The 223,288-nt window shown below is 59.8% G+C and carries 211 protein-coding genes, 1 rRNA gene, 1 other RNA gene and 1 riboswitch (1 of these 214 running past the window's edge); of the genes, 122 read left to right on the top strand and 91 right to left on the bottom strand.

The window, feature by feature from the left end; genetic code table 11:
* Position 1 precedes the first annotated feature (1 nt).
* A 5S ribosomal RNA gene (gene rrf / locus BVU99_RS24595) occupies positions 2-117 on the top strand.
* A gap of 256 nt (positions 118-373) precedes the next feature.
* Positions 374-1,684 carry an MFS family transporter gene (locus BVU99_RS24590; protein WP_099816893.1) on the top strand — a complete coding sequence of 437 codons (1,311 nt, stop codon included), beginning with the start codon at positions 374-376 and terminating at the stop codon, positions 1,682-1,684.
* A 36-nt stretch (positions 1,685-1,720) separates the two neighbouring features.
* Here BVU99_RS24590 and pssA read toward each other — a convergent pair whose 3' ends face one another.
* From pssA to trxC, 4 genes are all read right to left on the bottom strand, one after another.
* Entirely contained in the window at positions 1,721-3,076 is a 1,356-nt protein-coding gene (gene pssA / locus BVU99_RS24585) for a CDP-diacylglycerol--serine O-phosphatidyltransferase (RefSeq protein ID WP_025304007.1), read from the bottom strand.
* Positions 3,077-3,228: 152 nt separating this feature from the next.
* The gene (locus BVU99_RS24580) at positions 3,229-5,877 is read right to left on the bottom strand and encodes a bifunctional acetate--CoA ligase family protein/GNAT family N-acetyltransferase (protein ID WP_025304006.1); all 2,649 of its coding nucleotides are present in this window, start codon (positions 5,875-5,877) and stop codon (positions 3,229-3,231) included.
* A 48-nt stretch (positions 5,878-5,925) separates the two neighbouring features.
* Positions 5,926-6,615, bottom strand: coding sequence for a tRNA-uridine aminocarboxypropyltransferase (locus BVU99_RS24575; protein WP_038629863.1), 690 nt, complete (start codon positions 6,613-6,615; stop codon positions 5,926-5,928).
* A 115-nt stretch (positions 6,616-6,730) separates the two neighbouring features.
* A complete protein-coding gene (gene trxC, locus BVU99_RS24570) occupies positions 6,731-7,150 on the bottom strand; it encodes a thioredoxin TrxC (protein ID WP_004928868.1) in 420 nt (139 codons plus the stop codon).
* 207 nt (positions 7,151-7,357) lie between these two features.
* Between trxC and BVU99_RS24565 the strand changes: the two genes are divergently transcribed.
* The gene (locus BVU99_RS24565; RefSeq protein ID WP_049296144.1) at positions 7,358-8,446 is read left to right on the top strand and encodes a tRNA/rRNA methyltransferase; all 1,089 of its coding nucleotides are present in this window, start codon (positions 7,358-7,360) and stop codon (positions 8,444-8,446) included.
* Positions 8,447-8,506: 60 nt separating this feature from the next.
* On the opposite strand, the gene emrB is transcribed toward BVU99_RS24565, so the two are convergent.
* From emrB to BVU99_RS24530, 7 genes are all read right to left on the bottom strand, one after another.
* Positions 8,507-10,045, bottom strand: coding sequence for a multidrug efflux MFS transporter permease subunit EmrB (emrB, locus tag BVU99_RS24560; RefSeq protein ID WP_043143795.1), 1,539 nt, complete (start codon positions 10,043-10,045; stop codon positions 8,507-8,509).
* A gap of 17 nt (positions 10,046-10,062) precedes the next feature.
* On the bottom strand, positions 10,063-11,235 hold the full coding sequence (gene emrA, locus BVU99_RS24555) for a multidrug efflux MFS transporter periplasmic adaptor subunit EmrA (RefSeq protein ID WP_043143796.1): 1,173 nt from the start codon (positions 11,233-11,235) through the stop codon (positions 10,063-10,065).
* A gap of 23 nt (positions 11,236-11,258) precedes the next feature.
* On the bottom strand, positions 11,259-12,710 hold the full coding sequence (locus tag BVU99_RS24550) for an efflux transporter outer membrane subunit (RefSeq protein ID WP_025304002.1): 1,452 nt from the start codon (positions 12,708-12,710) through the stop codon (positions 11,259-11,261).
* A gap of 27 nt (positions 12,711-12,737) precedes the next feature.
* Entirely contained in the window at positions 12,738-13,256 is a 519-nt protein-coding gene (gene mprA / locus BVU99_RS24545; protein ID WP_025160249.1) for a transcriptional repressor MprA, read from the bottom strand.
* Between the two features lie 161 nt (positions 13,257-13,417).
* Positions 13,418-13,765, bottom strand: a complete 348-nt coding sequence (gene ygaH, locus BVU99_RS24540; RefSeq protein ID WP_025304001.1) for an L-valine transporter subunit YgaH — start codon at positions 13,763-13,765, stop codon at positions 13,418-13,420.
* Positions 13,755-14,501: an AzlC family ABC transporter permease gene (locus tag BVU99_RS24535; protein WP_025304000.1), complete on the bottom strand. Its 747-nt coding sequence runs from the start codon at positions 14,499-14,501 to the stop codon at positions 13,755-13,757. Before BVU99_RS24535 ends, ygaH begins: the two co-directional genes overlap by 11 nt.
* 121 nt (positions 14,502-14,622) lie before the next feature.
* Positions 14,623-15,822 (bottom strand): MFS transporter, encoded by a 1,200-nt coding sequence (locus BVU99_RS24530; protein ID WP_025303999.1) that lies wholly within the window; start codon positions 15,820-15,822, stop codon positions 14,623-14,625.
* 105 nt (positions 15,823-15,927) lie between these two features.
* On the opposite strand from BVU99_RS24530, the gene BVU99_RS24525 reads away from it, so the two are divergent.
* Positions 15,928-16,806, top strand: a complete 879-nt coding sequence (locus BVU99_RS24525) for a LysR family transcriptional regulator (RefSeq protein ID WP_016929849.1) — start codon at positions 15,928-15,930, stop codon at positions 16,804-16,806.
* A gap of 30 nt (positions 16,807-16,836) precedes the next feature.
* Here BVU99_RS24525 and proX read toward each other — a convergent pair whose 3' ends face one another.
* The 3 genes from proX to proV all read right to left on the bottom strand — a co-directional run bounded on the left by proX (position 16,837) and on the right by proV (position 20,209).
* Positions 16,837-17,838, bottom strand: a complete 1,002-nt coding sequence (gene proX / locus BVU99_RS24520; RefSeq protein WP_025303998.1) for a glycine betaine/L-proline ABC transporter substrate-binding protein ProX — start codon at positions 17,836-17,838, stop codon at positions 16,837-16,839.
* A 69-nt stretch (positions 17,839-17,907) separates the two neighbouring features.
* Positions 17,908-19,014, bottom strand: a complete 1,107-nt coding sequence (gene proW / locus BVU99_RS24515) for a glycine betaine/L-proline ABC transporter permease ProW (protein ID WP_043143799.1) — start codon at positions 19,012-19,014, stop codon at positions 17,908-17,910.
* The gene (gene proV / locus BVU99_RS24510) at positions 19,007-20,209 is read right to left on the bottom strand and encodes a glycine betaine/L-proline ABC transporter ATP-binding protein ProV (protein ID WP_016929846.1); all 1,203 of its coding nucleotides are present in this window, start codon (positions 20,207-20,209) and stop codon (positions 19,007-19,009) included. Before proV ends, proW begins: the two co-directional genes overlap by 8 nt.
* A 126-nt stretch (positions 20,210-20,335) precedes the next feature.
* On the opposite strand from proV, the gene BVU99_RS25055 reads away from it, so the two are divergent.
* Positions 20,336-20,599 (top strand): hypothetical protein, encoded by a 264-nt coding sequence (locus tag BVU99_RS25055; RefSeq protein ID WP_144334734.1) that lies wholly within the window; start codon positions 20,336-20,338, stop codon positions 20,597-20,599.
* A gap of 16 nt (positions 20,600-20,615) precedes the next feature.
* On the opposite strand, the gene BVU99_RS24505 is transcribed toward BVU99_RS25055, so the two are convergent.
* Together BVU99_RS24505 and BVU99_RS24500 are read right to left on the bottom strand one after the other, a co-directional pair.
* Positions 20,616-21,302, bottom strand: a complete 687-nt coding sequence (locus tag BVU99_RS24505) for a response regulator (RefSeq protein WP_025303996.1) — start codon at positions 21,300-21,302, stop codon at positions 20,616-20,618.
* 32 nt (positions 21,303-21,334) lie between these two features.
* Positions 21,335-22,927 (bottom strand): sensor histidine kinase, encoded by a 1,593-nt coding sequence (locus tag BVU99_RS24500; protein WP_099816892.1) that lies wholly within the window; start codon positions 22,925-22,927, stop codon positions 21,335-21,337.
* A 326-nt stretch (positions 22,928-23,253) separates the two neighbouring features.
* Between BVU99_RS24500 and BVU99_RS24495 the strand changes: the two genes are divergently transcribed.
* Positions 23,254-24,609 (top strand): 2-hydroxycarboxylate transporter family protein, encoded by a 1,356-nt coding sequence (locus BVU99_RS24495; RefSeq protein ID WP_049205223.1) that lies wholly within the window; start codon positions 23,254-23,256, stop codon positions 24,607-24,609.
* Between the two features lie 98 nt (positions 24,610-24,707).
* Here the strand turns inward: BVU99_RS24495 and BVU99_RS24490 are convergent, their stop codons facing one another.
* The gene (locus tag BVU99_RS24490) at positions 24,708-25,679 is read right to left on the bottom strand and encodes a patatin-like phospholipase family protein (RefSeq protein ID WP_025303993.1); all 972 of its coding nucleotides are present in this window, start codon (positions 25,677-25,679) and stop codon (positions 24,708-24,710) included.
* Positions 25,680-25,885: 206 nt separating this feature from the next.
* Between BVU99_RS24490 and BVU99_RS24485 the strand changes: the two genes are divergently transcribed.
* The 5 genes from BVU99_RS24485 to BVU99_RS24465 all read left to right on the top strand — a co-directional run bounded on the left by BVU99_RS24485 (position 25,886) and on the right by BVU99_RS24465 (position 28,635).
* Positions 25,886-26,830 carry an MBL fold metallo-hydrolase gene (locus BVU99_RS24485; protein ID WP_025303992.1) on the top strand — a complete coding sequence of 315 codons (945 nt, stop codon included), beginning with the start codon at positions 25,886-25,888 and terminating at the stop codon, positions 26,828-26,830.
* Between the two features lie 153 nt (positions 26,831-26,983).
* A complete protein-coding gene (locus BVU99_RS24480) occupies positions 26,984-27,724 on the top strand; it encodes an SDR family oxidoreductase (protein ID WP_049205218.1) in 741 nt (246 codons plus the stop codon).
* A 64-nt stretch (positions 27,725-27,788) separates the two neighbouring features.
* Positions 27,789-27,983 carry a DUF1289 domain-containing protein gene (locus BVU99_RS24475; protein WP_049205216.1) on the top strand — a complete coding sequence of 65 codons (195 nt, stop codon included), beginning with the start codon at positions 27,789-27,791 and terminating at the stop codon, positions 27,981-27,983.
* Between the two features lie 77 nt (positions 27,984-28,060).
* The gene (locus BVU99_RS24470; RefSeq protein WP_038872812.1) at positions 28,061-28,348 is read left to right on the top strand and encodes a ribbon-helix-helix protein, CopG family; all 288 of its coding nucleotides are present in this window, start codon (positions 28,061-28,063) and stop codon (positions 28,346-28,348) included.
* Positions 28,348-28,635, top strand: coding sequence for a type II toxin-antitoxin system RelE/ParE family toxin (locus tag BVU99_RS24465; RefSeq protein WP_060434297.1), 288 nt, complete (start codon positions 28,348-28,350; stop codon positions 28,633-28,635). The genes BVU99_RS24470 and BVU99_RS24465 overlap by 1 nt, the downstream gene beginning before the upstream one ends.
* Positions 28,636-28,678: 43 nt before the next feature.
* Here the strand turns inward: BVU99_RS24465 and nrdF are convergent, their stop codons facing one another.
* From nrdF to BVU99_RS24440, 5 genes are all read right to left on the bottom strand, one after another.
* Complete coding sequence (nrdF, locus tag BVU99_RS24460; protein WP_033639549.1) at positions 28,679-29,650, bottom strand: class 1b ribonucleoside-diphosphate reductase subunit beta; 972 nt, start codon at positions 29,648-29,650, stop codon at positions 28,679-28,681.
* 8 nt (positions 29,651-29,658) lie between these two features.
* Positions 29,659-31,803: a class 1b ribonucleoside-diphosphate reductase subunit alpha gene (gene nrdE, locus BVU99_RS24455; protein ID WP_099816891.1), complete on the bottom strand. Its 2,145-nt coding sequence runs from the start codon at positions 31,801-31,803 to the stop codon at positions 29,659-29,661.
* The gene (nrdI, locus tag BVU99_RS24450; RefSeq protein ID WP_004928930.1) at positions 31,785-32,189 is read right to left on the bottom strand and encodes a class Ib ribonucleoside-diphosphate reductase assembly flavoprotein NrdI; all 405 of its coding nucleotides are present in this window, start codon (positions 32,187-32,189) and stop codon (positions 31,785-31,787) included. The genes nrdE and nrdI overlap by 19 nt, the downstream gene beginning before the upstream one ends.
* 9 nt (positions 32,190-32,198) lie before the next feature.
* Positions 32,199-32,429 (bottom strand): glutaredoxin-like protein NrdH, encoded by a 231-nt coding sequence (gene nrdH, locus BVU99_RS24445; RefSeq protein WP_004928934.1) that lies wholly within the window; start codon positions 32,427-32,429, stop codon positions 32,199-32,201.
* Between the two features lie 272 nt (positions 32,430-32,701).
* Positions 32,702-33,133 carry a carboxymuconolactone decarboxylase family protein gene (locus BVU99_RS24440; protein ID WP_099816890.1) on the bottom strand — a complete coding sequence of 144 codons (432 nt, stop codon included), beginning with the start codon at positions 33,131-33,133 and terminating at the stop codon, positions 32,702-32,704.
* A 95-nt stretch (positions 33,134-33,228) separates the two neighbouring features.
* On the opposite strand from BVU99_RS24440, the gene BVU99_RS24435 reads away from it, so the two are divergent.
* Positions 33,229-34,653, top strand: coding sequence for a PLP-dependent aminotransferase family protein (locus BVU99_RS24435; protein WP_043138379.1), 1,425 nt, complete (start codon positions 33,229-33,231; stop codon positions 34,651-34,653).
* 67 nt (positions 34,654-34,720) lie between these two features.
* Here the strand turns inward: BVU99_RS24435 and BVU99_RS24430 are convergent, their stop codons facing one another.
* Positions 34,721-35,029: a YqjD family protein gene (locus BVU99_RS24430; protein ID WP_004928950.1), complete on the bottom strand. Its 309-nt coding sequence runs from the start codon at positions 35,027-35,029 to the stop codon at positions 34,721-34,723.
* A 229-nt stretch (positions 35,030-35,258) separates the two neighbouring features.
* On the opposite strand from BVU99_RS24430, the gene asr reads away from it, so the two are divergent.
* The gene (gene asr / locus BVU99_RS24425) at positions 35,259-35,609 is read left to right on the top strand and encodes an acid resistance repetitive basic protein Asr (protein WP_004928953.1); all 351 of its coding nucleotides are present in this window, start codon (positions 35,259-35,261) and stop codon (positions 35,607-35,609) included.
* Positions 35,610-35,804: 195 nt separating this feature from the next.
* Here the strand turns inward: asr and BVU99_RS24420 are convergent, their stop codons facing one another.
* Both BVU99_RS24420 and BVU99_RS24415 read right to left on the bottom strand, forming a co-directional pair.
* Positions 35,805-36,185, bottom strand: a complete 381-nt coding sequence (locus BVU99_RS24420; RefSeq protein WP_043138374.1) for a DUF4440 domain-containing protein — start codon at positions 36,183-36,185, stop codon at positions 35,805-35,807.
* Positions 36,182-37,564: an MFS transporter gene (locus tag BVU99_RS24415; protein ID WP_099816888.1), complete on the bottom strand. Its 1,383-nt coding sequence runs from the start codon at positions 37,562-37,564 to the stop codon at positions 36,182-36,184. Before BVU99_RS24415 ends, BVU99_RS24420 begins: the two co-directional genes overlap by 4 nt.
* 105 nt (positions 37,565-37,669) lie before the next feature.
* Here BVU99_RS24415 and BVU99_RS24410 point away from each other — a divergent pair, with 105 nt between their 5' ends.
* The 3 genes from BVU99_RS24410 to BVU99_RS24400 all read left to right on the top strand — a co-directional run bounded on the left by BVU99_RS24410 (position 37,670) and on the right by BVU99_RS24400 (position 40,279).
* Positions 37,670-38,575, top strand: a complete 906-nt coding sequence (locus BVU99_RS24410; RefSeq protein WP_025303981.1) for a LysR family transcriptional regulator — start codon at positions 37,670-37,672, stop codon at positions 38,573-38,575.
* Between the two features lie 90 nt (positions 38,576-38,665).
* The gene (locus BVU99_RS24405; RefSeq protein WP_025303980.1) at positions 38,666-39,838 is read left to right on the top strand and encodes an MFS transporter; all 1,173 of its coding nucleotides are present in this window, start codon (positions 38,666-38,668) and stop codon (positions 39,836-39,838) included.
* A gap of 102 nt (positions 39,839-39,940) precedes the next feature.
* Positions 39,941-40,279: a DUF2002 family protein gene (locus BVU99_RS24400; RefSeq protein ID WP_025303979.1), complete on the top strand. Its 339-nt coding sequence runs from the start codon at positions 39,941-39,943 to the stop codon at positions 40,277-40,279.
* 26 nt (positions 40,280-40,305) lie between these two features.
* Here the strand turns inward: BVU99_RS24400 and BVU99_RS24395 are convergent, their stop codons facing one another.
* Positions 40,306-40,752 carry a DUF1198 family protein gene (locus BVU99_RS24395; RefSeq protein WP_025303978.1) on the bottom strand — a complete coding sequence of 149 codons (447 nt, stop codon included), beginning with the start codon at positions 40,750-40,752 and terminating at the stop codon, positions 40,306-40,308.
* 67 nt (positions 40,753-40,819) lie between these two features.
* Positions 40,820-41,155, bottom strand: coding sequence for an MbeD/MobD family mobilization/exclusion protein (locus tag BVU99_RS24390; RefSeq protein ID WP_004928976.1), 336 nt, complete (start codon positions 41,153-41,155; stop codon positions 40,820-40,822).
* A 184-nt stretch (positions 41,156-41,339) separates the two neighbouring features.
* On the opposite strand from BVU99_RS24390, the gene smrA reads away from it, so the two are divergent.
* Positions 41,340-41,912 (top strand): DNA endonuclease SmrA, encoded by a 573-nt coding sequence (gene smrA / locus BVU99_RS24385; RefSeq protein WP_099816887.1) that lies wholly within the window; start codon positions 41,340-41,342, stop codon positions 41,910-41,912.
* Positions 41,913-41,976: 64 nt separating this feature from the next.
* Here the strand turns inward: smrA and BVU99_RS24380 are convergent, their stop codons facing one another.
* Entirely contained in the window at positions 41,977-42,648 is a 672-nt protein-coding gene (locus BVU99_RS24380; protein WP_099816886.1) for a S24 family peptidase, read from the bottom strand.
* A gap of 172 nt (positions 42,649-42,820) precedes the next feature.
* On the opposite strand from BVU99_RS24380, the gene BVU99_RS24375 reads away from it, so the two are divergent.
* The 13 genes from BVU99_RS24375 (at position 42,821) to BVU99_RS24315 (ending at position 60,320) form a co-directional block, all read left to right on the top strand.
* A complete protein-coding gene (locus BVU99_RS24375) occupies positions 42,821-43,189 on the top strand; it encodes an antiterminator Q family protein (RefSeq protein WP_099816885.1) in 369 nt (122 codons plus the stop codon).
* Positions 43,190-43,459: 270 nt separating this feature from the next.
* Positions 43,460-43,864, top strand: a complete 405-nt coding sequence (locus tag BVU99_RS24370; RefSeq protein ID WP_168186788.1) for a phage tail terminator-like protein — start codon at positions 43,460-43,462, stop codon at positions 43,862-43,864.
* 126 nt (positions 43,865-43,990) lie between these two features.
* Positions 43,991-44,653, top strand: coding sequence for a phage tail protein (locus BVU99_RS24365; protein WP_019455562.1), 663 nt, complete (start codon positions 43,991-43,993; stop codon positions 44,651-44,653).
* Positions 44,654-44,726: 73 nt separating this feature from the next.
* Complete coding sequence (locus tag BVU99_RS24360) at positions 44,727-45,080, top strand: phage tail assembly chaperone (protein WP_099816883.1); 354 nt, start codon at positions 44,727-44,729, stop codon at positions 45,078-45,080.
* Positions 45,077-45,382, top strand: coding sequence for a DUF1799 domain-containing protein (locus BVU99_RS25375; RefSeq protein WP_099816882.1), 306 nt, complete (start codon positions 45,077-45,079; stop codon positions 45,380-45,382). The genes BVU99_RS24360 and BVU99_RS25375 overlap by 4 nt, the downstream gene beginning before the upstream one ends.
* 55 nt (positions 45,383-45,437) lie before the next feature.
* Positions 45,438-47,882 (top strand): phage tail tape measure protein, encoded by a 2,445-nt coding sequence (locus BVU99_RS24350; RefSeq protein ID WP_099816881.1) that lies wholly within the window; start codon positions 45,438-45,440, stop codon positions 47,880-47,882.
* 74 nt (positions 47,883-47,956) lie between these two features.
* Positions 47,957-48,298 carry a phage tail protein gene (locus tag BVU99_RS24345; RefSeq protein WP_099816880.1) on the top strand — a complete coding sequence of 114 codons (342 nt, stop codon included), beginning with the start codon at positions 47,957-47,959 and terminating at the stop codon, positions 48,296-48,298.
* 8 nt (positions 48,299-48,306) lie between these two features.
* On the top strand, positions 48,307-49,059 hold the full coding sequence (locus tag BVU99_RS24340; protein ID WP_099816879.1) for a phage minor tail protein L: 753 nt from the start codon (positions 48,307-48,309) through the stop codon (positions 49,057-49,059).
* A 2-nt stretch (positions 49,060-49,061) separates the two neighbouring features.
* A complete protein-coding gene (locus BVU99_RS24335) occupies positions 49,062-49,772 on the top strand; it encodes a C40 family peptidase (protein WP_099816878.1) in 711 nt (236 codons plus the stop codon).
* Positions 49,769-50,389, top strand: coding sequence for a tail assembly protein (locus BVU99_RS24330; RefSeq protein ID WP_099816877.1), 621 nt, complete (start codon positions 49,769-49,771; stop codon positions 50,387-50,389). The genes BVU99_RS24335 and BVU99_RS24330 overlap by 4 nt, the downstream gene beginning before the upstream one ends.
* Positions 50,390-50,443: 54 nt before the next feature.
* Positions 50,444-56,161, top strand: a complete 5,718-nt coding sequence (locus tag BVU99_RS24325) for a DUF1983 domain-containing protein (protein ID WP_099816876.1) — start codon at positions 50,444-50,446, stop codon at positions 56,159-56,161.
* A 57-nt stretch (positions 56,162-56,218) separates the two neighbouring features.
* Complete coding sequence (locus BVU99_RS24320) at positions 56,219-58,252, top strand: phage tail protein (RefSeq protein WP_099816875.1); 2,034 nt, start codon at positions 56,219-56,221, stop codon at positions 58,250-58,252.
* A 121-nt stretch (positions 58,253-58,373) separates the two neighbouring features.
* Positions 58,374-60,320 (top strand): hypothetical protein, encoded by a 1,947-nt coding sequence (locus BVU99_RS24315; protein WP_099816874.1) that lies wholly within the window; start codon positions 58,374-58,376, stop codon positions 60,318-60,320.
* A gap of 78 nt (positions 60,321-60,398) precedes the next feature.
* On the opposite strand, the gene BVU99_RS24310 is transcribed toward BVU99_RS24315, so the two are convergent.
* Positions 60,399-60,812 (bottom strand): DoxX family protein, encoded by a 414-nt coding sequence (locus BVU99_RS24310; RefSeq protein WP_019452262.1) that lies wholly within the window; start codon positions 60,810-60,812, stop codon positions 60,399-60,401.
* 192 nt (positions 60,813-61,004) lie between these two features.
* On the opposite strand from BVU99_RS24310, the gene BVU99_RS24305 reads away from it, so the two are divergent.
* Together BVU99_RS24305 and BVU99_RS24300 are read left to right on the top strand one after the other, a co-directional pair.
* Positions 61,005-61,235, top strand: coding sequence for a (4Fe-4S)-binding protein (locus tag BVU99_RS24305; protein ID WP_099816873.1), 231 nt, complete (start codon positions 61,005-61,007; stop codon positions 61,233-61,235).
* Between the two features lies 1 nt (position 61,236).
* Positions 61,237-61,515 (top strand): GNAT family N-acetyltransferase, encoded by a 279-nt coding sequence (locus BVU99_RS24300; RefSeq protein ID WP_025303974.1) that lies wholly within the window; start codon positions 61,237-61,239, stop codon positions 61,513-61,515.
* 32 nt (positions 61,516-61,547) lie between these two features.
* Here the strand turns inward: BVU99_RS24300 and BVU99_RS24295 are convergent, their stop codons facing one another.
* Positions 61,548-61,730: a DUF2158 domain-containing protein gene (locus tag BVU99_RS24295; RefSeq protein ID WP_025303973.1), complete on the bottom strand. Its 183-nt coding sequence runs from the start codon at positions 61,728-61,730 to the stop codon at positions 61,548-61,550.
* Positions 61,731-61,850: 120 nt separating this feature from the next.
* On the opposite strand from BVU99_RS24295, the gene BVU99_RS24290 reads away from it, so the two are divergent.
* Complete coding sequence (locus BVU99_RS24290; RefSeq protein ID WP_099816872.1) at positions 61,851-62,366, top strand: DUF1543 domain-containing protein; 516 nt, start codon at positions 61,851-61,853, stop codon at positions 62,364-62,366.
* Here BVU99_RS24290 and BVU99_RS24285 read toward each other — a convergent pair.
* Complete coding sequence (locus BVU99_RS24285; protein ID WP_168186787.1) at positions 62,361-63,278, bottom strand: LysR substrate-binding domain-containing protein; 918 nt, start codon at positions 63,276-63,278, stop codon at positions 62,361-62,363. The genes BVU99_RS24290 and BVU99_RS24285 overlap by 6 nt on opposite strands.
* Before the next feature lie 94 nt (positions 63,279-63,372).
* On the opposite strand from BVU99_RS24285, the gene BVU99_RS24280 reads away from it, so the two are divergent.
* Positions 63,373-63,870, top strand: a complete 498-nt coding sequence (locus tag BVU99_RS24280; RefSeq protein ID WP_099816870.1) for a GNAT family N-acetyltransferase — start codon at positions 63,373-63,375, stop codon at positions 63,868-63,870.
* Between the two features lie 62 nt (positions 63,871-63,932).
* On the opposite strand, the gene BVU99_RS24275 is transcribed toward BVU99_RS24280, so the two are convergent.
* Positions 63,933-64,667, bottom strand: a complete 735-nt coding sequence (locus BVU99_RS24275; protein WP_099816869.1) for a methyltransferase domain-containing protein — start codon at positions 64,665-64,667, stop codon at positions 63,933-63,935.
* 98 nt (positions 64,668-64,765) lie between these two features.
* Between BVU99_RS24275 and BVU99_RS24270 the strand changes: the two genes are divergently transcribed.
* From BVU99_RS24270 to BVU99_RS24255, 4 genes are all read left to right on the top strand, one after another.
* Positions 64,766-65,218, top strand: coding sequence for a GNAT family N-acetyltransferase (locus BVU99_RS24270; protein WP_099816894.1), 453 nt, complete (start codon positions 64,766-64,768; stop codon positions 65,216-65,218).
* A 112-nt stretch (positions 65,219-65,330) separates the two neighbouring features.
* On the top strand, positions 65,331-65,747 hold the full coding sequence (locus BVU99_RS24265; RefSeq protein WP_225735642.1) for a DUF2946 domain-containing protein: 417 nt from the start codon (positions 65,331-65,333) through the stop codon (positions 65,745-65,747).
* Positions 65,748-65,818: 71 nt separating this feature from the next.
* Positions 65,819-67,480 (top strand): DUF2534 family protein, encoded by a 1,662-nt coding sequence (locus BVU99_RS24260; RefSeq protein WP_199559776.1) that lies wholly within the window; start codon positions 65,819-65,821, stop codon positions 67,478-67,480.
* Positions 67,481-67,583: 103 nt separating this feature from the next.
* Complete coding sequence (locus BVU99_RS24255) at positions 67,584-67,931, top strand: DUF6404 family protein (protein ID WP_043138333.1); 348 nt, start codon at positions 67,584-67,586, stop codon at positions 67,929-67,931.
* A 97-nt stretch (positions 67,932-68,028) separates the two neighbouring features.
* Here the strand turns inward: BVU99_RS24255 and ssrA are convergent.
* Positions 68,029-68,392: a transfer-messenger RNA gene (gene ssrA / locus BVU99_RS24250) on the bottom strand.
* Positions 68,393-68,441: 49 nt separating this feature from the next.
* Positions 68,442-68,924, bottom strand: a complete 483-nt coding sequence (smpB, locus tag BVU99_RS24245) for an SsrA-binding protein SmpB (protein WP_016929804.1) — start codon at positions 68,922-68,924, stop codon at positions 68,442-68,444.
* A 161-nt stretch (positions 68,925-69,085) separates the two neighbouring features.
* Between smpB and BVU99_RS24240 the strand changes: the two genes are divergently transcribed.
* Positions 69,086-69,520: a type II toxin-antitoxin system RatA family toxin gene (locus tag BVU99_RS24240; RefSeq protein ID WP_197811334.1), complete on the top strand. Its 435-nt coding sequence runs from the start codon at positions 69,086-69,088 to the stop codon at positions 69,518-69,520.
* Positions 69,513-69,797 (top strand): RnfH family protein, encoded by a 285-nt coding sequence (locus BVU99_RS24235; RefSeq protein WP_039568596.1) that lies wholly within the window; start codon positions 69,513-69,515, stop codon positions 69,795-69,797. The genes BVU99_RS24240 and BVU99_RS24235 overlap by 8 nt, the downstream gene beginning before the upstream one ends.
* Before the next feature lie 117 nt (positions 69,798-69,914).
* On the opposite strand, the gene bamE is transcribed toward BVU99_RS24235, so the two are convergent.
* From bamE to nadK, 3 genes are all read right to left on the bottom strand, one after another.
* Positions 69,915-70,253: an outer membrane protein assembly factor BamE gene (gene bamE / locus BVU99_RS24230; RefSeq protein ID WP_004929101.1), complete on the bottom strand. Its 339-nt coding sequence runs from the start codon at positions 70,251-70,253 to the stop codon at positions 69,915-69,917.
* A 240-nt stretch (positions 70,254-70,493) separates the two neighbouring features.
* A complete protein-coding gene (gene recN / locus BVU99_RS24225) occupies positions 70,494-72,155 on the bottom strand; it encodes a DNA repair protein RecN (RefSeq protein WP_099816867.1) in 1,662 nt (553 codons plus the stop codon).
* A gap of 86 nt (positions 72,156-72,241) precedes the next feature.
* Entirely contained in the window at positions 72,242-73,120 is an 879-nt protein-coding gene (gene nadK, locus BVU99_RS24220) for an NAD(+) kinase (protein WP_019452304.1), read from the bottom strand.
* A gap of 125 nt (positions 73,121-73,245) precedes the next feature.
* Between nadK and grpE the strand changes: the two genes are divergently transcribed.
* Positions 73,246-73,830 (top strand): nucleotide exchange factor GrpE, encoded by a 585-nt coding sequence (gene grpE, locus BVU99_RS24215; RefSeq protein WP_025159545.1) that lies wholly within the window; start codon positions 73,246-73,248, stop codon positions 73,828-73,830.
* Between the two features lie 56 nt (positions 73,831-73,886).
* Here the strand turns inward: grpE and ung are convergent, their stop codons facing one another.
* Complete coding sequence (gene ung, locus BVU99_RS24210) at positions 73,887-74,570, bottom strand: uracil-DNA glycosylase (RefSeq protein WP_099816866.1); 684 nt, start codon at positions 74,568-74,570, stop codon at positions 73,887-73,889.
* Positions 74,571-74,916: 346 nt separating this feature from the next.
* Between ung and grcA the strand changes: the two genes are divergently transcribed.
* The 3 genes from grcA to BVU99_RS24195 all read left to right on the top strand — a co-directional run bounded on the left by grcA (position 74,917) and on the right by BVU99_RS24195 (position 77,194).
* A complete protein-coding gene (grcA, locus tag BVU99_RS24205) occupies positions 74,917-75,300 on the top strand; it encodes an autonomous glycyl radical cofactor GrcA (protein ID WP_004929114.1) in 384 nt (127 codons plus the stop codon).
* A gap of 183 nt (positions 75,301-75,483) precedes the next feature.
* Positions 75,484-76,446 carry a DUF2974 domain-containing protein gene (locus tag BVU99_RS24200; protein ID WP_025303953.1) on the top strand — a complete coding sequence of 321 codons (963 nt, stop codon included), beginning with the start codon at positions 75,484-75,486 and terminating at the stop codon, positions 76,444-76,446.
* Complete coding sequence (locus BVU99_RS24195; protein WP_049209574.1) at positions 76,439-77,194, top strand: ankyrin repeat domain-containing protein; 756 nt, start codon at positions 76,439-76,441, stop codon at positions 77,192-77,194. The genes BVU99_RS24200 and BVU99_RS24195 overlap by 8 nt, the downstream gene beginning before the upstream one ends.
* Before the next feature lie 52 nt (positions 77,195-77,246).
* Here the strand turns inward: BVU99_RS24195 and srmB are convergent, their stop codons facing one another.
* Positions 77,247-78,569, bottom strand: coding sequence for an ATP-dependent RNA helicase SrmB (srmB, locus tag BVU99_RS24190; RefSeq protein ID WP_025303951.1), 1,323 nt, complete (start codon positions 78,567-78,569; stop codon positions 77,247-77,249).
* Positions 78,570-78,668: 99 nt separating this feature from the next.
* Between srmB and BVU99_RS24185 the strand changes: the two genes are divergently transcribed.
* Entirely contained in the window at positions 78,669-79,448 is a 780-nt protein-coding gene (locus BVU99_RS24185; protein WP_025303950.1) for a methyltransferase, read from the top strand.
* A 38-nt stretch (positions 79,449-79,486) separates the two neighbouring features.
* On the opposite strand, the gene nadB is transcribed toward BVU99_RS24185, so the two are convergent.
* Complete coding sequence (gene nadB / locus BVU99_RS24180; protein ID WP_197791360.1) at positions 79,487-81,088, bottom strand: L-aspartate oxidase; 1,602 nt, start codon at positions 81,086-81,088, stop codon at positions 79,487-79,489.
* A 214-nt stretch (positions 81,089-81,302) separates the two neighbouring features.
* On the opposite strand from nadB, the gene rpoE reads away from it, so the two are divergent.
* Genes rpoE through rseC form a run of 4 tightly spaced genes read left to right on the top strand, consistent with a single transcriptional unit; the run spans position 81,303 to position 83,994 of the window.
* Positions 81,303-81,878, top strand: a complete 576-nt coding sequence (gene rpoE / locus BVU99_RS24175) for an RNA polymerase sigma factor RpoE (protein WP_004929136.1) — start codon at positions 81,303-81,305, stop codon at positions 81,876-81,878.
* A gap of 30 nt (positions 81,879-81,908) precedes the next feature.
* Positions 81,909-82,562, top strand: a complete 654-nt coding sequence (rseA, locus tag BVU99_RS24170; RefSeq protein ID WP_016929795.1) for an anti-sigma-E factor RseA — start codon at positions 81,909-81,911, stop codon at positions 82,560-82,562.
* Positions 82,562-83,518: a sigma-E factor regulatory protein RseB gene (gene rseB / locus BVU99_RS24165; protein WP_025303948.1), complete on the top strand. Its 957-nt coding sequence runs from the start codon at positions 82,562-82,564 to the stop codon at positions 83,516-83,518. Before rseA ends, rseB begins: the two co-directional genes overlap by 1 nt.
* Complete coding sequence (rseC, locus tag BVU99_RS24160; RefSeq protein ID WP_049209570.1) at positions 83,518-83,994, top strand: SoxR-reducing system protein RseC; 477 nt, start codon at positions 83,518-83,520, stop codon at positions 83,992-83,994. The genes rseB and rseC overlap by 1 nt, the downstream gene beginning before the upstream one ends.
* On the opposite strand, the gene BVU99_RS24155 is transcribed toward rseC, so the two are convergent.
* Complete coding sequence (locus tag BVU99_RS24155; protein ID WP_025303946.1) at positions 83,991-84,827, bottom strand: hypothetical protein; 837 nt, start codon at positions 84,825-84,827, stop codon at positions 83,991-83,993. The genes rseC and BVU99_RS24155 overlap by 4 nt on opposite strands.
* Positions 84,828-85,346: 519 nt before the next feature.
* Between BVU99_RS24155 and lepA the strand changes: the two genes are divergently transcribed.
* The 7 genes from lepA to acpS all read left to right on the top strand — a co-directional run bounded on the left by lepA (position 85,347) and on the right by acpS (position 91,898).
* Entirely contained in the window at positions 85,347-87,146 is a 1,800-nt protein-coding gene (gene lepA / locus BVU99_RS24150; RefSeq protein ID WP_025303945.1) for a translation elongation factor 4, read from the top strand.
* Between the two features lie 32 nt (positions 87,147-87,178).
* Positions 87,179-88,156 (top strand): signal peptidase I, encoded by a 978-nt coding sequence (gene lepB / locus BVU99_RS24145; RefSeq protein WP_015378805.1) that lies wholly within the window; start codon positions 87,179-87,181, stop codon positions 88,154-88,156.
* Between the two features lie 235 nt (positions 88,157-88,391).
* On the top strand, positions 88,392-89,072 hold the full coding sequence (rnc, locus tag BVU99_RS24140; protein WP_004929158.1) for a ribonuclease III: 681 nt from the start codon (positions 88,392-88,394) through the stop codon (positions 89,070-89,072).
* Positions 89,069-89,977, top strand: coding sequence for a GTPase Era (gene era / locus BVU99_RS24135; protein ID WP_025303944.1), 909 nt, complete (start codon positions 89,069-89,071; stop codon positions 89,975-89,977). Before rnc ends, era begins: the two co-directional genes overlap by 4 nt.
* A 6-nt stretch (positions 89,978-89,983) precedes the next feature.
* Entirely contained in the window at positions 89,984-90,715 is a 732-nt protein-coding gene (gene recO, locus BVU99_RS24130) for a DNA repair protein RecO (RefSeq protein WP_004929165.1), read from the top strand.
* A gap of 71 nt (positions 90,716-90,786) precedes the next feature.
* On the top strand, positions 90,787-91,518 hold the full coding sequence (gene pdxJ, locus BVU99_RS24125) for a pyridoxine 5'-phosphate synthase (protein ID WP_025303943.1): 732 nt from the start codon (positions 90,787-90,789) through the stop codon (positions 91,516-91,518).
* Complete coding sequence (gene acpS / locus BVU99_RS24120) at positions 91,518-91,898, top strand: holo-ACP synthase (RefSeq protein WP_004929169.1); 381 nt, start codon at positions 91,518-91,520, stop codon at positions 91,896-91,898. Before pdxJ ends, acpS begins: the two co-directional genes overlap by 1 nt.
* A gap of 44 nt (positions 91,899-91,942) precedes the next feature.
* Here acpS and BVU99_RS24115 read toward each other — a convergent pair whose 3' ends face one another.
* From BVU99_RS24115 to BVU99_RS24105, 3 genes are all read right to left on the bottom strand, one after another.
* A complete protein-coding gene (locus tag BVU99_RS24115; protein ID WP_025303942.1) occupies positions 91,943-92,203 on the bottom strand; it encodes a YfhL family 4Fe-4S dicluster ferredoxin in 261 nt (86 codons plus the stop codon).
* 91 nt (positions 92,204-92,294) lie between these two features.
* Positions 92,295-93,839 (bottom strand): phosphoethanolamine transferase, encoded by a 1,545-nt coding sequence (locus tag BVU99_RS24110; RefSeq protein WP_210403915.1) that lies wholly within the window; start codon positions 93,837-93,839, stop codon positions 92,295-92,297.
* Positions 93,840-93,982: 143 nt separating this feature from the next.
* Positions 93,983-94,831 carry a MurR/RpiR family transcriptional regulator gene (locus BVU99_RS24105; protein WP_016929788.1) on the bottom strand — a complete coding sequence of 283 codons (849 nt, stop codon included), beginning with the start codon at positions 94,829-94,831 and terminating at the stop codon, positions 93,983-93,985.
* A gap of 167 nt (positions 94,832-94,998) precedes the next feature.
* Here BVU99_RS24105 and murQ point away from each other — a divergent pair, with 167 nt between their 5' ends.
* The 3 genes from murQ to yfhb are packed head-to-tail and all read left to right on the top strand — an operon-like array spanning position 94,999 to position 97,938.
* Positions 94,999-95,892: an N-acetylmuramic acid 6-phosphate etherase gene (gene murQ / locus BVU99_RS24100; RefSeq protein ID WP_049209567.1), complete on the top strand. Its 894-nt coding sequence runs from the start codon at positions 94,999-95,001 to the stop codon at positions 95,890-95,892.
* A gap of 18 nt (positions 95,893-95,910) precedes the next feature.
* Positions 95,911-97,278: a PTS transporter subunit EIIC gene (locus BVU99_RS24095; protein ID WP_025303939.1), complete on the top strand. Its 1,368-nt coding sequence runs from the start codon at positions 95,911-95,913 to the stop codon at positions 97,276-97,278.
* A gap of 3 nt (positions 97,279-97,281) precedes the next feature.
* Positions 97,282-97,938, top strand: a complete 657-nt coding sequence (gene yfhb / locus BVU99_RS24090) for a phosphatidylglycerophosphatase C (RefSeq protein WP_043138142.1) — start codon at positions 97,282-97,284, stop codon at positions 97,936-97,938.
* Between the two features lie 45 nt (positions 97,939-97,983).
* Here yfhb and BVU99_RS24085 read toward each other — a convergent pair whose 3' ends face one another.
* Entirely contained in the window at positions 97,984-99,036 is a 1,053-nt protein-coding gene (locus BVU99_RS24085) for a DUF2157 domain-containing protein (protein WP_025303937.1), read from the bottom strand.
* 117 nt (positions 99,037-99,153) lie between these two features.
* Between BVU99_RS24085 and tadA the strand changes: the two genes are divergently transcribed.
* A complete protein-coding gene (tadA, locus tag BVU99_RS24080) occupies positions 99,154-99,660 on the top strand; it encodes a tRNA adenosine(34) deaminase TadA (RefSeq protein ID WP_033644114.1) in 507 nt (168 codons plus the stop codon).
* Here the strand turns inward: tadA and mltF are convergent, their stop codons facing one another.
* Positions 99,661-101,121, bottom strand: a complete 1,461-nt coding sequence (mltF, locus tag BVU99_RS24075) for a membrane-bound lytic murein transglycosylase MltF (protein WP_025303935.1) — start codon at positions 101,119-101,121, stop codon at positions 99,661-99,663.
* Positions 101,122-101,396: 275 nt separating this feature from the next.
* Between mltF and purL the strand changes: the two genes are divergently transcribed.
* From purL to BVU99_RS24000, 15 genes are all read left to right on the top strand, one after another.
* Positions 101,397-105,290, top strand: coding sequence for a phosphoribosylformylglycinamidine synthase (gene purL, locus BVU99_RS24070; protein WP_169541087.1), 3,894 nt, complete (start codon positions 101,397-101,399; stop codon positions 105,288-105,290).
* Between the two features lie 886 nt (positions 105,291-106,176).
* Positions 106,177-107,613: a HAMP domain-containing sensor histidine kinase gene (locus BVU99_RS24065; RefSeq protein ID WP_099816863.1), complete on the top strand. Its 1,437-nt coding sequence runs from the start codon at positions 106,177-106,179 to the stop codon at positions 107,611-107,613.
* Positions 107,614-107,616: 3 nt separating this feature from the next.
* Positions 107,617-108,489 carry a two-component system QseEF-associated lipoprotein QseG gene (gene qseG / locus BVU99_RS24060; RefSeq protein WP_053085981.1) on the top strand — a complete coding sequence of 291 codons (873 nt, stop codon included), beginning with the start codon at positions 107,617-107,619 and terminating at the stop codon, positions 108,487-108,489.
* A complete protein-coding gene (glrR, locus tag BVU99_RS24055) occupies positions 108,486-109,826 on the top strand; it encodes a two-component system response regulator GlrR (protein WP_025303931.1) in 1,341 nt (446 codons plus the stop codon). The genes qseG and glrR overlap by 4 nt, the downstream gene beginning before the upstream one ends.
* A 130-nt stretch (positions 109,827-109,956) precedes the next feature.
* A complete protein-coding gene (locus BVU99_RS24050; RefSeq protein ID WP_025303930.1) occupies positions 109,957-111,579 on the top strand; it encodes an NAD+ synthase in 1,623 nt (540 codons plus the stop codon).
* 11 nt (positions 111,580-111,590) lie between these two features.
* Positions 111,591-111,929 (top strand): nitrogen regulatory protein P-II, encoded by a 339-nt coding sequence (glnB, locus tag BVU99_RS24045; RefSeq protein ID WP_004847623.1) that lies wholly within the window; start codon positions 111,591-111,593, stop codon positions 111,927-111,929.
* A gap of 216 nt (positions 111,930-112,145) precedes the next feature.
* Positions 112,146-113,069, top strand: a complete 924-nt coding sequence (locus BVU99_RS24040; RefSeq protein ID WP_015378793.1) for a LysR substrate-binding domain-containing protein — start codon at positions 112,146-112,148, stop codon at positions 113,067-113,069.
* Positions 113,070-113,184: 115 nt separating this feature from the next.
* Positions 113,185-114,648 carry a gamma-aminobutyraldehyde dehydrogenase gene (locus tag BVU99_RS24035; RefSeq protein WP_099816862.1) on the top strand — a complete coding sequence of 488 codons (1,464 nt, stop codon included), beginning with the start codon at positions 113,185-113,187 and terminating at the stop codon, positions 114,646-114,648.
* Between the two features lie 73 nt (positions 114,649-114,721).
* Positions 114,722-115,876, top strand: a complete 1,155-nt coding sequence (ydcS, locus tag BVU99_RS24030) for a putative ABC transporter substrate-binding protein YdcS (protein WP_025303928.1) — start codon at positions 114,722-114,724, stop codon at positions 115,874-115,876.
* A 53-nt stretch (positions 115,877-115,929) separates the two neighbouring features.
* The gene (locus tag BVU99_RS24025; RefSeq protein ID WP_015378790.1) at positions 115,930-116,958 is read left to right on the top strand and encodes an ABC transporter ATP-binding protein; all 1,029 of its coding nucleotides are present in this window, start codon (positions 115,930-115,932) and stop codon (positions 116,956-116,958) included.
* Position 116,959: 1 nt separating this feature from the next.
* The gene (locus BVU99_RS24020) at positions 116,960-117,904 is read left to right on the top strand and encodes an ABC transporter permease (RefSeq protein ID WP_033644105.1); all 945 of its coding nucleotides are present in this window, start codon (positions 116,960-116,962) and stop codon (positions 117,902-117,904) included.
* Entirely contained in the window at positions 117,894-118,700 is an 807-nt protein-coding gene (locus BVU99_RS24015) for an ABC transporter permease (protein ID WP_004941378.1), read from the top strand. The genes BVU99_RS24020 and BVU99_RS24015 overlap by 11 nt, the downstream gene beginning before the upstream one ends.
* A gap of 35 nt (positions 118,701-118,735) precedes the next feature.
* Positions 118,736-120,160: an aminobutyraldehyde dehydrogenase gene (gene patD, locus BVU99_RS24010; RefSeq protein ID WP_099816861.1), complete on the top strand. Its 1,425-nt coding sequence runs from the start codon at positions 118,736-118,738 to the stop codon at positions 120,158-120,160.
* Between the two features lie 85 nt (positions 120,161-120,245).
* Complete coding sequence (locus tag BVU99_RS24005; protein ID WP_099816860.1) at positions 120,246-122,156, top strand: FAD/NAD(P)-binding protein; 1,911 nt, start codon at positions 120,246-120,248, stop codon at positions 122,154-122,156.
* A complete protein-coding gene (locus tag BVU99_RS24000) occupies positions 122,153-123,337 on the top strand; it encodes a cytochrome c (RefSeq protein WP_049209555.1) in 1,185 nt (394 codons plus the stop codon). The genes BVU99_RS24005 and BVU99_RS24000 overlap by 4 nt, the downstream gene beginning before the upstream one ends.
* A 37-nt stretch (positions 123,338-123,374) precedes the next feature.
* Here BVU99_RS24000 and hmpA read toward each other — a convergent pair whose 3' ends face one another.
* Positions 123,375-124,565 carry an NO-inducible flavohemoprotein gene (hmpA, locus tag BVU99_RS23995; RefSeq protein ID WP_043138113.1) on the bottom strand — a complete coding sequence of 397 codons (1,191 nt, stop codon included), beginning with the start codon at positions 124,563-124,565 and terminating at the stop codon, positions 123,375-123,377.
* Between the two features lie 357 nt (positions 124,566-124,922).
* Here hmpA and glyA point away from each other — a divergent pair, with 357 nt between their 5' ends.
* Both glyA and BVU99_RS23985 read left to right on the top strand, forming a co-directional pair.
* Positions 124,923-126,176, top strand: coding sequence for a serine hydroxymethyltransferase (gene glyA / locus BVU99_RS23990; RefSeq protein ID WP_025303922.1), 1,254 nt, complete (start codon positions 124,923-124,925; stop codon positions 126,174-126,176).
* Between the two features lie 156 nt (positions 126,177-126,332).
* Entirely contained in the window at positions 126,333-127,478 is a 1,146-nt protein-coding gene (locus BVU99_RS23985) for a 3-phenylpropionate MFS transporter (RefSeq protein ID WP_025303921.1), read from the top strand.
* Here BVU99_RS23985 and csiE read toward each other — a convergent pair whose 3' ends face one another.
* On the bottom strand, positions 127,479-128,744 hold the full coding sequence (gene csiE / locus BVU99_RS23980) for a stationary phase inducible protein CsiE (RefSeq protein ID WP_099816859.1): 1,266 nt from the start codon (positions 128,742-128,744) through the stop codon (positions 127,479-127,481).
* A 182-nt stretch (positions 128,745-128,926) separates the two neighbouring features.
* Between csiE and BVU99_RS23975 the strand changes: the two genes are divergently transcribed.
* Both BVU99_RS23975 and BVU99_RS23970 read left to right on the top strand, forming a co-directional pair.
* Complete coding sequence (locus BVU99_RS23975) at positions 128,927-129,562, top strand: DUF1007 family protein (RefSeq protein WP_028127507.1); 636 nt, start codon at positions 128,927-128,929, stop codon at positions 129,560-129,562.
* A complete protein-coding gene (locus BVU99_RS23970; protein WP_025303918.1) occupies positions 129,553-130,575 on the top strand; it encodes a nickel/cobalt transporter in 1,023 nt (340 codons plus the stop codon). Before BVU99_RS23975 ends, BVU99_RS23970 begins: the two co-directional genes overlap by 10 nt.
* A 56-nt stretch (positions 130,576-130,631) precedes the next feature.
* Here the strand turns inward: BVU99_RS23970 and suhB are convergent, their stop codons facing one another.
* The gene (suhB, locus tag BVU99_RS23965) at positions 130,632-131,435 is read right to left on the bottom strand and encodes an inositol-1-monophosphatase (RefSeq protein ID WP_025303917.1); all 804 of its coding nucleotides are present in this window, start codon (positions 131,433-131,435) and stop codon (positions 130,632-130,634) included.
* A 119-nt stretch (positions 131,436-131,554) separates the two neighbouring features.
* On the opposite strand from suhB, the gene trmJ reads away from it, so the two are divergent.
* The 22 genes from trmJ (at position 131,555) to BVU99_RS23850 (ending at position 151,649) form a co-directional block, all read left to right on the top strand.
* Positions 131,555-132,289 (top strand): tRNA (cytosine(32)/uridine(32)-2'-O)-methyltransferase TrmJ, encoded by a 735-nt coding sequence (trmJ, locus tag BVU99_RS23960; RefSeq protein ID WP_025303916.1) that lies wholly within the window; start codon positions 131,555-131,557, stop codon positions 132,287-132,289.
* 193 nt (positions 132,290-132,482) lie between these two features.
* Entirely contained in the window at positions 132,483-132,977 is a 495-nt protein-coding gene (iscR, locus tag BVU99_RS23955) for a Fe-S cluster assembly transcriptional regulator IscR (protein WP_004941404.1), read from the top strand.
* Positions 132,978-133,031: 54 nt separating this feature from the next.
* Complete coding sequence (gene iscS, locus BVU99_RS23950) at positions 133,032-134,246, top strand: cysteine desulfurase (protein ID WP_016929764.1); 1,215 nt, start codon at positions 133,032-133,034, stop codon at positions 134,244-134,246.
* 24 nt (positions 134,247-134,270) lie between these two features.
* Entirely contained in the window at positions 134,271-134,657 is a 387-nt protein-coding gene (iscU, locus tag BVU99_RS23945) for a Fe-S cluster assembly scaffold IscU (protein WP_004941408.1), read from the top strand.
* 54 nt (positions 134,658-134,711) lie between these two features.
* The gene (iscA, locus tag BVU99_RS23940) at positions 134,712-135,035 is read left to right on the top strand and encodes an iron-sulfur cluster assembly protein IscA (protein WP_004941410.1); all 324 of its coding nucleotides are present in this window, start codon (positions 134,712-134,714) and stop codon (positions 135,033-135,035) included.
* A 62-nt stretch (positions 135,036-135,097) separates the two neighbouring features.
* Entirely contained in the window at positions 135,098-135,619 is a 522-nt protein-coding gene (gene hscB / locus BVU99_RS23935) for a co-chaperone HscB (protein ID WP_025303915.1), read from the top strand.
* A gap of 32 nt (positions 135,620-135,651) precedes the next feature.
* On the top strand, positions 135,652-137,502 hold the full coding sequence (gene hscA, locus BVU99_RS23930) for a Fe-S protein assembly chaperone HscA (protein ID WP_025303914.1): 1,851 nt from the start codon (positions 135,652-135,654) through the stop codon (positions 137,500-137,502).
* Between the two features lie 2 nt (positions 137,503-137,504).
* Entirely contained in the window at positions 137,505-137,840 is a 336-nt protein-coding gene (gene fdx, locus BVU99_RS23925) for an ISC system 2Fe-2S type ferredoxin (RefSeq protein WP_004941417.1), read from the top strand.
* A gap of 32 nt (positions 137,841-137,872) precedes the next feature.
* Positions 137,873-138,073: a Fe-S cluster assembly protein IscX gene (gene iscX, locus BVU99_RS23920; RefSeq protein WP_006327336.1), complete on the top strand. Its 201-nt coding sequence runs from the start codon at positions 137,873-137,875 to the stop codon at positions 138,071-138,073.
* 83 nt (positions 138,074-138,156) lie between these two features.
* Positions 138,157-139,452 (top strand): aminopeptidase PepB, encoded by a 1,296-nt coding sequence (pepB, locus tag BVU99_RS23915; RefSeq protein ID WP_043138092.1) that lies wholly within the window; start codon positions 138,157-138,159, stop codon positions 139,450-139,452.
* Positions 139,453-139,540: 88 nt separating this feature from the next.
* Positions 139,541-140,371, top strand: a complete 831-nt coding sequence (sseB, locus tag BVU99_RS23910) for an enhanced serine sensitivity protein SseB (RefSeq protein ID WP_089181693.1) — start codon at positions 139,541-139,543, stop codon at positions 140,369-140,371.
* 162 nt (positions 140,372-140,533) lie between these two features.
* Positions 140,534-140,959, top strand: coding sequence for a nucleoside-diphosphate kinase (ndk, locus tag BVU99_RS23905; protein WP_004941424.1), 426 nt, complete (start codon positions 140,534-140,536; stop codon positions 140,957-140,959).
* A 236-nt stretch (positions 140,960-141,195) separates the two neighbouring features.
* Complete coding sequence (locus BVU99_RS23900; RefSeq protein ID WP_004941426.1) at positions 141,196-142,392, top strand: bifunctional tRNA (adenosine(37)-C2)-methyltransferase TrmG/ribosomal RNA large subunit methyltransferase RlmN; 1,197 nt, start codon at positions 141,196-141,198, stop codon at positions 142,390-142,392.
* A 98-nt stretch (positions 142,393-142,490) separates the two neighbouring features.
* A complete protein-coding gene (gene pilW, locus BVU99_RS23895; RefSeq protein WP_049209609.1) occupies positions 142,491-143,240 on the top strand; it encodes a type IV pilus biogenesis/stability protein PilW in 750 nt (249 codons plus the stop codon).
* The gene (rodZ, locus tag BVU99_RS23890; protein ID WP_025303910.1) at positions 143,230-144,204 is read left to right on the top strand and encodes a cytoskeleton protein RodZ; all 975 of its coding nucleotides are present in this window, start codon (positions 143,230-143,232) and stop codon (positions 144,202-144,204) included. Before pilW ends, rodZ begins: the two co-directional genes overlap by 11 nt.
* A gap of 45 nt (positions 144,205-144,249) precedes the next feature.
* Positions 144,250-145,371, top strand: coding sequence for a flavodoxin-dependent (E)-4-hydroxy-3-methylbut-2-enyl-diphosphate synthase (gene ispG / locus BVU99_RS23885; protein ID WP_016929756.1), 1,122 nt, complete (start codon positions 144,250-144,252; stop codon positions 145,369-145,371).
* 139 nt (positions 145,372-145,510) lie between these two features.
* A complete protein-coding gene (hisS, locus tag BVU99_RS23880; protein ID WP_025303909.1) occupies positions 145,511-146,785 on the top strand; it encodes a histidine--tRNA ligase in 1,275 nt (424 codons plus the stop codon).
* Between the two features lie 13 nt (positions 146,786-146,798).
* Positions 146,799-147,419: a YfgM family protein gene (locus BVU99_RS23875; RefSeq protein WP_025303908.1), complete on the top strand. Its 621-nt coding sequence runs from the start codon at positions 146,799-146,801 to the stop codon at positions 147,417-147,419.
* 11 nt (positions 147,420-147,430) lie between these two features.
* A complete protein-coding gene (gene bamB / locus BVU99_RS23870) occupies positions 147,431-148,612 on the top strand; it encodes an outer membrane protein assembly factor BamB (RefSeq protein ID WP_025303907.1) in 1,182 nt (393 codons plus the stop codon).
* A gap of 255 nt (positions 148,613-148,867) precedes the next feature.
* Positions 148,868-150,358 (top strand): ribosome biogenesis GTPase Der, encoded by a 1,491-nt coding sequence (gene der, locus BVU99_RS23860; protein ID WP_004941442.1) that lies wholly within the window; start codon positions 148,868-148,870, stop codon positions 150,356-150,358.
* Positions 150,359-150,457: 99 nt separating this feature from the next.
* Positions 150,458-151,414, top strand: coding sequence for an AEC family transporter (locus BVU99_RS23855; RefSeq protein ID WP_033648913.1), 957 nt, complete (start codon positions 150,458-150,460; stop codon positions 151,412-151,414).
* A 13-nt stretch (positions 151,415-151,427) separates the two neighbouring features.
* A complete protein-coding gene (locus tag BVU99_RS23850) occupies positions 151,428-151,649 on the top strand; it encodes a zinc ribbon domain-containing protein (protein WP_004941446.1) in 222 nt (73 codons plus the stop codon).
* A gap of 4 nt (positions 151,650-151,653) precedes the next feature.
* On the opposite strand, the gene BVU99_RS23845 is transcribed toward BVU99_RS23850, so the two are convergent.
* The 3 genes from BVU99_RS23845 to BVU99_RS23835 all read right to left on the bottom strand — a co-directional run bounded on the left by BVU99_RS23845 (position 151,654) and on the right by BVU99_RS23835 (position 154,165).
* Positions 151,654-151,995, bottom strand: coding sequence for a protealysin inhibitor emfourin (locus tag BVU99_RS23845; RefSeq protein WP_016929750.1), 342 nt, complete (start codon positions 151,993-151,995; stop codon positions 151,654-151,656).
* Entirely contained in the window at positions 151,995-153,020 is a 1,026-nt protein-coding gene (locus tag BVU99_RS23840) for a M4 family metallopeptidase (protein ID WP_033644087.1), read from the bottom strand. Before BVU99_RS23840 ends, BVU99_RS23845 begins: the two co-directional genes overlap by 1 nt.
* A gap of 62 nt (positions 153,021-153,082) precedes the next feature.
* Positions 153,083-154,165 carry a LacI family DNA-binding transcriptional regulator gene (locus BVU99_RS23835; protein WP_089181215.1) on the bottom strand — a complete coding sequence of 361 codons (1,083 nt, stop codon included), beginning with the start codon at positions 154,163-154,165 and terminating at the stop codon, positions 153,083-153,085.
* Between the two features lie 359 nt (positions 154,166-154,524).
* Between BVU99_RS23835 and BVU99_RS23830 the strand changes: the two genes are divergently transcribed.
* Complete coding sequence (locus BVU99_RS23830; protein ID WP_099816858.1) at positions 154,525-155,835, top strand: MFS transporter; 1,311 nt, start codon at positions 154,525-154,527, stop codon at positions 155,833-155,835.
* A gap of 11 nt (positions 155,836-155,846) precedes the next feature.
* The gene (locus BVU99_RS23825) at positions 155,847-158,213 is read left to right on the top strand and encodes a glycoside hydrolase family 31 protein (RefSeq protein ID WP_099816857.1); all 2,367 of its coding nucleotides are present in this window, start codon (positions 155,847-155,849) and stop codon (positions 158,211-158,213) included.
* Between the two features lie 5 nt (positions 158,214-158,218).
* Here BVU99_RS23825 and xseA read toward each other — a convergent pair whose 3' ends face one another.
* Positions 158,219-159,595 (bottom strand): exodeoxyribonuclease VII large subunit, encoded by a 1,377-nt coding sequence (gene xseA / locus BVU99_RS23820; RefSeq protein WP_055312720.1) that lies wholly within the window; start codon positions 159,593-159,595, stop codon positions 158,219-158,221.
* Between the two features lie 170 nt (positions 159,596-159,765).
* Between xseA and guaB the strand changes: the two genes are divergently transcribed.
* Positions 159,766-161,229 carry an IMP dehydrogenase gene (guaB, locus tag BVU99_RS23810; protein ID WP_038629838.1) on the top strand — a complete coding sequence of 488 codons (1,464 nt, stop codon included), beginning with the start codon at positions 159,766-159,768 and terminating at the stop codon, positions 161,227-161,229.
* 102 nt (positions 161,230-161,331) lie between these two features.
* Positions 161,332-162,909 (top strand): glutamine-hydrolyzing GMP synthase, encoded by a 1,578-nt coding sequence (guaA, locus tag BVU99_RS23805; RefSeq protein WP_025303899.1) that lies wholly within the window; start codon positions 161,332-161,334, stop codon positions 162,907-162,909.
* Positions 162,910-163,181: 272 nt separating this feature from the next.
* On the opposite strand, the gene BVU99_RS23800 is transcribed toward guaA, so the two are convergent.
* On the bottom strand, positions 163,182-163,544 hold the full coding sequence (locus BVU99_RS23800) for a helix-turn-helix domain-containing protein (RefSeq protein ID WP_089196169.1): 363 nt from the start codon (positions 163,542-163,544) through the stop codon (positions 163,182-163,184).
* A 122-nt stretch (positions 163,545-163,666) separates the two neighbouring features.
* Here BVU99_RS23800 and BVU99_RS23795 point away from each other — a divergent pair, with 122 nt between their 5' ends.
* Positions 163,667-164,500 carry an enoyl-CoA hydratase/isomerase family protein gene (locus BVU99_RS23795; RefSeq protein WP_099816856.1) on the top strand — a complete coding sequence of 278 codons (834 nt, stop codon included), beginning with the start codon at positions 163,667-163,669 and terminating at the stop codon, positions 164,498-164,500.
* 14 nt (positions 164,501-164,514) lie between these two features.
* Here BVU99_RS23795 and BVU99_RS23790 read toward each other — a convergent pair whose 3' ends face one another.
* Entirely contained in the window at positions 164,515-166,296 is a 1,782-nt protein-coding gene (locus tag BVU99_RS23790; RefSeq protein WP_025303893.1) for a hybrid sensor histidine kinase/response regulator, read from the bottom strand.
* A complete protein-coding gene (locus BVU99_RS23785; protein ID WP_049204885.1) occupies positions 166,293-166,925 on the bottom strand; it encodes a response regulator transcription factor in 633 nt (210 codons plus the stop codon). Before BVU99_RS23785 ends, BVU99_RS23790 begins: the two co-directional genes overlap by 4 nt.
* Positions 166,926-167,100: 175 nt before the next feature.
* Between BVU99_RS23785 and BVU99_RS23780 the strand changes: the two genes are divergently transcribed.
* Both BVU99_RS23780 and BVU99_RS23775 read left to right on the top strand, forming a co-directional pair.
* Complete coding sequence (locus BVU99_RS23780; RefSeq protein WP_025303891.1) at positions 167,101-167,415, top strand: hypothetical protein; 315 nt, start codon at positions 167,101-167,103, stop codon at positions 167,413-167,415.
* Positions 167,416-167,610: 195 nt separating this feature from the next.
* Positions 167,611-170,658: an autotransporter outer membrane beta-barrel domain-containing protein gene (locus BVU99_RS23775; protein ID WP_099816855.1), complete on the top strand. Its 3,048-nt coding sequence runs from the start codon at positions 167,611-167,613 to the stop codon at positions 170,656-170,658.
* A 142-nt stretch (positions 170,659-170,800) separates the two neighbouring features.
* Here the strand turns inward: BVU99_RS23775 and rluF are convergent, their stop codons facing one another.
* Entirely contained in the window at positions 170,801-171,670 is an 870-nt protein-coding gene (gene rluF / locus BVU99_RS23770; protein WP_099816854.1) for a 23S rRNA pseudouridine(2604) synthase RluF, read from the bottom strand.
* Between the two features lie 273 nt (positions 171,671-171,943).
* On the opposite strand from rluF, the gene BVU99_RS23765 reads away from it, so the two are divergent.
* The 3 genes from BVU99_RS23765 to BVU99_RS23755 are packed head-to-tail and all read left to right on the top strand — an operon-like array spanning position 171,944 to position 173,181.
* Positions 171,944-172,477 (top strand): type IV secretion protein Rhs, encoded by a 534-nt coding sequence (locus BVU99_RS23765; protein WP_072022355.1) that lies wholly within the window; start codon positions 171,944-171,946, stop codon positions 172,475-172,477.
* Between the two features lie 7 nt (positions 172,478-172,484).
* Entirely contained in the window at positions 172,485-172,865 is a 381-nt protein-coding gene (locus BVU99_RS23760) for a putative T6SS immunity periplasmic lipoprotein (RefSeq protein ID WP_033648952.1), read from the top strand.
* A gap of 55 nt (positions 172,866-172,920) precedes the next feature.
* Complete coding sequence (locus BVU99_RS23755; protein WP_060434382.1) at positions 172,921-173,181, top strand: DUF1158 family protein; 261 nt, start codon at positions 172,921-172,923, stop codon at positions 173,179-173,181.
* A gap of 6 nt (positions 173,182-173,187) precedes the next feature.
* On the opposite strand, the gene BVU99_RS23750 is transcribed toward BVU99_RS23755, so the two are convergent.
* Complete coding sequence (locus BVU99_RS23750) at positions 173,188-173,637, bottom strand: helix-turn-helix domain-containing protein (RefSeq protein WP_041038082.1); 450 nt, start codon at positions 173,635-173,637, stop codon at positions 173,188-173,190.
* Positions 173,638-173,732: 95 nt separating this feature from the next.
* Between BVU99_RS23750 and BVU99_RS23745 the strand changes: the two genes are divergently transcribed.
* On the top strand, positions 173,733-174,956 hold the full coding sequence (locus BVU99_RS23745) for an MFS transporter (protein WP_099817765.1): 1,224 nt from the start codon (positions 173,733-173,735) through the stop codon (positions 174,954-174,956).
* Here the strand turns inward: BVU99_RS23745 and BVU99_RS23740 are convergent.
* On the bottom strand, positions 174,953-175,378 hold the full coding sequence (locus tag BVU99_RS23740) for a GNAT family N-acetyltransferase (protein ID WP_099816852.1): 426 nt from the start codon (positions 175,376-175,378) through the stop codon (positions 174,953-174,955). The genes BVU99_RS23745 and BVU99_RS23740 overlap by 4 nt on opposite strands.
* A 112-nt stretch (positions 175,379-175,490) precedes the next feature.
* On the opposite strand from BVU99_RS23740, the gene BVU99_RS23735 reads away from it, so the two are divergent.
* From BVU99_RS23735 to BVU99_RS23720, 4 genes are all read left to right on the top strand, one after another.
* Positions 175,491-177,194 carry an AIPR family protein gene (locus BVU99_RS23735; RefSeq protein ID WP_099816851.1) on the top strand — a complete coding sequence of 568 codons (1,704 nt, stop codon included), beginning with the start codon at positions 175,491-175,493 and terminating at the stop codon, positions 177,192-177,194.
* Between the two features lie 57 nt (positions 177,195-177,251).
* Positions 177,252-177,348, top strand: a riboswitch (TPP riboswitch).
* A gap of 35 nt (positions 177,349-177,383) precedes the next feature.
* Complete coding sequence (gene thiM / locus BVU99_RS23730) at positions 177,384-178,175, top strand: hydroxyethylthiazole kinase (RefSeq protein ID WP_099816850.1); 792 nt, start codon at positions 177,384-177,386, stop codon at positions 178,173-178,175.
* Complete coding sequence (gene thiD / locus BVU99_RS23725) at positions 178,175-178,975, top strand: bifunctional hydroxymethylpyrimidine kinase/phosphomethylpyrimidine kinase (protein WP_099816849.1); 801 nt, start codon at positions 178,175-178,177, stop codon at positions 178,973-178,975. Before thiM ends, thiD begins: the two co-directional genes overlap by 1 nt.
* A gap of 84 nt (positions 178,976-179,059) precedes the next feature.
* Positions 179,060-179,518 (top strand): inhibitor of vertebrate lysozyme family protein, encoded by a 459-nt coding sequence (locus tag BVU99_RS23720; protein WP_060434395.1) that lies wholly within the window; start codon positions 179,060-179,062, stop codon positions 179,516-179,518.
* 39 nt (positions 179,519-179,557) lie between these two features.
* On the opposite strand, the gene gutQ is transcribed toward BVU99_RS23720, so the two are convergent.
* The 16 genes from gutQ to yegS all read right to left on the bottom strand — a co-directional run bounded on the left by gutQ (position 179,558) and on the right by yegS (position 195,228).
* Positions 179,558-180,529 (bottom strand): arabinose-5-phosphate isomerase GutQ, encoded by a 972-nt coding sequence (gene gutQ, locus BVU99_RS23715; protein WP_099816848.1) that lies wholly within the window; start codon positions 180,527-180,529, stop codon positions 179,558-179,560.
* Entirely contained in the window at positions 180,522-181,295 is a 774-nt protein-coding gene (locus BVU99_RS23710) for a DNA-binding transcriptional repressor (protein ID WP_033635559.1), read from the bottom strand. Before BVU99_RS23710 ends, gutQ begins: the two co-directional genes overlap by 8 nt.
* A gap of 83 nt (positions 181,296-181,378) precedes the next feature.
* Positions 181,379-181,735 carry a transcriptional regulator GutM gene (gene gutM / locus BVU99_RS23705; RefSeq protein WP_099816847.1) on the bottom strand — a complete coding sequence of 119 codons (357 nt, stop codon included), beginning with the start codon at positions 181,733-181,735 and terminating at the stop codon, positions 181,379-181,381.
* 46 nt (positions 181,736-181,781) lie between these two features.
* A complete protein-coding gene (gene srlD / locus BVU99_RS23700) occupies positions 181,782-182,561 on the bottom strand; it encodes a sorbitol-6-phosphate dehydrogenase (protein WP_025303876.1) in 780 nt (259 codons plus the stop codon).
* 10 nt (positions 182,562-182,571) lie between these two features.
* On the bottom strand, positions 182,572-182,934 hold the full coding sequence (srlB, locus tag BVU99_RS23695) for a PTS glucitol/sorbitol transporter subunit IIA (RefSeq protein WP_004941520.1): 363 nt from the start codon (positions 182,932-182,934) through the stop codon (positions 182,572-182,574).
* A 22-nt stretch (positions 182,935-182,956) separates the two neighbouring features.
* Positions 182,957-183,937 carry a PTS glucitol/sorbitol transporter subunit IIB gene (locus BVU99_RS23690; RefSeq protein WP_025303875.1) on the bottom strand — a complete coding sequence of 327 codons (981 nt, stop codon included), beginning with the start codon at positions 183,935-183,937 and terminating at the stop codon, positions 182,957-182,959.
* A gap of 15 nt (positions 183,938-183,952) precedes the next feature.
* The gene (locus BVU99_RS23685) at positions 183,953-184,501 is read right to left on the bottom strand and encodes a PTS glucitol/sorbitol transporter subunit IIC (RefSeq protein ID WP_099816845.1); all 549 of its coding nucleotides are present in this window, start codon (positions 184,499-184,501) and stop codon (positions 183,953-183,955) included.
* 260 nt (positions 184,502-184,761) lie between these two features.
* On the bottom strand, positions 184,762-185,289 hold the full coding sequence (locus tag BVU99_RS23680) for a hypothetical protein (RefSeq protein WP_025303874.1): 528 nt from the start codon (positions 185,287-185,289) through the stop codon (positions 184,762-184,764).
* A 336-nt stretch (positions 185,290-185,625) separates the two neighbouring features.
* A complete protein-coding gene (fbaB, locus tag BVU99_RS23675) occupies positions 185,626-186,675 on the bottom strand; it encodes a class I fructose-bisphosphate aldolase (RefSeq protein WP_025303873.1) in 1,050 nt (349 codons plus the stop codon).
* 206 nt (positions 186,676-186,881) lie between these two features.
* Positions 186,882-187,568 carry a GntR family transcriptional regulator gene (locus BVU99_RS23670; protein WP_025303872.1) on the bottom strand — a complete coding sequence of 229 codons (687 nt, stop codon included), beginning with the start codon at positions 187,566-187,568 and terminating at the stop codon, positions 186,882-186,884.
* 98 nt (positions 187,569-187,666) lie between these two features.
* Positions 187,667-188,998 carry an MFS transporter gene (locus tag BVU99_RS23665; protein WP_099816844.1) on the bottom strand — a complete coding sequence of 444 codons (1,332 nt, stop codon included), beginning with the start codon at positions 188,996-188,998 and terminating at the stop codon, positions 187,667-187,669.
* Positions 188,979-190,484 (bottom strand): mannitol dehydrogenase family protein, encoded by a 1,506-nt coding sequence (locus tag BVU99_RS23660; protein ID WP_099816843.1) that lies wholly within the window; start codon positions 190,482-190,484, stop codon positions 188,979-188,981. Before BVU99_RS23660 ends, BVU99_RS23665 begins: the two co-directional genes overlap by 20 nt.
* Before the next feature lie 52 nt (positions 190,485-190,536).
* Entirely contained in the window at positions 190,537-191,826 is a 1,290-nt protein-coding gene (locus BVU99_RS23655; RefSeq protein WP_025303869.1) for an MFS transporter, read from the bottom strand.
* 91 nt (positions 191,827-191,917) lie between these two features.
* Entirely contained in the window at positions 191,918-192,934 is a 1,017-nt protein-coding gene (locus BVU99_RS23650) for a Zn-dependent oxidoreductase (protein ID WP_161781783.1), read from the bottom strand.
* A 5-nt stretch (positions 192,935-192,939) separates the two neighbouring features.
* The gene (gene manD / locus BVU99_RS23645) at positions 192,940-194,154 is read right to left on the bottom strand and encodes a D-mannonate dehydratase ManD (protein WP_025303867.1); all 1,215 of its coding nucleotides are present in this window, start codon (positions 194,152-194,154) and stop codon (positions 192,940-192,942) included.
* A gap of 168 nt (positions 194,155-194,322) precedes the next feature.
* Positions 194,323-195,228, bottom strand: a complete 906-nt coding sequence (gene yegS, locus BVU99_RS23640; protein WP_043137977.1) for a lipid kinase YegS — start codon at positions 195,226-195,228, stop codon at positions 194,323-194,325.
* Between the two features lie 29 nt (positions 195,229-195,257).
* On the opposite strand from yegS, the gene BVU99_RS25050 reads away from it, so the two are divergent.
* Positions 195,258-195,479 (top strand): hypothetical protein, encoded by a 222-nt coding sequence (locus BVU99_RS25050; protein ID WP_141998673.1) that lies wholly within the window; start codon positions 195,258-195,260, stop codon positions 195,477-195,479.
* Positions 195,480-195,695: 216 nt separating this feature from the next.
* On the opposite strand, the gene yegQ is transcribed toward BVU99_RS25050, so the two are convergent.
* Together yegQ and BVU99_RS23630 are read right to left on the bottom strand one after the other, a co-directional pair.
* The gene (gene yegQ / locus BVU99_RS23635; protein ID WP_025303865.1) at positions 195,696-197,048 is read right to left on the bottom strand and encodes a tRNA 5-hydroxyuridine modification protein YegQ; all 1,353 of its coding nucleotides are present in this window, start codon (positions 197,046-197,048) and stop codon (positions 195,696-195,698) included.
* 178 nt (positions 197,049-197,226) lie between these two features.
* Positions 197,227-197,565, bottom strand: a complete 339-nt coding sequence (locus BVU99_RS23630; RefSeq protein WP_016926703.1) for a YegP family protein — start codon at positions 197,563-197,565, stop codon at positions 197,227-197,229.
* 337 nt (positions 197,566-197,902) lie between these two features.
* Here BVU99_RS23630 and BVU99_RS23625 point away from each other — a divergent pair, with 337 nt between their 5' ends.
* Positions 197,903-198,166, top strand: a complete 264-nt coding sequence (locus BVU99_RS23625) for an AbrB/MazE/SpoVT family DNA-binding domain-containing protein (protein WP_049204860.1) — start codon at positions 197,903-197,905, stop codon at positions 198,164-198,166.
* 3 nt (positions 198,167-198,169) lie between these two features.
* Positions 198,170-198,559, top strand: coding sequence for a type II toxin-antitoxin system VapC family toxin (locus BVU99_RS23620; protein ID WP_049204858.1), 390 nt, complete (start codon positions 198,170-198,172; stop codon positions 198,557-198,559).
* Positions 198,560-198,566: 7 nt separating this feature from the next.
* Here the strand turns inward: BVU99_RS23620 and baeR are convergent, their stop codons facing one another.
* From baeR to BVU99_RS23590, 6 genes are read right to left on the bottom strand one after another with little or no spacing between them, the layout of a single operon-like run.
* A complete protein-coding gene (gene baeR, locus BVU99_RS23615) occupies positions 198,567-199,283 on the bottom strand; it encodes a two-component system response regulator BaeR (protein ID WP_004941568.1) in 717 nt (238 codons plus the stop codon).
* Complete coding sequence (gene baeS, locus BVU99_RS23610; RefSeq protein ID WP_049204856.1) at positions 199,283-200,665, bottom strand: two-component system sensor histidine kinase BaeS; 1,383 nt, start codon at positions 200,663-200,665, stop codon at positions 199,283-199,285. The genes baeR and baeS overlap by 1 nt, the downstream gene beginning before the upstream one ends.
* On the bottom strand, positions 200,662-202,092 hold the full coding sequence (locus tag BVU99_RS23605; RefSeq protein WP_049204855.1) for an MFS transporter: 1,431 nt from the start codon (positions 202,090-202,092) through the stop codon (positions 200,662-200,664). The genes baeS and BVU99_RS23605 overlap by 4 nt, the downstream gene beginning before the upstream one ends.
* A 10-nt stretch (positions 202,093-202,102) precedes the next feature.
* Entirely contained in the window at positions 202,103-205,183 is a 3,081-nt protein-coding gene (gene mdtC, locus BVU99_RS23600; RefSeq protein WP_025303861.1) for a multidrug efflux RND transporter permease subunit MdtC, read from the bottom strand.
* Positions 205,180-208,299: an MdtB/MuxB family multidrug efflux RND transporter permease subunit gene (locus BVU99_RS23595; protein ID WP_099816842.1), complete on the bottom strand. Its 3,120-nt coding sequence runs from the start codon at positions 208,297-208,299 to the stop codon at positions 205,180-205,182. The genes mdtC and BVU99_RS23595 overlap by 4 nt, the downstream gene beginning before the upstream one ends.
* Positions 208,299-209,552 (bottom strand): MdtA/MuxA family multidrug efflux RND transporter periplasmic adaptor subunit, encoded by a 1,254-nt coding sequence (locus BVU99_RS23590; RefSeq protein ID WP_025303859.1) that lies wholly within the window; start codon positions 209,550-209,552, stop codon positions 208,299-208,301. The genes BVU99_RS23595 and BVU99_RS23590 overlap by 1 nt, the downstream gene beginning before the upstream one ends.
* Before the next feature lie 272 nt (positions 209,553-209,824).
* On the opposite strand from BVU99_RS23590, the gene BVU99_RS23585 reads away from it, so the two are divergent.
* Together BVU99_RS23585 and BVU99_RS23580 are read left to right on the top strand one after the other, a co-directional pair.
* The gene (locus tag BVU99_RS23585) at positions 209,825-210,778 is read left to right on the top strand and encodes an aldo/keto reductase (RefSeq protein WP_049204848.1); all 954 of its coding nucleotides are present in this window, start codon (positions 209,825-209,827) and stop codon (positions 210,776-210,778) included.
* Between the two features lie 68 nt (positions 210,779-210,846).
* Positions 210,847-211,464 carry a pyridoxamine 5'-phosphate oxidase family protein gene (locus BVU99_RS23580; protein ID WP_025303857.1) on the top strand — a complete coding sequence of 206 codons (618 nt, stop codon included), beginning with the start codon at positions 210,847-210,849 and terminating at the stop codon, positions 211,462-211,464.
* Here BVU99_RS23580 and BVU99_RS23575 read toward each other — a convergent pair.
* Entirely contained in the window at positions 211,461-212,027 is a 567-nt protein-coding gene (locus BVU99_RS23575; protein WP_025303856.1) for a GNAT family N-acetyltransferase, read from the bottom strand. The genes BVU99_RS23580 and BVU99_RS23575 overlap by 4 nt on opposite strands.
* 51 nt (positions 212,028-212,078) lie before the next feature.
* Positions 212,079-213,431 (bottom strand): molecular chaperone, encoded by a 1,353-nt coding sequence (yegD, locus tag BVU99_RS23570; RefSeq protein WP_025303855.1) that lies wholly within the window; start codon positions 213,429-213,431, stop codon positions 212,079-212,081.
* A 164-nt stretch (positions 213,432-213,595) separates the two neighbouring features.
* Between yegD and alkA the strand changes: the two genes are divergently transcribed.
* Positions 213,596-215,086, top strand: coding sequence for a DNA-3-methyladenine glycosylase 2 (alkA, locus tag BVU99_RS23565; protein ID WP_099816841.1), 1,491 nt, complete (start codon positions 213,596-213,598; stop codon positions 215,084-215,086).
* 6 nt (positions 215,087-215,092) lie between these two features.
* On the opposite strand, the gene BVU99_RS23560 is transcribed toward alkA, so the two are convergent.
* The 6 genes from BVU99_RS23560 to ppk1 all read right to left on the bottom strand — a co-directional run.
* On the bottom strand, positions 215,093-215,446 hold the full coding sequence (locus tag BVU99_RS23560) for a DNA-binding protein (protein WP_025303853.1): 354 nt from the start codon (positions 215,444-215,446) through the stop codon (positions 215,093-215,095).
* A gap of 194 nt (positions 215,447-215,640) precedes the next feature.
* Positions 215,641-218,970 carry a diguanylate cyclase gene (locus BVU99_RS23555; RefSeq protein ID WP_099816840.1) on the bottom strand — a complete coding sequence of 1,110 codons (3,330 nt, stop codon included), beginning with the start codon at positions 218,968-218,970 and terminating at the stop codon, positions 215,641-215,643.
* A 185-nt stretch (positions 218,971-219,155) separates the two neighbouring features.
* A complete protein-coding gene (mgtE, locus tag BVU99_RS23550; protein WP_049204844.1) occupies positions 219,156-220,589 on the bottom strand; it encodes a magnesium transporter in 1,434 nt (477 codons plus the stop codon).
* A 103-nt stretch (positions 220,590-220,692) separates the two neighbouring features.
* Positions 220,693-220,875, bottom strand: a complete 183-nt coding sequence (locus BVU99_RS23545) for a YfgG family protein (RefSeq protein ID WP_004941600.1) — start codon at positions 220,873-220,875, stop codon at positions 220,693-220,695.
* A 181-nt stretch (positions 220,876-221,056) separates the two neighbouring features.
* Positions 221,057-222,607, bottom strand: a complete 1,551-nt coding sequence (gene ppx, locus BVU99_RS23540; RefSeq protein ID WP_025303850.1) for an exopolyphosphatase — start codon at positions 222,605-222,607, stop codon at positions 221,057-221,059.
* Positions 222,608-222,617: 10 nt separating this feature from the next.
* A protein-coding gene (gene ppk1, locus BVU99_RS23535; RefSeq protein ID WP_016926720.1) for a polyphosphate kinase 1 crosses the window boundary here: on the bottom strand, positions 222,618-223,288 show its final stretch. The gene runs 1,393 nt beyond the window's last position; only the last 671 of its 2,064 coding nucleotides appear in the window; its start codon lies off the right edge, out of view — the gene reads right to left on this strand; the stop codon is at positions 222,618-222,620.

Below are 223,288 nucleotides of genomic sequence, written 5' to 3'. Positions count from 1 at the left end.
GCCTGGCGGCAATAGCGCGGTGGTCCCACCTGACCCCATGCCGAACTCAGAAGTGAAACGCCGTAGCGCCGATGGTAGTGTGGGGTCTCCCCATGCGAGAGTAGGACACTGCCAGGCATCAAATAAAGCCGAAAGCCCTGAACTGACGTTCAGGGCTTTTTGCTGTGCGTAAAATGGAAAATCCCCGTTGTAATCCGCTTCAGCTTTCATCGTACTGTTTAATATTCATCACAAAACCAACGCATTGTTTCTCTGAATATCAGATATTCTTCGTCCGCTATTAAGTTTGGCTGTTAACTTATAAATAACAATAAAGTAACACCTGGCGGCAGGACGCCGAATTTCATCATTGCTATGGCTCGGAGAAAACATCATGACAGAAACAACCTCGGCTCTTGGGGATGAGCACGGCACCGAACAGGGAGCGCTGGATAACAAGAAACGCATTTTCGCTATCGTCGGGGCTTCGTCAGGCAATCTGGTGGAGTGGTTTGATTTTTACGTCTACTCCTTCTGCTCAATCTACTTTGCTGCCTCATTTTTTCCGGCGGGCAACAGTACGACACAGCTGCTGCAAACCGCCGGGGTATTCGCCGCCGGCTTCTTCATGCGACCTATCGGCGGTTGGTTATTCGGCTACATCGCTGACAAGCATGGCCGGAAAAACTCGATGCTGATTTCGGTCTGCATGATGTGCGCCGGATCGCTGGTGATCGCCTGCCTGCCGACTTATGAATCAATCGGCAGCTGGGCGCCGGCGCTGCTGCTGATTGCCCGCCTGTTCCAGGGGTTGTCGGTAGGGGGGGAGTATGGCACCAGCGCCACCTACATGAGCGAGGTGGCAATCAAGGGGCGGCGTGGCTTCTACTCCTCGTTCCAGTACGTGACGCTGATCGGCGGGCAACTGTTGGCGCTGCTGGTTTTGGTGATCTTGCAGCAAATATTGTCCGGCGAAGAGCTGAAAGCCTGGGGATGGCGTATTCCGTTTGCCTTGGGGGCGGTGTTGGCGGTGGTGGCGCTGTACCTGCGCCGCTCGCTGAATGAAACCTCCGATGCGAAGACGCGTAACCACAAAGATGCCGGTTCGCTGACGGGGCTGTGGAAGAACCGCAAGGCGTTCCTGATGGTGCTGGGCTTTACCGCCGCCGGTTCGCTGACCTTCTACACCTTCACCACCTACATGCAAAAATACCTGGTGAACACCGCTGGTATGGACGCCAAGCTGGCCAGCGCCATCATGACCGTGGCGCTGTTCGTCTTTATGCTGCTGCAGCCGGCGGTAGGCGCGTTTTCGGACAAAATCGGCCGTCGCAGCTCGATGCTGATCTTCTCAGCCTTCGCCACGGTGTTGACGGTGCCGATCCTGTTTGCCTTGAAAGAGGTGACCAACCCCTTTATGGCGTTCGGTCTGATCGTGTTGGCGCTGTTCGTTGTCAGCTTTTACACCGCGATCAGCGGGCTGCTTAAAGCCGAGATGTTCCCGCCGGAGGTACGCGCGTTAGGGGTAGGCTTGTCTTATGCGGTGGCGAATGCCCTGTTCGGTGGTTCGGCGGAATATGTCGCGTTGTCGCTTAAATCGTTTGGCGTGGAGAACGCTTTCTTCTGGTACGTTTCCGGCATGTGCCTGCTGGCGTTGCTGGTCTCGCTCCGGTTGCATCGCAAAGGCAAGGAGATACAGCTGTAATAAAAACCCCGGCCTTGGCCGGGGTCAGAGTCCATCTTACAGGATACGGCTAATCAGCCGATCGATGCGGATACGCCGCAGACGGCGAATCAGCTTACGCACCTTGATCGGGTACTGCTGAATGCTTTGCAGCTCCTGATAGTGGCCGACCACGGTGGTGTGAGTGCGGATGCATTCCAGCTCTTTTTGCCGCTGCTCGCGCATTTCCTGCTTGGGATCGTGGATCAGAATGGCGTTTTCCAGATCCAGCCGCCAGGCGCGCGGGTTGAGGTTATTGCCGGTAATCAGCTGCCACTCTTCGTCTACCCACATGCCTTTCAGGTGATAGCTGTTATCGCCATCCTTCCACAGACGCACGATCAGCTGTCCGGTGTCGATATAACGCTGCAAGCGGCTCAGAAAGCGGCGCAGGTTGATCTCGTACAGGTAGGGCAGCGCGCCGATGATTTTGAACGGCTGGTCCTCCGGAATATAGAAGTCGTTGGCGGTCTTGTCGCCGACGATGATCTCCACCTGTTTGCCCTGGCGCAGCAGATAAATGATGTTGCGCACCAGCAGCGCCGGCAGGTTGAAATAGGGAGTACACAGCGTCAGTTTCTGGTCGGCGCACGACATCAGGTGATGAATGGTTTTATTCAGCACGCTTTGCTTGCCAAGCCCAACCAGCGGCGTCACCGCCAGCTCATCGTTGCCGGCCTTGCCGCGGAAGTGGTAACCCGCGCGGCGCAGGGCGAAACGGAACAGACGGGTCTCGTTTTTGATCTCCGGGCTTTTCGGCCGATCGCTGCGATCGAGGCGTTGTACGGCGCCGGCGGTGAGCAGATGCTGCTTGATGTAATCGATCAGGGTATCGGCCAACACCTCATTGGTGATCAGCTGGTAGCGATCGTAACGGTATTTCTCATGCTGATGCAGATAAACGTCGTTGATGCTGGCGCCGCTGTAGATCACGGTATCGTCGACCACAAAGCCCTTCAGGTGCAGAACGCCCAACGCTTCGCGGGTATTGACCGGCACGCCGTAGATCGGCACCGACTGTTCCGGATGTTGGCTGGCCATGGCGCAGTACCAGTCGGCGTTGGTATTGGCGGCGGCGGCGCCGATTCGCCCGCGCTGTGCGCGGTGCCAGTCGACCAGTACGCAGATTTCCAGCTCGGGCCGACGCTGCTTGGCTTGATACAGCGCGTTGAGGATCTCGCGCCCGGCGTCGTCATGCTCCAGATACAGGGCCACCAGATAGATGCGTTGGGTGGCGTTGGCGATGGCGCTCAGCAGCGTGGTGCGAAAATCGGACGGCGCGTACAACGTACGAACATCAGCAACCGTCTGGGGGAGTTTGGGCAGTTGTGCAAGGTGTTGTTGATGTTTGCTACGTTTAAATTTTGACAACATCACAGTGCGTTTCTTCTCTCATGATTGATGGCCGGAACGCCACAGGCATAAAAACAATAAACCGAATAATCGGGCGATAATACCATTAGTTGCCCCGATTGTGCGTATGTTTTGGCGTTAAGTGGTGGATTCGTAGCGCATTGCGACGCAGGTCACTGCGCGTCGGCGGCCTGCAGCGGCAGCGTCAGATTGACGATGCCGTCCTCAAGCTGCACCTCGATGCCAAAGCCCAGTCGCTGCGCCAGCGCGATCATGCCGCGGTTATTCGGCATGGTGATGCCGCTCAGGCGGGTCAGGCCATGCGCGCGCGCGTAGGCGATCATTTTCTCCAGCAGCTGACGGCCTAGGCCCACGCCTTTGAGATCGGAACGCACCAGTACGGCGAACTCGGCGTCGGTGTTGTCCGGATCGGACAGCGCGCGGGTCACACCGATGATCTCGTCTGCGCGCACCGCCACAAAGGCCATTTCTCGATCGTAGTCGATCTGCGTCATGTTGGCCAAATCGTCATGGGTAAACTCGTTGATCTCGCTGAAGTAGCGATAATAGAGGTCTTCCTTGGTCACCCGGTCGATGAAATGTTTCAGCGCCGGCTCGTCTTCCGGCAGGATAGGGCGGAACAGGCACTGGCTGCCGTCTTTCAACGCGATGGTCTCTTCCAGCTCATGCGGATAAGGGCGGATCGCCAGCCGCGCCTGCGGATCGCCGCTGAACGGCGCGAGCTGCATCGAAACGTCCAGCAGAGTAAATTCGCTGCCGGAGGCCAACACCGGGTGAATATCCAGCCGGGCGATCTCCGGGCAGTCGAGGATCAGGTTGGAGACCTGCACCAGCAAGCGGCTTAGTCCAGGGATATCTAAAGGCCGCAGCGCGCTGCGTCCGCGGATCTTGCCGCCTTTCACCGCCTGCAGCACCAGATAACGCGCCAGCGCCATATTCAACGGCGGCAGCGCGACCGCCACCTGATTTTCCTGGCGCCACTCCACGCCGCCTTCACCCAGCATGATCAGCGGGCCGAAAATGGCATCCTGCTCCACCGCGATGCGCAGCTCCTGGGCGCCGGCGCGGTTGGCCATGCTCTGCACCAACAGGCCATGGATGCGCGCCTGGGGGTAGGTACGCTTCACACGGTCGAGGATCGCCTCCGCCGCGCGCTGCACTTCGGTCGCGGTGCGCAGGTAGAGCATCACGCCCTGAACTTCCGATTTGTGCGGGATATCCGGCGAACGCAGCTTCAGCGCTACCGGGTAGCCGATCTGCTCGGCGATATGTACCGCTTCGGCACTGTCTTCGGCGATCCAGGTCGGCAGGGTGCTCAGGTCATAAGCCTGCAGAATGGATTGCACCTCGTGGGTATCCAACTGGGTGGCGCCTTCGGCCAGCGCCTGATGGATCAGGCGGTGAGCGTCGGCGGTATTGGCGGTCAGGCCGACCGGCAGCGCCGGGGTCTCTTTCAGCTGCTTTTGGTTGCGGCGGTATTCCACCATATGCATAAAGGCGGTGACCGCGCCTTCCGGCGTGCGGTAGGTGGGAATGGCGGCCTCGGTAAACTGCCGGCGCGCCTCTTGAGAAGAGTATTCGCCGCACCAGTTGGTCAGCAAGGTGATGCGCTTGCCGCGCGTATGGCGATGCAGCGCGTCAATCAGCCTCTGCGCCGTGGCGGTGCCCGGCGCCGCCGCACTCGGCGCATGGATCAGAAGCAGCGCGTCATAGTCGTGGCTGTCGAGCAGCGCTTCGAGAGCCGCCAGGTAGCGCTGCGGCGTGGCGTCGTCGCGCAGATCGAGCGGGTTGCCGGCGCGAATGAAATCGGGCAGCGCATCGCTCAGCTTCGCCAGGCTTTCCTCGCTCAGCGTCGCCAGTTTGCCGTTGCGGCCGAGCAGTTCGTCCAGCGCCATCGCCGCCGGCGCCGCCCCGTTGCTGACGATCATCAACCGTTCCCCCCGCAGCGGATGCATATGGCTGAGGGTTTCCACCGCGGAGAACAGCTCGTGAGTATCCTGCACGCGCAGCAGGCCGGCGCGCTGGATGGCGGCGTCATAAGCGGCGTCCAGCCCCAGCTGGCTGTTGAGCAGTAATTGCGCCTGTTGGCTGCGGCCGCTTTTGATCACCAGAATGGGCTTGTTGCGTGAGGCGCTGCGCGAGGCGGAGAGAAAGCGTCGTGCGTCGCTGATGTTTTCCAGATACAGCAGGATGGCGCTGGTCTTGCTGTCGCGCGCCAAAAAGTCGAGCAGGTCGTCGACGTCGATGTCCAGGCTGTCGCCCAGCGCGATGAAGTAGGAGAAGCCGACTTCGCGCTGCTGCGCCCAGTCGAGAATGGTGTTGGCCACGGCGGCGGACTGCGAGATAAACGCCAGCTTGCCCTTTTGGATCGGCACCGGCGAGAAGCTGGCGTTGATGCCCTGCCACGGCGCCAGCAGCCCCAGGCTGTTGGGGCCCAACAGCCGCATGGCGTGGCGCTGCGCGCAGGCCTTCAGCTCGGCGAACTGTTCCGGTGGCGAAGAGAGCACGATGGCGGTTTTGCAGCCGCGTTGGCCCAGCGCGTCGATCAGCGCCAGATTACGCTTGGCGTGGGTGCAGATGATCGCCAGATCCGGCGTCAGCGGCAGGCTGGCGACGTCGGGATAGGCCATGACGCCGCATACCGCCTTGTAGCGCGGCGTCACCGGCAAGATGGGCCCGCCGAAACCGCCGGCCAGCAGGTTGCTCATCATCAGGTTGCCGGCGCGGCCCGGCTGCTGCGAAGCGCCCAGCACGGCGATCGATTTGGGACGTAGTAGCGCTTCTAACCCTCGCTGGCTCATGCACGGCTCCTTTTGGCAACGTTACGCCTGATTTTAGGCGCTTTATGGCTACATTGCTGTGACCGGTGCCTCCGGCCGGGTCGGTTTTCCCGCCAGATACTGTTGACGGAAATAGCGGAAATGCTGATTCAATCCGTCGGCGGCCGGCAGATCGCCCGCCTGTTGCAACAGGGCGGCGGCCACTTCCGCCGTGCAGTGCTGCTCGGCGCGGCTGGCTTCGCGCAGCTGATAGTCGGATGCGGCATCGACGTTGAGTGAAAACACCGGGAATTGATTGAGATACGGGCTTTTACGGAACATTTTGCGCGCTTCTGCCCAGGTGCCGTCCAGCATGATGAACAGCGGCGGTTTACCGCCGACGGGCAGCTCATTGAACACCGGCCGTTCGGCGTCGGCGTAGGACGCGGGGAACACCACATAAGGCTGCCGCGTCGGATCGTTGATGGCCGCCAGCAGGGCGGGATCGACCTCGGTACGCGACCAGAGGAACGCCTGGGTGTCCGGCAGGATATCGGCGATCAGGCGCCCGGTGTTGCTGGGCTTGAGCGGCTCGGCGCCGAACATGATCAGGCAGAAGCGGCTGCCGGCCTGCTGCGGGCGAATGGTGTCACACAGGCAGTTTTTATGCGGCAGCAGGCAACCCTGACAACGCGCCACCCGGCAACCGCGCGCCAAAAAAGGGCGGGTGGCGCGGTCTAAACGGAATTGGCGCAGGCGAAGTACGGCGTTGTCGGTCATAACGATCCTGGGGGAAAAACCGCTATTGTAACGCAGAAAAAAGCCCGCCGGGAGGGGCGGGCTCGATCGGGGCGCGTTCGCGCGCGATGGCGGGATACGGCCTATACTTGCGGAATCACACTAACTCGTTGAGCCAGTTGTCAAACGGCGCCTTCGGCATCGCGCCGTTGAGCATGTCGACCATCTTGCCCTGACGGAACACCATGATGGTCGGGATGCTGCGGATGCGGAAACGGGCGCTCAGCTCCGGTTCGGCTTCGGTGTTCACTTTCACGAAGCGCACTTTGCCGGCGCGCTCTTCGGCCACGTCTTCAAAGATCGGCGCAAAGCTGCGGCACGGGCCGCACCACGGCGCCCAGAAATCGACCACGACCGGCAGATCGTCCTGCAGCAACTGGTCCAGCGTGGCGGCGGTGGCGTTGATCACTTCACCGTCGAAGAGCTCGTGGCCGCAGCGGCCGCATTTCGCGTTGTCCGCCAGACGTTCTTCCGGCACACGGTTGGTGGCATTGCAAGCTGCACAAACTGTATTCATGTTGACCTCGGGTACTGAGAAAGCCGGGTCCCCGCAACGCGGTTGCGGAGATGTTTCTTTAATGCTGACAATTATCGGCAAAACCCGGCGCGTGAACAATGAGGTTTGTTCAATGGATGTGATAGTTGGGAGCTTTTAGCGCAAGTTGGTGGCTTCGTGCACCAACATCAGGTAATCTTCGCGCCCTGCGCGTTGGTGGAGAAGACAATGAACGATTCATTTAGTGGCAAGAACGGTAAAGTCAAAGTGATGTACGTCCGCAATGACGACGACAATGGCGATGACCGCAACAAGAATAAACGTCCGGCTGGCAAAGGCCGTCCGGCTGACGGTGCGCGCTCGGGCCGCACTGGTCAAGACAAGGCGCGTGGCGGCAACGATCGCCGCGGCGCCGACTCCCGCCGCAGTGAAAGCGATCGTCCTCGCCGTCCGGCGCGCACTGAAGATCGCGGTGGCAACGAGTCACCGTGGAGAACCGTCTCGCGGGCACCGAATGAAGAGCCGGCGTTCGATCACGGTGGCATCAGTGGCAAAAGCTTCATCGATCCGGAACAGCTGCGCCGCCAGCGCGCGGAAGAAACCCGCGTTTACGGTGAAAACGCCTGTCAGGCGCTGTTCGCCAGCCGCCCGGAAGCGATCGTGCGCGCCTGGTTCGTGCAGTCGGTCACGCCGCGCTTCCGTGAAGCGCTGCGCTGGATGGCGGCTAACCGCAAAGCCTACCACGTGGTGGATGAGGAAGAGCTGGCCAAGGCTTCCGGCACCGAGCACCACGGCGGCGTCTGCTTCCTGATCAAAAAGCGTCAGGGCCTGGATGCGCAGACCTACCTGAAAACCGCACCGGCGACCGACTGCGTGCTGGCGCTGGAAGAAGTGGGCAACCCGCACAACCTGGGCGCCATCGTCCGTTCGTGCGCCCACTTCGGCGTCAATGGCGTGCTGCTGCAGGATCCGGCGCTGCTGGAGTCCGGCGCGGCGGTGCGTACCGCAGAAGGCGGCGCGGAGCACATCAAGGCGATCAACGCCGATGATTTCCTGTCGGTGCTGGATACCTTCCGCAAGGCGGGTTACACCATCGTCACCACCTCCAGCCACAAAGGCACCGCGCTGGCGCAGGCCAGACTGCCGGCCAAGATGGTGCTGGTGCTGGGCCAGGAGCGTGACGGCCTCAGCGACGGCGCCTGGCAACAGGGCGACATGAACGTGTCTATCGGCGGCACCGGCAAAGTGGAAAGCCTGAACGTTTCCGTGGCGACCGGCATTCTGCTGGCGGACTGGTGGCGTCAGAATCAGGCGTAATCTGTTCTACGTCGGATAAAAAAACGGGCGCCCCAGGGCGCCCGTTTCGTTTATTGAAGCTTAGTGAGCGCCGCCGCCCCCACCGCCGCCAGAGCTGAACGGCGGTTTCGCCACCCATACCAGCACCAGCAGTACCAGGAACACCCCGGCCGACAGCCAGAAGATCTCGTTGGCGGAGATGATCAGGCCCTGCGCGGTGATCTCGTTGGCGATATACGCCGACGCCTGCTGCTTGCTCATGCCGAGCTGCTCCAGTTGCCGGTACATCTCCTGCGACTGCGGGTTGTACGGGTTGACGAACTCCGTCAGCTGCGAATGGTGCTGCGATTCGCGCTGCGTCCACAGGGTGGTGGTGATCGAGGTACCGATCGAGCCCGCCAGGGTTCGCGTGAAGTTCGACAGGCTCGATGCCGCCGCCATACGCTCCGGCGGCAGGCCGGACAGCGTAATGGTGGTCAACGGCATGAAGAAGCAGGCGATGGCGAAGCCCTGGACGAACTGCGGCCAGGCGGAAGCGCCGAAGTCCATGCCCGGTTCAAACGTATAGGCGCGCCAGTAGAAGCACACGGCATACATGATGAAGCTGAAGGTCACCAGCCTGCGCATGTCGAGCCGGTTGCCGAACTTGCCGATGATCGGCGACAGCAGCACCGGGATCAGCCCGACCGGCGCCGACGCCAGCCCGGCCCAGGTGGCGGTATAGCCGTACACCTCTTGCAGCAGCTGCGGCAACAGCACGATGGCGCCGAAGTACAGCATGTACGCCAGACTGATGCACAGGCAGCCGATGGTGAAGTTGCGCGACTTGAACAGCGACAGATCCACCACCGGATGGTCATCCGTCAGCTCCCAGACCACCAGGAACAACAGCGCTACGACCGCCACGACGGTCAGGGTGATGATCTCGGTCGAGTTGAACCAGTCCAGCTCCTTGCCCTGATCGAGCATCACCTGCAGCGAACCGATGCCGACGATCAGCAGCACCAGTCCAACCGTGTCGATCGGTTTGATCTCGGTTTTGGTTTCTCGCCCCTTCAGCGTCGCCATCGCCGCCATGATAACGAAGGCGCCGATCGGGATGTTGATGAAGAAGATCCAACCCCAATGGTAGTTGTCGCTGATGTAACCGCCGAGGATCGGCCCGAAGATCGGCGCGACGATAACGGTCATCGACCAGAGCGCCAGGGCCATCGCTCGCTTGGCGGGCGGGTAGTTGTTCAGCAACAGGCTCTGCGACAGCGGGATCAGCGGCCCGGCCACCACGCCCTGGATCACGCGGAAGAAGATCAGCATGCCGAGGCTGTTGGAGATGCCGCACAGCCAGGAAGCGAGGACGAACAGCGCGGTGGACCAGAGGAACAGCCGCACTTCGCCGATGCGCTTCGCCAGCCAGCCGGTGATCGGGATCGAGATGGCGTTCGCCACGCCGAACGAGGTGATCACCCAGGTCCCCTGCGAGTTGGAAGACCCGAGGTTACCGGCAATGGTGGGGATCGCCACGTTGGCGATGGTGGAGTCCAGCACCTGCATGAAGGTCGCCATGGCGAGCGCGACCGTCATCCAGGCGAGCTGGGCGCCTTCAAGCGGTTTCTGTGGCAAGATGGCCTCCCGCGCGCTTAGCCGGCGTTCGCATGGATCACGTCAGCGATCAGCTGGTTAACCGGCGCCAGATTCAACGCCAGCGCGTCGCTCTGGTACAGCGGTTTGTCGCGCACCACGTCAGACAGCACGCGGCCGTCCAGATTGGCGGTGTCGACGGTCACCAGCGTCGAAAGACCGATGCGCAGCGGATGATCGGCCACCTGCTTGGCGTCGAGCTCAATACGCACCGGCAGACGTTGCACCACCTTGATCCAGTTGCCGGTGGCGTTCTGGGCCGGCAGCAGCGAGAAGGCGCTGCCGGTGCCCATATCGATACCGACCACTTTGCCTTGATACACCACGTCATCGCCGTAGACATCGCTGACTACCGTTGCCGGCTGGCCGATACGCATGTTGGCGATCTGGGTTTCCTTGAAGTTGGCGTCAACCCAGATGTGATCGGCCGGCACCACCGCCATCAGCGGCGAACCGGCGGCGATCTGCGCGCCGACCTGCACGCTGCGGCGCGAGACATAACCGGTAATGGGGCTGATCACTTTGGTACGCTGCAGCGCCAGCCAGGCGTCACGCATCTGCGCGGCGGCCTGTTGGATTGCCGGCTGCTGTTCCAGCGGGGTATTCAGTACCATCGCCTGGTTGGCGTTGTATTGCTGCACCGCCACTTCCAGCGCGGCCTTGGCGCTGTCGACCGCATCGCGAGCGTGTTGCAGCTCTTCGCGGCCGATGGCGTCAACGCTGCCCAGCACCACGCGGCGTTTCAGATCGTTCTCGGCCTTGCTCAGATCGGTCTTGCGCAGGGCGATGTTGGCCTGATACTGCTTGCTGTTGATGATCAGCTGGTGGGTCTGACGCACGCTGTTGGCCAGGCCGGTTTTGGCGCGTTCAAACGCCTGCTCGGCATCGGTCGGATCGAGCGTCAGCAGTACGTCACCCTGCTTGACGTAGTCGGTGTTGTCGAAATTGACGCTGTTCACGCTACCGGACACCTGGGCCATGATCTGCACCTGGTTGCCGGAGACGTAGGCGTCGTCGGTTTCCTGATGATGACGCAGCACCAGGAACCAATACACTAAGTAAGCCACCCCTATCACAATGAAAATAACCGTCAGCAACAGCAGCCAAAATTTACGCTGCTTCTTTTTGCCGCTCGGCTGCTGCGGGTTTTGGATTTCCGCGCTCGCGCTCATGGTGTTCTCCAAGCCTTATATTATTATGCTTTCGAATCCGCTGCGGCCGGGGCCTGATAGCCACCGCCCAGCGCACGGATCAGTCCTATCTTCGCCTGCAGTAAGTTGCTGCTGGCATTTAACTCCGCCTGTTGCTGCTGCAATAGCTGCGTCTGGCTGGTCAACAGATCGTCGCGCCCGATAATCCCTGCCTGGTAACGGGCGTTAGCGACCTGATACACCTGTTGCATCGACTGGGCCGCGGACGCCGCCTGCAGCTGCTGTTGCGCAGAACTCTGCTGGATGGTGATGGCGTCGGCGGTTTCCTGTACCGCATTCAGGATGGTTTGGTTATAGGATTCCACCGCTTCGTCATACAGCGCGGATTCCTCGCCCAGCTTGCTGCGCAGCGCCCCGGCGTGGAAGATCGGCAGCGAAATCGCCGGCATCACGTTCCAGGCCTGGCTGGCCGCTTCAAACAGATTCGGGCTGGTGCCACTGGTGTTGGTGGTCATCAGGCCGGCGAAGGCTGAAATGGTCAGGCTGGGGTAAAACTCCTTACGCGCGGCGCTGACGCGCTGGCTGTAAGACTCCACCAGCTGACGTTGCGCGGCGATGTCCGGGCGTTTGCCCAGCAGATCCGCCGTCAGCTCGCCCTGCGGTGCCATCAGGTTGTCTGCGGGCAACGGCACCTGACGCAGGTGCTGCATGGCGTTCGGCCCTTGGCCCGCCAGCGCGGCGAGCTGGTGTCTGAGCTGTTCGATTTGCGACTGCAACTGCAGGATCTGCTGTTTAGCGACGTCGGACTGCGCCTGGGTTTGTTGCGGCACGTCGACGCCGGTCAGCCCGGCCTGATAGCGCTGTTGGCGCAGCGCGGTCAGGCGTTCATTGTTGTTCACTTCCTGCTGCAGTAGCTTTTCGAGCGCCAGATTGCTTTGCAGCTGGTAGTAGGCGGACGCCACCGAACTGGTCAGCGTCAGCGCCGCCTGTTCCTGCTCGGCGCGTGCAGCGTTCACTTGCGCTTTGGCGGCGTTCACCTGGTTGCGGTATTTACCCCACCAGTCGAATTCGTACGCCAGGTTCAACCCCAGGGAGTTGGAGCTTGAATAGATCGGCTTATGCGGATACCCCAACCCCATATTGACGTTTTGCGGCACGCGTTGACGCTGGGTGCTGGCGTTCAGATCCAGGTTCGGCCCGTTGGCGGCGTTGGCTTCGCCCACCACGCTCTGCGCTTCGCGCACGCGGGCGGCGGCTTGACGCAGGGTCGGCGAGTTTTGCAGCGTCTGCGTCATCAGGGCATCCAACTGCGGATCCTTGAGGGCGCGCCACCACTGCGGGCTGACGGCCAGCGAACTGACTTTCGGCTGAGCCAACTGCAGGCTCTGCGGATCCATCAGCGTGGATTGCGGGGCAATATTATCGGTAGAAGCACACCCGGCCAGCAGCAATACGGCGAACAGCGGGGTGAATCTCCAGTTAAATGGGGATCGCATAATAGGTACCTGAACAGAAATTGTGAATTAGGATAACTGTTCTGTGATTTCCATTTGATCCAGACGTGCCAGCAATTTGCGCGTCAGCTGTTCCAGCTGTTTTTGCTCATCGTCGGTCAGCGTGGACCACAGGAAATGCAGACATTGGTGCTGCGGCGGCAGCAGTTGACTGAGAAATTCTTCCCCCTGCGGCGTCAGATGCAGATGCAGGCAGCGGCGATCGTTATCGCTTTCACGGCGCTCGATCCAACCGCGTTTCTCCAGCTCGTCGGCGATGCGGGTCGCATTGGTGCGCGAGGAGCCTAAGGCAGAGCTTAGCTCAGAAGGTTGGATGCTGTGGCTCTCCTGCGCATCCAGGGTAATCAGCGCCATAAACAGTGTTTCGTTAATCCCCTGCGCCTTCAGCATCTTGTTGCGATTTTCCAGCAACTTGCCTTGCATGTGCATGCACAGGCGGGTCAGCAGGATTTCCTGATACGGGAAATCTTTCTGCCGGGTGGCGCGGAAATTCAGCATTTGTTCTATGGGGGCAAACGAGCTTTCCATAATTTAGGGCCTCATTAATTTCGTTCGAGATAGTAACGACGGTGACTAATAATGTAAATGTTCAGCCGTGCGGATAATTTAGCAATTCGTGTCATTTGTCAGAGTTTGTAAAGATGTGGCGCATGAAAACGCCAAAGCGAAGCCAAACGTTCGGCGCGGCGTCAGCCTGGACCGAAAAGCATTAACAGCTTTAATGTGACGCCAAAGGCCGTCGCGCCGAGCAGCGTCGACAGAATGATGCTTTTACTGCGGTAGAAGCACAGCGCCAGCGCGGCGAACCCCGCCAACGTCGGCAGCAGCTTGTCGGGTTCGCGCATCACCACCGGCGTGCTGGAGACCACCAGCAGGGCGCAGATCGAGGCGATGCCAATGCTGTCGAGTAGCAGGGCGGCTTTACCGCGTTTGAGGCCGGGCTGGGCGCGCGCCGGCGCCAGCCGCAGCGGCAGATAACGGAACAAGTAATTGGCGCAGCCCACCACCAGGCCGATCACCAGCACATCAGTGTTCATGGCTGGCCTCCGCAGGGGCAGGTTGGAACAGAGCGGCGACGCAACCGGCGCCGATGCCGGCCAAAATGGCAACCGGGATGGAGAACAGCACCACGCCGAGCAGCGCACCGGCCAATGAGGCAGCGATGGTCAGGCTCTGCGGGCGCCGGAAAGCGGCCAGCAGGAAACTGAGAAACAGCGCCGGCAGCATGAAGGCCAGCGAGGCCTCGATCACCGGGAACTGCTCCAGCGGGCCGTTGCCGAACAGCGCGCCGAGCGCGGTGCCGGCTACCCAAGAAAGCCAGGAACAGAGCGCGATGCCCAGCATCCAGTTTTCGCTCCAGCTGCGGTTATTGCGCATCAGCTTGGCGGTGGCGGCGGCGAAGACCTCATCGGTCAGACCAAAAGCCCACATTGCCGTTTTACCGGGCGACATGCGCGAGACGATACGGTGACGCAGCGCCGGGCCGTACAGCAGGTGGCGCACGTCCATCGCCATCACCGTCAACGCGGAGACCCACAGCGACATGCCGGCGCTCAGCAGGGCGGTGATCACGAACTGGCTGGCGCCGGCGTAGATGATGCAGGAGAAGAAAAGGCTTTCCAGCGGGGAAAAGCCCAGTTTGACGGCGCTGAGGCCGAAGGCGAACGCCACCGGGACATACCCGATGACGATCGGCAAACTGTCGACGACGCCGTTGGCGAAGGTGGCGCTGACGGCGGGCGGATTGAGGCTGTCTGCAGCTTGGCTTTGCATGGTTGTGGATCGCAGGGTAGATAGGACTTCAATAGTTTATGCCCAGAACATTACCAGAGAGTAAGTAATGTTTATACCCTGCACCGCTAATAAATTTCTTTAGTGACTATTTGCACGATAATCAGATTGTCGCTGGCCCTTGCGGATCGTGGTGCTTGCCGAGCCACCAGGTCAGCAGGTTGAGCAGGCATAACACCCCGCCGGCGGCGGCCACGCCGTACCAGCCGGCATGCTGATAGGCCGAGGCGGAGAGCAGAGAACCGAGCGCGCCGCCGATAAAGTAGCTGGTCATGTAGCCGGCTGTCAGGCGGTTGCGCGCGTCCGGCATGATGCGGTACATCACGCTCTGGTTGGTGACGTGCACCGCCTGCACCGCCAGATCGAGGATCAGAATGCCGGCGATCAGCGCCCATAGCGACTGTTTGGCTAACGCGATAGGGATCCAGGACAGCAGTAACAACACCAGGCCGACGGTGGTGGTCAACCCGGCTTTACCTTTGTCCGCCAGATGCCCGGCGCGCGAAGCGGCCAGCGCCCCGGCGGCGCCCACCAGGCCGAACAGCCCGATCACCCCCTCGGAATAGTTGAACGGCGGCGCGGCGAGCAGAAAGGCCATTGAGGTCCAGAGCACGCTGAAGTTGGCGAACGACAGGGCGCCGAGGATGGCGCGGGTGCGCAGCAGCGGCGTGCGGCAGAACAGGCTGAAGATCGAGGCCAGTAGCTGTGGGTAGTTCAGCCCGGAGTGTTGCTTATAGCGCGGCAGCGCGCGCCACAGGATCAGCGCCATCAGGATCATCAGCACGCTGGCGACCCAGTAGATGGTGCGCCAGCCGCCGAACGACGCCAGCGCGCCCGCGACGGTTCGCGCCAGCAGGATGCCGAGCAGCAGGCCGCTCATGATGATGCCGACGGTCTTGCCGCGCTTTTCCGGGTGGGCCAGCGTGGCGGCCAGCGGCACCAGGATCTGCGCCACTACCGAGAACAGCCCGGTGAGCGCGGTGCCGAGGATCATCATCGGCAGCGTGGCGGAGGTGGCGGTGATCAGCATGCCCCCGGCGGCCAGCAGCGTCATGAACACGATCAGGCCGCGGCGTTCGAACATATCGCCGAGCGGCACCAGCAGCAGCAGGCCGGTGGCGTAACCGAGCTGCGCGGCGGTGACGATAAAGCCGGCCTGGTTGACCGACAGGTTGAAACTGGTGGCGATGGTTTCCAGCAGCGGTTGCGCGTAATAGTTGCTGGCGACCGCCAGGCCGGTGGCGATGGCAATCAGCACGGTCAGCGCCGGGCTGAGGCCCGGATGGGCGTTTTGTGGATTCATGATTTTTTCATCACGGGAAGAAGATAGCGCGCAGTATCCGGCAACGCGTCTGCGGAAACCAATGTATAATTTTCATTTGATTTATCTCATTTCAAGATAGATGCCATGAACCTGAAACAGATCCGCTATGCGCTGGCGGTGGCGGAAGAACAGAGTTTCACCCGGGCGGCGCAGCGCTGCCATACGGTGCAGTCGGCGCTCAGCCACCAGATCGCAAAACTGGAAGAAGAGCTGGGCTGTACGCTGTTTGAACGCACCTCGCGCCGGGTGCGGTTGACCCCCGCCGGCCAGGCTTTCATTCCGTCGGCGCAGCGCCTATTGGCGGCGCAGCAGGCGCTGGTGGAAGAGGTGACCGCCGCCGGCGATGCGGTGTCCGGCACCCTGACCATCGGCACAATTTCAACCATAAACGCGATTGATCTGACCGAAAAACTCGACAAGTTTCATCGCCACTATCCGGCGGTGAACATCCGCCTGTACGTTGGCATGAGCGAAGCCCTGCTGGAGGATGTGCGTCAGCAGAAGTGCGATATGGCGTTCGTCGGCATCTGGCCCGGCGATGTCGATTTACTGCCGATGTCGCACCGGCAGTTGACCGATGAGCCATTGGTGGCGCTGGTGGCGCCGCAGCACCCGCTGGCCAACCGCGAGCGGGTGAACCTGCAGGCGCTCGCGGAAGTGCCGCTGGTGGATTTCTACAGCGGCACCGGTGCGCGACGCCAAACCGATCGCGCCTTCCAGGCGGCGGGTATCCGCCGGCACGTCAGTTTTGAAATCGATCATATCGAATGGCTGGAAAATCTGGTGCGGCGCGGATTGGCGGCGGGTATCGTACCTGTCTCGACCGCGCAACGCTTAAGTGCGCTGGTGTCGATTCCGATTGAAGACGGGCCGCGGCGCCAGGTGTATTGCATCTGGCCGCAGCCTTTGTCGAACGCCGCCGCACGTTTTTTACAGTTCAGCGGCATCGATATGGCGGGGTAGGGGCGCGGCAAAGGCGGCGCCCCTGAACGGTTATGACTTCGCCGCTTCGGCGGCGGTTTTCACCCAGCCGTCGAAGGTCGCCTGGTGCGCCTTGATCCAGCCGTTAACGTGGTTCTGGATATCGGCTTCCGAAGCCTGGCCTTCATGCATGCGCAGGTTTTGCGCATTGATGTCGGCGATCGGCAGCTTCATGATGGCGAACAGCTTGGCGGCCGCAGGATTGGCTTCGGCCCACTGCTTGTTGGCGGCGATGCGCATGGTGTTGACCGGGAAGCCGTAGTTGGCGCCGTTAGGCAGCTTGGTGTCGACGTTCTTCTGCTCACCCGGCAGCGAAGAGAATGGCACCTGCAGCCAGACCACGTCGCGGCCCGGCACCATCACATCACTGACCCAGTACGGTGTCCAGGTGTAATACAGCACTGGTTTGCCCTCTTTGTAGCGGGTGATGGTGTCGGCGATCATCGCCGCGTAGTTGCCCTGGTTGTGCTCGACGGTGTTGCTCAGACCGTAGGCCTTGATGTGGTGGTTGATCACCGCTTCGCAGCCCCAACCCGGGGTGCAGCCGGTCAGATCGGCCTTGCCGTCGCCGTTGGTGTCGAACAGCTTGGCGATCTTGGGATCCTTGAGCTGTTCGACGTTGGTGATGTGATACTGCTCGGCGGTTTTCTTGTCGATCAGGTAACCCTGCGCGGCGCCGTTGACGTAGACGCCTTCGCGGTAGAACTTGGCGTCGCCGCCGGCGGCCTTGTACTGATCGGCGTGCAGCGGGTCCCAGTTGACCGCGATAAAGGTCGCATCGCCGGAGGCAATGGAGGTGTAGGCGACGTTGTAATCCACTTCACGCGGTTCCTTCACGTCGTAACCCAATTTCTCCAGCGCCTTGCTGACCAGCAGCGTCTGGAACGTCTCTTCGGAAATGGTGCTTTGCACCGGCTGTACCGCGATCCCCTTGCCGGGTAAGTCTGCCGCGATGGCGCTCTGTGAGCCAATCAGCGTCGTCAGGGCGAGAGCCCAGATGCCCGTGGTGCGCATAGTGTTTCCCCTCTTTCGATGTGGTGGTGTCATAGCCCGCCGGGGCCGCAGCCGCCGGCGGGAAAAGCGTCAGGCCTGTTTGATGAACGGGCGAGTCAGCAGCCCGATGGGGCCGCGGCGATACCAGCGGCCGATGCCCTTGCTGCGGCGATCGCGCCCCAGCGATTGGGTGAGGCGATCGAGAATGATCGCCAGGATCACGATGCCGACCCCGCCGACGGCGGCCAGGCCCATGTCCAGCCGGCCGATGCCGCGCAGCACCATCTGCCCCAGACCGCCGACCGCGATCATCGAGGCAATGACGACCATCGACAGCGCCAACATCAGCGTCTGGTTCACGCCGGCCATGATGGTCGGCATCGCCAGCGGCAGCTGCACCTTGAACAGCAGCTGCCGCGGGCTGGCGCCGAAGGATTCGGCGGCCTCGATCAGATCTTCCGGCACCTGCTTGATGCCCAGAATGGTCAGGCGCACGATCGGCGGCAGCGCGAAGATAATGGTGACCACCACGCCCGGCACGTTGCCGATGCCGAACAGCATGACGATCGGCACCAGGTAAACGAAGGCCGGGGTGGTTTGCATCGCGTCGAGCAGCGGCCTTATCACCTTGGCGGCGTGCTTGCTGCGCGCCAGCCAGATGCCGAGCGGCAGGCCGATAAGAATGCAGAAGAACAGCGCGGTCAGCACCAGCGCCAGCGTAACCATCGCCTGCGACCAGGCGCCGATGGCGCCGATGGCGACCAGGGAGAGCAGCGTGGCGGCGCCCATGCCGAGGCCCGAGACCTGCCAGGCGAGCAGCGAGAACACCAGAATGGCGATCGGCGCCGGCATGCCCAGCAGCAATTGCTGGAAGCCACTCAAGATCATATCCACCGGCACGCGAATGCCCTGGAACAGTGGGCGGAAGTGCAGCACCAGCCAGTCGATGCCTTGCGTGACCCAGGAGTCGAACGGCACCCAGGCCTTATGGAACGGGTCGAGCAGGCTGAAGTGTTCAGGCTGCGCCGGGGCGCTGCTGAGCCAATCTGCGCCTTGTCCGGCGGCGTCATGAGCGGCCGGCGGCGGCGCGCTGGACCAGGCGTCGCCGGCGTTGGCGGCGACATCGTGAGCGGGTGCGGCGCCGGCATCTGCCGGTGCGGTAGCCCAGGGATCTTGGGTTTGCGTGGTATCACTCATTGGTTGAGCCCTCCTTGTCCAACGCCTGCAGCAGCATGGCCTTGGAGATGATGCCGAGATAGTTATGTTCTTCGCTCACCACCGGCACCGCGCAGGGCGCCTGGGCGACCAGGGAAATAAGATCGCTGAGCGGCGTATCGGCCGGCACGGCGGCAGGGGCCTCGAGCAGGGCATCGTCCAGCGTTTGATTGGCGGACAGCGCCTTTTTCAGCGACTCTATCGACACCACGCCAATAAATTTCTTCCCGCGTTCAACAACATAACCATAATCACGGTCCTCATCGCGCAGCAGCTGCAGCGCCGATCGGGGGCCAAAGCCGGGGGTTTTGCGGATCAGCGTCACCGGGCGCCGTTGGGCGATATCCTTGGCGCTGAACACGTGACTGATGTCCACGCCGCGGAAGAAGGTGCGCACATAGTCGTTGGCCGGGTTGTTCAGGATCTCGTCCGGTGTGCCGACCTGGATCACCTCACCGCCCTGCATGATGGCGATGCGATCGCCGATACGCATCGCCTCGTCCAGATCGTGGGAAATAAACACGATGGTGCGCTGATGCTGGGCCTGTAATTTCACCAGCTCATCCTGCATTTCGGTGCGAATTAACGGATCGAGCGCCGAGAAGGCCTCGTCCATCAATAATATATCCGGGTTATTGGCCATGGCGCGGGCTAATCCTACGCGCTGGCGCATACCGCCGGATAATTCATCTGGATAAGAGAGCGCATAATTCTCCAGCCCGACCTGACGCAGGGCATCCAGCGCTTTTTCCTGACGTTCCTGCAACGGTATGCCGGCTAATTCCATACCAAAGGCAGTATTATTCAGGACATTCATGTGCGGCATCAGCGCGAATGATTGAAATACCATGCTGATCTTATTTCGCCGCACGGTGCGCAGCGCGGTGTCGGATATTTTGGCGATGTCCTCACCGTCGATCAGCACCTGGCCGCGGGTGGGTTCTATCAGACGATTGAGAAGGCGTACCAGGGTGGACTTGCCGGAACCGGAGAGCCCCATGATGACAAATATCTCGCCTTCTTCAATGGCCAGAGTGGCGTCTTTTACGCCGAGCGATAAGCCGGTTTTTTCAAACAGCCGATCTTTTGTCAGACCTTTATCCAGCAGTTTGAATGCGCGCTCCGGGTGTTCGCCAAATATCTTATACAGGTTCTTAACTTCGAGTTTAATTGCCATGCAATTTGCTGTTTCCTCTGGTTTAATTAACGCGTTATGGGCTGTCCTTAGCAAAATAAAAGAGCTTTTTACCCTAACACAGTGAATATCTGAGACAACCCTCAATGTCATTTAAATGGGATATTAGTGGTTTACATCAAGGTTTTAATTAGTTATGGTAATTTGGCCCGTGACTCAAAATTGACGGCCGTTATTCGCCATAATGGTTTGGTTTTTGGGGAAATAATACGGTGTGGTGCAGAGAAATATTTGGGCGCCGCGCCTGCCGTTCGGATAATAAAAAACCCGACCAGAGGCCGGGTAAAAGTCATCAGTATTTCATCAGTTTTAACGACAGGTGCCGATATCGAGGGGGATATCGTCGAGCGCTATGTTATCGCCGTAATATGACAGCCAGATGGCAGCCTCAGGCCTTGCGGTACAGCCGCCGCGGATGGCCGATATTGCCGTACAACATCTCTACCCGCACGAACTGGGTGGCGACGCAATATTCCAGATAACGCCGGGCGGTGGTCTTGCTGATGCCGACCTGCTCCACCACGTCTTCCACCGCATGCGCTACCGTCGGCTGGGCGATAAACAGCGCCTGCACCAGCTCAAGGGTATTGGTTTCGATGCCTTTGGCGCTCGGCTCGCTGGAGAACTGCTTCGACTGCAGGTTGTACAGCGCATCGACGTTATCCTGATCGATGATCTTGAAGGTACGCTGGGTCTGTACGAACTGCATGAAACGTTCGAGCGAATTGCGCAGCCGCTTGTAGGACACCGGCTTGATGATGTAGTCGAAGGCGCCGTTGCGGATCGCTTGGCTGCAGGTATGCATGTCGCTGGCGGCGGTGATGAAGATCACCGAACAGGCGGGGTTCTTCACCGCCGGCTCTTCCATCAGCTCGATGCCCTGACCGTCCGGCAGAAAGTTATCCAGCAGGATCAGGCGCGGCTGATGCGCGTTGGCTTTGGCTCGCGCTTCGGCCAGCGTAGCGGCGTAAGCCACCACCCGCAGGTTGAAATTTTTCTCGATGAACTCCGCGTGCAGCGTCGCCAGTTGCGGCTCGTCTTCCACGATCAGAACGTCCAGTGCTTGGTGTGACATAATCGGGTGCTCAAAAAATCGGGTTATGGGTTTTATTTAGGGATAAATATAGAGAATATCGCGCCGTGCGGCTCGTTGTCCGACACTTCTATGCTGCCATGCGCCTGCGCCACGTGGCTGGCGACCAGATGCAGGCCGATGCCGTGGTCGCTTTTATCCGCTTTGGTGGTGACGCCCTGTTCAAACAGCGTATCACGAATCTCCTCAGCGATGCCGGTACCGCGATCCGCCACCTCGATCACCAGCTCGTCGCTACCGTCGCTGATATAGAGTTCGATCGCATCGTGCGGCGCCGGGCGGTGCAGCGTCGCCTCCACCGCATTATCCAGCAGGTTGCCGACGATCGACATCAGTTCGGTCTCATTCAGCGCCGCCGGGATCTGCCGCAGCTGGCAGGCCGGATCGAAGCGCAGCTCGATGCCTTTTTCTCTGGCGCTGGAATATTTGCCCAGCAGCAGGCCGCACAGCGCCGCCGAACTGAAGCGCTGCGAGATGAAATCGAGGATCTCCTGCGCGCCCTCCGACTGGGCTTCCACATAGCGAATAGCCTCGTCGTAGCGCTGCATATGCAACAGCCCGGCCAGCGTGGCGGTCCAGTTCAGCTGCTCGTGGCGCATGATGCGCAGGTTGTCGGCATAGCGTTTCACCTGGCTGAGCTGGCTGCTCAGGGTATTGATGTCGTTCTTGTCGCGGAAGCTGATCACCCAGCCTTGCAGCTCCTGCTCCTGCATGATGCGCACCCGGCTGGCGATCACCCGCACGTGGTTGAAGCGGCACACCTCGTCGTGCGTATCCAGGCCCAGTTGCGCGGCGGCGAAGAAGTCCGGCTGCGCCTGGATCACGTCGCCGATTGGTCGGCCCAGCAAGCTGGCGGCGGGCTGGTGTAGATCCAATAGCTCGCGCGCCGCATGGTTGATGGTGATGATCCGCAATTGCGGATCGATGGCGATCACGCCCTCATAAATGGCTTCCAGCAGCGCTTTTTGCTGGCGCACCAGCAGCGCGATCTCTTTCGGTTCCAGCCAGAACATCTGGCGCTTAAGATTTTTCGACAGCAGCCAGGAAAAAACGAACAGGGCAATCAGCAGCAGCACGATAGAGCCGATAATTTGCGTCAACGTCCTGGCATTTAAATTATCGATATGCGATTTCAAATAACCGACGGAAACGATGCCGATCACCTGATTATTTTCATCCAGGATCGGCGCCTTGCTGCGTAATGATACGCCGATGCCGCCCTTGCGAATGGAAATAATGCTTTTCCCTTCCAGCACCTCTTTATTATCGCCGCCGATCATCGGTGTGCCCAGGCGGCCTTCGTATTCGGAATGATAAAGATGGCGGGCATGATTATCGCCGATGACGATATAGCTGGCGTCGCTGCTGGCGCGGATTTTTTTCATCAACGCAGCGATCCTGGCGGCGTCGTTGTTTTCCACCGCGTCCACCAGCGAAGGGATAAGGGCGATTTCCCGCGCCTGCACCTGGGCGCGGGCGCCGAGATCGCGGTGCAGTTGCGCATCCAACTGGTAATAGGTATAGGCGCCGATACAGGTCAGCAGCAGGCAGGAGAAGGCCACCAGGCACAGAAACAGTTTGATTTGAAATGAGAGTTTGAGGCGCATGGTGGAGCTTCACCGTAAAGAGATCCTGAAGCCTTACCCTATCACGATAAGCGGGGTCTGTAATATTGCGCTCGATCAACTTGTGATCCCTCACACGGGATTAGAGTGAACCGGACGAGAATTGTTCGCCTGCGATAAAATTAATAAGCTTTAAAATAAAAACGTTATTAACACCATTAAAACCGCGTTGGTTTTTACATAATCTTAATTAACCCCATAGAAACCATAACCACCATTAAAAACCCTTTTTAACTTTGAACATAATCACAGCAGATAATCCGTGCGCTTCTCTATGATGGCTGAACAAACTAATAAGAGGCCAGATTATGAGCACAACAGATGATTCTTACCTCGTAGCCAAAGACAAGACCGCTGATATTCCTCTGCGTGAGAAATGGTGGCGGATACTGGACAATTATAAAGTAGGGATTATTCCGTTACCGTTCTTTATTCTGGCCGGCGTATTGATTCTGCTCGACTGCCTGGAAGGCAAGTTGCCGAGCGATATCGTGGTGATGGTGGCCACCCTGGCGTTCTTCGGCTTCGCCTGCGGCGAATTCGGCAAGCGCCTGCCGCTGATCGGCAAAATGGGCGCGGCGGCAATCTGCGCCACCTTCATTCCTTCCGCGCTGGTGCACTATGGCCTGCTGCCGGACGTGGTGGTGGAATCGACCACCAAGTTCTACAAATCGACCAACATTCTGTACCTCTACATCTGCTGCATCATCGTCGGCAGCATCATGAGCATGAACCGCCAGGTGCTGATCCAGGGCTTCCTGCGCATCTTCATCCCCATGCTGTGCGGCGAGATCGTCGGCATGCTGGTGGGGATGGGCGTTGGCATGGCGCTGGGCCTGGAACCGTTCCAGATCTTCTTCTTCCTGATCCTGCCGATCATGGCCGGCGGCGTAGGTGAAGGGGCGATCCCGCTGTCGATGGGCTACGCGGCGATCCTACACATGGAACAGGGCGTGGCGCTGGGGCGCATTCTGCCTATCGTGATGCTCGGCAGCCTGACCGCTATCGTCATCGCCGGCCTGCTTAACCAGCTGGGCAAGCGTTATCCGCACCTGACCGGCGAAGGCAGCCTGATGCCGAGCAAGCAGGGCGACAGCGACATGAGCGCGGTGGAAAAAATCAGCGGCAAGGTGGACGTCAGCACCATCGCCTGCGGCGCGCTGTTGGCCATTCTGCTGTATATGGTGGGCATGCTGCTGCACCGTCTGATCGGCCTGCCGGCGCCGGTGGGCATGCTGTTCGCCGCCGTGGCGGTGAAGCTGGCGCACGGGGTATCGCCACGCATTCAGGAAGGCTCGCAGGTGGTGTACAAATTCTTCCGCACCGCCGTGACTTATCCGATCCTGTTCGCGGTCGGGGTGGCTATCACGCCGTGGCAGGAGCTGGTGGACGCGTTCACCGTACAGAATCTGATCGTGATCGTCACCACCGTCAGCGCGCTGGTGGCGACCGGTTTCTTCGTCGGCAAGAAAATCGGCATGCACCCTATCGACGTGGCGATTGTCTCCTGCTGCCAGAGCGGGCAGGGCGGCACCGGCGACGTCGCGATCCTCACCGCCGGCAACCGCATGTCGTTGATGCCGTTCGCCCAGATCGCAACCCGTATCGGCGGCGCTATCAACGTTTCGCTGTCGCTGCTGGTGTTGGCCAAGTTCTTCGTATAACTCCTATAAATCCTTAGCGTTACTTTGCCTTTCCCCGCCCCCGCGGGGATTTTTTTTGCCCGCGCGCCGGCCTGACGTGCGGGCGGGGATAATACCGGTTACGCTGCCTGTTTCATGGCGGCGTCATACCACGCGAAGTAGCGCTCTACGCCGCGACGGCCGGATTCGATCAGCGCGCGTTTCTTCTCCTCGCTGATGCCGAACTCCAGCGTGCCGACGTCGAGCGTATCGACATACACGGTGCGCTTCCAGTCATCGCTGTCCAGATGCACCTTGGTTTGGATGTCCAGCATCACGTTGGCCACCGCCAGGGTGAAATCAAACAGGTTGTTGACCGGCGTGCGCGGGCCGGCCTGACCGGCGGCCTGGGCGATTTCGCCGGCGGAGTCGAGGCGAAGGCCCAGGGTGCGGGTGTTGATGCGTTGGCTGGAGGCGTCGATGTAAGGCGGCGTGGCGGAGAAGTCATAGTCGAACAGTCGCACCGGGTAGTTGTCGATCATGCCGCCGTCGATGCACAGGTCGCCCAGAGTATTGTTCTTCGCCACGAAGGCGAAGGGGAACGACATCGAAATGCGCAGGCCGTCCGCCACTTTCATGCGCGGCGTGGTACGGTGAGAATAAACCTCTCGCTGGCCGCTGTTGAGGTTGGCGCCGATAAAGTAAATCGACTTGAACCCTTTCGCCGCCTTCATCGCTTCGAACTGCTCGAAGGTGATATCCGGGTTGCCGGTATACTGCTTGATAATATCGCGTGACCATTGATAGAAATAATCGCCGGGCGCGATGCCGTATTGATTAAACAGGCGATAGGCATCCTGGATCGTACCGAAAAAGCCGCCGTTATAATCGAGGAATTTTTTAAAATCCATCGCCGACAGAATCTTGGTGACGTCCGCCGAGCTGCAGCCCAGGCCGACCAGCAGCGCGGCGATGGCGCCCGCCGAGGCGCCGGAGGTTTGCTTGATCTGCGGCATGATGCCTTTGGCTTCCAGCAATTCCAGCGCGCCGCCATAGGCGATGCCTTTTACGCCGCCGCCTTCAAAGACCAGGTTTTCGAATTGGTAGTTCATGATATTTCCTCACTCGTGGTTTAGGGAGTAAGAAAAATAACGAAGTGGCGAGCGAGAAAATATTGATTGGGGTTGTGTGAGTCGGCAAACAAAATTATTCACAATAAATATATTGTTCATATATTTATCAAAGGCATTTATTAAACAGGCGCATCGGGATTTTTGCGTCAATACTTAGCGCTGTTCAATTCTCGCAAGGAGTCATCATGTTCTGGAAACGTTGTCTGCTGGGCGCGGCGCTGGCCGTTATGTCATTACAGGCCGGGGCCGCCGCGCCGCAGGCTAAAACCCCGACGCCGGGATTTTATCGCATCATGCTGGGCAGTTTTGAAGTGACCGCGTTGTCCGACGGCATCATTCGTTTGCCGGCGGACAAGCTGTTGCTAAACACCACGCCGCAGCAGATCGCCGCCGGGTTGGCCGAGCGGCATCAAAGCCTGCCGGTGGTCACCTCGGTCAATGCCTATCTGATCAATACCGGCGATAAGCTGGTGATGATCGACAGCGGCGCCGGCCAACTGCTGGGCGACGGCCTGGGCAAGCTGGTGGATAACCTGCGCGCGGCGGGTTACCAGCCGGAGCAGGTGGATGAGATCTACCTGACCCACATGCACCCGGACCATCTCGGCGGCCTGACGCACGACGGCAAGGCGGTATTCCCCAATGCGGTGGTGCGCGCCGCCAGCCAGGACGCGGACTTCTGGCTAAGCGCGGACAAACTGAAACAGGCTAGCGCGGGCAGTAAAAGCAACTTCGAACGGGCTCAGGCGGCGATCAAGCCGTATCAGGCGACCGGTCACTTTAAGCCGTTCAGCGGCGACGGTGAGCTTTCCCCGGGCATTGCCGCCTTTGCCGCCCACGGCCATACGCCGGGGCATAGCGTGTATCAGGTGACCAGCCAGGGCCAGAAGCTGTTGCTGTTGGGGGATCTTATCCACGTGGCAGCGGTGCAGTTGCCGCATCCGAAGGTGGCTATCAGCTTTGATAATGACGCCAAGGCGGCGGTCGCTCAGCGGCTGCGGATATTTGGCGACAGCGCGCGGCAGAGCGAGCTGGTGGGGGGCGCACACCTGTCGTTCCCGGGGTTGGGGTATCTGAACCGTCAGGGCGACGGTTACACCTGGGTGCCATTGAACTACGGCGCGCTGTAAGGGAGATGGCCGCCCAACGGGCGGCCATCGTAAGCGCCTTGGGGACATTGTTCGATAATTTGGGATGATGATGCCAGAGAATCGGGGCTTATTCGCCGTGATAAAGAGTGCATGATTAACGTTACCCTCGTCGTTTTCTTTAAGGATCTCCCGATGAATCAGAAAACTCCCTCCGTCGCCATCGTCACCGGCGCATCGCGCGGTATCGGCGCCGCCATCGCCGAGCGCCTGGCCGCCGATGGCTTTGCCGTCATCATCAACTATTCGGGCAACCCGGCGCCGGCCTATGAACTGGTGGGCAAGATAGAACAGCGCGGCGGCCGCGCCTTGAGCATCAAGGCCGACGTCAGCGATGCGGCTGCGGTTGCCCAGCTGTTCGACAGCGCCGAACAGGCGTTTGGCGGCGTCGACGTTCTGGTCAATAACGCCGGGGTGATCGCGCTAGCGCCGGTGGCGGACATGCATGATGAAGACGTGGATCGCCTGCTCGACATCAACCTGAAAGGCAGCTTCAATGCGATGCGCGAGGCGGCGAAGCGCCTGCGCGACAACGGCCGCATCATCAACTTCTCTTCCAGCGTGGTGGGGTTGCTGCAGCCGGGTTACGGTATGTATGCCGCCAGTAAGGCGGCGATCGAAGCGCTGACCAGCGTGCTGGCGAAAGAGCTGCGCGGCCGCAATATCACGGTGAACGCTGTCGCGCCGGGGCCGACCGCCACCGGCTTGTTCCTCGACGGTAAAACCCCGGAGCTTATCGAGCGGCTGGCGAAGATGGCGCCGCTGGAGCGTCTGGGCACGCCGGAAGATATTGCCGCGGCGGTGGCGTTCCTTGCCGGGGCTGACGGCGGCTGGATCAACGGACAAACCCTGCGCGCCAACGGCGGCATCATCTGATTGACGACGCGCCGCCGCAGGATCGGGTATCCTGTGGCGGAACTCATCACATCAAGGGCAGCGTATGGCGGGCGACAATCAGCAATTCCAGCACGGCGTGAGATCGCCCTGCGTCAGCCTGTGCCGCATCGACGACGAAACCCAGCAGTGCCGGGGATGCCGGCGCACGCGGGCGGAAATTGCCGCCTGGCCGACCGCCAGCGACGCGGAGAAACGCGCTATTTGGCGGCAGCTTGAGCTGCGTCAATCGGTGAAATAATCCTCTGCATTATTGCGCTGTCAGACTTCATGTAGCACAATTGAGCTACATGTGATTGACCGACGTTGGGAGCGATTATGTCGACGACGACCATCCGTATTCCAGATGAGCTTAAAGCCCGAGTCGCTGCCGTCGCCGAGCAGGCTGGCGTGACGTCTCACAGCTTTATTTTGCAGGCAATAGCGGAGAAAACGCAGCAAGAAGAGTTGCGCCGCGACTTTGAGAATGAAGCGGAAAAACGCTATGCCAAGATAATTGCGACGGGAGAGACGGTCTCTTGGAAAGAGATGCGCGGTTATTTGGAAAATTACGCAGCCGGTAACACTGACGCTGTTAAACCTCCGGTAAAAAAATTGGGGCGCTGATGGCAAACGTCGAGTTGGCGCCAGAGGTCAGGGATGATATCGAACGTATTCTCGCTCATTTGGTTCAGTATGGTGCCGCGGATCCAGGGCGGCGCATTCAGGAAATCATCCAGGCGATTGCGGTATTGGAACATAATCCATTGATCGGACGAGCCCTTGGCTCAGGGCTGCGTGAATTGATTATTGGGCAGCAAGTTCGCGGTTATTTGGCGCTCTACAAATATATCCCTGATATCGATACGGCGTTTGTTCTGGCGATCCGTAGTCAGAAAGAACAAGGGTATTGAATGCACGATACCGGCCTGAAAGACCGGTATCGCTGTCATGTTCTCAGAAGTCCCAGTCCTCATCCTCGGTGTTGACCGCCTTGCCGATGACGTAGGACGAACCTGACCCGGAGAAGAAGTCGTGGTTTTCGTCGGCGTTTGGCGACAGCGCCGACAGGATCGCCGGGTTGACCTCCGCCATCGCCGGTGGGAACAGCGCTTCATACCCCAGGTTCATCAGCGCCTTGTTGGCGTTGTAGTGCAGGAAGGTCTTCACGTCTTCCGTCCAGCCGACGCCGTCGTACAGCTCCTCGGTGTAGCGCACCTCGTTGTCGTACAGGTCCTGCATCAGATCGAAGGCGAAATTTTTCACCTGTTGGCGCCGTGCGGCGTCCACTTTCTCCAGCCCTTTCTGGAACTTATAGCCGATATAGTAGCCGTGCACCGCCTCGTCGCGAATGATCAGGCGGATCAGATCGGCGGTGTTGGTCAGCTTGGCGCGGCTGGACCAGTACATCGGCAGGTAAAAGCCCGAATAGAACAGGAACGACTCGAGGAACACGCTGGCGACCTTTTTCAGCAGCGGATCGTCGCTGCGGTAGTGCGCCAGAATGATGCCGGCTTTCTTCTGCAGCGCGCGGTTTTCCTCGCTCCAGCGATAGGCGTCATCCACGTCCGGCGTTTGACACAGGGTAGAGAAGATTGAGCTGTAAGAGCGGGCGTGCACCGCCTCCATAAAGCTGATGTTGGAGTACACCGCCTCTTCGTGCGGCGTCAGCGCATCGGCGATCAGGGCCGGCGCGCCGACGGTGTTCTGGATGGTGTCCAGCAGCGTCAGCCCGGTAAACACCCGAATGGTTAGCTGCTGCTCCTTCGGCGTCAGCGTGGCCCAGGACGGGATATCGTTGGACAGCGGCACCTTCTCCGGCAGCCAGAAGTTGGAGGTCAGGCGGTTCCACACCTCCAGATCCTTGTCGTCTTCGATAATGTTCCAGTTGATGGCGCGCACCAGCGGCGCCGATGTTACGGTCGTCATAAGTTGCCTCACAGCGCGCAGGACACGCAGCCCTGCACCTCGGTGCCTTCCAGCGCCATCTGGCGCAGGCGGATGTAGTAAATGGTCTTGATGCCTTTGCGCCAGGCGTAGATCTGCGCGCGGTTGATGTCGCGGGTGGTGGCGGTATCGCGGAAGAACAACGTCAGCGACAGCCCCTGATCGACGTGTTGCGTTGCGGCGGCATAGGTATCGATGATTTTTTGCGGGCCAATCTCGTAGGCATCCTGGTAATACGCCAGGTTGTCGTTGGTCATGTACGGCGCCGGGTAGTAAACGCGGCCGATCTTGCCTTCCTTGCGGATCTCGATACGCGAGACGATCGGATGGATGCTGGAGGTGGCGTTGTTGATGTACGAGATGGAACCGGTCGGCGGCACCGCCTGTAGGTTCTGATTGTACAGCCCGTGCATCATCACCGACTGGCGCAGCGCGCGCCACTCGTCGCGGCCCGGAATGGCGATGCCGGCGGCGGCGAACAGCTCGCGCACCCGCTCAGTCTGCGGCAGCCAGTCGCGCTCGGTGTACTTGTCGAAGTACTCGCCGCTGGCATAGCGCGAGTGCTCAAAGCCGTCGAACGCGCCGCCGCGTTCGATCGCCAGCCGGTTCGAGGCGCGGATGGCGTGATAGGCCACGGTATAGAAATAGAGGTTGGTGAAGTCGATGCCTTCTTCCGAGCCGTAGAAAATGCGCTCGCGCGCCAGGTAACCGTGCAGATTCATCTGGCCCAGGCCGATGGCGCGGGCGCTGCGGTTGCCCTCGGCGATCGACGGCACCGAGCGGATATCGCTCATGTCGGCCACCGCGGTCAGCGCGCGGATCGCGGTCTCGATCGCCTTGCCGAAGTCCGGCGCGTCCATGGTTTTGGCGATGTTCAGCGAGCCGAGGTTGCAGGAGATGTCCTTGCCGATGCGATCGTAGCTCAGATCTTCGTGATACGTACTGGCGCGGTTGACCTGCAGGATCTCCGAACACAGGTTGCTCATGTTGATGCGCCCGGCGATCGGGTTCTCCCGGTTGACCGTGTCCTCGAACATCACGTAGGGGTAACCGGATTCGAACTGGATCTCCGCCAGCACCTGGAAGAACTCGCGCGCGTTGATGCGCGACTTGCGGATACGCTTGTCGTCCACCATCTCGCGGTATTTTTCACTGACGCTGATTTCAGACAGCGGCGTGCCATACACCCGTTCGACGTCGTAGGGCGAGAACAGGTACATCTCTTCGTTGTTCTTCGCCAGCTCGAAGGTAATATCCGGGATCACTACCCCCAGCGACAGCGTCTTGATGCGGATCTTCTCGTCGGCGTTTTCCCGCTTGGTGTCGAGAAAACGCAGGATATCCGGGTGGTGGGCGTTGAGATACACCGCGCCGGCCCCCTGGCGCGCGCCGAGCTGGTTGGCGTAGGAGAAGGCGTCTTCGAGCATTTTCATGATCGGAATGACGCCGGAGGACTGGTTCTCGATGCGTTTGATCGGCGCGCCCACTTCGCGAATATTGCTCAGCATGAAGGCCACGCCGCCGCCGCGTTTCGACAGCTGCAGCGCGGAGTTCACCGCCCGGCCGATCGATTCCATATTGTCTTCGATGCGCAGCAGGAAGCAGGAGACCAGCTCACCGCGCTGGCGTTTGCCGCAGTTGAGGAAAGTCGGCGTGGCCGGCTGGAAGCGGCCCGAAATCATCTCCTCCACCAGATCCTGCGCCAGGGCGGTGTCGCCCGCCGCCAGCGTCAGCGCCACCATGCACACCCGGTCTTCGTAGCGTTCCAGATAGCGCTTGCCGTCGAAGGTTTTGAGTGTATAGCTGGTGTAGTACTTGAAGGCGCCGAGGAAGGTCTCGAAGCGGAATTTCTTGGCGTAGGCCTGCTGGAACAGCTGCTTGATAAACGGGAATTCATACTGCGCCAGCACCTGCGGCTCGTAGTAGCCTTCCTCCACCAGATAGCGCAGCTTTTCCTCCAGGTTATGGAAGAACACGGTGTTTTGGTTGACGTGCTGCAGGAAGTAGTGCCGCGCTGCCAGCCGATCTTTATCGAACTGGATCCGGCCTTCCGTATCGTAAAGATTGAGCATCGCGTTGAGCGAATGGTAATCCAGCGCGCCCGTCTCGGGCCTGGTCAGTTCTGTCGTTGCCAAAATGCGGTTACTCCCTGTCTAACGTTTTCAACGTCTTGCGTCGTGCCGAGCAGCTCGAAGCGGTACAAAAAAGGCACCTGGCATTTTTTGGCGATGATGTCGCCGGCGATGCCGTACGCTGCGCCGAAGTTGGTGTTCCCAGCGGCGATGACGCCGCGCAGGTATGAACGGTTTTGCGGAACGTTGAGAAAGCGGATCACCTGGATCGGCACCGCGCCGACGGCGCTGCCGCCGCCATAGCTGGGTACGATCAAGATATAGGGTTGTTCCATCAGCAATTTGCTGCGGGCGCCGGCGATCGGAATGCGGATCGCCGGCAGGCCCAGTTTCTCAACGAACCGATGGGTGTTCTCCGAACTGCTGGAGAAATAGACCAGCGGATTCATCGTCGAGCCTCAGCAGGTGAGCGCCAGCGCGCCGATTTTGTCCGGCCGGAAACCGGACCAGTGGTCGTCACCGGCGATAATCACCGGAACCTGCTGATAACCTAAGGATTTAACGTGGTTCAGCGCCTGCTGATCCTGGGTGAGGTCGATCACCTGATAATCAATCCCCTGTTTATCAAATGCGCGATAAGTGGCGTTGCACTGGACACAGTCCGGCTTACTGTAAATAATAATGCTCATGATTCGCATTTACCTTTAGGCTGAAGGAAAGGCGGGCAAGTCAGATAACGGAGCATCGTTCCTGGCGTTTCTGACGGCGTTATCAACCGAACGACATTCCCTGCGGCTGACTCATAAAATACTATATGTAGATATTTGTTTTATCAACCACGCTATATATGGTGTTTTGTGGGGTTGGGTGCGCAGGCCGCGCTGGGGCTGGAAAAGGCGAGGGAAAAATTTTTTGCGGGTGAGAAATTCCCCCTCTCAGTGAAGAGGGGGAGTCGAGCGCATTACTGACGCATGCTGACGGCCAGACGATTAAAGGCGTTCATGATGCTGATGGCGAAAGTCAGATCGGCGATCTCGGTATCGCTGAAGTGCGCTTTCAGCGCCTCGAAAGCGCTGTCCGGCGCGCCGGTGGCGGCGATCAGCGTCACTGACTCGGCCCATTCCAGCGCGACGCGCTCGCGCTCGCTGAATTCATGGCTGACGCGCCAGCCCGCCAGCGTATCCAGCTTGGCATGGCTGAAGCCGCTTTCACGCAGCGCTTTGCCGTGCATGTCCAGGCAGTAGGCGCAGCCGTTGATCTGCGAAACGCGCATAAACATCAACTCGATGGTCGCCTTGTCCAGGGCGCCTTTCTCCAGCGCCATCAGCGCGCCCACCATATTTTTGTACGGGGTGGGCGCCAGCTCGGCATAGTTCAAACGTTGCTTAATCATGGTCAACCTCAATCGGTAGTAACGAAATCATGGCGCTACTTTAGCGGCCTTATGGTCTATGCTATAGGGCCATAAAATGATTATTTAACCGGGCCATAATGCCAACTTTCCTGACCTCGCTGCGGCTGGACAGCCGGCTCGCCGAGCCGCTGTACCGGCAGATTTACCAGCGGATTAAAGACGCCATTACCCAGGGCAGCCTGGCGGCAGGCGGCCGGTTGCCCTCAGTGCGCGGGTTGGCGAGCGATCTGGGCGTGGCGCGCGCTACGGTGGAAAGCGCCTACGCGCAACTTATTGCCGAAGGTTTCTTGCAGAGCCGCGGGCAGGCGGGCACCTATGTCTCGCCGCAGCTGCCACACATGCCGCCGGGCGCGGTCCCCGCTGCGCCACCGCTGGCGGCAATGGCGCCCGATCCGCTGCAGCCGCAAGGCATGCTGCAGCCTTTCCAGCTGGGGGTACCGGCGCTGGACGCGTTTCCACGGGCGCTGTGGCAGCGCATTGTCGCCCGCCAGCTGCGCGGTTCCACGGTGGCTTCTCTGGCGCTGCCGCCGGCCGGCGGCCTGCCTGAACTGCGTGAGGCGATCGCCCATTACCTGCATTTGTCGCGCGGCATCAGCTGTCGGCCGGAGCAAATTTTCCTCTGTGCCGGTTATCCGGCGTTGTTGGACTGGGTGGCGGAGACGCTGTTACATGCCGGCGACGCGGTATGGATCGAAGATCCCGGCTATCCGGTCACGCGTCCGCTGCTGCAGGCCGCCGGCGTCAGGCCGGTCGCCGTGCCGGTGGATGAACAGGGCATGGACGTGGCCGCCGGTATTCTGACGGCGCCTGAGGCGCGGCTGGCGGTGGTGACGCCGACCCATCAAAGCCCGCTCGGCATCTCGCTCAGCCTGGCGCGGCGCATGGCGCTGCTCGACTGGGCGCAGCAGCGCGGGGCCTGGATCCTCGAGGATGACTACGACAGCGAGTTTCGCTATCACGGGCGGCCGCTGCCGCCGCTGAAAAGCCTCGATGTTCAGGGTCGGGTGCTGTACGCCGGCACCTTCAGCAAAACGCTGTTCCCGGCGCTGCGCATGGCTTATCTGGTGGTGCCCGTCGGTCTGACGGAAACATTCGCGCGCAGCAGCCGGCTGCGTGGCTGCGGTTGCCCGCCGCTGCTGCAGGCCGGCGTGGCGGATTTTATCCGGCAAGGGCATTTCTATCGCCACCTGAAACGCATGCGGCCGTTGTACCGCCAGCGGCGCGAGTGGCTGACGCAGGCGTTGGAGCGGCAGCTGGGGGCGTGGCTGACGACGGTGCCGCAACAGGGCGGCATTCAGCTGTTGGCCCGGCTGCGCGACGGCTTGGCGGATGCGCCGTTGGCGGCGCAAGCCTGGCAGCAGGGGCTGGCGGTGCAGGCGTTGTCGGACTGGCGAATCGACCATCCGGTGGGGCAAGGGTTACTGCTGGGGTTCGCCAATTTCAGCCGGCGAGAGGAGGCGGAGCGGGCGGTACAGGGGCTGGCGCAGCTGTTTCGCTAAAATTAAACGGCCCGCGATTTCCGCGGGCCAGACGCACATCTGTTTTATCTTTATGACTGCAGGGGTGTTAACGCCGGGCCAGCAGCACGCCGAGCACGATGCCGACGGCGGCACCGATCCCTACGCCCTGCCAAGGTTTGTCACGCACATAGCTGTCGGCTTGATCGACGGCGTCGCGCGCATGCTGTGTCAGACTGGTGGAGCCGTTGAATCGCGCCCGAGCGTCGCGCAGCACGCCTTTCGCCTTGCTGTGCAGCTCTTTCAGTTCCTCTTTGGTCTTGTCACCGGACTCGCGCAACACTTCATCCAGCGTATCGGCCAACAGAGTGACGTCCTGATCGATATCGCGTTCTGTTCTTTCCGCTTTCTTAAACATTCAGCTCTCCATTTCGACACATGTCTTTTAAGTGTAGACCATGCCGAGATTTGTGTGGCCGATCACGGAAAAAAACCGCCGTCACGCAGGTGTTTGCCGGCGCTTGGGCTTTGTACATTTGGTTACTCGGCGAAACCAATCACTCACGGAAACGGCGGTTTGATTCCACTAGTATCTGTTTCAACGGCTCCACCGGGGCTTACCGAAACAACACTCTGAGGATTTAAAGATGAAAAAAGTATTAGCGCTGATCGTTGCTGCCACTATGGGTCTGTCTTCTGTTGCTTTCGCTGCTGATACCGCAGCTACTGCTCCGGCTACCACCACCGCGCCAGCTGCGACCACCACTACCGCTGCGCCAGCGGCTGCTGCTGAAAAAGCGCCAGCTAAAGCAACGCATCACAAGAAAGCTAAGCACCACAAAAAAGCGCCAGCCCAGAAAGCTCAGGCCGCTAAAAAGCACCACAAAAAAGCACCAGCTCAGAAAGCCCAGGCTGCTAAAAAACACCACAAAAAAGCGCCAGTGCAGAAAGCTCAGGCCGCTAAAAAACACCACAAAAAAGCCGGTAAAAAAGCTTAATTAAGTGATGGTTGCGGAACCGGAAGGTTCCGCACTCTCCAGCCCGTATTCCAGACACCCGGTTCTTCCGGGTGTCTTCTTTTGAGGCGACGAACGATGATCCATCGCTATCTGTTTGAAGTCATTTTCAGCGCGGTAACCCTGTGTGGGGTGATCGTCGGTTGGGAATTGTTTTTGGCCGGCAGCTTCCTGTGATCATTGCGCTGCGGCAGTTTCGTGCAAATGCCGCCAGCCGAGCGCGTCGGGCAGGCGTTCAAACACCACCGTGGAGTAGCGCAGCGTGGCGCTTTGTCCCGGCAGACTCTGTTTTTCCCGGTAGCTGACTACCGCGCCCGTCGGCCATTCGGCCACCAGCTTCATCTCTTCTATCTCGATTTCCAATCCCGGTTTGGCGGCGCGATGCGCGCGGAAAAAAGCGCACAGCGCGGTGAAATCCAGCGGCGCGCCGTTCAGCGCGATCATGCTGAATTCCGGCGTAAAGCGCGCCAGCAGCGCTTGCTCTTCTCCGGCGCCTTTGCCCAGCCAGCGTTCAATGGCGATGTGGGCGTCGATCACTTCGGTAAAATACGGGTTCATAAAGCATCCTGTTGAGCGTTGAGTTGGCGCACGATGGCGCGGTTGGCGAGGCGCAGGCACAGCAACAGCGGGATAAATACGCTGGCGCCCGCCAGAATGAAGCAGGTTCGGTAGGCCGCCGCGGGCGGCAACACGGCCAGCAGCAGATTCAGCAGCAGGCTGAGCAGCGCCACGCCGAGGCAAAAACTGAGCTGGCGGTTGATGTTCCACAGCGCGCTGGCGTCCGCCAATTGGCCGTCGGGGATCTGCAGGAACGCGCTGCTCTGTGCGGTGCTGCTGCACAGGCTGCCGCCAAACCCCATCAGGGCGAAGGCGGCAATCTGCAACGCGTGCTGCCCGGCCAGGTCGATCTGCGCCAGCGTCAGCATGCCGGCGCCTTGCAACAGACAGCCGGCGATCAGCAGCGGCCGCGGGCCGAGGCGGTTAAAGCTTTTGCCGGTCAGCGTGATGGCCAGGAACGACGCCAGCGCCCAGGGCAGCATCAGGCCGCCGACCTGTGCGGCGGGCATCCCCAGCTGGTTTTGCAAATACAGCATCGCCACCAGGCTGACGCCGATGAACAGGCCGGGAATGCACAAATAAACCGCCATGGCGTTGCGCAGCAGCGGATCGGCGACCAGCCGCAGGTTCAGCAGCGGCTGCGGGGTACGCAGGCTATGGCGCAGATAATAGGCCAGCACCAGCAGACCGGTGGCCAGCAGCGCCGCGCCGGAAACCTGATGGCCGGCTTCGCTCAGCCGGGTCAGGCCGAGCAGCAGCAGCGTCAGCGCCGCGCAGGCGCTCAGTAATCCTGTCGCGTCGAGCGGTTTGCGCGCCGCCGTCGGCGTTTCCGCACGCAGCCACAGCGCCGCCAGCGCCAGTGCCAGGGCCGCCAGCGGCAGGTTGGCGAAAAACACCCAGCGCCAGTCCAGGCTATCGACGAGCCAGCCGCCCAGCGCCGGTGACAGCGCCGGCGCCAGCAGCCCCACCAACATGATGGCGGCCGACAGCCCGGCGCGTTCATGGCTGCGGTACAGCTGATAGGTCAGCGTTTGGCCGATGGGGATCAGCAAGCCGCCGCCCATGCCCTGCAGGGTGCGCCAGCCGATCAGCGCGCCGATGCTGTCGGCGTTGCCCGCGCCGAGGGTGGCCAGCATGAACAACGCCAGCGACAGCAGAAACACCCGCCGTCCGCCGATGCGCTGCGCCAGCCAGGCGCTGAGCGGGATCACCAGCGTCAGGCCGAGAATATAGCCGTTGCTGACCCACGCCAGTTGGCTGACCGACGCCCGCATCGCCTGGCCGATGGCGGGGTAGGCGACGTTGGCGATAAACATATTGATCAGATCGACGAAAAAGCCGAGCAGATAGACGATTGCCACTTTGCTGCGATAAGACATGGTGCCTCCGGTTGAAGGCGAGCAGTGTATCGGGGGGAAAAGTGCGGATAAATCGGCGGCGGGCGATTACACTGTCAAAATTATTTTGACAATAAGGGCGACGAAATGCTGAATTTGCAGCGTCTGGCGATCTTTGCGGCAGTGGTGGAAGCGGGCAGCTTTACCGCGGCGGCGGCGGCGCTGGGGCAAACCAAGGCGGTGGTGAGCTTTAACGTCAAGCAGCTGGAGAACGAGCTGGGGGTGTCACTGCTGGCGCGCAGCACCCGGCGGCTGTCGCTGACCGATGCCGGCGAACGCTTCTACCAGCGCAGCCTGCAGCTGCTGCAGGAGGCGGAAAATGTGCTGGACGACGTGCGTCGCGATCATCACGGGCTGAGTGGCGTGCTGCGTATCACCAGCACGCCGGAGTACGGCGCCCAGGTGGTGGTGCCGGCGCTGGCGGCATTTTCACGACAGCATCCGCGGCTGCGCATCCAGCATGTCTCTTCTTCTTATCATGCCGATCTGATCTCTGAGCGCTTCGACGTGGCGATCCGTCTGGGCCAACTGGCGGATTCCAGCCACCGCGCGGCGCTGATCGACAGCTTTGCCATTTTTCCGGTGGCGTCGCCGGGTTATCTGGCCGACCGGCCGATTCATTCGCTGACGGATCTGGCGCAGGCGCAGTGGATCGCCCACAGCCGGCTCAGTTCGCCGCTCAGCTGGCAGGTGGTCACGCCGCAGCGCGAAGCGGTGCTGTTCAAGGTTGCGGACGCCGCCACGCTTACCGGCGACAGCGCTGCGGCATTGTTGGCGTTCGCCCTGCATGGCGCCGGGGTGGCGCTGCTGCCGGCGTGGCTGGCGCAGCCCGACATCGATGCCGGCAGGCTGCAGCGGTTACTGCCGGATCACCGTTTCCCTGAGCAGAGCATCTATGCGCTCTACCCGAATACCCGTCACGTGCCGGAGAAGGTGCGGGCGTTTATCGATTTTCTGCGCGCGCGGGTGGCGGCAAAATCGTTAGCGAAATAATAATTCGTTATAACTCTCTCATTTATCATCAAATCTCATCGGGGTATGCTGGAGGGCTTCGTCTACCCCGTCCGATGCGAGCCACCTTCGATGACCGCAGAAAATAACCTCCAGCTGAACCGACGTATTTTGTCCGTGGTGATGTTCACCTTCGTCTGCTACCTGACCATCGGCCTGCCGCTGGCGGTGTTGCCGGGATTTGTGCATGACCACCTGGGCTACAACTCGGTGTTGGCGGGCCTTATCATCAGCGCGCAATACTTCGCCACGCTGTTCAGCCGCCCGCACGCCGGGCGTTACGCCGATCAGCTGGGGCCGAAGAAGGTGGTGCTGTTCGGCCTGGCCTGCTGCGGTGCCAGCGGCCTGTTTTACGCGCTGGCGTTCGGCGTTGACGGTTACCCGTGGCTCAGCCTGCTGTTGCTGTGCGTGGGGCGGGTGTTTCTCGGCGTCGGCGAAAGCTTCGCCAGCACCGGTTCCACGCTATGGGGCATCGGCCGGGTCGGGGCGATGCACACCGCGCGGGTGATTTCCTGGAACGGCGTTGCCACCTACGGGGCGATGGCGGCCGGGGCGCCGCTTGGCGTGTACCTGAATCAGCAGTGGGGATTGGCCGGGGTGGCGGCGCTGATCGTGCTGGCGGTTGCGGTGGCGCTGCTGTTGGCGAGCGGCAAGCCGGACGTCTCGATCGCCGCCGGGCAGCGCATCGCCTTTAGCGCGGTGTTCGGCCGCATCTGGGCCTATGGTCTCGGTCTGGCGATGGGCACCGTCGGTTTCGGCGTGATCGCCACGTTCATCACACTTTACTATGCCGACAAAGGCTGGAGCGGCGCGGCGTTTTCGCTGACGCTGTTCAGCTGCGCCTTCGTCGGTATTCGCCTGATCTTCAGCAACGTCATTAACCGCCACGGCGGGTTGAAGGTGACGCTGGCGTCGTTTCTGGTTGAGATCGTCGGGCTGCTGTTGATCTGGCAGGCTGGTGAGCCCTGGATGGTGCAAACCGGCGCGTTGCTGGCCGGCGCCGGTTTCTCGCTGGTGTTCCCGGCGCTGGGCGTCGAGGCGGTGAAACAGGTGCCGCCGCAGAACCAGGGCACGGCGCTCGGCACCTATTCGGCGTTCCTCGACCTGGCGCTGGGCATCACCGGCCCGCTGGCCGGGCTACTGATCGGGCAGATGGGCGTGCCGTCGATCTATCTGGCGGCGGCGCTGCTGGTGGCGCTCGGGGTGTTGCTCACCCTGCGCCTGCTGCAGCGCAGCCGGGCCTGATTCAGGAATAGTCCGAAACCCGGATTCCTTCCCAGAAAATCATTGTTTCGGTGAATGATTACGGTAAGGTCGCTCAGCGGTCCAGAATGAGAGGAGGAATCGATGTATTTACGGCCGGATGAAGTGGCTAAAGTGTTGGAGAATACCGGCTTTGAGCGTGATTATGTCACCGATCAGGCCTATGGTTACCGCAAGGGCGCACACTACGTGTATGTGAATCGCGAAGCGCGGATGGGCAGAACCGCGTTGGTGATCCACCCGGCGCTGAAAGAGAGAAGCGTGCATTTCGCCACGCCGACCTCCCCGGTGCGCTTCAGCGAGCAGTATCTGGAGTTTCCCCTGGATTTAAGCAGCGACACCCCGAACCAGCGCTACGGCATCGCACACGGCTTCAGCTCGCGCGAAGCGCTTTCGCGCTACCTTTACAGCATGTTCCTGTAATCGGTCCCCCGACCCGGGGGACGCTATCAGCCGTGGGCCAACGCTTCGCGGTTGAAACGCTCGTTGTAGGCGCGGCGGAATTGCGCCAGTTCAAACGCATCAATATCCAGCTCGGCGAAGTAAAACAGCGCCGCTTCGGTGTGCTCGGCGTGTAGCTCCGGTGACAGCCCGGCGCGCAGCAGCACGTCACGCCACAGGGCAATCTGCTCGTCGTCCGCCTGTTTGATAAACGTCAGGTAGATGAACAGCAGATAAGCCGCCTGGTGCATCTCTTCGGTGTAGCCGTTGTTCAGCATGCGGATAAAGGTCTGGCTTTGGCGGCCGCCCATTTCCTGGATCATCGATTCGATCAGCATCGGCTTGACCCTCAGCAGATGGGCCAGCGAATCGATGGCTTTGCGGGTGTCGGACGTCAAGATGCGGTAACCGATAATGAATACGACGATCAGGGCGGCGAGGATGATCCAGGTCATTTAGGCTTTATTACACTCTCAATACGCCAGAAGAGGGGCGGGAGGCGCTGTGCGACAGCGCCCGCTATCAATGCTGTTCGCCGCTGAAATTACCGACCGCGCTCTGTTGGCGCAGGTGGTGATTGAAGGTGGCCGCGTCTTTGGCCAGCGCGTCCAGATGGGCGCCGAGCATTTTGATCTGCTTGACCAGCGCATGCTGTTCCGGCACCGAACTGGCGGTGCTCAGTTTGCGCGCCAGTTGTTCATTCTGCGCCCGCAGCGCGGCTTCGCGCTGTTTGGCTTCTTCCAGCAGTTGCTGCAGCGCCTGGTAGCTCTGCTGCCATTCGCGGTGTTGCCGTTCGAAGCTGCTCTGCAACTCATTCATCGCATTTTGAAACTGGATTTCCAGCTCGCGCATTGTCATGGGCTCGATCCTTTGCGGCACTCAATGATGGCTTAGCAGTATAGCGAAAACTGTTCGCAAGCTCACCCGTTGACGACAAATGAGACAAATGCCGCTGACAATTCCCGGCTTGCAACCGCGCCAAGGCGTCTTACAATCGTCCCCATTCCCAGCCGTAAAGGCTGCCGTTCAAGAGAGGTGGAACATGAGCGAGCAGGAAAAAGACTTTTTTGAACAGGCGATGGCGGACGTGGTGCCGCTGGAGAGCGGACGGCAGACGCTGTACCTCAAGCCGCAGGCGGCGGTGGACAAAAGCGCGCGGCGCGAAGCGCAGCGGCTGCGGCAGGAAAACTTCCTCAGCACCGATTTTCTCGAGGTGATCCCCTGTGAACAGCCGCTGGAGTTCAAAGGGGAAGGCATTCAGCAGGGCGTGCTGGACAAACTGCGCAACGGGCGTTACCCGCCGCAGGCGTCGCTGAACCTGCTGCGTCAGCCGGTTGAAACCAGCCGGCAGGCGCTGTTTCGCTTCATTATGCAGGCGGAGGCGCAAAACCTGCGTTCGCTGCTGATCGTGCACGGCCGCGGGCGGCAGAACGAAAGCCATCCGAATATCGTGCGCAGTTACGTCGCCAAGTGGCTGGCACAGTTTGAACAGGTACAGGCATTTTGCCGCGCCTTACCGCGCGACGGCGGCGAGGGCGCTTGTTATGTCACGTTGCGTAAATCGGCGCAGGCCAAGGCAGAAAACTTTGAGCGCCACGCCAAGCGCAGTCGTTGAGTGAGAAAACCGCTATCCCTCAGGAGAATGATTGCGGCGTAACATGAGACATGAGACAGCGGATTTATCGATGGCGACGAGATTTACCCGAAAAGATAACAGTACCGATGATATGGCAGTTGCTGTTGATTGGGATGTAACGTTCCGGCCAATCAGGATTGAGCGCTTTTAGCATCCGCTCTGAGCCCTCTTCAATAAAACGTTTAAATGTGGTTTCGCCGAAGTCGCTCATTAAAGCGATCACGTCATCGCCATTCCAGGGAGTAACATCAGGATCGACAAAAATCAGATCGCCAGGGGAGTATTCCGGGCTCATTGAATCGCCGACCACACGCAAAATGTAGGTCCTTTCCCCACAGGCGACAGGGCAGGGATAGTGTTCTGTTTGAATCAAATCAACCTCTGAAAACGCGATTTCCGTCCAGGCTCCTGCCTGAACCCAGGATATCACCGGAACCAATTTTATCTTTTTATCGTTGCCGTACGATGTTTCCTGAATGTTGGTGTGGCCGGCGGCGGCGTCATGGGTTTTATCCAGCCATCCGGTAGCAAGAGAAAAACAAATCTCCATATGGCGAGCGAGATCGTCGCCAATTTTTTTTGTGGGGTTTTTGCCGATAACTCGGCTGATTTGCGTCGCTTCGCGATCCAACATGGCAGCGAAGTTTGAGTTGCCGCCCACGCCGTCGCGCAATTTTCTGGCGTTTTCCCGCCGGATTTCTTCGATCGTTTTCATATCATTATTACAGCATATGTACCAAAAAGGTACAAGTTACTTGTATAACTATTTTTTATATGCATAATGTATCCAATGGGTACATTTATTGGTGGTTAAAGTCAGGTTTAATGTACCTTTAGTTCGTTTTTTGAGGGGAAGTGAATTCATAAGGTACATTCTAGGGAGGGGCATGAGAGACATACAGCAGATATTGATGCGGTGGGGAGGATGGGCACGGGAACATCCTTCGATGGGATACTCTCATATCGCTGCGGGCTTTAAGGGATTGTTACCACATACGGCAAAGAATCGCCTTTCTTGTTGTGATGAAGACGGGTTGGCTGTCGATCGTGCCGTCGCTCGATTGCAGGCTATACGCCAACCAGAAGAGTTGGAATTGATTCTGCGTCACTATGTGTATGGCGAATCAAAATCGGCTATCGCACGTGGTTGGAAATGCTCTGAAGGGAGAGTTCGTCAGCAAATGCAAATTGCAGAAGGCTTTATAGATGGATGTTTATCTCATGAGGAAATAAAATTGCAGATGGAAAGTTATTAGCGCATTCATAATAAACATTGAGATTTCTTACATTTTTATATAGCCCCGTTTATCGGGGCGTTTTTGTTTGTTTTATTTTTTTAATTTAAAAAATAATAAAATAATTCTTTTCGCTTCGAATTTTATCATGTAGCTTGATAACATCTGAAGTTGATATGCATGAGGCATTAATTCTAAATTTCATTATCGTTTAGAAAAACACCGTGTAGGGTTGTGTCAATTCCTGATGCGCATGAGAGGATTTATGGATTAAATTATTTGGAGGTTGTGTTGAGTACCTTAAAGATAAAGGATTTGTTTGAGTCGGTACTGTTGCAATGGGCGGAAAAAAACAATATCGACTACACGTTGGCAAATTTCCCTTTTGAGGGAAGTGCGGTATTGCATCTTGAGCCATTTATTGTTCCTGCAGTCAATCAGGGGATTGGTGTTTCTCAGGATGTGACTGTATACAGCGGGAATTATCAGATCAATATTGTGATCAAAAAAGGCGAGGGGAGCCATGAAGGCTATCTGTTAGCGGAGCGGGTGTTGTCACTTTTTCCCAATGGTGCCGAGCTTTCCGATGATTATTTGAGCTGCAGTGTTAATGCTCCAGCCAGTATTTTACCTGCTATTCAGAAAGAAGATAGCTATATCATTCCTGTTAGTATCAGTTATTGGTCTCAGTCATAAGGTTTCTAATGCACTGAGACGTAACCGATTTTAAATGCAATGAAGAAGTACATCAAAATGATGTTTTTCTTTTTATCTGTTACCGCCTCCTGGCGGTTTTTTTATATCTAAAAATGGAGAATTACCATGAGTTTTGCATTACCTAATGGCGCAACTGTATTTGCCGGTATCCCTGCTACTTCGACGGTAGCAACGACGGCGGTGAGCAACGCTAATGGCGCGGTATTTACTCTGGCCACAGGCCATGGTTTGAAAATTGGGGACATTGTCATTGTCAATTCAGGCTGGGGGCTGATTGATGACTTGGTCGCCAAGATCACTGCCTCAACCGATACCAGCGTTACTATTGGCGCGATCAATACTTCGGATGTGAAGTTTTTCCCTGCCGGTATCGGTAAAGGTGCGCTGACTAAAGTCGCCAACTGGACCCAAATTCCGCAAATTACCGAAGTGGCTCAGTCGGGCGGCGATCAACAATATGCTCAGGTTCAGTTTCTAGAGGATGATCGTCAACGTAACCTGGCAACATTCAAGGCGGCGAAAACGCAGACCTTTACCTTCGCTCACGATTCGACACAGCCAATTTATAGCGTGTTGCAGAATGCGGATCGTAATGGCGATGTTTTGGCATTTTATATGTACGTCCCTAAAGCCAACGAGCTGCGCTATTGGTCAGCAATTCCATCTTTTGACCCTCAACCAACAACGGCTGTCAACCAGGTGGAAACTGTGGCCGTATCGCTGGCAATTCAGTCCAGCGACATGACTTTCTATAAAACTACCCTTTAATCGTTAAGGCAAACAGGTCTTATCTCGGTAAGGCCTGTTTTTCAACGACACTATTTTTTCTTGGAGCTTTTTCATGATGACTGAATTTACCCTTAACCCAACCCCAACCTTTAGCATTGACGTCGTTATTCCACGTGCGGGAAGCGAGGATGGAATATTGACATTTTCGTTCAAACATAAAAAACGCAGCCAATTGGAAACGCTGGAAAAATCGCTGCGCGAAGCAACCGAACAGCAATTGGAGGCGGGTAGCTACAACAATGAACCTATGGCCGATTTCTTGCACGAAATTTGTGATGGATGGGCATTGCCCGACATGTTGAATAGAGAAAGCATTATCACATTGCTTGATAACTATCCGCGCGCGTTTGATGCAATTGCCACTGCGTATACCAAAGAGTTGATGGTGGTACGGGAAAAAAACTGACGGCGCTTGCCGAGGCTTTCTACACGTCTGAACCCCCTCCCGAAGAGCTTGCCGCATTTGGATTAACGAGAGATGACTACGAAACGGTCACTCTGGAAATCTGGCCGGATATGGTATCAGCTGTCACTATTTTCCAGATGATGGCGACGCAGTGGCGTATCGGAATGAATGGTGTCACCGGGTTGGATTATAACTGTCTGGCTTGGTTAATGAAGGTTTATGCGGTAGATGACGAGGCGAGCACATTAAATGATATCCGTATTATGGAAAACGCAGCGCTAAGAATCATTCACCGAAAATGATCGCCTGCGAGGGTGCCAGCCCCGTGCTGGCTTTTGTTGTGGTGAGGAGCCAGACATGGCAGATATTGCAACCATGACGCTGCGTATTCATACCGATGATTTGCAGCGTGCGAATAAAGAATTGAAAGACTTGCAACGTAACGCTTCGGCAACCGTCGGTAAAGTCGATGTGCTGAATCGCGCTTTTCGCAGTGGGGCACAGGATCTCCGCCGCTATAGCGATAGTTTACATCAGATGTGGACTCGGCTGAGTCCGTTAAATAATGAATTGGACAAGTTGATTCGGCAGCAACGTCAAACCCAGAGTTCAGTTTCCCGCAGCGCCTTCGATGAGCAAGGTTTAAGGCGCCATGGGGCGGCGCTGCAGCAACTAAGAAGGCAAATGGGTCAGCAAGCTGCTGATATGCATGCTGGTAATAATAATGCCAAAGCCTATAAGGAAACATTAAACACTCTATCAGCCAATATGTTGGGTTTGGTGTCGTCATTGGCGTCGGGGGAGCCTGTTTGGAAAGTTGCGCTAAATCATGGGGCACAACTGGTCACTTCCTTTGGTGGCGTAAGCAATACGCTGCAAGCATTACGCCCATTGTTGGCGACCACCAGCGCCGCTTTGGGTGGGGTTATCGGCGGTGTCGCAACGTTGGCCAGTTGGGGCTATAACGTCCGTGAATCATTCGATAATATGCGGACCTCCATCATTATGACCAACGGCCAGGCCTTCAACTCGATTGGCCAAATGGAGTCTCTGGCAGTTTCTATCGGTTCAATGACGAACAGCAGCATCAGTTCGAATGAATCATTGCTCGCTTCTTTGAACCGTTTGGGACGTTATTCCGCGCCGCAGATAGGCATTATTGCCAAAGCTACGCAGGATCTTGGTGCGGTGACCGAGGTGACCGCTGAAGAGGTTGAAGCCAACTTCCGTAAAATAGCGGACGATCCCGTTAGAGGATTGGCGGAGTTGGGTAAGCAATATGGTTTTGTCAACGTTGAGATGTTGGAGCATGTCTCTCGTTTGGTTGATGCGGGAAAAAGCACCGAAGCGACTACGTTGGCGATGCAGCTCTATGGTGATGAGACCGGCAGGCAGTCTGCGGCTATCATGGAAAGCATGTCTCCGCTGTCGCTGATGTGGATTGACGTGAAAAAATGGGCTTCTGATGCCGCACATGGCGTTGGCGTGGATATGTTGGCCATGGCCAGGCTCGTGAAGGACATCGTGGGCACGCTTATCGATGAAGTCAGGCTGTTAATCACAAAAGGCGATGGGTTGATTTCCGGCTTTATCGTTGATTCTTTGGGGCCTATCGCCAAGATGGCCCACGTTGATTTTCTTAACGGTTTTATTGAGACGAATAAAAAAATTGTTGAGGACAGCCAGAAGACCTCCACTAAGTTAGAAGAGAGCATCTTTCAGGGGCACGCAAGAATCAGTGCCGGTCTTTCAGGGTATCGTGAGGCCATGACGGCGGAACAACCGCCTGTTCACAAGGGGGACAGCCGTGAGCAAATAGACACGTGGCTGGGTAAGCGCAATAAGCGCTCCGGATTTTATTCACCCACGGCGGTAGCGGCCCCTGTCTCATCGGCGAAAGGGCAAGAAAAGCCCGACTACGGCCATATTGCGGCGGATTACATTAATCAACAACGCTCAAAATCCCAGCAAGTACTGCAAGAAAGCGGAATGAGTGAACGTGAATTGCAACGCCGTCGTGAGCTTCAGCAGTTGAGTCGGGAGAATAAAGAAAACCCGTTTGCGGCAAATATGGTGAGTGAGCTGACAAACACATTCGCCGCTGAAGATAAGGTTCGTGGCGACTGGCTCGCCGGTGCGCGTAAAGGATGGAGCGAATATCTGGATACTGCGACCAACGTTTACGCCTCTATGGCGGATGTTGGGCGAGCCACCTTTAACGGCCTTTCCGGAATGTTGACGGATATGGTCACCACTGGAAAAACCAGTTTCCAAGAGTTTACTTCCTCTATCTTGAAAATGATCGTCCAGGTTATCAATCAGTTGCTGGTGGCATTTATGGTGCAAAAAGCCATGGGATGGATTGCCCGAGATGCTTCTTCGGGCGGTAACACTCCTGGGGCGGTGCCGATGGGGTTGAAGTCCTCCGGTGGGTATACCGGTGATGGCGGCAAGTATGATGCTGCCGGCGTTGTGCATCGCGGTGAATTTGTCATGACCAAGGAGGCGACGCAGCGTATTGGCGTAGGTCATCTTTACGCCATGATGCGCGGCTACGCTGACGGTGGTTTGGTTGGCGAGCGTGCACCGATGTTCGGACTGAAAGGCGATCGGGGAGGCGGTATTACGGTAAATAGTACTGTGGTGATGAGCCAGGATGGCAATGCGCGTAACGCCGGCGAGTCTCCTGCGGGAGGGATGGGGAAAATCGTACAGGGTATCGTCAATCAAGCGATTACCGAACGGTTGAGCAAAGAACTAAAACCGGGGGGATTAATTTGGAATGCCTCGGGAGCACACTGATTTTATCGGTGCTGAAACTACGAAATAAACGGTCACAACCCGCTACGGCGGGTTTTTTTATGTCTGGAGTAAATATGCCAATCGATACTTTCCAATGGCGCACGCAGGCGGCACCTGTCGGCAACTTTTCTCACAATGTCCGCAGCGCACAGTTTGGCGACGGATATAAGCAAATCAGCAGCAATGGGTTAAACAGCGTTACCCAATCCTGGCAGCTGGTCTATACCGGCCATCCTACGGTTACGGAGTCGCTGTTGTCTTTTTTAAATGCGCATGTGATCCGCGCCTTTTTCTGGACGCCGCCCGGCGGCAGAAAAAATCTGTTTAGAGTCAAATCTGACTCCATCACGGTATCACCGCTTTCACGCAATGTGTTTTCGGTGAGTTTTACCTTTGAACAGGCCTTCGGGGTGTAGGGGGAGCCATGTCATATCACAGCGATGTGCAAAAATTAGAGCCCGGTGAAGTTATCCAATTGATTGAAATTGATGGGACCAGTTTTGGCGCGGACATCCTGCGCTTCCATGCGCACAGCCTTCCTTGGGAGTCTGAGGAACTTGCCGCGTCTGCAGGGGAAGAGCAACGCCTGAAGCCCAGGTCAATTTGGTGGCGGGGCCAGGAATATGAAGCTTACCCGTATGAAATTACCGGCTTGGCCACGACAACCGACGGTTCACAGCCTACGCCGAAACTGCGCGTTGCTAATATCAGCAATGTGGTGACTGCGTTATGTCTGGCGTACAGCGATCTTGTCCAGGCCAAAGTCTCCGTGCATCAGACCTTTGTGAAATACCTTGATGCGCGCAACTTTCCGGCAGGCAATTCGCTGGCGGATGCCAGTCAGGAACGGGTGCAGGTATTTTATATCGATAGCAAAACTGCTGAGACTAACACCGTCGTGGAATTCCAACTGGCCACACCTTTTGATTTACAGGGGCAACAATTGCCGTCACGGCAAATCCATGGTTTGTGCACGTGGTGTATTCGCGGTTGGTATCGTACAGGAAGAGGTTGCGACTACGGCGGCATTGCCGGCTTCGACAAAGATGATCAACCGGTGGACGATCCCGCGTTGGACGTTTGTGGCGGCCGTGTTTCTTCATGCAGAAAAAGGTTTGGTGACGCCCAGCCGCTCTCCTTCGGTGGTTTCCCTGGTTCAAATCTTTTAGGGAAATGAGCATGCAAGAACATGTTATGCAGGCCATATATGAGCATGCCCGCTCGGTGTATCCGAATGAAAGCTGCGGTTTTGTGGTGCTCAGTGGCCGCAAAGTACGGTATTTGCCGTGTGACAATGTGGCTGACAGCCCGATGGAGGGGTTTGTTATTGCTCCGCAGGACTATGCTCGTGCAGAAGCATGCGGGGAAATTATTCGCATTATTCACAGCCATCCCGATGTGCCAAATGTTGTTCCTTCTGAGTTGGACCGGGTTCAGTGCGATCATTCGGGTATTGTCTGGGGCATTTTGTCTTGGCCTGAAGGGGACTATCTCGAAATTGCACCGCGTGACGATCGTCCGTTGATTGGCCGCAACTGGCTACTGGGACATGCCGATTGCTGGTCATTGATCATGGATTATTACCACCGGCAGCATGGAATCACGCTGAATAATTACTCCGTAGAGCATGAGTGGTGGAGAGATGGCAATACCCGACTCTATGACGAGCATTGGTATCGTGAAGGGTTTCGTGAATTTGCGGGAGAAATACGGCTGGGTGACATGATCATGATGCAAATTTCAGCTCCGGTGACAAACCATGCGGGGATTTATTTAGGCGATAACATGATGTTGCATCATCTCTATGGCCAGTTAAGCCAACGTTATCCCTATAACGGCTATTTCCAAGAACGGACGGTACGAGTGGTCAGGCGTAAGGAATTGTTATGAACAAGGTAGCGAGAACAATCAGATTAGGAGGCCAACTGGGCAAGCGGTTTGGCAAGATTCACCGGTTGGTGGTCGAAGATACTTGTGAAGCCTTGCGCGCGTTGTGCGTCACGGTTGAGGGGTTTGAGAAATATATGATGTGCGCTCATCGCCAAGGCATTCATTTCGCTTTTTTCAACGGCGATCAAAATATCGGGGTTGAAGAGTTCGCAACCTCGAAAGGTGATGCCGTGATCCGCATCATGCCGATCATTGCGGGCAGCAAGAACGGCGGCATGTTCCAGATAGTGCTCGGCGTTGCCGCTTTGATAGGAGCCTTTTATACGGGAGGCGGCACGTTGGCGCTTTGGAAGGCGTCCATGGCAACTTCTCTCACCGTTTCAACGCTCAGCATGATGGGTGCTTCCATGGTGATGGGCGGTGTCATCCAGATGCTGACACCGCAACCTAGCTTTGGTATGTCTGTTTCACAATCGGTGGAGAACAAGCCCTCGTATGCTTTCGGTTCCCCGGTCAATACCACTGCACAGGGCTACCCTGTGCCCATTTTGTACGGTGAGCGCGAGATCGGGGGGGCAGTGATCTCGGCGGGCATTTACGCCGAAAACCAACAATAGGACGTTTCTTTATTCATCACGGTCGCTCAGGCGGCCTTTTTTTATGGGCGCAATATGGCACAGACACTTATTCGCGGGCGCAAAGGTGGTGGTGGAGCGGCGCATACACCGGTCGAATCACCTGATGACTTGCAGTCCAATGCAAAAATTAAAATCCTCCTGGCGTTATCGGAAGGTGAGATCGCCGGCGAACTGGACGGCACGCGCATTCTGCTGGATGGCACGCCGGTACACAATGCCGACGGCAGCGAGAATTTCACCGGACTGAAATGGGAGGTGCGCAATGGTACGCAAATGCAGGATTACATTCAGGGGATGCCGGACGTTGAGTCGGAAACCTCCGTCAACGTAAAACTGACGACGACCAATGCCTGGACACGTACTTTCACTAATACCGACATCGATGCATTGCGCATTCGAATGGGATTTCCATCGCTGTTTCGTTATGAAAATAACGGTGATATGCATGGCGCAGTTGTGGAGTACAAAATTGAACTCTCCACCGACGGGGCCGCTTATCAAACGGTCGTTGACGGAAAAGTAGAGGGTAAAACCACCAGTTTGTATGAGCGTGACCATCGGGTTAACTTGCCCAAGGCAACAAACGGCTGGACGTTGCGTGTAAGTCGTCTGACGCCGGACTCCACCAGCAGCAAACTGGTAAACAATACCCAGGTTCAGACTTATACCGAGATCGTTGACGCGAAGTTTCGTTATCCCAATACGGCACTGCTGTTCATTGAGTTCGACGCAGCTCAATTCAACGCGGTCCCTAAAATTACCGTCAGGCCAAAAGGCAAGATTATACGCATTCCCGCCAACTACGATCCGTTGGCTCGCAGTTACTCCGGCGCTTGGGATGGCAGTTTCAAATGGGCTTGGAGCAACAACCCTGCCTGGGTGTTCTACGATATTGCGCTTGATAAGAACTATGGGCTGGGGAATCGGGTTTCCGCATTGGAAATGGACAAATGGGGACTCTATCGAATCGCCCAGTATTGTGATGAGCTGGTCAGTGACGGACTGGGTGGTGAGGGCAAGGAACCGCGCTTTTTGTGCGATGTGTATATTCAATCTCAGCAAGATGCTTACACCGTTTTACGCGATATTTCGGCTATTTTCCGCGGTATTACCTACTGGGGTAACGATCAGCTATTTGCCTATGCGGATATGCCGCGCGATATGGATTTTGTCTATTCGCGAGCCAACGTGATTAACGGTGAGTTTACCTATGCCTCAGGTTCTTACAAGAATCGCTATACCTCGGCGTTGGTCAAATGGGGCGATCCATCCAATCATTATGCCGAGGCCGTCGAGGCGGCCTACGATAACGATTTGGTGAAACGGTATGGTGTGAACCAGACCGAAATAACGGCTATTGGCTGTACGCGCCGGACCGAAGCTCATCGCCGCGGTCGCTGGGCTATTTTAAGCAATGCCAAAGATCGTACCGTCAGTTTTAACGTTGGACTGGACGGCAATATTCCTCTGCCTGCGCGTATTATCGGCGTCGCGGACGCGATGTTGGCCGGTAAAGCCAATGGCGGCAGGATCCGATCTGCACAGGAACGAACAGTCGTTTTGGATCGTGAGGTTGAATTTAGCGCGGGCGATCGTTTGTGCATCAATCTGCCGGATGGCACGGCCCAACGCCGCACCATTGCCAGCATTGCCGCTGACAAGAAAACCGTAACGCTCACTGCGGCTTTTCGTCAGCAACCGGAAGCGGAAGCTGTGTGGAGCATCGATTCTGACGACTTGGCCGTTCAACAGTTCCGCGTGATTTCAGTGCAATCCAACGATGACGGCACTTTCACCATCAGTGCGGTAGAGCACGATCCAAATAAATACGCGTTTATCGATAACGGTGTTCGGTTGGATTCTCCGCCGCTCACTGTCACCCCCCCAGGCACGATAGCCGCACCCGCCAATATCACTATTTCCCGGTATGACTATGTCAGCCAAGGGATCAATATCGCCACCCTGCGCGTGCAATGGGCGGTGGTGACCGGTGCGCTGAAGTATGAAGCGCAATGGCGCAAAGACAGCGGCAACTGGGTGAATATCGGTGCGACCTCTTCGCTTGGGTTTGAAGTCAACGGTATTTTCGCAGGCAATTATGATGTTCGGGTGCGTGCGGTTAATGCAGTCGACGTCTCCTCACCTTGGGGCCGTTCGGAAACCACCTATTTGGCCGGTAAAGAAGGGGCACCGCCGCGAATCGTTGGGTTGCGCGCTTCTACCGATCGGGTATTTGGTATCCAACTTTCCTGGATGTTTGGTGCAGGGGCTGAGGATGGTCTGAAAACAACGCTAGCCGTTGCTGCACGGGCGGATTTCTCTGATGAGAAACTGCTGGCAGACGTGCCTTATCCGCAAAATCACTATGACATGCAAGGGCTCAGGGCGGGGCAAACGCTGTATTTTCGCGCGGCGTTTACGGATAAAAACGGCTTACAGTCTGAATGGACGGAGTTTGTACGCGGCATTTCCTCCGATAAAGCGGATATCGTTTTGGAGCAGATTGCCAACAGTATTACCGAGACGGAGTTAGGTAAAGAACTGTTGGATAAAATCTCCAGCCTGCCGTCCGATCAAAACGTTCAGGATCTGGCGAATAAGATCGCTAAGGCGCAGCGTGACATTGAGCAGAACAAGGAGGCACTGGCCGGCGATGTAGGTGCGTTGGAGCAGGCTCTCGAGAGTGTTAAAGAACAAGTTGCCGGCACCAATACCGATCTGAACATGACCGTAGAAGGTTTACAGCGCAACCTGGAGCAAATCAGCAAGGCGGCGATTGAGAACAGCCTGACACTCGATGTGGCACGCACTGATTTGACGATGGCGAAGCAAACGTTGGCCGGAGATATTCAAGATGCCCTGCATGAGCTCAGCGGGACGCGTGCGGCTCTGCAGCGGGCAGATGCCGAGCTGCAGGCTAAAGTAGACGCATTGACCGGTGGTGACGGCACCAGCATTGCAGAGGTGATTTCTCAGGTTAGCGTCTTGCGGGAACAGGACCAAGCGCTGGCAGAGCAATTGGCTGCCGTCGTGGCCAAATCAGCGGGCAACGCGGCGCAAATTGCTCAAGAAAAGCAGGCAAGGAGTGATGCCGATGAGGCGATGTCCCAAATTATCAATTCGGTAAAAGCCGTTTCCGATAAGCAGCAGGGAACGATCGCCCAATTGGAACAAACGCAGGCAGATGCTCAAGCGGCGTTGGCCAAAGTGGAGTCGGATGTGGCCGCCAGTGCCCAAATTGTCGATAACCATCAGGCGGAGCAAGGTCGGGTTAATGCGGCCGTTACGGCAAAAACGGAAGCATTGGCTAACCAGCAGCAGGCAATAGGTGAGCAGTTGAGCGGATTGGGCGCCGAGTTTAGCGATAATCAGGCCCAGGTTACGCAGCATCTGAAGACTTTGACGGATAGCGAGTTGGCTCTGGCGCGGCAACTCAGTGCCCTGGAATCACAAGCGGGCTCCAATACGGCAGCGATAGCAGCGGAATCGCAGACTCGCGCAGAAGCTGACAGCGCGCAGGCGAAAGCGCTTAACACGTTGGGAACGACCGTTGATGGCCAGGCTTCGGCCATCAATGTACTTCAGCAGGCAGCCAGCAATGCCGAAAGTTCAATGGCGGGCATTACGCAATCGCTGGAAGCACTCAGCAAAGCGGATATCGAGAACGCATTAAATCTTGATAACAGCAAAAAAGATCAGCACGAAGTTAACGCCACTATTACCGTCCAACAGCAAGTTCAGGCCGATCAGTTGGCGTCTCAGGCACGGCAGTTGACACGTTTGCAGGCCAACTTTGGTGATGTTTCTGCAGAACTCCAGCAAGAGTTAACCGTGCGTGCAACAGAAGACAGCGCGCTGTCACGACGTTTGGACTCGCTCAATAGTCAAGTGGGCGATAGTCGTGCAACCTTGGCCCAACTGCAGCAGGTTGTCAGCGATGCCGAAAGCGCACGGGCGGGAATGACGCAGTCGCTGGAAGCCTTGAGTAAAGCGGATATTGAGAATGCGCTAAACCTTGATAACAGCAAGAAAGAACAGGTTGGGGTAAACGCCGGGCTTATTTCGAAACAGGAGGTTCATGCCGACAAGCTGGAGTCGCAGGCACGGCAGTTGCTTATGCTGCAGGCTAACTTTGGCGATGTTTCTGCCGGGCTGCGGCAGGAGCTGACCGTACGCGCGACCGAGGACAGCGCATTATCACAACGGCTGGATTCACTTAATAGCCAGGTAGGGGAGAGCCAGGCTGCAATTACGCAGCTGCAGCAAACGCAATCTGATGCCGATAGCGCCAATGCCAGTCTGTCACAATCGTTGGCAGCGACGGCGAAAGCCAATATTGAGCTGGCATTGAAGCAAAGTGGGGATGTTCAGCAACAAAACACCATTACTGCGGGGCTCCAGACTCAACAGACGGTTTTGGCCGATCAGCAACAAGCGCAGGCTAGGCAGTTGATTGGCTTGCAGGCCAATTTTGGTAGCGTTGCGGCTAAATTGGCCACAGAGTTGACGGTAAGGGCGCAGGCCGATAGCGCTTTGGCACAACAGTTGACGACGTTAAGCGGCACGGTTGATGAGAATCAAGCGAACGTTGAACAACAGCTGCAGGTTTTGGTGGATACGGGGAGCGCTCAGGCAAAACAGCTTACCGATATATCCAGTAAAACAGAGGGAAACCGCGCTGTACTTACCCAACTGGCGAAAACAGTTACCGATAACCAATCGGCCTCTTCACAACAGATTGTTCAACTTAATACTGAAGTGGGTAAGGTCAAAACCAATCTGCTGAATGAAAGCAGCGTACGTTCAAGCGCCGATAGCGCATTAGGACAACGTATTGATCACGTGACGGCGACCGCCGGTAATAACACTGCGGCGGTACAGGAGGTCAAACAGGCACAGGCTTCATTGAACGGCAAGATATCTGCATCATGGAGTTTGAAGGTACAGGCTGACAACGCAGGGCGGCAGTTTGTTGCAGGGATGGCGTTGGGCGTAGATGGCGCGGGCAACAGTCAGTTCTTGGTCCAGGCGGATCGTTTTGCGTTGCTGAATAATCCAAACGGAAGTGTCTCCTCCCCGTTTGCCGTGCAAAATGGCCAGACGTTTATTAACGCCGCGTTTATCGCCAATGCTTCGATAGACAGTGCAAAAATAGCACAGGAAATCACGTCGTCAAACTATGCTTGGCATGACGACCCCGCCTATCGGCAAGGATGGGCGATCAATAAGAATGGTTATGCCACGTTCAGTAATATGGATGTGCGCGGACGTATTTTCGCCACCTCAGGCGTATTCAACAACGTGACCATCAATGAGAACTGCGATGTCAGAGGCAAGGTTTATGCGAACAGGATAGATGGTGATATTGCCAGCATGCAGGCATTCAGTGCCCAGACACTACGCAAGCATGATGGCGTATACACCTACGTCTATGCGGGTGGAATGAACTATGCCGTGAGACTCGTCATTCCCAATATCAAGGTCGTGTATTACAGCAGCCCGCGAGGTTCGGTATGCAATATGCGAATCAAACTGAACGGGAATATCCTTCGTCAACATCGATTCAGTAGAGTGAGCGGAGGGGATGTTTATGAAGATGCTATTTCAATCGATATTCCCGCGTACGCCGGCGAGCAGCAAATTCGCATTGAGACTGACGCTATGGATGATCGAGATAGCACAATAGTTTCCTCTTTTGTCATGATGGTTTTCCCTCTTAAGAATAATAGATTCTGGTCCTGGAGAGGGTGACTGTTTTTTGGTGTTTAATTACCTTAAGTCAATATTTGGAAATATGGAGAAATAAGCATGTGGTATAAAACGGGTAAAATTAATGTTGTCGCTAATAGCGCCTCTGTTTCTGCGACCGGCACGCAATGGGGAGATGCAAAGTACGGCGTGATGCCGGGGATGATGTTGCTGGCGCCAGATAATAAACTCTATGAAATCAAGAGCGTTAACAGCAATGCTTCATTGACATTGAACAGTAATTATTCGGGTGAGACGGCCAATGGGCAACCCTATGCCATCATTACGACTTACGAGGGAGATATCAGTCAGTTCTCTGCTCGATTCAGTGCCTTGTTAACCTATTTTCAGGGAAGCCGTAGTGAGTTAATCGATGTATTGACTGGTACCGGCGACGTTAAATTAACCAAAGAAGATGGTTCGTTGATCACTGTGCCTTCGTACAGCAAATTGATGGCGGATATGCAAGACAAGGCACTTGTTTCCATCGACCGTTTACGTTTTGCGATGCCGGCGACAACAACAGCAGATGTCACTTATTTGTGGGGAACGCTGGTGAACTTCCCACAAAATGGCGCAACGGTGAGTATAGATATCGTTGGCGGGGCGGGATTTAATGGCCAAGTTTACAATAACACTGGAGCTCAGGTAATTATCAGAACGGGTACGCAGAATAACGTTGTTAATTCACGTGGGCGCATTTCAGCCAGAGTGGTTCACTCAGGTAATGAAGTTATTATTAAAGGTCTTTCTTTAGTAGAAACATCGGCAAATAATTACGATGTTTATGTGACTCTGGGCAGTTTCATGGCCTCCAACTACTATACGGTGCAAGGAGGGTCACTTTCGACCATGCTGAGCCGTTGGGTCAACAAAGGGACTCGTTTCGAGGGCGACCTTCCTGCCAGCAATATGAACGTGGGAATCTATGCGCAGTATGTCGAGAGTTTGGCAAACAAGAAAATAGATCTGCAGAAGTGCATTTGGGCTGGCGATGGTACCGGGATTGGCGGCACTTCTGTGCACAAAGATGATGCGTTTGAAATGCTCAACCGTTTTTATCGGATAAACCAAGACTCGGCTAACTATCCAGGTGGTGCGGGTAACGTAGCGGTGGTTTCCCTGCCACTGGATGGCAGCCCATCGGCGGCTTATTTGGCGGTGAGCGGGCAGCGGCATGCCTGGATAGGACAAGGAAGCAACTATGGGGAAAATAAAGGAAAAATATTCTGGCAGCGCGTGTTTACCGATCTCTATGCTCCTGCCGTTTCGGAGTTGAGAAATGGCAAGGATTACGGATTGACGGGGGCAGTTACCGCTGCCGCTCGGCTTAATTTAGATTCGCTATACCAGTCCAGTCCGTTGATGGTGATTAATGACGCTATTAATCGACCGGCGGAATTGGGGGTGGGCGCCGCGTTTATTAAAGTTGAAAGCTGGAAAGTGGATGGCGGAGCGGAACCCGGTTCGCTTCGCACGCGGCAGGTGGTTTCCGGTTATGGCAGCCTTGGTTCTGAAAGCGGCAAGGTTTTTACCCGGGTGTGGAACGGTACGAAATGGACTGGATGGATTAAGGACTGGACAGAAGCGACGACGACGGTAGATGGCAACGGCTTTATCAAGAAAGCTTCGCCGATTGCTCGCTTGTCCAGCGATCCGCAGCGCATGAACAGTGATTTTTTAGCCGGCTTTATGCTTGCCGGCGTAGCGGCGATCAATCCCGAGGCGGCGGGAGTCACTGCAGAAAAGCTCACGACTGGCGTTTATCGTCTCACCGGTGCTCGTGGCTTCGCAAAGGAGGGGTGGACGTTTGAAATACCTCAAGATGGCAACGGCAACCGTTTGTGCTTCGTAGAGACGGAGACTGACGACGATGGCGTCGTCACGGTCAGAGTCAGTAAACGGCGCTTCGATGCAGATACGGCGATGGTTATTGCCGGTGAACCCATGGATATTCCGGCGGGGCGCTGGATCGATCTACGATTGGATGTCCTTCAGAATCAGGAAGTTGATGAGAAGGAAAAACATGCGGCAGATTTTCGCGATATTGATCTTGCTGATGCAGATGATGCCAACGTTGGAGCTTTGCAGTAATTAGAATCGACTATTTATTTCTCTCTTTTGTGAGTTGCTAATTATAAATATGTCATTAACGGCAGGCATTGGCACGCCTGCCTTTTAATCATGATGCAATTGCATATCAAGGAATTTAAGCATGTGGTACAGAACGGGAAAAATTAATGTTGTCAGCAATGGGACATCCGTCGCAGGGGTGGGGACGCAATGGGCTGACGCAAAAAATGGCGTGATGCCTGGGACGATTTTGCTGGCTCCAGACAATCAACTTTATGAGATTAAATCTGTAAGTAACAACAATCTCTTTGTATTAAGTTCGCCTTATGCAGGCTCGACGGCCACTGGGCAAGATTACGCGGTTATCACTACTTATGAAGGTGATATCAGCCAGTTTTCCGCAAGATTGTCGGCTTTGCTAACTTACTTTCAAGGAAGCCGCAACGATTTGATGAATTTATTGACTTCATCAGGTGATGTCACCATAGAAAAAGACGATGGGCAACGTATTATCTTGCCGGGATATAGGAAAGTGCTCGATAGCATGGATGTCACGGTTAAAAAAGTCATTAATAACACTCGTTGGAAGATGCCTGGTACGGCAAAGAACCCAGGATGGTATTTGCTTGGTGAAATCAGCAAATTTACGCAAGGTGGAAGTACGCTAAAGATCGATGTTACCGGCGGACCAGGTTATAACGGAGCTTGGATCCATAATGCGATGGCGAGTATTGTTATACGTACCGGTGATGGGCAAGTTTCGACTGTCAACGCAGCTGGACGAGCGGGGGTGACATGTTGGAACGCACTGCAAGAGCGTGCGGCGGTCATTGACGTTTGTTTGATTGAGCGAACGGCGAATATGTATGAGGTACATGTCAATCTTGGTAGCTTTATCAATCAGTGTTTCTATGAGATTTCTAGCGTAGATATGGCTATGGTCGATAACTGGAATCATGTCGCCATCAAAGATAGCGTTATACCTGAGAGCCCTCTGGGTAAAAAAGTGATTGCGAACTTGACCGATGCAACTGTCGTTGATCGTGATTATCTCGACAGTCGGTTGATTTCAAAAGGGGAGTTTGGTCTGGGAGCAGGAGCCCAGCATAAAGATGATGCTTTTCAACGAATTTACAACATGTATCGAGTGACGCCGGCCTCTGACAATGCTCCACTTCCCAACAACATTTTTGGCTGTGTCTCGCTGCCGATCGATGGTGGCCCAACAACAGGGTATATGGCTGTGGGCTCATCGGGAGCACTCTTTACCGGTGTATCCAACTCGGTATCGGCGGGGAAAATCAACTGGGGGCGAACCTTCGGAGATACCTGTTTGCCGACGGTATCGGATATTCCCAACCTGAAAGATTGGGGATTGACCTATGGTGTAACGGCAGCGAGAAAGCTGGATTTTAATGATCGATACTTCTCGCGCAGAGGGATGGTAGGAACGGATCCTTTGGGGAATCCGTTCAAAGATGTCGGGACGTATTTTCTGGATGTGTATGGCTGGAAAGTCGGTCAAGAAGACACCAAAGAAAATTATCGCGCGGCCCAAACTTGTTACGGTTATGGGGTGTCGGGAAACCAGAGTGGGAAGATGTTTTTGCGTACCTGGAATGGTACCGAGTGGAGCCAGTGGTTCAAGGTTTGGACGGAGGCCTCCACGATCACGGACACCAATGGGTATCTCAAACCCGCCTCCCCGGTAGTCAAGCTCTTTGGTGATGGCCGCAGCGTATTCAATGAAGACGTTCTGGGGGTAAAAACGGAGAGGCTCAGCGAAGGGGTTTACCGCATGGAAGGGACGCTCGGATTCAATGCCGACCCAATTTGGGGGGGGATAAACGGTGGGATTGAAATTCCATTAGACAGTAACAAGCAAGCATTGATTTGGGTTGATTATCAGGTTGAAACCAATGGCGATATCATCATTCGCAGTTATCACCGTACTCACGACGGTGTTCCTGTTTTCGCGCGGAATATTAAAGAAGGGTATGTGGATGGTCAGCCTATCGACATTCCTGAGGGACGTCATATCGATCTGCGCGTACAAATGCCTGAATTGCCCATAGCGGCTGAGGTGTAAGCGAGACAACGTCTGATAGGTAGCGGAAAAGGGAGGAACGTCAATGGCAGCAGGAGCTGCCATTGACGTATCGATGAATTATTTATTAAATATTTTATAGTCCAGTGAATAACGGCCGGCGCCGGTTACCGCCAGCAACAGCAAGCCGCCAATGATGCTGATGTTTTTAAAGAAGTTGATTTCATTGCCCATCATTTCCATGCCGGTCATTTTCCAGAACGGATGGCCGATAAACGCGGTGCCCAACACGTACAGGGCGAAAATGACCGCGATAGGGCGAGTAAACAGGCCGAGAATAAGCGCGATGCCGAAAATAAACTCCACCACCACGGCGATAATCGCCGCCAAATAAGGCATCGGCGTGCCATAGCCTTCCATCGCCGTGACGGTTGCACCGAAGTTGACCAGTTTCATCCAGCCGAAAATGATAAACAGAACCATCAGTAGAATGCGGGACAGCAGAATTACGCCGTCTTTTGAGCTATCACCCATTTCGAACTCCTTAGCCACTGTCGGAATGATGTTGTCTTACTGAATAAATATTAGAACAATTTACGTTTTTTTCTAGCGGCGACGGGCGGTTGCGCCACTTTTTTCGTTGGGTGAGACGCGTGGTGAAGCCGACGGCATTGCCTATACTTGAGCCTGGAGCAAAAACAATAAAACAGGCAATGTGAGGCCAAGATGGATGAGGAATTGACCGCCGCCGGTTACCGCCGTTATTCCGGCGACAAGATTGACATTTATTTTAACAGCGCGATATGCCGCCATTCCGCCAACTGCGTGCGCGGCAACGCGGCTATATTCACCTTGAACCGCCGGCCGTGGATTATGCCGGACAATGCCGAGCCGGCCGAGGTGAAACGCGTTATCGACACCTGCCCCAGCGGCGCACTGAAATATAGGGAGAAATAATATGGATCATAAAATACTGGCAGACGAGAAGCGTTTTTATATCAATGATGAGCAGGGCAAGCTGATCGCCGAGATCTCTTTCGTGCCGAGCGGCGACAAGCTGACCATAATCGATCACACCTGGGTGGATGAGTCATTGAAGGGGCAGGGCGTCGGCAAAAAGCTGGTGGCGTTGGTGGTGGAGAAAATGCGCGCGGAGCAGCGTAAAATCATTCCGCTATGCCCGTTCGCCAAGCATGAGTTCGATACCACCCCAGCCTATCAGGACATTCGCGCCTGAGGCGATAACGGGGCGCGGCGCGCCCCGGTCATTCAGCAGACGCCGAAATCGCCGTCTTCGTGGTACAGCGCCACGTCGCTGGCCTGCACTTCCGTGCGCTGCTCTTTGCCCAGTTCATTCCAGCTGCAAACCAGGGTTTCGCCGTCGATCGCTACCACGGTCATCTTTGGGCCGCCGGTGGTGCGTTGAACAAAATCACCGATATTGAATGCCATGCGTTCCTCCACAACAGATTAAACCTCATCTATTGATAACACAGAATGCCGCCGCCGTTGGCAGGAGTTTCGTTATGTATTAATTTATACAGCGATTATCACCAAGGAGAGCAGACTAACATGCCGGGATTATTGATGTTTTATGTGGGCGGTACGGCGCCGGGCGCCAATATTGAGTTGCACGACGTGCAGTTCGCGGCGGCGGATCGGCCGGAAGAGGCGTATCCGCTGCTGCGTGAAAAGTGGTTCGGCGATAAGCGCAAGGTGCATGTCGACGGCTATGCGCGCATCGACTGGGCGGACGGTTACGACGTGAGTCTGGAGCCCGCGCCGTTCGCCGGTGAAGAGAGGCTGTTTTTCGTCAACGTGGGCGGCTACCGCAGCGATGAGCTGGCGGAATTGCACCAGTTCGGCCTGTTTGTGGCGCGCTCTGCCGACGAGGCGAAGGAGAAAGCCAAACGGGTGCTGCTGACGGACAGCGCGCAGCAGCACAAGGATGACCTGGCTGAGGTGGACGACTGCCTGCTGCTGCAGGCGCTGCAGGGCTACCACGTGCATCTGCGGGCCAACCCGCACGGCAAACCGGCCCGGCCGCTGTGGCAGGGGTATCTGCCGATCGGCGAACCCGCGTTATAGCGCCGCCAGCGCCTGCAGCTGTTGCCGCAACCAGCGGCAGGCCTCCGGCCGGCCGTTCTTGCGGTGCAGGTAGATTTTGATCTGATACGGCGGCACCGGAAACGGCAGGGGGTGGATAGCCAGCGCCGCCGCCTGCCGCAATTTTTGCGCGGCGTAGCGCGGCATGCTCATCACCAGTTCGCTGTCGGCGACGATGAACGGCGCTCCCAGCAGCGAAGGCGTGCGGATGGCGATATCGCGCTGCAGCCCCAGTTTGTCGAGCTGGTAGTCAATGACGCCACGCTGCTCGTTCCACGGCGTCACCACCAGATGACGCGCCTGCAGGTAGTTTTCCAGCGTCAGCTCGCCGTATTTCGCGCTGAACGCGGGCGAACAGATCGCCACATACTCATCCTCTAGCCAGCTCACCTCGTCGATCTCCGGGTAGCTTTCGCCATCGGTTTCGGTAAAGCCCAGCGCGAAGTCGATGCGCCCCGCCAGCAGATCGTTCAGCGCCACCTTGCGCTCGGAATAGCGCAGCTGAAACGATAACCCCGGCGCCAGGCGCTGCATCTGCGCCATCAGTGCGGGAAACACCGCGAAAGCGGTGTAATCGGTAATGGCGAAGGTGAAGCTCTCCCGGCTTTCGGCGGGGACGAAGCGCGGGCGCGGATGCAGCCCTTTGGCCAGCAGCGCCAGACTTTCGCTGACGGTCGGGGCCAGGCTGTCGGCATACACCGTCGGGTGCATGTCGTTGCCGACCCGGTAGAACAGCTCGTCCGCCAGCGCCTTGCGCAGCCGAATCAACGCGTGGCTCAGCGCCGACGCGCTGAGGGCCAGCTCTGCCGCTGCGCGCGTCACCGACCGCAGCCGATAGACCGCTTCGAACACCAGCAGCAGGTTGAGATCGAGGCGTTTCAAATCCAGATGCATGATATTCACTACCTGTTGATGAAAATGCAGTTCATACAGTATTGGAGGCGCGATATGCTGGCAAGCACAGTCATTAACACACTCAGGATTTGCCATGACCATTGAGATTTACCCGGCGCAGACAAGCGACGCCAAACTGATTCTGGATATGATTATCGAGCTGGCGGTGTACGAAAAGGCGCGCGAGCAGGTGCTGGCCAGCGTGGAAGATATCGAACGCAGCCTGTTTGGGCCGGGCGCCTGTTCCGAAGCGCTGATTTGTACGGTGAACGGCGAGCCGGCGGGTTATGCGGTGTTCTTTATGAGTTACTCCACCTGGCTGGGTAAAAACGGCATCTATCTGGAAGACCTGTACGTGGCGCCGAAGTATCGCGGCGCGGGCGCAGGTAAAAAGCTGCTGCGGCACATCGCCCAGCTGGCGTGCGAACGGCAGTGCGGTCGCCTGGAGTGGAGCGTGCTGGACTGGAACCAACCGGCCATCGATTTCTACCTCAGCATCGGCGCGCAGCCGCAGGGCGAGTGGGTGCGCTATCGTATGGAAGGCGAGGCGCTGACGCACTTCGCGGCGCACGGGGTGGCGTTGCCGGCATAATAGCCGTTGGGGGGAGGCGGCCTCCCCAACTGTGGTGGTGTGAACGGTTTACTGCGGATCAATCAGGCGGGTTTGCGGGCGGCGAGAATGAAGATCATCGGGCGCTCCTGCTCTTCGTCCAGCGCCGGATTAGCGGCGATTTGCTGCGCGCTGGGGCCCCATTCGTTCAAATGCTGGATGATAAACCCTTGCTGCGCCAGCGGGTTGATATAGCCGCCAAGCGTGCGGTGCTGCTTGATGACGCCTTCCGCCAGCCAGTTGGAAACGCGCTGGCCTTCTCGCTGGTAACCGTTGACCGGCCAGGATTTCTGCCCGTTACCGTCGGTCAGCCAGCCCTGCTGCGCCGGGGCGGTATAGATCGGGTGCTCGGCGGTGAAGATGAACTGCCCGCCGGGTTTCAGCGCGGCGTAAACCGTGGCGAACAGCGCGGGCAAATCCTCGAGGTAGTGCAGCGTCAGCGAGCTGTAGACCAGATCGTAACTTTCCGGCGGCAGCTGCAGCTGCGCCAAATCCTGCCGACGGTACTCGATACCCGCGTCGGCGGTCATCTCCCGCGCCTTGGCCAGCATTTTTTCCGAGACGTCCAGCCCCAGCACGCTGGCTGCGCCCTGTTCGCGCGCGCTGCGGCAAAACCAGCCGTAGCCGCAGCCGAGATCGACCATGCTTTTTCCCTGCAAATCCGGCAGGATGCGGCGGATGGCGGGCCATTCCGGCGCGCCGTCCAGGCCGTGCTGCGAGCGGCTGAGCTGCGCATAGCCGTCGAAGAAGGCCTGATTGTCATAGATGTTTTGCGTCATGATGACTCCTTAGTGAATGACGGCGGCGGAATGCCGCTGCCATACCGTGCATATTGCTGCATAATTCTACGCTGACAACATGAATAACGGGAATGACGATGGACATGATTTCGGTGCGGCAAGCGCCCGAGCTGGCGCCGCGCGCCATTGCGTATTTTCAGCGGCACTGGGCCACGGCAGAGACGCTGATGATGTATGAAGACGCCATCAACCGCAGCCTCGGCGCCGCCAACCCGCTGCCGCAGTGGTACCTGCTGATGGAAAATGTCCAGATCCTCGGCTGCGCGGGGCTCATCACCAACGACTTTATCAGCCGTGGCGAGCTGTATCCCTGGCTGTGCGCGCTCTACGTAGAGGAAGCGCAGCGCGGCCGGGGCTACGGCGCCAAACTGATTGAGCATGTGGCGGCGGAAACCCGCCGGCTGGGCTTCCCGCAGCTGCACCTGTGCACCGATCTGGAAGGGTACTACGAACGCAGCGGCTTCGTTTATAACGGGCTCGGGTATCACCCCTGGGGCGAAGCCTCGCGGGTCTATTCGCGGGTGCTGTGATCGCCGCCGTCGGGGGCGCGTAAGACAAACCTGACTTTTCTTTCACCTCATCGCGCATCGCGGGTTACACTGGCCGCTTGTTCGCCACCGACCGGGTTAATTCGCCGCCGCGATGAGAGTGCCACGTCAGCTACAGCAACGCTTTACCGCCTGCATCGCCATTATGGCGGTGCTGTTGCTGTTTGTGGCGCCGGTGGTGTCGAAATCGCTGATGCACCACCCGATGATGGGCGGCATGGCGCAACCGGACGCCGCCATGCCGCACGACATGCACGCGATGGCGATGCCCGCCGCCGAGCATGCCGGCCACCACGGCATGGATCCTGCGGAGATGATTTTCTGCGGCTATTGCGAGCTGCTGATCCACGTGCCGCTGCTGCTGTGGGCATTCGTCCCGCTGCTGTGGCTGATGGCGCGCATCGCGCGCCTGCCTTGCGCGCCGCGCATCGTTTCTCCGCCCCTTCGGCGCCTGACTCTGCGGCCGAGCCCGCGCGGGCCGCCCGGCCAACCGTTTTTCCCTATTGCTTGATCATGGGTAACGCCGTCCGTATCGCTGCGGACGGTTTGCCTGCGCGCACAGTTTGAAAAACGAGAAAGGCCATGTCTTCAATAACCAAAACTCCACCTGCCGCATCGCCGCGTGGCGCGATGCTGAACCTGATCAGACGGCTGCATTTTTATATCGGCCTGCTGGTCGCTCCTTTTATTTTTGTCGCAGCACTGACCGGCACGCTGTATGTGCTGACGCCGCAGCTTGAAGAGGCGCTGTATCGCGATGCGCTTTTCACTGAACCGCACGGGCAGGCGAGATCGCTGGCTGACCAGATCGCCGCCGCCCGCCGCGCGGCGGGTGACGAGGCACGCATTTACGCCGTGCGCCCGGCACCCGGCGTAATGGACACCACGCGCGTGCAGTTCGCGGGCGCCGATCTGGGTGCCTCCGAGTCGCGCGCGCTGTTTGTCGACCCTTACACCCTGGCGATCAAGGGCGATATGACGGTATACGGCACCTCCGGCGTGCTGCCGCTGCGCACCTGGCTGGACAAGCTGCACAGCAGCCTGCTGCTCGGCGACCTGGGGCGCAACTACAGCGAGCTGGCGGCCTCCTGGCTGTGGGTGGCCGCGCTGGGCGGCGTGGCGCTGTGGCTGGCGACGCGGCCGAAGCGCAAGCTGAAAAGGGCAAAAGGGGGCTTCGCCGCCAGCCGCCATTGGCATATCACGCTGGGCGTGGCGCTGCTGGCCGGGCTGTTGTTCTTCTCGGCTACCGGGCTGACCTGGTCGCAGTGGGCCGGCGGCAACATTGACGCGCTGCGGGCCAACCTGGGCTGGCTGACGCCGCAGGTCAACACCAGCCTGCAGGCCGATGCGCCGCAGACGCCGGCCGATCCGCACGCTGAGCACCGCGGGATGATGCCGGGCATGAAGATGGGCCCTGCCGCGCAGGCCAATGCGTTGAACGGTGATTGGGATCGGGCGCTGCACGCTGCGCGCGCCGCCGGGATCGACGCCGCCAAGGTCGAGCTGCGCCAGCCGAAAGGCGAGGGCAAAGCCTGGACGGTAACCGAAGTGGATCGCAGCTGGCCGACGCAGGTGGACGCGGTTGCCATCGCGCCGCAAAGCTTCGCCGTCATCGATCAGGTGCGGTTCGACACCTTCCCACTCATCGCCAAGCTGACCCGCTGGGGCATCGACGCCCACATGGGCATTCTGTTCGGCTTGCCGAATCAGCTGCTGCTGGCGGCGTTCGGCCTCGGGCTGTGCCTGATGATTGCGCTGGGTTACCGCATGTGGTGGAGTCGCCGCCCGGCGGCGGGTGCGCAGCATCCGGTGCATACGCTGGTTGCCGCCTGGCTGGCGCTTTCCCTGCCGGCACGCGTCGTCACGCTGCTGTTTGCAGCCGTACTGGGTTATTGCCTGCCGGTAATGGGCGTGAGCCTCGCGGCGTTGCTGCTGGTGGACGTGTGGCGCTGGCGCGGCCAGCGGCAAGGCCAGCGGGATGAAACGCCGGAAGCGGCCGCCCGCCGCGCCGAGGTGCGCAAGTTCCGCGCGGCGGTGGCGACAGTGGCGGTGGCGGTCGGCTGCGTGATGGGCCGAGCGATCCTCGGTGGCACCGTCGAACAGTTTCAGCTGCCGATCGGTGACTGGAGCGCACAGATGGTGATCATGCAGAGCCTGATGGTGCTGCTGTATACGCTGGTGTTTACCCTGCTGCTTTCCATTCCGCTGTGGTATTTCTTCCTGGGGGAAAAAGAGGGGCGGTGAGGTAGCGTCCGGCATGCCTGCGGGCATGCCGGATATTTGGTAATGGGGCTTAAGCACGTATCATCTCACCGGATAGGCAATTTCCACTGAAAGGAAGCGAACGATGACGTTTGAACAACGAAGGGACAAGGCGATAGCGCTGATGGAGGAAAAGAAGATGTGGCGGAGCAACTATGCGCCGCCAATCTTGCGCCTGCTGTGGCGAATGGATGTGAATATGCCACCGCCGCCGTTTGCGCCTTTCTGGCTGAATATGCTGTTCTTCGGCATTTGGTTTGGCCCGCTGTGGGGCGTGCTGATGTGGTTCATGGTATGGAAAAATCAGGGATATACCGGTGAAGAGGCCCTGACATTAAGCCTCGCCGCCGGCCTGTTGTTTGGCTTTTTTATGGCGCTTTTCCACTACAGGCGGAAAAAGGCGAACAGGCTGCCGGACTGGAACTCGCTTTGACACGTTGGTGACGAACAGACACAAAAAAGCCCGCAACCGAAGTTGCGGGCTTTTTCGCTATTATCGCCGGGTCTATCTGGTTCACTGGCGACGTATTTGGTGGAGCTGGGGGGATTTGAACCCCCGTCCGAAATTACTACACCGTCGGCACTACATGCTTAGTCCAATCTTTACATTCGCCGGCCAGCTGCGGATGGACACGCTACTGACAGACTAGCCTGATTGAGTTTAACGCTTCAGCCCCAGGCAGGACGTCCACGCGATCTCTTTTGGGTTTGACCTCTCTTGATCCCCGTCCTAAGAGCGGAGGCTAGGGAGAGAGGGCTCTAAGCAGGGTATTAAGCTGCTAAAGCGTAGTTTTCGTCGTTTGCGACTATTTTTTTGCGGCTTTTTACGAGGCCAACCGCCCCTCGGCATGCTCCTAGGGCTTCGCAAATCCCGTCGAATCCAGAATCAGCCCCAAGTAACTTTGTGCAGTATACCAGAAGTTTACCTCGATAAGCCAGCGGCTTAACGATTGGCGTGCTTCATGATACGGGCTTTCGCCGTCTGCCATTCGCGATCTTTGATGTCATCGCGTTTGTCGTGCTCTTTCTTGCCTTTGGCTACGCCGATCTTGATCTTGCTCCAGGCATTTTTCCAATACAGGGACAAGGCCACCACGGTGTAACCGTCGCGGTTGACGCGGCCGAGCAGGGTGTCCAGCTCGCGTCGGTTCAGCAGCAGTTTACGGGTACGCGTCGGATCGCACACCACATGCGACGAAGCCACGTTGAGCGGGGTGATGGTGGCGCCAAACAGGTAGGCTTCACCGTCACGGAACGTCACGTAGCTGTCGCTGAGGTTGGCTTTGCCTGCACGCAGCGATTTAACTTCCCACCCTTGCAGCGACAGGCCCGCCTCGAACTCTTCTTCAATGAAGTATTCGAAACGCGCGCGCTTGTTTTGGGCAATGGTGGCGGAACCGGGTTTGTGTGCTTTTTTCTTTGTCATAGTGCGTTCATTATACTGGATGCTTCAGCGAAAGAAATCCTTTCCCGTTCAGCACCTGCGCAATTTTTCGCATTTTTGGTGCCCTCATCCCTTAGCAGATTTTTTGTTTGCCGCCAGATAAATGGTATTATCTGTACGTTTTATGTCTTACAGGAAATGATATGCCCCAGATCAGTCGGTCTGCATTAGTGCCGTTCAGCGCCGAGCAGATGTATCAGTTGGTTAACGATGTTCATTCTTACCCCGATTTTCTGCCAGGCTGCACCGGCAGCCGGGTGCTTAACGCTACCTCCAACGAAATGACCGCCGCGGTGGACGTCGCCAAGGCCGGTATCAGCAAGACTTTCACCACCCGCAATACGCTGCTGGATAACCAGAGCATCAATATGCAACTGGTCGATGGCCCGTTCCGCAAGCTGATGGGCGGCTGGCACTTCACGCCGCTGAGCGAAGAGGCCTGCAAGGTGGAGCTGCACCTGGACTTCGAGTTCACCAACAAACTGATTGAGCTGGCGTTCGGCAAGGTGTTCAAAGAGCTGGCGGGCAACATGGTGCAGGCATTCACCCAGCGGGCGAAAGAGGTCTACAGTGTCTGATATCCAGGTCGAGGTGGTGTACGCCTTGCCGGAGCGTCAGTACCTGCGCAAGGTGAAGCTGGCCGAGGGTAGCAGCGTCGAGCAGGCGATCCAAGCTTCCGGCCTGCTGGAGCTGCGACAGGATATCGATCTCAAGAGCAACAAAATCGGCATCTACAGCCGCCCGGCCAAGCTGGGCGATACGCTGAACGACGGCGACCGGGTGGAGATCTACCGGCCGTTGCTCGCCGATCCAAAAGAGCTGCGCCGGCAACGGGCAGAAAAGGCAAAAAAATAAGGCGCTTATAGCGCCTTATTTTTTATCTGGAACCGATTTTCTCTTCCGCGTTGCAGCCTGCGACTGTCATGAGGAACACCATGCCCCCTCATGGGCCGGAAGAGCGGGCGGCGCCGATTACTTGGTCAGCGCCGGTTTGTTTTGGATATCGGTCAACACGCCTGCGCTGTCGAAGGTCAGCGTCAACGTCTGCTGGGTGATGTCTTCATGGCCAGGCTGCTGGCGGAACACATAGAACCACGTCTGAGTTCCGAACGGGTCTTGCAGCATTGGGGTGCCCAATGTGTAAGCGACCTGTTGTTGGGTCATCCCTTTCTGAATTTTCGCCACGTCGGTCGACGTCAGGTAGTTCCCCTGGTTGATGTCAGGACGATAAACCACCTTTTCAAAAGTAGAACAGCCTGCAGTCAGCATCACAAGAACTACAGCGGCGGCAGTCAGCGTTTTACAGCGCATAGTAATCACATTCCTTTAGGGCATAGGATGCCGATGATAATAGACCTTGCGGCAGTTGGAAACCTTTATACCCTTCATCTTTCACGTTGCGACGCGTTGGCTTTCTTTCAGCACCTCAAGCGCTTGGCCTGTTTCAGGCCGTTGAGGGGGCTTAAGATCACCGCCGCGCCGCACTTTAGATATCTTTCGGGTCAACAGCGTCACTGTCAGACCGCAGGAAAGTGAAAAAGTTGAGCTTTTTTATGCCGCCAGCAGTTCTTTGGCGTTCGCCAACGTATTGCGGGTGACTTCGCTGCCGCCGAGCAGGCGTGCCAGCTCCTGCAGCCGGGCGCGTTTATCCAGCGGCGCCATCTGGGTTTCGGTGACCGTGCCGTCGGTCTGTTTGCTGACGAACAGATGCTGATGCCCGCATCCGGCCACCTGCGGCAGGTGAGTGACGCACATCACCTGGGTGGATTCGCCGAGCTGGCGCAGCAGACGGCCGACGATGGCGGCGGTCGGGCCGCTGATGCCCACGTCCACCTCATCGAAGATCAGCGCCGGGGTTTCCATCTTGCGGGCGGTGATCACCTGAATGGCCAGCGCGATGCGCGACAGCTCACCGCCGGAGGCGACCTTCGCCAGCGGCTGCAGCGGCTGCCCCGGGTTGGTGGAGACGCAGAACTCGGTGCGGCTGGCCCCTTCGGCGCTCAGATGCTGCGGTTCGAAACGCACGTCGATGTGGAACTTGCCGTGCGGCATGGAGAGCGCCTGCATGCTGTCGGTAATGAGCGTGGTCAGCTCGGCGGCGTAGTGCAGGCGTTTCTGATGCAGCTGCTCCGCCAGCGCCAGCGCCTGCTGGTGATGCAGGGTGACCGCCTCGTTCAGATGTTCATGGTCGCTTTCCTGCTGTGAAAGCAGCTGCTGTTCATCCAGCAACTGCTGATGCAGCTGCGGCAGCTCTTCCGGCGTGACCTGATGTTTGCGCGCCAGGCTGATTTGGCGCGACAGGCGCTGTTCCAGCTCGTGCAGGCGGTTGGGATCGAGATCCATGCGATCGGCGTAGTGGCGCAGCTCGTCGCTGGCTTCGCTGATCTGGATAGAAGCCTCTTCCAGCATGTCCAGCAGGCCGCCGAGCTTGTCGTCCAGCCCGGCCAGTTCAAGCAGCAGGTGCTTGGCGCTGTAGAGCTGGCTGAGCATGTTGTTCTCGTCGCTGTCGGCGAGCAGATGCAGCGTCTGCTGGCTGAGGGTCAGCAGCTGGCCGCTGTTGGCCAGGCGCTTGTACTCGGCGTCAGTCTGCTCGAACTCGCCGGCCTGCGGCGCGAATTCGTTCAGCTCTTTCAACTGGTATTGCAGCAACTGCTTGCGCGCTTCGCGCTCGATGGACTGCTGCTGATGATGCGCCAGCTCGCGGCAGCTCTGGTGCCATCGTTGGTAGGCCTGGCTCATCGCCGCCAGCAGGGCGGGTTCGTCGGCGTAGGCGTCGAGCAGCGCTTTTTGGTGCTCCGGCTTGAGCAGCAGCTGATGGGCGTGTTGGCCGTGGATTTGGATCAGGCGTTGCCCCAGTTCGCGCAGCTGCGACAGCGGCACGGCGGTGCCGTTGATAAAGCCGCGCGAACGGCCGTCGGCGTTGATCACCCGGCGCAGCAGGCATTCGTTGCTGTCGTCCAGCTGGTTCTGTTCCAGCCACTCGCGCGCAGACGGGGTGTCCGCCAGCGAGAAGCGGGCGCAGAGGTCGGCGCGGGCGGCTCCCAGGCGCACCACGTTGCCGTCGGCGCGGTTGCCGAGGCACAGCCCCAGCGCATCGATGGCGATGGATTTGCCGGCGCCGGTTTCACCGGTGATCGCCGTCATACCCGGTTGAAAATCGATTTCCAACTCACGAACGATAGCAAAGTTGCTGATGGTTAATTGCGCCAGCATGGGAACCTTCCTGTGTATAAACACATAACTGTAATTTCATACAGTATAAACTGGTTTTATATACAGTAAAGTGGCCGGCGCAGATTTTAGAACAATTTTTTCGACCAGCCCAGCTTGGTGCTTAACGTGTTGAAATAGCTGTAGTCCTTCGGGTGAATCAAATTCAGGTGGAAATCGCTGCGGCGGATCAGCACTTCTTCGCCTTCCTGGATAGGCAGCGCGATCTGGCTGTCGCAGCTGATCTCCAGATCGCTGCCGATCTGCGAAAACTTCAGGCGGATGGTGCTGTCGCCGTTGATCACCAGCGGCCGGGCGGAAAGGGTGTGCGGGAACATCGGCACCAGCGCGATCGCCTCCAGCGACGGGGTGAGGATCGGCCCACCGGCAGAGAGCGAGTAGGCGGTGGAGCCGGTCGGCGTGGCGATGATCAGGCCGTCGGAGCGCTGCGAGAAGGCGAAGCGATCGTCGATGTACACCTCGAATTCGATCATGTGTGCCACTTTGCCAGGGTGCAGCACCACTTCGTTGATGGCGGTGCTGATGCGGCACTGCTGGTGCTCTTTATGCACGATGGTTTCCAGCAGGAAACGCTGTTCGTCGATGTATTCGCCTTCCAGCACGTCCGCCAGCTGCTGCAGGGCGTTGTCGGGATCGAGATCGGTGAGGAAGCCGAGGTTGCCGCGGTTGACCCCGATCACCTTGATGTCGTAGCGCGCCAGCACGCGCGCGGCGCCGAGCATGTTGCCGTCGCCGCCAACCACCACCGCCAGATCGGCCCGCTGGCCGATATCCGCCAGGCTGCCGGTCACGGCGTCTTTCAGCCCCAAATCATGGGCGATTTGGCGTTCGACCATCACCGAATAGCCGCGGGCCACCAGCCAGTGGAACAGCATCTCGTGGGTTGCCAGCGCTGAAGGGTGACGCGGGTGGCCAACAATGCCAATACAGGCGAATTTTTTATTCATTTGTTGTGATTTTCCTCACCGGGACCCGTTTATGCCCCACATTGTGACCGGTTGACTTGAAACCCCGGTTTTGATCCCCATAATAAGCCAAGTTGCGAGATTAATGCTAAAACGCGGAGATATTCATGAGTAGTAAAGAACAGAAGACGCCAAACGAGCAAGTCTCGGAAGAAATGGAACAACACGCTCATCACGAGGATACGCTGCCGGAAGCGGCGGAAGGCGTCGATCTGCGCGATGCGCGTATCGCCGAACTGGAAGCCCAACTGGCGGAAGCTCAGCAGCACGAGCGCGACAGCCTGCTGCGCGCCAAAGCGGAAGCGGAGAACATCCGTCGCCGCGCCGAACTGGACGTCGAGAAAGCGCACAAGTTCGCCCTGGAGAAATTCTCCGGCGATCTGCTGCCGGTGATCGACAACCTGGAGCGCGCGCTGGATCTGGCGGATAAAAACAATCCGGAACTGGCCGCGATGATCGAAGGCATCGAGCTGACGCTGAAATCGCTGCTGGACGTGGTGCGCAAGTACGGCATCGAAATCGTCGGCGACGTCAACGTGCCGTTCAACCCGGAAGTGCATCAGGCGATGAGCATGATGGAATCCGCCGATCACCAGCCGAACCACGTGATGATGGTGATGCAGAAAGGCTATACGCTGAACGGCCGCCTGCTGCGTCCGGCGATGGTCGCGGTCTCTAAAGCCAAGGCGTAATCGCCCCGGCAACGGCATAAAGAAAGGCACCCGAGGGTGCCTTTTTTGTCTTTGGACTACGTCTGCGGCAGGCGCGGCATCCAGTCGATCGGCGTGAGCCCTTGCTGCTCCAGCAGCTGATTGGCCTGCGAGAAGTGGCGGCAGCCGAGGAAACCGCGGTGCGCGGAGAGCGGTGACGGGTGCGGCGCTTTCAGCACATGGTGGCGGTTGCGGTCGATAAAGTTGCCTTTCTTCTGCGCGTGCGAGCCCCACAGCAGGAACACCACGCCTTCGCGGTTCTCGTTCAGGGCGGCAATCACCTTATCGGTAAAGGTTTCCCAGCCCAGGTTGGCGTGCGAGTGCGCGCGGCCGCCTTCCACCGTCAGCACGGTGTTGAGCAGCAGCACCCCCTGTTCGGCCCAGCTTTGCAGGTAGCCGTGATCCGGACGTTCGAAGCCGGGAATGTCGGTCGCCAGCTCTTTATACATGTTCACCAGCGACGGCGGCGCCGGCACGCCGGGGCGCACCGAGAAAGAGAGGCCGTGCGCCTGATTGGGGCCGTGATACGGATCCTGGCCGAGGATGACGACCTTGACGTCCGCCAGCTCGGTATAGCGGAAAGCGTTGAACACGTCCTTCTGCGGTGGATAAATGGTCTTACCGGCCTGGCGCTCAGCGGCAACAAAGGCGAGCGTTTCAACAAAATAGGGCTGCTCTTTCTCTTTGCCGATCACGTCATGCCAGGTGAGGGAGGTGGCCATAAACGCTCTCCTTTGTTTTCTTTAGCAATTCATGGGCTATAGCTTACCGTTTCGGCACGCGCAGCGAAACCCGCTTTTCATTTCTCACTGTCACGCGTAATGCAATTATTTTTGAAAATTTACAAAAATAATTGGTTTTTGCCGCAGTGGGAAAATTGATATAAAACATAAATTTGCCCCTTCATGCCCTGTGCCTACCCGGTAAAAATTGACTTTAATCAAGGAACTGGCCCGGTCAGGCTGGTATACAGAACAACAAGACAACAATGGTTTTACCAAATGGCCGAAACCAGAATTGGGTTTTCTCACGACGTGAATTTTTACGCCCTTGTACGGAGGCAACATAATGATTACCGGTATTCAAATTACCAAAGCGAACGACCAGGCGCTGGTGAATTCTTTCTGGCTGCTGGATGATGAAAAAGCGGAAGCTCGCTGCGTGTGCGCCAAGGCCAACTACGCGGAAGATCAGGTTGTCGCAGTGAGCGACCTGGGCCAGATCGAATACCGTGAAGTGCCGCTGGAAATGCAGCCGACCGTGCGCGTGGAAGGCGGTCAGCACCTGAACGTCAACGTGCTGCGTCGCGAAACCCTGGAAGACGCGGTCAAGCACCCGGAAAAATACCCGCAGCTGACCATCCGCGTGTCCGGTTATGCGGTACGCTTCAACTCTCTGACGCCGGAACAGCAGCGCGACGTTATCGCCCGCACCTTTACCGAAAGCCTGTAATTTGCGGCGCAGTCAATCAGGGAGCTTCGGCTCCCTTTTCTGCGTTTGGTGGCCGAAAACCGAACGCGGATCACATTCTGTACAAAGATAAGCATTTCTAATACAGAACTCATCCGACCTGCCGATAGCTAAATCAGCACCTATTCAGGTGCTCAATAAAAAGTCTATCGACAAGGAGTCGGCATGAGTATGCCTTTAAGTTTTACCTCTGCAGTATCCCCGGTGGCCGCGATCCCTACACCTCGCGCCGCTGCCGAGACGGCGACGGCGGCGCAGCCTGCGGCAGCGCCGGCAAATCCAGCGCCGGTGGCCACCCCTTCTCAGAACACGCTCAATGCGCAGAACCTGTTGAATACGCTGGTCGGCGATATCTCCGCGGCGGCCCCGACGGCGGCGGCAGCGCCGGGCGTGACACGGGGGCAACAATCGCAGGAAGGTGATTATGCGTTGGCGCTGTTGGCCAAGGACGTTTATTCACTGAACGGCCAGGGCGCTGCCGGGTTCAACCGCCTGAGCGACAGCGCGCTGCTCGGTTTTGGCATCGATCCCGCCAGCCTGCACGACGCGGGCAGCGGTTTCCAGGCCGGGGTTTACAGCAACGACAAGCAGTATGTGTTGGCGTTCGCCGGCACCAACGACTGGCGCGACTGGCTGAGCAACGTGCGGCAGGCGACGGGCTATGACGATGTGCAGTACAATCAGGCGGTTGCCGCTGCCAAAAGCGCCAAGGCGGCCTTTGGCGATGCGCTGGTGATCGCCGGTCATTCGCTTGGCGGTGGCCTGGCGGCCACGGCTGCGCTGGCGACCGGTACCGTCGCGGTCACCTTCAACGCGGCTGGGGTTTCGGATTACACCCTGAATCGCCTGGGTATCGATCCGGCGGCGGCGAAGAAAGATGCCGAAGCCGGCGGCATTCGCCGCTACAGCGAGCAATATGACATGCTGACCAGCACCCAGGAGTCGACTTCGCTGATCCCGGACGCCATCGGCCATAACATCACCTTGGCCAACAACGATACCCTGACCGGCATCGATGACTGGCGGCCGAGCAAGCATCTGGATCGCAGCCTGACGGCGCACGGCATCGACAAGGTGATAAGCTCGATGGCGGAACAAAAGCCGTGGGAGGCGAAGGCCAATGCCTGAAGGGCGTCGCTTGCGGCGGGCGCTGGCGATAGCCTTACTGGCGCTGGTCGCGGTGACCGGTTTACTGATGATGGCTAAGGAGCAACAGATGGGGCAGGAGATTTCGCCGTTTGACGGCCGCAGCAATCTGGCGCTGGCTCAGGCGGTGGCGCGTGGCGATACGCAGGGTATCCGTGCGCAGGCCACGCAGGATCGCTTGCGCGAACGGGGCGATCGGCAGGTCACGCTGTTGCAGTGGGCGGTGCTTTCGCAGCAGCCGGGTAGCGTGCAGGCGTTGCTGGCGCTCGGGGCAGACCCGGCGGCAGCGGGGCTGGACGGCAACAGCGCGTTGCACACCGCGGCGATGTTGCAAGATGCGCAGTACCTGCGGCTGTTGCTGGCCGAAGGGGCACAGGTGAACGTGCGTAATGCCGTTACCGGCGCCACGCCGCTTGCGGCGGCGGTGCTGGCCGGGCGCGAAGAGCAACTGCGGCTGTTGCTGGCGGCCGGAGCGGACACCACCTTGAGCGATCGGCTGGGGGATACTCCGCTGCATCTGGCGGCGAAGATTAACGCGCCGCACCTGGCGCTGCTGCTGTTGCAGGCCGGGGCCGATGCCCGGGCACGCAACCAGCAGGGCGTCGTGTTCCAGTTTTACTTCTCGCAAACGCCGGCGCATTTGCAGAATGACGAGCTGAAGGCGCAGTTCCGCGAACTGGATAAATGGCTGCAGGGGCACCGTCTGGCCACGCACTACGCGCAGCAGTAAACGCCCATAAAAAAACCGCCTGTACAGGCGGTTTTTTCTTAGGCAGCGGTGGTTATTCCGCGTCGCCGGCCGGTTTGGCCTTCGCCTGACGGCGTTTGCCGACGTTTTTGGCGTCGCGATGGCGCACTTTCACCTTGGCCTTTTCTTTGTTCTTCGCCTTGTCTTCCGCGCGCTTGGCCAGCACTTTCTTCGACGGTTTACCGTTGCTCTTCTCGTTCGGCACCTTGGTTTTCGGCCGCAGTTCGTCGATCACGCGCGCTTTCAGCGGCTCGTTCAGGTAACGGCCCACTTTGCCCAGCAGCAGATGGTCGTGCGCTTCCACCAGCGAAATGGCGGTGCCTTTGCGCCCGGCGCGGCCGGTACGCCCGATGCGGTGCAGGTAGGTATCCGCCGTGCGCGGCATGTCGAAGTTGAACACGTGGGTGATATCGAGGATATCCAGGCCACGTGCGGCAACGTCGGTGGCCACCAGCACGTTAACCCGGCCATCCATCATGCGTTTGACCGCCTCGTTGCGTTTGGCCTGCACCATTTCGCCTTCGAGATAGCAGGTGTTGATGCCCGCTTCGCGCAGCCAGGTGGCCAGCTCATGCACGCGCTCGCGCTTGCGCACGAAGATCACCGATTTCTGCACGTCTGGCTGCTGCAGCAGGTGGATTAGCAGCGCGGTTTTGTGCTGCACGTCATCGGCGCGGTAGTACCACTGCAGGATCTTTTTGCGTTCGCGGCGCGACGGATCGGCCTCCACTTCCACCGGCTCTTTCAGGATGCGTTCGGCGAATTCGCGGATCGCTTCGCCTTCCAGCGTGGCGGAGAACAGCAGCGTCTGGTTGCGCCAGCGGGTTTCGGCGGAGATGGTTTCGATGTCCTGCGCGAAGCCCATGTCGAGCATGCGGTCGGCTTCGTCGAGGATCAGGGTTTCCACCGCGCGGCAGTCGAAGTTCTCTTCTTTAATGTATTGCAGCAAGCGGCCGGTGGTGGCGACCACCACGTCCTGGTTTTCGCTGAACACTTCCGCGTGGTTCATGTAAGCGACGCCGCCGGTGATGGTGGCGATATCCAGCGAGGTATGAGCAGCCAATTCACGCGCCTGGTCGGCGACCTGCATCGCCAGTTCACGCGTTGGCGTCAAGATCAGCACGCGCGGCGGGCCGGATTTTTTGCGTGGAAAGTCCAGCAGGTGCTGCAAAACGGGCAGCAGGAAGGCGGCGGTTTTGCCGGTGCCGGTCGGAGCCGAACCTAAGACGTCGCGCCCGTCCATCGCCGGCGGGATCGCTGCGGCCTGAATGGCGGTGGGGCGATCGTAGCCTTTGTCGCGCAGCGCGTCGATCAGGCGATCATCGAGTTCGAGTTCGGAAAAAGTGGTTGCTGTCATGGTCTACCTCTACTTGGGGCGCCGATTATAGACGGGTTGGCCGCGATCTTCACCTATTTAAGCGGAAAGCCGCTCTTTTCCCGCCGATCAGATTGCCTTATGCTACGCCAGTTTTATAGCCAGGTGGTGAGTGTGAGCAAGCGATCGAAAGCCGATTTTACCCCGCGCCGCGGGGGTTTTACCTTTAAACAATTCTTTGTCGCCCACGATCGTTGCGCCATGAAAGTGGGCACCGACGGGGTGCTGCTCGGCGCCTGGGCACCGCTGGGGCAGGCGCGCCGGGTGCTGGACATCGGCTGCGGCAGCGGGCTGATCGCGTTGATGCTGGCGCAGCGCAGCGGCGACGAAGTGACCATCGACGCGGTGGAACTGGATGAAGCCGCCGCCGGCCAGGCGCGCGAAAACGCGGCGGAATCGCCGTGGCCACAGCGCATCCGCGTGCATGCGCAGGATATTCATCATTATGCGCAGCGGCATGCCGCTGAGTATGATCTGATCGTCAGTAATCCGCCGTATTTCGAGCCGGCGGTGGCCTGCCGCGACCAGGCGCGCCACAACGCGCGCTACACCGAAACCCTGACGCACGGCGCGCTGTTGGCCTGCGCGGCGCAGCTGCTGGCGGAACAGGGGACGTTCTGCGTGGTGCTGCCGCACGACGTTGGCGCCGAATTCGAACGCCTGGCGCTGCAAAGCGGCTGGCATACGGCGGTGAAAGTGAACGTCAGCGACCGGGCCGATACGCCGCTGCACCGGGTGTTGCTGGCGCTGACACGGCGGGAAACGCCGCTGCAGGCGCAGGCGCTGGCGATCAAACAGGCCGATGGCAGCTACACCGACGATTTCCGCCGATTGATCACCGACTTCTACCTGTTCTACTGAAAAGAAAAGGGCGCCGATAAGGCGCCCTGTCGCAGAGTTTAAGGCTGCAAAATGGTCGGCAGCGCTTCCGGCAGCAAATCCGGGTAGTCCAGCGTGTAGTGCAGGCCGCGGCTCTCTTTGCGCGCCATGGCGCTGCGCACGATAAGCTCGGCCACCTGCACCAGATTGCGCAGCTCCAGCAGGTTGTTGGAGATGCGGAAGTGCGCGTAGTACTCGTCGATTTCCGCCTGCAGCGTGTTGATGCGGCGCAGGGCGCGCTCCAGCCGCTTGGTGGTGCGCACGATGCCGACGTAATCCCACATGAACAGCCGCAGCTCGTGCCAGTTGTGCTGGATCACCACCCGTTCGTCCGCATCATCCACCCGGCTTTCATCCCAGTGCGGCACCTGTTTGGCCTGCTGGATGAATGGCAGGCGTTGCAGAATGTCTTCCGCCGCCGACCAACCGTACACCAGGCACTCCAGCAGCGAATTCGACGCCATGCGGTTGGCGCCGTGCAGGCCGGTGTAGCTGACTTCGCCGATGGCGTACAGCCCGTCGAGATCGGTGCGGCCGTGCTGATCGACCATCACGCCGCCGCAGGTGTAGTGCGCCGCCGGGACGATGGGGATCGGTTGCCGAGTCAGATCGAAGCCCAGCGTCAGCAGCTTTTCGTGGATCATTGGGAAGTGCTGGGTGATGAACTCCGCCGGCTTGTGGCTGATGTCCAGGTACATGCAGTCGGCGCCCAGGCGCTTCATTTCATGGTCGATGGCGCGGGCGACGATATCGCGCGGGGCCAGTTCGCCGCGTGGGTCGACATCCGGCATAAAGCGGCTGCCGTCCGGGCGCTTCAGGTAAGCACCTTCGCCGCGCAGCGCTTCGGTCAGCAGGAAGTTGCGCGCCTGCGGGTGGAACAGGCAGGTTGGGTGGAACTGGTTGAACTCCAGGTTGGCGACCCGGCAGCCGGCGCGCCAGGCCATGGCGATGCCGTCGCCGGAGGAGATATCGGGGTTGGTGGTGTATTGATACACCTTGGCCGCGCCGCCGGTCGCCAGCACCACCGTTTTGGCGCGGTAGGTTTCCACCCGCTCCAGCTCGCGGTTCCAGACGTAAGCGCCCACGACTCGGCGGGTGCCCGGCAGGCCGATTTTATTCGAGGTGATAAGGTCAACCGCGTTGCGGCGCTCCATCACGCAAATATTGGGGTGAGCGCTTGCTTTCCCCACCAGCGTGGTCTCTACTTCCTTACCGGTCGCGTCCGCGGCGTGCAGGATGCGGCGATGGCTGTGGCCGCCTTCGCGCGTGAGGTGATAATGCGCCTCGCCCTGCGCGTTGATCTCGGTGTCGAACAGCACGCCCTGATCGATCAGCCACTGCACGCAGTGGCGCGCGTTGCCGGCGATGAATTCGACGGCCTCTTTGTCACACAGGCCGGCACCGGCAATCAAAGTGTCATCAACGTGTGAGGCAATGCTGTCCGTCTCATCGAACACCGCGGCGATCCCGCCCTGGGCGTAAAAGGTGGCGCCCTCGCTGAGCGGCCCCTTGCTGAGAACGGTAACCTTGCAATGCTGCGCCAGGCGTAGCGCCAGTGACAGGCCCGCAGCGCCGCTGCCGACGATCAGTACATCGCTAACATGTTCAGATGATGGTTGCATAACGTATGATGTGTGCAGAAGAAGAGTGAATTTCATGTTAGCCTAACTGTCCGGGCAAAAGCCACGGATAGGGTGACATCAACAGAAAAAACAATGGCGATATGGAACTTCGTGTTCTATATGAACTCCAAGCGAGTGCTTGCTCAGGAAAATAATGTATGGCTGGCAGTACAATTTTACGCGTGGAGACGGATTTGGGGAGAGTTTACCTCGGATGAGCGAGCAGTTAACGGATCAAGTTCTGGTCGAGCGGGTCCAAAAGGGCGATCAGAAGTCGTTTAACCTACTGGTAGTGCGCTATCAGCATAAGGTGGCGAGTCTCGTTTCCCGCTATGTGCCGCAGGGCGATGTGCCCGATGTGGTGCAGGAGTCGTTTATCAAGGCCTATCGCGCACTGGAATCGTTCCGTGGCGACAGCGCTTTTTATACCTGGTTGTATCGAATCGCCGTGAACACGGCAAAGAATTATCTGGTTGCTCAGGGGCGCCGTCCGCCATCCAGTGATGTGGACGCCAACGATGCGGAAAATTACGAAAGTGCGGGCGCACTGAAAGAAATTTCGAACCCTGAGAACTTAATGTTGTCAGAAGAGCTGAGACAGATAGTTTTCCGTACCATTGAGTCTCTCCCTGAGGATCTTCGCATGGCGATTACCTTGCGGGAGTTGGATGGTCTAAGCTACGAAGAGATAGCCGCCATCATGGATTGCCCGGTCGGAACCGTACGTTCGCGTATTTTCCGCGCCCGGGAAGCTATCGATAATAAAGTTCAACCGCTGATCCAGCGTTAGCAATGGCGGGCACAGGAAGGGTACTTAGGCATGCAGAAAGAAAAGCTTTCCGCTCTGATGGATGGTGAATCGTTCGACAGCGAGCTGTTGAGTTCTCTGTCGCAAGATCGAACGCTTCAACAAAGCTGGCAGAGCTATCACCTGATACGTGACACACTGCGAGGTGATGTCGGACAAGTGATGCATCTCGACATCGCCGATCGCGTAGCCGCTGCACTTGAGAAAGAACCCGCCCGGCTGGTACCTTCCGCCGTTCAGGAATCTCAGCCGCAGCCTCACACCTGGCAGAAAATGCCGTTCTGGGACAAAGTGCGTCCTTGGGCGAGCCAGATTACGCAAATCGGTATGGCGGCCTGCGTGTCTCTGGCGGTGATCGTCGGCGTGCAGCAGTACAACCAGCCTTCTGCGCCATCGAACGCGTCTGAATCGCCGGCCTTCACCACGCTGCCGATCATGGGCCAGGCCTCGCCGGTCAGCCTGGGCGTGCCTGCCGACAGTTTCTCTACCGGCAGCGGTCAACAGCAGCAGGTGCAGGAACAGCGTAAGCGTATCAACGCCATGCTGCAGGACTATGAGCTGCAACGTCGCCTGCATTCGGATCAGCTGCAGCTTGAGCAAGGCAACCCACAACAGGCTGCCATTCAGGTTCCCGGAACTCAGTCTTTAGGAATGCAACAGCAGTAATGAAGCAAATCTGGTTCTCCGTTTGTTTATTGACGGGCAGCCTGCTCTATTCCAGCATCGCCCCGGCGCAGCCAACTGCGTCCGGGGCGTTATTGCAACAGATGAGCAGCGCCAGCCGTTCTCTCAATTACGAGCTCGCCTACATCAGCATCAGCAAGCAGGGAATCGAGTCGTTGCGCTATCGCCATGCGGTGATCGGCAACGTGCCGCTCGGCCAGCTGCTGCATATGGATGGCCCGCGTCGCGAAGTGTTGCAGCGCGGCGGCGGGATCAGCTACTTCGAACCCGGTCTGGAACCGTTCACGCTCACCGGCGATCACATCGTCGATGCGCTGCCGGCGATCGTCTATGCCGATTTCACTCGTCTGGCCAAGTATTACGACTTCATCTCCGTGGGCAGCACCCGCATCGCCGATCGGCCGTGTGAAGTGCTGCGCGTAGTGGCGCGCGACGGTTCCCGCTACAGTTACATCGTCTGGATGGACGAAGACACCAAGCTGCCGCTGCGGGTGGATTTGCTCGATCGCGACGGCGAAACGCTGGAGCAATATCGGGTGATCTCCTTCGCGGTCGGCGCCGACGTGCAGGGCGCGATGCAGGGGCTGCTCAAAGCCAACCTGCCGCCGCTGCTGTCGCTGCCGGCGGTGGAAAACGTCCAGCTGAGCTGGAGCACCGGCTGGTTGCCGGCCGGCGTGGACGAGGTGGCGCGCAATCGCCGCAAATTGCCGAATGTCGCCGTGCCGGTTGAATCCCGGCTCTACAGCGACGGCCTGTTCAGCTTCTCGGTCAACGTCAGCCCGGCGGGCAGCGGAGCCGGGCAGCAGTACTACCGTCAGGGGCGCCGCACCATTCAGACCGAAGTGCGCGCGGGCAACGAAATCACGATTGTGGGCGAATTGCCGCCGGCGACGGCCAAGCGCATCGCCGACAGCATTTCTTTCAAGGTATCGCCGTAATGATGAAAGAGTGGGCCACGGTGGTTTCGTGGCAACAGGGCGTAGCGCTGCTGCGCTGTGAACCCAAGGCCGGCTGCGGCAGCTGCACCGCGCGCTCCGGCTGTGGCGCGCGTGCGCTGAACGAGCTGGTGCCGGAAACCGAGCATCAGCTGCAGGTGCATATCGATCAGCCGCTCGAACCGGGGCAGCGCGTCGAGGTCGGCATCGCGGAAGGCAGCCTGCTGCGCTCCGCCATGCTGGTTTACCTGACGCCGCTGCTGGGCATGATGCTGGGCGGCACGTTGTTGCAATATTGTTTCGGCAGCGACGCCTCGGCGGCAGTCGGCGCCGTACTGGGCGGCGGGGCGGCCTTTATGCTGGCGCGCCGGTTGGCCCGGCATTTGGGCGAGCAGGCCGACTACCAGCCGGTGGTGCTGCAGATTGGGTTGCCGCCTACCGCGATGCGCATGCAGGCGGAAAACTCCCCGCTGATTTAAACCGACGGTCGCGTCATCGCCGGGTTGTGATAGGCGGTGATGCGGTTGTGGATCATATGCTCCAACAGCGCGATGAACAGATCGGCGCTGAGCAGCGAATCGTAGTTAATCGCGAACAGCAGATTTCCCTGGCCGTCGAGCAAGCGGATGCCGCGCTGCGGATGGTTTTCCAAGGTGCGGATCTGCTCGATCGGCACGTTTCCCCGTTCAGTCGTCAGCAAGGTGGCGCTCAGCCGCAGCGTTTCGGTCGGCGTGCCTTGTCGCTTGCCGAGCAGCAGCTGCCACAGCCAGCGCGCGTCGCCCTCAACGGTGTGAAACGACACCGTCTCCCCTTGATAGAGCGCATTCAACGCCAGCGGCCCGCGCTGTTGCAGCTGTTGGTCGACGATCACGTCCGCCAACCGCCACGAATGGGCGATATTGCTGAAAACCGTGCACCAGGGCTGATCTGCGCCGGTGCGAAACGCCGTGACGTCAAACAGCCCGCCAAAAGCCTTGCCGCCGCGAAAGCGATAGATATCACCGATCTTCTCAAACGGGATGAAACGCTCTTTGTGATGGTGGTCGTCAAAGACCCGCACGCCGTGCTCGTACAGGCGATAGGTCAGCGTCGGACGCAGATAATGCCGCAGCGCCAGCAGCGTACAGCCGAGTAAAATCGTGCCCGCGCCGGCCTGCAACAGCGTGATGACCTCGCTCTCGTCAATGCTGCTCAGCAGCGGCAGCACCAACAGCGCAGCCCCCACGCTAAACAGCAGCGCCGCCGCTGCCAGAATGCCCCAGTTGACCTTCGAAAAATCGTGCCGGCTCAGCATTTGCCCTTTATCGATCATAATGCACCTTCCAATCAACGTACGCAGATATGCTGGTGAACCCCGGTGGGCTGCCGATGTTGTGCCCTGAATAATGTTTTGTCGCGGAGTTCATGTCCTTTCTATCCGAGGCTAGGTGGTGGCGTATATGGGGTTTTTCCTAAAGGAAGTGAGGCAAAATTGAATTCTAAGAGGTTGATCCAAATATTCTTTTTAGATAATTTCAGAAGGGGTTTATTGCGCTGCGGCCGGTTATGTATTAGCACCGGGGTTTGATGGCCACGGAGCACCGGCAAGCCTCGGGTTCAGGCTGTATCGTCCGCGTTAACATCTGTTTTCACCCGCCGGGGCGACCTGTAACATTTAGCGGCGCATAATAGAATGCCTTCACTGCACCGATCGCTAGGTTTTCAGTGGTGTGGCATGTAGAATGCAGCGATTCAGGTGCAAGACGGCCTCACCCATTCACTGTCGCTTTAGGTCCATGCGGGTTTCTATAGGCGAGTAATTCAGAAATACCAAGGCAGAAAAACTTTTATAATGAAGCATATACGAAATTTCTCCATTATTGCCCATATTGACCACGGTAAGTCGACGCTGTCTGACCGCATTATCCAAATCTGCGGCGGCTTGTCCGACCGTGAAATGGCTGCGCAGGTGCTCGATTCCATGGATCTGGAGCGCGAGCGCGGCATCACCATCAAGGCGCAGAGCGTAACGCTGGATTATAAAGCGCTGGATGGGCAGACCTATCAGCTTAACTTTATCGACACCCCTGGCCACGTTGACTTCTCCTATGAAGTCTCCCGCTCGCTGGCGGCCTGCGAAGGCGCGCTGCTGGTGGTGGACGCCGGTCAGGGCGTAGAAGCCCAGACGCTGGCCAACTGCTACACCGCGATTGAAATGGATCTGGAAGTGGTGCCGGTGTTGAACAAAATCGACCTGCCGGCCGCCGATCCGGATCGCGCCGCGCAGGAAATTGAAGACATCGTCGGCATCGACGCTACCGATGCGGTGCGCTGCTCGGCCAAAACCGGCGTCGGTGTGCCTGAGGTACTGGAGCGTCTGGTGCGCGACATTCCTGCGCCGCAGGGCGATCCGGATGCGCCGCTGCAGGCGTTGATCATCGACTCCTGGTTCGATAACTACCTGGGCGTCGTGTCTCTGGTGCGCGTCAAGAACGGCACGCTGCGCAAGGGCGACAAGATCAAGGTCATGAGCACCGGCCAGGTGTATAACGCCGATCGTTTGGGTATCTTCACGCCGAAGCAGGTCGATCGCGACGTGCTGAACTGCGGCGAAGTGGGCTGGCTGGTCTGTGCGATCAAAGACATCCTCGGCGCGCCGGTGGGCGATACCCTGACGCAGGCGCGTCAGCCGGCGGATAAAGCGCTGCCGGGCTTCAAGAAAGTGAAGCCGCAGGTGTACGCCGGTCTGTTCCCAATCAGCTCCGACGACTATGAATCTTTCCGTGATGCGCTGGGCAAGCTGAGCCTTAACGACGCGTCCCTGTTCTACGAGCCGGAAAGCTCCACCGCGTTGGGCTTCGGCTTCCGCTGCGGCTTCCTCGGTCTGCTGCACATGGAGATCATTCAGGAACGTCTGGAGCGTGAATACGATCTGGATCTGATCACCACCGCGCCGACGGTAGTCTACGAAGTGGAAACCACCGGCAAAGAAGTGATCTACGTCGACAGCCCGTCCAAGCTGCCGCCGCTGAACAACATCCAGGAACTGCGCGAGCCGATCGCCGAATGTCACATGCTGATGCCGCAGGAATACCTGGGCAACGTCATCACCCTGTGCGTTGAGAAACGCGGCGTGCAGACCAACATGGTTTACCACGGCAACCAGGTGGCGTTGACCTATGAAATCCCGATGGCGGAAGTGGTGCTCGACTTCTTCGACCGCCTGAAGTCCACGTCGCGCGGTTATGCGTCGCTGGATTACAACTTCAAGCGTTTCCAGGCCTCCGACATGGTGCGCGTGGACGTGCTGATCAACAACGAGCGCGTGGATGCGCTGGCGCTGATCACCCACCGCGACAACTCGCAGTACCGCGGCCGTGAACTGGTGGAGAAGATGAAAGAGTTGATCCCGCGTCAGCAGTTCGACATTGCGATTCAGGCGGCGATCGGCACGCACATCATCGCGCGCTCCACCGTGAAGCAGCTGCGTAAAAACGTGCTGGCGAAATGCTACGGCGGTGACGTCAGCCGTAAGAAAAAGCTGCTGCAGAAACAGAAAGACGGTAAGAAGCGCATGAAGCAGGTCGGCAACGTCGAGCTGCCGCAGGAAGCGTTCCTGGCCATTCTGCACGTCGGTAAAGACGGCAAGTAACCGCGACGAGTTCGCGAAACGAGGGAGTTTGCATGGCGAATATGTTTGCCCTGATCCTGGCGTTGGCCACCCTGGTCACCGGGATCATCTGGTGCTTCGAGCGCTTTAAATGGGCGCCGGCCCGCCGCGCGAAGATTGCGGCGGTCAACGAGCAGACCGCGGGCGCAGTAGACGATAAAACGCTGGCGAAAGTGGCGAAGCAGCCAGGCTGGGTAGAGACCGGGGCATCGGTCTTCCCGGTGTTGCTGCTGGTCTTTGTGGTGCGCTCGTTTATTTACGAACCGTTCCAGATCCCGTCCGGATCAATGATGCCGACGCTGTTGATTGGCGATTTCATTCTGGTGGAGAAATATGCCTACGGCATTAAAGATCCGATTACCCAGACTACGCTCATTGAAACCGGCCATCCGAAGCGTGGCGATATTGCGGTATTTAAATATCCGCTGGATCCGAAGCTGGATTATATCAAGCGCGTGATTGGCCTGCCGGGCGACCGTATTACTTACGATCCGGTGAATAAGCGCGTCACGGTGCAGCCGTCCTGCAACAGCGGGCAGTCCTGCGATACCGCGCTGGCCGTGACCTACGCCGATGCGCAGCCGAGCGACTTCGTGCAGCTGTTCAGCCGCAGCGGCATGGGCGAGGCCAGCAACGGCTTCTATCAGATCCCGCTGAACGATAACGTGCCGTCGGGCGGTATTCGCATGCGTGAGCGCCAGGAAAGCCTCGGCAACGTCACGCATCGCATCCTGACCGTGCCGGACGCGCAGGATCGGGTGGGCGCTTACTACCAACAGCCGGGTAAACCGCTGGCGGAGTGGGTGGTGCCGGCCGGGCATTACTTCATGATGGGCGACAACCGCGATAACAGCGCGGACAGCCGTTACTGGGGCTTTGTGCCGGAGAAGAATCTGGTGGGTAAAGCCACGGCCATCTGGATGAGCTTTGAAAAACAGGAAGGTGAGTGGCCTACCGGCGTGCGTTTCAGCCGGATCGGCGGTATTCATTAATCGCTGACTGATTCCCTGTTAATTTCACGCCGCAGCCTACTGCGGCGTGAAAGATTAAGGGGATATAAACACAGCATTATGTTTCCACTCGTTGTAGAATACTTTCTCGAGCGATAAAAAGTTGGCCCCTGCTGGGAGCCACTGCAAACGAAACAGCTTTGGATCGGCTTTCGGCGAAGCAGGCCTGTTCCGTATGCTGCAAGTTTTTGACGCATTCTTGATCTATTGGTAACTCATGAACCCCATCGTAATAAACAGGCTGCAGCGGAAGCTGGGCTACACTTTTCAACAGCAGGAGCTTTTACTGCAGGCTTTGACTCACCGCAGCGCCAGCAGTAAACACAATGAACGTCTTGAGTTTCTGGGTGACTCGATTCTGAGCTTTGTCATCGCCAATGCGCTCTATCATCGCTTTCCTCGCGTAGACGAGGGCGACATGAGCCGCATGCGCGCCACGCTGGTGCGCGGCAATACGCTGGCGGAGATGGCACGCGAGTTTGACCTGGGCGAATGTCTGCGGCTTGGGCCGGGCGAATTGAAAAGTGGTGGGTTCCGCCGCGAGTCAATCCTGGCGGATACGGTGGAGGCATTGATCGGCGGCGTGTTCCTGGACAGCGACATCCAGACCGTCGAGCGCCTGATTTTGGACTGGTATCGCAGCCGGTTGGACGAAATCAGCCCCGGTGATAAGCAGAAAGACCCGAAAACCCGTTTGCAGGAATTTTTGCAGGGGCGTCATCTGCCGTTGCCTTCTTATTTGGTGGTGCAGGTTCGCGGTGAAGCGCACGACCAAGAGTTTACCATCCACTGCCAGGTGAGTGGTTTGAGCGAGCCCGTGGTGGGCACCGGCTCAAGCCGCCGTAAAGCCGAGCAGGCGGCAGCGGAACAAGCGCTGAAAAAGCTGGAGCTTGAATGAGTGAAGTAAAACAACACTGCGGTTTTATCGCCATCGTCGGCCGCCCGAACGTGGGCAAATCGACGTTGCTGAACCAACTGCTGGGGCAGAAGGTTTCCATTACGTCGCGTAAGCCGCAGACGACCCGTCACCGCATCATGGGCATCGACACCGATGGCGCCTATCAGGCGATCTACGTCGATACCCCTGGGCTGCACATCGAAGAAAAACGCGCCATCAACCGTTTGATGAACCGCGCGGCCAGCAGCTCGATCGGCGACGTCGAACTGGTGATTTTCGTGGTCGAAGGCACCAACTGGACCGCCGACGACGAAATGGTGGTCAACAAGCTGCGCAGCCTGCGCTGCCCGGTATTGCTGGCGATCAACAAGGTCGATAACGTCACTGACAAATCCAAGCTGTTGCCGCACATCGCGTTCCTCAGCCAGCAGATGAATTTCCTCGACGTAGTGCCTATCTCCGCCGAGAAAGGGATGAACGTCGACACCATCGCCGGCATCGTGCGCAAGCTGCTGCCGGAAGCGGAACACCACTTCCCGGAAGACTACATCACCGATCGCTCCCAGCGCTTTATGGCGTCCGAGATCATCCGTGAGAAGCTGATGCGTTTCCTGGGCGAAGAGCTGCCCTATTCGGTGACGGTAGAAATCGAACAGTTCGTGGCCAACGATCGCGGCGGTTACGATGTGCACGGCCTGATCCTGGTCGAGCGCGAAGGCCAGAAGAAAATGGTCATCGGCAACAAAGGCGCCAAGATCAAAACCATCGGCATCGAAGCGCGCCAGGACATGGAAAAGATGTTCGACGCCAAAGTGCATCTGGAGCTGTGGGTGAAAGTGAAATCCGGTTGGGCGGACGACGAACGTGCGCTGCGCAGCCTGGGCTATGTTGACGATCTGAAGTAACGACCCGTGGACGGCTGGGAGCGCGCTTTCGTCCTGCATGGGCGGCCGTACAGTGAAACCAGTCTGATGCTGGATCTGTTTACCGAAGGTCATGGGCGGGTGCGCTTGCTGGCGAAAGGCGCGCGCAGCCGCCGCTCCAATCTGAAGGGTTGCCTGCAGCCCTTTACCCCCCTGTTAGTGCGCTGGGGCGGACGTGGCGAAGTGAAAACGCTGCGCAACGCCGAAGCGGTCTCCCTTGGTTTACCCCTCAGCGGCATGATGCTCTACAGCGGCCTGTATGTGAACGAGCTGCTGGCGCGCGTGCTGGAGCAGGAAACCAACTACTCGGTGCTGTTCTTCGACTACCTGCAATGCCTGCAGGCGCTGGCGGCGGAAGACAGTTCGCCGGAACAGGCGCTGCGTCAGTTCGAGCTGGCCCTGTTGCACCACCTGGGTTACGGCCTCGATTTCCTGCACTGCGCCGGCAGCGGCCTGCCGGTGGATGATGCCATGACCTACCGCTACCGCGAAGAGAAGGGCTTTATCGCCAGCCTGGTGGTGGATCACTACAGCTTCACTGGGCGCGAACTGCGCGCGTTGGCGGAGCGTCAGTTTCCCGATGCCGAGACGCTGCGCGCCGCCAAGCGTTTCACCCGCATGGCGCTGAAACCCTACCTCGGCGGCAAGCCGTTGAAGAGCCGCGAACTGTTCCGCCAGTTTGTGCGCAAACAGCCGAATACGCCGGTCGACGACGCCTGACCTTTTCCCCTTTTGCCGCCCTGCGCCCGCGTGTAAACTGCTGACACTGAAAATCGTATTTAGAGGTTGTCATGGCTGATTTGCTGCTGGGCGTCAATATCGATCACATCGCCACGTTACGTAACGCGCGCGGAACCCAATACCCGGATCCGGTTCAGGCGGCATTCATTGCCGAACAGGCGGGGGCCGACGGCATTACCGTGCATCTGCGCGAAGACCGCCGCCACATCACCGACCGCGACGTGCGCTTGCTGCGCCAGACCATCCAGACGCGCATGAATCTGGAGATGGCGGTGACCGACGAGATGCTGGATATCGCCATTGAGCTGAAGCCGCATTTCTGCTGCCTGGTGCCGGAAAAACGCGAAGAAGTGACCACCGAAGGCGGCCTGGACGTCGCCGGTCAGCTGGACAAAATGAGCGTGGCGGTTGAGCGCCTGGCGCAGGCGGGCATTTTGGTCTCGCTGTTCATCGATCCCGATCATCGCCAAATCGACGCGGCGGTGGCGGTGGGCGCCCCGTATATCGAAATCCACACCGGTGCCTACGCCGAAGCGCAGGGCGAGCTGGCGGTACAGGCCGAGCTGCGCCGCATCGCGGTAGCCGCCGCCTACGCGGCCGAGAAGGGGCTGAAGGTCAACGCCGGCCACGGCCTGACCTATCACAACGTGCAGCCGATCGCCGCGCTGCCGGAAATGCACGAGCTGAACATCGGCCATGCGATTATCGGCCAGGCGGTGATGAGCGGGTTGCCGGCCGCGGTTGCCGACATGAAAGTGCTGATGCGGGAAGCGCGCCGGTAATGGCGGTGCTCGGGCTGGGTACCGACATCGTCGAGATGGCGCGTATCGAGGCGGTGGTGGAGCGCAGCGGCGATCGTCTGGCGCGCCGGGTGCTGAGCGACGCCGAGTGGGCGCTGTATCAGCAGCACCAGCAGCCGATTCGCTTTCTGGCCAAACGTTTCGCCGTGAAAGAGGCCGCTGCCAAGGCGTTCGGTACCGGCATTCGCAACGGCCTGGCGTTCAATCAGTTCGAAGTGTTCAACGATGCGCTGGGCAAGCCGAATATTCGTTTGCACGGCCGCGCCGCCGAGCTGGCGGGGGAGATGGGGGTCACCGCGATCCACGTTTCGCTGGCCGACGAGCGGCGTTATGCCTGCGCGACGGTGATCGTCGAAAGCTGAAAAGAGAAAGGGCGCCTATGGCGCCCTTGTCAGTCCTGCGGCGATTAAATGCGATCGGCGTGGTGCAACACCACGAACTTGTCCCACAGCTGTTCGTTGCTCTCGCGGTGCTGCGGATCGGTAATGATGGTGTTGTCGATCGGGCAGACCTGCTGACAGGTCGGCGTATCGTAATGGCCGACGCACTCGGTGCAGCGGTCGGTATCTATCTGATAAATTTCATCGCCCATCGAAATTGCCTGGTTCGGGCATTCCGGCTCGCACATATCGCAGTTGATGCATTTCTTGGTAATCAGCAGTGCCATTGTCAGTTATCTTTCCATCGGTGTGCTCGGGCTGGCGCGCAATCTATCATAGAATCGCCGCGCAACGGGCACTTTTTCGTCATCTTACCGCTTAGGGTAACTCAGGCGGATTGTCAGCCAACTGATCGAAATCAACCATTCTCTGCCCGTCAAACACCCAGCGTTTATCTGCATCTGCGATACGTATCGTAGGCATCACTTCGGGATGGGCAATCCGTATTCCCGCCTCTTGGGCAAACAACCCGATAAAATCGAACGCGCTTAAGGGATCATCAATGATCTGGTGCTGTTGGTCGCGATCGCTCAGCACCAGCAACGGCACCTGGTAATTCTGCCGGGTATCGCCGCTGTGGCGTAAAGAACGCCCACCGCCGATATCCTTGTGGGAAAGGCCGTGATCGGAGAAATAGAACAGTTTAAACGGTGTGCCACTCTGTTTCAGGCTGTGATAAACCTGCTCGATAAAACGGTCGGTCTTGCGGTAGGTAGAGAGATAGCAGGCCAGTTCCTTATTCGGCGACTCGACGCTCGGCGGTTCGCCGTTAAGCCGCTCGCAAAAGTCGGCGTGCGAGCCCATCAGATGCAGCACATACAGATTGCCTTGTCCCTGGCGACGCAATAATGGGTCAAATATCGGCAGCAGCGCATCGTCATCGGTATTGCGCGATTGGAAGTCGCCTTTCTTCAGGAAATAATGGCTATCGCTGAACATGGCGATTTTTGATACCGGCGTATCGAATTGTCCGAACATACCCTGATTGGACAGCCAGTGGGTTTTGAGACCGGCGGCTTTTGCCAGGGTGATGATATTATCTCCGATGGCAATGTTGTGGCCGTTGCTCAAAGCCAGCGTGCGAGGAAGCGATTCGAACGTATTTGGCGCAGTGGAAATATAATTGCTGTAAAATCGTCCATTGGCATTATCCAGAAACGGCGTAGTGGACACCGGATAACCAAATAATGACATATGATCTTTGCGCATACTTTCGCCGACGATAATGACATAGTTTTCATTCGTCGGTGCGCCTGCGGTTATTGACCAGGTACCCGGTGTTGTAGCACCGGCACTTAATTCATCAACCTGCTGCTGGTATTGTTGGTAAGCCGAGTAGAGGGATAAAAAGAAGTCAGGCAATTTAAGATTCGCCACACCGCCATTGAAGGCTCTGGCGATAATGATAACCATCAGCAGGGCTAGCAAGGGAAGTATAGTTTTTTTTGAAATGGCTTGTCGCCAAATAAATAGGCCGAGAATGGCCAGCATAACCAGAATGGCGGCGGGCAGCAGATAACAACTGGCCGGCAGAGTCTGCAAAAACTCCCTCGCTTCTATGAGGTTGGTTTGCAACAGGGCGGACATCACGGCAGCGGAAGGGGTACCGTAAATGGCCCCGACCGGCGCATACAGCGCGCACAGCAGAATAAACGGAATAATCAGGCCGTATCGGGTAAGCGAATGAATAGATAATAATAGCAAAGTAAGCGCAATAAAAAGAATATCAATACCTTTTCCACCGCTGTATCCCATCGCCTTGATTAGAATCAATGCAGTAATGATATAGAGCAAAAAGGTACGCAGAATCGGATGCGTCACGGAATGCCGTAACTTATCTAAAATAACAGTGTGTGTATTCATAATGATATCGTCAAATAATGCTGTCCATGCATGCTCAATTATTGATCGATAATTGAGCAGGTCACCGCCCGCACATTATTTTTCGAATGCAGAGAAGGGAAATAATTGAACTGGCGGCGTTTTATCGGCCGCCATTATACGCGTCAAACCAACTTTTTCATTAACTGTTCGCTGTGCTTGATGCGATCGCGGGCATGATCGAGATCGTGCTGGATCAATGCCATAAACAGCAGGTCGGTGAGGGCGAACTGGGCGGTGCTGGAGGAGATGGCCGCGCTGCGGGTATGGGGCTCTTCGGCGATGGTATAGAGACAGTGGTCCGCGCGCTGCTGCAGACCATTGGGCGAGAAGCTGGTCAGCGCCAACACCCTGGCGCCGGCCTGGCGCGCCTCTTCCGCTGCCAGATTGATTTCACGCCGTTCACCGCTGAAGGAGATCGCCAGCAGCAGATCGCGTTTGTCCAGCGCCTGCACCGCCGCCAGCTGGACGTGCATGTCCGCTTCGGCCACCGCCATCACGCCGATTTTCAGCAGCTTGAAGGAAAAATCCTTGGCCACCAGCCCGGAGGCGCCGATGCCGATCAGCATCACCCGGCGCGCTTGGCGCAGCATATCCAGCGCCTGATGCAGCCGCTCTTCGCTGTTGATGTCCAGCGTCGCGCGCAGCGCCGCCTGCTTTTCCGCCAATAGCTTTTCACCGACGGTTTTCAGCGTGTCGCTGCTGAGGATGTGGTTGTGGACGGTCACTACCGGTTCGGCCTGCGGCTGGGCCAGCGTTTCGCTCAGCGCCAGCTTCAGCGCCGGGAAACCTTTATAGCCCAGTTTTTGGGCGAACTTGACCACGCTCGACTGGCTGATGCCGGCCAACTGGGCCAGCTTTTGCGAGCTGAGATGGCGCGCCTGCTCGGCGTTATTCAGCAGAAAGTCCGCCAGCTTGCGGTCGTTTTGCGCCAGTGTCGGATACATCTGGCGAATGCGCAGAAGGGTACTCATTGTTCTTTCCCTGGAAACCAGCGGCCATTTTGCCATGCAGAGGGCGAAAACGCGCGGTGAAAATTTTTGTGAGCTCGTCGTTAAAATAGCAAATAGCGCTCGCTTTGTTGAATAAAATATTCAAATATTGATTTAATTTTGTGAATTAAAAATTCAAAGGTGAACAGATGAACTTAGGCGCACTGGTATCGGAAACCCGCAACCCGGCCACTATGGGGCTGGATGAGATGTCGACGTTGGACATGGTCCGCTGCTTTAACCAGGAAGACCGCAAGGTGCCGGAGGCGATTGAAAAGGTGCTGCCGGCGATTGCTCAGGCGGTCGATTTGGCCGCGGCGGCGTTGAAGGCCGGCGGCCGGCTGATTTATTTGGGCGCCGGCACCAGCGGCCGCCTGGGCGTATTGGATGCCTCCGAGTGCCCGCCGACCTTCGGCGTGCCGCACGGCGTGGTGGTGGGGCTGATCGCCGGCGGGCCGGGCGCGCTGCTCAAAGCGGTGGAGGGGGCGGAAGACGACGAGGCCCTGGGCGAAGCCGATCTCCGGGCGCTGAACCTCACCGCCGTCGATATGGTGGTGGGGTTGGCGGCCTCGGGGCGCACGCCTTATGTGATTGGCGCACTGCGCTATGCACGCGGGCTGGGCTGCCCGACGGCGGCCATCTCCTGCAACCCGGATTCGCCGATTGCGCACGAAGCGCAGGTGGCGATTTCGCCGGTGGTGGGGCCAGAGGCGCTGACCGGTTCGACGCGCCTGAAATCCGGCACCGCGCAGAAACTGGTGCTCAACATGCTGTCGACCGGCGCGATGGTCAAACTGGGCAAGGTTTACCAGAACCTGATGGTGGACGTGAAGGCCACCAACGTCAAACTGGTGGATCGCGCCTGCCGCATCGTGGTGGAGGCCACCGGTGCAGAACGCGCTCAGGCGGAGGCGGCGCTGGCGCAGACCGGTTTTGAGGTTAAACCGGCGATCCTGATGATCTTGGCCGGCGTCAGCGCCGAAGAGGCGCAGCAGCGGCTGCAGCGGCACGACGGTTACCTGCGCGCGGCGTTGGCGCGTTAATTCACGGTGGGGGTGGCGATGGACAAGACAACGGCATTGGCGACACAGATCTTGGCGGGTGTGGGGGGCGAGGGCAATATCCTCAAACTGGAGAACTGCATGACGCGGGTGCGCGTTGAGGTCAGCGACGAGCAGCGTCTGGACCTGGCCGCCCTCAAGCAGCTGCCCGGCGTGAAAGGCTATATCAAGCAGGGTGAGCAGCATCAGTTTATCGTCGGCCCGGGCGCCGCCGCCAAGGTGGTGGACGCCATGCGCGGGCTGTTGAGCGGCAATGCACAGCCCGCTGCCGCCGTCGGTGATGCGGCGCGCACCAAGGCGCAGGCTAAGCAAAAGTACGCTGCGCCGATGAGCGGCGCGCTGAAAAAGCTGGCCGATGTTTTTATTCCGCTGATCCCGGCGTTTATCGCCTCGGGGCTGATCACCGGCATCATCAACCTGCTGAAACGGCCCGACATCGCCGGTCAGCTGGCCGTGGACTACCCGAACGTGCTGGGGCTGCTGGCGATATTCGGCAGCGCGGTATTCGCCATCATGAACATTCTGGTTGGGGTGAACGCCGCGCGGGTGTTCGGCGGCTCACAGGCGATGGGCGGCGTGATGGCCGGGATCCTCTCCAGCCCGGCGCTGGCGCAGATCACGTTGTTCGGCGAGGCGCTGCAGCCGGGGCGCGGCGGGGTGATCGCCGTGCTGCTGGTAGTGGCGTTGATGTGCTGGGTGGAGAAACGCCTGCGTACGCTGTTGCCGGAGTCGGTCGAACTGATCCTTAACCCACTGCTGACCACGCTGGTCACCGCCTCGTTGGCGATCCTGATCCTGCAGCCGGTCGGGGGGGTTATTTCCGATGCCATCGCCCACGGCGCCAATCTGGCGATCGACAAGGGCGGGCTGCTTGTCGGGGCGCTGCTCTCGGGGCTGTTCCTGCCGCTGGTGCTCTCCGGCCTGCATCAGGGGCTGGTGCCGATCCACGTCGAGCTGGTGCAGGCGCACGGTTCCAACCCGCTGCTGCCGATCCTGGCGATGGCCGGCGTCGGTCAGGTGGGGGCGGCGCTGGCGGTGCTGTTGAAAACCCGCAATGCGCGGCTGAAGAAGGTGATCAAAGGGGCGTTGCCGGTCGGCATTCTCGGCATCGGCGAGCCGCTGATCTTCGGGGTGACGCTGCCGCTGGGGCGGCCGTTTATCGGCGCCTGCCTCGGCGGTGCGGTCGGCGGCGCGCTGATCAGCTACTGGAAGGTGGCGACGGTCATCACCTTCGGCATTTCGGGGCTGCCTTTGGCGTTGACCATCGTCTCAGGTAAGGTGATGTTGTATCTGGCGGGGATGCTGATTACGATTATCGCCGGTTTTCTCTTCACCTGGATGATGGGGTTCAACGATCCCGAGGAGTAGCGTTTGAGCGACAAGCAGCAACCATCGGCCGCAGAAGGGCGCCGCGTGGTCTTTTTCGATCTGGACGGCACTCTGCATCAGGAGGATATGTTCGGCAGTTTCTTGCGCTTCCTGCTGCGCCGTTTACCGCTGAATCTGCTGCTGGTGATACCGCTGTTGCCATTGATTGGCCTGGCGCTGTTGCTGCTGGGGCGCGCCGCGCGCTGGCCGATGAGCCTGTTGCTGTGGGCGATCACCTTCGGGCGCTCCGAAGCGACGCTGAAGGCGTTGGAGCGGCAGTTTATCGAGGTTTTCCGCCAGAAGGTGACCGCGTTTCCGGTGGTGCAAATGCGCTTGCGGCAGTATTTGGATGAGCACGATGCCGAGGTGTGGCTGATTACCGGCTCGCCGGAGCAACTGGTGGCGCAGGTCTATCGGGATTCGGCGTTTCTGCCGCGGGTGCGATTGGTCGGCAGCCGCATCGCGCGCCGCTATGGCGGCTGGGTGCTGACCTTGCGCTGTCTGGGCGTACAAAAAGTGGTGCAGCTGGAGCAACGGCTCGGTGCGCCGCTGAAGCTGTACAGCGGTTACAGCGACAGCAAGCAGGATAACCCGCTGCTGTTTTTTTGCGAACACCGCTGGCGGGTAAGCAAGCAGGGCGAGCTGCAGCAGCTGGAATAAACAAAGGGCGGAGAATTCCGCCCTTTGCTGTTATCGCTACCGCGATCAGTCGTCGGTTACGTCGTGCGGTTTGCGCCCCAGTTGCCAAATCTTCTCCGCATAATGCCCCAACGCCCACAGGCTCAGGCCGAGCAGCGCGAAGAAAATCGCCTTCGGCATGCTGTCCCAGAAAAACTCGAACAGGCGGGTATAGAGGTTGATGCCGAGGAATGTCAGCCCGAAACCGCGCAGCATGGCGTCGTCATGCTTCAACCCCAGCCAGATGGCGGCGAGGGCGGCCAGCCCGAACAGCAGGCTCCAGTGGAACAGCTCAATCTGGCGCGCGCGGTACCAGTTGTCGAGATCGCCGTAGTTGCCAAAGATGGATAGCAGCCACAGCGCGATGAACAGGTACAGCAGGCCCATCGCCAGCGACACCCGCTGCAGGCCGCGCTGCGCCAACAGCGGCCGCAGCAGCAATGCGGCGGCGATCAGCACCGCGCCGAAGGCGATAAAGCGAATCGGGTAGCTCATGCCGAGCCAGTAGGCGCCCCAGCCGGACAGGTAGCCGGTTTCGGCGCCGAAGGCATTGCCGAGCGACAGCAGGGCGAACCACCACACCAGCCCGGAGCGGCTGAACCAGCCGATCGCGCCGTACAGCAGCGCGGCGACCAGCAGCAGTACGGAAACCCGGCCGCTGCCGTTATCCAGCCAGACCCCCAACTGCCATAAGGCGCAGGCGGTGAGCAACACGGCGACAAACAGCGCCGCCTCATTGCCGTAGCGTTTTTCCGGGCGCCGTTGGCGGCGGCGCAGCGCCCAGACGTAGGCCAGCGCCGCCAGTACGCCGGCGATCGCCATGCGCACCGGCGCGTCGAAGCGGAACAGTTCGCTCAGCCATTCAAGCAGTGCGCTGTCGGCGAACAGGCTGGTGACGGCGATCAGCAACGAGGCCAGCGCGGCGAGAAACGCATAGCGCGCCAGCCGTCGCCAGTCGAAAGGTTGTACGTCCACATGCAGCAGCAACTGCTGCCGTTGCTCGGGTGTCAAGGCGCCTTCCCCAACCCAGCCGTCCAGCGCCTTGCGCACCACGACGGCGTTCTTTTTACTGAGTTTCATGTTTCTTGTCCCTGAATCACACGCTGATTCGGCCAGTATAGCCATTGGCGGGCGGCTACGACAAAGGGAGGCTAGTGTGTATAATGCCCGCCGCAAAAGCGCACGAGGAATTATGCGATGACTGAATATAACGATGAGTACTGGATGCGTCAGGCATTGCAGCTGGCCCTGCGCGCACAGGAAGAGGGCGAGGTGCCGGTGGGTGCGCTACTGGTGCTGGACAATCAGGTCATCGGCGAGGGCTGGAACCGCCCGATCGGTCGACACGATCCAACCGCGCACGCCGAGATCATGGCGCTGCGCCAGGGCGGCGCGGTGCTGCAAAACTACCGCTTGTTGAACGCCACGCTGTACGTCACGCTGGAGCCCTGCGTGATGTGCGCCGGTGCGATGGTGCACAGCCGTATCCGCCGGTTGGTGTATGGCGCCGCCGACGAGAAAACCGGCGCGGCCGGTTCGCTGGTGGACATTTTGCGCCACCCGGGCATGAACCATCAGGTGGAGATCGTCTCGGGCGTGCTGGCGGACGAATGCGCCGCCACCCTGAGCAATTTCTTCCGCCTGCGCCGCGAACAGAAAAAAGCGCTCAAGCTGGCGCAGCGGGCGGCGGATAAGCCGGAATAATCAGTAGTTGAGCGCCAGTTCCGGCATCACCGTCGGATAGCCTTTCCCCAACGCTTCCTGCTCGGCGGCCGCTTGCGCCGCCTTTCTCTCTTTTTCCTGCAGATAACCCACCAGGCTGACCTGGTAGCGGCGGATGTTCTCTACATAGTTGTAGGCTTCACGCCCGCGCGCATAGCCGTAGGTCAGCTGCGGGTAGTAGCGCTTTTGGCTGAGCATCGGCAGGCGCTGTTTGACGTCGACCCAGCTGTCCGGATTGCCTTTTTGCGTTTTGGTCAGCTTGCGTGCGTCCAGCATATGGCCCCAGCCCATGTTGTAGGCCGCCAGCGAGAACCAGATGCGCTCGTCTTCCGGCACGCTGTCCGGCACCTTGGCCATCAGTCGCTGCAGGTAGAGCGCGCCGCCCTGAATGCTCTCTTCCGGATCGAGGCGGTCGTTGACCCCCAGGCCGTCGGCGGTGGCGCGGGTCAGCATCATCAGGCCGCGCACGCCGGTGGGGGAGGTGGCCTGCGGATTCCAGTGCGATTCCTGATAGGCGATGGCCGCCAGCAGCTTCCAGTCGATCTCGTTGGCGTGCTTCTCGAACAGCGGGCGGAAGTTGGGCAGCACCGAGTCGATGGCCGACAGGAAGGTTTTGGTGTCCACATAGTCGAAGCTGCCGACGTGGCCGAGGTATTTCTCCTCCAGCCGCGCCAGGGTGCCGTCGTCCACCATTTGACTGTAGAAATCCAGCATCGCTGCGTACAGGCTGTCGTCGCCGTCACGTTTGAGATACCAGGTGACCGGCTCTTCGTCGGTGACGTCGAACGCCACCGCCAGCTGCGGATGGATGCGCTGCAGCAGCGCGATGGTCACCGAATCGCCGAGGGTGTAGTCCAGCTTGCCGTCGGCAACCCGCTCCAGCAGCTCTTTGGAGGTGAGATCGCTGGAGGACTCCCAGGTGAGATCCGGGTATTTATCCTGCTTGAGCTGTTTTAGCGTGCTGACGTGCGCGGAACCGGAGGCGACCGCCAGCTTGCCTTTGATGTCGGCGAAGCTTTTCGGCCGCGGGGTGCCCAGTCGGTACACCAGCTGTTGGGAAACAGAGTAGTAGGCCGGGCCAGTGCGTGCGCGGCTGAGGCGTTCCTGGTTGTAGATAAGGCCCGCCGCCAGCAGGTCGGCGTCGTCGTCGTCCAGATCGTCGAACAGGTCATTGATGTTCTGATGGGGGATCACCACCAGCTTCACCCCGAGGTAGTTGGCGAAGCGCTTGGCCAGTTCGTAGTCGAGCCCACCCGGCCCTTGCTTGGTGTTGAAATAGGTCAGCGGTGAATTCAGCGTGCTGATACGCAACTCGCCGCGGGAGATGATCTCCTGGAGTTGCCCGCCCTGGCCGCTGCGCCAGGTAATATTGGGCCACAGCGCGAGAGCCAGAAGCAGGGTGACAACGCCGATGAGGATGTAGTTTATTTTAAGACGTTTCAAATAGTTATCCAGTGGTGGCACAGGTACACCGGCGACGACAACCGCGACTTTTCTCATGGTTAAATCACCAGTGCGGGGGGCATTTTGCGCAACAAAACGCCAGTGTGCAACTTTATTGACACGTTATGACAATTCGTCGGTGCGGCACGCTTTTATCAATAATCCCTACGCAAACGGTTTCGTCGGCGGCGAGGATTCTCTATAATGACGCGCGTTTTCCCCTGTTGCGCCCAATGAAGCGTCTTATCCGTCGCTTCGAAGACGAGAGAACTTTGATTATGGAAATTCTGCGTGGTTCGCCCGCTTTATCGGCTTTTCGCATTACCAAACTGCTGTCCCGCTGCCAGGACGCTCACCTGCCCGTCAGTGATATCTACGCCGAGTATGTCCACTTTGCCGATGTTAGCGCACCGCTAAGTGCCGAAGAACACGCCAAGCTTCAGCGGCTGCTCAAGTACGGTCCTTCTCTCGCCGAACACGCTCCCGAAGGCCGGTTGCTGCTGGTTACGCCGCGTCCGGGCACCATTTCTCCCTGGTCTTCCAAAGCCACCGATATTGCCCACAACTGCGGTTTGCAACAGGTGCTGCGGTTGGAGCGCGGCCTGGCGTTCTACGTCAAGGCGCCCGAGCTGACGGAAACCCAGTGGCGCCAGCTCGCCGCGCTGCTGCACGATCGCATGATGGAAACCGTCTTCAGCGAGCTGCAACAGGCCGAACAGCTGTTCGCGCACCATCAGCCGGCGCCGTATCAGTCGGTCGACGTGCTGGGCGCAGGGCGCACCGCGCTGGAGCAGGCCAACGTCCGGCTCGGCCTGGCGCTGGCGCAGGACGAGATCGACTACCTGCTGAATGCCTTTACCGGTTTGGGGCGCAACCCGACGGATATCGAACTCTATATGTTCGCGCAGGCCAACTCCGAGCACTGCCGCCACAAGATTTTCAACGCCGACTGGATCATCGACGGCGAACAGCAGCCTAAATCGCTGTTCAAAATGATCAAGAACACCTATGAGCAGACGCCGGACTACGTGCTGTCGGCGTATAAAGACAACGCCGCCGTGATGGAAGGCTCGCAGGTTGGTCGCTTCTTCGCCGCGCCGGAGAACGGCACGTACGATTACCATCAGGAAGACGCGCACATCCTGATGAAGGTAGAAACCCACAACCACCCGACGGCGATCTCACCGTGGCCGGGCGCCGCGACCGGCTCCGGCGGCGAGATCCGCGACGAGGGCGCCACCGGCCGCGGCGCCAAGCCGAAGGCCGGCCTGGTGGGCTTCTCGGTGTCCAACCTGCGCATTCCCGGCTTTGAACAGCCGTGGGAGCAGGATTTCGGCAAGCCGGAACGCATCGTCACCGCGCTGGATATCATGACCGAAGGCCCGCTGGGCGGCGCGGCATTCAACAACGAATTCGGTCGTCCGGCGCTGCTGGGCTACTTCCGTACCTATGAAGAGCGCGTCAACAGCCATAACGGCGTTGAGCTGCGCGGCTATCACAAACCGATCATGCTGGCGGGCGGTATCGGCAACATCCGCGCCGATCACGTGCAGAAAGGGGAAATCACCGTCGGCGCCAAGCTGGTGGTGCTGGGCGGCCCGGCGATGAATATCGGCCTGGGCGGCGGCGCAGCCTCGTCGATGGCGTCAGGCCAGTCCGATGCCGATCTGGACTTCGCTTCGGTGCAGCGCGACAATCCAGAAATGGAGCGCCGCTGTCAGGAAGTGATTGACCGCTGCTGGCAGCTGGGCGACCAGAACCCGATCCTGTTTATCCATGACGTCGGTGCCGGCGGCCTGTCCAACGCCATGCCGGAGCTGGTGAGCGACGGCGGCCGCGGTGGCCGCTTCGAGCTGCGCGATATCCTCAACGACGAGCCGGGCATGAGTCCGCTGGAAGTGTGGTGCAACGAATCGCAGGAACGTTACGTGATGGCGATTGCCCCGGCGCAGATGGCACAGTTCGACGAGATTTGCCGCCGCGAGCGCGCACCTTATGCGGTGATCGGCGAAGCGACCGAAGAACAGCACCTGACGCTGAACGACCGCCACTTCGACAACCAGCCGATCGACATGCCGCTGGACGTGCTGCTCGGCAAGACGCCGAAAATGACCCGCGACGTTACCCGCCTGCAGGCGCATGGCGAGGCGGTGCAGCGTGAGAACATCACGCTGGCCGACGCGGTGAAACGCGTGCTGCATTTGCCGGCCGTTGCGGAGAAAACCTTCCTGATCACCATCGGCGACCGCACCGTTACCGGCATGGTGGCGCGTGACCAGATGGTCGGCCCGTGGCAGATCCCGGTGGCCGACTGTGCGGTCACCACCGCCAGCCTGGACAGCTATTACGGCGAAGCGATGTCGCTCGGCGAACGCGCGCCGGTGGCGCTGCTGGACTTCGCCGCCTCCGGCCGCCTGGCGGTCGGGGAAGCGCTGACCAACCTGGCCGCCACGGAAATCGGCAGTCTGAAGCGCGTGAAGCTGTCCGCCAACTGGATGGCCGCCGCCGGCCACCCGGGTGAAGACGCCGGCCTGTACGAAGCGGTGAAAGCGGTGGGCGAAGAGCTGTGCCCGGCGCTGGGCATCACCATTCCGGTGGGTAAAGACTCCATGTCGATGAAAACCCGCTGGCAGGAAGGCAATGAACAGCGTGAAATGACCTCGCCGCTGTCGCTGGTCATCACCGCCTTCGCTCGCGTGGAAGACGTGCGCCACACCGTGACGCCACAATTGCGCACCGATAAGGGCGACAGCGCGCTGCTGTTGATCGACCTGGGCAACGGCCATAACGCGCTGGGCGCCACCGCGCTGGCGCAGGTTTACCGCCAACTGGGCGACAAACCTGCCGACGTGCGCAACGTTGCGCAGCTTGCGGGCTTCTTCAACGCCATGCAGCAGCTGGTGGCCGATCGCGCGCTGCTGGCTTACCACGATCGCGCCGACGGCGGCCTGCTGGTGACGCTGGCGGAGATGGCCTTCGCCGGTCACTGCGGCGTAGAGGTTAACCTCGATGGCCTCGGCGACGATGCGCTGGCGGTACTGTTCAACGAAGAGCTGGGCGCGGTGATCCAGGTGAGCGCCGAACGCCTCGACGACGTGAAGCGGGCGTTCGCGCAGCACGGTCTGACCGACAACGTGCATCACATCGGCAGCGTGCAGGCCGGCGATCGTTTCGTCATCACCCAGCACGGCAAGGCGCTGTACAGCGAAAGCCGCAATACGCTGCGCACCTGGTGGGCGGAAACCACCTGGCAGATGCAGCGCCTGCGCGATAACCCAGCGTGCGCCGATCAGGAACATCAGGCCAAGCAGGATGAACAAGATCCTGGCCTGAACGTGAAACTGACCTTCGCCCCCGAGGAAGACATCGCCGCGCCGTACATCGCCAAGGGCGCTCGCCCGAAAGTAGCGGTGCTGCGCGAGCAGGGGGTGAACTCCCACGTTGAAATGGCGGCGGCGTTCCACCGCGCCGGCTTTGACGCGGTGGACGTGCACATGAGCGATCTGCTGGCCGGGCGCCGCGATCTGCAGGACTTCCACACGCTGGTGGCCTGCGGCGGCTTCTCTTACGGCGACGTACTGGGGGCCGGCGAAGGCTGGGCGAAGTCTATCCTGTTCAACGAGCGGGTGCGTGACGAGTTTGAGGCGTTCTTCCACCGTCCGCAGACGCTGGCGCTGGGCGTATGCAACGGCTGCCAGATGATGTCCAACCTGCGCGAGCTGATCCCGGGCGCCGAACACTGGCCGCGCTTCGTGCGCAACCTGTCGGATCGCTTCGAGGCGCGCTTCAGCCTGGTGGAAGTGGCGGCCAGCCCGTCGCTGTTCATGCAAGGTATGACCGGTTCGCGCATGCCGATCGCCGTTTCCCACGGTGAAGGGCACGTCGAAGTGCGCGATGCGGCGCATCTGGCGGCGCTGGAAAGCCATGGTCTGGTGGCGCTGCGTTTCGTCAACAACGCCGGTCAGGTGACGGAAGCTTACCCGGCTAACCCGAACGGTTCGCCGAACGGCATTACCGCCGTAACCAGCGCCAACGGACGTGCCACGGTGATGATGCCGCACCCGGAACGCGTGTTCCGCACGGTCAGCAACTCCTGGCACCCGGAAGAGTGGGGCGAGGACAGCCCGTGGATGCGCATGTTCCGCAACGCCCGTAAGCAGCTGGGCTAAAAACGGTACCACCGTACAGAGGGCGCAAGCAATTGCGCCCTTTTTTATGGCCGGCGTTCGCCGACTGGCGGCAGTGTCTGCATTTTGCGACAGGCGCCATTTTTCCTGTCGCTAAATGGAGACATTTAACTATTTGATTTTATTGATGGTAAGCGGGTTTGGCTTTAGTTGTCTGCATTTGGCGACAGCGCGGCGTTTTTTTCATCACTCATCGGGGCGTGATGCGCAAAGAAATTTGCTGATATAATTTTATTTTTTAATAAAATCATTGAATTATAATTTTAATTGCAAAGTTGGCACGCAACGTGCATTATTCTCGTCAGTTGCTCATTCAATTTTTTATGACGGCGTCGTCATTAGACGGCAAATCGCCTCATAAGCCTCCGAATGATGCCAAAGAAATGGTGCCTATCGTCCAACTAAACCGATAACAGACCGTGCAAGCGGCTTTATCAAGCATCGGGCGACACGTGGAGTGAGGCACCGCCTGTATCCAACTGTGATGAAGGGTTCATCAATCCTGGATACTTACGGATGCTATTCGTCCTGTTCGATGCCAGCCGCTGCGCTACATCACCCTGGGGACGAGGTTCAAGGGCATCCACACCTTCCTTGCGTTGGGGCAAGTTTCTTGCCCCGATGTCAATTCTCAACGCTGCGCTTATCCCTGTTTCGTTGCCTATGCCCTCGAACGCAGACGCTCTCCCCATACTCTCGCTTTCGCACCGGTTGATGCTGCCGGGGCCGCATGTCGTCGGCAGGCCAGGCCTATGGGCGCGGTTCACCAATCCCGCGGCTTTTTCCTTGTGCGTTCAGGATTCTCCCTTGCCGGGCTTTTTTCTTTTCGGCGAGTCAGTTAGCATCGTGACAGAGCTGAGAGAATGAGATGATTTCGTTGAAAAAATGGCGTTTATTTCCCCGTTCGCTGCGGCAATTGGTGCTGCTGGCCTTTCTGTTGGTGCTGCTGCCGCTGTTGGTGCTGGCCTATCAAGCCTACCAGAGCCTGGATCACCTCAGCGCGCAGGCGGCGGACATCAACCGCACCACGCTGGTGGACGCGCGGCGCAGTGAGGCGATGACCAGCGTGGCGCTGGAGATGGAGCGCAGCTATCGTCAGTACTGCGTGCTGGTCGATCCTACGCTGCAGAAGCTGTACCAGAACCAGCGCAAGCAATATTCGCAGATGCTGGACGCCCACGCGCCGATTCTGCCGGACGAGCACTACTACCAAACGCTGCGTCAGTTGCTGACCCAGCTGGCGGCGATCAAATGCCATAACAGCGGGCCGGACCAAGAGGCTTCGGCCTTGCTCGAATCGTTCTCCCGTTCCAACGCCGAAATGGTACAGGCCACGCGCGCGGTGGTGTTCTCGCGCGGCCAGCAGCTGCAGCAGGCCATCGCCGAGCGCGGCCAGTTCTTCGGCTGGCAGGCGCTGCTGCTGTTCCTGGTCAGCGTGCTGCTGGTGGTGCTGTTCACCCGCATGATCATCGGGCCGGTCAAGGCCGTGGAACGGATGATCAACCGCCTGGGGGAAGGGCGCGCGCTGGGCAGCACCGCGTCGTTCAAAGGGCCGCGCGAGCTGCGTTCGCTGGCGCAGCGCATCATCTGGCTGAGCGAGCGGCTGGCGTGGCTGGAATCGCAGCGCCACGAATTCTTGCGCCATATCTCGCACGAGTTGAAAACGCCGCTGGCCAGCATGCGCGAAGGCACCGAGCTGCTGGCCGACGAGGTGGCGGGGCCGCTGACTTCCGATCAGAAAGAGGTGGTGACGATCCTCGACAACAGCAGTCGCCACCTGCAGCAGCTGATTGAACAGCTGCTGGATTACAACCGCAAACTGGCCGATGGCCCGGCGGAACACGAGAACGTCGAGCTGCGCGAGATGGTCGATTTGGTGGTCGCCGCGCACAGTTTGCCGGCGCGGGCGAAGATGATTTCCACCGAAATCGTGCTGGAGGCGGAAATCTGCTGGGCAGAGCCTACGCTATTAATGCGCGTGCTGGATAATCTCTACTCCAATGCGGTGCACTACGGCAAGGAATCCGGTAACATTTGGATCCGCAGCCGTCAGGTTGGACAACGGGTGCAAATCGACGTCGCCAATACCGGCACGCCGATCCCCGAGGCTGAAAGAGCCATGATTTTCGAGCCTTTTTTCCAGGGTAGTCACCAGCGAAAAGGGGCGGTAAAAGGAAGCGGACTGGGGTTGAGCATCGCTCAGGACTGTATCCGTCGCATGCGCGGTGAGCTGCAACTGGCGACGGTCGCCGGTGCAGACGTCTGCTTCCGCATTGAACTGCCGTTAACCGCCGAGAATGAATAAATAATGTACACATGGTCTAAGCGCCTTCGTCTTTCACAGACCGAACGTTCACCGCGTGCCACGCACAGAGCGCCGCTCGGCAAACGCCCGATCAGCTGGTTGGGCGCCGTCTTCTTTATGCCGCTGTTGCTGGCGGGCTGCGTCGATCGCGCCGTCAGCGGCGGCCTGAACGCTCAGCAGCAAGAGGCGATCCCGGATACCAAGGTGATCGATTACCGCACCGCGGCTTGCGATACCCTGTGGCAGTTGGACGACAAGGATGCGCTGGATAATGCGCTCTACTGGCTGCGCGCGATGGACTGCGCCGATCGCATCGGGTCGACCCAGGCGCGCGCGCTGGCGAAAACGGTGCCGGGTGACAGCTGGTCCGGCGTTTTCAAACAGAGCATCCTGCTGGGTAGCGCACAGCCGACCTCCGGCGAACGCCGCCAGATGATCGACAGGATCAACAGCTATCGGATGGAGTTCCCCGGCTCGCTGCGTCCACTGACGCAGCTGTGGCGCCAGCAGCAGATGCTGCAGATCACGCTGTTCGATGAGAAAGCGCGCTATCAGCATCTGCAGGAGAGCAGCGACAGCCAGATCGATTCGCTGCGCCAGAGCCAGGCGCGTTTGCAATCGCAGCTGCAGGACACCTCGCGCAAGCTGGAAAACCTGACCGACATCGAGCGCCAGCTCTCTTCGCGCAAGCAGCTGCAAGGGGAAATCCCGGACAACGGCGCGGGCTCGCAAAAGGGCGAAGCCGCCGGTAAAAACGGCGCGGCCGCCAAAGGGGCTGAGCCGCAGGACGAGCCGGAAAAGGGCACCGCGCTGCCGGTTGAACCGGAAGACACCTATACGCCGCCCCCTGCCAATAAGGAGTCCCACGCGCAATGACCGCACGCAAACCGGCCAACCTGTTATTGGTTGACGACGATCCCAGCCTGCTGAAGCTGCTGGGCATGCGTCTGACCAGCGAAGGTTTTCACGTCACCACCGCCGAAAGCGGCCAGGAAGCGCTGCGCCTGCTGGCGCGCGAACAGATCGATCTGGTGATCAGCGATCTGCGTATGGACGAGATGGACGGCATGGCGCTGTTCGCCGAGATCCAAAAACATCAGCCGGGCATGCCGGTGATCATTCTCACCGCGCACGGTTCGATTCCCGATGCGGTGGCCGCCACCCAGCAAGGGGTGTTCAGCTTCCTCACCAAACCGGTGGATCGCGATGCGCTGTACAAGGCCATCGACGAGGCGCTCGCGCTGTCGGCCACCCCGGCCGGCGACGAGGCCTGGCGGGAAGACATCGTCACCCGCAGCCCGCTGATGCTGCGCCTGCTGGAGCAGGTGAAAATGGTGGCGCAGTCCGACGTCAGCGTGTTGATCAACGGCCAGAGCGGCACCGGCAAAGAGGTGGTGGCGCAGGCGATCCACGCCGCCAGCCCGCGCGCCGGCAAGGCGTTCATCGCCATCAACTGCGGCGCGCTGCCGGAGCAGCTGCTGGAGTCCGAACTGTTCGGCCACGCCAAGGGCGCCTTTACCGGCGCGGTCAGCAGCCGCGAAGGGCTGTTCCAGGCGGCGGCGGGCGGCACGCTGTTCCTCGACGAAATCGGCGATATGCCGCTGTCGCTGCAGGTGAAGTTGCTGCGTGTGCTGCAGGAGCGCAAGGTGCGGCCGCTGGGCAGCAACCGCGATCTGGACATCGACGTGCGCATCATCTCCGCCACCCACCGCGATCTGCAAAAGGCGATGGCGAAGAACGAGTTCCGCGAGGATCTCTACTACCGCCTCAACGTGGTGAACCTGAAGATCCCGGCGCTCAACGAGCGCGCCGAAGACATTCCGCTGCTGGCCAACCACCTGTTGCGCGAAGCGGCTCAGCGGCACAAGCCGTTCGTGCGCAGCTTCTCGACCGACGCCATGAAGCGGCTGATGACCGCCAGCTGGCCGGGCAACGTGCGTCAGCTGGTCAACGTCATCGAGCAGTGCGTGGCGCTGACCTCGGCGCCGGTGATCAGCGAAGCCCTGGTGGAGCAAGCGCTGGAAGGAGAAAACACCGCGCTGCCGACCTTTGCCGAAGCGCGCAACCAGTTTGAGTTGCACTACCTGCGCAAGCTGCTGCAGATCACCAAGGGCAACGTGACCCAGGCCGCACGCATGGCGGGCCGCAACCGCACCGAGTTTTACAAATTGCTGTCGCGTCACGAGCTGGACGCCAACGATTTCAAAGAATGACAGATTCCCGCCGGTGCCTGCCACGCAGGTTCTCAACAAATCCGGCGGAATGATTTACACTCCGTTCTCTTTGCCGCGGCGCGCCCCGGCGTAGAGCACCATGGAACGTATTAAGCGGGATCGTACACAAATGAGCAGATCACTTTCCATCGCCCTGGCCCAGCTGAACCTGCTGGTCGGCGACATTGAAGGCAACACCGAACGCATGTTGCAAATCGTGCAGGAGCAGCAGAAGGCGGGAGCCGATCTGGTCATGTTCAGCGAACTGGCGCTGTCCGGCTACCCGCCGGAAGACCTGCTGTATCGCAATGATTTCTACCAGCGCTGCGACGCGCAGCTGCTGCGCCTGCAGCAGGCCTCCGCCGAGACGGCGATCCTGGTCGGCCACCCGTGGCGCGAAGGCGACAAGCTGTATAACGCGCTGTCGCTGTTTGCCGAAGGCCGCCTGCTGACCCGCTACTTCAAGCAGCAGCTGCCGAACTACGGCGTGTTTGATGAGAAGCGCTATTTCCATGCCGGCAACGACACCTGCGTGGTGGAGCTGAAAGGCTACCGTCTGGGGCTGCTGATTTGCGAAGATCTGTGGTTCCCTGAGCCGATCGACGCCGCCAAGGCGGCCGGCGCGGAGATTATCCTGTCGATCAATGCCTCGCCGTATAACCGCGAAAAACCGTATATCCGTAAAACGCTGATGGCCGGCCACTGCCAGCGCACCCAGCTGCCGCTGGTGTACCTCAACCAGGTCGGCGGCCAGGATGAGCTGATCTTCGACGGCTGCTCCAAGGTATTCGACGCCGCCGGCACCATGACCCACCGTCTGGCGGCCTTCGACGAGCAGGTGACTCGTCTGGAATTCAACGAGCTGGCCGTGGTGCCGATGGCCGATCCGGCCGCTGAACTGCCGCAGCTGGCGCAGGTGTATCAGGCGCTGGTGCTGGCGGTGCGCGACTACGTGACCAAAAACGGCTTTAAAGGCGCGGTGCTGGGGCTGTCCGGCGGCATCGACTCGGCGCTGACGCTGGCGATCGCCGTGGATGCGTTGGGTAAAGACAAGGTGCAGGCGCTGATGATGCCGTTCCGCTATACCGCGGATATCAGCATCGCCGACGCCAAGGAAGAGGCGGAAATCCTTGGCGTGGAGTTCGATATCGTCTCCATCGAACCGATGTTCGACGCCTTTATGGGCCAGCTGTCGCCGATGTTCGCCGGCACCGAGCGTGACACCACCGAAGAAAACCTGCAGGCGCGTTGCCGCGGGGTGGTGCTGATGGCGCTGTCCAACAAACGCCGTAGCATCGTGCTGACCACCGGTAACAAGAGCGAAATGGCGGTGGGTTACGCCACGCTGTACGGCGATATGGCCGGCGGTTTCGACGTGTTGAAAGACGTGCCGAAAACGCTGGTGTTCAAGCTGTCCGAATACCGTAATACCGTCTCCTACGTGATCCCGCAGCGGGTGATCGATCGTCCGCCGTCCGCCGAGCTGGCGCCGGATCAGGTCGATCAGGACAGCCTGCCGCCGTACGATATCCTGGATGCGATCCTGGAAGGCTACGTTGAGCGCGACAAGTCGGTCGCCGATCTGGTGGCCGAAGGGTTCGACGAAGCGATCGTGCGCAAGGTGATCCGCCTGGTGGACATCAACGAATACAAGCGGCGTCAGGCCGCCGTCGGGCCGCGCATCACCGCCCGTAACTTCGGCAAAGACCGCCGCTACCCCATCACATCCGGTTTTGGCCGCAAAAATTGGTAAAAGGAAAGAAGATGAAAAAGATCGACGCGATTATCAAGCCGTTCAAACTGGATGACGTCCGCGAAGCGCTGGCCGAAGTGGGCATCACCGGCATGACGGTCACCGAAGTGAAAGGTTTCGGCCGCCAGAAGGGCCACACTGAGCTGTACCGCGGCGCCGAGTACATGGTCGACTTTCTGCCTAAGGTGAAGATCGAGATCGTGGTTGCCGACGACATCGTCGACACCTGCGTGGAAACCATCATGCAGACCGCGCAGACCGGCAAGATCGGCGACGGCAAGATCTTCGTCTTCGACGTGGCGCGCGTGGTGCGCATCCGTACCGGCGAGCAGGACGAAGAAGCGATCTGATCCTCCGCAGGATCATCGGCCATCAGGGCGCAGCGTGCTGCGCCCTTGTCATTTCTGTCCCCCGCACATCGCACTTCTTCGCCTCATTGTTCCCCCCATTTTTGCCTGTCGGCATTCTAAAAAAGCGAACGCTATCGCGTTTTTGATACTTTTACCGATCGCTTCACGGCCGGCGTCTACACTCAACGCAATGTTTTTGCTTGAGGAATCACCCCCATGATGACGTTACGCCAAATCCGCCACTTCATCGCCGTGGCGGAAACCGGGTCGATCTCCGCCGGCGCCCAGGCGGTGTTTGTCTCCCAGTCTTCGCTGACGCTCGCTATCCAGCAGTTGGAAACCGAGATCGGCGTGCGGCTGTTCGATCGCCACGCCAAGGGCATGACGCTGACCCATCAGGGGCACCAGTTTTTGCGCCAGTCGTATCTGATCCTGGCGACGGTGGACAACGCCAAGCGCAGCCTGCAGATCGGCACCGAAAGCCTGACCGGCAAGCTGACCATCGGCGTCACCAGCCTGGTGGCCGGCTACTTCCTGGTGGAACTGCTCACGCGCTTTAAATCGGCCTATCCCAACGTCACCGTGCAGGTGGTAGAAGACGAACGCCCGTACATCGAGCATCTGCTGGTCAGCGGCGAGATCGACATCGGCGTACTGATCTTGTCGAACATCGAGGACCGCGACGCGCTGCAGACCGAGGTGCTAATGCACTCGCCGTACCGCCTGTGGCTGCCGCCGCTGCACCCGCTGCTGGAGCACGAGAGCATCAGCCTGGCGGACGTGGCCAAACAGCCGCTGATCCAGCTCAACGCCGATGAAATGGACGTGCACGCGCGGCGCATCTGGGCGCGCGCCGGGCTGAAGCCGGAGATCGCCATGAAGACCGCCTCGACCGAGGCGGTGCGCAGTCTGGTGGCGGCGGGGATGGGGGTCTCCATCCAGCCGGACATGGCGTACCGCGCTTGGTCGCTGGAGGGCAACATGATCGAGGCGCGCAAGCTGGACGATCTGCTGGAGCCGCTGGATATCGGGTTGGCATGGCGGCGCGGCAGCGCGCGGCCGGAGCTGGTGACGCCGTTCCTCACCATCGCGCGCGAGAACGGCAGCAAACACGCCGCCGGGCTTAAGCATTCGATTTAATCGAACGCGTCGTTCAGTATTTAGAATTTGTTGCCCGCCAGAGGCTCGCTTAGGCTGATTAAAACTAACTTATTCACATTTGGTTAACGTTTTTGTCACTTAGGGGCGTCAGGCGATGGCGGATGTGCAGGTTCTCTCAGGTTTGTCCTGTCAGCAGTTCATTAACGGTCAGCTTATCGACGGCGAAGGCCAGCAGGAATGCATCGTCAATCCGGCCAACGGCGAGACGCTGATCGCCCTGACCGAAGCCTCTTCGGCGCAGGTCGGCAGCGCGGTAAAAGCCGCGCAGCAGGCGTTCAGCCATTGGTCGCGCACCACGCCGGCCCAGCGCGCCACGCTGTTGCTGCGCATCGCCGACGCCATCGAGCGGCAGGCGCCGCAGCTGGCGCAGCTGGAAGCCCTCAACTGCGGCAAACCGCTGCATCAGGCGCTCAATGACGATCTGCCGGCGGCGGTCGACGTGTTCCGCTTCTTCGCCGGCGCAGTGCGCACGCAGCAAGGGCAGCTGGCCGGCGAGTATGTGCCCGGCCACACCTCGATGATCCGCCGCGATCCCATTGGCGTGGTGGCCTCGATCGCCCCCTGGAACTATCCGCTGATGATGGCGGCGTGGAAAATCGCGCCGGCGCTGGCGGCGGGCAATACCGTGGTGTTTAAACCGTCCGAACATACGCCGCTGACCATTCTGGCGCTGGTGCCGGTGCTGCAGGAGATCCTGCCGCCGGGCGTGCTGAACATCGTCTACGGCGGCGGGGAAGGGGTCGGCAGCCAGCTGGTGGGGCACCCGCAGGTGCGGCTGGTATCGGTCACCGGCGATATCGTCACCGGGCAAAAAATTCTTCAGGCGGCGGCCAAAAGCGTCAAGCGCACCCACCTGGAACTGGGGGGCAAGGCGCCGGTGATCGTCTGCGACGACGCCGATCTTGACGAAGTGGTCAACGGCATTCGCACCTATGGTTATTACAACGCCGGCCAGGACTGCACCGCCGCCTGCCGCATCTACGCGCAGGCGGGCATCTATCCCAAACTGGTGGACGCGCTGGGCGAGGCGGTCGCCAGCCTGCGCTTCGCCCGCAAGCGCGATCAGGACAACGAGATCGGCCCGTTGATAAGTAGCCGCCAGCGCGATCGCGTCGCCAGCTTCGTCGAGCGCGCGCTCAGCCAACCGCATATCGAATTGATCACCGGCGCCGCGGCCCACTCCGGGCCGGGGTTCTACTACCAGCCGACCCTGCTGGCGGGCTGCCTGCAAAGCGACGAAATCGTGCAGCGCGAGGTGTTTGGCCCGGTGGTCAGCGTCACGCGCTTCGAGCATCTGGAGCAGGCGGTCGAGTGGGCCAACGACTCGGAATACGGGCTGGCTTCGTCGGTGTGGACGCAAAATATCGATCGGGCGCTGCACATTGCCGCCCATCTGCAGTACGGCAGCACCTGGATCAACACCCATTTCACCTTGGCGAGCGAGATGCCGCACGGCGGCCTGAAACGCTCCGGCTACGGCAAGGATCTGTCCAGCGATTCGCTGCAGGATTACAGCGTTGTCAGGCACGTAATGGCGAAGTTCAAAGCCAGCTTCTAGCGGTTCTATAAAGCAAAATCAGGCGGCAGCCGTTCCCTGCCGCACACAGATACGCAACACAGGGGTAATTACGATGAGAAAAACTACCGCAGTCACCACCACCGTCTCCGCGCTCTGTCTCACCGTGCTGTGCGGCCTGGCCCAGGCGGCCGATCTGCCGCAGTCGCTGGGCAAAGGCGAAGGCCGGCTGGATATCATCGCCTGGCCCGGCTACATCGAACGCGGCCAGTCCGACAAAAACTACGACTGGGTCACCCAGTTTGAAAAGCAAACCGGCTGCGCGGTGAACGTGAAGACCGCCGCCACCTCCGATGAAATGGTCAGCCTGATGGCCAAGGGCGGCTACGATCTGGTGACCGCCTCCGGCGACGCCTCGCTGCGCCTGATCTTCGGCAAGCGGGTGCAACCGATCAACACCGCGCTGATCCCGAACTGGAAGAACATCGATCCGCGCCTGCTGAACGGCGCCTGGTATACCGTGGACGGCAAAACCTACGGCACGCCGTACCAGTGGGGGCCAAACCTGCTGATGTACAACACCAAAACCTTCCCGACGCCGCCGGACAGCTGGGCGGTGATCTTCCAGCAGCAGAACCTGCCGGACGGCAAGAGCAACCAGGGGCGGGTGCAGGCTTACGACGGCCCGATCTACATCGCCGACGCGGCGCTGTTCCTGAAGGCCACCCAGCCGCAGCTCGGCATCAGCGATCCTTATCAGCTCAACGAAGAGCAGTATCAGGCGGCGCTGAAGCTGCTGCGCAGCCAGCACGCGCTGATCCACCGCTACTGGCACGATACCTCGGTGCAGATGAGCGACTTTAAAAACGAAGGCGTGGTGGCTTCCAGCGCCTGGCCGTATCAGGCCAACGCCCTGAAGGGCGAGGGGCAGCCGATCGCCACCGTGTTCCCGAAAGAGGGCGTGACCGGCTGGGCGGATACCACCATGTTGCACAGCGACGCCAAACACCCGAGCTGCGCCTACCAGTGGATGAACTGGTCGCTGGAGCCGAAGGTGCAGGGCGACGTGGCGGCCTGGTTCGGGTCGGTGCCGGCTTCGCCGGCGGGCTGCAAGGCCAGCGCGCTGCTGGGTGAGAAGGGCTGCGAAACCAACGGCTTCAACCAGTTCGACAAAATCGCCTTCTGGAAAACGCCGCAGGCGCAGGGCGGCAAGTTCGTGCCGTACAGCCGTTGGACCCAGGACTACATCGCCATCATGGGCGGCCGCTAAGCCGCGGGGCGCAGCGCGCTGCGCCCGAATCACATCCGTATGGAGCACAGAAAATGACCATTGCCGTGCAATTCATCGATGTTTCGCGGACTTTCGGCGATGTTCGCGCCGTGGATCGGGTATCCATCGATATTCAGGACGGGGAATTCTTCTCCATGCTCGGGCCGTCCGGCTCGGGCAAAACTACCTGCCTGCGCCTGATCGCCGGCTTTGAACAGCTCACTTCCGGCTCGATTCGCATCCACGGCCAGGAAGCCGCCAACCTGCCGCCGTACCAGCGCGACGTGAACACCGTGTTTCAGGATTACGCGCTGTTCCCGCACATGTCGGTGCTGGAAAACGTCGCCTACGGCCTGATGGTGAAGGGCGTCGCCAAACGCGAGCGGCTGGCGCGGGCGCAAGAGGCGCTGGAGAGCGTGGCGCTCGGTTTCGTCGCCGAACGCAAGCCGGCGCACCTGTCGGGCGGCCAGCGTCAGCGCGTGGCGTTGGCGCGCGCGCTGGTCAATCGGCCGCGGGTGCTGCTGCTGGACGAGCCGCTCGGCGCGCTGGATCTCAAGCTGCGCGAGCAGATGCAGGGCGAGCTGAAGAAGCTGCAGCGCCAGCTGGGCATCACCTTTATCTTCGTCACCCACGATCAAAGCGAAGCGCTGTCGATGTCCGATCGGGTGGCGGTGTTCAATAACGGCCGCATCGAACAGGTGGATACGCCGCGCGAGCTTTACATGCGGCCGAAGACGCCGTTCGTCGCCGAGTTCGTCGGCACCTCCAACGTGGTACGTAGCGAGCTGGCGCAGCGCCTGCTCGGCGAAAGTCGAACCTTCTCGATCCGGCCGGAACATATCCGCCTGCTGGAGCAAGGCGGCGCGGCGCAGGACGAGATCCAGGTGCAGGGCACGCTGCAGGAAATCCACTACCAGGGCGCGGCCACACGCTATGAAATCGCGCTGAACGGCGGCGAAAAGCTGCTGGTCAGCCAGGCCAATCCGCAGTGGATCGCCGAAGGGCAACAGCGGCAGATCGGCCAGCCGATCGTCGCCTGCTGGCCGCGCGCGGCGATGGTGCCGCTGCTGGAGGAGAGGTGAGATGGACATGAGCATCGATTCCCCCTCGGCGCGCGGCGGTACCGTGCGCGCGCTGTCGACCTGGCTTTATCGCCGGCCGACGCTGTATCTGCTTTTGCTGCTGGTGCCGCCGCTGCTGTGGTTCGGCGCGGTGTACCTCGGTTCGCTGCTGACGCTGCTGTGGCAGGGGTTTTACACCTTCGACGATTTCACCATGGCGGTGACGCCGGACCTGACCTTCGCCAACCTGGCGGCGCTGTTCAACCCGGCCAACTACGACATCATCCTGCGCACGCTGACCATGGCGGTGCTGGTGTCGCTGGCCAGCGCGGCACTGGCGTTCCCGATCGCCTATTACATGGCGCGCTACACCAGCGGCCGCGTCAAGGCGTTCTTTTACATCGCGGTGATGATGCCGATGTGGGCCAGCTATATCGTTAAAGCCTATGCCTGGACCCTGCTGCTGGCGAAAGACGGCGTGGCGCAGTGGTTCCTGCAGCACCTGGGGCTGGAACCGCTGTTGGCTTCGCTGCTGACGGTGCCTGGCGTCGGCGGCAACACGCTGTCGACCTCGGGGCTGGGGCGTTTTCTGGTGTTCGTCTATATTTGGCTGCCGTTCATGATCCTGCCGATCCAGGCGGCGCTGGAGCGCCTGCCGCCCTCGCTGCTGCATGCCTCAGCGGATCTGGGCGCGCGACCGGCGCAGACCTTCCGCCACGTTATTTTGCCGCTGGCGGTGCCGGGTATCGCCGCCGGATCGATCTTCACCTTCTCGCTGACGCTGGGCGACTTTATCGTGCCGCAGCTGGTGGGGCCGCCGGGCTATTTCATCGGCAGCATGGTGTACGCCCAGCAGGGCGCGATCGGCAATATGCCGATGGCTGCGGCCTTTACGCTGGTGCCGATCGTCCTGATCGCCATCTACCTTTCCATCGTCAAACGTCTGGGGGCTTTCGATGCACTCTGAACGCGCGCCCTTAGGGCTGAAGCTGGCCGCCTGGGGCGGACTTGTCTTCCTGCATTTCCCGTTGGCGATCATCGCCATCTATGCCTTCAACACCGAGGATGCGGCCTTCAGCTTCCCGCCGAAGGGCTTCACGCTGCACTGGTTTAACGTCGCCGCCGGGCGGCAGGACATCCTCGATGCGGTACTGCTGTCGGCGCAGATCGCCTGCCTGGCGACCGCCATCGCGCTGGTGCTCGGCACCCTGGCGGCGGCGGCGCTGTATCGGCGCGATTTCTTCGGCAAGGACAGCATTTCGCTGCTGCTGCTGCTGCCGATCGCGCTGCCGGGGATCGTCACCGGCCTGGCGCTGCTGGCGGCGTTCAAGGCGCTGAACATCGAGCCGGGCATCCTGACCATCGTCGTCGGCCATGCGACGTTCTGCGTGGTGATCGTGTTCAACAACGTCATCGCCCGATTCCGACGCACCTCGTACAGCCTGATCGAAGCGTCGATGGATCTCGGCGCCGACGGCTGGCAAACCTTCCGTTACGTGATCTTGCCGAACCTCGGCTCGGCGCTGCTGGCCGGCGGCATGCTGGCGTTTGCGCTGTCGTTCGACGAAATCATCGTGACCACCTTTACCGCCGGCCACGAGCGCACGCTGCCGCTGTGGCTGCTGAACCAGCTCGGCCGCCCGCGCGACGTGCCGATCACCAACGTGGTGGCGCTGTCGGTGATGCTGTTAACCATGCTGCCGATCCTCGGCGCTTACTACCTGACCAAAGGTGGAGAAAGCGTCGCCGGCAGCGGCAAATAATTTCCTTACCCGACCTCTGATAAAAGGATAACCCTATGCAAAGCCAACTGTTGATTGACGGCCAACTGGTGAATGGCCAGGGCGCGACCCAGCCGGTGTATAACCCGGCGACCGGCGAAGTGATCGCGCAGGTGGCGGAGGCCAGCCCGGAGCAGGTCGATCGCGCGGTGCTGGCGGCGGATGCCGCGTTCGTCGCCTGGGGGCAAACCACGCCGAAGGAGCGCGCCGAGCATCTGCTCAAGCTGGCAGATCTGATCGACGAGCATGCCGAGACCTTCGCCAGGCTGGAGTCGCTCAACTGCGGCAAGCCTTATCACTGCGTATTGAATGACGAACTGCCGGCGGTGGCCGACGTGTTTCGCTTCTTCGCCGGCGCCAGCCGCTGCCTGACCGGCATGGCGGCCGGCGAGTATCTGGCCGGGCACACCTCGATGATCCGCCGCGATCCGCTCGGCGTGGTGGCCTCGATCGCGCCGTGGAACTACCCGCTGATGATGGCGGCCTGGAAGCTGGCGCCGGCGCTGGCGGCGGGCAACTGCGTGGTGATCAAGCCGTCGGAGCAGACGCCGCTGACCACCTTCAAACTGGCCGAACTGGCCGCCGGGCTGTTCCCGCCGGGCGTGCTCAACGTGCTGTTCGGGCGCGGCGCCGGCGTGGGCGATCGGCTGACCGGGCATGACAAGGTGCGCATGGTGTCGCTGACCGGGTCTATCGCCACCGGCGAGCACATCATCGCCCACACCGCCGCCGGCATTAAGCGCACCCATATGGAGCTGGGCGGCAAGGCGCCGGTGCTGGTGTTTGACGACGCCGATCTGCAGCAGGTGGTGGACGGCATTCGCGGCTTCGGTTTCTACAACGCCGGGCAGGATTGCACCGCCGCCTGCCGCATCTACGCGCAGAAAAACATTTATCCCGAGCTGGTGAAGCGGCTGGGCGAGGCGGTGGCCAGCCTGAAGATCGGCGCGCCGGACGACGAGAGCACCGAGCTGGGGCCGTTGATTACCGCCCAGCATCTGGAGCGGGTGGCCGGTTTTGTCGAGCGCGCCAAAGCGTTGCCGCACGTGCAGGTGGTGACCGGCGGCGAGAAGGTGAAAGGGCCGGGCTACTACTTCCAGCCGACGCTGTTGGCCGGCGCGCGCCAGGACGATGAGATCGTGCAGCGCGAAGTGTTTGGCCCGGTGGTGACGGTGACGCCGTTCGACGACGAAGAGCAGGTGCTGGCCTGGGCGAACGAATCCAACTACGGCCTGGCGTCGTCCGTGTGGACCCGCGACGTGGGCCGCGCGCATCGCTTAAGCGCCCGCCTGCAATACGGCTGCACCTGGGTGAACACCCACTTCATGTTGGTGAGCGAAATGCCGCACGGCGGCCAGAAATTGTCCGGCTACGGCAAGGATATGTCGATGTACGGGCTGGAGGATTACACGGCCATTCGTCATGTGATGTTCAAACATTGATTTTACAGTAATTATCCGCACAATAGCGCGGCCTTCGAGCCGGCTCCGGCCGGCTGATGATAATAAAAATTGAAAGGAAGCCTATATGGGTATCACCAGACGCGATTTTCTCAACGGAGTGGCGATCACCATCGCCGCCGGGTTGACGCCGCTGCAAATCTTGCGCGCGTCGCCGCAAACCGCCAATCAAACCCTGTACTATCCGCCGGCGCTGACCGGGCTGCGGGGCAATCATCCGGGCTCGTTCGAGCATGCGCACCAGCTGGGGCGCGACGGCAAAACCTTTGATTTCGGCAGCGTGCCCGCCGTTGAAGAGTTCGATCTGGTGGTGGTGGGCGCCGGCATCAGCGGGCTGGCGGCCGCCTGTTTCTGGCAGCAGCTGAAAGGCGAGCAGCAGCGCATTCTTTTGATCGACAACCACGACGACTTCGGCGGCCACGCCAAGCGCAACGAGTTCAACAGCGACGACGGCATGCTGCTCGGCTACGGCGGCAGCGAATCGCTGCAGTCGCCGCGCTCCAACTTCAGCCCGGTGGCGATGGGGCTGCTGCGCAAGCTCGGCGTCGATATCGACCAACTGGAGCAGGCTTTCGACACCACCTTCTACCCGGATTTGAATTTGAGCCGCGGGGTTTACTTCGATCGCAAGAACTTCGGCGTCGACAAGGTGGTGAGCGGCGATCCGGGCCGCACGGTGGCGGACGACATTCCGCGCGATCGCCTCAACGGCCGCTCTTATGAAGCGTTCATCGGCGATTTCCCGCTGCCGGAAAGCGATCGCCAGGCGCTGATCGCGCTGCATACGGTGGAGAAAGATTATCTGCCGGAGATGACGCTGGAGCAGAAGGTCGAGTGGCTCGATACCCACAGCTACACCCAGTTCCTGCGTGAAAAAGTGGGCCTGAGCGAGCTGGCGATCCGGTATTTCCAGCAGACCACCAACGACTTCCAGGCGGTGGGCATCGACGGCACCTCGTGCAGCGATGCGCGCATCTGCGATCTGCCGGGCCTCGGCGGCATGAATCTGCCGCCGCTGGACGAAGAGTCGCAGGCGGATCTCGACGATCCTTACGTGTTCCACTTCCCGGACGGCAACGCCACGCTGGCGCGCCTGATGGTGCGCAAGCTGATCCCGGCGGTGGCGCCGGCCGGCAAAGACATGAACGACGTGGTGCTGGCCAAATTCGACTACAGCCAGCTCGATCGGCCGGAGTCGCCGGTGAAGCTGCGTTTAAACAGCACCGGGCTGCACGCGGCCAACGTCGGCGACAAGGTGGAAGTCACCTATATGACCGGCGAGAAGATGACCAAAGTGCGCGCCGGGCAGGTAGTGATGGCCGGCTACAACATGATGATCCCATACCTGGTGCCTGAGATGTCGCACGAGCAGCAGGAGGCGCTGAAGCAGAACGTCAAGGCGCCGCTGGTGTACAGCAAGGTGGTGATCCGCAACTGGCAGCCGTTCATCAAGCTGGGCGTGCACGAAATTTATTCGCCGGCCGCGCCGTACAGCCGCGTGAAGCTGGACTACCCGGTGAGCATGGGCGGGTACCAGCACCCGCGCGATCCGGATCGGCCAATCGGCCTGCATATGGTCTATGTGCCGACGCTGCCGGGCAGCGGCCTCAGCCCGCGCGAGCAGTCGCGCAAAGGGCGCGCGCTGCTGCTGGGCACGCCGTTCGAGGTGCACGAGCAGATGATCCGCGAACAATTGCAGGGCATGTTAGGCGACGCCGGTTTCGACCATCAGCGCGACATTCAGGCGATCACCGTCAACCGCTGGTCACACGGTTACTCCTACTTCCTCAACGGGTTGTTTGACGACGAAGATGAAGCCAAGAAAATCATCGAAACGGCGCGGCAGCCGATCGGCAAGATCGTTATCGCCAACTCCGATGCCGACTGGAGCCCGTACGCCAACTCGGCGATCGATCAGGCGTGGCGTGCGGTGAATGAATTGGCCTACGGCAAGGTTACCGCCAAGGAGGGAGCATGAGTCTGCGCTCGCTGTACCTGTTGAGTCTGCTGGCCGCCGGCGGTTCTGCCCAGGCGATGTCGGCCGGGGAATACGTCGCCAAAGCCGGTGATTGCACCGCCTGCCACACCGCGCCGGGTGGCGCTGAACTGGCGGGAGGCATGAAGTTCCCGACGCCGCTCGGAGCTATCTACGCCACCAACATCACGCCGGACAAGCTGCACGGCATCGGCGCTTACTCATTCGAAGAGTTCGATCGCGCCATGCGTCAGGGGATCGCCAAAGACGGTCACCGGCTTTATCCGGCGATGCCGTACACCTCGTACGCCAAAATGAGCGCGGAAGACATGCGCGCGCTGTATGACTATCTGATGAAAGAGGTGCCGGCGCAGAACGTCGCCAACCGCGACAGCGATATCAGCTGGCCGCTGTCGATGCGCTGGCCGCTGGCGGTGTGGAACTCGCTGTTCCACGACGACCAGCCGTATCAGGCAGATCCGCAGCAAAGCGCCGAGTGGAACCGCGGCGCCTATCTGGTGCAGGGCGCGGGCCATTGCGGCAGCTGCCACACGCCGCGCGGCTGGGCGATGCAGGAGAAGGGCCTGGACGGTAAGGCGCCGGTATTCCTGAGCGGCGCCGAGCTGGACGGCTGGTACGCCTCCAATCTGCGCGGCCTGCCGCCGGAAGAGGTGACGGCGCTGCTGAAAACCGGGCGCAGCCGCCATGCGGCGGTCGCCGGGCCGATGAGCGAGGTGGTAACCCACAGTACGCAGTATCTCAGCGACGGCGATCTGAACGCCATCGCGGTGTACCTGCGCAGCCTGGCGCCGGAAACCGCCGCCAAAGCCGCTGCGCCAGCCACGCAGGCGGATAACCCGGGTGGCAAGGCGACCTATGCAATGTACTGCTCGACCTGCCACGGCAATAAGGGGGAGGGTACCGACTTCGCCATTCCGGCGCTGGCAGGCAATGCCACGGTAACGGCGGACAATCCGCTGACCGCGCTGCGGGTGGTGCTGGAGGGGGCGCATACGCCGATCACGCAGCAGGCGATGGCGTTCGACATGCCGGCTTACGGCTGGGCGTTGAACGATCGGCAGGCGGCGGATCTGATGAGCTATCTGCGGGGAAGCTGGGGCAACCAGGCGGCGCCGGTGACGGTGCAGCAGGTCCAGGACGCGCGCCAACTGCAGGCGAAATGAAGAGGGAGCGCGGTCTGACGGCCGCGCTCCGCAAGCATTACAGCACCTTATGCGGGCCGAAGCATTCGTAGTGGATGCGTTCGGCCTCTACCCCCATCTCCAGCAGCTGTTTGCCCACGAACTGCATGAAGGCCACCGGGCCGCAGAAGTAATAGTGCATCTGCGGATCGGCCAGGCTGCCTTGCAGCGCGCTCAAATCCATCAATCCGCGGCTGTGGTAGTCGCGGCCTTCCACGTCATCGGCACCCGGCTCGCGGTACCACACATGGCGGCTCAGATTTGGCATACGGCCGGCAATATCCGCTACCTCATCGGCAAAGGCGTGTACGCTGCCGTTTTCCGCCGCGTGCAGCCAGTGGACCTGCGCCTGATGTTGGCTGTCGTGCAGGGTGTTGAGCATGCCGAGCATCGGGGTTTGGCCGACGCCGGCGGAGATCAGCGCCACCGGCGTGGTCGGCGCCACGTCGAGGAAGAAGTCGCCGTGCGGCGGGGCGATGTCGATCACGTCGCCTTCCTGCGCCTGCTGGTGCAGGTAGTTGGACACTTTCCCCTGATCTTCGCGCTTCACCGCGATGCGGTAGAACTCGCCGTTTGGCGAGGTGGTCAGCGAGTACTGGCGAATTTCCTGATGCTCCAGGCTGTCGTGCTTGATGTAGACCGCCAGGTATTGCCCCGGTTTGAAGTCCGCCACCCGGCCGCCGTCCACCGGCGCCAGCACGAAGCTGCAGATCACGTCGCTCTGCGGCTGTTTCTTCAGGATGCGGAATGCGCGCAGATCGCGCCAGCCGCCGTTGTCGGTTTCGCTCTGCTGATAAATCTGCTCTTCACGCTGGATAAATACGTTGGCCAGCACACCGTAGGCCTTGCCCCAGGCGTCCAGGACTTCCTGGCCCGGGCTGAACATTTCGTCCAGCGTCGCCAGCAGGTGACCGCCGACGATTTGGTACTGCTCCGGCTGGATATTGAAGCTGGTGTGCTTCTGCGCGATGCGCTCCACCGCCGGCAGCAGCGCCGCCAGGTTCTCGATGTTGGCGGCGTAGGCGCAGATGGCGTCGAACAGCGCTTGACGCTGATCGCCGTTGCGCTGGTTGCTCATGTTGAAAATATCTTTCAATTCCGGGTTATGCGCGAACATGCGATCGTAAAAGTGGGCGGTCAGCTTCGGCCCGGTCGCAGCCAGCAGGGGAATGGTGGATTTTACGGTGGCGATGGTTTGGCTATCCAGCATGGAAGCGCTCCTTAGGTTAGGATCTTGACGATAATTGTAATGATGTATTTTAAATGCATCTTATTGGGTTCCGCGTCGCTTGTAAATACCCTTGTTTTCGTTGCGGTGTTCTTCGGGCGTCGATCGCGCTCACAGAACATGAAAAAAGCGCATTGTTCGCATGAGGAAATGTCCGTTGATAAACGGCGGCATTTAGCGGATCAAAGCCTTGCGCCACCTCATGCCAATCGTTTGCGTAAAAACCTCTGTCAAGACCTATCTTCGGTGGGGCGAAACGGTTTACACTGTGGCCCAGAACCCAAACGGGTAGTTATTTGGTGATTTTTTAGTTAGCTGATTTAAGTCAGGAGATGCCGGATGTTAAAGCGTGAAATGAACATTGCCGATTACGATGCGGAACTGTGGCGTGCCATGGAGCAGGAAGTGGTGCGTCAGGAAGAGCACATCGAGCTGATCGCGTCTGAGAACTACACCAGCCCGCGCGTGATGCAGGCTCAGGGTTCCCAGCTGACCAACAAATACGCTGAAGGCTATCCGGGCAAGCGTTACTACGGCGGCTGCGAATACGTGGATATCGTTGAGCAGCTGGCTATCGATCGTGCCAAAGAATTGTTCGGCGCCGATTACGCCAACGTGCAGCCGCACTCCGGCTCCCAGGCTAACTTCGCCGTGTACACCGCGCTGCTGCAGCCGGGCGACACCATTCTGGGCATGAACCTGGCGCACGGCGGCCACCTGACCCACGGTTCCCCGGTTAACCTGTCCGGCAAACTGTATAACGTGGTGCCTTACGGCATCGACGACAAAGGCCAAATCGACTATGACGATCTGGCCAAACAGGCGCAAACCCACAAGCCGAAAATGATCATCGGCGGCTTCTCCGCTTACTCCGGCGTGGTTGACTGGGCCAAAATGCGCGAAATCGCCGACAGCATCGGCGCTTACCTGTTCGTCGACATGGCGCACGTGGCTGGCCTGATCGCCGCCGGCGTGTATCCAAACCCGGTACCGCACGCGCACATCGTCACTACCACCACCCACAAAACCCTGGCGGGTCCGCGCGGCGGCCTGATCCTGGCGAAGGGCGGCGACGAAGAGCTGTACAAGAAGCTGAACTCCGCCGTGTTCCCTGGCGGCCAGGGCGGCCCGCTGATGCACGTGATCGCCGGCAAGGCGGTGGCGCTGAAAGAAGCGATGGAGCCTGAGTTCAAGGTTTACCAGCAGCAAGTGGCGGTCAACGCCAAGGCGATGGTGGACGTGTTCCTGCAGCGCGGCTACAAAGTGGTCTCCGGCGGCACCCATAACCACCTGTTCCTGCTGGATCTGGTCGATAAAAACCTGACCGGTAAAGAAGCGGACGCCGCCCTGGGCCGCGCCAACATCACCGTCAACAAAAACAGCGTGCCGAACGATCCGAAGAGCCCGTTCGTCACCTCCGGCGTGCGTATCGGCACCCCGGCCGTCACCCGTCGCGGCTTCAAAGAAGCCGACGTGCGCGAACTGGCCGGTTGGATCTGTGATGTGCTGGACAACATCAACGATGAAGCCACCATCGAACGCACCAAGAAGAAAGTGCTGGATATCTGCGCCCGCCTGCCGGTTTACGCATAATCCCGCTTTTGCCTGATAAAACCCGCTGCGGCGGGTTTTTTTGTGGCCGCTCGCGGTAAACTGTGAGCTGTCTGGCACTCTAACGCATTGAAGCGGAATGAAGATTGCGGGGCGGTGTGAGCTCTGTCAAAGTATTGCCCTCACTCCGGAGGGATCATGGTTCTGCAATCCACGCGTTGGCTCGCGCTCAGCTATTTCACCTACTTCTTTTCCTATGGCATCTTCTTACCGTTCTGGGGCGTGTGGCTGAAAGGCGAAGGCATCGCGCCGGAAACCATCGGCATATTGCTCGGCGCCGGTTTGGTGGCCCGCTTCCTCGGCAGTTTACTGATTGCACCCCGCGTTAAAGATCCCTCTCATTTAGTCTCCGCCCTGCGCCTGCTGGCGCTGCTGACACTGGCTTTCGCGGTTGGCTTCTGTTTCGGCAACGGCTGGGGCTGGCTGATGCTGGTGATAGCGGGGTTCAACCTGTTCTTCTCGCCGCTGGTGCCGCTGACCGACGCGCTGGCCGCCACCTGGCAAAAGCAGATCCGCATGGACTATGGCCGAGTGCGGCTGTGGGGCTCGCTGGCGTTCGTCATCGGCTCGGCGCTGACAGGGCAGCTGGTGGCGGTGTGGGGCCATAACGCCATTCTCTACAGCCTGATCTTCAGCGTGCTGGCGATGCTGCTGGGCATGTTGCTGAAGCCGAGCGTCATGCCGCAGGGCGAAGCGCGCACCCACAGCGATACCGAACGTTCGCTGTGGGCACTGCTGAAAGAAGGGCCGGTCTGGCGCTTCCTGTTGTGCGTCACGCTGCTGCAGGGGGCGCACGCCGGCTACTATAGCTTCGGCTCCATTTACTGGCAGGAGGCGGGCTATTCGGCCTCGACCATCGGCTATCTGTGGTCGCTGGGCGTGGTGGCGGAGGTGATTATTTTCGCCAGCAGCAACGTGCTGTTCCGCCGCTGGAATGCGCGCAACCTGCTGTTGCTCTCCGCCTGCTGCGGCGTGTTGCGCTGGAGCCTGATGGCCTACAGCACTGAGTTGGGCTGGCTGCTGCTGATCCAGATCCTGCATTGCGGCACCTTCACCGTCTGCCATCTGGCGGCGATGCGCTTTATCGCCGCGCGCCAGGGGCAAGAGGTGATCCGGCTGCAGGCGGTGTATTCGGCGCTGGCGATGGGCGGCGGTATTGCCGTCATGACGGTCATTGCCGGGTTCCTGTTCGAACATTGGCAGGGCGGGGTTTTCTGGGTGATGGCGGCGGTCGCGGTGCCGGCCTTGTTCATCCGGCCGCCGGCGGTCAGCGTCAGCCGCTGATTAAGGCGCTTCCAGCAGCGCGCGGATGGCCTGGCGCTGCCGGGTTTCCAGCGGCAGTTCGGTATAGATCAACGGCGGGTGCGGATCGCTGTGCACCGCCGCATAAGGGGTGATCACCAGCATGACGCCCTGCGGCGCTCCGCCGCGCAGATAGTCGCTCAACGGCAGATACTTGATGTTCAGCGGCAGCAGCGTGAGCTCGCGGATCTGGTATTCCACTTCCTCTTCCAACTGCGGGTTATCCAGCGTCAGCAGCAGCACCTGTTTCTCCTGCAGCGCGTTGTCCTGCATCAGCCAGGCGCCGAAGCTGATGGCCACCAGGCCCGCCTCCTCGTTGGAAAAATGCACGCCGTATTCCTGTTCCAGCGGTATCAGCGCTTCCTGCGTGGTACGCATTAGCCGCGGGTATTTGCGCACCACTTCTTCCAGCAGCATATTGTCGATGCCGATGGCGAAACGGCAGCGCTCCAGCGCCGGCGCCAGGTGGGCGAACAGCTGGCTGACCAGCTCCGTCTTGCTGCTGAAGGCCATGCCGGAGAGTTGCTGGAAACGCTCGACCATGCTGTCGATCGCCGCCATCAATCTCTGCTCTTGCGCCGAGTCATTGCTGTGGTAGCTGTGATTTTTCAACATGGTGAAGGTCAGCGCCAAAAAATCGCGCTCGTCTGCCTGCGGCGGCTGGTTAAACAGTCGGTTGCAGGCCTGATGCAGCCAAGCGGCGGCCTGCTGCTCCGGCTTTTGCCGCAGCCAGTCGCGTTGAACGGCGTCGAAATGCGGATGGCGCTGCAGGCGATTTTGCCAGGCGCAGTAGAGCAGGTAATGCTGCAGGAATTGGCGGTCGCGCGCGTCAAAGTAGCGGCTGAGCAGTGGCTCGCAGGCGTCGATCGCTTGAGCCAGCGCAGACGCTGGGGCGGCATCGGCCGCCAGCGCGTGCCGCAGGCGCGGGGCGAAATCGTCTTCGACGAACCGCGGGCTGCAGCGCAGGGCCCGTCGCAGCCAATGGATCAGACACAGGCGTTGGTTGAGCGCGCTGCCCCGCAGTTGGTAGCCATGGTCGGGATCGACGGCGATCTCCAGGTGATGGAAACGCTGGATTTCACTGGCCACCTCGGCTATATCTTGCCGGGTTATCGGGGGGGCGACGCCGTTGATTCGGCTTAGGGTCTCCAGCTGTAACTCGGGCTCCGGCGTGTACAGCATCAGCAGCAGATGGCAGCGCCGTTGTTGTCCGGAGAGCGCGGGCACGGGAGAGGTGTCCAGGCTCATTATCACCTTCCGGCATAAAAGGTTGCGATTATGCCTAAGCATAGCAAAAGGCTTTGTGCCGGCAGGGTTAACGCGCGGCTTTTACTTCGGCTTACAACTTTCGTCACAAATATCGCCGGCGGAGGCGGGCCGTTCGGCAGTTATTTATGTTACGTTATAACAAATATGGGTAAGGCAGGATAATGATGAAGTTACGTCGACTTTTGGCTGCCTTTGGCGCCGTGTTCAGCGCCGGTGCGATCGCGCATCCGCACAGCTTTATCGACATGAATACCACCTTCGTCGCCAAAGACCAGCGGCTGGTTGGCCTGAAAATGGTGTGGGTGATGGATGAAATCACCTCGGCGGATCTGCTTTACGATGCGAAAAACGCCAAGAGCGATTCGGAAGTGTGGAAAAAGCTGGCGGCGGAAGTGATGGCCAACGTGCTGGGGCAGCACTATTTCACCGATCTTTACCGCGACGGCAAGCCGGTGAAATATCTGAACTTGCCCAGCGAATATCACCTGTCGCGCCAGGGCAATCAGGCGGTGCTGGAGTTCGTGCTGCCGTTGGCCGAACCGCAGCCGCTGGCGGGCAAGCCGTTCGAACTTTCTACTTACGATCCGACTTATTTCGTGGATATGACCTATAAAGACCAAAATGCACTGCATCTGCCGCCGGAGATGGCGCAGCAGTGCAGCTACAAGCTGATGACGCCGCAGCCGAATGCGTCGCTGCAGGCCTATGCGCTGTCGCTCGACAAGAACGACTCGCCCGGCGAAGACCTGGCGCTGGGGCAACAGTTCGCCCAGCGGGTGACGCTACAATGTCGTTAAATCTCTCGCAACCGACGACGAGCCGGCGTCACTGGGCCTTCGGCCTGTGGCCGCTGCTGCCGTTCACACTGGTGCTGGCGGCCGCCGCGCTGCTGGCGTGGCACTATTGGCCGCAGCTGCTGATGCAGAGCGTGGTGTGGCAAAAAGCGCTGCACCAGCAGATGGCGGGGCTGTTGCAGCAGGTGAAGGCCGCGCCGCAGCAGGCCGGGTTGGCGCTGATGCTGTTCAGCCTCGGCTATGGCGTCTTGCATGCGCTCGGCCCCGGCCACGGCAAAGTGGTGATCGCCACCTATCTGGCTACCCATCCGGCGCGGCTGAAAAGCAGCCTGAAGCTGACCTTCGCGGCTTCGCTGGTGCAGGGCGGGGTGGCGATCGCGCTGGTCACGCTGATGCTGGTGGTGTTACAGCTCTCTTCGCGCCAGCTGCACCAAAGCAGTTTCTGGCTGGAGAAGGGCAGCTTTATTCTGGTGATGCTGCTTGGCGTGCTGCTGAGTTGGCGCGCGCTGAAACGCCTGTTTGCGGCGATCAAGGCGATGCGCCCGGCGCCGGCGCTGCGCATCAACAGCCTGACGCCATTGGCGGCGGATCATGTGCACAGCGCCAATTGCGGCTGCGGCCACCGGCATCTGCCGAGCGACAGCGAGCTGCAGGCGGGAAGCGACTGGCGCACTCAGGCCGCCATCGTGCTGGCGATGGGCATGCGTCCCTGTTCGGGGGCGATTTTAGTGCTGCTGTTCTCCAAGGTGATCGGCGTGTTCGGTTGGGGAGTGATCTCCGCGCTGGCGATGGCGTTCGGCACCTCGTTGACCATCTCCATGCTGGCGCTGCTGGTGCATTACAGCCGCCGGCTGGCGGTGCGCCTCAGCCGTTCGCGCGCGCCCGCCGCCTGGAGCGCGGTGGCCTGGGGCTCGCTGGCGCTGGCAGGCGGTCTGATTCTGTTGGCCGCCGGGCTGTTGCTGTACGTCAGCGCGCAGCCGGAATTCGGCGGCGGCATCCGCCCCTTCTCCCGCTAACGGGCATAAAAAAAGCGCTGCATCGGCAGCGCTTTTTTTCGATTCGCTTCTGGCGATTAACGCTTCAGCGCTTCGCTCAGTTCTTCACGCATGGTGGCCAGCATGGCTTTCACCACGCGTGGGTTACCTGCGACCAGGTTACCTGAGCTGAAGTGGTTGTGGCCGCCGACGAAGTCGGTCACCAGGCCGCCGGCTTCACGCACCAGCAGCTCGCCCGCGGCGAAGTCCCACGGCTTCAGGCCGATCTCGAAGAAACCGTCTACGCGGCCGGCGGCCACATAGGCCAGATCCAGCGCGGCGGAACCGGTGCGACGGAAGTCTGCGCACTGGGTGAACAGCTTGCCGACGATGTTGATGTAAGGCGTTGCGTGCTGTTTGACTTTGAACGGGAAGCCGGTCGCCAGGATGGTGCCATCCAGATCTTTGGCGTTGGTACCGCGCAGGCGGTAGCCGTTGAGCTGTGCGCCCTGACCGCGCGTGGCGGTGAACAGTTCGTTGCGCATCGGATCGTAAACCACGGCCACTTCAGTACGGCCTTTGATGCGTACGGCGATGGAAACGGAGAAATGAGGGAAACGTTTGATGAAGTTTGCAGTGCCATCCAGTGGATCGATCACCCATTGCACATCGCGATCTTCGCCGATCAGCTCACCGCGTTCTTCGCTCACGATACTGTGTTGCGGATAAGACTTGCGGATGACGTCGATGATCAGATGCTCTGCATCGCGATCGACGTTGGTGACGAAGTCATTGGTCCCTTTCTGGCTCGCTTCTACAGCGTCCGGGGTTTCGTAGTTTTTGGCAATCAGGTTACCGGCCTTGCGCGCAGCGCGCACGGCGATAGTCAGCATCGGATGCATGGGTATCTTCCAACTAGGATGTTAAAGAACAGGAAACGGCGCGAAGTATAGCAGCTGTTCGGCAAATTGCCTACGGCTGTGTTAAGATGCTGCGATTTTCCGCCACGCTCAGAGTTTGTATGCTGCACAATATCCGCATTGTTCTGGTAGAGACTTCACATACCGGCAACATGGGCTCGACCGCCAGAGCCATGAAAACCATGGGTTTAACCAACCTTTATCTGGTTAATCCGCTGATCAAACCCGATTCTCAGGCCATCGCCCTGGCCGCCGGCGCCAGCGACGTGATCGGCAACGCCACTATCGTCGATACCCTCGATGACGCCATCGCCGGCTGTAGCCTGGTGGTGGGCACCAGCGCACGTTCTCGCACCTTGCCGTGGCCGATGCTGGAGCCGCGTGAATGCGGCGTGCGCGCGGTACACGAAGGCGAACACGCGCCGGTGGCGCTGGTGTTCGGCCGCGAACGCGTCGGGCTGACCAACGATGAATTGCAGAAGTGCCACTACCACGTCGCCATTCCGGCCAACCCGGACTACAGCTCGCTGAACCTGGCGATGGCGGTGCAGATCCTGGCGTATGAAGTGCGCGTGGCTTACCTCGATCGCCAACAGGCGGGCGCGCCGCAGCTGGAAGAGACGCCGTATCCGCTGGTGGATGACCTCGAGCGTTTCTATCAGCACCTGGAGCAGACGCTGCAGCGCACCGGCTTTATTCGCCCGTCCCATCCGGGCCAGGTGATGAGCCGCCTGCGCCGGCTGTTCACCCGCGCGCGCCCGGAAGGGCAGGAGCTGAATATCCTGCGCGGCATGCTAACCTCGATCGAGAAACAGGATAAACATCAAGGTAATTAATTGATGTGGCATAACGGTGGGCGACAATAGTATTAGTTATCCAAAGGTTATAACATGTATTTTATATACCTTTGTTCTTGCTAAGTTCAAAACGTGCTAATACTTGAGTCAATTACTAGGTTAAATAGTTGACTGTTTTACTCAGGAATGTCAGACTTTCGGCCATATTTGACCAACAGGTAACCATTGAGCTATGAGACTGACATCCAAAGGCCGTTATGCCGTAACCGCTATGCTTGACGTAGCGCTGCATTCCCAGGAAGGGCCGGTGCCACTGGCGGACATTTCCGAACGCCAGGGTATTTCGCTCTCTTATCTGGAACAATTATTCTCCCGTCTGCGCAAGAATGGCCTGGTGGCCAGCGTGCGCGGTCCGGGCGGTGGTTATCTGCTGGGTAAAGACGCGGGTGAGATCGCCGTTGGCGCTGTCATCACTGCCGTCGATGAATCGGTAGATGCAACCCGTTGCCAGGGCAAAGAAGGCTGTCAGGGCGGCGATCGCTGCTTGACCCACGCCCTGTGGCGCGATCTGAGCGAGCGCATCAGCGGGTTCCTGAACAACATTACGCTGGCAGAACTGGTCAATAACCAGGAAGTGCTGGTGGTGGCGGATCGTCAAAACAACGATACGCGCCGCACGGCCAACGGTCGTCCGCAAGAAACTATCAACGTTAATCTGCGCGCATAAGCAGCTGGCGAAATTATTTTAGTTTTTGGAAGTGATGTACGGAGCACAAGAGCAATGAAATTACCGATTTATCTGGATTACTCAGCAACGACGCCGGTTGACCCGCGCGTTGCTGAGAAGATGATGCAGTTTTTGACCCTGGACGGCACTTTCGGCAACCCGGCTTCCCGTTCCCACCGTTTCGGTTGGCAGGCGGAAGAGGCGGTAGACATCGCCCGTAACCAAATCGCCGAACTGGTGGGCGCCGACCCACGCGAAATCGTCTTCACCTCCGGGGCGACCGAATCCGACAACCTGGCGATTAAAGGCGCTGCCAATTTCTACCAGAAAAAAGGCAAGCACATCATCACCAGCAAAACCGAACACAAAGCCGTGCTGGACACCTGCCGTCAACTGGAGCGCGAAGGGTTTGAAGTGACCTACCTGGCGCCACAGAGCAACGGTATCATCAGCCTGCAGGATCTCGAAGCGGCGCTGCGCGATGACACCATCCTGGTCTCCATCATGCACGTCAACAACGAAATCGGCGTGGTGCAGGACATCGAAGCGATCGGTGAAATGTGCCGTGCGCGCGGTATCATCTACCACGTTGACGCCACCCAGAGCGTGGGCAAACTGCCTATCGATCTGAGCAAGCTGAAAGTCGACCTGATGTCGTTCTCCGGCCACAAAATCTATGGTCCGAAAGGCATCGGCGCGCTGTACGTGCGTCGTAAGCCGCGCATCCGCATCGAAGCGCAGGTGCACGGCGGCGGTCACGAGCGCGGCATGCGTTCCGGTACCCTGCCTGTCCACCAGATCGTCGGCATGGGCGAAGCTTACCGCATCGCCAAAGAAGAGATGACCGAAGAGATGGCGCGTCTGCGCACCCTGCGCGATCGTCTGTGGAACGGCGTGAAAGATATGGAAGAAGTGTATCTGAACGGCGATCTGGAGCACGGCGCACCGAACATCCTGAACGTCAGCTTCAACTACGTTGAAGGCGAGTCGCTGATCATGGCGCTGAAAGACCTGGCCGTTTCTTCCGGTTCAGCCTGTACCTCCGCCAGCCTCGAGCCGTCCTACGTGCTGCGCGCGCTGGGCATGAGCGATGAATTGGCGCACAGCTCGATCCGTTTCTCCCTGGGGCGTTTCACCACGGAAGAAGAGATCGACTACACCATTCAACTGGTGCGTAAATCCATCGGCCGTCTGCGCGATCTGTCCCCACTGTGGGAGATGTTCAAGCAGGGCGTGGACATCAACAGCATCGAATGGGCGCATCATTAATTCTCAGGTTTCAGGAGCAAGGTCATGGCTTACAGCGAAAAAGTAATCGATCATTATGAAAACCCACGTAACGTGGGTTCTTTCGACAACGAAGATCCTACCGTCGGCAGCGGCATGGTAGGGGCGCCGGCTTGCGGCGACGTGATGAAGCTGCAAATCAAGGTTAACGATGAAGGCATCATCGAAGACGCGCGCTTTAAAACTTACGGCTGCGGTTCCGCCATCGCCTCCAGCTCGCTGGTGACCGAATGGATGAAAGGCAAGTCGCTCGATCAGGCTGAAGCGATCAAAAACACCCAGATCGCCGAAGAGCTGGAATTGCCGCCGGTCAAAATTCACTGCTCGATCCTGGCTGAAGACGCCATCAAAGCAGCGATTGCCGACTATAAGAGCAAGCATAGCGCCAAGTAATTTGTCTGAATCGGCCCGGCCGCGCCGGGCTTTGATGTGAAGTGTGAGGTTGTGATGTCTATTACCATGAGCGACAGCGCTGCGCAGCGTGTTCAGGCGTTTTTGACGAACCGCGGCAAGGGTCTCGGCCTGCGTCTGGGAGTGCGAACTTCCGGCTGCTCCGGGATGGCCTATGTGCTGGAATTTGTTGACGAAGCCAACGATGACGACATCGTGTTTGAAGACAAAGGCATCAAGGTGATCATCGACGGCAAGAGCCTGGTCTACCTTGACGGCACCGAGCTTGATTTCGTTAAGGAAGGCCTGAACGAAGGCTTCAAGTTCAACAACCCGAACGTCTCAAGCGAGTGCGGCTGCGGCGAGAGTTTCAACGTCTGACAGTCCATCGTGCTCCCCCGTTTCGGCGGGGGAACTTCATCCGCTAACGCCCAGAGCACGCTATGGATTACTTTACTTTATTCGGGCTGCCCGTTCGCTACACCGTGGACGGCAGCCTGCTTGCGTCCCGCTTCCAGGATCTGCAGCGCCAATTCCACCCCGATCGTTTCGCCAACCAGCCGGAGCGCGAACGCCTGATGGCGTTGCAGCAGGCGGCGACCATCAACGAAGCCTACCAGTCGCTGAAGCACCCGTTAAAACGCGCGGAGTATATGCTATCTTTGCACGGCTTCGATCTGGGCAACGAACAGCATACGATGCGCGACACCGCCTTTCTGATGGAACAGCTGGAGCTGCGTGAAGAGCTCGACGCCATTGAGCGCAAGCCGGAGGCGGAAAGCCTGCTGGCCGATTTCGGCGCGCGGCTGGCCTCCTCCATCAAGCAGCGCAGCGCGCTGATGCTGCAGCAGTTGGACAGTGAACAGTGGGCGGATGCCGCCGACACCGTGCGCAAGCTGCGCTTTTTGGACAAACTCCAGCAACAGGTTGAACAACTCGAAGAAAAACTGCTGGGTTTTGAGTAACACCTTCTGATTCTGATTGTGGAAGCTTCAACATGGCCTTATTACAAATTAGTGAGCCTGGCCTCAGCGCCGCGCCGCACCAGCGACGCCTGGCCGCCGGCATCGACTTAGGCACCACCAACTCGCTGGTCGCCACGGTGCGCAGCGGGCAAGCGGAAACGCTGGCCGACGATCAGGGACGCCATTTGCTGCCTTCGGTGGTGCATTATCAGGCGGACGCGCAGCGCGTCGGCTGGGATGCGCGCCAACAGGCGGCGCAGGATCCGGCCAATACCGTCAGCTCCATCAAACGCATGATGGGTCGTTCGTTGGCGGACGTGCAGCAACGTTACCCGAACCTGCCGTATCAATTTCAGGCCAGCGACAACGGCCTGCCGCTGATCGTCACCGCCGCCGGCCCGGTTAACCCGGTTGGCGTCTCCGCCGATATCCTGCGGGCTCTGTCCGCGCGCGCGCAAGCGGCGCTGGAAGGCGAGCTGGATGGCGTGGTGATCACCGTTCCCGCTTACTTCGACGACGCGCAGCGCCAGGGCACCAAAGACGCGGCGCGTCTGGCCGGCCTGCACGTCCTGCGCCTGCTGAACGAACCGACCGCGGCGGCGATCGCCTACGGGCTGGATTCCGGCCAGGAAGGGGTGATCGCGGTTTACGATCTGGGCGGTGGCACCTTTGATATCTCCATTCTGCGCCTCAGCCGCGGCGTGTTCGAAGTGCTGGCCACCGGCGGCGATTCCGCGCTGGGCGGCGACGATTTCGATCACCTGCTGGCCGACTGGCTGCGCGAGCAGGCCGGCGTGGCCGATCGCAGCGATCACGGTGTGCAGCGCCAACTGCTGGACGCCGCCATCGCCGCCAAAATCGCGTTGAGCGATGCCGACAGCGTGTGCGTTGAGGTAGCCGGCTGGCAGGGCGAGGTGACCCGCGCCCAGTTCGAAGCGCTGATCGCTCCGCTGGTGAAACGTACGTTGATGGCCTGCCGCCGCGCGCTGAAAGATGCCGGCGTCGCCGCCGACGAGGTGCTGGAAGCGGTGATGGTCGGCGGTTCCACCCGCGTGCCGCTGGTGCGTGAGCAGGTGGGGGCCTTCTTCGGCCGCACGCCGCTGACGTCGATCGATCCGGATAAAGTGGTCGCCATCGGCGCCGCGATCCAGGCCGACATCCTGGTGGGCAACAAGCCGGACAGCGACATGCTGCTGCTGGACGTGATCCCGCTGTCGCTGGGCCTGGAAACCATGGGCGGTCTGGTGGAGAAAGTGATCCCGCGCAACACCACCATTCCGGTGGCGCGCGCGCAGGAGTTCACCACCTTTAAAGATGGCCAGAGCGCGATGATGATCCACGTGCTGCAGGGCGAGCGCGAGCTGGTGCAGGATTGCCGTTCGCTGGCGCGCTTCACGCTGCGCGGCCTGCCGCCATTGCCTGCCGGGGGCGCGCACATTCGCGTCACCTTCCAGGTGGATGCCGATGGTCTGCTGAGCGTCACCGCGATGGAGAAATCCACCGGCGTGGAAGCCTCGATCCAGGTCAAGCCGTCATATGGTCTGTCGGACAGCGAAATCGCCGGCATGATCAAGGATTCGATGGCCAACGCGCAAAGCGACGTGGGCGCGCGCAAGCTGGCGGAGCAACGCGTGGAAGCCGCGCGGGTGCTGGAAAGCCTGCAGGGTGCGCTGGCCACCGACGCCGCGCTGCTGAGCGAGGCGGAAAGCCAGGCGATCGCCGCCGCGACCCAGGCGTTGCAGCAGGCGGCGCAGGGTGAAGATCCCGCCGCTATCGAAGACGCCATCAAAACATTAGATGCACAAACGCAAGATTTTGCCGCGCGCCGCATGGACGCTTCCATTCGCCGCGCGCTGGCTGGCCATTCTGTGGATGAGGTTTAACCATGCCTAAAATTGTTTTCCTGCCCCATCAAGACCTTTGCCCGGAAGGGGCGGTTCTGGAAGCCGAAAAAGGGGAGTCGATCCTCAACGTTGCGCTGCGCAACGGCATTGAAATCGAGCACGCCTGCGAGAAATCCTGCGCCTGCACCACCTGCCACTGCATCGTGCGTGAAGGCTTCGATTCGCTGGAAGAGAGCAGCGAGCTGGAAGACGACATGCTGGACAAAGCCTGGGGGCTGGAGCCGGAAAGCCGTCTGAGCTGCCAGGCGCTGGTCGCCGACGAAGATCTGGTGGTCGAAATGCCGCGCTACACCGTCAACCACGCGCGTGAGCATTAATTGTTAGCCGCAGCGTCAACCCGGAGATCATAATGGGACTGAAATGGACCGACAGCCGTGAAATCGGCGAAGCCCTGTACGACCAATACCCGGACACCGATCCGAAAACCGTGCGTTTTACCGACATGCATCAGTGGATCTGCGATCTCGAAGAGTTCGACGACGATCCGCAGGCTTCCAACGAAAAAATACTGGAAGCGATCCTGCTGGTCTGGTTAGATGAAGCGGAGTAAATAGCGTAACGGGCTGCCATGGGCGGCCCGTTTATTTTGTATCCGACAAGATTAATAAAAGAATAATCCGGAGTAAGAAGGCTATGACAACAGAATTCATGCAGGTCACGCTGTCGCAACAACCTGCCGACGCCCGCTGGGGCGAGAAAGCGCTGCTGAGCACCAACGGTGAAGGGATGACCATCCACCTGACCGGGGCCGACAAGCTGGGCGCGATCCAGCGCGCGGGCCGCAAAATTGATGGCCAGGGCATCAAAAACGTCAAGCTGGCCGGCGACGGTTGGGATTTGGAAAACAGCTGGGCGTTCTGGCAAGGCTATCGCGGGCCGAAAGGGCAGCGCAACGTCGAATGGGCTGAACTGCCGGAAGCCGCGCGTCAGGAGCTGGATAAGCGCCTGAAGATCGTCGACTGGGTGCGTGACACCATCAACATGCCGGCGGAAGAGCTGGGGCCGGAGCAACTGGCGACCCGCGCTGTCGATCTGATGTGCGACGTCGGCTGCGATGCCGTCAGCTACCGTATCACCAAGGGCGAAGATCTGCGCGAGCAGAACTATGCTGGCATCCACACCGTCGGCCGCGGTTCCGAACGCCCGCCGGTGCTGCTGGCGCTGGACTTCAACCCGACCGGTAACCCGGACGCGCCGGTGTTCGCTTGCCTGGTCGGCAAGGGCATCACCTTCGATACCGGCGGTTATAGCCTGAAACAGAGCGCCTTTATGGATTCGATGAAGGCTGACATGGGCGGTGCGGCCACCATCACCGGCGCCCTGGCGCTGGCGGCGGCGCGCGGCTTGAAGCAGCGCGTGAAGCTGTACCTGTGCTGCGCCGACAACATGGTCAGCGGCAACGCCTTCAAACTGGGTGACATCATTCGCTACCGCAACGGCAAAACCGTTGAGGTGATGAACACCGATGCGGAAGGGCGCCTGGTGCTGGCCGACGGCCTGATCGACGCTTCTGAGCAGGATCCGCAGCTGATTATCGACTGCGCCACCCTGACCGGCGCGGCCAAAACCGCGGTGGGCAACGACTACCACGCCCTGTTCAGCTTCGACGATGCGCTGGCGCAGGAACTGTTGAGCAGCGCCGCCGCCGAGCAAGAGCCGTTCTGGCGTTTGCCGCTGGCCGAGTTCCACCGTAGCCAGCTGCCGTCCAACTTCGCCGAGCTGAACAACGTAGCCGGCCCGGCCTACACCGCCGGCGCCAGCACCGCGGCGGCCTTCCTGTCGCACTTCGTCAAGAATTACCAACAGGGCTGGCTGCACATCGACTGCTCCGCCACTTACCGCAAAGGCGCGGTGGATCAGTGGTCGGCCGGCGCGACCGGTTTGGGCGTGCGTACCTTGGCCAACCTGCTGCTGAGCAAAGCCAAATAATTGAACGCCCGCCGCATCGGGCGCTAGAATGCGCATTATCTTCGGGGCCCAGCATGCTGGGCCTCGCTATTTGATCCTGGAGTTTGCCATGAGTGCCCATCATCACGATGCCGCCCCGAGCGAGAACGAACTTGAACGCCTGCTGAAGCTGGCGGTGACGGAGCCGGCCCACCGCCCGGCGTTCTTCCGTGAACTGCTCGAGGCCACGGTGCTGATCCTCGGCGACAGCGAACAGGTGCAGCAGGACGGCGACATCACGCTGAACGCGGATACGCCGGTCAATATCCAGCATTGGGAAAAGCAGGACGGCGGCAGCATCATTCCGTTCTTCACTTCGCTGGAAGCACTGCAGAAGGCCGTTGAGGACGAACAGCCGTTCATCGCCATGCCGGCGCGGGTGTTGTTCGAAATCACCCAGGGCGCGGATCTGTTCCTCAACCCGAAGGCGGAGTACGGCAAAGAGTTCTATCCGGAAGAGGTGGCGATGCTGTTGGCGACCGGCGGCGTCGTCAAACCGGTGGAGCATTACGTCGATAAAGAGACCCAAATCCTGCTGGGGCAGCCCGAGGAATATCCGTCGGCGATGGTGGATGCGTTGACCACGCTGTTCAGCCAGCGCAAACCGGTGCGCCGCGCGTTTCTGGCGCTGATGCATGACCAGGCGGCGGACGAGAAGCCGAATCTGCTGGTCGGACTGGAAGTGGACGCCGAGCCGGCGGAGATCGAGGCGCTGATCAACGAGGCCGGCAGCGTCGCCAGCGAAACGGCGCCGAACGACGAACCAGTGGATTTCTGCCTGGTGTCGGAGAACGAGCGCGGCATCAGCCACTATCTGATCTCCCATACGCAGCCGTTTTATCAGCGCCGCTGGGGCAGTTGGCTACGCAATTTGATCCCGTCTACCGACAAGACCCAGTAGCGCCGCCGCGTGGTCGAAAATGCCCCATGAAGATCATATTTTTTTAATGAAATGTTGATTTTCCCGTAGGCAAGCGTTAACGGCGCACATATAATCTGCGCCACTTGAGAAGGCCGGCAACATTGCAGACCGGCCTGTTTTGGAAGTCATACAGAGGCCATCATGACCGTAGAACGTACCTTTTCCATCGTTAAACCAAACGCTGTAGCCAACAACGACATCGGCGCTATCTACGCGCGTTTCGAGCGCGCCGGTTTCAAAATCATCGCCGCTAAAATGCTGCGTCTGACTCGCGAACAAGCTGAAGGCTTCTACGCTGAGCACAAAGGCCGTCCATTCTTCGACGGTCTGGTCGAATTCATGACCTCTGGCCCAATCATGGTGCAGGTTCTGGAATCTGAAAACGCCGTGCAGCGCAACCGCGACATCATGGGCGCAACCAACCCGGACAACGCACTGGCCGGCACCCTGCGCGCCGACTACGCGGACAGCTTCACCGCTAACGCCGTTCACGGTTCCGACTCCGTTGAATCCGCACAGCGCGAAATCGCTTACTTCTTCAACGAAAGCGAAATCTGCGCACGTTAATCGCGCGTTTCTGAGCTGATAGCCAGGCATTCACCGGCTGAAACAATAAAAATGCCCTGAATGCCTTTCAGCCGTAGCCACCCGCTACTAAAATTTGTACAATGCCGCGCCCCTGATAAGACGACTTGTCAGGGGCGTGTTTTTAGTGCCGCCACCCGAATCATGCGGGCTGAAATGCACAACTTACTGTCCATTCTTTAGCGCCATAACGTGTAATAACGAGGCCAGAGATCATTATGTTAGAACCCATCACGTCCGAGCACACCGTGTCTGAAAATAATTCGCTGACTACCCCCTCCGTTAACGTGGAGCAACCGGCTGCGGCCAAAATCAACCTGCTGGATCTGAACCGCCAGCAAATGCGCGAGTTCTTCGCCGAAATGGGCGAGAAGCCGTTCCGCGCCGATCAGGTGATGAAGTGGATTTACCACTACTGCTGCGACGATTTCGAGCAGATGACCGACATCAACAAAGTCCTGCGCGGCAAGCTGCAGCGCGTGGCGGAAATCCGCGCGCCGGAAGTGGCGGAAGAACAGCGTTCGGCCGACGGCACCATCAAGTGGGCGATTAAAGTCGGCGATCAGCAGGTCGAAACCGTGTACATCCCGGAAGCCGACCGCGCGACGCTGTGCGTCTCCTCGCAGGTAGGCTGCGCGCTGGAGTGCAAATTCTGTTCGACGGCGCAGCAGGGCTTCAACCGCAACCTGCGCGTGTCGGAAATCATTGGCCAGGTGTGGCGCGCGGCGAAAATCATCGGTGCGCTGAAGGTGACCGGCCAACGCCCGATCACCAACGTGGTGATGATGGGCATGGGCGAGCCGCTGCTCAACCTGAACAACGTGGTGCCGGCGATGGAAATCATGCTGGACGACTTCGGCTTTGGCCTGTCCAAACGCCGTGTGACCCTGTCTACCTCCGGCGTGGTGCCGGCGCTGGACAAGCTGGGCGACATGATCGACGTGGCGCTGGCTATTTCGCTGCACGCGCCGAACGACACCATCCGCGATGAGATCGTGCCGATCAACCGCAAATACAACATCGAGACCTTCCTGTCCGCGGTGCGTCGCTATCTGGAGAAATCCAACGCCAACCAGGGCCGCGTGACCGTCGAGTACGTGATGTTGGATCATATCAACGACAGCACCGACGATGCGCATCAGCTGGCGGAAGTGCTGAAAGACACGCCGTGCAAGATTAACCTGATCCCATGGAACCCGTTCCCGGGCGCCCCCTACGGCCGCAGCTCCAACAGCCGGGTGGATCGTTTCTCCAAGGTGTTGATGGAATACGGCTTTACGACTATTGTTCGTAAAACCCGTGGTGACGATATCGACGCCGCCTGCGGGCAACTGGCGGGTGAAGTGATCGACCGTACCAAGCGTACCCTGAAGAAGAAAATGGCCGGGGAACCTATCAACGTACGGGCGGTCTGAATCCTATAGCACCATTTTTTGTTATCTAACAGCCTGTTATGCGCAAGCATGTCGCTGGCGGGCGTTAGCTGACGGCCGATAAGGAAATGAATGCGGGCATGAAGCTGAAACTGTGGGGTATGTGGCTGGCGGCCGGGTTGTTGGCCGGGTGTTCCGGTTCAGCGCCGGAAAAGGAAGCACAGGTCGCTGAGGCGGGCCAGACGCGGTTGCAACTGGGCCTGGAGTACCTGCAGCAAGGCGACATGGACGCCGCGCGCCAGAACCTGGAAAAGGCGCTGGACGCGGCCCCGCAGGATTACCGCACGCAGTTGGGCATGGCGCTCTACGCGCAGCGGAACGGTGAAAACGCCGAGGCCGAACAGCGTTATCGGCAAGCGCTCAAACTTGCGCCGGGCAATGGCACCGTATTGAATAATTACGGTGCGTTTCTTTGCGGTTTAGGGCAGTATGTACCGGCGCAACAGCAGTTTAGCGCTGCGGCGCTGGTGCCCGATTATGGCCAGGTCGCCGACAGCCTGGAAAACGCAGGTTACTGTTTTCTCAAGGCCGGACAAAACGATGAGGCGCGCACGCTGTTGAGCCGCGCGCTAAAAGTCGATCCGGACAAAGGCACTCCGCTGTTGGCGGAGGCCGAAAAGCAATTTGGAGAAGGGAAGCGCGCCCAGTCGCAACTTTTATTGGATGTTTATCAGCATGTTCTGCCGGCCAGCGCCAGCAGCTTATGGTTACAGATTCGTTTCGCCGCGTCAGCCGGCCGCCAGGATAGCGTTCAACGCTATGGCAAGCAGCTAGCGCGAAGTTTTCCACAATCCAAACAGTACCAGCAGTTCTTAGCTAATGAATACTGAAGCCTCCCAAGATAAAACCGTATCCATGACGACGGGCCAGCGCCTGCGTCAGGCCCGTGAGCAACTCGGGCTGAGCCAACAGACCGTTGCAGAACGCCTGTGTCTCAAAATGTCCACCGTGCGCGATATCGAGGAAGACAGCGTGTCTGCTGACCTCGCGTCCACCTTCGTGCGCGGCTACATCCGTTCCTACGCCAAGCTGGTGCATCTGCCGGAAGACGAACTGCTGCCGATGCTGGCCAAGCAGGCGCCGTTGAAGATGGCGAAAGTGGCGCCGATGCAAAGCTTCTCGCTGGGCAAGCGCCGCAAGAAACGCGACGGCTGGCTGATGAGCTTCACCTGGCTTATCGTGTTCGTGGTGATCGGCCTGACCGGCGCTTGGTGGTGGCAAAACCACAAGGCGCAGCAGGAAGAGATCGCCACCATGGCCGATCAATCCTCGGCGCAGCTTTCACAGAATAACGAAGGGCAGTCCGTGCCGCTGACCGACGGCAATGCCGACGCCGGCACCAACGTGCCGTTGGTCGACAACAGCGCTACGCCGGCTGATACCGGCGCAGCGGCTCAGACGCCTGCGGCGACCGCCCAGGCGCCGAGCGCGGCCCAGCAGCAGCCTGCCGTGGTGTCGCCAAGCCAGACAACCCTGCCGGAAACCGCGCCGGCGGCACAAGCGCCGTTGCCGACCGCCGATGCGGGCGTGGCTGCGCCGGCGGCCGATCCGAACGCGCTGGTGATGGATTTCTCCGCCGACTGCTGGCTGCAGGTGACCGACGCGAGCGGTAAAACGCTGTTCAGCGGCACCCAGAAGCAAGGTGGCAAGCTGAACCTGACCGGCACTGCGCCGTATAAACTGACCATCGGCGCGCCGGCGGCAGTTCAGATCCAGTATCAGGGTAAACCGGTTGATTTAAGCCGGTTCGTTAAGTCAAACCGTGTTGCTCGCCTGACCGTCGCCGCGCAGTAATCGCGCGGCTGGTCGTGATGTCAGAGCAGCAATGGAGAGTAAGTAATGCATAACCAAGCGCCCATCAACCGTCGAAAATCTACACGCATTTACGTCGGCAAGGTGCCTATTGGTGATGGCGCGCCGATTGCCGTGCAGTCGATGACCAACACCCGTACCACCGATGTTGAAGCAACGGTTAATCAGATCAAAGCGCTGGAGCGCGTGGGCGTCGACATCGTCCGCGTTTCGGTTCCTACCATGGACGCCGCCGAGGCGTTCAAACTGATCAAGCAGCAGGTCAACGTGCCGCTGGTCGCCGATATCCACTTCGATTATCGCATCGCGCTGCAGGTTGCCGAATATGGCGTAGACTGCCTGCGCATCAACCCGGGCAACATCGGCAACGAATCGCGCATTCGCTCGGTGGTGGACTGCGCCCGCGACAAGAACATCCCGATTCGCATCGGCGTCAACGGCGGCTCGCTGGAGAAAGACCTGCAGGAAAAGTACGGCGAACCTACGCCGGAAGCGCTGTTGGAATCCGCCATGCGCCACGTGGACATCCTCGATCGTCTCAACTTCGACCAGTTCAAGGTCAGCGTCAAGGCGTCGGACGTGTTCCTGGCGGTGCAATCCTACCGCTTGCTGGCGTCGCGCATCGATCAGCCGCTGCATCTGGGCATCACCGAAGCCGGCGGCGCGCGCAGCGGGTCGGTCAAATCGGCCATCGGCCTGGGCATGCTGCTGTCTGAAGGCATCGGCGATACCCTGCGCATCTCGCTGGCGGCGGATCCGGTTGAAGAAGTGAAGGTCGGTTTCGACATTCTGAAGTCGCTGCGCATCCGCGCGCGCGGCATCAACTTCATCGCCTGCCCGACCTGTTCGCGTCAGGAGTTCGATGTGATTGGCACGGTGAACGCGCTGGAGCAGCGCCTGGAAGACATCATCACGCCGATGGACGTCTCGATCATCGGTTGCGTGGTGAATGGCCCGGGCGAAGCGCTGGTGTCCACCATGGGCGTGACCGGCGGCCACAAGAAGAGCGGCTTCTATGAAGACGGCGTGCGCCAGAAAGAGCGTTTCGACAACGAACAGATGATCGACCAGCTGGAAGCGAAAATTCGCGCCAAGGCCGCGATGATGGACGAAAGCAACCGCATCACGGTCAACCTGCTGGAAAAATAAGCGTTATCGCTACACGGCGGGCCAGTTGGCCCGCTTGTTTATGAGCCTGAAGGGCAGAAAACCGCATCCGCGTTGAATACCGGGCGGCAAAGTCCCTATAATCGGGTTCATTTTTACAGACAACGGACAGAGAACTCACGTGGCAAAGAACATTCAAGCCATTCGCGGCATGAACGACTACCTGCCGGAAGAAACGGCATTATGGCAGCGTATTGAAGGCACCCTCAAGCAGGTGCTGGGCGGCTACGGTTACAGCGAAATCCGGTTGCCGATTGTAGAGCAGACCCCGTTATTCAAACGCGCGATCGGCGAAGTGACCGACGTCGTGGAAAAAGAGATGTATACCTTCGAAGACCGCAACGGCGAAAGCCTGACGCTGCGTCCGGAAGGGACGGCCGGCTGCGTGCGCGCCGGCATCGAACATGGTCTGCTGTACAATCAGGAACAGCGTCTGTGGTACATCGGCCCGATGTTCCGCTACGAGCGCCCGCAGAAGGGCCGCTATCGCCAGTTCCATCAGCTGGGCGCAGAAGTGTTCGGCCTGCAAGGCCCGGATATCGACGCCGAGTTGATCCTGCTGACCGCCCGCTGGTGGAAAGCGCTGGGCATCGCCGAGCACGTCAAGCTGGAGCTGAACTCCATCGGTTCGCTGGAGGCGCGCGCCAACTACCGCGACGCGCTGGTGGCGTTCCTGGAGCAGCACGTCGAGGTGCTGGACGAAGACTGCAAACGCCGCATGTACAGCAACCCGCTGCGCGTGCTGGACTCCAAGAATCCTGAGGTGCAGGCGCTGTTGAACGACGCGCCGCGCCTGTCCGAGTACCTGGATGAAGAATCCCGTGCTCACTTCGCCGGTCTGTGTGAACTTTTGGCGCAGGCAGGTATCCCATATACCGTTAACGAGCGCCTGGTGCGCGGTCTGGATTACTACAACCGCACCGTGTTTGAGTGGGTGACCACCAGCCTGGGCGCGCAGGGCACCGTCTGCGCGGGCGGCCGTTACGACGGCCTGGTCGAGCAATTGGGCGGCCGCGCCACCCCGGCGGTCGGTTTCGCCATGGGCCTCGAGCGTCTGGTGTTGCTGGTGCAGGCGGTCAACCCGGAATTCAAGGCGCCGTCGGCTATCGACGTATACGTCATCTCTTCCGGCGCGGGCACCCAGAGCGCGGCGATGCAGCTGGCTGAACAGGTGCGCGACGCGGCGCCGCAGCTGAAGCTGATGACCAATTACGGCGGCGGCAACTTCAAGAAACAGATCACCCGTGCGGACAAATGGGGCGCGCGCATCGCGCTGATCCTGGGTGAGAGCGAAGTGGCGGCGCAGCAGGTGGTGGTGAAAGACCTGCGCAGTGGTGAACAAGAAACGCTGGCGCAAAGCGAAGTCGCTGCGCGTCTGGCTTTGATGTTAGGTTAAGGAGAAGGACACCGTGGAAGTCTATACCACTGAAAACGAACAAGTCGACGCACTGCGTCGGTTCTTTGTCGAGAACGGCAAAGCGCTGGCGGTGGGCGTGGTGCTCGGAATTGGTGCCCTGGTTGGCTGGCGTTACTGGCAGAGCCATGAAAACTCCAACATGATGGCGGCATCGCAATCCTATCAGGAAGCCAGCGATCGTCTGGCGGCCGGCAAGCCGGATGACGTGGCTGCCGCAGAGAAATTTGTCCAGGCTAACGGCAACAGCTACGGCGTACTGGCCGCGCTGCAGTTGGCCAAGCACTTTGTCGAACAGAATGATTTCGCCAAGGCGGAACAGCAGCTGGTGCTGGCGCAGGGCCAGACCAAAGACGACAACCTGTTGGCGATGATCGACCTGCGTCTGGCGCGTGTCCAGCTGCAGGAGAAAAAGCTGGATGAAGCGCTGAAAACGCTGGATGGCGTGAAAGGCGAAGGCTGGGCGGCGATGATGCAGGATGTGCGCGGCGATGTATTGCTGGCCAAGGGCGACGCCAAGGGCGCGCGCGAAGCTTACAGCAAAGGCATTGAGTCCAATGCTTCTCAGGCGCTGCAGGTTCTGCTGCGCATGAAATTGAATAACTTGTCCAGCTAAGGGGAATTCCCATGCAATTGCGTAAAACACTCTTGGTCGGACTGGTTTCCGCTGCCTTGCTGAGTGGTTGCTCGCTGTTTAACAGCGAAGAAGACGTGGTTACCATGTCGCCGTTGCCGAAAGTTGAAAATCAGTTCACGCCGAGCAAGGCGTGGAGCACCTCGGTGGGCGACGGCATCGGTGAGTATTACTCCCACCTGCGTCCGGCCTATCAGGACAGCACCATTTACGCCGCCGATCGCTTTGGCATCGTGAAAGCGATGGACGCCGACAGCGGCAACGAGAAGTGGAAGGTCAACCTCTCCGAGAAGACCGGCTTCTTCTCCAGCAACCTGTCTGCGCTGCTGTCGGGCGGCCTGACGGTTGCGGGCGACAAGGTTTACGTCGGCAGCGAAAAAGCGGTGGTTTACGCATTGAACACCGCCGACGGCGCCATCGCCTGGCAGACCAAAGTGGCCGGCGAAGCTATTTCACGTCCGGTTATCAGCGACGGCATGGTGTTGGTGCACACCTCCAACGGCATGCTGCAGGCGCTGAACGAAGCCGACGGCGCGGTGAAGTGGACGGTTAACCTGGACATGCCTTCGCTGTCGCTGCGCGGTGAATCCGCGCCGGCCGTCGCCTTTGGCGCCGCCATCGTCGGCGGTGACAACGGCCGCGTCAGCGCCGTGCTGATGCAGCAGGGCCAACTGATCTGGCAACAGCGCATTTCTCAGCCGAGCGGCGCGACCGAAATCGATCGCCTGAACGACGTGGACACCACGCCGGTAATCGTTGACGGCGTGGTCTACGCGCTGGGTTACAACGGCAACCTGACGGCGCTGGATCTGCGTTCCGGTCAGATCATCTGGAAACGCGAGCTGGGTTCGGTGAATGATTTCATCGTCGACGCGGGCCGCATCTACCTGATCGACCAGAACGATCGCGTGGTGGCGCTCAGCACCGAAGGCGGCGTGACCGTGTGGACGCAAAGCGATCTGCTGCACCGCAACCTGACGCCGCCGGTGATGTATAATGGTTATCTGGTGACCGGTGACGCCGAAGGCTATCTGCACTGGGTCAACACCACCGATGGCCGTTTTGTCGCCCAGCAGGAAGTGGACAGCTCCGGCTTCCTGTCTGCGCCGATGGTGGCCGGCGACAAGCTGGTCATCCAGGCTCGCGGCGGGAAAGTTTACGCTTTCACCCGCTAACGCCGCTCGTCGTGATCCTTCTTGCGCCCGAAAGATTTCGGGTTGCAGCCAGGCGGCAAGCGCATGAGTCCTCGGGAGCTTAGTGAGCTAAGTGACCGAGGCGAAGGTGCGCAGACAACGCCGCTGTGGCGCGAAAGATGAAGGGGAAAACGGCTCCTGAATGTTCAGGGGCCGTTTCGTATTTTATAAGCTGCACCGCTGGTGTCTATCCACAGTGCAGTAACGCATTGATTATTAAGTAATGAGGCTTCAACAATGATACCTGTCGTCGCGCTGGTCGGGCGCCCGAATGTGGGTAAATCCACCTTGTTCAACCGTTTAACCCATACGCGTGATGCGCTGGTGGCGGATTTCCCGGGGCTGACGCGTGACCGCAAGTATGGTCGTGCTGAAATCGAAGGCAATGAATTCATCATCGTCGATACCGGTGGCATCGACGGCACCGAAGACGGCGTCGAAACGCGCATGGCCGGTCAGTCGCTGCTGGCGATCGAAGAAGCGGACATCGTGCTGTTCATGGTCGACGCCCGCGCCGGCCTGATGCCGGCGGATCAGGGCATCGCCCAGCACCTGCGCAGCCGCCAAAAGGCGACCTTCCTGGTGGCCAACAAGACCGACGGTCTGGATCCGGACACCGCCACCGCCGATTTCTACTCGCTCGGCCTGGGTGAAGTGTTCGCTATCGCCGCTTCTCACGGCCGTGGCGTGACCCAGCTGATTGAACACGTGCTGGTGCCGTTCGTGCCGGAAAAACCGGAAGACGTCGAGCTGACCGAGGAAGAGGCCAACGCCGCTTACTGGGCCGAGCAAAACGGTGAAACGCTGGAAGGCGAAGAAGACGAAGAGCCGGAAGAAGCGTTCAACCCGCAGGATCTGCCGATCAAACTGGCGATCGTCGGCCGCCCGAACGTCGGTAAGTCTACGCTCACTAACCGTATCCTCGGCGAGGAGCGCGTGGTGGTGTATGACATGCCGGGCACTACCCGCGACAGCATCTACATTCCGATGGTGCGCGACGAACGCGAATATGTGCTGATCGACACCGCCGGGGTGCGTAAACGCGGCAAGGTGACTGAAACCGTCGAGAAGTTCTCGGTGATCAAGACCCTGCAGGCGATTGAAGACGCCAACGTGGTGCTGCTGGTGATCGACGCGCGTGAAGGCATCTCCGATCAGGATCTCTCGCTGCTCGGCTTTATCCTCAACAGTGGGCGCTCACTGGTGATTGCGGTCAACAAGTGGGACGGCATGAGCGAAGAAGATCGCGAGCACGTGAAAGAGATGCTCGATCTGCGTCTGGGCTTCGTCGACTTCGCGCGCGTGCACTTTATTTCCGCCCTGCACGGCAGCGGTGTCGGCAACCTGTTCGAATCGGTACAGGAAGCCTACGAGTGCGCAACCCGTCGCGTAAACACCTCGATGCTGACCAAAATCATGCAGATGGCGGTTGACGATCACCAGCCGCCGTTGGTGCGCGGCCGCCGCGTGAAGCTGAAATATGCCCACGCCGGCGGTTACAACCCGCCGATCGTGGTGATCCACGGCAACCAGGTCAGCGATCTGGCCGATTCGTACAAGCGCTATCTGATGAACTACTTCCGCCGCTCGCTGAACGTGATGGGGACGCCGATCCGCATCCAGTTCAAAGAGGGTGACAACCCGTTCGCCGGCAAACGCAACCTGCTGACGCCGACCCAGATGCGTAAGCGCAAGCGCCTGATGAGCCACCTGAAAAAGAGCAAGTAATTGCTCATGAGGGGCGCGGCAGTGATGCCGCGCCCCTTTTTTATTGGCCCGAAATCGTTTTATTATCTGAAGATTACCTCGCCTGCCTGAAGGAACACCATGTCCTGGGAAACCTGGAGTTTTGCGTTTAACGTCACCGTGCCGAATCTGCTGATGATGCTGCTGGGGATCCTGCTGCGCCATTGGCGCCTGATGGATGACCGTTTCGTCGACGGCGCGACCCGCCTGGTGTTCAATTTGGCGCTGCCGTGCCTGCTGTTTTTCAGCATCGCCACCAACCACCCGCAGCTGCTCGGCAACCTGCCGCTGGTGCTGTTCGGCGCGGTCGGCACGCTGGCGACCTTCCTGCTCTTGGAGCTGGCGGCCAAGTGGCTGGTGAAAGAACCGCGTGAGCGCGGGGTGTTCGTGCAGGGCGGCTTCCGCGCCAATACCGCCATCGTCGGCCTGGCCTACGCCATGACCGCCTATGGCAGCGAAGGCATTGCGCTCGCCTCGCTGTACCTGACGGTGACGGTGATCCTGTTCAACATACTGTCGGTTATCACCCTCACGCGCAGCCTACAGGGTGGGCAGGGCAAGAAAATCAGCCACCTGTCGCTGCTGCGCAGCATCGTTACCAACCCGCTGATCATCGGCCTGGTGTGCGGGCTGCTGTATGCGCAAACCGGGCTGGGCATCCCGACCGTGATCCGCCAGACCGGCAGCTATATCTCCGCGCTGTCGCTGCCGCTGGCACTGCTGTGCACCGGCGCCAGCCTGGATTTTCGCGCCATGTTCCGCTCGTCCAACGTGGCGGCGCTGTCGTCGGCGGCCAAGCTGTTTCTGGTGCCGTGCCTGATGACGCTGGCCGGCTGGCTGTGCGGGTTTCAGGGTGCGGCGCTGGGCATTATCTTCCTGTTTTCCGCCACGCCGACCGCTTCGGGCAGCTATGTGATGACGCGCGCCATGGGCGGCAACGCCACGCTGGCGGCCAACATTATCGCCATTACCACCGTCGGTTCGTTCTTCACCACCGCGTTGGGGATCTATTTCTTGCGCTCATGGGGCGCGATTTAACCTGGGAGCCGTTATGGATGCGCATTGTCCGCACTGTCGTCAGACCATGAATTGGGTAGCGGGTCACTACCATTGTGCCGCCTGTCAGCGCGATTATCGGCAGCTGGCGAGCTGCCCGGAGTGCGGGCAGCCGCTGCAAGAGTTGAAGGCCTGCGGGGCGGTGGATTACCTGTGCCAGAACGGGCACGGGCTGATCTCCAAAAAACGGGTGAATTTCAGCTATCAGCCGCTGTAAGCCCTCACTCATCCACCTGGCCGGTTTTCCACAAATCCACCAGCGCCTGCGGCGCGCTGCTTTCCGGGATTAACAGCACGATCTCGGTGCTCAGGGTGGGGCTGGTGTAGTTGATCTGTACGCGGTAGTAGCGCTGGTCGCCGCAGCCGGGGGAGTTGGGTTGGCCCTCTTCCTGGGCGTACGGCAGCGTCTGATTCAGCAACTGATTCAGGCGCTGCCGTTGCTCCGGCGTGATATCGGCCAGCGCAATGCGGCGCTGGCCCGCCAGTTTGGGAATGTAGGCGAAGCCTCCCTCGCGCGCCAGCTCAATGACCGTATCCTGATTGAGCGTCGGCAGCGGTTTCATTACTCCACCCCCACCTGATGCCAGGCCTGCTGCACCTTGTCCGCCACGCTTTGATCGAAACGCGCCTGCGCGTGTTTCACCGTGGCGCGGGCGAAGGTGGCGAAGTCGGCGTTTTGCGGCAGCGCTTTGTCGCACACCGTGTCATACCACACGTAGCCGGCTTTTTCCCAGGCGAAGCCACCCAGCGCGGTTGCCGCCAGGTAGAACGCGCGGTTGGGAATGCCGGAGTTGAGGTGCACGCCGCCGTTGTCTTCCTTGGTCTGGATGTAATCCTTCATGCTGGCGGGCTGCGGGTCTTTGCCCAGCAGCGGGTCGTCGTAGGCAGTGCCGGGTGCCGACATCGAGCGCAGCCCTTTGCCTTTGATGCCCTTGGCGAGCAGACCGGCGCCGATCAGCCAGTCGGCTTTATCGGCGGTTTGCTGCAGGTGGAATTGCTTGACCAACGAACCGAACACGTCAGACAGCGATTCGTTGAGCGCGCCGGACTGCTGGTAGTAGATCAGCCCAGCCTCGCTCTCGGTCACGCCGTGCGCCAGCTCGTGGCCGACCACGTCGATGGCGATGGTGAAACGGTTGAAGATCTCGCCGTCGCCGTCGCCGAACACCATCTGCTGGCCGTTCCAGAAAGCGTTCTGGTACTCCTTGCCGTAGTGCACGCTGCCGACTAGCGGCAGCCCTTTATTATCCAGCGAATTGCGCCGGTAGGCCTGCCAGAAGAAATCGTAGGTGACGCCGAGATAGTCGTAGGCCTCGTCCACCGCCACGTCGTGGTTGCTGGGCTGGCCCTCCTTGCGCACTTGTTTGCCGGGCAGTTGGGTGCCGTTCTGGGCGTCGTAGATATCGCGGAGCGCTTCGCCGGCTCGGGCGTTTTTCTCGGTCGGTGAACGCAGCGGCTTGTTGCCGAGTAGGCTTTGCACGTGGTTCAGGGTGTGCAGCGCGCAGTCGCGCTGCGGGGCGTTACCGTGTTCAATGATGCGGCGCAGCATGTAGGGAGGAATGACGGAACGCATGCGCTGGGCTGGCATAGTGGCTCTCCTTAGGCAAAAAATTTACCTCATCGAATGAATGCACTGAGCCTAAGTGTAGCCTACTCGTCATAAAGCCTGTGGTCATGCGTGCTCACCGCCGGCGCGGTCTTGTGCGGGCTGATGCGCCGCACCGAGGCGCGTACCGCCAGCCGGCCGTGCAGCAACAGATTGCACGGCGGCGCGTCGGCGCGCAGCATGCGCCGCTGCAGCAGCTGGATCGCCTCGTAACCTAGTTCGTCGCGCGGCACCTGCACTGAGGTCAGCGGCACGTCGTGGATTTCCGCCAGGTTGAAGCCGTCGGTGCTCATCACCGAGACGTCGCCCGGCACGCTCAGCCCCCGCTTGTTGAGCGCCTTGACCGCCCCGACCGCCATGTAGTCGCCGCCGGCCAGGATCGCCGTCGGCAGCGGAGAGTGGCCGTGGAGGCCATCGAGATAGGTGGTCAGCGCCTGCTCGGCCTCTTCGCCGCCGAAGCCCGAGGTGGTGATCAGATGGCGGCCGTCGTCGAACGGCAAATGATGCCGGGCGTAGGCCTGTCGGATGCCCGCCAGCCGCAGTTCCATGGTGTGGCGGCGCAGACACTGCAGGTTGAGGATATGGCTGTGCCCCTGCTGAAACAGGTAGCTGGCGGAATAGTCGCCGATCAGCTGATGATCCGGCGAGACGCTGTCCAGCCGCATCTGCCGATCGCTGCAGTTGATCAGCACGCAGGGCTTGTGCAGATCGGCGGCCAGGGTGTGGATATGCTCGTCGTCGATGCCGATGATCAGCGCCGCTTCGGTGTGCGGGTCGCTCATCTTTTCCAGAAACAGCACGCCGTCGCTGTGTTGCTCTTCCAGCCCGCAGTAGCGGATGCGCACCTCGTGCTCCATCAGCGCGGCGGCGATACCCTGAATGACCTTGTAGTAGAAGATGTCGGTGCGTACGTCGAACGCGCGCTGCGGCGCGAACACCATCACGTTGTTCAGCATCAGCCGGCCGCTGGAAATACCCTGCAGAATGCCGTTTTGCTGCGCACAGTCCAGCACCTTGCGGCGCGCCTCGGCGCTGGTGTTGGCCTTGCCCGCCAGCACGCGGGAAACGGTGCTGATCGACAACCCGGTTTGGCGAGCGATCTCCTGAATTTTCAGCTTTCCGTTCATTCTGTGATCTCCTTCAAATTCGTCCATGAGAATATTTTCACCGCGGATTTTCAGCGTCTTGACCGGCTTTCATGCCCATTATGACTATTTTTTTACCCACCTGTGAAAATCTTTGCAAAAAACCCCGTTTCGCTGCGCGCTCTCGCTGAGTAGTCTGCATTGGTACACCAATTTTAGCGACCTGTCAGTCCAATTTTAACGGTGTGCGAAAAAGAAAACAAAAAATAAATCATGGGGTTGTGATTGTCTTTCGGCCAATGATACGGCGCCGACCCGCTTTCACCGTCCCGTGTTTGATAGCACAACGTACCCTACCAAAACGCGCGTCGCCGTAGCCGGCGGCCGCGGGGAGAGAACCGATGAGTGTGGAGATCAATCAGGCGGTCGCGCAGAGCGGCCGGCGCAAGTTCAAATCGCTGCGCTGGTGGATGCTGGCGCTGTTCTTGCTGGGCGTCACGGTCAACTACATCACCCGCAACTCGCTGGGCATTTTGGCGCCGGAGCTGAAAACCAGCCTGAACATGAGCACCGAGCAATATGCCTGGGTGGTGGCGTCGTTCCAGCTGGCCTACACGGTGTTTCAGCCGATCTGCGGCTGGCTGATCGACGTTATCGGCCTGAAGATGGGCTTTCTGATCTGCGCCGGCATTTGGGCGGTGGTATGCATGTTGCACGCCGGCGCCGGCAGCTGGCTGCAACTGGCCATTCTGCGCTTCTTCATGGGGGGCGCGGAGGCGGCGGCCACCCCGGCCAACGCCAAGGCGATCTCCGATTGGTTCCCGAAGAAGGAGCGGCCGATCGCTGCCGGCTGGGCGGGCGTCGGTTTCTCCATCGGCGCCATGCTGGCCCCGCCGATCATCGTCATCGCTCACGTCTCCTTCGGCTGGCAAGGCGCCTTCCTGTTCTCCGGCGGGCTGGCGCTGATCTGGGTGGTGCTGTGGTGGCTGTTCTACCACTCGCCGCAGCAGCACCCGAACCTCAGTCAGCAAGAGCTGGACCTGATCCGCGAAGACAACGAGCCGGTGTTGCCGAAGCTGCCGTTTCTCACCTCGCTGGCCAGCCTGTGCAAGAACAAGAAATTCTACGGCATCGCCATCCCGGCCTTTCTCGCCGAGCCGGCCTGGGCGGTCTTCAGCTTCTGGGTGCCGCTGTACCTGGCCACCGAACGCGGCATGGATCTGAAACAGATCGCGATGTTCGCCTGGCTGCCGTTCCTGGCGGCGGATATCGGCAGCGTCGCCAGCGGCTATCTCACCACCCTGTACCGCAAATGGTTCGGCTGCAGCCGCGTTAACTCGGTGGTCGCCAGCTCGGTGACCGGCGCTTTCCTGATGGTGTCGCTGGCGTTTGTCGCGATCACCCAAGATCCCTATGTGGCGATCGCGCTGATCTCGATCGGCGGATTCGGCCACCAGGTGATCTCCTGCATGCTCAGCGCCCTGGTGGTGGAATCGTTCGATAAGAATCAAATGGCGACGGTGAACGGCATGCGCGGCTCCAGCGCCTGGATCGCCAGTTTCCTGTTCACGCTCCTGATCGGCGCAGTATCCGACACCCTCGGCTTTAACCCGCTGTTTATCGCGATGGGCTTCTTCGATTTGATCGGCGCCCTGTTCCTGATTGCCCTGATCGCCGAGCGCGGCGGTAAGAAAACCCCTTCACACAGCTAAGTGGAATATTTATGAAAACCTTGAAAAATTGGACGTTGGCGGCGCAGCATGCCGACCACGTCGAGCTGCTGGTCGATGAACGCCACCGTTTCTGCCTGTACGTGCTGGAAGACGGTCTGTTCCGCGTGTTGATCAAACGTGAGGGCGGGCTGGCGCTGGATCGCACCTGGAGCATCGCGCCGCAGGAGGATGTGCCCTGGGAGGGGCGCGATCGGCTCAGCGTCGCCGGTTTCAGCCTGCCGGGCTATCAGCTGCGCCGGGAGGGCGATCGGCTGGTGGTCAGCACGCCGCGGCTGCGCGTGACGGTGCATCAGCCGCTGTGGCTGGCGTGGGAGTATTGCAATGCCGACGGCGAGTGGCGGCCGCTGGCGTCGGATCGGCCAACCAGCGCCTACCTGCTCAATGCGCACGGCGACGGCGTGGCGCATTACCAGCGGCGTTTCGCCGATGAGCGCTATTACGGCCTGGGGGAGAAGGCCGGCGATCTGGAACGCACCGGCCGCCGCTTTGAGATGCGCAATCTGGACGCCATGGGCTACAACGCCGCCAGCACCGATCCGCTGTACAAGCACATTCCGTTTACCATCACCCGCGGGCCGGAGGCGAGCTTCGGCCTGTTCTACGATAACCTGAGCAGCTGCTGGCTGGATCTGGGCAACGAGATAGACAACTACCACGCGGCCTACCGCCGCTATCAGGCCGAAGCGGGCGATCTGGATTACTACCTGTTCCTCGGGCCGAAGGTTTTGGACGTCACCAAGGCCTTCGTGCGCCTGACCGGCCGCACCCACTTCGGGCCGAAGTGGAGCCTGGGCTACAGCGGTTCGACCATGCACTACACCGACGCGCCGGACGCCCAGCAGCAGCTGCAGCAGTTCATTGCGCTGTGCCGTCAACACGCCATTCCCTGCGACTCTTTCCAGCTGTCGTCGGGCTACACCTCGATCAACAACAAGCGCTACGTGTTCAACTGGAACTACGACAAGGTGCCGCAGCCCAAGCTGCTCAGCCAGGCGTTTCACGACGCCGGCCTCAGACTGGCGGCCAACATCAAGCCGTGCCTGCTGCAGGATCACCCACAGTATCAGGCGGTGGCGGCACAGGGGCTGTTTATCCGCGATTCGCAAAGCGACGCGCCCGAGCGCTCCAGCTTCTGGGACGACGAAGGATCGCACCTCGACTTCACTAACCCGGCGGCGGTGCGCTGGTGGCAGCAGGGCGTCACACAGCAGCTGCTGGAGATGGGCATCGACTCGACCTGGAACGACAACAACGAGTACGAAGTGTGGGACGGCGAAGCGCGCTGCCACGGCTTCGGGCGGCCGATCGCCATCAAGCACATCCGCCCGGTGATGCCGCTGCTGATGATGCGCGCCTCGATGGAGGCCCAGCAGCGCTTCGCGCCGCAGAAGCGGCCGTACCTGATCTCGCGCTCCGGCTGCGCCGGCATGCAGCGCTACGTGCAGACCTGGAGCGGCGACAACCGCACCAGCTGGCAGACGCTGCGCTATAACATCCGCATGGGGCTGGGCATGAGCCTGTCCGGGCTGTATAACCTCGGCCACGACGTCGGCGGCTTCTCCGGCGACAAACCGGACGCGGAGCTGCTGGTGCGCTGGGTGCAAAACGGCGTGATGCATCCGCGTTTCACTATCCACTCCTGGAACGACGACGCCACGGTCAACGAGCCCTGGATGTACCCGGCCGCCACCCCGGCGGTGCGCGAGGCGATCAATCTGCGTTACCGGCTGCTGCCGTATTTCTACACCCTGCTGTGGCAGGCCTGCGTTGACGACGAGCCGATGCTGCGCCCGACCTTCCTCGATCACGAACAGGATGCGCGCACCTTCGGCGAGAACGACGATTTTCTGATTGGCCGCGATCTGCTGGTGGCCAGCGTGGTGGAACCGGCGCAGCGCCGGCGTTCGGTGTATTTGCCGGACAACGGCGAAGGCTGGTACTGCTTCTACAGCGGCCAGTGGTTCGGCGGCGGCCAGACGGTAACGCTGGCGGCGCCGCTGGAGCGCCTGCCGTTGCTGGTGCGTGCCGGGGCGGCGCTGCCGCTGTCGCAGCGGCTGGCGCATGTGGACGTGGCCGCCGACGATCGGCGCGAGCTGCGGCTGTTTCCGCTCAAGGGCTGCGGTGCAAGCCGTGGGCTGCTGTTTGAGGACGACGGTGAAAGCGACGGCTGGCGGCAGGGCGATGCGCTGTGGCTGCGCTGGGAAATGCGCTGCGACAATCAGCGCATTATGCTGGATATCACGACGGAAGGGCATTTCCGCCCGGCTTGGCGCACGCTGACGCTCAGCCTGCCGGAAGGTGAAACGCGCGCGCTGTGGGTGAACGGCGAACCGGGCGAGCGTTTTACGCTGGAGTAGGAGGGTTACTCGGCCGCGCGCTTCTTGCGCGGCTTTTTGGCGACGGTGATGGTTTTCACCTCGCTTTCCACCCAGCCATCCTGCAGGCGGGTTTTCAGCAGTTCGCCGACCTGCGCCTGCTTGGTGGTTTTCAGCAGCTCGCCGCGCGGAGTTTGCGTCACGCTGTAGCCGCGCGCCAGCGTCGCCAACGGGCTGACGGTTTCCAGTTGGCTGCAGGCCACGCCGAAGCGCTGGCGGTAGGCGTTGAGCTGCCGCTCCATCGCCTGCTGCAGACGGTATTCCTGCTGCTGTACGCGCTGTTGGTAGCGGTGAATGCGGCCCTGCGGCTGCACCTGCGCCAGCCGCTGCTGGGCGCGTTCGCTGCGGCGGGCGGCCAGGCGCAGCTGTTGCTGCATGCCGTCTTCCATCCGGCGCTGCAGCTTGAACAGCAGCGTCTGCTGGCGCGCCAGGCGCAGATGCGGATGCTGCTGCTGTAAACGGTGGTGAATGCGGGTGAACTGCTGCTGGCGCTGCGCCAGATAGTAATCCATCGCCATCTCCAGCCGCTGCTGCTGCGACTGCAGCTGGCGCAACAGCTCAAGCTGATTGCGGCTGACCAGTTCGGCGGCGGCGGAAGGGGTCGGCGCGCGCAGATCGGCGACGAAGTCGGCGATGGTGACGTCGGTTTCATGGCCGACGGCGCTGACGATCGGAATGCGGCTGGCGAAGATCGCCCGCGCCACGCGTTCGTCGTTGAAGCTCCACAGATCTTCCAGCGAACCGCCGCCGCGGCCGACGATCAGCACGTCGCATTCATCGCGGCGGTTGGCGGTCTCGATGGCGCGCACGATTTGCATCGGCGCTTCCGCGCCCTGCACCGAGGTGGGGTAGATGACGATCGGCAGCGATGGATCGCGCCGCTGCAACACCTGCAGGATATCGTGCAGCGCCGCGCCGCTGGCGGAGGTGATCACCCCGACGCGTTTGGCCGGGGCGGGCAGCGGCTGCTTGAACTGCTGATCGAACAGCCCTTCGGCGCTCAGGCGCTGTTTCAGCTGCTCGAACTGTTGCTGCAGCAGGCCGTCGCCGGCGGGCTGCATGCTCTCGGCGATCAGCTGGTAGTCGCCGCGCGGTTCATACAGCGTGATGCTGGCGCGCACCAGGACCTGCTGGCCGTTTTGCGGCCGGAAGGTGACGCGGCGGTTGCTGTTGCGGAACATCGCGCAGCGCACCTGGGCGCGGTCGTCTTTCAGCGTGAAATACCAGTGGCCGGAGGCGGGCTGGGAGAGGTTGGAGATCTCGGCGGAGAGCCAAATCTGCCCCATTTCCATTTCCAGCAGTTGGCGAACCGTCTGATTGAGGCGGCTTACGGTAAAAATGGAAGGCGAAACAGGTAGCGACATGTGACCCAGATCAAATTTCAAAACAATCACTTAATTGGTCGATACTACATGGCTGAAAAAGGTAATCAAGACTTTTTGTAAGAAAGTGCTGGAGGCAACCGATTCCGCTCTGTATAATGCCGCGGCAATATTTTATCTTTTTCACAGCCCACCCTGGTGAGATATTGCCCATGCTACGTATCGCTAAAGAAGCTCTGACGTTTGACGACGTCCTCCTGGTTCCAGCCCACTCCACGGTTCTGCCTAACACCGCAGAGCTCGGCACTCAACTGACCAAAACCATCCGCCTGAACATCCCTATGCTGTCCGCAGCCATGGATACCGTGACCGAATCCGGCCTGGCCATCGCGCTGGCGCAGGAAGGCGGCCTGGGCTTCATCCACAAAAACATGTCCATCGAGCGCCAGGCTGAAGAAGTCAGCCGCGTGAAGAAGCATGAAAGCGGCGTAGTTACCGACCCGCAGACCGTTACCCCGTCCACCACGCTGCAGGAAGTGAAAGAGCTGACCGCGCGCAACGGCTTCGCCGGTTACCCGGTCGTTACCGAAGACAACGAGCTGGTCGGCATCATCACCGGCCGTGACGTGCGCTTCGTGACCGATTTGTCTCAGCCGGTGACTGCGGTGATGACGCCGAAAGATCGCCTGGTCACCGTGAAAGAAGGTGAAGCGCGCGACGTGGTGCTGCAGAAGATGCACGAAAAGCGCGTAGAAAAAGCGCTGGTGGTGGACGACAGCTTCCACCTGCTGGGCATGATCACCGTTAAAGACTTCCAGAAAGCGGAACGTAAGCCGAACGCCTGTAAAGACGAGCACGGCCGTCTGCGCGTGGGCGCGGCGGTCGGCGCCGGCGCCGGCAACGAAGAGCGCGTTGACGCGCTGGTGGCGGCAGGCGTTGACGTCCTGCTGATCGACTCCTCGCACGGCCACTCCGAAGGCGTGTTGCAGCGCATCCGCGAAACTCGCGCCAAATACCCGGATCTGCAGATCGTCGGCGGCAACGTCGCGACCGCAGCGGGCGCCAAAGCGCTGGCTGAAGCCGGCGTGAGCGCGGTGAAAGTGGGTATCGGCCCTGGCTCCATCTGCACCACCCGCATCGTGACCGGCGTGGGCGTACCGCAGATCACCGCCATCGCCGACGCGGTGGAAGCGCTGGAAGGCACCGGCATTCCGGTTATCGCCGACGGCGGCATCCGCTTCTCCGGCGACATCGCCAAAGCGATCGCCGCGGGCGCATCCTGCGTGATGGTCGGCTCCATGCTGGCGGGCACCGAAGAATCCCCGGGCGAAATCGAGCTGTATCAGGGCCGTTCGTTCAAATCTTACCGCGGCATGGGCTCGCTGGGCGCGATGTCCAAAGGCTCTTCCGACCGTTACTTCCAGACCGATAACGCCGCCGACAAACTGGTGCCGGAAGGTATCGAAGGCCGCGTGGCCTATAAAGGCATGCTGAAAGCCATCGTGCACCAGCAGATGGGCGGCTTGCGCTCCTGCATGGGCCTGACCGGCTGCGCCACCATCGACGATCTGCGCACCAAGGCGGAGTTCGTGCGCATCAGCGGCGCCGGCATTCAGGAAAGCCACGTGCACGACGTGACCATCACCAAAGAGTCGCCGAACTATCGCATGGGCTGATGCCTTAACCTCTCCTGAGTGAGAGGCCGGGGTGGGGCGCCAAGCCACATCCCGAAACACACATTTTCGCTCTTTTTCTCTTGTTGCTGGAATTCGCCTCACATGACACAAAATATCCATAAGCATCGCATCCTGATACTGGACTTCGGTTCGCAATACACTCAACTGGTCGCCCGCCGCGTGCGCGAAATCGGCGTTTACTGCGAACTGTGGGCCTGGGACGTTAGCGAAGAGCAGATCCGCGAATTCAACCCAAGCGGCATCATCCTGTCCGGCGGCCCGGAAAGCACCACCGAAGCCGGCAGCCCGCGCGCCCCTGACTACGTGTTCAACGCCGGCGTGCCGGTGCTGGGCGTGTGCTACGGCATGCAGACCATGGCGATGCAGCTGGGTGGCCATGTGCAGGGTTCCAACGAACGCGAGTTCGGCTACGCGCAGGTGGAAATCGTCAAAGAGAGCGCGCTGCTGCGCGACATCGAAGACGCTATCAGCCCGGCCGGCAAACCGCTGCTGGACGTGTGGATGAGCCACGGCGACAAAGTGACCGCGATCCCGTCCGACTTCGTGACCATCGCCAGCACCGATACCTGCCCGTTCGCTATTATGGCCAACGAAGAAAAACGCTTCTACGGCGTGCAGTTCCACCCGGAAGTGACCCACACCCGCCAGGGCCAGCGCATGCTGGAGCGCTTCGTACTGGACATCTGCCAGTGTGAAGCCCTGTGGACGCCAGCCACCATCATCGAAGATGCGGTCGAGCGCATCCGCGAGCAGGTGGGTGAAGACCACGTGATCCTCGGCCTGTCCGGCGGCGTCGACTCCTCCGTGACCGCGATGCTGCTGCACCGGGCCATCGGCAAACGCCTGACCTGCGTGTTCGTCGACAACGGCCTGCTGCGCCTGAACGAAGCCAAGCAGGTGATGGAAATGTTCGGCGACCACTTCGGCCTGAACATCGTGCACGTTGAGGCGGAAAACCGCTTCCTGACCGCACTGGCGGGCGTGGACGAGCCGGAAGCCAAGCGTAAAATCATCGGCCGTGTGTTCGTTGAAGTGTTCGACGAAGAAGCCTGCAAGCAAGAGCAGGTGAAATGGCTGGCACAGGGCACCATCTACCCGGACGTGATCGAATCCGCCGCTTCCGCCACCGGCAAAGCGCACGTGATCAAATCGCACCACAACGTGGGCGGCCTGCCGAAAGAGATGAAGCTGGGCCTGGTCGAGCCGCTGAAAGAGCTGTTCAAAGACGAAGTGCGCAAGATCGGCCTGGAGCTGGGCCTGCCGTACGACATGCTGTTCCGTCACCCGTTCCCGGGCCCGGGTCTGGGCGTGCGCGTGCTGGGCGAAGTGAAGAAAGAGTACTGCGATCTGCTGCGCCGCGCCGATGCCATCTTCATCGAAGAGCTGCACAAAGCCGACCTGTACAACAAAGTCAGCCAGGCGTTCACCGTGTTCCTGCCGGTGCGTTCGGTCGGCGTGATGGGCGACGGCCGCAAATACGACTGGGTGGTCTCCCTGCGTGCGGTAGAAACCATCGACTTCATGACCGCGCACTGGGCGCACCTGCCGTATGACTTCCTCGGCCGCGTCTCCAACCGCATCATCAACGAAGTGGACGGCATTTCCCGCGTGGTGTACGACATCAGCGGCAAGCCGCCGGCGACGATCGAGTGGGAGTGATTTGACACTTCCCGCAGCCTGTTCGTAACTAGGCCGAAGTGACTGAAACCCTCTGTTTTTACAGAGGGTTTTTCTTTATATGACCAAACATTTTCTGCCTGATGCCAGCCATAAGTAAAGCCGAACATCGTTTGTGGTCTAAATATGGCCTATGTTCAGACCTTGGGATGATTGATAGCGCCTGGGGGCATGAAGAAAGTAGAGACCATCGGTTACGTTAAAAAGAACGCGGCCATGCTCGATCTCTCTGAACCTATCTATGGGGGATCGCATCACTCGTCCTGCTCATCATACTTGCGTTGGCACTCCTGAATCGCCTCAATATTCCCCAGCGTCCAGTCGAACAGTACCGAGAACGGCCCCTGCAGGGATTTGCCGAGCGGCGTCAGCGAATACTCGACGCCAAGCACCCGCCCGTCCAACACTTTGCGATGCACCATGCCGTTGCGTTCCAGCTTGCGTAGCGTCTGGGTCAGCACGCGTTGCGTGACGCCATCCAAACGGCGCTTGATGGCGTTGAAGCGCTGCGGCTCGCGCAGCACTTCCAGCACCATCATGGACCATTTATCGGCAATCTGATCGAGCACGATGCGGCTTGGGCAGTCGGCGCGGTAAACAAGGTCGGTCGTATCCATCGGTATCCTCCTGCATCCCTGGGATGCTTAAGGTGCGTAATTGACGCCAGGTATGCAAAGTATACCATTCGACACACGGCGCGAAAAACCCGCACTTGTACCCCAGGTAAAAGGACATTGAGATGACAGATACAGATTTCAGCAAACTTAGGCTGTCTCATACGCACGGCGTGATGACGATCGCTATCGATAACCCACCGGTAAACGTACTCGATGTGGCGCTGATGTCGGAAATCAGCCGTTTATTGCTCGCGGTGCGTGACGATCCGGATACGCGGGTGTTGGTGTTCCAGAGCGCGAACCCAGCGTTCTTTATTGCTCACGTCGACATGACCTTGATCGATGAGCCGCACGCTTTCGACGAACTGGCGAGCAACGCGCCGGAGGGGCTAAATCCGTTCCAGGCGTTTGGCGAGCTGCTGCGTAGCCAGCCGCAGGTCACTCTCGTTAAGCTGGCCGGGCTGGCGCGCGGCGGTGGCGCCGAGTTTGTGGCGGCGGCCGATATGGCTTTCGCGGCACGGGAAGCGGCGGGGCTGGCCCAGTGCGAGGCCTTGATGGGCATTACGCCCGGCGGCGGTGCGACGCAGTATCTGACGAGCCGAATGACGCGCGGCCGCGCTCTGGAAGTGATCCTGGGCGCCGATCTCATCGATGCCGCTACCGCAGAACGCTACGGCTGGATTAACCGCGCCTTGCCTGCCGCCGAGCTGGATGATTTCGTCGAGCGGTTAGCGCGCAATATCGCGGCATTGCCTGCGGGGGTGATTGCGGCGGCCAAACAGGCGATGCCTGCACCGGATCTGCAGGCCGGTTTTTATCGCGAGCACGACGCCTGGGCGGGATTGTTCGCACGCCCGGCCGCGGAGCGGTTGATCCGCGGTGGGCTGAAAGCCGGTGCGCAAACCCCGGAGGGGGAGCGCAACCTTGAAGGCCTGCTGCGGCATCTTGCCCGCTAAGGCACCGCCTCGCGCTAGCCCGCCCCCCACTGCGTCAGCAGCGCATGCAGCTTGGCCGGCTCCAGCGGCTTGCGCAGCACCAGATAGCCTTCCTGCTCGGCCTCTTGCAATATCTGTGAGTTGAACTCGCCGCTGACCATCGCGCCGCTCACGTCCGGCAGGCGCTCGAACAGCGCTTTCAGGATGTCGAAACCGCTCTCGCCGGAGCGCAGGCGCTGGTCGCACAGCACGGCGAACGGCGTAAAACCGTCCTCGACAATGGCGAAGGCCTCCTCGGCGGAAGCCGCGCAGCGCACGGTGATGCCCCAGGTGCTCATCAGGCTCTCCCAGGCGGAGGTCACCAAGGGATCGTCGTCCACCACCAGGCAGGCGCCGCGCAGCGGCGCATAGCGGATAGGCGTGGCGGTGTTGTCGTAGGCGGCCGCGGTGTCCGGCGCTTTGTCTTCGCCGCTGTATTGCGTGAAGCGCATCCAGAAGCGCGAACCTTTGCCTTCGACGGAGTGCATGCCGTACTTCACTTTCATCAGTTTGGCGCAGCGCGCCACCACCGCCAGCCCCAGCCCGTGGCCGGCGCTGTCGATTTTCCACGCCAGTTCAGGGCGGTAGTAAGGGGAGAAGATTTTGCTTTTCTCTTCGTCGGCGATGCCCACGCCGGTGTCCCACACTTCCACCAGGCACTCGGGGCCGCGTGGGCGGATGGCGATCAACACGCCGCCCTGTTGCGTATAGCGCAGGGCGTTTTGGATCAGGTTGATCAGCGATTGCCGCACCAGCAGCGGATCGCCCATCACGCTGATACGCCGTCTAGGCCGCCAGGTGCGCAGCGCCAGGGCGCGGCTGTTGGCCTCTTCGCGGAACAGGGTGACCACCGAGTCGAGCAGGGCGCCGATATCCACATGGGTGGCGGCGGTGCGCACGTTGCCGGATTCGATCTTGCTGAGATCGAGCAGTGAATTGAACATCAAATGCACCGAACGCACGCTTTGTTGCAGATCCAGCAGCTGCGGCGTCAGGCTGTCGTCCCGGTTTTTGTGGATGATGGCTTCGATCAGAAAACCCATGGCGTGCACCGGCTGGCGCAGATCGTGGCTGGCGGTGGTCAGGAACTGGTTCTTGTCCAACAGCGCCTGTTCCGCCTCTTCTTTAGCCTGGCGGAACTGCTCCGCCAGGCGCGAGCTTTGTTCTTCGAGCAGCGCCTGCTGGATAAAGAACGCATGCGAGGTTAATGCGTGGCGGTAAATGGCGAAGCCGTACAGCAAGTTCAGCATCAGTACGATGAACATCACGTCTTCCAGCCGCCAGATGATGCCGAGGTTCAGCAGCCCCCAGGAGGCGAAGAAAAAGCGGGTAAAGGTGCTGATGACGGGCGTCAGGTGCGTTGCATTGGCGGCGACGATCGCAGCGATGCTGATATTGAGCAGCAGAAAAAAGTCAAAGTTATGGGTCTGTGGGGTAATTAAATAGAGTGATGAGATCCCCAACCCGTGAATAAACGCCACCTTATTAATGCGCGGCAGCCAGCGGCGCAGCACGGTGTCTTCATCATTTTCTTTGGCCTCATGCAGATAGCGACGATGTCCTATTCGGATCGCCACGGCGCATAGCAGGTAAACGATGATCCAGGTAATGGTTGGGCCGAGTTCATCACCCAGCAAATAAATCCAGATGGCGAACGGAATGCCGACGAAGGGCACGGCGGTGAAGCTGAACACCAGCCGCATGAAGGTGTTGTCCAGCAGGCGGATCTGTGCGCGTGGGGAGATGCCATCATTTTGTAAATGCTGGAAAAACCTCATGACGACGGATCCCGTTTGCCGTGCAACAGCGTGATAGCTTCCACCCGGCTGTTGACGCCGATCTTTTTCAATATATTGCTGATATGCTCTTTGACGGTGGGTTCTGAAATAGACAGTTGCGTCGCAATTCTTTTATTTGGCAGGCCGCGCAGCATCATAGTTAATACGTCTAATTGCCTCGGCGTTAAATTGAATTTATTTAAATGGTCATGGTTGTTTTTAATGGCGGCTTCATTGCCTTCCGGGAACCATTCCTGATTGTTATTCAGCGCAAAAACCGCCCTGGCGAATAATTCTGGCGGTTCATTTTTTAACACGAACCCATGCCCGCCGGCATTGTGCACTTTCTGCCAGATATCGTTATTCTCGTCGCCGCTGACCACCAAAATCCGCACCTGCGGATAACGTTGTTTTACTTCTTTGAGTAATTTCAACGCCGTACCGGAAGAGAGCCAAAAATCAATCACCAGTAAACGCGGTGGGCCATTTTCCCTAATATGGCGGTAGCAATTCTCTTCATTGGTCACCACATGCGCCTGTTTGAATCGGCAATGCGTGCTGAGAAAATTGGCGATGCCGCTTGCTACCAATGGATGGTCATCAACGACCAACGCATAATCCTGCCCCAAAGGATTCTCCTTTCGCCTTCAAATATCAGATAGGTCTGATGAATTATTATCAACCCTCCCTACTTTAGGAGGGTTTTTTCGTTTAGGAAAGGGAAATATATTATTCGAGGATTTGGATAAGAGAAAACATAAAGCCAATCGGTAATTTTAACTGATTGGTTATAAAGGATAATTTATGAAGAAACCACTTATCGCTTTAACCGTTACGATGATGATAGCCGGTTGTTCCACCCTGAAAACCGATCAGGCCATTCCATTACTGCAGGCGGAAACCGCCAAAATGCTGGGCCTGGGCTCATCGGACGAAATTACCGTGACCAATGTCAATGGCGCACAGCCAGATGCGCTGGGCGGCCAAAAACTTTCTTATCGCGCCACCACGGAAAAAGGCCGTATTTTTGATTGCTCGTCGCTGATGATGCCGGGAATTTTAGGTTCGTCGCCGTCGCTGAGCGCGCCGACCTGTACGCCGGTGGTCACGCATAAATAATTCGCTTCGGGGGCGGTATTGCCGCTTCCTGGTTTTCCATCGTCGGAGCGTCAGCGCCGGGGGGCAATAAGCTTTTGCTTCGACGATCACTAAACCGGCGTGCGCGAAATAACGCCTCACACCTCCTCTAGTGTATTGAGTTTTCCTATAACAATAAATTTCGCGACATCACGCTAACGAGTACGGAGATAGCCCGTGAATGACAAGACATCGCACCCTTTAGCGGTTAGTACACCGCTTTCCAAACTTTACCTCGCTCTATTTTCTGCGCCGCTGTTGATGCTGGCGCCCGCCGATATCGCTCGCGCAGACGATGCCATTTTTGACGGCGACTCAAAAATTACCGAATCATTGGCCTACACCGGGGACGTTTACGTCGGCCGCAATCAAAGCGGCAATCTGCTGATCGAGAATGGCAAGATCAGCGCCTATAACATCAATATTGGCCGGATGTTCAACGGCCAAATTCATGAGAGCGTAGTCACGGTCCGCGGGCCGAACGCCGAGCTGAACGCGGTGAACGATCAGTTCGTGCTGCGTGGCGGCCTGAATCTGGGGCGGGGCACCTTGCGGGTTGAAGACGGTGCGCTGGCCAGCGCGAAAGAGATCGTGGTCGGCACCACCCGTGGCTATGACAGCCACCTTATCGCCACCGGCGCCGGTTCTCGCGTCACCAGCAATTTTCTCAGCGTCGGCACCGATTTAGGGGCACGATCCACGCTGGCGATTGAAGACGGCGCGGTGCTGAATACCGCCTTTGACGCAAGCATCGGCAATGGCAGCGGGCCGGGCGAGAGCGATATGCTGAGCCCGAAAGCCACGGTCACGGGGGCTAATTCCCAATGGAACGTCGGCCGTGCGCTCACGCTTTACGGCGATCTGGACGTGCTGAACGGCGGCGCGGTCAACGTCGGTAATATTCAGGTGGCGGGCGTCTCCGGCGCGCGTAAAACCGCCGAGCTGACGATCGCCGGCAGCGGCTCACGGTTTACCAGCGGCAGCAGCGTCAACGTCGGCGATTACGGCAATGGCGTGTTGGCGGTCATGGACGGCGGGACATTCTCCGCCGGCGGCAACGAAGTGGTGCTGGGCAAGACCGGTTCCGGTTCTAACCGCGGCGCGCTGATTATCGGCAGCCGCGGCAACATGGATACCGGCACCGGGTTGACCGAGCCGACGCTCGGCGCGGCGGGCGCTGCAGGCACTATCGATGCCCAGACGGCGATCGCCCTGCGGGGCGGATTGTTCCGCAGCTATGTGTACTTTAACCATACCGACGGCAATTACGTTTTCAGCAACAAGATGAGCGGCGAAGGCGAGGTGATCAACACCGCCGGGCACACGACGCTGAACGGCGATCTCACTGGCCTGCAGGCAAACGTCACCGCGCGCGGCGGTAAGCTCATCATCGCCAGCGACATCAATACCCAGAAAGAAGACGACATTTTCGAGATCCAAACCCTCAGCGCCGAAAACGGCGGCACGCTGATCCTCAATGCGACGGCGGGTTCCGACGTCAATAACGGGCAGGGCTACAGCAGCGCCGCGTCGATCAAGGCCGGCGGCACGCTGGGCGGTAATGGCACGCTGGGCCAGACCGAGATCCTGTCCGGCGGCCATATCTCGCCCGGCGACGGCAATATCGGCACGCTGACGCTGAAACGCTACCTGAACTTTATCGGCGAATCCTTCTATGACGTCGATATCGCCGGCGACGGCCGCAGCGATCAACTGCTGGTGGCGGGCAAAACCACCATCAGCGATCAGGCCAAGGTGCAGGTTACGGCGCTGGATCCGCAAACCAGCTATAAAACCGGCCAAAGCTACCGCATTCTGACCTCGGACGGCGGCATTGACGGCCAGTTCGCGTCGGCGGTTTCCAAGTCCGCCTTCCTCGATGTGGCGTTGAACCACAGCGCCAACGCCGTGGATCTGACCATCGCGCAGAAAGACACGGGCGGTGAAAACCCTGGCGGCGAGAACCCGGGTGGGGAAAACCCAGGCGGTGAGAATCCAGGGGGCGAGAATCCGGGCGGGGAAAACCCAGGGGGCGAGAATCCGGGCGGAGAAAACCCAGGCGGTGAAAATCCGGGGGGCGAGAATCCAGGCAGCGGCAAACCGGGCATTTTCCAAACGGTGGCCGAGAGCGGCAACCAGTGGAATACCGCTGGCGCGCTCTCGACGCTGGCGCAGAGCGGCCCTTCGCTGGCGCTGTATAACTCGCTGCTGCTGCTGAGCGCGCCGGAAGCGCGCGAGGCGTTCAATCAGCTGTCCGGTGAAGTCTATCCGTCGATGCAGTCTAACCTGATCGCCGGCAGCACCCAGCTGTTCAACGTGCTGAACCAGCGCATGCTGCGCCTGTTCGACAATGACAGCCTGCCGATACCGCCGTTGGCGATGTCGCTGGTGCAACCGGCGCAGGCGCAAAACAGCGGCGTTTGGGGGCAAACCTTCAGTTCCTGGGGCAAAAACAGCGGCAACGGCAACGTGGGCAAGCTGGATGGCAACACCACCGGCTTCCTGTTGGGCGCGGATCGCAAGCTGGCGGACCATAACGTGCGCATCGGCGGCTACTTTGGTTACAGCCGCGGCGACTACGACGTCGACAGCCGCCGTTCCAAGGCCGATACCGACAACTACCACCTCGGCCTGTATGCGGCGGGGCAGCAGGATGCGTTCTCGCTGCGCGGCGCGCTGGGTTACACCTGGCACAAGATTGAAGGCAAGCGCAACGTCGATTTCAGCGGCTTCTCGGATCGGCTGAAGTCGGATTATGACGCGAACTCGCTGCTGGCGTTCACCGAAGCGGGTTACCGTTTCGGCCAGCCGGAGATGAACGTCGAACCGTTCATCAACCTGAGCTACATCCGCCTGCATACCGACAGCTTCCAGGAGTCGGGTGGCGCGGCGGCGCTGAGCGTGCGCAATGAAACGATGAACACCTTCTACTCTACGCTCGGGGTGCGCGGCGTGACCGAACTGCCGAAGAACGTCAGCCTTTACGGCTCGCTCGGCTGGCAGCACGCCTACGGCGATAAGAACACTTCATCGCGCATGGCGTTTGCCGGCAGCGACGCGTTCGTCACGCAGGGCCAGGCCGTGGATGACAACGTGATGGTGGGCGATATCGGTGTGAGCGTGAAACTGTCGCACGCCGCGACGCTGGATGTCGGCTATCAGGGGCAATTTGGCGCCGATACTCGCGTTAATTCGGTCAACGCCAACCTGCGCTGGTCGTTCTGATTTTTTCCTCCAGACTTCTCTGGTACTTGCAGGCCCGCTTGATGCGGGCCTTTTTTATGGTGAGAACGCAGTGGCGGCCTGTGGCTGACTTTTATGATGAAAAAGCCCGCGCAAAGGCGGGCTGAGCGAGGGAGAAAGGGCGTTAACGCCCTTTTTTCTTGCGCCCTGGCTGGGTAAAGCGCTTGCGGCCGGCTGGCGCAGCGGCTTTGTCGGCGCCTTTCGGCCCGCCGGCGTTCGGTTTTTTCGCAGGGGCAGATTTGGCCGGGGCTTTCTTCGTCGGTTTAGCCTCGGACGAAGAGCCTTCAATCAGCTTGAACAGCTCAATCAGCTCGTCATCGGTCAGATCGCGCCACTCGCCCAGCGGCAACCCTTTCAGGCTGACGTTCATGATGCGCGTGCGTTCCAGCTTGGTGACCTCATAGCCGAAGTGTTCGCACATGCGGCGGATCTGGCGGTTCAGCCCCTGGACCAGCGTGATGCGGAACACGAACGGCGCCTCTTTCTTCACCTTGCACTTTTTGGTCACGGTGCCCAGCATCGGCACGCCGGCGCCCATGCTGCGAATAAACTCGTCGGTCACCGGCTTGTTGACCGTCACCAGATACTCTTTCTCATGATTGTTGCCGGCGCGCAGGATCTTGTTGACCAGGTCACCGTGGTTGGTCAGAAAGATCAGCCCCTGTGAATCCTTGTCCAAACGGCCGATCGGGAAGATGCGTTTGCTGTGGTTGACGAAGTCGGCGATGTTGTCGCGCTCGCCGTCTTCGGTGGTGGTGACGATGCCGACCGGTTTGTTCAGCGCGATCAGCACCAGATCTTCTTCATTGCGCGGTTCGATCAGCTGACCGTTAACCTTCACCACATCGCCGGCAAATACCTGAGCGCCAACGGTGGCGCGTTTACCGTTGATGAAAACGTTGCCCTGTTCGATGTATCGATCGGCGTCGCGGCGTGAGCAGATGCCACTCTCGCTAATGTATTTGTTCAGACGAATGGATGAGTTAGTCAGCATGGGATCTCCGTAAAACGCGGACTATACATTACCCGGATGACGCTGCGAAGCGAATCATGCAGGGGGGCTGGATAAGGGTATCCTGACCGCGGCTACTACAAAGGTATTTGCAATATGTTTTTTTCGTTTAATTAATTATAGAAAATCGATGAGGATTTTTCTGCAAATTATTCAGGTTATAAATGGATTGTGCCAAATTAAACCATTTAAGCGTTCATGTATAGATTCATTTTAGAAAAGCATTAGGATATTGATAAATTCAAGGAGGGATAAATGAACGCATTAGCCGAGGAAGGGACGTTACGACGTATGACCATGGGGGAAATTAAATTGGCTCGCCATATATATGGAAGCTCAATTATATATGGTCGTGTATGGATACACTGTGATAGCTATTTCCCGTTTGGCTTACAAAACAGAAGTTATGCCATGGCACCTAATGGCGAGTTATGGTTACGGAGGGAACTCTATAAAGACGATTTTTCTGATAACACGGTTTTGATAGAAGAAAAACATCTTTTCATCCATGAGTTGGGGCATGTATGGCAGCATCAGCATGGACAATGGGTAAGAATGCGTGGGTTGTTTAGTTGGGCGGCTGAGTACAACTATCGTCTTGATAAGAATAAAATTACTGATTACTCGCTGGAGCAACAAGCTTCGATTTTTGCTGATTACTGGCTGCTGTTGGTTTATGGTATTGAAACGTGGCGTTATTATCAACGTCCTGGACGAGTGGGCAAGTACAGGGGAACCGATAGTTTGCGTGACATTCATGCACTTTATCAAAAAATTATTAAGGGATGAGGGGAGCATGAAAAAATATTTGGTTCTATTCACGGCCTGCCTCCTGGTCGGCTGTCCGGGGCCTGGCGATAAGCTGACTCCGCGCTTCCCCGCCGTCGTCACTGCCAAAGATAACCATGTCTGCATTCTTTCTTCTATGAAGGCAGGGGATAATATTCGCTTCGTTCAGATTTATAGCGAATCAGGCGATAAGCTCATTAAAGCTATCGATAATGACGTTTTCTTCGTTGAGCCGGGGAGGTGCATGCCGGTATTCGACTATGCTTTTCGGCCAGGGAAGCGTTATTCCGTCGCCTACGATATACAGACACCCGAAGGTTCGCATTTGATTACCGCCGCATTCATGGTTGTCTCCGACGAACGGGGCAACCTGAGGGTTAACCATTAACGCATGTTCTTAGGTTTAGTTTGTTGGACTGCGTTAGGTTGTAGAATGAAAGGCTATGAAAAAACTTGCCCTGTTGCTCGCTAACGCATTGGCTGTTGTTGGGCTGGCTGTGCTGACAATAAAGCTTTTTCCTGTACCCAGGCTAAACCAGAATCAAACCGCTTGGCTGATTGACGCCAGTGGGTTTTTCCATTTTAACGGTACGGAATGGTTTGGTGCGCTCGTTTTTGGCGCGGTTTATCTGCTGGCCGGGTGTCTGGAATGGCTCTTTATCCGCCAGGTTTTTCAGCGGGTGAGCTGCGGGCACCGCCACTAACTCTCATCACCGTTCCTCCACCTTCACCACCCGGGTATTCAGCGGGGTGAGCGTTTGCCCGGCGCTGCCGATCGGCGTCAAGCGCGGGACGGGGCGGCCGCTGTCGCTTTCCACCAGCGTTGAGTGCGCTTCTCCCTCGGCGAACAAATGATCTTCCCCCCACTGGCGCAGGCCGACGATCACCGGAAACAGCGCGCGGCCTTTCTCGGTCAGCACATACTCCTGATAGGCGCTGCCGTTTGCGGCGGGCACGATCTCCAGCACGCCGTGCGTCACCAGCGCGCGCAGGCGGGTGGCAAGGATGTTCTTCGCCATCCCCAGCCCTTTTTGAAATTCGCTGAAGCGGGTGACGCCGTCGAAGGCGTCGCGCACGATCAGCAGCGACCACCAGTCGCCAATCACATCCAGCGTGCGTGCCACCGGGCACGGCGCGTCTTCCAGGCTTTTACGTTTCACGGCGGTTATCTCCAGCTGCACATTCTGGTTGCATTATAAAACCTCTGCGCCTAAAGTTCATTGGGTTTAATAATGAAACCAGATAGAGGTGTGCAATGAGCGACAAACTGCTGAATCCTCCCTGTGTGGTGCTGGGGCGCCTGCCGGCATCCCTGGTGCTGCTGTTGGCCGCCGCCAGCGCCTTCAGCGTGGCCAACGTTTACTATGCGCAGCCGCTGTTGGACGCCATCGCCCATGATTTTTCCATCAGCCTGGCGGCGGTCGGCATGGTGATCTCCGTGACTCAGTTGGGCTGCGCGCTTGCGTTGCTGTTGGTGGTGCCGCTGGGGGATCGGTTGAACCGGCATCGGTTGCTGGCGGGGCAGCAACTGGGGCTGATTGGCGCGCTGCTATTGGTGGGCTGGGCGCACAGCGCATCCGGGCTGCTGGTAGGGATGTTGCTGGTGGGGCTACTCGGCACCGCCATGACGCAGGGGCTGATCGCTTTTGCCGCGGCACTGGCGGCGCCGCAGGAGCGCGGGCGGGTGGTTGGTGCGGCGCAGGGAGGAGTGGTGCTGGGATTGCTGTTGGCGCGCACATTGTCCGGTGCGCTGGCGGACGTTGGCGGCTGGCGCACGGTGTATTTCTTCTCCGCCGGGGTGACGCTGGTATTGCTGCCGATCCTGTTGCGCCTGCTGCCTGCGCCGCGCACCGCTCCCAGTACGCTGAGTTATCCCGCGCTGCTGCGTTCGATGTTGAGCCTGTTGCTGCATGACCGCACGCTGCAAATTCGCGGCATGTTGGCGCTGCTGATGTTCGGCGCTTTCAGCCTCTTTTGGAGTTCGCTGGTGTTGCCGCTGAGCCAGGCGCCGTTCAGCTTCACCCATGCTGCGGTGGGGGCGTTCGGCCTGGTCGGTGCGGTGGGCGCGCTGGCGGCGGTGCGCGCCGGGCATCTGGCGGATCGCGGGTTGGGGCAGGCGGCCAGCGGCGTGTGTCTGCTGCTGTTGACGCTGGCCTGGCTGCCGCTCGGTTTGCTCGGCAGCGGCCTGGTTTGGCTGGTGGCGGGCATCGTGCTGGTGGATCTGGCGGGCCAGGCGATCCACGTGCTGAACCAGAGCATGATCTTCAGTGCACACCCGCAGTCGCACAGCCGGCTGGTGGGCTGCTATATGCTGTTTTACGCCGTCGGCAGCGGGCTGGGCGCCTTTGCCGGCACCCATATGTACGCCTGGGCGGGCTGGAGCGGCGTCTGCTGGCTGGGGGCGGGCGTCAGCCTGAGCGCACTGCTATTTTGGCGGCTGACGCTGCGCGGCATGCCGGATGCGGCGGGTAAGAGCTAGCGGGCCGGCGAATGCATCAGGTAATAATCTTCTTCGCCGTCGTTACCGGTAGAGATGATGCGCCAACCGTGTTTGCGGTAGAACGCCAGCGCCTTTTCATTCTTCACCAGGCATTTCAGCGAGCCGGTGGCGGTGAAGGTGGCTTGCGCTGCCTGCAGTAGCGCACTGCCGACGCCGCGCGGCGGCTGATGGGGATCGACATACAGGTTATGAATGAAGTTGTCTTCGCGGTAGACGGAGACGAATCCCAGCAGCGTGCCGCCGTCTTCCGCCACCCAAATCGCTTCGCCCAGCGTCGCGCCGTCGAAATCTTCCAACTGATAGTTTGAGGTATCGCGCCAGCCGAACGCCGCCTTGCGCGACGCCAGGTACAGCGTGCGTAGGAAGGGGCGATCGGTCTCTTGGTAGGGTCTTATCTGCATAGTGATATTATTCTCAATTTATACTTCTATATTATATAGTTATGTTAATAAATCTTGAGTAATTTAAACTCATTAAGTACTATTGTCGAAATTTACGTAATATGGAGTTTCTATGGCTAGCATTAATGATTTTAAGTTGTTAAATTTAAAATGTCTAAAATATTATGATTTGCTAGAAAAAACAGTTAGTTTCAAAACAAAACCTAGTAGCGAGATGCAAAAAAAACGCTTTGGTTTTTATATGTTCATGCTAGAGGCTCTATGTGGTGTTAGAGATCTTGAGGAGTTGGCGAAGTTAATAACAGATACTGATTTTAATAAGCATTTGACAGGGGAAAACAATGATGATCTAGGTATAGATGCCGTCTATATCGATGAGGATAATAATGCTATAAATATATTTAACTTTAAGTTTAGAGAGTCATTTAAGCCTGGGGGGAAGCAGAGCCTGAATGAAACTATTTTGTCAACTAAATATGTTGGTGTTATATTTAATGAAGACACTAATGGGCTCGAGGGGAAACCAAAGAAATTCGCAAGGGAAGTAATTGAAAAGCTAAATGGAAATGATATTTGGAAGTTTAACTTGTATGTCATATCAAATGAAGATGTGGAGGTTGACTTAAATGATAACTCTTTAAGGCAGTTGAAAAATACATATGATTTAGAAGTTTTACCAGTAGGTTTATCTTATATATCAAATATACTATCAATTAGACCAGCAGCCATTAATGCTACTGTTATTATAGATCCTGATGCATTGATGTCTTATTCTGAGCATAGTTTATCATCATCAATATCTTATATTGCAAGATTGAAGTGTAGTGAAATCGTAAGGATTACATGTAATGATCACTCCCTTAGAGAAAAATATAATATAGAAGATCTTGAGCCGCTGTGTAATGCATCTTTAGACTTTGGTGCATTATTTGATAATGTTAGAGGGTTTGTGGTTAATTCAAAATACAATGGGAATATCGGTAAGTCATTAAAGGAGGAGCCAACAAGATTCTTTATGTACAATAACGGCATTACCATGGTTGCACGTTCAATAAAAACTTCGCAAATAAATGCTAATAAGAAATTAAAGGTGGATATTCAAGATTTTCAAATACTGAATGGTGGTCAGACTGTTCGTTCAATCCATAATTTTAATGTTATGGATAAGTCTAATATAATTGAACATCTTAGTAAAAGTGAAATTCTTGTTAGAATGTTTGTTGCAGATGGTTCTTCTGATACAGTTAATAAAATAGCTGAGTATACAAATAGCCAAAATACTATCTCACCTTCAGACTTAAAATCATTAAGCTCTGAACAGATAGCTATAGAGCAATATCTTAATGAGCATGATATTGTTTATGCTAGAAAGACAGGCGATACCGGTGTTACTGAAAATAAGAATTACAAGCATAAAATAAGCATGATAAAATTTGGCCAATTGCTATTGGCTTTAGCTGGTTATCCTGAAAAATCATCTAACCAGAAAAAGCAAATATTTGGAAGTTATTATGACATGCTTTTCGGGAAAGATAATTTTGATATACAAGAATCACCTAGGATTGTTGAGAGGTATTATGAAGTTGTTAGTAGTTATGATAAAATTGAAAGTATAAAATCTATTGAGCAAAAACATTTTTATATTATGTATTTGGATACAAAGAAGGAGTCTGTTTCTATCAGAGCAAAAATAGATTTTTTAGAAAAAATGATCCGAACATATGCCACAGCATCAGATACTTCTGATGCAAGAAAGATGATTCAAGTAGGTTTTAAAAATCATGTAGATGATCATATATCTATGCTTTTTGATTGATTTTTTAACGCATGGTATACACGGTTAAATATGTGTGGTAATTTTTTAAGATAAAGTAAAAATGACTCGGGGTGCCCTTCTACGTGAAGGCTGAGAAATACCCGTATTACCTGATCTGGATAATGCCAGCGTAGGGAAGTCACGGCCGCCCAGCCGGCGCCGCCTTCTTGAACGCCGGTTGGGAGGAATATGATCGCTCGACCTGATGCACTACCCGGCGCGCGCGCCGCGGCCTGTCTGACCCAATTCCAACAGCGCCCTCCGCTGATCCACTGCCTGACTAACGAAGTGGTGCAATCGCTGACCGCCAACGTGTTGCTGGCGCTCGGCGCTTCCCCGGCGATGGTGGTGGAGCCGCAAGAGGCGGCGCAGTTCAGCGCGCTGGCCGACGGCCTGCTGATCAACGTCGGCACCCTCAACGCGCTGCGTGCCGAATCGATGCGGGCGGCGGTGGCCGCCGCCAATCGGGCCGGCAAGCCCTGGACGCTGGATCCGGTGGCGGTCGGTGCGCTCTCCTACCGCACCGCCTTCGCCAAACAGCTGCTGGACGAGAAACCGGCGGCGATACGCGGCAACGCTTCGGAAATCATGGCGCTCAGCGGGTTGCTGGCCAGCGGCCGCGGCGTGGACAGTGGCGACGATTCGCTGGCGGCATTGCCCGCCGCGCGTGAGCTGGCGCAGCGCAGCGGCGCGGTAGTCGCGGTCACCGGCGCGGTGGATTACGTCACCGACGGCCAGCGCGACTGGGCGATCGAAGGCGGTTCCCCGCTGATGACGCGGGTAGTGGGCACCGGCTGCGCGCTGTCGGCGGTGGCGGCGGCGTTTTGCGCCCTGCCGGGCGATCGCCTGGATAACGTGGCGACCGCCTGCCGAGTGATGTCTCACTGCGGTGGCCTCGCGGCCAGGCAGGCCGCCGGGCCGGGCAGCTTTACGCCGGCGTTCCTTGACGCGCTGTATCAGCTGCGTGGGGAGGATCTGTAATGAAACGCATTAACGCCCTGACCATCGCCGGCACCGATCCCAGCGGCGGCGCCGGCATTCAGGCCGATTTGAAGGCTTTCTCGGCGCTCGGCGCTTACGGCACCTCGGTGATCACCGCGCTGGTGGCGCAGAATACCCGCGGCGTGCAGTCGGTGTATTACATCGATCCGGCGTTCGTCGCCGCGCAGCTGGACTCGGTATTAAGCGACGTGCGCATCGACAGCGTCAAGATCGGCATGCTGGCCAACGCTGACATCGTGCAGGCGGTGGCCGAACGGCTGCGCCATTACCGGCCGGAATTCGTGGTGCTGGACACCGTGATGCTGGCGAAAAGCGGCGATCCGTTGCTGGCGCCGGAGGCGGTAGCGTCTATTCGGCGCGAGCTGTTGCCGCTGGTGTCGATCATTACGCCGAACCTGCCAGAAGCGGCGGCGCTGCTGGCGTGCGCGCCGGCGGAAGATGAAGCGCAGATGCGTGAGCAGGGACGGGCGTTGCTGGCGATGGGCTGCCGAGCGGTGCTGATGAAGGGCGGCCACCTGAGCGAAAGTGAGAGCCCGGACTGGCTGTTTACCGCAGAAGGCGAGCAGCGCTTTACCGCGCCGCGCGTCGCCACCCGCCACACCCACGGCACCGGTTGCACGCTCTCGGCCGCGCTGGCGGCGCTGCGCCCGCGCCATGCTGACTGGGCGGCCACGGTGGCCACCGCCAAGGACTACCTGCAACAAGCGCTGCAACAGGCGGACACGCTGGAAGTGGGGCACGGCATCGGGCCGGTGCATCATTTTCACGCCTGGTGGTGAGTCAACTTTTTGCCGCAACCGTGGTCTGACTAGTTCAGGCCCGGTTTGACGGGCGAAACCTGATTTAACCTAGGGAGAAGGACTATGACGGGACACCAGGCGCTGCGTTGCGCCCTCTTCGGCGCACTGCTCAGCTTCAGCGCGGGCAGCTTTGCCCAGCAGATCGTCACCACGTCGGATTTAATTCAGCAGCCGGGGTATCAGGCCAGCTGGCAAAACATGGTGAAAGGCCAGGCGCGGATGCCGGGCTGGGCGCGCAAGGGCGTCGGCACCTCTACGCCGGCGCAGAACCTGAGCTGGAAGGGCAAAGAGTATCTGGTCGGCAACCTGTGCAAGCCGCACGACTGCGGCAACAACTTTTTGATCGTGGCGTTCAGCGCGGATAAATCTCAGGCCTGGGGCGTGCGGGTCGCGGTGGAAGATCGGCCGGAAGCCGTCGATCATCCGAAGAAATACGCCAAGTACCAGTGGCTAGGCAAGCCGAATGACGACATGAAAGCGCTGCTGAAGCAGCAGTTCGAGAACAATCCCGATTGGAAATGATCTGACCGGGGGCGCCTGTGATGGCGCCCCCGGCGTTGATCAGCCGATGCCGGCCTGATGCAGATCGTGCAGGTTGAGCGCCCCCACCAACACACCGTCCATATCGACCACCGGGGCCGCGCTGATGTGCTGTTCGTGCAGCGCTTCCAGCGCCTCGCCGGCGCGCCACTGCTCCGGCAGCCGATAGCCGGGGCGGGTGATCGCCGGGCTGAGCGGATCCTGCAGGCTGTTGCCCTTCACCAGCCAGCGGCGCAGGTCGCCGTCGGTAAATACGCCCACCACCCACTGCTGCGCGTCGCAGACCGCCACCAACCCGAGCCCGGTGCGGCTCAGTTCCAGCATCGCTTCCATCACGTTGGCGCTTTCGCTCACGCGCGGCAGGCGATCGCCGGTGCGCATCAGGTGATGCACGCGGTTCAGCAGGCGCGCGCCCAGGCTGCCGCCCGGGTGCGAGCGGGCGAAGTCTTCCGCGTTGAAACCGCGCTGGCGCATCAGCGCCATCGCCAGGGCATCGCCCATCATCAGGGTGTTGACCGCGCTGGAGGTGGGCGCCAGCCCCATTGGGCAGGCTTCTCGCTCGACGCCGATATCCAACACGCAGGCCGCGGCCTGCGCCAGCGGCGACTCTTTGCCGCCGGTAACGGCGATCACCGGAATACCGTTCTCCGCCAGCAGCGGCAGGATCAGGTCCAGCTCTTTGGCGCGGCCGGAGTAGGAGATGAACACCACCACGTCGTCGGCGCCGATCATGCCGAGATCGCCGTGCAGCGCCTCGGCCGGGTGCACGAAGAACGACGGCGTGCCGGTGCTGGCCAGCGACGCGGCGATCTTCTTGCCGATATGGCCGGACTTGCCGATGCCGGAAATCACCGCTTTGCCACGGCAGTTCAGCAGCAGTTCGCAGGCGCAGACGAAGTTGTCGTCCAGGCGCGCCAGCAGGCGCTGCGCTTCGGTCAGCTCGATCTCCAGCGTTTCGCGGGCGAAGGCGAGCAGGGCGTTGGCGTTACTCATCGGGGTCTCCTACCAGAAGGATATTGATGCCTTTCGCCTGCAGGGCGGCGAGGTAATCGGGGTTGATGTCTCGGTCGGTGATCAGCGTGTCGACGGCGCTGAGTTCGCACACCACGTTCGGGCTCTTACGGCCGAATTTCGAGGAGTCTACCAACAGAATAATGCGGCCGGCGGCTTCGCACATCGCTTTGCTGACGTTGTGCACTTCGTTGAAGGTGGTGACGCCGGCGTTGAGATCGACGCCGTCCGCGCCGATAAACAGCTTGTCGAAGCTGAACTGCTGGAACGCCGATTCGGCCAGGCTGCCGTGGAACGAGGCCGATTTTTTGCGGTAGGTGCCGCCGGGCATCAGGATGGTCTGATCGTTGTCCAGCTCCACCAGCGCGTTGACGATGGTCAGGCTATTGGTCATCACCGTGATGTTATTGAACTGCGCCAGGTGCGGCACCATCTGCAGCACCGTGCTGCCGGCGTCGAAGATCAGCGAGTCCCCGTCGGCGATCAGCGCCACAGCGGCGCTGGCGATGTGGCGCTTTTTCTCGGTATTGATATGGGTTTTGCGGTCGATCGGCTGATCGCCGTCGTCGCGGCTGAGCACCACGCCGCCGTAGGTGCGGATCACCTCGCCTTCTTCTTCCAGCAGGGTGAGATCCTTGCGGATGGTGGTGCCGGTGGTGGAGAAATGCTCGGCCAGGGCGTCCACTGCCGTTTTGCCATGCCGCTGCAGATATTCAAGGATAGCGGCCTGCCGCTGCTTTGGTTTCATCGCGATTCCCGTTCACAAGAGTGGGGCATTTCCCCTCGCTGAATAATTCACTATGAAAGGTAATGCCTTTTAATGTGAAAATATCACGATTTGGGTTCAATCGCTAACGATAGTGCAGACTGGCATGCGCGATCCTCGGGGAAGATCACATCCGGGTGCAAATCCCGCTGATGCAAACCGTGCAAATGAGGCAGCGGGCGGGGCCGGGCGAAAACGGTCAGGCCGCGCAGCAACAGGCTGCCGCACACCCGCCTATCGGCGTCGAAGGCCAGCGCCAGCACCACCCGCGGGCGAAAACGGCCGCCGGAACGGCCGACGCCGACGGCGCCCTGTTGGCACAGGCCGTCGAAGGCGCGATTGAAGCGCTGCAGTTGCCACCAGCCGAAGGCGATTTGCAGCAGCCAGGCCAGCAATGCGAAGGCGATCAGAGCTTGTGTCATGGGGTTCTCCTTAGGCCCCCTTCCGCAGAAGGGGGCGTCGGTGGCGTCAGAACATCACCTGGCCGCCGGTGATGTTGATCGACTGGCCGGTGCAGTAAGAGGCCTTCTCGCTGGCGTAGAACAGCAGGGTGTTCAGCACGTCCTGGTAGTCGCAGCCGCGTTTCAGCGGCACCTTGTCGATGTAGTACTGCTCCACTTGCTCCGGTGCGATGCCCAGTTTTTGCGCGTATTGCGGCAGCAGCGACTGGAACATCGGCGACTTCAGCAGGTTGCCGAGCATCAGCGAATGCACGGTGATGCCGTACTCCGCCAGATCGAGCGCCAGCGACTGCGTCAGCCCCACGCCGCCGAACTTGGCGGCGCTGTAGCCGGAGTTGTGCTTGCTGCCGACCTTGCCGGACTTGGAGTTGATCTGAATGATGCGCCCGGCGATGCCGTCGCGGATCATCAGGCGCGAGAACTCGCGGGCGCAGAGGAAATAGCCCACCAGGTTCACCTGCAGCGAGCGGTCGAAGTCGCCCAGCGGGAAGTCGGTGATCGGCGCCGCCTTGGCGATGCCGGCGCTGTACACCAGCAGGTTGGTTTGGCCAAATTCCCGGTCAACCGCCGCTGCCAACGCGATCACGCTCTGCTCGTCGGTGGCGTCGGCCTGAAAACCGCAGGCGCTGCCTGCGCCAAACGCTTCGTTGATCTGCTGTGCCACCCGATTGGCATTGTCGGCGTTCAGATCGGCCACCGCCACCCGATAACCGGCCTGCGCCAGCCCGTGGGACAAAAAGGCGCCTAACGTTTGGCCGCCGCCAATCACTACAGCTACTTCAGACATGGTCTACTCCTTATGCGATAAATGACAGCGTGCTGCCCAACGGGATATCGGTCGGCGTCGGGCCGGATACGTGGATCGATCCGGGGAATTCGGCTTCGGCTTCGCCGTCGAAGCGCACGGTGATGTGGCCCAGTTCGCGCAGATTCTGCGTGGCGACGCTGCCGACGGCGGTGATGGCGTAGCGCTGCTGCGCCAGCTCCATCACGCCGCCGACCTGCAGCTCGCCGGCGGTCGCACCGTGGCGGTGGATGAAGCAGAACTCTTCGATATCCGCCGGCGCGCCTTCACGGAAAGTGATCAGCATGTTGTCCAGCAACGCGTCGCGGGCGCAACCGCCGATCTGTGTGATGGTGGTATGAAAAATGGTGTGCATAAATGTCTCCCTAGGGATCAACTTATTGATAAATGAAGGCCGAGGCGGCCCAGGCGATCAACACCGTCGGCGCGCCGGTCAGGAAGCGGCCGACCAGCACTGAAGGCACGCCGACTCGCACGGTGTCCTGCTTGGCTTCCGCCAGCGACAGGCCGACCGGAATGAAGTCGCAGGCGGCCTGCGCGTTGATGGCGAACAGTGCGGGCAGCGCCAGCTGCGGCGGAATATGGCCGAGGCCGATCTGCACCCCGACCAGCACGCCGATCACCTGGGCGATGACCGCGCCGGGGCCGAGGAACGGCGACAGCAGCGGGAATGAGCAGATCAGCGCCAGCGTTACCAGGCCGATCGGGCTATTGGCCAGCGGCGTCAGGCCGTGAGCGATAAAGTCCCCGAGGCCGGAGGCCATGATGATGCCGATCAAGGCCGAGACGAACGCCATAAACGGCAGGATGGTCTTCAGCACGGTGTCGATGGTGTCGCGCCCGGCCTGGAAGAACACCGCCACCACCGATCCCATGCCCATGCCGACCTTCGCCAACAGCCCGTCGCTTTGCTCGGTGATTTTCTTGCTGGTGTCGTAGTCGCGCGCCTTGGGCGGCGCGGCAACGGCGGCGGCGGGTTGGCTATCTGCCGCTTCGATTCGGCTGATGTTGTGGTCACGCACGCCGGAGACATAGATGTCTTCGAGGATAAACTGCGCCAGCGGGCCGGACTGGCCGGTGGCGTGGATGTTGACCGTCGGAATGCGGCGTTTCGGGTACAGGCCGCAGCGCAGGGTGCCGCCGCAGTCGATCACCGCCACGCCGATCTCTTCCGCCGGCGGCTCGCCCTCTTTGAAACCGTCGACGGCCGGCCAGCCGGTCAATTCGCTGAGGCGATCGACGATCGAAGGCCGGGTGCCGGCGGTGATGTACACCACTTTCTTGCCGGGTTCGATCGGCAGCTCCAGGGGGCCACCCCAGCCGCTGGCGCCTTTTTCAATACGGATATAAGCACTCATGCTGCACTCCACGAATTAAAGTTGCACCTGGCGATCCAGACGGATGCCCATCTTGCGTTCGAACAGGCTGGTGGTCAGATCGGTGATCCAGCCGCGGAAGAAGTTGGTGAACAGCCCCACCAGGAAATAGCTCACCGCCAGCGGGCCGAGCGGCAGGCCGAGGGTGGTCAGGCCGCTGGCGATACCGAGGTAAACGAACAGTTCGCCGGGGTTGATGTGCGGAAACAGGCCGTTCATCGAGTGGCAGCTGTAGGAGGCCGCCGCGTAGTAGCTCGGCTTGTATTTCTCCGGCATGAAGCGCCCCAGGCTGAGGGTCATCGGGTTGCAGAAGACAAAGGTGCCAATTAGCGGCAGCAGCAGATAACGCGAAATGGGGTTGCCCGCGCAGCGCTGCGCCAATCGTTCGATACGTTCCTGGCCAACAAATTTGATCAGCGCGTTCATGATAACCAACAGGCTGATCAACAAAGGTAAAATGCCGGTCACCATGCCGACAAACACTTCACCGCCTTTCTGAAACAGGCCGATAAACCACTCGGCGCCGTGGGTGATTAGCTCAATCATTATGTTCTCCTGTAATGGACTGATATGGCCTGGAGCGAACGGCGGCTCTGTCGCCATGGGCCTTACAGTAGTCACTTTGGTGGGCTATTTGTTTTAAATAGATCACAATTTGAAAGATAAATATTTTATTTTGAAAGTTTAAGGTGAAAGAAAGAGAAGGTTGACGGCGTCGGGTTTAGGGGAACGGGCACAAAAAAGCCCGGCGAACCGGGCTTTGGGTAGGGTGATATACGGAAATCGCCGTTGTTAGCTTGTTTCTGTTACTGTTCGAGAATCTTTTGTATTGTCTGTACGGAAGCACCGTTTCTTTCGGCCGTTTGGGCCAGCTCTTGCTTTTGTTTGTCTTTTTCAGCGATTGCCATATCTTTGGCGGCGGCTATCGCGGCCAGGAAAATTTCTTTTTCCGTAGCGGTGAGCGGGCCTTGTAGTCTGGCTTCGCAGACGCGATACAACGTATCACGGATAAAATTTACCGTGGTGGTGCGCCGAGCCAGATCGACTACGGCGGTGCTGAACCCTGCATCACCACTGACTTTTTGAATTTGTTCCGTGCTCATTTCAGCTTTCAGCGCGGCAATAACGGACTGCGCGACATCAGGTGGGGGAGCCACGCAGTACTTGATATTTGAGTCTGCGGGAATATAAATGGCGCTGCTTCTTGTTGAGTCATAGTCAAACCAATACGTTTCTCCCGGTTTCAACTCATGCTTAGAGGCCGGAGATTTAAATAGCGCGCAAGACGATAGCGAAAGGATGAGCAGGGAGATGATGACAATATTGACTTTCATGATAGCACCACCATAAAAGTGTGGGTTAATTAGCGTAAATTTAGTCAAAAGTCCATAAATAACAATGAGCTATAATAATTATTAATGCGCTAACTTTTTGTGTTTTTGGAAAAGGTGGGAAATTTGAAATTTGATAAGGTTAACTTTCAATCTTTAATGATTTATGTCGTTCTCTTTCGCATATTTGGAATAAAAAAAGCCCAAGGATAGTAAATAAAAACTAATTCTTATTTTTGCTTATAAAATACATTCGGTTGCATTATTTCCTTGTCAAGACCTCCCTCGATGCACAAAAAAGCCCGGCGAACCGGGCTTTGGGACAGGCGGTCTGTCACATCAGGCGATGGTGACCTTCTTGTCCAGGTAGGCGTCTTGCACGGCGTTGATCAGCGCCACGCCGTCTTTCATCGATTTCTTGAAGGCTTTACGCCCCAGGATCAGGCCCATGCCGCCGGCGCGTTTGTTGATCACCGCGGTGCGCACCGATTCCTGCAGGTCGTTCTCACCGGCGGCGCCACCGGAGTTGATCAGTCCAGCGCGGCCCATGTAGCAGTTGGCCAGCTGGTAGCGCACCAGATCGATAGGGTGATCGGTGGTGAGTTTGTTGTAGACGCGATCGTCGGTATAGCCGAATTTCACCGCACGGTAGCCGCCGTTGTTTTCCGCCATTTTCTGTTTGACGATGTCGGCGCCGATGGTGGCGGCGATGTGGTTAGCCTGCCCGGTCAGATCGGCGCTGGAGTGGTAGTCCACGCCGTCCTTGGTGAACGCCGGGTTACGCAGATAGGCCCACAGCACGGTGACCATGCCCAGCTCATGCGCGCGCTCGAAGGCGATCGAGATCTCTTCGATCTGGCGGCGCGACTGCTCGGAGCCGAAGTAAATGGTGGCGCCGACCGCCACCGCGCCCATGTTGAACGCCTGCTCGACGCTGGCGTACAGGGTCTGGTCGTACTGGGTCGGGTAGCTCAGCGTTTCGTTGTGGTTGAGTTTGACCAGGAACGGGATCTTGTGCGCGTAGCGGCGCGATACCGACGCCAGCACGCCGTAGGTGGAGGCGACGCAGTTACAGCCGGCTTCAATCGCCAGCTCGACGATGTTCTTCGGATCGAAATACAGCGGGTTGGCGGCGAACGAGGCGGCGGCGGAGTGCTCTATGCCCTGATCGACCGGCAGGATAGACAGGTAGCCGGTGCCGGCCAGGCGGCCGTGGTTGAACAGGGTTTGCATCGAACGTAGCACGCTGTTGGGGCGGTTGTTATCGATCATTACGCGGTCGACGAAGTCGTCGCCCGGCAGGTAGAGATTCTCGGCGGGGATAGTGGTACAGCGGTGTTGCAGCAGATCTTCCGCTTCCTTTCCTAGCAACTGCACAATATCAGTCATGATTCACTCCCGATTAAGCTTCTTCATACACCGGCAATGCAAGGGTTTTTGACCACCGGCGCAGTAAAAAAGCGGTGATTGAAGCTGTAAAGCGATGCTACCGAACTTGATCCGGCAAGGACAAACAATAGATGCGATTGAGAGGAAATGCCATTGGCGTGGCCAAATACGCGGGGGCGATCGCCCCCGGCGCGCTAAGCGATTGATTATTCGATCTCGAACCACTCGGTGTTCTGCAGGGCGATCGGGGTGATGGAGTAGATCATCTCCTGCAGGTGATCGTGGATGGCGCGCTCCGCCGCCTCGGCATCGCGCGCTTTCAGCGCCTCGTAGATGCGGTAGTGCTGCTTGATCAGGCTCTCCGGCGGCGAGACTTCGCTCAGGCTGAGGAAACGCACTCGATCCATGGTGGCCTTGATGGTTTCGATGGTCTCCCACGCCAGCGGGCAGTCGGCAAACTGGGTCAGCAGTTGGTGGAATTCGTCGTCCAGCGCCAAAAACTCGCGCGTTTGCCCGTTCTGCGCCGCCAGCGCCTGGCGGTGCAGATTATGCTCCAGCGTCATCAGCTGCGCCGGGGTGGCGCGCTCGGCCGCGCGGCGCACGATGGCGCATTCCACCGCCTGACGGATAAAGCGCCCGTCGGCCACGCGCTTGGCGGAAATCTTCATCACGAAGGTGCCGCGCTGCGGCAGGATCTGCACCAGGCCGGCCTCCGCCAGCTTGATGAAGGCTTCGCGCACCGGCTGGCGCGAAACGCAAAAGCGGGTGGAAATCTCTTTCTCGGACAACAGGGTGCCGGGGGGGATGGTGCAGTCGACGATATCCTTGCGCAGGAAGCGATAGATCTGCTGGTTGACCGGGACGTTGTTGGTGAGACTGTACGTTTCAGACATGGCGACAATCAGGCATCTGGCTGGAATTCGAATGCCACCATACTAGCAGATTATTGGTTAAGGGCGGGGGGATAAATCCGCCCGCCGAGCAGGGTAACTCAGTGATGCCAATCCTGATATTCCTGCTTGCGCCGCGCTGGCGCAGTTTCCGGCATCAGGCTCAGGCCGATGGCCGACACCACGCCCAGCACCATCATGTACCCCGCCAGCCCGTAGTAGTGGCCGCCGGTCACCTGCAGGATCTTCACCGCCAACAGCCCGAGAATGCCGCTGCCGATCAGCGAGCCGATCTGCCAGATCAGCGCGATGCCGCTGCAGCGCACGCGGGTGGGGAACAGCTCCGGGAAGTAGGAGGCCTGCGGCGCGTAGCACATGCTGTGGCCGAAGGTCAGCACCACGATCATGGCGATCTGCGTCACCCAGAAACTATCGAGGTTGATCGCCATAAAGAACGGCACGATGCACACCACCTGCAGCAGCGCGCCGGCGATGTACACCGGTTTGCGCCCCAGCCGATCGGAGAGGCGGCCCATCAGCGGAATGGTGAAAATCTCCAGCAGCACCGCCACGATCATCGCCTCCAGCAGAATGGTTTCGTTGAGGTGGTTGGCCTTGCCGTAGGCCAATACGATCACCGTGAACATGGCGAAGGCGCAGGCTTCGATCAGCTTGGCACATACCCCTTTGCCGATAAGGCCGGGATAGCGGCGGGCCACTTCCACCACCGGCCGGCTCTCCACCGCTTTGGTGGCGCGGATCTGGGTAAACACCGGCGATTCGTCGATCCTCAGGCGAATAAACAGCCCGACCAGCACCAGCAGCAGGCTGAGCAGGAACGGAATGCGCCAGCCCCAGTCCAGCATCTGCGCCGGTGACAGCACGGCGGTCAGCAGCGCGAACAGCCCGGACGGCAGCAGGAAACCGGCGGGCGCGCCGATCTGCACCCAACTGGCGTAGAAGCCACGCTGGGGCGGCGGCGCATATTCGGCGGTCATCAGCACCGCGCCTGCCTGTTCGCCGCCGACGCCGAAGCCCTGCAGCACGCGGATAAAGATCAGCGCGAGCGGCGCCCAGATGCCGATCTGCTCATAGGTGGGCAGCAGGCCGATGCAGAAGGTGCCGAGGCCGACGATCAGGATGGTGATCACCAGCGCCTTCTTGCGGCCGACCTTATCGCCGATGTGGCCGAACACGATGCCGCCCAGCGGGCGCGCCAGAAAACCGACCGCGTAGGTGGCGAAGGCCGCCAGCGTGCTGATCAGCGGATCGGCGCTGGGGAAAAACAGCTGGCCGAAGAACAGCACCGCGGCGGTGCCGTAAGCGAAGAAATCATAATATTCGGCGGCGGTGCCGATGGCGGAAGCGCTGGCGACGCGCCGCAGCAGCGGTTGATTGCCGGTATTGACGGCGTTATGCGTGGTGACGGTCATCGGAAACCTCCCGGTCGGTAAGCGGCAGAGCGGCGACGGCGGCTTTGGCCCCCAGGCTCAGCAGTTGATGATAAGCGTGGCTGACGGCGCGGACGAAGTCAGGCGAATCGGGCAGATCGTGGCCGAAGACGCTGTCGAGTTGCAGCAGCGCCAGGACGCGGGGCCGGCCTTCCTCGCTGCCGGCGACCAACGCGGCGAGGCGCTCGCGCAGCGGATCGCTGATATCGATCGGCCCGCCTTGTTCATCGCGGCCGCCGACGTAGCGCATCCAGCCAGCGACGCCCAGCGCCAGGCAGTCGAAGCGGCTGCCACGCGCCAGATGCCAGCGGATCGCGTCCAACAGCCGCTGCGGCAGCTTCTGCGTGCCGTCCATGGCGATCTGCGCGGTGCGGTGTTTCAGCGCGCGGTTGCGGTAACGCTGCAGCAGCGAGTCGGCATACTGCGCCAAATCGACGTTCGGCACCTGCAGGGTCGGCGCCTGTTCCGCCAGCATCAGGTGACGGGCGGCGCGGACAAAATCCGCATCCTGCATACAGTCGCCGACGTGCTGATAACCGGCCAGGTAGCCGAGGTAGGCGAGGAAGGAATGGCTGCCGTTCAGCATGCGCAGCTTCATCTCCTCGTACGGCAGCACGTCGCTCACCAGTTCGGCGCCGGCCTTTTCCCAGGCCGGGCGCCCCTGAGGAAATCGGTCCTCAATGACCCACTGGCTGAACGGCTCGCAGGCCACGCCGACGTCATCCTCGACGCCGCCCAGCCAGGTGCGCAACTGCCGGCGGGCCTCCGGCGTTACCGCCGGCACGATGCGATCCACCATGGTGGAAGGGAAGGCGACCTCTTGACGCACCCAGTCGGCCAACGCCGGATCCTGCCGCTGCGCCAGTTCGACCAGCACCTGGCGCGTGACCCGGCCGTTAGCCGGCATGTTATCGCAGGACATCACGGCGAACGGCGGCAGCCCGCGTTCACGGCGCAGGCGCAGCGCCGCCAGCAGCAGCCCCGGCGCCGACTGCGGCTGTGCCGGGTGGGCGATATCGTGCGCGATCGCCGGGTGTTCCTCCATCAGCCGACCGCTGGCGGGGTGGTAGCAATAGCCCTTTTCGCTGATGGTCAGCGAGACGATGGCGATCTCAGGCTGTGTCAGGGCCGCCAGCACCGCCGCCAGCCCGTCGGTTTGCAAGTGCAGCGCCTGGCGAACCACGCCGATGACCCGGCCCCGCCAGCCGTCGTCGTCCATCTCCGCCACCGAGAACAGCAGGTCCTGTTGCCGTAGGTCGGCGATCTTTTGCTGGCCGTGCTGCATGCTGATTTCGCAGTAGCCCCAGTCACTGCCGTGCTCGCTGGCCAGCCTGTCGGCGTACATCGCCTGGTGCGCGCGGTGAAACGCGCCGAAGCCGATATGCGCCATGCGCGGTTTCACGCGCTCACGTGCGTAGCCGGGCCAGATAACGGCGGCCGGCAGCGCGCTGTGGTCGGAAAGTCTCATGTTCAATGTCCCTGGAGAGGTAAGCAAAGGGGCGAAGCCGCCCCGTCTGGCGTTAGGGTTTTAAGATTTGCACGCCCGCCGTTGCGCGCGGCGCCTTGATCACCAGCAGCACCAGCAGCGCGCCCAGCGCGGCGACGCCGCCCGCCAGCATAAAGGCGCTGTCGAATTTGCCGGTGTTCTGCACGATGTAGCCGGTGACGATCGGCCCGATGATGCCGGAGACGCTGCCGATCAAATGAATGAACCCGCTGGCGCCGCCGACCCGGGATTTATGCACCACGTCCTGGATAATCGCCCAGTAGAGAGCGCCGGTAATGTAGAGGAAGAAGATCGACACCGACATCAGCATCACCGCCGGCACCACGCTGCTGACGGTGCCCGCCAACGCCACGCACACCGCTGCCGCCAGCAGGCTGGTGACCAGCACGATCTTGCGTGACAGCAGCAATTTGCCGGTGATGTTGAAGATCTTGTCGGAAATATAGCCCCCGAGCGCCAGCCCGACGAAGCCGACGATCCACGGGATCATCGTGGTCAGGCTCATCTCTTTGATGTTCAGGTTGTGCGCCTGCACCAGATACGAGGGGAACCAGCTCAGGAAGAAGAACAGAATGTAGTTGTAGCAGAAGAAGGCGAAGGCGGTGACCAGAATGATCGGCTGCTTCAGGTAGTAACCCAGCCCGTGAGCGGCGTCGCTCAGCGCGCTTTCCTCGCCGAGATTTTCCTGTTTCAACTGTGCGATCAGCGCCCGTTCTTCGTTGCTGACGCGTTGGCTTTTCGCCGGGTTATCCGCCACCACGAAGAACCACACCAGCATCCAGACGATGCCGATGGCGCAGATGATCATAAACGCCGGCCGCCAGCCGAACGCCAGCGCCAGATAGCCGACGATCGGCCCGGCCACCGCGCCGCCCAACGGTGAACCGGCGCTGAGCAGGCCCATAGCGGTCGCCGCCTGTTTCTTCGGGAACCAGCCGTTGATCATCTTGTTGGCCGAGGCGCAGATCGGCCCTTCGGCCATGCCGAACAGGACGCGCAGGATCAGCATTGAGTAAAAGCCGGTGGCGATCGCCGTCATGCCGCAGAAGATGGACCACAGGCCGACCGCCACGCCCAGCACCAGCGTCGGGCCGAAGCGGTCGACCGCCAGCCCGCCGACGAAGTTGAAGATGGCGTAGCCGAAGAAGAAGCTGCCGAAGATCAGGCCGAACTGTTCGGCGTTCAGCATCAGATCCTGTTCGATCATCGGCACGGTGATCGACAGCGCCACGCGATCGAGGTAGTTGATCATGTAGACCATGAACAGCAGGAACACGATGGTCCAACGCAGGTTTTTAAACATAAAGCACTCCACTGGGTGTCGTTTTAATCGTGATGCTTCGTTGTTTGCACGGGCGGCGGGTGCCGCCCCATGCCCCGATGCTGCCGTGACGTTACTCGAACTGCAGCAGTACCTTGCAGCAGGTGCGCTGATCCCGCTCGAACATCTGCATTGCCCGTTCGACGTCGCCGGCGGGCACGCAGTGGGTGAGTAGCCGCTGCGGGTCTAGCTTGCCGTCCGCCATCCAGGCGATCACCTGTGGGAAGCGCGCGCTGTTCAGGCGCGAGGAGAAGATCGACAGCTCCTTGCTGGTGATGCTCTGCTGGGTCAGGGTGCAAGCGTCGCCGGAAAAGCCCATGATGCCGATGCGCGCCGCCGGCGAAGCCAGCGCGATCGCCTCCGGCAAAATGGCGGGGTGGCAGGCGGCATCGACGATCAGCGTCGGCTGAACGTCGCGCTGCTGCAGCGCCTGCGGCAATGCGGCCTCGGCGTTGTTGAATACTTCGTCGGCACCGTTGGCGCGTGCCATGTCCAGCCGTTCGGCGATGCGATCGACGACCCACACCTGCTTGACGCCGTACACGCCTTTCAGCGTCTGGATCACCGTGAGCCCCATCGGCCCGGCGCCGTAGATCAGCGCGATGTCGTCGGGGCGTGGTTGCAGATGGGCGGTAATGTTGGCGGCGATAGTGAAGGGTTCGATCATCGCGGCGTGGCGATCGCTGATGGCGGCCGGAACCGGATAGGCGTTGCGTGCCGGCACGCAGGCGTAGTCGCTGAAGCCGCCGTCGCGGTGCACGCCGATCACCTGCAGCGAGGTGCAGACGTTGGGGCGGCCGACCGAACAGGGATAGCAGTGGCCGCAGCTCACCACCGGGTCTACCGAGACGCGTTCGCCGAGGCGCGCCGGATCGACGCCTTCGCCCAGCGCATCGATCAGGCCGAAGAACTCGTGGCCGATCACCCGCGGGTAGCGGGCGAACGGGTTATGGCCGTGATAGATATGGACGTCGGAGCCGCAGATGCCGGCGAATTTCACCTTGACCCGCACCTCGCCGGCCGCCGGCTGTGGCAGCGCGCGCGTCTGCAGCGCCAGGCGCCCGGGCTGTTCGATCACGACGCTGCGCATGGTGTTTACCAGTTCCATAAGGTGCCATCCTCCAGACGCGCGACCGGCAGGTAGGCCGGTTCATAGGGGTAACGGGCCGCCAGCTTCTCATCGAACTCGATGCCGATGCCCGGCTTGTCGCCCGGATGCATATAGCCGTCGTCGAACGTCCAGCTGTGCGGGAACACCTCGAGCATTTGCTCGGAATAGCCCATGTATTCCTGCACGCCGAAGTTTGGCACCCACAGATCGAAGTGCAGCGCCGCCGCCATGCAGATCGGCGACAGATCGGAAGGGCCGTGAGAACCGGTGCGCACCTGATACAGCGAGGCGAAGTCGGCGATGCGCCGCATGCCGGTAATGCCGCCCGCGTGCGTCAGGGTGGTGCGGATGTAGTCGATCAGCTGTTCTTCGATCAGCTGTTTGCAGTCCCAGATGCTGTTGAACACCTCGCCGACGGCGATCGGCGTGACGGTATGCTGGCGGATCAGGCGGAAACAGGCCTGATTTTCCGCCGGCGTCGGATCCTCCATCCAGAACAGGCGATACGGCTCGGCGCTTTTACCAAAGCGCGCCGCTTCAATTGGCGTCAGGCGGTGGTGCATGTCGTGCAGCAGGTGCTCGTTGAAGCCGAACCTGTTGCGCACCGCGTCGAACAGTTTGGGGGTGAAATCGAGGTATTTTTCCGTCGACCACAGCTGCTCTTCCGGCCAGTCACCCTTGGTGGCCGGCTCATAGGCCTGGCCTTTGCCCTTGGCCATGCCGTAGGTGGTTTTCATGCCGGGCACGCCGCATTGCACGCGGATCGCCTTGAAGCCTTGTTCTTTATGTTTGGCGTAGTCGTCGAGCACCTCGTCGATCGAGTGGCCGGTGGTATGGCAATACACCATCACTCCCGAACGTGAGGCGCCGCCCAACAGCTGATACAGCGGCATGTTGGCGGCCTTGGCCTTGATGTCCCACAGCGCCATGTCGACGGCGGAAATGGCGGACATGGTCACCGGGCCGCGCCGCCAGTAAGCGCCTTTGTAGAAGAATTGCCAGAGGTCTTCGATCCGCTGCGCGTCGCGGCCGATCAACTGCGGGCAGAGGTGATCTTTCAGGTAAGAGGCCACCGGCAATTCGCGCCCGTTCAGCGTGGCGTCACCGAGGCCGATGATGCCGTCATCGGTGGTGATTTTCAGCGTGACAAAGTTGCGCCCCGGGCAGGTGACGAACACCTCGGCGTTGACGATTTTCATAACCTTCACATCCTGTAGCTGCGGAGAGATAGCGCGAAAATACGTCATGAACTAACTACCATACAAGTATGAATTGATGGATTTGCCGGAGAGGATCACATTTGATCGCGAGTGGAAGCGGATGAACGGAGGGGAAGAAGTGGGGCGCAGCGGCTGCGCCCGACAAGGTCAGCCCAGCAGGGCGCAGTTAGGCGGCAGGCGGCATTCGATGGCCTGCGGCAACACTTCGATGCGGAAATGGCGGCCTTTGAGCGGTTCGCCGTCGAGGTTGAAGGTCATCTCATGCGGCGCGTCGATCTCGAGCCACGGCAGCGCCGCGCTGAGGATGCTGTTGCTCTCTTCGTCGTTGAACAGGGCGGCGACCAGTGCCGGCAGCAGTTCATCGGCGATCAGCAGGCGCAGCTGCAGCAGGCCGTCGTTGATCAGCGCGCTGGGGCACAGTTCCTGGCCGCCGCCGGCCTGCTTGCCGTTGCCGATGCCGATCACCAATGCTTCGCCGGCCCAGCGGAAGTCCGGCCCGCGGATTTCACAGCGGTCGGCCTGCAGCGTATCCATGCGCAGCAAGCCGTGCACGAAGTAGGACACGCCGCCCAAGGCCGCCTTCAACTTCTCCGGTGTCTCGGTGGTGATGCGGGTGCCGAAGCCGCCGGTGGCCATGTTGATGAAGTAGCGCTCGCCGTTGACCTTCGCCAGATCGATCGGCACCGAGCGGCCCTTGATCGCCAGCTGCAGGGCCAGTTCGGGGGATGGGGGGATATTGCACGCCATGGCGAAGTCGTTGGCGGTGCCGAGCGGCAGAATGCCCAGCGCCGGCCGGTTATGCGCCGGCAGCTGCACCAGCGCGGCGGCCACTTCGTTGATGGTGCCGTCACCGCCGCCGGCGACGACGGTGCCGACGCCGAGTTGTGCAGCTTCCGCGACGTAGCGCGCGGCGTCGCCGTGCTCCCAGGTCACGCGCACGTACAGCGTGATTTGCTCTTCGCGCAGCCGTGTGACCGCCTGACGCAGTTCTTCGTTGCCGGCGCCCTTGCCGTTGAGAATAAGCAGGGCGGCTGCATGTGAGTGTTGAGGCATTACCGATCTCCTCCGGCGGAAAACCAAGAATGCCTCAAGATAAACCAGCCTACGCCGCCAAGCCATCAGAATATTCAGCTAATTCCGGTTATTTCCTATTGTGCCGTGAATATGAAGACGATGCGAATTTATCTGAATTTAACCTGACAATAAGCGGAATTTTAATGGCGGCAGGATTAATCGCTATAGCGTTATTTATATATCGATGTGGCGTTATTATTTTTATTAAAATGGATAACGGGAAAACGTAATGGAAAATAGGCGCACCGGCGGCAATGGCGGACCCATAAAGAAAAAGCCAGCCCAAGGGAGATTGGGCCGGCTAAGGAGGTGGTTCCTAGTATTGCTATGCAAATATTTTCGTTGTTCGTTTTAAGCAGCGTGATAGTAACCAAGCTGCGGGCACATTGATGTGATCCAATTCTAATATTTGCTAAAAATCGCCGCCGAATGGCGACGATTGATTGTTAGGCGCCGGCGCTATTTTCTTCCGCCAAATTGCGGATCAGCAATGCATAATTGAGATCAATATCCTGCGGGATCGGCAAATAAACGATATGGCCGTTGCCCGGCGCGACCTCAATCGGCTCGCCTTTCTTATTTTGCATGCTTTCGAGGGTGAACAGCACGTTGCCGCCTGGCGTCATCATCTCGACGCTGTCGCCGAGTGAGAATTTATTCTTCACGTCGACTTCCGCCCAGCCTTCGCGGCGCACGCCGGTGAACTCGCCGACGAACTGCTGGCGCTCGGAGAGCGAAGAGCCGTATTCGTAATTCTGCTGCGCTTCGTGCACGTGGCGGCGCAGGAAGCCTTCGGTATAGCCGCGGTGCGCCAGGCCTTCCAGTGTGGTGAGCAGGGTCGGATCGAACGGTTTGCCGGCAACGGCGTCGTCGATGGCGCGGCGGTAGACCTGGGCGGTGCGGGCGCAGTAGTAGAAGGACTTGGTGCGCCCTTCGATCTTCAGCGAATGCACGCCGAGCTGCGTCAGACGCTCCACGTGCTGGATGGCGCGCAGATCCTTGGAGTTCATGATATAGGTGCCGTGTTCGTCTTCGAAGGCGCTCATATATTCACCTGGCTTTTGCGCTTCAGACAGCATGAACACCTTGTCGGTCGGCGCGCCGATGCCCAGCGTCGGCTCGACGGTCTGCACCGGGATCGGTTCGTGCAGGTGCACGATATTGCCGGTGTCGTCCTCTTTGCCTTCCTCCGCCTTGTACTGCCAGCGGCAGGCATTGGTGCAGGTACCCTGATTGGGATCGCGTTTGTTGATGTAGCCGGACAGCAGGCAGCGGCCGGAGTAGGCCATGCACAGCGCGCCGTGGACGAAGATCTCCAGCTCCATGTCCGGCACTTCGGCGCGGATCTCGGCAATCTCTTCCAGCGACAGTTCGCGCGACAGGATCACGCGGGTCAGGCCCATTTGCTTCCAGAACTTCACCGTCGCCCAGTTAACGGCATTGGCCTGCACCGACAGGTGGATGTCCATCTGCGGGAAGGCTTCGCGCACCATCATGATAAGGCCAGGATCGGACATGATCAGCGCATCCGGGCCCATATCGATAACCGGCTTCAGATCGCGCAAGAAGGTTTTCAGCTTGGCGTTGTGCGGGGCGATGTTCACCACCACGTAGAATTTTTTGCCCAGCGCATGCGCTTCGTTGATGCCCTGCGCCAGATTCTCGTGGTTGAACTCGTTGTTGCGTACCCGCAGGCTGTAGCGCGGCTGGCCGGCGTAAACCGCATCGGCGCCGTAGGCAAAGGCGTAACGCATGTTTTTCAGCGTTCCGGCCGGGGAGAGAAGTTCCGGTGTAAACATAGTGTGTCTCGGTCTGATTTCAGGTCAGCACCACGCCACCTGATGGCGCAGTAAAAGCGGGGGATTGTAGCCGCAGCGCGGCAAGAAATCAGCAGTTAACCGGATTTATTCAAGGGAGATTGATCCCGGTCAAACGGAAAACGCGCGGTGGCGGCCACCGCGCGGGCGAAACGGGGGATCAGGCGCTCAAATCGCGGATATCGGTGGTCGGGCCGTTTTTCGTCACCGACTGGATACCGTTTTTGGCCGCGCTTTCGGAGCTGTACATTTCGCTGACGCCGATCACCTGATGGTTCTTGGCCTTCAGCACAAAATAGGGCTGATTGCTGGCGCTGTGCTTCAGTTCGTACTGCGCTTCGTGCGGTGAATTGGTCTGCACCGAGGCGATGCCGTTCTCCGCCGAGGCTTTGCTGGCATACATCTCGCTGGCCAGAATAATTTCGCCGTTACTGGCTTTCAGGTTGAAGTGGTACTGTCCGTTCTTTGCTTTTTTCAGCTCGTAATGACCGATTGCCATGGTTCTTCTCCTGTAGGTTCCGATTCGTGATGTAAGTGTAGCCAATCGCTTGAAAATCGGCGGCTAAACCTCACAGCAGCTTAGTCGAAAAAATGCGCAGTTTTTTTGCGCCGGCGCGGAGTTTTCATTCGGTGAGCCCGGCGCCGCACGGGAAGCTAAGGAAAGGCGCGGTGATTGCGCAGTGCGCCGCATAATGACAATTACGTGGTTTCATCGAGCAGCATTGCGCGTTACCGTTTGCCCGCTACGTAAAGGTGAGTGAAAAGTGAGCGATAGATCTTGGCATCGACGCGCTGCAGGCATATGCTTTGGCCTATGCCTGCTGTGGAGTGTCGAGATGGAAAGAATCGCCAAGCTGTTTAAAAACGGTAGAAATCAGGCGGTGAGGTTACCGGTGGAATTTGAATTTGATACGGATCGTGTGTATATCCGTCGCGATCGGGAGGGAAACGTGATTTTATCCAAATATCCGGCAAAGCCGGACAGCTGGGCACCGCTGCTGAGCATTATCGCCCAAACGCCGGTGCCGCAAGAGTTTCTTGGCGCGGAAGATCGTCAGCAAGGGGTTGCAGAGCGAGATCCTTTCTCAGAGGAAGAGTAGGCGATGTACATGTTTGATACCAATACCGTCAGCCACCTGTTTCGGCAGCATCCGCAGGTGCTTAACGTCATGCAAAAGCTCCCGCCTTCTGCCGTATGTATTTCCAGCGTCACGGAGGCGGAACTGCTTTACGGTGTGGCCAAACGGCGGAACAAGGCGTTGCAAAGCATGGTCGAGGCCTTTCTTGCTGCGGTGACGGTCTATGCATGGGATCGCGAGGCCGCCCGCTGCTACGGTGAAATGCGGGCAAACATGGAGAGAAAGGGCAAAATCATGGGCGCGATGGATCAACTGATCGCCGCTCACGCGCAGAGCCGTGGCGCGACGCTGGTGACCAACGATCGCGCATTCGCCATGGTGCCCGGGTTGGCGGTTGAAGACTGGACGCGCTGATTTCCCTCTAAACCCCATTCATCAGCCGGCAGGGCTCGGCTTCCCAGCGGTAGCCCACACCGTATACCGAGCGAATAAAGGATTTTTCCCCGTCGATCAGTTCCAGCTTGCGGCGCAGGTTTTTGATGTGGCTGTCGATGGTGCGGTCGGTGACCACCCGGTAGTCGTCGTACAGGTTGTTCAGCAGCTGCTCGCGAGAAAACACGTTGCCTGGCTGGCTGGCCAGCGTTTTCAGCAGGCGGAACTCCGCCGGCGTCAGATCCAGCAACTGCCCCTGATAGCTGGCCTGGAAGCGCGGTTCATCGATGTGCAGCAGATCATCTTCCCGCGCGTTCTCCTGCGGCCGATAGCTGCGGCGCAGGATGGTTTTCACTCGCGCCACCACTTCACGCGGGCTGTAGGGTTTGCAGATGTAATCGTCGGCGCCGATCTCCAATCCCAACAGGCGGTCAATCTCTTCGATTTTCGCCGTCACCATCACGATGGGCACGTCGCTGAAGCGGCGCAGCTCGCGGCACACCGTCAGGCCGTCGGCCCCTGGCAACATCAGGTCGAGTAAGATCAGAGCCGGCGGATGCTGGTGCACGGTCGGCACCACTTCATTACCGTTGGTCAGCCAGCGGGTGGCATAGCCCGCCGCCTGCAGATAATCCACCAGCAACTGGCCCAGCTTGGGCTCATCTTCAACAATCATGATCTGCACGGGTTGATTCTGAATGTCCATCAGGGCGCCTTATTTTTTATCGGGGTAGCAAATTCTACTGTAATGCGCACGCCGCCTAAAGGCGAATGCTCGGCGCGGATTTTCCCGTCGTGCGCTTCCACGATGTTGTGGCAGATCGCCAACCCCAGCCCTGAGCCGCCGCTGGCGCGGTTGCGTGAACCTTCCGCCCGATAGAAGCGTTCGAAAATGCGCGTCAGTTGCTGATCGCTGATGCCCGGCGCGCTGTCCTGCCAGCAGAGGATCAGTCTCCCCGGCTGCAGCTCGGCGCCGATCTCCAGCCGGCCACCGACGTCGGTGTAACGCAGGCTGTTTTCCAACAGGTTATTGAACAGCTGGTTCAGGCGATCGGGATCGCCGAACAGCGGCGCCTGGGCCGGCAGATGGGTGACGATCTCCAGCCCTTTGGCGCGGAAGCGTTCGCGGAAGGCGGCGACGGCGATCTGCACCAGGTGCACGCAGTCCACTTGCGCCTTGCGATAGGCCAGCGCGCCGAGATCGGAGAGCGACAGCTGGTGCAGGTCGTCGACCAGTTTGGTCAAGGTGGATACCTCAGCCTGCAGCGAGCTGAGCGACGCCGGCGTCGGCTGGCGCACGCCGTCCTGCAGCGCCTCCAGCTCGCCGCGCAGCACCGCCAGCGGCGTGCGTAGCTCGTGCGACACGTCGGCCATAAAGGCGCGACGCATCTGCTCGTTTTTTTCCAGCGAGGTGGCCAACTGGTTGAAGTCGTGCGCCAGCCTGCCCAGTTCATCCTGGCTGCTGACCGCCACGCGGGTGGTGAAATCGCCCGCCGCCAGGCGGTGGGTGCCCGCCACCAGGCGCTTGACCGGGGCCAGCATGCCGCGCGACAGCAGCCAGGTCACCGCCGCTGCCAACAGGGTGGAGAGCGCGACGATAATCCAACTGGTGCGCCGCTGCTGGCGATCGAAGTTGATGTCCGTATTGCGCGTCAGGCGCTCGACCGGGGTGGTGAGCACCCAGCCGACGATCTCGTTGTTATAGCGGATTGGATGGCGCGGCCCCTCTTTCGGCAACGGGCCGGAATGCCCGACCAGCCGATTGAACTGGCTGTCCACCACCCAAAACTGGGTGCGCCAGCCCTTGGGCGGCAGATTGTGGCTGCTGTCGCTGTTCTGTTCGAACGAACGCATGATTTGGTAGACCACCTGATCGTTGTTGCGCAGGAATATCCAATTGCCATGATGGCTGTACTGTTCCTCCAGCGCTTCGCTCAGCATGTTGATGCGCTGCTCGTTGCTGCTCTTGATGTAATCGATAAAGCCGCGCTCAAAGCTGACGCGCACCCCCCAATGCATGGTGATCAACACCAGCATGCAGGTAGCGAAAATGGCCAGGAACAGCTTCCCGGTAATGCCTATCCTCATTGCAACCTCGTTGAGCCGGTACCCGGCTCTTTGGTCAGCGTGCGGTTGGGCGCGCTATCGGCCGGCACGCGCGCGAAGGCGAGCGCGGGCAGGGCGATAATCAACGCCATACAGCAGTAGCTGTAAATAAATGCGCTGTGAATGGCTGGGCTATCGGCCACCACCTGGTGATGGGCGAAGCTGCCGATCAAGATGCCGGCGACGCTGACGCCGAGGCTCATCGACAGCTGCATGACCATCGACAGCAGGCTGTTGCCGCTGCTGGCCAGCCGGTCCGGCAGATCTTTCAGCGTCAGGGTGTTCATCGCCGAGAAGCGCAGCGAGTTGACCATCCCCTGGAAGAACAGCACCACCGGCAGCAGCCACAGCCAGCCGAGCATCGCCGCCAGCAGGAAACTCAGGCTGACCAGCGCCAGCAGCAGCGTGGCGGCCACCAGCACGTTGCGGTAGCCGAAGCGGTTGACCACCTGCACCACGATGCGCTTCATGCCCATGCTGCCGATGATCATCGGGATCATCATCAGCCCGGCGTGGAACGGCGAGAAGCCCATGCCCACCTGCAGAAACAGCGGCGTCATGAACGGCAGCATGCCGCTGCCGATGCGCCCCAGCAGGCTGGCCAGCAGTCCGATCTTGTAAGTCGGGGTGCGCAGCAGCCGCAGCGAGAACAGGGCGCGGCTATTGCCGTAAGCATGCCAAACATACCCCAACAGCGCCGCCACGCCCAGCGCCACCAGGCCGGCGATGGCGCTGCCGGACAGCCCCATGCCTTTGTGGCCGTCGAGCGCCAGCGTCAGCGACGCCATGCCGATCGCCAGCAGGAGAAAGCCGCTGACGTCGAAGCGGCGGGTCTGCATTTGGTAGTTGGGCATCAGCAGCAGCGTGGCGATGGCGCCCACGATACCCACCGGAATATTGATCAGGAAAATCCAATGCCAGCTGGCGTATTGCACCAGGAAGCCACCCAGCGCCGGCCCCATCAGCGGGCCGATTTGGCCTGGCAGCGTTACGAAGGTCATCGCCGCCATGTACTGCTCGCGCGGCACGATTTTCATCACCGTCAGGCGGCCGACCGGCACCATCATCGCGCCGCCGACGCCCTGAAGCACGCGCGAGGCGATCAGTTCGTTCAGGGTTTCCGAGCGGGCGCAGAGGAGGGAGCCGAGGGTGAACAGCACGATGGCGCTGAAAAACACCCGCTGTACGCCGACCTTGTCCGCCAGCCAGCCGCTGGCCGGCAGCGTCACCGCCACCGTCAGCACATAGGAGACGATCACCGACTGCATGCGCAGCGGGTTCTCCCCCAGGCTGGCGGCCATCGAGGGCAGGGCGGTGTTGACGATAGTGGTATCCAGCGTCTGCATAAAGAAGCCGAATGCCACTATCCAGAGTTGCCAGCGTACTGTGGCGGTGTGTTTCATCAGCATCGGTCGGCCATTAATGGGGCAGCGGGGCCAGTTGCTTGTTGCGGCGGAACTTCGCCTGCAGCCGGTCGAAGTAAAGGTAGACCACCGGGGTGGTGTACAGCGTCAGCAGCTGGCTCATCACCAGGCCGCCGGCGATGGTGATGCCGAGCGGCTGGCGCAGCTCCGCGCCGTCGCCGCGGGTCAGCACCAGCGGCAGCGCGCCGAACAACGCCGCCAGCGTGGTCATCATGATCGGCCGGAAACGCAGCAGGCTGGCCTGGAAAATCGCCTCGCGGGCGCTGATGCCGCCGTTGCGCTGCGCTTCGAGCGCGAAGTCGACCATCATGATGGCATTTTTCTTCACGATACCGATCAACAGCATGATGCCGATCAGCGCGATCAGGCTGAACGGTGCGCCGAACAGCTCGAGCGCCAGTAGCGCCCCCACGCCGGCGGAAGGCAGCGTGGAAAGGATGGTCAGCGGATGGATATAGCTCTCATACAGCACGCCGAGCACGATATACACCGTGGCGATCGCCGCCAGGATCAGGATGAGCTGCGACTTCAGGGTGTCCTGGAATACCTGGGCGGTGCCGGCGAACGCGCCGCGCACCGTGGACGGCACGCCGAGCTGAGTCATGGTGCGCTCTACCGCCGCGGTGGCGTCCGACAGGCTGCCGCCGTCCGGCAGGTTAAAGGAGATGGTCGAGGCGGCGGACAGCCCCTGATGGTTGACCGACAGCGGCGCGTTGGCCGGTCGCCAACTGGCGAAGTAGGAGAGCGGTATCGCCTTGCCTTCGTTGTTGATGATGAACATTTTATCCAACGAGCTCACGTCCTGAGTGTAGGGCGGCGCCACTTCCATCACGACTTTGTATTGGTTGAGCGGTTGATAGATGGTCGAAATCTGTCGCTGGCCGAAGGCGTTGTTCAACAGGTTGTTGGCGTCGGACACCGAAATGCCGAGGCGCGCCATGGTTTCGCGATCGTAGACCAGATCCATCTCCGAGCCTTTATCCTGCTGATCCGAGTTGACGTCCGCCAGCTCGGGCAATGCGGCCAGCGCGGTGCGGATCTTCGGCTCCCATTCGCGCAGCGCGGCGAGATCGTCCGCCAGCAGCGTATATTGGTAGCTGGCGTTGGCCTGCCGGCCGCCGACGCGGATATCCTGTACCGCCATCAGAAACAGGCTGGCGCCCGGTTCTTTGGCCAGGCGGGCACGCAGGCGGGCGATCACTTTCTGCGCATCGTCGCTGCGTACCGACAGGGGTTTCAGTGAGATGAACATCGAACCGCTGTTGGTGCGCGAGCCGCCGGTAAAACCGGTGACGTTTTCCACGTCCGGATCTTCGCGCACGATTTTCATGAAGTCTTCCAGTTTGCCGCGCATCGCCTGGAACGAAATGCTTTGGTCGGCCTGGATAAAGCCCATCAGACGCCCGGTATCCTGTTCAGGGAAGAAGGTTTTCGGGATGCTGATATACAGCCAGACGTTGAGCGCAACGGTGGCGAGGAACACCGCCAGCACCCAGCGCGAGTGGCCGAGCACCCAGTTCAGCGAGCGTCCGTAACCCTGCTGCAGCGCCAGCAGCATTTTGCCGAAGCCGCGCGCGCGCCGCTGCGAACGCGCCGGCTGGTGGCGCAGCAAATAGGCACACATCATCGGCGTGAGCGTCAGCGAGACGATGAGCGACAGCCCGATCGATACCGACAGGGTGACGGCGAACTCGCGGAATAGCCGGCCGGGCAGGCCTTCCATCAGCAGCAGCGGGATAAACACCGCCACCAGCGAAACGCTCATCGACAGCACGGTGAAGCCGACTTCCCGCGCGCCCAGCAGCGCGGCGTTGATCGGTTTCATGCCGGCCTCGACGTGGCGGGAAATGTTTTCCAGCACCACGATGGCGTCGTCCACCACAAAGCCGGTGGCGATGGTCAGCGCCATCAGCGACAGGTTGTTGAGGCTGAAGCCGCACAGATACATGGCGGCGAACGAGCCGATCAGCGACACCGGTACGGCGACCGCCGGGATCAGCGTGGCGCGCCCGGAGCGCAGGAAGATGAACACCACCAGGATCACCAGCCCGATGGCGATCGCCAGCGACTGTTCCACCTCGGCCAGCGACGCGCGGATGGTTGGCGAACGATCCTGCGCGACGTTGAGTTGAATCGAGGCCGGGATATTCTCCTGCAGGGCGGGCAGCTCGGCGCGAATGCGATCGACGGTTTCGATGATGTTGGCGTCCGGCGCGCGGCTGATGGCCAGAATGATCGCCGGTTTGGCGTCGGTCATCCCGGCGTTACGCACGTCTTGCACCGAGTCTTTGACCTCGGCCACGTCGGCTAAACGCACCGCCGAGCCGTTGTTGTAATGAATGATCAGCGGACGATAAGCATCGGCGGTTTTCAGCGCGTCGTTGGCCTGGATCTGCCAGCGCTGCTGCGGGTTTTCCACGGCGCCCTGCGGACGGCGCACGTTGGCGTTGGCGATGGCCTGCCGCACGCTGTCCAGCGACACGCCCTGATTGAACAGCGCCGAAGGGTTCAGCTCCACCCGCACCGCCGGCAGCGAGCTGCCGCCTACGGAAACGTCGCCGACGCCCTCGGTCTGGCTGATCTTCTGCGCCAGCTGGGTGGAGGCGAAATCGTAAAGCTGCCCCTGGCTGTAGGTGTCCGAGGTCAGCGTCAGGATCATGATCGGCGCGTCGGAAGGGTTGACCTTACGGTAGCTGGGGCGGCTCGGCATGCCGGTCGGCAGCAGGCTTTGCGCGGCGTTAATCGCCGCCTGCACGTCGCGCGCGGCGCCGTTGATGTCGCGATCGAGATCGAACTGCAAAATGACGCGGGTACTGCCGAGCGAACTCATCGAGGTCATTTCGTTAACCCCGGCGATGCGGCCCAGCGCGCGCTCCAGCGGCGTCGCCACCGAGGACGCCATGGTTTCCGGCGAGGCGCCCGGCAGCGACGCGCTGATCGAAATCACCGGAAAATCCACCTGCGGCAGCGGCGACACCGGCAGCAGGCGAAAGCCGATCGCGCCGCTGATGGCGATGGCCAGCGTCAGCAGGGTGGTGGCCACCGGCCGGTGAATGAACAGGGCGAAGAATTTCACGGCAGCTCCTGCGTATCCAGCTGGCGATGCGTGTTGCGCGCCAGCTTGTCAAACAGCAGGTAGATCACCGGCGTGGTGAACAGCGTCAGGATCTGGCTCATGATCAAACCGCCGACCATACAGACGCCGAGCGGATGCCGCAGCTCCGCGCCGACGCCGGTGCTCAGCATCAGCGGCAGCGCGCCGAGCAAGGCCGCCAGCGTGGTCATCAAGATCGGCCGGAAACGCAGCAGACAGGCCTGATAGATGGCGTCGCGCGGCGATAAACCCTGCTCGCGTTCCGCCGCCAGCGCGAAGTCGATCATCATGATGGCGTTCTTCTTCACAATGCCGATCAGCAGGATGATGCCGATGATGGCGATCACGTCCAGCTCGCTGCCGGCCAACATCAGCGCCAACAGGGCGCCGACCCCGGCGGTCGGCAGGGTGGAGAGGATGGTGACCGGATGAATGAAGCTTTCATACAGCACGCCCAGCACGATGTACATCGCCACCACCGCCGCCAAAATCAGCCACAGCGTGCTGCCGAGCGCCGCCTGGAAGGCCAGGGTCGCCCCCTGGAATTGGGTGGTGATGTCCCTTGGCATATTGAGATTTTTTTCCGCCTGGGTGACCGCGTCGACCGCCTCGCCGAGCGAGTAGCCGTCGGCGACGTTGAACGAAACGGTGGCCGACGGGAACTGGTCGAGATGGTTCACCGACAGCGGGCCGAAGCGCTCTTCGATTTTGGCGATGGCGCTCAGCGGCACCACGGCGCCGTCGTTGCCGCTCAGACGGATCTCATTGAGCGCCGCCAACCCCGGTGTCGTGCTGACGTCGTGCTCCAGCACCACGCGGTATTGATTGGCCTGGGTGTAGATGGTGGAGATCAGGCGCTGGCCGAACGCGTTGTACAGCGCATTGTCCACGTCGCTCATGGTGACGCCGAGGCGGGAGGCCGAATCGCGATCGACGTTGACATAGGCCACCAGCCCCTGATCCTGCCAGTCGCTGGTGACGTCCGCCAGCTGCGGGGTTTGCTTCAGCTCATCCATCAGCTGCGGCACCCACAGGCTGAGATCGTCCAGCGACATCGCCTGCAGGGTGAACTGGTACTGGGTGCGGCTGACCTGGGTATCGATGGTCAGGTCCTGCACCGGTTGCAGATACAGCTTCACGCCGGGGAACTGCGCCGTTTGCTGCTGCAGGCGGCTGATGATCGCCGGAATGCGCTCGCTGCGTTCGCTCAGCGGCTTCAGGTTGATCTGCAGCCGGCCGCTGTTGAGCGTGGCGTTGCTGCCGTCGACGCCGACGAACGAGGTCAGGCTCTCCACCGCCGGATCTTTGAGGATCTGCGCCGCGACCTGCTGCTGGCGCTCGGCCATGTTGCTGAACGAGACGCTCTGCGGCGCCTCCAGCGTGCCCTGAATGATGCCGTTGTCCTGCACCGGGAAGAAACCTTTCGGGATCAGCAGGTACAGCAATACCGTCAGCGCCAGCGTGCCCACGGCCACGCCGAGCGTCAGCCAGGGATGGTTAAGCACCGTTTTCAGCCACTTGCCATATTGCGCGATCACCCGGTCGAAAAAGCGTTCGGAGGCGGCGGAAAAACGGTTCTGCTTGCGCAGCGATTCGTGGCTGAGCATGCGTGCGCACATCATCGGCGTCAGCGTCAGCGACACCACGGCGGAGATCAAAATTGCCACCGCCAGCGTGACGGCGAACTCGCGGAACAGGCGGCCGACGATGTCGCCCATGAACAGCAGCGGGATCAGCACCGCCACCAGCGAGAAGGTCAGAGAGATGATGGTGAAACCGATCTCGCCGGCCCCTTTCAACGCGGCGTCGAGCGGTTTTTCCCCTTTCTCGATGTAGCGCGAGATGTTCTCGATCACCACGATGGCGTCGTCCACCACGAAGCCGGTGGCGATGGTCAGCGCCATCAGCGTCAGGTTGTTGATGGAGAAGCCAAGGAAGTACATGGCGGCGAAGGTGCCCACCAGCGACAGCGGCACCGCCACGCTGGGGATAATGGTCGCCGGCACGTTGCGCAGGAACACGTAGATCACCATCACCACCAGCGCGATCGCCAGCAGCAGCTCGAACTGCACGTCGCTGACCGAGGCGCGGATGGTGGTGGTGCGATCGGTCAACACCTTGACGTCGACTGACTTGGGCAGGCTTTTAATCAGCGTCGGCAGCATTTCGCGGATGCTGTCGGCGGTGGTGATGACGTTGACGCCGGGCTGGCGTTGGATGTTCAGCACGATCGCCTGTTGCTTGTTGGCCCAGGCCGCCAGTCGGGTATTTTCCGCCCCTTGTTCGATGGTGGCGATATCCTGCAGGCGGATCGCCGCGCCGTTCTGATAGGCGACGATCAGCTGGCGATAGTCGTCGGCAGATTTCATTTGGTCGTTGGCGGAGAGGGTGACCGATCGGGTCGGGCCGTCAAGGCTGCCTTTCGCCGAGTTGACGTTGGCGTTGCTGATGGCGGCGCGAATGGTTTCACTGTTCAGGCCATAGGCGGCGACCGCCGCGGCGTTCAATTTTACGCGCACTGCCGGGCGTTGGCCGCCGGCCAGCGTCACCAGGCCGACGCCGGTCACCTGAGAAATTTTTTGCGCCACGCGGGTTTCCACCATGTCTTCCACCTGCGTCATCGGCATGGCGGTGGAGGTCACGGCCAGCGTCAGGATCGGCGGATCGGCGGGGTTAACCTTGCTGTAGATCGGCGGGTAAGGCAAATCGGTCGGCAGCAGGTTGGTGGCGGAGTTGATCGCCGCCTGCACTTCCTGCTCCGCGACGTCGAGCGGCAGCGCCAACTGGAACTGCAGTGTGACCACCGAGGCGCCGCCGGAGCTTTGCGACGCCATTTGCTTCAGGCCGGACATCTGGCCGAACTGGCGTTCCAGCGGCGCGGTAATGGCGGAGGTCACCACGTCCGGGCTGGCGCCGGGGTACAGCGTCACCACCTGGATAGTGGGGTAATCCACCTCCGGCAGGGCGGACACCGGCAGCGCGCGATAACCGATAATCCCCGCCAGCAATATTGCCAGCATCAGCAGCGTGGTGGCGACCGGACGCAGAATAAACAGGCGGGACGGACCGCCGCCGGCGTTGGGAGGCATCACCTGCATCAGGACTTCCTCTGAACGTCAGGTTCGCGCTTGGCGTTGGCCGCCGCCGGCGCTTCGCTCGGCGCGAGCACTTCCACCTGCATGCCTTCGGTCAGGCGATCGATGCCGTCGGTCACCACCCGATCGCCGGCGTTGAGACCGGCGCTGATCACCACCTGCCGGCTGTCCTGCACGCCGGCGGTGACCCGATGTTTGCTGACCTTGTTGTCTTCGCCGAGCGTCCAAACGAAGTTGCCCTCGTTGCCCATCTGCAGCGCAGCGGTCGGGATCACCACCGCATCGTGCAGGGTATCCACCTGCAGCCGCGCGTTGACGAACTGATTGGGGAACAGCGCGTCATCTTCGTTGGCGAAGCGCGCTTTCAGCTTGATGGTGCCGGTGGCGGTATCAATTTGGTTGTCCAGGCTCAGCAGCGAACCGGTCGTCAGCTTGTTCTGGTTGGTGCGATCCCAGGCTTCGACGCTCACCGGCCCGGCTTTTTGCGCCTTGAGCAGATCGGCGATGTTGCCTTCGGGCAGCGTGAACACCACGTCGATCGGGTGCGTCTGCGTGATCACCACCAGACCGGTGGTGCTGCCGCTGGTAACGTAGTTGCCGACGTCGACCAGTTTCAGGCCGACGCGGCCGTCGATTGGCGCAGTGATGCGGCTGTAGGTGATCTGCAGTTTGGCGCTGTCGACCGCGCCCTGATCGGCCTTGATCGCGCCTTCGGTCTGCTGCACCAGCGAGGCCTGCGTATCCAGCTCCTGACGGGACACCAGATTGGTTTTCACCAGCTGCTGATAGCGCGCCAAATCGCGTCGGGCGTTGGCCAGCGTGGCCTGATCTTTTGCCAACTGCCCCTGAGCCTGGGTCAACTGAACCTGGAATGGCCGGGGATCGATTTCCGCCAGCAGATCGCCGGCTTTGACCTGCTGGCCTTCGGTAAAGTGGATCGCCATCAGTTGGCCATCGACCCGGCTGGTGACGGTCACGGTATTGGCGGCGGTGGCGGTGCCCAAACCGGAAAGATAGCGTGGCACCGTCTGTTGCGTGGCGGTCGCCGCTTGCACCGGCGACATCGGCGCGCCGCGTCTGCCGCCCGCCGCGCGGCCCGCTCCCGTTTTACCGGCGGCCTGGTGCGCGCCCGGCGTCGTCCCAGCGGTCGGTTGGGCGGCGCTGAAATGGCGCCAGGCCAGAACGGCGACGATGATCGCAATCGCCGCAACCAGCAGGCGCAGCAGCAGGGAACGACGTTGGGGTTTTGCATTCATGGTGGTGAAAATTCTCTCCAAAAGGCAGGGGCGCGGGCACTCATTGCCACAAAAATGACACTCCTTACAGGATACTAGTTTAGCCAGCGAAGACGGCATAAAAATGAAGGAAATATGGAGGAACCGTCAGCATTGTCTTAATAAGTGGGTGATTTGAGCGTGCTATGTTTATAAGTGATTTATTCCGGCTTATAGCCAATACGTTTTAACGATTCCCTGTATTTGGCGCTAATAATTAACAGGCAAATCATTTAACCCATGGAGCCTTTGTGATGAGCAAGAAACAACTGGGTCGTTCAGGCATTCAGGTGCCGGCGTTAACCTTCGGTGGCAACGTGTTCGGCTGGACGGCGGATCAAGCGACCTCGTTCAGCCTGCTGGATGCGCTGGTGGACAATCAGCTCAACTTTATCGATACCGCCGACGTTTATTCCAGCTGGGCGCCGGGCAACCGGGGCGGCGAATCGGAAACCGTCATCGGCGAATGGCTGAAGAAGAGCGGCAAGCGCGACCAGGTGATCATCGCCACCAAGGTGGGCAAACCGATGGGCGAAGGCAAGCAGGGGCTGTCGCCGCGCTATATTCAGCAGGCGGTGGAGGACTCGCTGCGTCGCCTGCAAACCGATTATATCGATCTTTATCAGTCGCACGACGATGACCGCGATACGCCGCTGGAAGAGACGTTGGCGGCGTTCGATGCGCTGATCAAGGCCGGCAAGGTGCGGGCGATCGGCGCCTCCAACTATCAGGCGGATCGCCTGGAAGAAGCGCTGCGGGTGAGCGAGAGCAACGGATTGGCGCGCTACGAAACCCTGCAGCCGGAATATAACCTGTATGCGCGCGAAGGGTATGAAGCCGAGCTGGAAGGCGTGGCGCAGCGCCATGGCCTCGGGGTGATCAACTTCTTCGCGCTGGCCAGTGGTTTTCTGACCGGCAAATACCGCAGCAAAGCGGACGAGGGCAAAAGCCAGCGCGGCGATCGCATCGTCGAACGCTACCTGAACCCGCGCGGTTTCCGCATTCTGGCGGCGCTGGATCAGGTGGCGGGCAAACACGGCAGCTCCCCGGCGCAGGTTTCGCTGGCCTGGCTGATCGCGCGCCCGAGCATCACCGCGCCGATCGTCAGTGCGACCTCGTTGCCGCAGCTGGATGAGTTGGTCAGCGCCACCCGCCTGACGCTGGATGCGGACGACATTCAGGCGCTGAACGACGCCAGCGCCGAGTAGGGGGCGTTACCCGGCGGCGATTTTGCTCTATGCTGAAGGGGTTAACATGGCCCATTCAGGAAACCGCAATGTCTGGTGATACCATCAACGACCTCGCGACGCTGGAACAGCTGTACGGCAAACCCGCCGCGCCCTCGGTTTTTAAAGAAGTCAGCTATATTCACCCGGCGTACCGCCCGTTTATCGAGGCGGCGCCGTTTGCCGCGCTCTCGACGGTCGGGCCGGACGGCATGGATGTCTCTCCGCGCGGCGATCCGGCCGGTTTTATCCATATCGAAGACGAGAAAACCCTGCTGCTGCCGGACCGTCGCGGCAATAACCGCATCGACAGCCTGCGCAATATCCTGCACGACAACCGGGTGGCGCTGCTGTTGCTGATCCCCGGCATCGGCGAAACGCTGCGGATTAACGGGCGGGCGGAAATCGTGGTGGCGCCAGCGATGCTGCAGCGCTTCGTCCACCGCAACCAGCTGCCGCGTTCGGTGCTGCGCATTCGGGTGGAGGCGGTGTTCTTCCAGTGCAGCCGGGCGATCTTGCGTTCGGGATTGTGGGAAGAGGGCAGCCGCCTCGAACGTTCGGCGCTGCCCAGCCCCGGCCATATTTTGGCCGCGGTGAGCCAAACGCGCTTCGACGGTGAGGAGTACGACAGCGCGCTGCCGCAGCGGCTGAAGGATACGCTGTATTAATCGCCGTGGCGTTCGCGCCACATTTGCCGGTTCAGCCGATACAAGACGTGCTTTTGCAGCGGATGGCCCGTCGGCAGGCGCGGATGCAGGAAGGTTTCGCCGTCAAACTGCATGCCGATGCGCGTCATCACCCGGCGCGACGGCTGGTTATTTTCGGCGGTGAAGGACACCACTTCCGGCAAGCGCAGCGTGTCGAAGGCGTACGCCAGCGCGGCGCGCGCCGCTTCAGCGGCGTAGCCGTTGCCCCAGTGAGCCGCCGCCAGCCGCCAGCCAATCTCCACGCAGGGGGCACAAGGCAGATCGTCGCCCGGCCGCGCCAGCCCGACAAAACCGATAAAAGGCGCGCCGCCTTTCACTTCCACCGCCCATAGCCCCCAGCTATGTTGTTGCATGAAGGCGCGGATGCGTTCGGCCTGCGCGTGGCTTTCCTCGGCCGTCATCGTCGCCGGGAAATAGCGCATCACCTGCGGATCGGCGTTAAGCGCGGCGAAGGCCGGCAGATCGTCGTCGCGCCAGGCGCGCAGCCGCAGCCTGGCGCTGTCGAGGGTAAGGATGGTCGACATGATGCATAGCCTCCAATGAACAAGGGCGCGGCGAGCCGCGCCCTTGGGCTGTCAACGGAACAGCGTTTGCGCCCAGCGCGCCAGCCCGGCGGTGACCGAGCCGAAGTCGTTGCCGCCGACGATCGGAATGCCCGGCAGCTGCTGTTGCAGCGCGGCGCGCAGCAGGGGTGAGCGTGCGCTGCCGCCGGTCAGGTAGATCACCTGCGGCGCGGTCTGGCTGCTGGCCAGCGCGGCGCTGACCTGCTCCTGAATGCGCATCAACGGCTGCGAAATGGCGTCGGCGAGCTGAGCCTGGCTGATGCTCTCCGCCAGATCGGCCTGCACGAAATTGAGCGGCGCGCTGATGGCCGTTTGGCCGGACAGGGCGATCTTACTCTCTTCGGCCGCCCGCACCAATCGGTAGCTCAGGCGCTGTTGGTACACTTTCAGCAGGCGTTTGACCTTTTCCGGCTCCGCCGCGTCGAGGATCAGATCGCGCAGCACGCGGCCGTTGGCGGCGCTGTAGAAGTCATTTTGCGCCGGCACGTCGTTGGTCGCCACCGCGTTCCAGTAAGGCAGCGCCGGCAGGGCGATGCCCTTCGCGGTTTCGCCGCCCAGGCCGAACAGCGGCATCAGCTGTTTGAAGGCCAGCATGATGTCCAGATCGTTACCGCCGACCCGGCAGCCGCTGTGGCCCAGCAGGCTCTGCTGGCGATCGGCGCGGTCGCGCCACTGCGGCCCCATCAGCAGCACCGAGCAGTCGGTGGTGCCGCCGCCGATGTCCACCACCAGCACGGTTTGCTCTTCGCTCAGCGTCGCCTCGAAGTCCAGCCCCGCCGCCACCGGCTCGAACTGGAATTCAATGTCCTTGAAACCGGCACGTTCGGCGGCGCGCTGCAAAATGCCCTGCGCCTGCCGGTTGGCTTCGTCGCCGCCGATGCCCTGGAAGTTGATCGGCCGGCCGATCACCGCCTGATCGATGCCGGTCTGCAGCACGTTTTCCGCCTGGCGTTTGATGTGGAACATCATGGCGCACACCAGGTCTTCGAACAGCGCGATCTGCTGCGGTTTCAGGCCGTTGGCGCCGAGGAAGGACTTCGGCGAGCGCACGAAGTACACCTCTTCGGGATCTTCCATATAGTGCGCCAGCGCCTGCAGGCCGAACAGCACGCTGTCGCCGTTGACCGGAATGTCTTCTTCGCGGTTGTAACTGATGGCGCGGCGCAGCAGCTGCTGGTTTTCTTCGCTGCCGGTCGGCACCTGCCAATGGCGGTGCAGGCATTCGCTCACCGCTTCGCGGGTCGGCGCGCACAGCATCGAAGGCAGATACGGCTCGTTGTTTTCCAGCGTCAACAGCTCGGGGCCGTGGTCGCGCATCACTGCAACGGAACAGTTGGCTGTCCCGTAATCGAATCCAATAAACATCTCTTTTTTGTCCCCATGCCAATGAAGGGGGGCGACTTTACCCGAGACGGGGCCGGCGGGCAATGCGCCAATGCGCGAGTGTCGAAAAATTTAGCGGGCGCGGCGGCGGCGTGCTTAACTTAATGTCCGAATTCCGCACGTCAGTGCGCCAGGCGAGCCCCATAATGCAGAAAAAACCGAACCCGAGCGTTGCCATGAATACTCAACAGCAAGCGTTGTACGACGCGCTGCGCGCGCGTGACCGCAAATTCGACGGCCGTTTTTTCGTCGGCGTCTCTTCCACCGGCATCTATTGTCGCCCGGTGTGCAGCGCCCGCACGCCGAAGCGGGAAAACTGCACCTTTTATCCGAGCGCGGCGGCGGCTGAACTGGCGGGGTTTCGCCCCTGCCTCAAATGCCGACCGGAACTGGCCCCTGGCCTGGCGCTGATCGATCTGGGCAACCGCTATGCCCAGGTGGCGGTGCAGCTCATCGAGCAAGGCTATCTGTCCGAGCACAGCTGCGAAGCGCTGGCGGCGCGGCTGGGCATTTCCGATCGCCACCTGCGGCGTATCTTCGCCGAACAGTTTGGCGCTTCGCCGATCGATTACGCGCAGTCACACCGGTTGCTACAGGCCAAGCGTCTGCTGGCGGATACCGACCTGCCGCTCAGCGAGGTGGCGTTCGCCGCCGGTTTCGGCAGCCTGCGGCGTTTCAACGAGCTGTTCAAGGCGCGCTACCGCCTGATCCCGTCGGCGCTGCGCAGCGGCGGCGCGCGCGGTGAACGGGCGGCCGCCAGCGGGTTGGTGTTTCATCTGGGCTATCGGCCGCCCTATGACTGGGCGCGCATGCTGAATTTCTTGCAGGCGCGCGCCGTGCAGGGCGTGGAGCGGGTCGAGGGGCGCCGCTACCTGCGCTCGATCGCCGTCAGCCAGGGTGGCACTGAACACCGCGGCTGGTTCAGCGTGCAGCCGGAAGAGGCGCGCAATCGGGTTCGGGTCGAGATCGCGCCGACGCTCAGTCTGGTGACGACGGAGGTGTTGCGCCGTGTCCGCTTGCTGTTTGATCTGGACGCCGCGCCGGATCGCATTAATGAGGCGCTGGGCTCGCTGGCGGCCGATGCGCCGGGATTGCGCCTGCCGGGCTGCGTGAACAGTTTCGAGCAGGCGACGCGTGCGGTGCTGGGGCAACTGGTCAGCGTGAAAATGGCGGCGACCTTCGCCGGGCGGATGGCCGAACGTTGGGGCGAAGCGCTGGCGACGCCGCATGAGGGCATCACCCACGTTTTCCCCACCGCAGAACGGGTGGCGCAGCTGCAGCCCGAAGAACTGCGCCCGCTCGGGGTGCAGGTGAAGCGTGCGGCGGCGCTGATCGAGATTGCCCGCGCGCTGGGCGAAGGGGGGCTGCAGCTCGACAACGTGCTGGATATCGAACAGGGCATCAAGGCGCTGACCGCGCTGCCGGGTATCGGCAACTGGACCGCCAGCTATATCGCGATGCGCGCCTGGTCGTGGCCGGACGTGTTCCTGGCCGGCGACTACCTGATCAAACAGCGTTTCCCTGGCATGACGCCGCGCCAGATTGAACGCTACGCCGAGCGCTGGCGCCCGTGGCGCTCTTACGCCACGCTGCACCTGTGGCACAACGGTGGCTGGGCGCCGGAAGGGGAGAGTTGAACGTGGCTAGCGGGGGGACTCGATCAGCTGCAGCAAGCGGCTCATGCCTTCACGCATCAGGAACGCCAGCAGCTTTTCCCGTTCGGCCGGCGTCAGGTGGTAGTAATACTCGATCCAGACCCGTATTGGATCCTGGCGTTTGACGTCGTAGTCCGGATGATCGGCCTCGTGCAACGCCGAGAGGCTGCGCGCGCCGAATGGCAGGCTGTCGATATGGTATTCCAGCGCTTTGCCCTGTACGCCGCTGCGGCGGCGACTGACCCAGCCTTCTCGCCGGGCCATCAAATTGACTCCTTGTGGGGTTGAGGGCAACCCCGCCTTCCCCATCAGTTCCCTGGCGGAAAACCATTTCTTTTCCATAGTCCCTTATCCCTGAGTCATCACATGTCGAGGAAAATCAACGGATACGCTGATACTCGCATGGGCGATTCATCTTACTTAATCGTTTAAGCCTAAGGTGTTATTTATATCACTAATCTCGTATGGGTTAACACAATGTGAAATACGGGGGAGTGCGGCGCCGTCCGTGCGACGGCGCCGGTGAGGAAGAGGGATTAGCGAATGCCGAAATAACCGTCGCTGAGCAACACCGCCAGCGGCTGCTCCAGCGCCACCTGATCGCCGTCCGCCAGATCGATGCCGATATCGCGCAGCGCCTGCAGCGTCACCGGCTGGTGGGCCGGCCCGGCGAGCGTCTGCGCCTTGATTCGATGCGCCGCGCCGTTGAGCATCGCGACCATCAGCTCGTCCATCTGGTTGCAGTGCACGTTGGTGATAAAGCGCTCATCGATGCGAATGATGTCGATTCTCTGGTCGCTGAGCTCATCGAAAGCATTGATGTTATGCCCGAAGCCGTTGACGATCAGCCGGCAGCCCTGCTGCTGAAGTTCGCGGAGAAATGCCCGACACTGCGCGGCGTGCTCCAGTATCGCGGCCTCATCGACGCTGAACAGCAGCGCCTGCGGCGGCAGCGAGGAAGCGCGCACTGTTTCCGTCAGCTCGCGCTGGAAGTCGGCGCTGAGCAGACTGTCGATAGCCAGCGGCAGCGCGAGCGACAGCCCTTTGCGTTTGATGTCGTCGGCATATTTCACCAGCAGTTGCGCCGCCGTCCAACGGTCGATGTCCGGCATCAGGCCGTACAGCTGCGCGGCGGCGATGAACGCCTCGTGCGACAGCGGGCGCTCGTCCGGCGCCATCACCTGCAGCTTCACCTGGTGAAACGCGGCCGACAGCGGCGTCGCCGGCGGCGCGACCGCGTGAGTCAGCAGCCGCAGTTGCCCCTCGCTGATGATCGTCTGCACTTCCTGCAGGCTCAGCACCTCGTGCTGCCGCTCCAGCCGCTGTTTCTGCCGCGTTTCGTACAGATAAACCTGGCCGCGCCCCTGGTGCTTGGCGGTGTAGCAGGCGATATCGGCCTGCGCCAGCAGTTCGCTGCTTTTGGCGTCGGCGCTGATGCGTGTGATGCCGGCGCTGGCGCCGACGCGGTAAATCTTCCCTTCCCAGTAGAACGGGTGCTGGCTGATTTGATTAACCACTTGCTGCACCAGCGATTTGGCCTGTTCCAGCCGGCAGTCGTACAGGATCAGCCCGAACTCGTCGCCGCCCAGCCGGGCCAGGCAGTCGCTATGGCGCAGCTGATGCCGCATCAGCTGGGCGATGTCCCGCAGCAGGGCATCGCCCGCCGCATGGCCGGCGGTGTCGTTCACCGCCTTGAACCGATCCAGATCGAGGAACACCAGCGAATGCGGTGACGACGGTTCCCCGCCGGCGACGATCGCCGCTTTCAGCTGTTTCTCGAAGCGGGTGCGGTTCGGCAACCCGGTCAGCGCATCGTGCGAGGCGCTGTAGCTGAGTTTTTTCATCAGTTCGCGCGAAGCGGTGACGTCCTGCAGCACCATCACCGCACCCATGGTTTCCCCGTCGAGGGTTTTCAGCGGTGAGACCGACTGTTGCACGTCGAAATAACGCCCGTCGCGGCTGTGCAGCACCAGCGCATAATCCGCTGGCCACTGCCGTGGGTATTGCGTGAGGTTTTCGATTTCCGGGCCGTCTTTGCCGTTGGTCAGGCGCACCACGCCGGCGACGGGCATACCGATCGCCAGTTCGAGCGGCCAGCCGCACATCTGTTCCGCCACCGGGTTCATAAAGGTGACACGCAGGTGGCTGTCGGTGGAGATCACCCCTTCGCCGATGGCGTCGAGAGTGATGTGCAGGCGCTCCTTTTCTTCGTGCAGCGCCTCGGCGAGGCTCTTGAGCTCGGTCATGTCGATATTGGTGCCGATCAGGCGCAGCGGCCGACCCTGATCGTCGAGGATCACGTTGCCCTGGCCGCGGATATGGCGCACTTTGCCGCCGCGCGTCGTGATGCGAAACTCCATGATGAATGGCCGCGGCTGCGCCAGGAGCTCGGCCAGTTCGCGATCGGTGCGCTCGCGATCTTCCGGCACCAGCAGGGTGCGCCACAACGCCAGCGTCGGCGTTTGGTCGGGGGTGAGATCGTAGAGTTCGAACATGCGCTGATCCCAGGTGAAGTTTTCCTGGCCCATCACCCATTCCCAGATGCCGACGCCGCCCACCTGGTTGGCCAGCGTGATGCGCTCCACCAACCGGTTGTTCTCCGCCTCGCTGCGCTTAAGGTCGCTGATGTCCTCCACCTGAGAGATGAAGTACAACGGCCGGCCTTCGCCGTCGCGCACCAGCGAGACCGCCAGCAGCGCCCAGACCGTCTGGCCGTCGCTGCGGATATAGCGCTTCTCTAGGGTGTAGCTGCTGATATGGCCGTCGAGCAGTTCGTGCAGTTGGGATAGGTCGGCGTTCAGATCGTCCGGGTGGGTGATCTCTTGAAAGGTCAGGCGATAAAGTCTTTCGGGCGGATAGCCGAGCAGCTTGCACAGCGCCTGGTTAACCTGCAGCCATTTGCCCTCCGGCGACACCAGCGCCATGCCGATGGCGGAATACTCCAGCGCGCTGCGAAAGCGGCTTTCGCTCTCGACGATATGTTGCTTTTCCACCCGGAAGGTGTGCATCACCATCGCCATGGCGTGCGCCGGGATCAGGATCAGCAACATCGGTAGATAGAGGCCGAGTTCGCCCAGGAAAGTGTGCCGGGAAGACGTAAGGCGCATCAGGCCCAGCGACAGCAGGACGGTGATCAGCAGGATTGTACAGAAACAGACGGTGAAGGTTTCGAAGCGCGACAGGGCGATAGCCGCCCACAGCAGCGGCAGGATGACGAAGGTAAAGGGGAAGGGCAGATGCGTCAGCGCCAGATAGCTGAAGGCCAGCGATCCCATCAGGGTCAACAGCAGCGGATACGGATTCAGCCCAGCCAACAGGCGGCGGTGATAGGTGAGCCCGAGCGGCGCCAGCGACAGCACCCCTATCGCCTCAGCGATGAACCAGGTGCCGAACGATTGCCAAAACGTCTGGTCCGGCGTGGGGGTCAGTCCGGCGGCCAGCAGCGCGCTGAACAATGGGGTAAATATCACCGCGCAGACCACGAAGCGCAGCCAACAGCCCAGATCGCTCAGCGGATCGATCGCCGGCAGCGTGCGGCGCAGCAGCAGAGCGCACACTGCCGCTTCCAGCAGGTTGATGGCGGCCAGCTTGACGGGAATGGCGCTGAGGCCGAACAGCAGGAAGCTGGCGAGCACGATGCCTGTGCCGCTGGCCAGCAGCGGCAAACCCCAATGACGCGGGGGATGGCGATACAGCACGGCGATCGCGGCGGCGGTCGGGAACCACAGCGGCGTGAAGTGATGAGCCTCACTGGATAACGACAGGCTCAGCAAGGCGAGCAAAAACGTCGCCAGCGCCACGAACAGGGAATGCGTCAGCACGACGCCTTTGTGTGTGCCGAACGTGTTCGGCGCGCTGATCTCCATAGACACCCTTACCGATGGCCTCTGCCTGTGATTGAATTCATGACGTGAATGAATTAAGACGATTTATTGGCAAAGGGTAGTACAGCGTGAGAGGAAAACCTACCGGGAGGGCCGACTTTACTGCATTAGCGCAGGCCCGGCGACAGAATGACGAAAAAGCCGGCGCGGGGCCGGCTTTGAGCGTCTTACAGCAGGAACAGGGTGGCGAGGCCGAGGAAGATGAAGAAGCCGCCGGTGTCGGTCAGCGCGGTGATGAGCACGCTGGAGCCGACCGCCGGATCGCGGCCCAGTTTGAGCATGGTCATCGGGATCACCACGCCCATCAGCGCCGCCAGCAGCAGGTTGAGCAGCATCGCCAGCGTCATTACGCCGCCCATCGCCGCGTCGCCATACAGCAGCCAGGTGATCACGCCCATGATGCCGCCCCACACTACGCCGTTGATGATGGCCACCCCCAACTCTCTGAGCATCAGGCGCGAGATGTTGCCGACTTCGATCTGGTGCAGCGCCAGCGCGCGCACGATCATGGTGATGGTCTGGTTGCCGGTGTTGCCGCCGATGCCGGCGACGATCGGCATCAGCGCCGCCAGTGCCACCAGCTGGGAAATGGTGTGTTCGAACAGGCCGATCACGCGGGAGGCGATGAATGCGGTGCAGAGGTTGATCGCCAGCCAGGCCCAGCGGGTCTTGACCGCCTTGCTGACCGGGGCGAACACGTCTTCTTCCGGGCTCAAACCGCCCATGCGGCGCAAATTGGTGTCACTCTCTTCGTTGACGGCGTCGACGATCTCTTCGATGGTCAGGCGGCCCATCAGTTTGCCTTTGGCATCAACCACCGGGGCGCTGATCAGGTCATAACGTTCGAAGGCGCCGGCCGCATCATCGGCCTTGTCTTCGGGCTGAAAGGTGGCGGGATCGCTGTCCATCACTTCGCGCACCGGGATCTCCGGGTCGTTCAGCAGCACCGCGGTCAGCGGCAGCTCGCCCAGCAGGGTGTTTTTGCGATCGGTGACGAACAGTTTATCGGTGGCGTCGGGAATGGTTTTGCGCATGCGCAAAAAGCGGTGCACCGCGCCGAGCGTGACGTCCGGCCGCACCGTCACCAGTTCGAAATCCATCATCCAGCCGACGCTGTCTTTGGCGTATTGGCTCATCTCGCGCACCTGGGCGCGCTGCTCCGGCTCCAGCGAGGTCAGCAACCGGCCCATCAGGTTACGCGGCAGGTATTGCGCCAGGTAGGCCTGTTCGTCGACATCCAGCGTTTTGATCGCCTTGAGCAGGTCTTTGTCGCTCATTTCCTCGATCAGGCTGTCCCAGACCGGCTCGGCGACTTCCACCAGCGTCTGGCCGCGCTTGCTGTTGCCCACCAGCCGCCACAGCGCCATGCGTTCGTCCTGCGGCAGTGCTTCCAGCAGGTCCGCCAGGTCGGCGGCGTGCATGTCGTCCAGCAGGCCGGTAATTTCCGCCGTTTGGTTCAGCCGTTCGCTTTGGCTGAGGGCGTGTTCATCCCCCGGCCGGCCGAGAATGCCGTCGACCAATTCCTTATTGTTCAACAACAGAGTAAGAATGCGCTGGCGGTGTTCAGCGACTTTTTTGACGTTATGGGTTGCGGCTGACATGGTGTTCCTTAACGGGCGCTCGGCGTTCCTGACGCAGGCTCATTAAAAGATAGAGCATAGCGAGTGCCGGAGTCATTTTTATGAAACGGACGGGGCGCGGCGGTTATTCAGAGGAGGCGTCCTGTTGTGGCGCGCTGACTTCGGCGGCGTTTTGCGCAGCGGCCTGCTTTTTTTCCTGATGATGAGGCACCGCCACCACGGCGGCGTACAGCAGTCGGCCGACTAAAATGATAAAGCTGATAAACAACACTATCTTCGTCATCTGTCCGGTGGTTTTCTTGCGCATATATCACCCGGTATGCCGGTGTCCTGTGTTATTCGCTCGAGAATTTGTAACCGGATTTTAGGCGCTGATGACAAAAGTTGTCCATTTTTTTCCGGCGGGCGGCGCGCCGTATTAGGGTTTCGTTTAGGTTGGCGGAGCGGGGGCGGAAAGAAAAACCCCCTGGCTGGCAGGGGGCGGGGGATCAGGCGGAGCGCTGTTCGTCTTGCGAGCCTTCTTCGTCGATCAGCAGCTTCCAGCCGACGACGTCGTTCCAGTAGGCCTGCTCGCGTTCGAAGTCCAGCTGCACCAGGTTGTTCTGCGCCAGATAGCCGGCTGGGAAACGCAGCGTCCAGTGGTTGTCGTCGGTGGTCAGGCGCAGCGTTTCCGGCGTGGTGGTCGACTGCCGCTGGTTGTTGAGCAGGGTGCTCAGACGCAGCAGCTGGATCAGCGGCAGGTAGTGTTTCTTTTTGAACAGGTTGAGGCGCGGCAGCTCTTCCAGCTTGATCGCCTTGCGGTGGAAGCGCACCAGCGCCGCCAGCAACAGCTGCTGTTCCTGGTTGAAACCAGGCAGGTTGGAGTTTTGCAGAATGTAGGCCGAATGGCGGTGCATGCCGCTGTGGTTGATGCTCAGCCCCACCTCGTGCAGCATGGCGGCCCATTTCAGCAGGGCTTCCAGCTGCGGATGCGCCAACTTGGTGTTCTGCGCCATCCACTGCGAGTAGAGCAACTCGGTGGTTTCCAGCACCCGTTTGGCCTGCTCGCGATCGATGTTGTAGTGATCGGCCAGGCTCTTGGCGGTGCGGCTGCGGATGTCCTGGTGGCGGAAACGGCCTTCCATTTCATACAGCACGCCTTCGCGCAGCGCGCCGTCGGACAAGCGCAGATCGCGGATCGCCAGCGCGTCGAACACGCCGCACAGGATAGCCAACCCCGGCACGAACACCGATTGGCGGTCTTCCGACAGCCCCGGCAGGCTCAGCGAGCCGAAGCTTTTGAACTGCAGCACCTGTTCGGCGAGCATTTCCAGGCGTTCCAGGGTGATGAGACCGTCTTTTTCTCCCATCGCCACCAGCACTTCGTGGGCGGCCTTGATGGTACCCGAGGCGCCCAGCGCGTACTGCCAGCCCTGAATGCGGTACTGCCAGGCCAGCGTTTCCAGCTTCTGTGCCGCCGCCAGCCGAGCGCGGCGGAAGTTGTTTTTGCTGATCTCTCCGCCCGGGAAGAACAGCTGGGCGAAGCTGACGCAGCCCATGCGGCGGCTTTCCGCCAGCAGCGGCTCGAAGTCTTCGCCGATCACCAGCTCGGTGGAGCCGCCGCCGATGTCGATCACCAGCTTGCGGCCTTTCTCCGGCTGGGTGTGTTCCACGCCCATGAAGATCAGGCGCGCCTCTTCCTGGCCGGCGATGATTTCGATCGGGTAGGGGATCACTTTGGCGGCGCGCTTGAGGAATACTTCGGCGTTCACCGCCTGACGCAGGGTGTGGGTCCCGACGATGGTGACGTTATCCGCCGGGAAGCCCTGCAGCCGTTCGGCAAACAGCGCCAGGCAGGCCAGGCCGCGTTCTATCGCCTCTTCACTGAGTACGTTGTTGCTGTCCAATCCGTCGGCGAGATGTACCCGTTGTTTCAAACGGCCCAATACCTGTAAAGCGCCGTTGACGACGCGGGCGATCACCATGTGGAAGCTGTTCGACCCGAGGTCGATGGCGGCGATTTCCTGCGGTTTGTTCGATGCAGTGTTTTTTAGCGGCATAGTTGCTGGCCTACTGTCCTGGTTGTTCCAGAGCTTTTAAATACTCGTAAATAGCCACCTGGGCGCGCACTTTGCGGCGGTTGCCGCGCGGCACGTACTGGTTGCTCAGTTCTTTATCCACATAACGGGCCTTGACCGTATCGCTGAACAGGATCTCCAGAATGTCCAGAACGCGCTGTTTCAGCGCCGGATCCAGCAGCGATACCGCCACTTCGATACGGTAATCTATGTTGCGGGTCATCCAGTCGGCGGAGGACAGATACACCCGTTTGTCACCTTTATTGTCGAAAACGTAAACCCGATCGTGTTCCAAAAAGCGATCGACGATGCTGATCACCTGAATATTGTCGCTGATCCCCGGCAGGTTGGGAATCAGGGAACACATGCCCCGCACCAGCAGGCGGATCTTCACGCCGGCGCCGGACGCGGTATATAACCGATCTACCAGTCCTTTATCCACCAGATTATTTATTTTCAACATAATGCCGGCCTGTTCCCCGGCCTGCGCGTTGGCGATTTCGTTGTCGATCAGCTCATACAGCTTCAGGCGCGAGTTCTGCGGCGACACCATCAGGTTGTCGAAGGTGACCGGCCGGTAGGGGTTCTCGATAAAGTTGAACACCCGGCGCACTTCGTTGGTGATGCGTGAATCGGCGGTCAGCAGCGAATAGTCGGTGTAGA

The organism is Serratia sp. OLAL2, assembly GCF_002752475.1.
GTDB classification, from domain to species: domain Bacteria; phylum Pseudomonadota; class Gammaproteobacteria; order Enterobacterales; family Enterobacteriaceae; genus Serratia; species Serratia bockelmannii.
The sequence above is the reverse complement of the archived record's forward strand: the minus strand, read 5'-3'. Positions and strand labels throughout refer to the sequence as shown.

Bases quoted from the DNA above. Each gene is read 5' to 3' on its own strand.
- acpS (WP_004929169.1), top strand. From the start codon at position 91,518: ATGGCGGTGCTCGGGCTGGGTACCGACATCGTCGAGATGGCGCGTATC.
- thiD (WP_099816849.1), top strand. From the start codon at position 178,175: ATGAAACGCATTAACGCCCTGACCATCGCCGGCACCGATCCCAGCGGC.
- BVU99_RS24535 (WP_025304000.1), bottom strand. From the start codon at position 14,501: ATGCAAAGCCAAGCTGCAGACAGCCTCAATCCGCCCGCCGTCAGCGCC.
- BVU99_RS24200 (WP_025303953.1), top strand. From the start codon at position 75,484: ATGAGTATGCCTTTAAGTTTTACCTCTGCAGTATCCCCGGTGGCCGCG.
- tadA (WP_033644114.1), top strand. From the start codon at position 99,154: ATGACTGAATATAACGATGAGTACTGGATGCGTCAGGCATTGCAGCTG.
- BVU99_RS24485 (WP_025303992.1), top strand. From the start codon at position 25,886: ATGTTCTGGAAACGTTGTCTGCTGGGCGCGGCGCTGGCCGTTATGTCA.
- BVU99_RS23625 (WP_049204860.1), top strand. From the start codon at position 197,903: ATGGAAAGAATCGCCAAGCTGTTTAAAAACGGTAGAAATCAGGCGGTG.
- BVU99_RS24185 (WP_025303950.1), top strand. From the start codon at position 78,669: ATGCTACGCCAGTTTTATAGCCAGGTGGTGAGTGTGAGCAAGCGATCG.
- grcA (WP_004929114.1), top strand. From the start codon at position 74,917: ATGATTACCGGTATTCAAATTACCAAAGCGAACGACCAGGCGCTGGTG.
- BVU99_RS23605 (WP_049204855.1), bottom strand. From the start codon at position 202,092: ATGCTGATGAAACACACCGCCACAGTACGCTGGCAACTCTGGATAGTG.
- BVU99_RS24000 (WP_049209555.1), top strand. From the start codon at position 122,153: ATGAGTCTGCGCTCGCTGTACCTGTTGAGTCTGCTGGCCGCCGGCGGT.
- BVU99_RS23555 (WP_099816840.1), bottom strand. From the start codon at position 218,970: ATGGAGATCAGCGCGCCGAACACGTTCGGCACACACAAAGGCGTCGTG.
- BVU99_RS24155 (WP_025303946.1), bottom strand. From the start codon at position 84,827: ATGATCGATAAAGGGCAAATGCTGAGCCGGCACGATTTTTCGAAGGTC.
- BVU99_RS24470 (WP_038872812.1), top strand. From the start codon at position 28,061: ATGTCGACGACGACCATCCGTATTCCAGATGAGCTTAAAGCCCGAGTC.
- ung (WP_099816866.1), bottom strand. From the start codon at position 74,570: ATGGCCACCTCCCTCACCTGGCATGACGTGATCGGCAAAGAGAAAGAG.
- BVU99_RS24375 (WP_099816885.1), top strand. From the start codon at position 42,821: ATGAGAGACATACAGCAGATATTGATGCGGTGGGGAGGATGGGCACGG.
- BVU99_RS24025 (WP_015378790.1), top strand. From the start codon at position 115,930: ATGACCATTGCCGTGCAATTCATCGATGTTTCGCGGACTTTCGGCGAT.
- BVU99_RS24110 (WP_210403915.1), bottom strand. From the start codon at position 93,839: ATGAATACACACACTGTTATTTTAGATAAGTTACGGCATTCCGTGACG.
- rseC (WP_049209570.1), top strand. From the start codon at position 83,518: ATGATGAAAGAGTGGGCCACGGTGGTTTCGTGGCAACAGGGCGTAGCG.
- proW (WP_043143799.1), bottom strand. From the start codon at position 19,014: ATGAGTGATACCACGCAAACCCAAGATCCCTGGGCTACCGCACCGGCA.
- BVU99_RS23855 (WP_033648913.1), top strand. From the start codon at position 150,458: ATGTCCTGGGAAACCTGGAGTTTTGCGTTTAACGTCACCGTGCCGAAT.
- BVU99_RS24325 (WP_099816876.1), top strand. From the start codon at position 50,444: ATGGCACAGACACTTATTCGCGGGCGCAAAGGTGGTGGTGGAGCGGCG.
- BVU99_RS24430 (WP_004928950.1), bottom strand. From the start codon at position 35,029: ATGTTTAAGAAAGCGGAAAGAACAGAACGCGATATCGATCAGGACGTC.
- BVU99_RS23690 (WP_025303875.1), bottom strand. From the start codon at position 183,937: ATGAGTGCTTATATCCGTATTGAAAAAGGCGCCAGCGGCTGGGGTGGC.
- BVU99_RS24255 (WP_043138333.1), top strand. From the start codon at position 67,584: ATGACGTTTGAACAACGAAGGGACAAGGCGATAGCGCTGATGGAGGAA.
- hscB (WP_025303915.1), top strand. From the start codon at position 135,098: ATGGATTACTTTACTTTATTCGGGCTGCCCGTTCGCTACACCGTGGAC.
- BVU99_RS24115 (WP_025303942.1), bottom strand. From the start codon at position 92,203: ATGGCACTGCTGATTACCAAGAAATGCATCAACTGCGATATGTGCGAG.
- BVU99_RS23735 (WP_099816851.1), top strand. From the start codon at position 175,491: ATGGCTAGCATTAATGATTTTAAGTTGTTAAATTTAAAATGTCTAAAA.
- BVU99_RS24525 (WP_016929849.1), top strand. From the start codon at position 15,928: ATGAACCTGAAACAGATCCGCTATGCGCTGGCGGTGGCGGAAGAACAG.
- BVU99_RS24330 (WP_099816877.1), top strand. From the start codon at position 49,769: ATGAACAAGGTAGCGAGAACAATCAGATTAGGAGGCCAACTGGGCAAG.
- BVU99_RS23985 (WP_025303921.1), top strand. From the start codon at position 126,333: ATGGTTCTGCAATCCACGCGTTGGCTCGCGCTCAGCTATTTCACCTAC.
- hmpA (WP_043138113.1), bottom strand. From the start codon at position 124,565: ATGCTGGATAGCCAAACCATCGCCACCGTAAAATCCACCATTCCCCTG.
- BVU99_RS23665 (WP_099816844.1), bottom strand. From the start codon at position 188,998: ATGACCGTCACCACGCATAACGCCGTCAATACCGGCAATCAACCGCTG.
- BVU99_RS23670 (WP_025303872.1), bottom strand. From the start codon at position 187,568: ATGTCTGAAACGTACAGTCTCACCAACAACGTCCCGGTCAACCAGCAG.
- pssA (WP_025304007.1), bottom strand. From the start codon at position 3,076: ATGTTGTCAAAATTTAAACGTAGCAAACATCAACAACACCTTGCACAA.
- BVU99_RS24335 (WP_099816878.1), top strand. From the start codon at position 49,062: ATGCAAGAACATGTTATGCAGGCCATATATGAGCATGCCCGCTCGGTG.
- ydcS (WP_025303928.1), top strand. From the start codon at position 114,722: ATGAGAAAAACTACCGCAGTCACCACCACCGTCTCCGCGCTCTGTCTC.
- BVU99_RS24035 (WP_099816862.1), top strand. From the start codon at position 113,185: ATGGCGGATGTGCAGGTTCTCTCAGGTTTGTCCTGTCAGCAGTTCATT.
- BVU99_RS24280 (WP_099816870.1), top strand. From the start codon at position 63,373: ATGACCATTGAGATTTACCCGGCGCAGACAAGCGACGCCAAACTGATT.
- BVU99_RS23745 (WP_099817765.1), top strand. From the start codon at position 173,733: ATGAGCGACAAACTGCTGAATCCTCCCTGTGTGGTGCTGGGGCGCCTG.
- qseG (WP_053085981.1), top strand. From the start codon at position 107,617: ATGTACACATGGTCTAAGCGCCTTCGTCTTTCACAGACCGAACGTTCA.
- proV (WP_016929846.1), bottom strand. From the start codon at position 20,209: ATGGCAATTAAACTCGAAGTTAAGAACCTGTATAAGATATTTGGCGAA.
- BVU99_RS24410 (WP_025303981.1), top strand. From the start codon at position 37,670: ATGCTGAATTTGCAGCGTCTGGCGATCTTTGCGGCAGTGGTGGAAGCG.
- BVU99_RS23685 (WP_099816845.1), bottom strand. From the start codon at position 184,501: ATGATTGAGCTAATCACCCACGGCGCCGAGTGGTTTATCGGCCTGTTT.
- BVU99_RS24105 (WP_016929788.1), bottom strand. From the start codon at position 94,831: ATGAGTACCCTTCTGCGCATTCGCCAGATGTATCCGACACTGGCGCAA.
- rodZ (WP_025303910.1), top strand. From the start codon at position 143,230: ATGAATACTGAAGCCTCCCAAGATAAAACCGTATCCATGACGACGGGC.
- BVU99_RS24195 (WP_049209574.1), top strand. From the start codon at position 76,439: ATGCCTGAAGGGCGTCGCTTGCGGCGGGCGCTGGCGATAGCCTTACTG.
- srlB (WP_004941520.1), bottom strand. From the start codon at position 182,934: ATGCACACCATTTTTCATACCACCATCACACAGATCGGCGGTTGCGCC.
- BVU99_RS23830 (WP_099816858.1), top strand. From the start codon at position 154,525: ATGAGTGTGGAGATCAATCAGGCGGTCGCGCAGAGCGGCCGGCGCAAG.
- nrdH (WP_004928934.1), bottom strand. From the start codon at position 32,429: ATGAGCATTATTATTTACAGTAAGCCGGACTGTGTCCAGTGCAACGCC.
- BVU99_RS23795 (WP_099816856.1), top strand. From the start codon at position 163,667: ATGACAGATACAGATTTCAGCAAACTTAGGCTGTCTCATACGCACGGC.
- BVU99_RS24500 (WP_099816892.1), bottom strand. From the start codon at position 22,927: ATGCGCCTCAAACTCTCATTTCAAATCAAACTGTTTCTGTGCCTGGTG.
- BVU99_RS23755 (WP_060434382.1), top strand. From the start codon at position 172,921: ATGAAAAAACTTGCCCTGTTGCTCGCTAACGCATTGGCTGTTGTTGGG.
- BVU99_RS24295 (WP_025303973.1), bottom strand. From the start codon at position 61,730: ATGGCATTCAATATCGGTGATTTTGTTCAACGCACCACCGGCGGCCCA.
- BVU99_RS24365 (WP_019455562.1), top strand. From the start codon at position 43,991: ATGAGTTTTGCATTACCTAATGGCGCAACTGTATTTGCCGGTATCCCT.
- BVU99_RS24420 (WP_043138374.1), bottom strand. From the start codon at position 36,185: ATGAACCCGTATTTTACCGAAGTGATCGACGCCCACATCGCCATTGAA.
- BVU99_RS23575 (WP_025303856.1), bottom strand. From the start codon at position 212,027: ATGTCGACCATCCTTACCCTCGACAGCGCCAGGCTGCGGCTGCGCGCC.
- BVU99_RS24020 (WP_033644105.1), top strand. From the start codon at position 116,960: ATGGACATGAGCATCGATTCCCCCTCGGCGCGCGGCGGTACCGTGCGC.
- BVU99_RS24415 (WP_099816888.1), bottom strand. From the start codon at position 37,564: ATGTCTTATCGCAGCAAAGTGGCAATCGTCTATCTGCTCGGCTTTTTC.
- lepB (WP_015378805.1), top strand. From the start codon at position 87,179: ATGGCGAATATGTTTGCCCTGATCCTGGCGTTGGCCACCCTGGTCACC.
- BVU99_RS23780 (WP_025303891.1), top strand. From the start codon at position 167,101: ATGAAGAAACCACTTATCGCTTTAACCGTTACGATGATGATAGCCGGT.
- BVU99_RS23740 (WP_099816852.1), bottom strand. From the start codon at position 175,378: ATGCAGATAAGACCCTACCAAGAGACCGATCGCCCCTTCCTACGCACG.
- BVU99_RS24340 (WP_099816879.1), top strand. From the start codon at position 48,307: ATGTCATATCACAGCGATGTGCAAAAATTAGAGCCCGGTGAAGTTATC.
- glnB (WP_004847623.1), top strand. From the start codon at position 111,591: ATGAAAAAGATCGACGCGATTATCAAGCCGTTCAAACTGGATGACGTC.
- BVU99_RS23845 (WP_016929750.1), bottom strand. From the start codon at position 151,995: ATGAAACCGCTGCCGACGCTCAATCAGGATACGGTCATTGAGCTGGCG.
- BVU99_RS23590 (WP_025303859.1), bottom strand. From the start codon at position 209,552: ATGAATGCAAAACCCCAACGTCGTTCCCTGCTGCTGCGCCTGCTGGTT.
- trmJ (WP_025303916.1), top strand. From the start codon at position 131,555: ATGCTGCACAATATCCGCATTGTTCTGGTAGAGACTTCACATACCGGC.
- BVU99_RS24505 (WP_025303996.1), bottom strand. From the start codon at position 21,302: ATGTCACACCAAGCACTGGACGTTCTGATCGTGGAAGACGAGCCGCAA.
- asr (WP_004928953.1), top strand. From the start codon at position 35,259: ATGAAAAAAGTATTAGCGCTGATCGTTGCTGCCACTATGGGTCTGTCT.
- BVU99_RS24310 (WP_019452262.1), bottom strand. From the start codon at position 60,812: ATGGGTGATAGCTCAAAAGACGGCGTAATTCTGCTGTCCCGCATTCTA.
- glyA (WP_025303922.1), top strand. From the start codon at position 124,923: ATGTTAAAGCGTGAAATGAACATTGCCGATTACGATGCGGAACTGTGG.
- BVU99_RS23840 (WP_033644087.1), bottom strand. From the start codon at position 153,020: ATGCCAGCCCAGCGCATGCGTTCCGTCATTCCTCCCTACATGCTGCGC.
- bamE (WP_004929101.1), bottom strand. From the start codon at position 70,253: ATGCGCTGTAAAACGCTGACTGCCGCCGCTGTAGTTCTTGTGATGCTG.
- hscA (WP_025303914.1), top strand. From the start codon at position 135,652: ATGGCCTTATTACAAATTAGTGAGCCTGGCCTCAGCGCCGCGCCGCAC.
- yegS (WP_043137977.1), bottom strand. From the start codon at position 195,228: ATGCCTCAACACTCACATGCAGCCGCCCTGCTTATTCTCAACGGCAAG.
- ppx (WP_025303850.1), bottom strand. From the start codon at position 222,607: ATGCCGCTAAAAAACACTGCATCGAACAAACCGCAGGAAATCGCCGCC.
- yegD (WP_025303855.1), bottom strand. From the start codon at position 213,431: ATGTTTATTGGATTCGATTACGGGACAGCCAACTGTTCCGTTGCAGTG.
- thiM (WP_099816850.1), top strand. From the start codon at position 177,384: ATGATCGCTCGACCTGATGCACTACCCGGCGCGCGCGCCGCGGCCTGT.
- BVU99_RS24005 (WP_099816860.1), top strand. From the start codon at position 120,246: ATGGGTATCACCAGACGCGATTTTCTCAACGGAGTGGCGATCACCATC.
- BVU99_RS24395 (WP_025303978.1), bottom strand. From the start codon at position 40,752: ATGACCTGGATCATCCTCGCCGCCCTGATCGTCGTATTCATTATCGGT.
- lepA (WP_025303945.1), top strand. From the start codon at position 85,347: ATGAAGCATATACGAAATTTCTCCATTATTGCCCATATTGACCACGGT.
- alkA (WP_099816841.1), top strand. From the start codon at position 213,596: ATGCAGAAAAAACCGAACCCGAGCGTTGCCATGAATACTCAACAGCAA.
- csiE (WP_099816859.1), bottom strand. From the start codon at position 128,744: ATGAGCCTGGACACCTCTCCCGTGCCCGCGCTCTCCGGACAACAACGG.
- BVU99_RS23800 (WP_089196169.1), bottom strand. From the start codon at position 163,544: ATGGATACGACCGACCTTGTTTACCGCGCCGACTGCCCAAGCCGCATC.
- xseA (WP_055312720.1), bottom strand. From the start codon at position 159,595: ATGTCGCTACCTGTTTCGCCTTCCATTTTTACCGTAAGCCGCCTCAAT.
- BVU99_RS23650 (WP_161781783.1), bottom strand. From the start codon at position 192,934: ATGCGCAGCGTCGTGATCGAACAGCCCGGGCGCCTGGCGCTGCAGACG.
- BVU99_RS23765 (WP_072022355.1), top strand. From the start codon at position 171,944: ATGAACGCATTAGCCGAGGAAGGGACGTTACGACGTATGACCATGGGG.
- mgtE (WP_049204844.1), bottom strand. From the start codon at position 220,589: ATGTCAGCCGCAACCCATAACGTCAAAAAAGTCGCTGAACACCGCCAG.
- BVU99_RS24495 (WP_049205223.1), top strand. From the start codon at position 23,254: ATGAGCACAACAGATGATTCTTACCTCGTAGCCAAAGACAAGACCGCT.
- BVU99_RS24475 (WP_049205216.1), top strand. From the start codon at position 27,789: ATGGCGGGCGACAATCAGCAATTCCAGCACGGCGTGAGATCGCCCTGC.
- rseA (WP_016929795.1), top strand. From the start codon at position 81,909: ATGCAGAAAGAAAAGCTTTCCGCTCTGATGGATGGTGAATCGTTCGAC.
- iscR (WP_004941404.1), top strand. From the start codon at position 132,483: ATGAGACTGACATCCAAAGGCCGTTATGCCGTAACCGCTATGCTTGAC.
- iscU (WP_004941408.1), top strand. From the start codon at position 134,271: ATGGCTTACAGCGAAAAAGTAATCGATCATTATGAAAACCCACGTAAC.
- BVU99_RS23585 (WP_049204848.1), top strand. From the start codon at position 209,825: ATGAGCAAGAAACAACTGGGTCGTTCAGGCATTCAGGTGCCGGCGTTA.
- BVU99_RS23835 (WP_089181215.1), bottom strand. From the start codon at position 154,165: ATGAACGGAAAGCTGAAAATTCAGGAGATCGCTCGCCAAACCGGGTTG.
- der (WP_004941442.1), top strand. From the start codon at position 148,868: ATGATACCTGTCGTCGCGCTGGTCGGGCGCCCGAATGTGGGTAAATCC.
- BVU99_RS24095 (WP_025303939.1), top strand. From the start codon at position 95,911: ATGGACAAGACAACGGCATTGGCGACACAGATCTTGGCGGGTGTGGGG.
- glrR (WP_025303931.1), top strand. From the start codon at position 108,486: ATGACCGCACGCAAACCGGCCAACCTGTTATTGGTTGACGACGATCCC.
- gutM (WP_099816847.1), bottom strand. From the start codon at position 181,735: ATGACACAAGCTCTGATCGCCTTCGCATTGCTGGCCTGGCTGCTGCAA.
- guaB (WP_038629838.1), top strand. From the start codon at position 159,766: ATGCTACGTATCGCTAAAGAAGCTCTGACGTTTGACGACGTCCTCCTG.
- mprA (WP_025160249.1), bottom strand. From the start codon at position 13,256: ATGGAAAGCTCGTTTGCCCCCATAGAACAAATGCTGAATTTCCGCGCC.
- baeS (WP_049204856.1), bottom strand. From the start codon at position 200,665: ATGAGGATAGGCATTACCGGGAAGCTGTTCCTGGCCATTTTCGCTACC.
- BVU99_RS24590 (WP_099816893.1), top strand. From the start codon at position 374: ATGACAGAAACAACCTCGGCTCTTGGGGATGAGCACGGCACCGAACAG.
- BVU99_RS23545 (WP_004941600.1), bottom strand. From the start codon at position 220,875: ATGCGCAAGAAAACCACCGGACAGATGACGAAGATAGTGTTGTTTATC.
- pilW (WP_049209609.1), top strand. From the start codon at position 142,491: ATGAAGCTGAAACTGTGGGGTATGTGGCTGGCGGCCGGGTTGTTGGCC.
- BVU99_RS24285 (WP_168186787.1), bottom strand. From the start codon at position 63,278: ATGCATCTGGATTTGAAACGCCTCGATCTCAACCTGCTGCTGGTGTTC.
- trxC (WP_004928868.1), bottom strand. From the start codon at position 7,150: ATGAATACAGTTTGTGCAGCTTGCAATGCCACCAACCGTGTGCCGGAA.
- BVU99_RS24565 (WP_049296144.1), top strand. From the start codon at position 7,358: ATGAACGATTCATTTAGTGGCAAGAACGGTAAAGTCAAAGTGATGTAC.
- BVU99_RS24380 (WP_099816886.1), bottom strand. From the start codon at position 42,648: ATGAAAACGATCGAAGAAATCCGGCGGGAAAACGCCAGAAAATTGCGC.
- smrA (WP_099816887.1), top strand. From the start codon at position 41,340: ATGAGCGAGCAGGAAAAAGACTTTTTTGAACAGGCGATGGCGGACGTG.
- BVU99_RS24265 (WP_225735642.1), top strand. From the start codon at position 65,331: ATGAGAGTGCCACGTCAGCTACAGCAACGCTTTACCGCCTGCATCGCC.
- BVU99_RS24040 (WP_015378793.1), top strand. From the start codon at position 112,146: ATGATGACGTTACGCCAAATCCGCCACTTCATCGCCGTGGCGGAAACC.
- BVU99_RS24480 (WP_049205218.1), top strand. From the start codon at position 26,984: ATGAATCAGAAAACTCCCTCCGTCGCCATCGTCACCGGCGCATCGCGC.
- BVU99_RS23630 (WP_016926703.1), bottom strand. From the start codon at position 197,565: ATGGCAATCGGTCATTACGAGCTGAAAAAAGCAAAGAACGGACAGTAC.
- BVU99_RS24065 (WP_099816863.1), top strand. From the start codon at position 106,177: ATGATTTCGTTGAAAAAATGGCGTTTATTTCCCCGTTCGCTGCGGCAA.
- BVU99_RS23850 (WP_004941446.1), top strand. From the start codon at position 151,428: ATGGATGCGCATTGTCCGCACTGTCGTCAGACCATGAATTGGGTAGCG.
- BVU99_RS24550 (WP_025304002.1), bottom strand. From the start codon at position 12,710: ATGCGATCCCCATTTAACTGGAGATTCACCCCGCTGTTCGCCGTATTG.
- BVU99_RS23560 (WP_025303853.1), bottom strand. From the start codon at position 215,446: ATGGAAAAGAAATGGTTTTCCGCCAGGGAACTGATGGGGAAGGCGGGG.
- pdxJ (WP_025303943.1), top strand. From the start codon at position 90,787: ATGGCTGATTTGCTGCTGGGCGTCAATATCGATCACATCGCCACGTTA.
- era (WP_025303944.1), top strand. From the start codon at position 89,069: ATGAGTGAAGTAAAACAACACTGCGGTTTTATCGCCATCGTCGGCCGC.
- BVU99_RS24050 (WP_025303930.1), top strand. From the start codon at position 109,957: ATGAGCAGATCACTTTCCATCGCCCTGGCCCAGCTGAACCTGCTGGTC.
- BVU99_RS23660 (WP_099816843.1), bottom strand. From the start codon at position 190,484: ATGAGACTTTCCGACCACAGCGCGCTGCCGGCCGCCGTTATCTGGCCC.
- BVU99_RS24530 (WP_025303999.1), bottom strand. From the start codon at position 15,822: ATGAATCCACAAAACGCCCATCCGGGCCTCAGCCCGGCGCTGACCGTG.
- BVU99_RS24260 (WP_199559776.1), top strand. From the start codon at position 65,819: ATGTCTTCAATAACCAAAACTCCACCTGCCGCATCGCCGCGTGGCGCG.
- BVU99_RS24465 (WP_060434297.1), top strand. From the start codon at position 28,348: ATGGCAAACGTCGAGTTGGCGCCAGAGGTCAGGGATGATATCGAACGT.
- rnc (WP_004929158.1), top strand. From the start codon at position 88,392: ATGAACCCCATCGTAATAAACAGGCTGCAGCGGAAGCTGGGCTACACT.
- BVU99_RS24290 (WP_099816872.1), top strand. From the start codon at position 61,851: ATGCCGGGATTATTGATGTTTTATGTGGGCGGTACGGCGCCGGGCGCC.
- BVU99_RS25050 (WP_141998673.1), top strand. From the start codon at position 195,258: ATGCCTCAAGATAAACCAGCCTACGCCGCCAAGCCATCAGAATATTCA.
- BVU99_RS23655 (WP_025303869.1), bottom strand. From the start codon at position 191,826: ATGTTTAAAAACCTGCGTTGGACCATCGTGTTCCTGCTGTTCATGGTC.
- grpE (WP_025159545.1), top strand. From the start codon at position 73,246: ATGAGTAGTAAAGAACAGAAGACGCCAAACGAGCAAGTCTCGGAAGAA.
- BVU99_RS24320 (WP_099816875.1), top strand. From the start codon at position 56,219: ATGTGGTATAAAACGGGTAAAATTAATGTTGTCGCTAATAGCGCCTCT.
- BVU99_RS24300 (WP_025303974.1), top strand. From the start codon at position 61,237: ATGGATCATAAAATACTGGCAGACGAGAAGCGTTTTTATATCAATGAT.
- pepB (WP_043138092.1), top strand. From the start codon at position 138,157: ATGACAACAGAATTCATGCAGGTCACGCTGTCGCAACAACCTGCCGAC.
- srmB (WP_025303951.1), bottom strand. From the start codon at position 78,569: ATGACAGCAACCACTTTTTCCGAACTCGAACTCGATGATCGCCTGATC.
- BVU99_RS24580 (WP_025304006.1), bottom strand. From the start codon at position 5,877: ATGAGCCAGCGAGGGTTAGAAGCGCTACTACGTCCCAAATCGATCGCC.
- ndk (WP_004941424.1), top strand. From the start codon at position 140,534: ATGACCGTAGAACGTACCTTTTCCATCGTTAAACCAAACGCTGTAGCC.
- rseB (WP_025303948.1), top strand. From the start codon at position 82,562: ATGAAGCAAATCTGGTTCTCCGTTTGTTTATTGACGGGCAGCCTGCTC.
- BVU99_RS24015 (WP_004941378.1), top strand. From the start codon at position 117,894: ATGCACTCTGAACGCGCGCCCTTAGGGCTGAAGCTGGCCGCCTGGGGC.
- BVU99_RS24085 (WP_025303937.1), bottom strand. From the start codon at position 99,036: ATGAAACTCAGTAAAAAGAACGCCGTCGTGGTGCGCAAGGCGCTGGAC.
- nrdI (WP_004928930.1), bottom strand. From the start codon at position 32,189: ATGAATCCGCTGGTCTATTTCTCCAGCAGTTCGGAGAACACCCATCGG.
- iscS (WP_016929764.1), top strand. From the start codon at position 133,032: ATGAAATTACCGATTTATCTGGATTACTCAGCAACGACGCCGGTTGAC.
- BVU99_RS24305 (WP_099816873.1), top strand. From the start codon at position 61,005: ATGGATGAGGAATTGACCGCCGCCGGTTACCGCCGTTATTCCGGCGAC.
- BVU99_RS23710 (WP_033635559.1), bottom strand. From the start codon at position 181,295: ATGAAACCAAAGCAGCGGCAGGCCGCTATCCTTGAATATCTGCAGCGG.
- nadK (WP_019452304.1), bottom strand. From the start codon at position 73,120: ATGAATAAAAAATTCGCCTGTATTGGCATTGTTGGCCACCCGCGTCAC.
- BVU99_RS24440 (WP_099816890.1), bottom strand. From the start codon at position 33,133: ATGATTAAGCAACGTTTGAACTATGCCGAGCTGGCGCCCACCCCGTAC.
- ispG (WP_016929756.1), top strand. From the start codon at position 144,250: ATGCATAACCAAGCGCCCATCAACCGTCGAAAATCTACACGCATTTAC.
- BVU99_RS24405 (WP_025303980.1), top strand. From the start codon at position 38,666: ATGACCGCAGAAAATAACCTCCAGCTGAACCGACGTATTTTGTCCGTG.
- emrA (WP_043143796.1), bottom strand. From the start codon at position 11,235: ATGAGCGCGAGCGCGGAAATCCAAAACCCGCAGCAGCCGAGCGGCAAA.
- iscA (WP_004941410.1), top strand. From the start codon at position 134,712: ATGTCTATTACCATGAGCGACAGCGCTGCGCAGCGTGTTCAGGCGTTT.
- yegQ (WP_025303865.1), bottom strand. From the start codon at position 197,048: ATGTTTACACCGGAACTTCTCTCCCCGGCCGGAACGCTGAAAAACATG.
- gutQ (WP_099816848.1), bottom strand. From the start codon at position 180,529: ATGAGTAACGCCAACGCCCTGCTCGCCTTCGCCCGCGAAACGCTGGAG.
- fdx (WP_004941417.1), top strand. From the start codon at position 137,505: ATGCCTAAAATTGTTTTCCTGCCCCATCAAGACCTTTGCCCGGAAGGG.
- sseB (WP_089181693.1), top strand. From the start codon at position 139,541: ATGAGTGCCCATCATCACGATGCCGCCCCGAGCGAGAACGAACTTGAA.
- BVU99_RS23790 (WP_025303893.1), bottom strand. From the start codon at position 166,296: ATGAGGTTTTTCCAGCATTTACAAAATGATGGCATCTCCCCACGCGCA.
- guaA (WP_025303899.1), top strand. From the start codon at position 161,332: ATGACACAAAATATCCATAAGCATCGCATCCTGATACTGGACTTCGGT.
- BVU99_RS24400 (WP_025303979.1), top strand. From the start codon at position 39,941: ATGTATTTACGGCCGGATGAAGTGGCTAAAGTGTTGGAGAATACCGGC.
- nrdF (WP_033639549.1), bottom strand. From the start codon at position 29,650: ATGACGACCGTAACATCGGCGCCGCTGGTGCGCGCCATCAACTGGAAC.
- BVU99_RS24350 (WP_099816881.1), top strand. From the start codon at position 45,438: ATGGCAGATATTGCAACCATGACGCTGCGTATTCATACCGATGATTTG.
- BVU99_RS24390 (WP_004928976.1), bottom strand. From the start codon at position 41,155: ATGACAATGCGCGAGCTGGAAATCCAGTTTCAAAATGCGATGAATGAG.
- BVU99_RS24270 (WP_099816894.1), top strand. From the start codon at position 64,766: ATGGACATGATTTCGGTGCGGCAAGCGCCCGAGCTGGCGCCGCGCGCC.
- suhB (WP_025303917.1), bottom strand. From the start codon at position 131,435: ATGCATCCGATGCTGACTATCGCCGTGCGCGCTGCGCGCAAGGCCGGT.
- srlD (WP_025303876.1), bottom strand. From the start codon at position 182,561: ATGTCTGAAGTAGCTGTAGTGATTGGCGGCGGCCAAACGTTAGGCGCC.
- fbaB (WP_025303873.1), bottom strand. From the start codon at position 186,675: ATGACTGATATTGTGCAGTTGCTAGGAAAGGAAGCGGAAGATCTGCTG.
- BVU99_RS24275 (WP_099816869.1), bottom strand. From the start codon at position 64,667: ATGACGCAAAACATCTATGACAATCAGGCCTTCTTCGACGGCTATGCG.
- BVU99_RS24575 (WP_038629863.1), bottom strand. From the start codon at position 6,615: ATGACCGACAACGCCGTACTTCGCCTGCGCCAATTCCGTTTAGACCGC.
- patD (WP_099816861.1), top strand. From the start codon at position 118,736: ATGCAAAGCCAACTGTTGATTGACGGCCAACTGGTGAATGGCCAGGGC.
- BVU99_RS23595 (WP_099816842.1), bottom strand. From the start codon at position 208,299: ATGCAGGTGATGCCTCCCAACGCCGGCGGCGGTCCGTCCCGCCTGTTT.
- BVU99_RS23580 (WP_025303857.1), top strand. From the start codon at position 210,847: ATGTCTGGTGATACCATCAACGACCTCGCGACGCTGGAACAGCTGTAC.
- BVU99_RS23680 (WP_025303874.1), bottom strand. From the start codon at position 185,289: ATGAAAGTCAATATTGTCATCATCTCCCTGCTCATCCTTTCGCTATCG.
- BVU99_RS23720 (WP_060434395.1), top strand. From the start codon at position 179,060: ATGACGGGACACCAGGCGCTGCGTTGCGCCCTCTTCGGCGCACTGCTC.
- bamB (WP_025303907.1), top strand. From the start codon at position 147,431: ATGCAATTGCGTAAAACACTCTTGGTCGGACTGGTTTCCGCTGCCTTG.
- BVU99_RS23760 (WP_033648952.1), top strand. From the start codon at position 172,485: ATGAAAAAATATTTGGTTCTATTCACGGCCTGCCTCCTGGTCGGCTGT.
- BVU99_RS24315 (WP_099816874.1), top strand. From the start codon at position 58,374: ATGTGGTACAGAACGGGAAAAATTAATGTTGTCAGCAATGGGACATCC.
- rpoE (WP_004929136.1), top strand. From the start codon at position 81,303: ATGAGCGAGCAGTTAACGGATCAAGTTCTGGTCGAGCGGGTCCAAAAG.
- nadB (WP_197791360.1), bottom strand. From the start codon at position 81,088: ATGCAACCATCATCTGAACATGTTAGCGATGTACTGATCGTCGGCAGC.
- proX (WP_025303998.1), bottom strand. From the start codon at position 17,838: ATGCGCACCACGGGCATCTGGGCTCTCGCCCTGACGACGCTGATTGGC.
- BVU99_RS23970 (WP_025303918.1), top strand. From the start codon at position 129,553: ATGTCGTTAAATCTCTCGCAACCGACGACGAGCCGGCGTCACTGGGCC.
- smpB (WP_016929804.1), bottom strand. From the start codon at position 68,924: ATGACAAAGAAAAAAGCACACAAACCCGGTTCCGCCACCATTGCCCAA.
- manD (WP_025303867.1), bottom strand. From the start codon at position 194,154: ATGAAAATCGTCAACGCCGAGGTGTTCGTCACCTGCCCGGGGCGCAAC.
- BVU99_RS23825 (WP_099816857.1), top strand. From the start codon at position 155,847: ATGAAAACCTTGAAAAATTGGACGTTGGCGGCGCAGCATGCCGACCAC.
- BVU99_RS24345 (WP_099816880.1), top strand. From the start codon at position 47,957: ATGCCAATCGATACTTTCCAATGGCGCACGCAGGCGGCACCTGTCGGC.
- recN (WP_099816867.1), bottom strand. From the start codon at position 72,155: ATGCTGGCGCAATTAACCATCAGCAACTTTGCTATCGTTCGTGAGTTG.
- BVU99_RS23900 (WP_004941426.1), top strand. From the start codon at position 141,196: ATGTTAGAACCCATCACGTCCGAGCACACCGTGTCTGAAAATAATTCG.
- rluF (WP_099816854.1), bottom strand. From the start codon at position 171,670: ATGCTGACTAACTCATCCATTCGTCTGAACAAATACATTAGCGAGAGT.
- BVU99_RS24360 (WP_099816883.1), top strand. From the start codon at position 44,727: ATGATGACTGAATTTACCCTTAACCCAACCCCAACCTTTAGCATTGAC.
- ygaH (WP_025304001.1), bottom strand. From the start codon at position 13,765: ATGAACACTGATGTGCTGGTGATCGGCCTGGTGGTGGGCTGCGCCAAT.
- murQ (WP_049209567.1), top strand. From the start codon at position 94,999: ATGAACTTAGGCGCACTGGTATCGGAAACCCGCAACCCGGCCACTATG.
- baeR (WP_004941568.1), bottom strand. From the start codon at position 199,283: ATGGACATTCAGAATCAACCCGTGCAGATCATGATTGTTGAAGATGAG.
- iscX (WP_006327336.1), top strand. From the start codon at position 137,873: ATGGGACTGAAATGGACCGACAGCCGTGAAATCGGCGAAGCCCTGTAC.
- BVU99_RS24240 (WP_197811334.1), top strand. From the start codon at position 69,086: ATGCCCCAGATCAGTCGGTCTGCATTAGTGCCGTTCAGCGCCGAGCAG.
- BVU99_RS23620 (WP_049204858.1), top strand. From the start codon at position 198,170: ATGTACATGTTTGATACCAATACCGTCAGCCACCTGTTTCGGCAGCAT.
- BVU99_RS23975 (WP_028127507.1), top strand. From the start codon at position 128,927: ATGATGAAGTTACGTCGACTTTTGGCTGCCTTTGGCGCCGTGTTCAGC.
- BVU99_RS24490 (WP_025303993.1), bottom strand. From the start codon at position 25,679: ATGAACTACCAATTCGAAAACCTGGTCTTTGAAGGCGGCGGCGTAAAA.